Annotated in this window: 169 protein-coding genes and 1 pseudogene; 113 read left to right on the top strand and 57 right to left on the bottom strand. The window is 66.1% G+C overall.

The genetic code is table 11. From position 1 onward, the window contains the following. Positions 1-19 precede the first annotated feature (19 nt). Genes D6M19_RS17305 through ribD form a run of 5 tightly spaced genes read left to right on the top strand, consistent with a single transcriptional unit; the run spans position 20 to position 4,533 of the window. Complete coding sequence (locus D6M19_RS17305) at positions 20-556, top strand: LemA family protein (RefSeq protein ID WP_123026448.1); 537 nt, start codon at positions 20-22, stop codon at positions 554-556. A gap of 2 nt (positions 557-558) precedes the next feature. Further along, positions 559-1,491, top strand: a complete 933-nt coding sequence (gene fmt, locus D6M19_RS17300; protein WP_123026447.1) for a methionyl-tRNA formyltransferase — start codon at positions 559-561, stop codon at positions 1,489-1,491. After that, complete coding sequence (locus D6M19_RS17295; RefSeq protein WP_123026446.1) at positions 1,488-2,852, top strand: RsmB/NOP family class I SAM-dependent RNA methyltransferase; 1,365 nt, start codon at positions 1,488-1,490, stop codon at positions 2,850-2,852. Before fmt ends, D6M19_RS17295 begins: the two co-directional genes overlap by 4 nt. A 5-nt stretch (positions 2,853-2,857) precedes the next feature. Further along, entirely contained in the window at positions 2,858-3,535 is a 678-nt protein-coding gene (gene rpe, locus D6M19_RS17290) for a ribulose-phosphate 3-epimerase (RefSeq protein WP_123026477.1), read from the top strand. Next, complete coding sequence (gene ribD, locus D6M19_RS17285; protein ID WP_123026445.1) at positions 3,532-4,533, top strand: bifunctional diaminohydroxyphosphoribosylaminopyrimidine deaminase/5-amino-6-(5-phosphoribosylamino)uracil reductase RibD; 1,002 nt, start codon at positions 3,532-3,534, stop codon at positions 4,531-4,533. Before rpe ends, ribD begins: the two co-directional genes overlap by 4 nt. Here the strand turns inward: ribD and D6M19_RS17280 are convergent. From D6M19_RS17280 to D6M19_RS17270, 3 genes are all read right to left on the bottom strand, one after another. Next, on the bottom strand, positions 4,514-5,533 hold the full coding sequence (locus tag D6M19_RS17280) for an ABC transporter ATP-binding protein (RefSeq protein ID WP_123026444.1): 1,020 nt from the start codon (positions 5,531-5,533) through the stop codon (positions 4,514-4,516). The two genes, ribD and D6M19_RS17280, sit on opposite strands and share 20 nt — an antisense overlap. A gap of 3 nt (positions 5,534-5,536) precedes the next feature. Then, positions 5,537-6,586 carry an ABC transporter permease gene (locus tag D6M19_RS17275; RefSeq protein WP_123026443.1) on the bottom strand — a complete coding sequence of 350 codons (1,050 nt, stop codon included), beginning with the start codon at positions 6,584-6,586 and terminating at the stop codon, positions 5,537-5,539. Between the two features lie 65 nt (positions 6,587-6,651). Further along, positions 6,652-7,212 (bottom strand): type 1 glutamine amidotransferase domain-containing protein, encoded by a 561-nt coding sequence (locus tag D6M19_RS17270; protein ID WP_206428550.1) that lies wholly within the window; start codon positions 7,210-7,212, stop codon positions 6,652-6,654. A 286-nt stretch (positions 7,213-7,498) separates the two neighbouring features. Here D6M19_RS17270 and D6M19_RS17265 point away from each other — a divergent pair, with 286 nt between their 5' ends. After that, positions 7,499-7,654, top strand: coding sequence for a hypothetical protein (locus D6M19_RS17265; RefSeq protein WP_164478532.1), 156 nt, complete (start codon positions 7,499-7,501; stop codon positions 7,652-7,654). 24 nt (positions 7,655-7,678) lie between these two features. Here D6M19_RS17265 and D6M19_RS17260 read toward each other — a convergent pair whose 3' ends face one another. Then, positions 7,679-8,263 carry a TetR family transcriptional regulator gene (locus tag D6M19_RS17260; RefSeq protein WP_123026440.1) on the bottom strand — a complete coding sequence of 195 codons (585 nt, stop codon included), beginning with the start codon at positions 8,261-8,263 and terminating at the stop codon, positions 7,679-7,681. Positions 8,264-8,470: 207 nt separating this feature from the next. Here D6M19_RS17260 and D6M19_RS17255 point away from each other — a divergent pair, with 207 nt between their 5' ends. Continuing rightward, positions 8,471-9,025 carry a cupin domain-containing protein gene (locus tag D6M19_RS17255; protein WP_123026476.1) on the top strand — a complete coding sequence of 185 codons (555 nt, stop codon included), beginning with the start codon at positions 8,471-8,473 and terminating at the stop codon, positions 9,023-9,025. A 137-nt stretch (positions 9,026-9,162) separates the two neighbouring features. On the opposite strand, the gene D6M19_RS17250 is transcribed toward D6M19_RS17255, so the two are convergent. Both D6M19_RS17250 and D6M19_RS17245 read right to left on the bottom strand, forming a co-directional pair. After that, entirely contained in the window at positions 9,163-10,782 is a 1,620-nt protein-coding gene (locus tag D6M19_RS17250; protein ID WP_123026439.1) for an MFS transporter, read from the bottom strand. Next, positions 10,782-11,498, bottom strand: a complete 717-nt coding sequence (locus D6M19_RS17245) for an LppX_LprAFG lipoprotein (RefSeq protein WP_123026438.1) — start codon at positions 11,496-11,498, stop codon at positions 10,782-10,784. Before D6M19_RS17245 ends, D6M19_RS17250 begins: the two co-directional genes overlap by 1 nt. Positions 11,499-11,538: 40 nt before the next feature. On the opposite strand from D6M19_RS17245, the gene D6M19_RS17240 reads away from it, so the two are divergent. Next, entirely contained in the window at positions 11,539-12,144 is a 606-nt protein-coding gene (locus D6M19_RS17240; RefSeq protein ID WP_123026475.1) for a riboflavin synthase, read from the top strand. A gap of 79 nt (positions 12,145-12,223) precedes the next feature. Here the strand turns inward: D6M19_RS17240 and D6M19_RS17235 are convergent, their stop codons facing one another. Beyond that, entirely contained in the window at positions 12,224-12,661 is a 438-nt protein-coding gene (locus D6M19_RS17235) for a hypothetical protein (RefSeq protein WP_123026437.1), read from the bottom strand. A 218-nt stretch (positions 12,662-12,879) separates the two neighbouring features. Between D6M19_RS17235 and D6M19_RS17230 the strand changes: the two genes are divergently transcribed. From D6M19_RS17230 to D6M19_RS17215, 4 genes are all read left to right on the top strand, one after another. Next, entirely contained in the window at positions 12,880-13,140 is a 261-nt protein-coding gene (locus D6M19_RS17230; RefSeq protein WP_123026436.1) for a hypothetical protein, read from the top strand. An 89-nt stretch (positions 13,141-13,229) separates the two neighbouring features. Next, positions 13,230-14,501, top strand: a complete 1,272-nt coding sequence (locus D6M19_RS17225; protein WP_123026435.1) for a bifunctional 3,4-dihydroxy-2-butanone-4-phosphate synthase/GTP cyclohydrolase II — start codon at positions 13,230-13,232, stop codon at positions 14,499-14,501. Then, complete coding sequence (gene ribH / locus D6M19_RS17220) at positions 14,498-14,980, top strand: 6,7-dimethyl-8-ribityllumazine synthase (RefSeq protein ID WP_123026434.1); 483 nt, start codon at positions 14,498-14,500, stop codon at positions 14,978-14,980. Before D6M19_RS17225 ends, ribH begins: the two co-directional genes overlap by 4 nt. A gap of 74 nt (positions 14,981-15,054) precedes the next feature. Then, positions 15,055-15,507 carry a PH domain-containing protein gene (locus D6M19_RS17215; protein WP_234834903.1) on the top strand — a complete coding sequence of 151 codons (453 nt, stop codon included), beginning with the start codon at positions 15,055-15,057 and terminating at the stop codon, positions 15,505-15,507. Here D6M19_RS17215 and D6M19_RS17210 read toward each other — a convergent pair. After that, a complete protein-coding gene (locus D6M19_RS17210; RefSeq protein WP_123026432.1) occupies positions 15,494-15,961 on the bottom strand; it encodes a GNAT family N-acetyltransferase in 468 nt (155 codons plus the stop codon). The two genes, D6M19_RS17215 and D6M19_RS17210, sit on opposite strands and share 14 nt — an antisense overlap. Next, a complete protein-coding gene (locus D6M19_RS17205) occupies positions 15,958-17,877 on the bottom strand; it encodes a gamma-glutamyltransferase family protein (RefSeq protein ID WP_234834901.1) in 1,920 nt (639 codons plus the stop codon). The genes D6M19_RS17210 and D6M19_RS17205 overlap by 4 nt, the downstream gene beginning before the upstream one ends. A gap of 112 nt (positions 17,878-17,989) precedes the next feature. Here D6M19_RS17205 and uvrC point away from each other — a divergent pair, with 112 nt between their 5' ends. The 15 genes from uvrC (at position 17,990) to D6M19_RS17125 (ending at position 34,861) form a co-directional block, all read left to right on the top strand. After that, positions 17,990-19,972 carry an excinuclease ABC subunit UvrC gene (gene uvrC, locus D6M19_RS17200; protein ID WP_123026430.1) on the top strand — a complete coding sequence of 661 codons (1,983 nt, stop codon included), beginning with the start codon at positions 17,990-17,992 and terminating at the stop codon, positions 19,970-19,972. Then, entirely contained in the window at positions 19,969-20,898 is a 930-nt protein-coding gene (rapZ, locus tag D6M19_RS17195; RefSeq protein WP_164478531.1) for an RNase adapter RapZ, read from the top strand. The genes uvrC and rapZ overlap by 4 nt, the downstream gene beginning before the upstream one ends. After that, entirely contained in the window at positions 20,895-21,926 is a 1,032-nt protein-coding gene (locus D6M19_RS17190; protein ID WP_123026429.1) for a gluconeogenesis factor YvcK family protein, read from the top strand. Before rapZ ends, D6M19_RS17190 begins: the two co-directional genes overlap by 4 nt. Next, positions 21,923-22,900, top strand: coding sequence for a DNA-binding protein WhiA (whiA, locus tag D6M19_RS17185; RefSeq protein WP_123026473.1), 978 nt, complete (start codon positions 21,923-21,925; stop codon positions 22,898-22,900). The genes D6M19_RS17190 and whiA overlap by 4 nt, the downstream gene beginning before the upstream one ends. A 111-nt stretch (positions 22,901-23,011) precedes the next feature. After that, positions 23,012-23,725, top strand: coding sequence for an ABC transporter substrate-binding protein (locus D6M19_RS17180; protein ID WP_123026428.1), 714 nt, complete (start codon positions 23,012-23,014; stop codon positions 23,723-23,725). A 72-nt stretch (positions 23,726-23,797) separates the two neighbouring features. Further along, positions 23,798-24,820, top strand: a complete 1,023-nt coding sequence (gene gap / locus D6M19_RS17175) for a type I glyceraldehyde-3-phosphate dehydrogenase (protein WP_123026427.1) — start codon at positions 23,798-23,800, stop codon at positions 24,818-24,820. Between the two features lie 35 nt (positions 24,821-24,855). Then, a complete protein-coding gene (locus tag D6M19_RS17170; protein WP_123026426.1) occupies positions 24,856-26,085 on the top strand; it encodes a phosphoglycerate kinase in 1,230 nt (409 codons plus the stop codon). 19 nt (positions 26,086-26,104) lie between these two features. Continuing rightward, entirely contained in the window at positions 26,105-26,890 is a 786-nt protein-coding gene (gene tpiA / locus D6M19_RS17165; RefSeq protein ID WP_123026425.1) for a triose-phosphate isomerase, read from the top strand. 75 nt (positions 26,891-26,965) lie between these two features. Further along, a complete protein-coding gene (gene secG, locus D6M19_RS17160; RefSeq protein WP_123026424.1) occupies positions 26,966-27,202 on the top strand; it encodes a preprotein translocase subunit SecG in 237 nt (78 codons plus the stop codon). A 94-nt stretch (positions 27,203-27,296) separates the two neighbouring features. Beyond that, entirely contained in the window at positions 27,297-27,962 is a 666-nt protein-coding gene (locus D6M19_RS34830) for a hypothetical protein (protein WP_234834900.1), read from the top strand. A gap of 52 nt (positions 27,963-28,014) precedes the next feature. Beyond that, the gene (ppc, locus tag D6M19_RS17145) at positions 28,015-30,813 is read left to right on the top strand and encodes a phosphoenolpyruvate carboxylase (RefSeq protein ID WP_123026423.1); all 2,799 of its coding nucleotides are present in this window, start codon (positions 28,015-28,017) and stop codon (positions 30,811-30,813) included. A gap of 210 nt (positions 30,814-31,023) precedes the next feature. Further along, positions 31,024-32,250 (top strand): DUF1214 domain-containing protein, encoded by a 1,227-nt coding sequence (locus tag D6M19_RS17140; protein ID WP_123026422.1) that lies wholly within the window; start codon positions 31,024-31,026, stop codon positions 32,248-32,250. Further along, positions 32,247-33,392 carry a sulfotransferase family protein gene (locus D6M19_RS17135; protein WP_123026421.1) on the top strand — a complete coding sequence of 382 codons (1,146 nt, stop codon included), beginning with the start codon at positions 32,247-32,249 and terminating at the stop codon, positions 33,390-33,392. The genes D6M19_RS17140 and D6M19_RS17135 overlap by 4 nt, the downstream gene beginning before the upstream one ends. A gap of 7 nt (positions 33,393-33,399) precedes the next feature. Further along, the gene (locus D6M19_RS17130; RefSeq protein ID WP_123026420.1) at positions 33,400-34,050 is read left to right on the top strand and encodes a TetR/AcrR family transcriptional regulator; all 651 of its coding nucleotides are present in this window, start codon (positions 33,400-33,402) and stop codon (positions 34,048-34,050) included. 7 nt (positions 34,051-34,057) lie between these two features. After that, positions 34,058-34,861 carry an SDR family NAD(P)-dependent oxidoreductase gene (locus tag D6M19_RS17125; protein ID WP_123026419.1) on the top strand — a complete coding sequence of 268 codons (804 nt, stop codon included), beginning with the start codon at positions 34,058-34,060 and terminating at the stop codon, positions 34,859-34,861. A gap of 278 nt (positions 34,862-35,139) precedes the next feature. On the opposite strand, the gene D6M19_RS17115 is transcribed toward D6M19_RS17125, so the two are convergent. The 6 genes from D6M19_RS17115 to tkt form a co-directional block, all read right to left on the bottom strand. Then, complete coding sequence (locus D6M19_RS17115; protein ID WP_123026471.1) at positions 35,140-35,514, bottom strand: ATPase; 375 nt, start codon at positions 35,512-35,514, stop codon at positions 35,140-35,142. Positions 35,515-35,690: 176 nt separating this feature from the next. Beyond that, a complete protein-coding gene (gene pgl, locus D6M19_RS17110; protein WP_123026418.1) occupies positions 35,691-36,428 on the bottom strand; it encodes a 6-phosphogluconolactonase in 738 nt (245 codons plus the stop codon). Beyond that, positions 36,425-37,336, bottom strand: coding sequence for a glucose-6-phosphate dehydrogenase assembly protein OpcA (gene opcA / locus D6M19_RS17105; protein WP_123026470.1), 912 nt, complete (start codon positions 37,334-37,336; stop codon positions 36,425-36,427). The genes pgl and opcA overlap by 4 nt, the downstream gene beginning before the upstream one ends. Then, positions 37,333-38,898, bottom strand: coding sequence for a glucose-6-phosphate dehydrogenase (gene zwf, locus D6M19_RS17100; RefSeq protein WP_123026417.1), 1,566 nt, complete (start codon positions 38,896-38,898; stop codon positions 37,333-37,335). The genes opcA and zwf overlap by 4 nt, the downstream gene beginning before the upstream one ends. Further along, positions 38,895-40,010 (bottom strand): transaldolase, encoded by a 1,116-nt coding sequence (tal, locus tag D6M19_RS17095; protein ID WP_123026416.1) that lies wholly within the window; start codon positions 40,008-40,010, stop codon positions 38,895-38,897. Before tal ends, zwf begins: the two co-directional genes overlap by 4 nt. A 33-nt stretch (positions 40,011-40,043) precedes the next feature. Beyond that, on the bottom strand, positions 40,044-42,134 hold the full coding sequence (gene tkt, locus D6M19_RS17090) for a transketolase (RefSeq protein WP_123026415.1): 2,091 nt from the start codon (positions 42,132-42,134) through the stop codon (positions 40,044-40,046). A gap of 191 nt (positions 42,135-42,325) precedes the next feature. Here tkt and D6M19_RS17085 point away from each other — a divergent pair, with 191 nt between their 5' ends. Then, entirely contained in the window at positions 42,326-43,258 is a 933-nt protein-coding gene (locus D6M19_RS17085; protein ID WP_206428548.1) for a heme o synthase, read from the top strand. Between the two features lies 1 nt (position 43,259). On the opposite strand, the gene D6M19_RS17080 is transcribed toward D6M19_RS17085, so the two are convergent. Beyond that, positions 43,260-45,338: an Ig-like domain-containing protein gene (locus D6M19_RS17080; protein WP_123026414.1), complete on the bottom strand. Its 2,079-nt coding sequence runs from the start codon at positions 45,336-45,338 to the stop codon at positions 43,260-43,262. Positions 45,339-45,591: 253 nt separating this feature from the next. Between D6M19_RS17080 and D6M19_RS17075 the strand changes: the two are divergent. Continuing rightward, positions 45,592-46,550, top strand: a pseudogene (locus D6M19_RS17075) (DUF1254 domain-containing protein). On the opposite strand, the gene D6M19_RS17070 reads toward D6M19_RS17075, so the two are convergent. Next, on the bottom strand, positions 46,547-47,518 hold the full coding sequence (locus tag D6M19_RS17070; RefSeq protein WP_123026468.1) for a quinone oxidoreductase family protein: 972 nt from the start codon (positions 47,516-47,518) through the stop codon (positions 46,547-46,549). The pseudogene D6M19_RS17075 and the gene D6M19_RS17070 sit on opposite strands and share 4 nt — an antisense overlap. Before the next feature lie 21 nt (positions 47,519-47,539). On the opposite strand from D6M19_RS17070, the gene D6M19_RS17065 reads away from it, so the two are divergent. Next, entirely contained in the window at positions 47,540-48,478 is a 939-nt protein-coding gene (locus D6M19_RS17065) for an ATP-grasp domain-containing protein (RefSeq protein ID WP_123026413.1), read from the top strand. Here the strand turns inward: D6M19_RS17065 and D6M19_RS17060 are convergent. Both D6M19_RS17060 and D6M19_RS17055 read right to left on the bottom strand, forming a co-directional pair. Beyond that, complete coding sequence (locus tag D6M19_RS17060) at positions 48,428-49,363, bottom strand: COX15/CtaA family protein (protein ID WP_123026412.1); 936 nt, start codon at positions 49,361-49,363, stop codon at positions 48,428-48,430. The genes D6M19_RS17065 and D6M19_RS17060 overlap by 51 nt on opposite strands. A gap of 76 nt (positions 49,364-49,439) precedes the next feature. Continuing rightward, positions 49,440-50,012 (bottom strand): TetR/AcrR family transcriptional regulator, encoded by a 573-nt coding sequence (locus D6M19_RS17055; RefSeq protein ID WP_123026467.1) that lies wholly within the window; start codon positions 50,010-50,012, stop codon positions 49,440-49,442. A 90-nt stretch (positions 50,013-50,102) separates the two neighbouring features. On the opposite strand from D6M19_RS17055, the gene D6M19_RS17050 reads away from it, so the two are divergent. Together D6M19_RS17050 and D6M19_RS17045 are read left to right on the top strand one after the other, a co-directional pair. Then, complete coding sequence (locus D6M19_RS17050) at positions 50,103-50,726, top strand: hypothetical protein (RefSeq protein ID WP_123026411.1); 624 nt, start codon at positions 50,103-50,105, stop codon at positions 50,724-50,726. Positions 50,727-50,850: 124 nt separating this feature from the next. Then, positions 50,851-52,053, top strand: a complete 1,203-nt coding sequence (locus D6M19_RS17045; RefSeq protein ID WP_123026410.1) for an aminotransferase class I/II-fold pyridoxal phosphate-dependent enzyme — start codon at positions 50,851-50,853, stop codon at positions 52,051-52,053. Here D6M19_RS17045 and D6M19_RS17040 read toward each other — a convergent pair. From D6M19_RS17040 to D6M19_RS17025, 4 genes are read right to left on the bottom strand one after another with little or no spacing between them, the layout of a single operon-like run. Then, positions 52,021-52,794 (bottom strand): ABC transporter permease, encoded by a 774-nt coding sequence (locus D6M19_RS17040; protein ID WP_123026409.1) that lies wholly within the window; start codon positions 52,792-52,794, stop codon positions 52,021-52,023. The two genes, D6M19_RS17045 and D6M19_RS17040, sit on opposite strands and share 33 nt — an antisense overlap. Next, complete coding sequence (locus tag D6M19_RS17035) at positions 52,791-53,720, bottom strand: ABC transporter ATP-binding protein (protein ID WP_206428547.1); 930 nt, start codon at positions 53,718-53,720, stop codon at positions 52,791-52,793. The genes D6M19_RS17040 and D6M19_RS17035 overlap by 4 nt, the downstream gene beginning before the upstream one ends. Continuing rightward, positions 53,717-55,438, bottom strand: coding sequence for a polyprenol phosphomannose-dependent alpha 1,6 mannosyltransferase MptB (gene mptB, locus D6M19_RS17030; protein ID WP_164478530.1), 1,722 nt, complete (start codon positions 55,436-55,438; stop codon positions 53,717-53,719). The genes D6M19_RS17035 and mptB overlap by 4 nt, the downstream gene beginning before the upstream one ends. A 16-nt stretch (positions 55,439-55,454) precedes the next feature. Beyond that, positions 55,455-56,462, bottom strand: a complete 1,008-nt coding sequence (locus D6M19_RS17025; RefSeq protein ID WP_123026466.1) for an NADP-dependent oxidoreductase — start codon at positions 56,460-56,462, stop codon at positions 55,455-55,457. Positions 56,463-56,646: 184 nt separating this feature from the next. Here D6M19_RS17025 and D6M19_RS17020 point away from each other — a divergent pair, with 184 nt between their 5' ends. From D6M19_RS17020 to D6M19_RS16990, 7 genes are read left to right on the top strand one after another with little or no spacing between them, the layout of a single operon-like run. After that, positions 56,647-57,378, top strand: a complete 732-nt coding sequence (locus tag D6M19_RS17020; RefSeq protein ID WP_123026406.1) for a helix-turn-helix transcriptional regulator — start codon at positions 56,647-56,649, stop codon at positions 57,376-57,378. Then, complete coding sequence (gene sufB / locus D6M19_RS17015; protein ID WP_123026405.1) at positions 57,375-58,802, top strand: Fe-S cluster assembly protein SufB; 1,428 nt, start codon at positions 57,375-57,377, stop codon at positions 58,800-58,802. The genes D6M19_RS17020 and sufB overlap by 4 nt, the downstream gene beginning before the upstream one ends. After that, positions 58,802-59,980, top strand: coding sequence for a Fe-S cluster assembly protein SufD (gene sufD, locus D6M19_RS17010; RefSeq protein ID WP_123026404.1), 1,179 nt, complete (start codon positions 58,802-58,804; stop codon positions 59,978-59,980). Before sufB ends, sufD begins: the two co-directional genes overlap by 1 nt. After that, entirely contained in the window at positions 59,977-60,744 is a 768-nt protein-coding gene (gene sufC / locus D6M19_RS17005) for a Fe-S cluster assembly ATPase SufC (protein WP_123026403.1), read from the top strand. Before sufD ends, sufC begins: the two co-directional genes overlap by 4 nt. Before the next feature lies 1 nt (position 60,745). Beyond that, a complete protein-coding gene (locus D6M19_RS17000; protein ID WP_123026402.1) occupies positions 60,746-62,011 on the top strand; it encodes a cysteine desulfurase in 1,266 nt (421 codons plus the stop codon). A 10-nt stretch (positions 62,012-62,021) separates the two neighbouring features. Beyond that, entirely contained in the window at positions 62,022-62,507 is a 486-nt protein-coding gene (gene sufU, locus D6M19_RS16995; RefSeq protein WP_123026401.1) for a Fe-S cluster assembly sulfur transfer protein SufU, read from the top strand. Further along, a complete protein-coding gene (locus D6M19_RS16990) occupies positions 62,485-62,832 on the top strand; it encodes a metal-sulfur cluster assembly factor (RefSeq protein WP_123026400.1) in 348 nt (115 codons plus the stop codon). The genes sufU and D6M19_RS16990 overlap by 23 nt, the downstream gene beginning before the upstream one ends. On the opposite strand, the gene D6M19_RS34265 is transcribed toward D6M19_RS16990, so the two are convergent. Next, positions 62,822-62,959: a hypothetical protein gene (locus tag D6M19_RS34265; RefSeq protein WP_164478529.1), complete on the bottom strand. Its 138-nt coding sequence runs from the start codon at positions 62,957-62,959 to the stop codon at positions 62,822-62,824. The genes D6M19_RS16990 and D6M19_RS34265 overlap by 11 nt on opposite strands. A 57-nt stretch (positions 62,960-63,016) precedes the next feature. Here D6M19_RS34265 and D6M19_RS16985 point away from each other — a divergent pair, with 57 nt between their 5' ends. Continuing rightward, complete coding sequence (locus D6M19_RS16985; protein WP_123026399.1) at positions 63,017-63,565, top strand: hypothetical protein; 549 nt, start codon at positions 63,017-63,019, stop codon at positions 63,563-63,565. On the opposite strand, the gene D6M19_RS16980 is transcribed toward D6M19_RS16985, so the two are convergent. The 4 genes from D6M19_RS16980 to D6M19_RS16965 are packed head-to-tail and all read right to left on the bottom strand — an operon-like array spanning position 63,566 to position 66,441. After that, positions 63,566-64,252 carry a haloacid dehalogenase type II gene (locus tag D6M19_RS16980; RefSeq protein ID WP_234834899.1) on the bottom strand — a complete coding sequence of 229 codons (687 nt, stop codon included), beginning with the start codon at positions 64,250-64,252 and terminating at the stop codon, positions 63,566-63,568. It lies immediately after the preceding gene. After that, positions 64,233-64,667 (bottom strand): VOC family protein, encoded by a 435-nt coding sequence (locus tag D6M19_RS16975; protein WP_123026465.1) that lies wholly within the window; start codon positions 64,665-64,667, stop codon positions 64,233-64,235. Before D6M19_RS16975 ends, D6M19_RS16980 begins: the two co-directional genes overlap by 20 nt. Further along, complete coding sequence (locus D6M19_RS16970; protein WP_123026398.1) at positions 64,667-65,542, bottom strand: DUF427 domain-containing protein; 876 nt, start codon at positions 65,540-65,542, stop codon at positions 64,667-64,669. Before D6M19_RS16970 ends, D6M19_RS16975 begins: the two co-directional genes overlap by 1 nt. Before the next feature lie 26 nt (positions 65,543-65,568). Then, positions 65,569-66,441: an alpha/beta fold hydrolase gene (locus tag D6M19_RS16965; RefSeq protein WP_123026397.1), complete on the bottom strand. Its 873-nt coding sequence runs from the start codon at positions 66,439-66,441 to the stop codon at positions 65,569-65,571. 86 nt (positions 66,442-66,527) lie between these two features. On the opposite strand from D6M19_RS16965, the gene D6M19_RS16960 reads away from it, so the two are divergent. The 7 genes from D6M19_RS16960 to D6M19_RS34825 all read left to right on the top strand — a co-directional run bounded on the left by D6M19_RS16960 (position 66,528) and on the right by D6M19_RS34825 (position 73,320). Beyond that, positions 66,528-67,049 (top strand): CGNR zinc finger domain-containing protein, encoded by a 522-nt coding sequence (locus D6M19_RS16960; RefSeq protein ID WP_123026396.1) that lies wholly within the window; start codon positions 66,528-66,530, stop codon positions 67,047-67,049. Between the two features lie 310 nt (positions 67,050-67,359). Next, positions 67,360-69,033 (top strand): MOSC and FAD-binding oxidoreductase domain-containing protein, encoded by a 1,674-nt coding sequence (locus tag D6M19_RS16955; RefSeq protein WP_123026463.1) that lies wholly within the window; start codon positions 67,360-67,362, stop codon positions 69,031-69,033. A gap of 31 nt (positions 69,034-69,064) precedes the next feature. Further along, complete coding sequence (locus D6M19_RS16950; protein ID WP_164478528.1) at positions 69,065-69,943, top strand: bifunctional helix-turn-helix transcriptional regulator/GNAT family N-acetyltransferase; 879 nt, start codon at positions 69,065-69,067, stop codon at positions 69,941-69,943. A gap of 188 nt (positions 69,944-70,131) precedes the next feature. After that, positions 70,132-70,497 (top strand): thioredoxin, encoded by a 366-nt coding sequence (gene trxA / locus D6M19_RS16945; protein ID WP_123026395.1) that lies wholly within the window; start codon positions 70,132-70,134, stop codon positions 70,495-70,497. An 18-nt stretch (positions 70,498-70,515) separates the two neighbouring features. Beyond that, the gene (locus D6M19_RS16940) at positions 70,516-71,346 is read left to right on the top strand and encodes an enoyl-CoA hydratase (RefSeq protein ID WP_123026394.1); all 831 of its coding nucleotides are present in this window, start codon (positions 70,516-70,518) and stop codon (positions 71,344-71,346) included. Between the two features lie 58 nt (positions 71,347-71,404). Then, entirely contained in the window at positions 71,405-73,033 is a 1,629-nt protein-coding gene (locus D6M19_RS16935; protein ID WP_123026393.1) for an ABC-F family ATP-binding cassette domain-containing protein, read from the top strand. A 98-nt stretch (positions 73,034-73,131) separates the two neighbouring features. Beyond that, positions 73,132-73,320, top strand: a complete 189-nt coding sequence (locus D6M19_RS34825; RefSeq protein WP_123026392.1) for a helix-turn-helix domain-containing protein — start codon at positions 73,132-73,134, stop codon at positions 73,318-73,320. On the opposite strand, the gene D6M19_RS16925 is transcribed toward D6M19_RS34825, so the two are convergent. Further along, positions 73,321-73,884, bottom strand: a complete 564-nt coding sequence (locus tag D6M19_RS16925; protein ID WP_123026391.1) for a TetR/AcrR family transcriptional regulator — start codon at positions 73,882-73,884, stop codon at positions 73,321-73,323. It abuts the gene before it with no gap. A 9-nt stretch (positions 73,885-73,893) separates the two neighbouring features. Continuing rightward, the gene (acnA, locus tag D6M19_RS16920; RefSeq protein ID WP_123026390.1) at positions 73,894-76,701 is read right to left on the bottom strand and encodes an aconitate hydratase AcnA; all 2,808 of its coding nucleotides are present in this window, start codon (positions 76,699-76,701) and stop codon (positions 73,894-73,896) included. 159 nt (positions 76,702-76,860) lie between these two features. Between acnA and D6M19_RS16915 the strand changes: the two genes are divergently transcribed. From D6M19_RS16915 to D6M19_RS16870, 10 genes are all read left to right on the top strand, one after another. After that, entirely contained in the window at positions 76,861-77,397 is a 537-nt protein-coding gene (locus D6M19_RS16915) for an Rv1476 family membrane protein (protein WP_123026461.1), read from the top strand. Between the two features lie 175 nt (positions 77,398-77,572). Continuing rightward, positions 77,573-78,961, top strand: coding sequence for an NlpC/P60 family peptidoglycan endopeptidase RipA (gene ripA / locus D6M19_RS16910; protein WP_123026389.1), 1,389 nt, complete (start codon positions 77,573-77,575; stop codon positions 78,959-78,961). Between the two features lie 23 nt (positions 78,962-78,984). Beyond that, positions 78,985-79,701: an NlpC/P60 family peptidoglycan endopeptidase RipB gene (gene ripB / locus D6M19_RS16905; RefSeq protein WP_123026460.1), complete on the top strand. Its 717-nt coding sequence runs from the start codon at positions 78,985-78,987 to the stop codon at positions 79,699-79,701. A gap of 134 nt (positions 79,702-79,835) precedes the next feature. After that, positions 79,836-80,957: a chaperone MoxR1 gene (gene moxR1, locus D6M19_RS16900; protein ID WP_234834898.1), complete on the top strand. Its 1,122-nt coding sequence runs from the start codon at positions 79,836-79,838 to the stop codon at positions 80,955-80,957. Then, on the top strand, positions 80,954-81,901 hold the full coding sequence (locus D6M19_RS16895) for a DUF58 domain-containing protein (protein ID WP_123026387.1): 948 nt from the start codon (positions 80,954-80,956) through the stop codon (positions 81,899-81,901). The genes moxR1 and D6M19_RS16895 overlap by 4 nt, the downstream gene beginning before the upstream one ends. 23 nt (positions 81,902-81,924) lie before the next feature. Further along, positions 81,925-82,932 (top strand): VWA domain-containing protein, encoded by a 1,008-nt coding sequence (locus D6M19_RS16890; protein WP_123026386.1) that lies wholly within the window; start codon positions 81,925-81,927, stop codon positions 82,930-82,932. A gap of 22 nt (positions 82,933-82,954) precedes the next feature. After that, on the top strand, positions 82,955-83,962 hold the full coding sequence (locus D6M19_RS16885; protein ID WP_123026385.1) for a VWA domain-containing protein: 1,008 nt from the start codon (positions 82,955-82,957) through the stop codon (positions 83,960-83,962). A 77-nt stretch (positions 83,963-84,039) separates the two neighbouring features. Then, positions 84,040-84,804 (top strand): 3-oxoacyl-ACP reductase FabG1, encoded by a 765-nt coding sequence (gene fabG1 / locus D6M19_RS16880; protein WP_123026384.1) that lies wholly within the window; start codon positions 84,040-84,042, stop codon positions 84,802-84,804. Between the two features lie 30 nt (positions 84,805-84,834). Continuing rightward, the gene (inhA, locus tag D6M19_RS16875) at positions 84,835-85,644 is read left to right on the top strand and encodes an NADH-dependent enoyl-ACP reductase InhA (RefSeq protein ID WP_123026383.1); all 810 of its coding nucleotides are present in this window, start codon (positions 84,835-84,837) and stop codon (positions 85,642-85,644) included. A gap of 8 nt (positions 85,645-85,652) precedes the next feature. Beyond that, on the top strand, positions 85,653-86,732 hold the full coding sequence (locus D6M19_RS16870) for a ferrochelatase (RefSeq protein WP_123026459.1): 1,080 nt from the start codon (positions 85,653-85,655) through the stop codon (positions 86,730-86,732). Here the strand turns inward: D6M19_RS16870 and D6M19_RS16865 are convergent. Beyond that, on the bottom strand, positions 86,710-87,564 hold the full coding sequence (locus D6M19_RS16865; protein WP_123026382.1) for an Rv1486c family protein: 855 nt from the start codon (positions 87,562-87,564) through the stop codon (positions 86,710-86,712). The two genes, D6M19_RS16870 and D6M19_RS16865, sit on opposite strands and share 23 nt — an antisense overlap. A gap of 59 nt (positions 87,565-87,623) precedes the next feature. Here D6M19_RS16865 and D6M19_RS16860 point away from each other — a divergent pair, with 59 nt between their 5' ends. Both D6M19_RS16860 and D6M19_RS16855 read left to right on the top strand, forming a co-directional pair. Beyond that, positions 87,624-88,055 carry an NfeD family protein gene (locus tag D6M19_RS16860; RefSeq protein ID WP_123026381.1) on the top strand — a complete coding sequence of 144 codons (432 nt, stop codon included), beginning with the start codon at positions 87,624-87,626 and terminating at the stop codon, positions 88,053-88,055. Positions 88,056-88,088: 33 nt separating this feature from the next. After that, entirely contained in the window at positions 88,089-89,321 is a 1,233-nt protein-coding gene (locus tag D6M19_RS16855) for an SPFH domain-containing protein (protein WP_123026380.1), read from the top strand. On the opposite strand, the gene D6M19_RS16850 is transcribed toward D6M19_RS16855, so the two are convergent. Next, positions 89,248-90,033, bottom strand: coding sequence for a TVP38/TMEM64 family protein (locus D6M19_RS16850; protein ID WP_123026379.1), 786 nt, complete (start codon positions 90,031-90,033; stop codon positions 89,248-89,250). The genes D6M19_RS16855 and D6M19_RS16850 overlap by 74 nt on opposite strands. A 99-nt stretch (positions 90,034-90,132) precedes the next feature. Between D6M19_RS16850 and mutA the strand changes: the two genes are divergently transcribed. From mutA to lipL, 5 genes are all read left to right on the top strand, one after another. After that, positions 90,133-91,983 (top strand): methylmalonyl-CoA mutase small subunit, encoded by a 1,851-nt coding sequence (mutA, locus tag D6M19_RS16845; protein ID WP_123026378.1) that lies wholly within the window; start codon positions 90,133-90,135, stop codon positions 91,981-91,983. 2 nt (positions 91,984-91,985) lie between these two features. Beyond that, positions 91,986-94,211 carry a methylmalonyl-CoA mutase gene (scpA, locus tag D6M19_RS16840; protein ID WP_123026377.1) on the top strand — a complete coding sequence of 742 codons (2,226 nt, stop codon included), beginning with the start codon at positions 91,986-91,988 and terminating at the stop codon, positions 94,209-94,211. Between the two features lie 39 nt (positions 94,212-94,250). After that, entirely contained in the window at positions 94,251-95,255 is a 1,005-nt protein-coding gene (gene meaB, locus D6M19_RS16835; protein WP_123026458.1) for a methylmalonyl Co-A mutase-associated GTPase MeaB, read from the top strand. 338 nt (positions 95,256-95,593) lie between these two features. Beyond that, a complete protein-coding gene (locus tag D6M19_RS16830; RefSeq protein WP_123026376.1) occupies positions 95,594-96,127 on the top strand; it encodes an SH3 domain-containing protein in 534 nt (177 codons plus the stop codon). A 106-nt stretch (positions 96,128-96,233) separates the two neighbouring features. Next, positions 96,234-97,508 (top strand): esterase/beta-lactamase LipL, encoded by a 1,275-nt coding sequence (gene lipL, locus D6M19_RS16825; protein WP_234834897.1) that lies wholly within the window; start codon positions 96,234-96,236, stop codon positions 97,506-97,508. A 10-nt stretch (positions 97,509-97,518) separates the two neighbouring features. On the opposite strand, the gene D6M19_RS16820 is transcribed toward lipL, so the two are convergent. The 3 genes from D6M19_RS16820 to D6M19_RS16810 are packed head-to-tail and all read right to left on the bottom strand — an operon-like array spanning position 97,519 to position 100,132. Beyond that, positions 97,519-98,964: a type II NADH:quinone oxidoreductase NdhA gene (locus tag D6M19_RS16820; protein ID WP_123026374.1), complete on the bottom strand. Its 1,446-nt coding sequence runs from the start codon at positions 98,962-98,964 to the stop codon at positions 97,519-97,521. 51 nt (positions 98,965-99,015) lie between these two features. Next, complete coding sequence (locus D6M19_RS16815) at positions 99,016-99,744, bottom strand: hypothetical protein (RefSeq protein ID WP_123026373.1); 729 nt, start codon at positions 99,742-99,744, stop codon at positions 99,016-99,018. A 37-nt stretch (positions 99,745-99,781) separates the two neighbouring features. Then, positions 99,782-100,132, bottom strand: a complete 351-nt coding sequence (locus D6M19_RS16810) for an XRE family transcriptional regulator (RefSeq protein WP_123026372.1) — start codon at positions 100,130-100,132, stop codon at positions 99,782-99,784. Here D6M19_RS16810 and D6M19_RS16805 point away from each other — a divergent pair. Then, positions 100,126-100,863 carry a hypothetical protein gene (locus D6M19_RS16805; RefSeq protein WP_234834896.1) on the top strand — a complete coding sequence of 246 codons (738 nt, stop codon included), beginning with the start codon at positions 100,126-100,128 and terminating at the stop codon, positions 100,861-100,863. The genes D6M19_RS16810 and D6M19_RS16805 overlap by 7 nt on opposite strands. Before the next feature lie 232 nt (positions 100,864-101,095). Next, complete coding sequence (ileS, locus tag D6M19_RS16800; RefSeq protein WP_123026371.1) at positions 101,096-104,203, top strand: isoleucine--tRNA ligase; 3,108 nt, start codon at positions 101,096-101,098, stop codon at positions 104,201-104,203. Here the strand turns inward: ileS and D6M19_RS16795 are convergent. After that, complete coding sequence (locus tag D6M19_RS16795) at positions 104,200-104,961, bottom strand: ferritin-like domain-containing protein (protein WP_123026370.1); 762 nt, start codon at positions 104,959-104,961, stop codon at positions 104,200-104,202. The genes ileS and D6M19_RS16795 overlap by 4 nt on opposite strands. A 33-nt stretch (positions 104,962-104,994) precedes the next feature. On the opposite strand from D6M19_RS16795, the gene D6M19_RS16790 reads away from it, so the two are divergent. Next, the gene (locus tag D6M19_RS16790) at positions 104,995-106,407 is read left to right on the top strand and encodes a DNA polymerase IV (RefSeq protein WP_123026369.1); all 1,413 of its coding nucleotides are present in this window, start codon (positions 104,995-104,997) and stop codon (positions 106,405-106,407) included. Here the strand turns inward: D6M19_RS16790 and D6M19_RS16785 are convergent. Continuing rightward, the gene (locus D6M19_RS16785) at positions 106,345-107,277 is read right to left on the bottom strand and encodes an asparaginase (protein WP_123026368.1); all 933 of its coding nucleotides are present in this window, start codon (positions 107,275-107,277) and stop codon (positions 106,345-106,347) included. The genes D6M19_RS16790 and D6M19_RS16785 overlap by 63 nt on opposite strands. A 42-nt stretch (positions 107,278-107,319) precedes the next feature. On the opposite strand from D6M19_RS16785, the gene lspA reads away from it, so the two are divergent. The 6 genes from lspA to dnaE are packed head-to-tail and all read left to right on the top strand — an operon-like array spanning position 107,320 to position 115,133. After that, positions 107,320-107,910, top strand: a complete 591-nt coding sequence (gene lspA, locus D6M19_RS16780) for a signal peptidase II (RefSeq protein WP_123026367.1) — start codon at positions 107,320-107,322, stop codon at positions 107,908-107,910. Further along, positions 107,910-108,839, top strand: coding sequence for an RluA family pseudouridine synthase (locus D6M19_RS16775; RefSeq protein ID WP_123026366.1), 930 nt, complete (start codon positions 107,910-107,912; stop codon positions 108,837-108,839). The genes lspA and D6M19_RS16775 overlap by 1 nt, the downstream gene beginning before the upstream one ends. A gap of 23 nt (positions 108,840-108,862) precedes the next feature. Continuing rightward, entirely contained in the window at positions 108,863-109,774 is a 912-nt protein-coding gene (gene rarD, locus D6M19_RS16770; protein WP_123026456.1) for an EamA family transporter RarD, read from the top strand. A 26-nt stretch (positions 109,775-109,800) separates the two neighbouring features. Beyond that, positions 109,801-110,310: a YciI family protein gene (locus tag D6M19_RS16765; protein ID WP_327389805.1), complete on the top strand. Its 510-nt coding sequence runs from the start codon at positions 109,801-109,803 to the stop codon at positions 110,308-110,310. Beyond that, the gene (locus tag D6M19_RS16760; RefSeq protein WP_268812319.1) at positions 110,295-111,512 is read left to right on the top strand and encodes an RNA polymerase sigma factor; all 1,218 of its coding nucleotides are present in this window, start codon (positions 110,295-110,297) and stop codon (positions 111,510-111,512) included. Before D6M19_RS16765 ends, D6M19_RS16760 begins: the two co-directional genes overlap by 16 nt. Before the next feature lie 57 nt (positions 111,513-111,569). Then, a complete protein-coding gene (gene dnaE, locus D6M19_RS16755) occupies positions 111,570-115,133 on the top strand; it encodes a DNA polymerase III subunit alpha (RefSeq protein WP_123026364.1) in 3,564 nt (1,187 codons plus the stop codon). Here dnaE and D6M19_RS16750 read toward each other — a convergent pair. Continuing rightward, complete coding sequence (locus D6M19_RS16750; RefSeq protein ID WP_123026363.1) at positions 115,130-115,963, bottom strand: class I SAM-dependent methyltransferase; 834 nt, start codon at positions 115,961-115,963, stop codon at positions 115,130-115,132. The two genes, dnaE and D6M19_RS16750, sit on opposite strands and share 4 nt — an antisense overlap. Positions 115,964-115,998: 35 nt before the next feature. Next, positions 115,999-116,739: a hypothetical protein gene (locus D6M19_RS16745; protein ID WP_123026362.1), complete on the bottom strand. Its 741-nt coding sequence runs from the start codon at positions 116,737-116,739 to the stop codon at positions 115,999-116,001. 31 nt (positions 116,740-116,770) lie between these two features. Between D6M19_RS16745 and fadD11 the strand changes: the two genes are divergently transcribed. The 3 genes from fadD11 to D6M19_RS16730 all read left to right on the top strand — a co-directional run bounded on the left by fadD11 (position 116,771) and on the right by D6M19_RS16730 (position 119,503). Next, positions 116,771-118,591 (top strand): fatty acid--CoA ligase FadD11, encoded by a 1,821-nt coding sequence (fadD11, locus tag D6M19_RS16740; RefSeq protein WP_123026361.1) that lies wholly within the window; start codon positions 116,771-116,773, stop codon positions 118,589-118,591. Continuing rightward, positions 118,588-118,989 carry an SRPBCC family protein gene (locus tag D6M19_RS16735; protein WP_123026360.1) on the top strand — a complete coding sequence of 134 codons (402 nt, stop codon included), beginning with the start codon at positions 118,588-118,590 and terminating at the stop codon, positions 118,987-118,989. Before fadD11 ends, D6M19_RS16735 begins: the two co-directional genes overlap by 4 nt. A 196-nt stretch (positions 118,990-119,185) precedes the next feature. Next, positions 119,186-119,503 carry a hypothetical protein gene (locus tag D6M19_RS16730; RefSeq protein WP_123026359.1) on the top strand — a complete coding sequence of 106 codons (318 nt, stop codon included), beginning with the start codon at positions 119,186-119,188 and terminating at the stop codon, positions 119,501-119,503. Between the two features lie 60 nt (positions 119,504-119,563). On the opposite strand, the gene D6M19_RS16725 is transcribed toward D6M19_RS16730, so the two are convergent. Then, positions 119,564-119,758 carry a hypothetical protein gene (locus D6M19_RS16725; protein WP_123026358.1) on the bottom strand — a complete coding sequence of 65 codons (195 nt, stop codon included), beginning with the start codon at positions 119,756-119,758 and terminating at the stop codon, positions 119,564-119,566. 88 nt (positions 119,759-119,846) lie between these two features. On the opposite strand from D6M19_RS16725, the gene D6M19_RS16720 reads away from it, so the two are divergent. Both D6M19_RS16720 and ilvA read left to right on the top strand, forming a co-directional pair. Continuing rightward, complete coding sequence (locus D6M19_RS16720) at positions 119,847-120,284, top strand: nitroreductase family deazaflavin-dependent oxidoreductase (protein WP_123026357.1); 438 nt, start codon at positions 119,847-119,849, stop codon at positions 120,282-120,284. A 69-nt stretch (positions 120,285-120,353) separates the two neighbouring features. After that, positions 120,354-121,637, top strand: a complete 1,284-nt coding sequence (gene ilvA / locus D6M19_RS16715) for a threonine ammonia-lyase IlvA (RefSeq protein ID WP_123026356.1) — start codon at positions 120,354-120,356, stop codon at positions 121,635-121,637. Between the two features lie 3 nt (positions 121,638-121,640). Here the strand turns inward: ilvA and D6M19_RS16710 are convergent, their stop codons facing one another. The 5 genes from D6M19_RS16710 to D6M19_RS16690 form a co-directional block, all read right to left on the bottom strand. Further along, positions 121,641-122,126 (bottom strand): hypothetical protein, encoded by a 486-nt coding sequence (locus D6M19_RS16710; RefSeq protein WP_234834895.1) that lies wholly within the window; start codon positions 122,124-122,126, stop codon positions 121,641-121,643. A 65-nt stretch (positions 122,127-122,191) separates the two neighbouring features. After that, entirely contained in the window at positions 122,192-123,922 is a 1,731-nt protein-coding gene (gene treZ / locus D6M19_RS16705) for a malto-oligosyltrehalose trehalohydrolase (protein ID WP_123026355.1), read from the bottom strand. Beyond that, a complete protein-coding gene (gene treY, locus D6M19_RS16700; RefSeq protein ID WP_123026354.1) occupies positions 123,915-126,200 on the bottom strand; it encodes a malto-oligosyltrehalose synthase in 2,286 nt (761 codons plus the stop codon). The genes treZ and treY overlap by 8 nt, the downstream gene beginning before the upstream one ends. Positions 126,201-126,203: 3 nt before the next feature. After that, complete coding sequence (gene glgX / locus D6M19_RS16695) at positions 126,204-128,342, bottom strand: glycogen debranching protein GlgX (protein ID WP_123026454.1); 2,139 nt, start codon at positions 128,340-128,342, stop codon at positions 126,204-126,206. Between the two features lie 40 nt (positions 128,343-128,382). Then, the gene (locus tag D6M19_RS16690; RefSeq protein WP_123026353.1) at positions 128,383-130,554 is read right to left on the bottom strand and encodes an acetyltransferase SucT; all 2,172 of its coding nucleotides are present in this window, start codon (positions 130,552-130,554) and stop codon (positions 128,383-128,385) included. 71 nt (positions 130,555-130,625) lie between these two features. Here D6M19_RS16690 and D6M19_RS16685 point away from each other — a divergent pair, with 71 nt between their 5' ends. From D6M19_RS16685 to D6M19_RS16670, 4 genes are read left to right on the top strand one after another with little or no spacing between them, the layout of a single operon-like run. Next, on the top strand, positions 130,626-131,918 hold the full coding sequence (locus tag D6M19_RS16685; protein WP_123026352.1) for an adenosylmethionine--8-amino-7-oxononanoate transaminase: 1,293 nt from the start codon (positions 130,626-130,628) through the stop codon (positions 131,916-131,918). Positions 131,919-131,950: 32 nt separating this feature from the next. Further along, on the top strand, positions 131,951-133,093 hold the full coding sequence (locus D6M19_RS16680) for an 8-amino-7-oxononanoate synthase (RefSeq protein WP_123026351.1): 1,143 nt from the start codon (positions 131,951-131,953) through the stop codon (positions 133,091-133,093). Continuing rightward, positions 133,090-133,770, top strand: a complete 681-nt coding sequence (bioD, locus tag D6M19_RS16675) for a dethiobiotin synthase (protein WP_123026350.1) — start codon at positions 133,090-133,092, stop codon at positions 133,768-133,770. The genes D6M19_RS16680 and bioD overlap by 4 nt, the downstream gene beginning before the upstream one ends. A gap of 1 nt (position 133,771) precedes the next feature. Further along, positions 133,772-134,299, top strand: coding sequence for a 2'-5' RNA ligase family protein (locus D6M19_RS16670; RefSeq protein ID WP_123026349.1), 528 nt, complete (start codon positions 133,772-133,774; stop codon positions 134,297-134,299). Here D6M19_RS16670 and D6M19_RS16665 read toward each other — a convergent pair. Further along, the gene (locus D6M19_RS16665; protein ID WP_123026453.1) at positions 134,296-134,631 is read right to left on the bottom strand and encodes an MmcQ/YjbR family DNA-binding protein; all 336 of its coding nucleotides are present in this window, start codon (positions 134,629-134,631) and stop codon (positions 134,296-134,298) included. The two genes, D6M19_RS16670 and D6M19_RS16665, sit on opposite strands and share 4 nt — an antisense overlap. Before the next feature lie 10 nt (positions 134,632-134,641). Further along, positions 134,642-135,229, bottom strand: a complete 588-nt coding sequence (locus tag D6M19_RS16660) for a TetR/AcrR family transcriptional regulator C-terminal domain-containing protein (protein ID WP_123026348.1) — start codon at positions 135,227-135,229, stop codon at positions 134,642-134,644. Between the two features lie 99 nt (positions 135,230-135,328). Between D6M19_RS16660 and bioB the strand changes: the two genes are divergently transcribed. Genes bioB through D6M19_RS16645 form a run of 3 tightly spaced genes read left to right on the top strand, consistent with a single transcriptional unit; the run spans position 135,329 to position 137,168 of the window. Further along, the gene (bioB, locus tag D6M19_RS16655) at positions 135,329-136,324 is read left to right on the top strand and encodes a biotin synthase BioB (protein WP_123026347.1); all 996 of its coding nucleotides are present in this window, start codon (positions 135,329-135,331) and stop codon (positions 136,322-136,324) included. A gap of 14 nt (positions 136,325-136,338) precedes the next feature. Further along, entirely contained in the window at positions 136,339-136,539 is a 201-nt protein-coding gene (bsaP, locus tag D6M19_RS16650; RefSeq protein WP_123026346.1) for a biotin synthase auxiliary protein BsaP, read from the top strand. Continuing rightward, positions 136,536-137,168 (top strand): DUF2567 domain-containing protein, encoded by a 633-nt coding sequence (locus D6M19_RS16645; protein ID WP_123026345.1) that lies wholly within the window; start codon positions 136,536-136,538, stop codon positions 137,166-137,168. Before bsaP ends, D6M19_RS16645 begins: the two co-directional genes overlap by 4 nt. Here the strand turns inward: D6M19_RS16645 and D6M19_RS16640 are convergent. Both D6M19_RS16640 and D6M19_RS16635 read right to left on the bottom strand, forming a co-directional pair. Further along, a complete protein-coding gene (locus tag D6M19_RS16640) occupies positions 137,134-138,471 on the bottom strand; it encodes a lipase family protein (protein WP_123026344.1) in 1,338 nt (445 codons plus the stop codon). The two genes, D6M19_RS16645 and D6M19_RS16640, sit on opposite strands and share 35 nt — an antisense overlap. Before the next feature lie 78 nt (positions 138,472-138,549). Then, positions 138,550-139,242 carry an NUDIX hydrolase gene (locus tag D6M19_RS16635; protein ID WP_123026343.1) on the bottom strand — a complete coding sequence of 231 codons (693 nt, stop codon included), beginning with the start codon at positions 139,240-139,242 and terminating at the stop codon, positions 138,550-138,552. Positions 139,243-139,267: 25 nt separating this feature from the next. On the opposite strand from D6M19_RS16635, the gene nadA reads away from it, so the two are divergent. Genes nadA through nadC form a run of 3 tightly spaced genes read left to right on the top strand, consistent with a single transcriptional unit; the run spans position 139,268 to position 142,676 of the window. Beyond that, the gene (gene nadA, locus D6M19_RS16630; RefSeq protein WP_123026342.1) at positions 139,268-140,308 is read left to right on the top strand and encodes a quinolinate synthase NadA; all 1,041 of its coding nucleotides are present in this window, start codon (positions 139,268-139,270) and stop codon (positions 140,306-140,308) included. After that, entirely contained in the window at positions 140,308-141,819 is a 1,512-nt protein-coding gene (locus tag D6M19_RS16625; RefSeq protein ID WP_123026341.1) for an L-aspartate oxidase, read from the top strand. The genes nadA and D6M19_RS16625 overlap by 1 nt, the downstream gene beginning before the upstream one ends. Continuing rightward, positions 141,819-142,676: a carboxylating nicotinate-nucleotide diphosphorylase gene (gene nadC / locus D6M19_RS16620; protein ID WP_123026340.1), complete on the top strand. Its 858-nt coding sequence runs from the start codon at positions 141,819-141,821 to the stop codon at positions 142,674-142,676. The genes D6M19_RS16625 and nadC overlap by 1 nt, the downstream gene beginning before the upstream one ends. Here nadC and D6M19_RS16615 read toward each other — a convergent pair. Continuing rightward, a complete protein-coding gene (locus tag D6M19_RS16615; protein ID WP_123026339.1) occupies positions 142,673-143,239 on the bottom strand; it encodes a TetR/AcrR family transcriptional regulator in 567 nt (188 codons plus the stop codon). The two genes, nadC and D6M19_RS16615, sit on opposite strands and share 4 nt — an antisense overlap. A gap of 65 nt (positions 143,240-143,304) precedes the next feature. Here D6M19_RS16615 and D6M19_RS16610 point away from each other — a divergent pair, with 65 nt between their 5' ends. After that, entirely contained in the window at positions 143,305-144,330 is a 1,026-nt protein-coding gene (locus D6M19_RS16610) for a zinc-dependent alcohol dehydrogenase (protein ID WP_123026338.1), read from the top strand. Here D6M19_RS16610 and D6M19_RS16605 read toward each other — a convergent pair. Further along, on the bottom strand, positions 144,320-144,958 hold the full coding sequence (locus D6M19_RS16605; protein WP_123026337.1) for a LysE family transporter: 639 nt from the start codon (positions 144,956-144,958) through the stop codon (positions 144,320-144,322). The two genes, D6M19_RS16610 and D6M19_RS16605, sit on opposite strands and share 11 nt — an antisense overlap. Positions 144,959-144,970: 12 nt before the next feature. Beyond that, positions 144,971-145,381 carry a nitroreductase family deazaflavin-dependent oxidoreductase gene (locus D6M19_RS16600; protein ID WP_123026336.1) on the bottom strand — a complete coding sequence of 137 codons (411 nt, stop codon included), beginning with the start codon at positions 145,379-145,381 and terminating at the stop codon, positions 144,971-144,973. A 160-nt stretch (positions 145,382-145,541) separates the two neighbouring features. Between D6M19_RS16600 and D6M19_RS16595 the strand changes: the two genes are divergently transcribed. From D6M19_RS16595 to D6M19_RS16550, 10 genes are all read left to right on the top strand, one after another. Further along, a complete protein-coding gene (locus D6M19_RS16595; RefSeq protein WP_327389803.1) occupies positions 145,542-145,994 on the top strand; it encodes a hypothetical protein in 453 nt (150 codons plus the stop codon). Between the two features lie 87 nt (positions 145,995-146,081). Further along, a complete protein-coding gene (gene hisD / locus D6M19_RS16590) occupies positions 146,082-147,395 on the top strand; it encodes a histidinol dehydrogenase (RefSeq protein WP_407665357.1) in 1,314 nt (437 codons plus the stop codon). Further along, positions 147,395-148,531 carry a histidinol-phosphate transaminase gene (locus tag D6M19_RS16585; protein ID WP_123026334.1) on the top strand — a complete coding sequence of 379 codons (1,137 nt, stop codon included), beginning with the start codon at positions 147,395-147,397 and terminating at the stop codon, positions 148,529-148,531. Before hisD ends, D6M19_RS16585 begins: the two co-directional genes overlap by 1 nt. Continuing rightward, positions 148,528-149,142 carry an imidazoleglycerol-phosphate dehydratase HisB gene (gene hisB / locus D6M19_RS16580; protein ID WP_123026333.1) on the top strand — a complete coding sequence of 205 codons (615 nt, stop codon included), beginning with the start codon at positions 148,528-148,530 and terminating at the stop codon, positions 149,140-149,142. The genes D6M19_RS16585 and hisB overlap by 4 nt, the downstream gene beginning before the upstream one ends. Beyond that, a complete protein-coding gene (gene hisH, locus D6M19_RS16575) occupies positions 149,139-149,759 on the top strand; it encodes an imidazole glycerol phosphate synthase subunit HisH (protein WP_123026332.1) in 621 nt (206 codons plus the stop codon). Before hisB ends, hisH begins: the two co-directional genes overlap by 4 nt. 19 nt (positions 149,760-149,778) lie before the next feature. Beyond that, on the top strand, positions 149,779-150,525 hold the full coding sequence (priA, locus tag D6M19_RS16570; RefSeq protein WP_123026331.1) for a bifunctional 1-(5-phosphoribosyl)-5-((5-phosphoribosylamino)methylideneamino)imidazole-4-carboxamide isomerase/phosphoribosylanthranilate isomerase PriA: 747 nt from the start codon (positions 149,779-149,781) through the stop codon (positions 150,523-150,525). Between the two features lie 6 nt (positions 150,526-150,531). Beyond that, positions 150,532-151,347, top strand: coding sequence for an inositol monophosphatase family protein (locus D6M19_RS16565; protein ID WP_123026330.1), 816 nt, complete (start codon positions 150,532-150,534; stop codon positions 151,345-151,347). After that, on the top strand, positions 151,347-152,129 hold the full coding sequence (hisF, locus tag D6M19_RS16560) for an imidazole glycerol phosphate synthase subunit HisF (protein WP_123026329.1): 783 nt from the start codon (positions 151,347-151,349) through the stop codon (positions 152,127-152,129). Before D6M19_RS16565 ends, hisF begins: the two co-directional genes overlap by 1 nt. Beyond that, positions 152,126-152,476, top strand: a complete 351-nt coding sequence (gene hisI / locus D6M19_RS16555; RefSeq protein ID WP_123026328.1) for a phosphoribosyl-AMP cyclohydrolase — start codon at positions 152,126-152,128, stop codon at positions 152,474-152,476. The genes hisF and hisI overlap by 4 nt, the downstream gene beginning before the upstream one ends. Positions 152,477-152,593: 117 nt before the next feature. After that, positions 152,594-153,481 carry an alpha/beta hydrolase gene (locus D6M19_RS16550; RefSeq protein ID WP_234834894.1) on the top strand — a complete coding sequence of 296 codons (888 nt, stop codon included), beginning with the start codon at positions 152,594-152,596 and terminating at the stop codon, positions 153,479-153,481. 91 nt (positions 153,482-153,572) lie between these two features. On the opposite strand, the gene D6M19_RS16545 is transcribed toward D6M19_RS16550, so the two are convergent. Then, positions 153,573-154,373: an ABC transporter ATP-binding protein gene (locus D6M19_RS16545; RefSeq protein WP_123026326.1), complete on the bottom strand. Its 801-nt coding sequence runs from the start codon at positions 154,371-154,373 to the stop codon at positions 153,573-153,575. Continuing rightward, positions 154,370-154,843, bottom strand: coding sequence for a peroxiredoxin (locus tag D6M19_RS16540; protein WP_123026325.1), 474 nt, complete (start codon positions 154,841-154,843; stop codon positions 154,370-154,372). Before D6M19_RS16540 ends, D6M19_RS16545 begins: the two co-directional genes overlap by 4 nt. Before the next feature lie 62 nt (positions 154,844-154,905). Between D6M19_RS16540 and D6M19_RS16535 the strand changes: the two genes are divergently transcribed. The 6 genes from D6M19_RS16535 to lgt all read left to right on the top strand — a co-directional run bounded on the left by D6M19_RS16535 (position 154,906) and on the right by lgt (position 161,748). Then, on the top strand, positions 154,906-156,432 hold the full coding sequence (locus D6M19_RS16535) for an anthranilate synthase component I (RefSeq protein ID WP_123026324.1): 1,527 nt from the start codon (positions 154,906-154,908) through the stop codon (positions 156,430-156,432). Further along, positions 156,429-157,025: a TIGR02234 family membrane protein gene (locus D6M19_RS16530; protein WP_123026323.1), complete on the top strand. Its 597-nt coding sequence runs from the start codon at positions 156,429-156,431 to the stop codon at positions 157,023-157,025. Before D6M19_RS16535 ends, D6M19_RS16530 begins: the two co-directional genes overlap by 4 nt. A gap of 84 nt (positions 157,026-157,109) precedes the next feature. Then, positions 157,110-157,928 (top strand): indole-3-glycerol phosphate synthase TrpC, encoded by an 819-nt coding sequence (gene trpC / locus D6M19_RS16525; protein WP_123026322.1) that lies wholly within the window; start codon positions 157,110-157,112, stop codon positions 157,926-157,928. A gap of 3 nt (positions 157,929-157,931) precedes the next feature. Further along, entirely contained in the window at positions 157,932-159,203 is a 1,272-nt protein-coding gene (trpB, locus tag D6M19_RS16520; RefSeq protein ID WP_123026321.1) for a tryptophan synthase subunit beta, read from the top strand. Next, positions 159,200-159,991, top strand: coding sequence for a tryptophan synthase subunit alpha (gene trpA, locus D6M19_RS16515; protein ID WP_123026320.1), 792 nt, complete (start codon positions 159,200-159,202; stop codon positions 159,989-159,991). The genes trpB and trpA overlap by 4 nt, the downstream gene beginning before the upstream one ends. After that, positions 159,988-161,748, top strand: coding sequence for a prolipoprotein diacylglyceryl transferase (lgt, locus tag D6M19_RS16510; RefSeq protein WP_123026319.1), 1,761 nt, complete (start codon positions 159,988-159,990; stop codon positions 161,746-161,748). The genes trpA and lgt overlap by 4 nt, the downstream gene beginning before the upstream one ends. Positions 161,749-161,788: 40 nt before the next feature. Here the strand turns inward: lgt and D6M19_RS16505 are convergent, their stop codons facing one another. Together D6M19_RS16505 and D6M19_RS16500 are read right to left on the bottom strand one after the other, a co-directional pair. Beyond that, complete coding sequence (locus tag D6M19_RS16505) at positions 161,789-163,237, bottom strand: flavin-containing monooxygenase (RefSeq protein WP_123026318.1); 1,449 nt, start codon at positions 163,235-163,237, stop codon at positions 161,789-161,791. Further along, the gene (locus D6M19_RS16500) at positions 163,234-164,043 is read right to left on the bottom strand and encodes an SDR family oxidoreductase (RefSeq protein ID WP_123026317.1); all 810 of its coding nucleotides are present in this window, start codon (positions 164,041-164,043) and stop codon (positions 163,234-163,236) included. Before D6M19_RS16500 ends, D6M19_RS16505 begins: the two co-directional genes overlap by 4 nt. Positions 164,044-164,116: 73 nt before the next feature. Here D6M19_RS16500 and D6M19_RS16495 point away from each other — a divergent pair, with 73 nt between their 5' ends. The 8 genes from D6M19_RS16495 (at position 164,117) to D6M19_RS16460 (ending at position 175,399) form a co-directional block, all read left to right on the top strand. Further along, positions 164,117-164,689, top strand: a complete 573-nt coding sequence (locus tag D6M19_RS16495) for a TetR/AcrR family transcriptional regulator (RefSeq protein WP_164478525.1) — start codon at positions 164,117-164,119, stop codon at positions 164,687-164,689. Between the two features lie 30 nt (positions 164,690-164,719). Beyond that, positions 164,720-165,145, top strand: a complete 426-nt coding sequence (locus tag D6M19_RS16490; protein ID WP_123026316.1) for a TM2 domain-containing protein — start codon at positions 164,720-164,722, stop codon at positions 165,143-165,145. Next, on the top strand, positions 165,132-165,548 hold the full coding sequence (locus D6M19_RS16485; RefSeq protein WP_234834893.1) for a DUF2752 domain-containing protein: 417 nt from the start codon (positions 165,132-165,134) through the stop codon (positions 165,546-165,548). The genes D6M19_RS16490 and D6M19_RS16485 overlap by 14 nt, the downstream gene beginning before the upstream one ends. Positions 165,549-165,634: 86 nt before the next feature. Further along, on the top strand, positions 165,635-170,179 hold the full coding sequence (gene gltB / locus D6M19_RS16480) for a glutamate synthase large subunit (RefSeq protein ID WP_123026315.1): 4,545 nt from the start codon (positions 165,635-165,637) through the stop codon (positions 170,177-170,179). Further along, positions 170,172-171,674, top strand: a complete 1,503-nt coding sequence (locus tag D6M19_RS16475; protein WP_123026314.1) for a glutamate synthase subunit beta — start codon at positions 170,172-170,174, stop codon at positions 171,672-171,674. Before gltB ends, D6M19_RS16475 begins: the two co-directional genes overlap by 8 nt. A gap of 31 nt (positions 171,675-171,705) precedes the next feature. After that, positions 171,706-173,124, top strand: a complete 1,419-nt coding sequence (pyk, locus tag D6M19_RS16470) for a pyruvate kinase (protein WP_123026313.1) — start codon at positions 171,706-171,708, stop codon at positions 173,122-173,124. 29 nt (positions 173,125-173,153) lie between these two features. Then, on the top strand, positions 173,154-174,017 hold the full coding sequence (locus D6M19_RS16465) for an acyl-CoA thioesterase II (RefSeq protein ID WP_123026312.1): 864 nt from the start codon (positions 173,154-173,156) through the stop codon (positions 174,015-174,017). A gap of 2 nt (positions 174,018-174,019) precedes the next feature. Next, positions 174,020-175,399 (top strand): MprF family protein, encoded by a 1,380-nt coding sequence (locus D6M19_RS16460; protein WP_123026311.1) that lies wholly within the window; start codon positions 174,020-174,022, stop codon positions 175,397-175,399. Here D6M19_RS16460 and D6M19_RS16455 read toward each other — a convergent pair. Further along, the gene (locus D6M19_RS16455; RefSeq protein WP_234834892.1) at positions 175,365-175,805 is read right to left on the bottom strand and encodes a DUF4190 domain-containing protein; all 441 of its coding nucleotides are present in this window, start codon (positions 175,803-175,805) and stop codon (positions 175,365-175,367) included. The two genes, D6M19_RS16460 and D6M19_RS16455, sit on opposite strands and share 35 nt — an antisense overlap. Positions 175,806-175,888: the final 83 nt, after the last annotated feature.

Genomic DNA, 175,888 nt, shown 5'->3' with positions numbered 1-175,888 from the left:
GTGGAGGAGGAGGCGGTTCATGGTGAGACTGCTGCTGATCATCGCGTTGTTGCTGGCGGTGCTGGTGCTGGTGTTATTTGTGGTGGGCTACAACAAGATTCGCAGCGCCGATATCCGCGTTGCCGAGGCACTGTCCGGAATCGACGTGGAGCTGACGCGTCGCGCGGCGCTGATTCCGAGCCTGGTGCACACGGTGCAGACGTTCGCCACCCACGAAAGAGCCATCCTCGACCACGTCGCCGATGCCCGGACCGCGCTGACGACAGCCACCTCGGGAAAATCCGTCGCACAGCGCAGCGCGGCCGACAAGGAACTCGACTCCGCGCTGGCGCCGGTGCTGGCGCTGGCCGAGAGCTACCCGCAGCTGAACTCGTCGAACAACTTCGGCAGCCTGCAGGACAATCTCGCAGACACCGAGAACAAGCTGGCCTTCGCCCGGCAGTACTACAACGACGCCGTCGCCACGCTGAACCGGCTGATGAGCACCATGCCGTGGATGTTCGTCGCGCCGCTGAGCGGTGTTTCCGAGCGCGAGTACTACCAGACGCCGCGGTAGATATGCGCATCGTCTTCGCCGGTACTCCGGAGCCCGCCCTGCCGTCACTGCGCAGGCTCATCGACTCTGCGCGCCACGAGGTGGTCGCGGTGCTCACGCGTCCGGACGCCGCGGCGGGCCGCCGGGCCAAGCCGTCGCCATCGCCGGTCGCGCAGCTGGCGCTCGAGCGTGGCATTCCTGTGCTGCGTCCGCAGCGGCCCAACTCCGACGAATTCGTCGCGGAGTTGGCGGAATTGGCGCCCGACGCATGCGCGGTGGTGGCATACGGAGCGTTGCTCCGCGACGGTCTGCTTGCCGTGCCCGAGCACGGCTGGATCAACCTGCACTTCTCACTGCTGCCAGCCTGGCGGGGCGCGGCACCGGTGCAGGCGGCGATCGCGGCGGGCGACGCGGTGACCGGCGCCACCACGTTCCAGATCGAACCCGCACTGGACTCCGGGCCCGTCTACGGTGTCGTCACCGAGACGGTCCGGCCGACCGACACCGCGGCGAGCCTCCTTGACCGGCTGTCGATCTCGGGTGCCGCGCTGCTGGAGACGACGCTGGACGGCATCGCCGACGGATCGTTGTCGCCTGTACCGCAACCCTGCGACGGTGTCACCGTCGCACCGAAGGTCACGGTCGAGGATGCCCGGGTGCGTTGGGATCTGCCCGCCCATGTCGTCGAGCGGCGAATCCGCGCAGTCACGCCGAACCCCGGCGCGTGGACCCTCGTCGGCGACCTGAGGATCAAGCTCGGACCGGTAACGGTCGACGATGCGGCTGACGACCCGATGCCGCCCGGAGCGATTCGGGCGGACCGCAGCGGTGTGCGGGTCGGGACGGCGTCGCAACCCGTCCTGCTCGGCACGGTTCAGCCACCCGGTAAGAAGCCGATGGATGCGGCGGCATGGGCGCGCGGCGCGCGACTCGATGAAACCGCAACGGCGACATGACGAAACCCCGGCGGCCTCGCCGAAAGCCGCTCGACCCCGCACGCCAGGCGGCGTTCGACGTGCTGCGGGCGGTCTCGGAAAAGGACGCGTACGCCAACCTCGTGCTGCCATCGCTGCTGCGCGAACGCGGCATCACCGGCCGCGACGCGGCCTTTGCCACTGAACTGGCCTACGGCACGTGCCGGGCGCTCGGGTTGCTCGACGCCGTCATCGCCGACGCCGCGGGACGGCCGCCGGACCGCATCAGCCCTGTGCTGCTCGACCTGCTCCGGATGGGTGCCTATCAGCTGCTCCGCATGCGGGTCGACGCACACGCCGCGGTGTCCACCACCGTCGAGCAGGCGGCAATCGAATTCGATTCGGCCCGAGCAGGTTTCGTCAACGGCGTGCTGCGCAGGATCGCCGGACGCGAACCGCAATCGTGGATCGACGAGCTGGCGCCCCCCGCCGAGTCCGACCCCGTCGGCCACATGGCGTTCGTGCACGCCCACCCACGCTGGATCGGCCAGGCGTTCGCCGACGCGCTCGGCGCCAGAGCGGGCGAGCTGGACGCGCTGCTGACCGCGGACGACGACCGCCCCCTTGTTCATCTCGCCGCTCGCCCCGGAGTGCTGACGGCGGATGCGTTGGCGCGCGCCGTCGGCGGGACGGTCGGCCGTTACTCGCCGTATGCGGTCTATCTCTCCAGCGGCGACCCCGGTCAGCTCGACGCCGTCCGCGACGGCGAGGCGCTGGTTCAAGACGAGGGCAGCCAGCTGGTGGCAAGGGCGCTGACCCTCGCGCCGGTCGACGGCGACGGCGGCCGCTGGCTGGATCTCTGTGCGGGGCCAGGGGGCAAGACCGCGCTGCTTGCGGCGATCGGCGTGCAGGCAGGCGCCCGCGTCACCGCGATCGAGCCCAATGCGCGGCGCGCCGAGTTCGTCGAGGAGAACACCCGTGGGCTGCCCGTCGACGTGGTGCGGGTCGACGGCCGCGACTCCGGACTCGAGCCGGGATTCGACCGCGTGCTGGTGGACGCGCCGTGCACGGGGCTCGGTGCGTTGCGCCGACGGCCCGAGGCGCGCTGGCGCCGTCAGCCCTCAGACGTGCCCGCGCTGGCGCGGCTGCAGCGCGAGCTGCTGGCGTCGGCCATCAAGCTGACCCGGCCCGGCGGTGTGGTTCTGTACGCGACGTGTTCACCACATCTGTCCGAGACCATCGGGGTGGTGGCCGACGCCCTGCGTCGCCAGCCGGTGACGGCGCTGGACACCCGGCCGCTGTTCGAGGGAGTCGACGACCTCGGCGACGGCCCCTACGTGCAGCTCTGGCCGCACCGGCACGGCACCGACGCGATGTTCTCCGCGGCGCTGGAAGTAGGGTGAGCCCCATGGCACGACCCATGATTGCGCCGTCGATCCTGGCCGCCGACTTCTCCCGGCTGGCAGACGAGGTGGCGGCCGTGAAGGGCGCCGATTGGGTGCACGTCGACGTGATGGACAACCACTTCGTGCCGAATCTGACCCTCGGACTTCCCGTCGTGGAGGCCCTGCTGCCGACGACCGACATCCCGATGGACTGCCATCTGATGATCGACAATCCGGACAGGTGGGCGCCGCCGTACGCCGAGGCGGGTGCCTACAACGTCACCATTCACGCCGAGGCGACCGACAACCCCGTCGGCGTCGCCCGCGATATCCGCGCCGCCGGTGCCAAGGCCGGTATCTCGGTCAAGCCGGGTACCCCGCTGGAGCCCTACCTCGAGATCCTGCCGGAGTTCGACACGCTGCTGATCATGTCCGTGGAGCCGGGATTCGGCGGGCAGAAGTTCATCCCCGAGGTGCTGCCGAAGGTCGCCATCGCACGCAGGTTGGTGGACGCCGGTGAGTTGACGATCCTCGTCGAGATCGACGGCGGCATCAACGCCGAGACCATCGAGGACGCCGCCGAGGCCGGCGTGGATTGCTTCGTCGCGGGCTCGGCCGTGTACAGCGCCGACGACCCGGCGGCCGCGGTCGAGGCGCTGCGCAGACAGGCCGCCGCCGCGTCAAAACATCTGCGGCTATGAGCTTCGACGCCGCGATGCGGCTGGCCATCGAGCAGGCCGAGTTGGTCAAGGGCGGCACCTATCCCAATCCGCCTGTCGGCGCGGTCATCCTGGATCAGGGCGGTGAGATCGCCGGCGTCGGTGCCACCGAGCCGACCGGCGGTCCCCATGCGGAGGTGGTGGCGCTGAGGCGGGCGGGGGCTCGCGCCGCGGGCGGCACGGCCGTGGTCACTCTCGAGCCGTGCAACCATCACGGCCGAACACCGCCATGCGTGGATGCCCTTGTCGCCGCTGGCATTTCGACGGTCGTCTACGCCGTGAACGATCCCAATGCGGTCGCTGCGGGGGGAGCGACCCGGCTCGCCGAATCGGGGCTGAAGGTGGTCGCAGGCGTGCTGGCCGACGAGGTCGCCGGTGGCCCCCTGCGTGAATGGGTGCACAAGCAGCGCACCGGAGCGCCGCATGTCACATGGAAATTCGCCACGAGTGTCGATGGCCGCAGCGCGGCGGCCGACGGCAGCAGTCAATGGATCACCAGCGAGGCCGCCCGCGCCGACGTGCATCGCCGTCGCGGGGCCTGCGATGCGATTGTCGTGGGTACCGGAACCGTTTTCATCGACGACCCCAAGCTGACGGCGCGACTTCCCGACGGCAGCCTCGCCGAGCGTCAGCCGCTGCGTGTCGTGGTGGGGGAGCGCGAAATCTCCTCCGACGCCAACGTGCTGAACGACGACACCCGCACGATGGTGATCCGCACCAGGGACCCGCACGAGGTGATCAAGTCGCTTTCGGATCGCACCGACATCCTCATCGAGGGCGGGCCGACGCTGGCGGGTGCGTTCCTGCGGGCGGGCGTGATCGACCGGATTCTTGCCTACGTCGCGCCAATCCTGTTGGGCGGCCCGATAACTGCGATCGACGATGTCGGTGTGCTGTCCATCGCCCACGCGCAGCGCTGGCGCTTCGACGGCATCGAGCCCATCGGCCCGGACGTCCTGCTCAGTCTGGTTCCGAAGTAGCCGGCTCGTCCCCCATGTCCAGCGGCCGGTGCTCGATCAGGTCGCGAAGCCCGTCGACGCCGAGGCGTTCCCGAAACGCCGCCACGGTGTAGCCGATCACCGTCGCGTCGCTGCGCGCCCGCGCCGTCGCCGAACGCGGCATGTGGAACAGCGGACCGAGCTCACCGAAGTAGTCGCCGGGTTCGGCGACCCAGAGCAATTCCTCACCGCCCCCGGCTAATTCGCGCACGATATCGACCTTGCCCTCGGACACCACGTAGATGCAGTCGCCCATCGTGCCTTCTTCGAACAGCACCTCGCCCGCGGTCAGCTGCACCTTCGTGGGTGGCCGGTTCGATTCCGCGAAGTCCGGCACGAGCTCCACCACGCGATCGGCCAGCGGGAGAATCCGGCTGTCGTGGGTCGCGACGACGACCATCCGATCTCCGGTCGCGAGCTCGCGGATCAATCGCAGCACCTCCTCGACCTGGATGAAGTCGAGATGTGCGGTCGGTTCGTCGGCGACGATCAACGGCGGGTCCAATGCGATCGCCCGCGCCACCGCTACTCGCTGTTGCTGACCGCCGCTGAGATCGCTTGGCCGGTGGGACATCCGGTCTGCCAGTCCGACGCGGGCCAGCAGGTGTCCGGCCTTGTCGTGCGCCGCGTGCCGCGACATGCCCGCCGCGCGCAGCGGCACCATCACGTTCTCCAGCGCGCTGAGGCTGGGCACCAGGTTGAACGCCTGGAACACGATGCCGACCGTTTCGCGCCGGTACTTCGACAAGGCCTTGGCGTCGAGCGATGTGACGTCGACATCGCCGAATTTGATGGCGCCCGAGGTCGGTTTCAGGATTCCGCCGAGACACGACAACAACGTGGTCTTCCCGCAACCGCTGGGGCCCAACAGAATTACCAGTGATCCGGCGGCGACGTCGAGGTTGAATCCATCCAGCGGACGGACGGCGTACCCGCCGCTGGAGTATTCGACGACCAGATCCTGAATGCTGAGATCGCCCATGGCTCATGGACCTCCGAACGCCATGGCCGGATCGACGGACACCGCGCGATGCAGCCCGGTGGCACTGGCGATCAGTCCGAAGACGACCGCGATCACGGGCAGGATGACGTAGGCATAGCCGGGGACGATGACCTGCATCGGGAAGATCGGGCCGAGCAGCGCCGACAGTACGACGCCGACGACGACGGCCGACAGCGCCACCACAACGGCCTGCAGCGCCAATCCGGCGGCGATCGAGCCCGTCGGGACGCCGATGGCCTTGTACACCGCGAAGTCTCGCAGGCGTTCCAGCGCGGACAGATAGATCACCGACCCGACGATCAGGGCCGCGACGACCCAGAGCAGGATCGCCACGATCGTGATGGAGCTGACCGCGACTTTCAGCGGCCGGAGCAGATCGGCGACCGCACCGTCTCGGTCGACGGCCTTGTAACCCGGCGGCATCTGTTCGAGCGTGCCCCTGATCCCGATCGACGCGACCAACGGTTGCCCGCCGTACACCAACTGCTGGGCACCCTCGGTGGTGAGGAAGATGTTGGGCAGGTTGGCAAGTGCCGTGGAGTTCTCCACGATGCCGACGATGCGCAGCCTGCGCGACGCGATCGCGATGTCTTCGCCGACGTTTCGCTCCAGCGTGCTCGACACCGCCACCTCGGTGGGGTTCGTGGGGGGACGGCCGTCCGACAGAGCCGGCATGCCGGGGCCGCGTTCCGGCGCACCGAACAGGTCGGCGTTGCGTGTCGCGTCGCCGAGTGTGACCGTGCCGCCCGCGTACACCAGTGGGGCCGCCGCCTGCACACCCGGCGAAGCGGCGATCCGACGAAGGTCAGTCGGCGCGAACGGCGTCGCTCCGACGAACGGGCCGGACGCACCGTCCTTCACGAGAAAGACGTCGACGCCCAGCGAATCGACCGTCTTCTGCGCCTCGGCCCGAAACCCGTTCGCCAGGCCGGTCAGCACCAGCGTCATCGCGAAGATGATGGCGGTGGACAGCACCGCGATGACGAAACGTCGTTTTCGCCACTGCATGTCGCGCAGCGCGGCCAGCAGCATGAACTCGACGTTACCGACGGCAGGCCGGTTGCGGGTCTGGTTTGCCTACGTCGACCCCGGCGTACTCAGCGGCCGGCGGCGAAGGCGCCAACCAGGGTGTTGCAGAACGCGGGAAGATCGTCGGGCTTGCGGCTCGACACCAGGGTGTTGGGCCCACGGGAGCACACCACCACTTCCTCATCGACCCAGTTGGCGCCCGCGTTGACCAGATCGGTGCGCAGGGTCGGCCACGAGGTGATCATCCTGCCGCGCACCACGTCGGCGTCGATCATCGTCCACGCGGCGTGGCAGATGGCCGCCACCGGTCGGCCGGAGTCGAAGAAACTTCTGGTGAACTGGACCGCCGAGGCGTTGCCCCGCAGGAAATCGGGATTCGCGACGCCACCGGGCAGAACCAGTCCGTCGTAGTCGGCTGCGGTGACGCTGTCGGTCGCCTTGTCCGCCTCGAACGTGTCCGCCGGGGTGAGGTGGTTGAACGCCTGAATCTTGCCGACCTCCGTGGACACCAGCTCAGGTGTCCCGCCCGCTTCTTGCACCGCTTTCCACGGTTCGGTCAGTTCGACCTGTTCTGCGCCTTCCGGGGCGACCAGGAAAGCGATGCGCTTGCCCGCCAATGTCGTTGGCATGCCGTGCCTCCTTTCGCATGAAGCTCACCGGCCGCATACCCGGCGCGAAGGAGGGTCAACCACCGATCAGGTCGCCGCCCTCGTCGACGAGGGTGCGTGACGGTTCGTGTGGTTGTTTGCCGTACCGAAACAAATGTGACGAAAACGACTGTGAATTACCGACTGTCGTGGCCGCGGATGTGTCGGATAGCGCCGGTACACTCGAACGTGAGCCGGGCATCATGCCTGGCACATCGCGCTTTCACCGACGAGCTGCGCGCTGGTGAGCACGAACAAAGGAACGAGCGTGACTGCATTGCAGGACTGGCTCAACATTCGCCCATTCGATCCGAGAAGCCAGGTGAAGGCTGTGATCAGTGCGTTGCGCGGTGAGACCACCGAGGATGCCTCCGATGTCGACGTCGAGCACGTGTTGATCCGGCCGGGCATCGAGCGCTGCTGAGCCGCCTCGCCTTATCGGGTGAATCTAGATCGCCGCGGTCGAAGGATTGGTGGGCACGATTCTGGCGAGGGTAGACATCACCGTTTCGGTTATCGCTGCCAGATCGGCGTCGTCGTCGGCTGCCAGCCACTGCCGGTAAGCCGCACGGAACACATCGATCCCAACGCGGGCGGCTAGTTCTGCGACGTGTGGGTCGACTCCGCGTTGCTGCAGCGCGCCACTGAACGCGCCGGCCATCTGCTGCTGTTTGATCAGATCGCGTTCGAGCAGGTCTGGGTTCGCTGCGATCATGGCGTCTCGTCGGCGTTGAGATTCCCGCGATCCCAGACTTTTCCAGTCGAACCCCGCCAGGGCCCGCGTCACTGACTGGAGCGGATCCGCGACATCGGTGGCACGGAGAATTTCCTGGACGAGAACCGCGCCGAGCTGCTCGGCATCGACGAAAAGTATCGCTTGCTTGTCTGAGAAGTACCGGAAGAAGGTCCGGGTGGTGACGCGGGCCCGCTTCGCGATCTCGACGGCGCTGGTGTCTTGGAAGCCCCGCTCTTCGAATAGTTCCATCGCGGCCTGCTTCAACCGCTCTTGGCTGCCGTGTTCCCACCGAGGCACGGCGCCATGTTACGGCAACGATGACACGCCGTGACAACGGATTGGTCGCCGCTCAAGGCCTTTATGTCACGCCGCGACATCAGTGCTACGGTGATGTCATGCCGCGACAACAGCTACAAGTGAGGAACCGTCCAGTGAGGGCTAGACCTGCCGTGACGCTATTGACCGCCGAAGTCCGCTGTGCACGACGCCGAAAGGGGACCTCCCATGGCGACCAGTGACAAGGCCGCGGAAGTACTGCTCGGGCAGGCCGGGAAATCTCCCGCGTACTGGTATCGCGGTGTGCTGTGGAACATCCTGATGTCGGCAGACCAGACGCTCGGTGAGTTCACACTCCTCGAGCAAATCATTCCCGCGGGAGCCGGTCCGCCGGCGCATGTCCACGAGCGGCAAGCCGAAGGCTTCTACGTCCTCTCCGGCGAGCTGGAGTTGGTGGTCGGCCTCGACGATGAGATCGTGCGGGCCGAACCGGGCTCTGCGGTCTGGGTTCCGAAATCCACCAGGCACTCGTTCCGAGTCGTATCCGACGAGGACGTCCGCCTGCTGAATTTCTACACTCCGGGCGGGTTCGACGATCACCTTCCGTTTTACGGCGTCGAGGCCACGGCTCAGACCCTTCCGCCTGCTGAACTCGGGGTTTCGGTGTTGGACAGGGAACGCATGGCTACGTCGCACGAGACGCGGGAGGCCTATCTTCAACGGCTCGCCGACATCGCCGAGGGGACCTGGGACTTCTCGGTCGCCGACCCTACTGCGCACTAGGGAATGCCCTTCCCGCACACGCCTGCAAGCTGACAATCACGGCAAGCTGATCGGCGCGACGACCGCCGTTGCGCCTCTCGGGAAACGGCGGGGGAGCCGACGAACGGGACTGCCGGGCCTCGAGCGCTGCAAAGCCTCTAGCGCGGTGACCGGTGCCTGCCGCCCGACGGCGGATCCGTTGGCGTTTCGATCATCTGGGCGGGGGAGTCGTCATCACCTTCTACCTCGGTGAGGGTCTCGGCCGGTTCGTCGGCGTGTTCGTTGCGCCCACTGATGAGCAGCGCCAGGATCGCACCGATGACGCAGACGATCGCGGTGATGCCGAACATCTCGCCGTACTGCATGGCGAATGCGGTCTTGTATTTCGCGGCCTCCGCCGCGAGCTTCGCGACCAGATTGTCGGCCTTCTCGGCGGGCAGTGACTGCAGGATCTGGTTGAACCGGTAGAGGCCCCATGCGCTGAGCGCGGCGATACCCACCAGCATGCCGATCATCCGGGCCACCACCACCGCGGCCGACGCGATGCCGTGCTGGGCGGCCGGCACCACCCGCAGGGTCGCCGACGTCAGTGGGCCGATGACCAGGCCAAGACCGAGCCCGGCGATCGCCAGGTCGGTATCGAGCACGGGCAGCGTGATGAAGCCGAGGTCGTGGCGGGCGGCAAGCAGATCGACGGGCCACTGCGCGATCAGGTAGTAGCCGGCCGCGGCGATCAACAGACCGAGACAGGCCACCGCGCGGTCGCCGATCCTGGTGGCGATCCAGCCACCGAGCAGAGCGCCGATCGGCAGGGCGATCAGGAAGCGCAGCAGGAGGAACGCCGCCTCGTTCTGGTCCTGGCCGAGGACACCCTGACCGAACAGCTCGACGTTGACGAGCGTGACCATCAGCGCGGCGCCCGCGGTCAGCGATGCGCCGAGGGCGGCCAGGAACGGGCGGAAATGCACACCTGCGGGTTCGATCAGCCGGGTTTTGGCGAAGCGTTCCCAGACGAAGAACGCCACCGCGGCGACCAGTGCCCCGATCAGCAGCGGCGGGCCGTAGGACGGCAGCACCTGCTTGCCGTCCGGCGCCGGGTTGTACATGCCGACGACGATGAGCCCGAGCGTGATCGCCAGCAGCACGCCGCCTGCGATGTCAACCTTTTCCGGGTGATCGCTGCGCATCCGCTTCGGAAGGCTGAAGTGGACCATCACCATCGCGATCACCGCCAGCGGCACGTTGACCCAGAACACGGCCTGCCAGTGGTGGAACAAAAAGACCATCGCGATGCCATACATCGGACCCAGAACGCTGCCCAGCTCCTGTGCCGCGCCGATGCCGCCGAGCACACCGGCCCGGTTGCGCGCCGCCCAAAGGTCGGCCGCCAGCGCCAACGTCACCGGTAGCAGGGCACCGCTGGCGGCGCCCTGGATGACTCGTCCGACGACGAGGATCGTCAGGTCCGTCGACATCGCAGTGACGACCGAGCCGATCGCAAAGCCCGCGAGGCTGACCTGAAGCAGCATCTTGCGGCCGAACCGGTCCGACGCGCGGCCCAGCAGCGGCATCGCGGCGATGTAGCCGAGCAGGTAGCCGGTGACGATCGGTGTGACGCGCTGGATCTGATTGATCGCGATCCCCACGTCGGACATGATGTCGCGGATGATCGTGACCACGACGTACGTGTCGAGGGCGCCGAGCAGCACCGCGAGGGCACCCGCGCTGATCGCGATTCTGCGGCTCCGGCTCGTATGCACCGGCGCTGCGGCGGTCATCAAACGGCGGGCTTGGTGACGGTGACGGGCTTGTCCCAATCAGACAGCGTCATCTGAACACTGGTGCCGTCCTTGGGCTCCAGCTTGGCTTGCACCAGCTTGTGATTGCCGTCCTTCTCGATCCACGCGGTGCCGGGTATCGGTCCCGTCGCCGCGATCGGCGGCGCGATCGCGTTCACGGCCTCGGCGCTGACCTGACCGATCACCTTCACGGTCTCGACGCCGTTGATGGTCTCGGTGCTGTCGGACTTGGGATCGCTGAAGTTGGCGAGCACATTCGCCAGACCCTTGTCCGGATTCAAGATGGCCGAGATGTCGTACACGTCGGCGGCCGGACCAAGGTCGATGAAGCTGTCACCGGAAAGCGCGGCGTAGAGGTTCGAGTCGATCACGACGAACTTGGCGTCCACATCGCTGCCCTGAAACGTCAGCTTGGTGTTGCCCTGCGCGGCGACGGCGGGATCTTGGGTCAAGTCGCCGCTGAGGGTCTTGATGGGGAAGTCCTGGATCTCACCTTCCACCGTCAGCTCGAGGTGCACGCTCTTGAGCGCACGGGTTGCGGTGTTGGAGTCCTTGAGCAGCGTCGCGGCGTCGGGCAGCGAATCGGACGACTTATCCGACGAGGACGAACAACCTGAAATAAGTACTAAAGCCGCGAAAAGTGCGGTGATAATTGGCCAAAGAGATCGGACTGCGTTTTTTGGGCGCGTCTGCATGAGTGCATCGTAGAGGGTGGCGCTGCGTACCCTGTTGTGCGTGTTCACCGGAATCATCGAAGAGCTCGGCGAAGTCGTCGGCAAGGAAGACCTCGCCGACGCGGCACGGTTCGTCATCCGCGGACCCGTCGTCACCGCCGACGCCGGCCACGGTGACTCCATCTCGGTCAACGGCGTCTGCCTGACGGTGGTGGAGGTGCAGGCAGGCGGCCAGTTCACCGCCGATGTGATGAAGGAGACGCTGGATCGGTCGAGCCTTCGCGGTGTCGGTGTCGGCAGCCACGTCAACCTCGAACGCGCCGCTGCGCTGAACGGCCGACTGGGCGGACACATCGTGCAGGGCCACGTCGACGGCACCGGGCATGTGATTGCGCGCACACCTTCGGAGCATTGGGAGGTGGTGCGGATCGCGTTACCCACCGCACTGTCGCGCTACGTCGTCGAAAAGGGTTCGATCACGGTCGACGGTGTCTCGCTGACCGTCTCGGGTCTCGGTCACGACTGGTTCGAGGTGTCCCTGATCCCGACCACGCTGCAGATGACGACCCTCGGCCGGGCAGCGGTCGGTACCGACGTCAACCTCGAGGTGGACGTGATCGCCAAATACGTCGAGCGGCTGATGTCCCGCGACGACTCGTCCACCTAGGCCAGGACGTGGCTCGGCCCGCCACCTGAGGGGGGAGCAGGTGACGGGCCGAGTACTTGAGCGGAGTATTGCGACTCCGCTAGTTCACGGACGCACTCGATGGCGCGGTGTTCCCGGTGCCACTCGCGGACTTGGGGTTGGGTGTCGGGTCGGACTTGAGGTCCGGCGTGAGGGGGTCCACGCCGTTAGGAGTCACCGGCGGCGCGACGCGGTTGGTGCCGATGTCGCCATAGACGCCCCTGCAAGCGGCCCTCCAGCCGTCTTCGGCGCCGCGCAGCTTCGCGCCCGCCGCGTCCATGCCTGCCTGGTCGCCTGCGTTGTGTGCCGCTTTGTACTCCGCGACACCGCTGATGTAGTCCTGCTGCAGGGTGTAACAGGCGAAGTCGAGGCTCGTGCTGGCTGGTCCCGGCGGCGGGACGGGCAACGCCTGGGCTGCGGGCGCGAAAGCGGCAAATGAGCCTGCGAGCGCGAATGCAGCGAAGGTGGTCTTGGCGGCGAACTTGGCGGAAAGCTTCATGGTGATCTCCCTGGTGTCGTACTGCTTGGCTGTTGAGGGAAATGATCCTGTTCAACGGGGCGCCTCCGTAATCGCGCGGAAGCCAGATTCCGCTGTTCAGAGGGCAGGATTTACTAGCCGCCAGGTAAGCGACGAGGACAAAGAGTGAATTCACCACGCAGTGCAATGAGCGGGCGCGATAATAACGGCAGGCCGGGCCCGAGCAAAGGAAGTACGCAATGAAGAAGCTGGCAGTAGTGCTGTTGACGGCCGGTGCGGCCGCGGTCGCCCCGATTGCCGTCGCACCGGTGGCGCAGGCCGAGATCTGCGCGGGCGCGGGCGGACGCCACGTCGCGGTGGGCGGATGTACCAATGTCGCCGGTGATGTGGCCAGGGGGGTGGCCATCGCGTCGGCCGCAGATCCCTACGTTCCCGGCGAGGTGCCGTGCTACACCGTCGAAGGTGTGCCCTACTACACCCCTCCTGGCGACCCCTGCTGAACCCAGGCGAGCAATAATCGCCACTTCGTCGTGGTTCATACTGGATACGGCGACGATGGTTCCGGCCGGAACCGGCAAGGGTGGCAAGAATGACGAGGTTGGACTCCGTCGAACGGGCAGTTGCCGACATCGCGGCGGGGAAGGCCGTCGTCGTCGTCGACGACGAGGACCGTGAGAACGAGGGCGACCTCATCTTCGCCGCCGAGAAGGCCACCCCCGAGCTCGTCGCATTCATGGTCCGCTACACGTCGGGTTATCTGTGCGTACCGCTGGACGGGGCGGTCTGCGACAAGCTCGGGCTGCTTCCGATGTACGCGGTCAACCAGGACAAGCACGGCACCGCCTACACCGTGACGGTGGACGCAAAGGTGGGTGTCGGCACCGGAATCTCGGCCTCCGACCGCGCCACCACGATGCGGCTGCTGGCCGATCCGAGCAGCGTGGCCGACGACTTCACCCGGCCCGGCCATGTTGTTCCGCTGCGCGCCAAGGACGGTGGGGTGCTTCGGCGGCCCGGCCACACCGAGGCCGCCGTCGATCTCGCCAGGTTGGCGGGCCTGCAGCCGGCGGGCGCCATCTGCGAGATCGTCAGCCAGAAAGACGAAGGCGCGATGGCGCAGACCGATGAACTTCGGGTCTTCGCCGACGAGCACAACCTCGCGCTGATCTCGATCGCCGACCTCATCGAGTGGCGCCGCAAGCACGAGAAACACATCGAACGCGTCGCCGAGGCCCGCATCCCTACCCGACACGGCGAGTTCCGCGCCGTCGGTTACTCGAGCATCTACGAGGACGTCGAGCACGTTGCTCTGGTCAGGGGCGATATCTCCGGGCCGCACGCCGACGGCCATGACGTGCTGGTCCGTGTGCACTCCGAGTGTCTGACCGGCGACGTGTTCGGGTCCCGCCGCTGCGACTGCGGCCCGCAACTGGACGCCGCGCTGGCGATGGTGGCCAGTGAGAACCGGGGCGTGGTGCTGTACATGCGCGGCCACGAGGGGCGCGGCATCGGGCTCATGCACAAGTTGCAGGCCTACCAATTGCAGGACGCAGGCGACGACACCGTCGACGCCAATCTCAAGCTCGGCCTGCCCGCCGATGCCCGCGACTACGGCATCGGAGCACAGATACTGGTCGACCTCGGCGTGCGGTCGATGCGCCTGCTGACCAACAACCCGGCCAAACGCGTCGGTTTGGACGGCTACGGCCTGCACATCATCGAGCGCGTTCCTCTGCCGGTGCGTGCCAACGCAGAGAACATCCGCTATCTGATGACCAAGCGCGACCGCATGGGCCACGACCTGAGCGGGCTCGACGACTACGACGAGGTGGTTCCTGGCGAATTCGGCGGGGCGATTTGAGCGGGGGCGCGGGAGTTCCCGAGCTGCCACAGCTCGACGCAGCTGACCTGACGCTGGCGATCGTGGCGAGCACCTGGCACGAGACGGTCTGTAATGCCCTGCTCGACGGTGCCCGCAAGATCGCCGCCGACGCTGGCATCGACAACCCGACGGTGGTGCGGGTGTTGGGCGCGATCGAGATTCCCGTGGTGGCGCAGGCGCTGGCGGCCACCCATGACGCCGTCATCGCGCTCGGTGTGGTGATCCGTGGCGAGACACCGCATTTCGACTACGTCTGCGATGCGGTGACCCAGGGCCTGACCCGGGTGTCGCTGGATCTGTCGACCCCGGTAGCCAACGGCGTGCTGACCACGAACACCGAGCAGCAGGCGCTGGCCCGAGCCGGCCTGCCCGATTCGACTGAGGACAAGGGCGCACAGGCCGCCGCCGCAGCATTGTCCACCGCGCTGACGCTGCGCGACCTGCGCAAGCGGTCATGAGCGCCCGAAGACGACCGCGAGTGAGGATCGCAGCGAGGAACGAGCGAGGACCGGAGCGAGCGGGGAGTCAAGGCATCAGGCACTGGGACCTCGAGGTACGGCCACACCTGACACCGTATTTCGCCTATGGCGCGGCTGCGGTGATCCTGGCCGTTCACGTGACTGTCGGTGTGCTGCTGAAGATTTCGTCGACCGGGGTCATTTTCCAGACCGCCGACCAGGTGGCGATCGCGCTGCTCGGCGCTGTCATCGCGTGCGCGGTGCTGTTGTTCGCCCGGCCACGGTTGCGCATCGGTGCGCCAGGTGTGGAGGTGCGAAACCTGGTCGGCGACAAGCTGATTCCGTGGTCGGACGTCGTCGGGGTGACGTTTCCGCCTGGTGCGCGGTGGGCTCGCGTCGACCTGCCCGACGATGAGTACATCCCGCTGATGGCGATCCAGGCTGTCGACAAGGACCGTGCCGTCGAGGCGATGGACAACGTACGCGGTCTCATCGCCCGCTACCGGCCCGACCTCACCGCACGCTGAGCGACATCGGTACTTCGTCACGGGCGTTGGCGCCGTTGCCCGCCACCGGCGCGAAGCCAAGGCTTTCGTAGACGCCTCTGGCGACGGTGTTGTCCACCGCCACCCGCAGAGTCACGAGGCGGGCCTGCCGGTCGCGTGCCCAGTCCACGGCGGCGGCGACCAGAGGTCGGGCAAGCCCATATCCGCGGGCCGCCGGGTCGAGCCACAGTGAGTAGAGGTAAACGGTTTCGGCGTTTTCCTGCTGCGCACCGATCAGGCCGACCGGACGCTCGTTGAGCATCGCGGCGAACTGCGCATGGTCGCGTAGGCGCCTGCGCCACTGCGCGGCGGTGAAGGTGGACTCCTGACGGTACTGAGGGTCGTCGGCACCGAGGGAGTCAGTCAGCGCCCGTAGCCGGACCGCTGCGAACAGCCGCCAGTCCGATTCCGTCAGCCGGGTGACCCGCGCGGTCACCGAGGATCGCCCATCACCAGCCCCTCGCGGCGCGGGTCCGCCCCGCCGGTCCACCCCTGCGAGCCGCGGATGATCGCCGACAAACCACTGGACTGGTCGGCGAGGTCGACCTGGTGGCCGAGCTTGCGCAGGCCAGCCACCAGCGGATCGTGGTCACCGTTGTCGGTGGTGTCGATGTTGGGGTGTTCTCCACCGACATTGGTCTTCGGTGAGTTGGCCGCGCCGAAGTCCACCATGCCAACCGCCTGCTGCGGATCCATTCCCCAATCAATCATTCCCACAACGGTTTTCACGACGAACTGAATGATCACCGCGCCGCCGGGGGACCCCAGCGTTGCAAACAGCGGGCCGCGGCCGGTGCCGGACTTCTCGAAGATCAGGGTGGGTGCCATCGTGCTGCGAGGCCGCTTGCCGCCCTGCACCCGATTGGGCACGGGCACCCCGTCAGGACCGGCAGGCTCGGCGGAGAAGTCGGTCAGCTGGTTGTTCAGAATGAAGCCGTCCACCATGTGGAACGAGCCGAACTGCGACTCAACGGTCGTGGTCAGCGCGGCGGCGTTGCCCTGCGAGTCGACGACGCTGATCTGGCTGGTGCCGTGCTCGGGGACGGGCACCGGTGTCGACGGGGGCGCCCCGAACTCGCCGGGCTTTGCGGTGCCCATGCTGCGCTGCTCGGAGATGAGTGCGGCCCGCTGCGCGAGGTAGGCGCTGTTCAACAACGTGTTCGGGGTTCCACCGGGCAGCGGCACGAAATCCGTGTCGGCGACGTACTTGTCGCGGTCGGCGTATGCCAGGCGCTCGGCTTCCGAGATCAGGTGCACTCCCATCACGGACGGCTTTCCGCCGTTGAGGTCCATGTCGGTGGGTTTGTGTTCGTTCATCGGGAAATGATCGAGAACACCGAGCGTGGAGGCCACCGCGATGCCGCCGGACGAGGGTGGCGGCATGCCGCAGACCTCCTTGCCGCGGTATGGCATGCAGATGGGCTCGCGAAGCTTTGCGGCGTAGCCGGCCAGGTCCTCCGTCGTCATCAGGCTGGGCGTGCGGCCCCCGGAGGTATCGGCCGCTGCGGCGACGATCGCCTTGGCGATATCGCCGGTATAGAACGAATTGGGGTCCGCTGCGATGACACCCAGTGTCTTTGAGTACGCCGGGTTGGTGAGTTTGGTATCGGCTGTCTTCGGGCTGCCGTCGGGGTTGAGAAAGTAGGCCGCGGCTTGGGGATCGACCTTCAACTTTGACGCAGCGTCGGCGATTGCGGAGGCCAGCCGTGGGCTGATGTCGAAGCCGTCGTCGGCGAGTGTCACCGCAGGGGCGAACAGGTCGCGCCACGGGGTCTTGCCGTGCTGTTGGTGGACGTCCATCAGCAAGCGGAGGATGCCCGGCACACCGATGGAGCGGCCGGATCCGCGCGCGTCCGGCTTGGGTTCGGTGCGATCGGTGTTCGAGATCCAGCGCAGATAGTTCTCATCGGCCGCGGCGGGAGCGGTCTCCCGGCCGTCGTATGCCTGCACCGACTTGGCCGCGGCGTCGTAATAGAGCAGGAACCCGCCGCCGCCGATCCCCGACGACTGCGGCTCCACCAGGCCAAGCACGGCTTGCGCGGCGACCAGGGCGTCGGCCGCCGTCCCGCCGTGCTTGAGCACCTCGCAGGCCTCCTGGGTGGCCAGCGGATTGGCCGTCGCGACCGCGTAGCGCGCCGTGTGCACGGCAGTCATGTCCTTGCGGTAGCCGGTGGCGACCTCGGGTTGCGAACCGGTGGCCTCGGAGGTCTTCGGCGCAGGGGAGCCGTTCTCGACGATCGCGCACGGGCCGGCCGCCGACGGTGGCGGTTTCTCCTGCGCACCGCATCCGGCCAGCACCAGGACGACCCCTGTCAGCGAGGCCGTCAGCTTTCGCAATGACGGGGTCCGCATCACTTGACGGTAGATCATCGGGGCGCGTCCGACACACCCCCGAGTCGTCCCCTCGCTGCGCGGTGGGCCCATCGCTCCTGCCCGCCGAACCACCGGCAGTAACCTGGAATCCGTGCCCGATCCCGCGACGTACCGACCGGCGCCCGGATCGATCCCCGTCGAGCCCGGCGTCTACCGGTTTCGCGATCCGCACGGCCGGGTCATCTACGTTGGCAAGGCCAAGAGCCTGCGCAGCCGGCTGAACTCCTACTTCGCCGATATCTCCGGGCTGGCACCGCGAACCCGCCAGATGGTGATGGCCGCGGGCAGCGTCGAGTGGACGGTGGTGAGCACCGAGGTCGAGGCGCTGCAGCTGGAATACAACTGGATCAAGGAATTCGACCCGCGGTTCAACATTCGATACCGCGACGACAAGTCCTACCCGGTGCTGGCGGTGACTCTCAATGAGGAATATCCGCGGCTGATGGTGTACCGGGGCCCGCGCCGCAAGGGGGTCCGGTATTTCGGGCCATACTCGCATGCCTGGGCTATCCGCGAGACGCTCGATCTGCTCACCCGGGTGTTTCCGGCCCGGACGTGCTCGGCGGGAGTTTTCAAGCGGCACAAGCAGATCGACCGACCGTGTCTGTTGGGGTACATCGACAAGTGTTCGGCCCCATGTGTGGGCCGGGTCTCCGCAGAAGAACACCGGAAGATCGTGGTGGACTTCTGCGACTTCCTGTCCGGGAAGACCGACCGGTTGGCACGGGATATGGAACGCGAGATGACCGCGGCTGCCGAGCGACTCGACTTCGAGCGCGCGGCGCGGCTGCGGGACAACATCTCCGCGCTCAAACGCGCACTGGAGAAGCAGACGGTGGTGTTCGGCGATGGCACCGACGCAGACGTGGTTGCCTTCGCCGACGACGAACTCGAGGCCGCCGTGCAGGTGTTCCATGTGCGTGGCGGTCGGGTGCGCGGTCAGCGCGGCTGGATCGTCGAAAAGTCCGGTGATCCAGAGGATTCCGGACAGGCTCACCTGGTCGAACAGTTCCTCACTCAGTTCTACGGGGACCAGGCCGAGTTGGACGGTGCGGCCGACGAGTCGACCAACCCGGTGCCGCGGCAGATCCTGGTTCCGGTCCTGCCGCCCAACTCCGATGAACTGGAAACGTGGTTGTGCGGTCTGCGCGGGTCACGGGTGGCGCTGCGGGTACCGATGCGCGGCGACAAGCGGGCGCTGGCCGAAACGGTCAAACGTAACGCGCAGGATGCGCTGACACAGCACAAGCTAAAACGTGCCGGTGATTTCACCGCGAGATCTGCTGCACTGCAAAGCATTCAGGAGGCACTCGGGCTGGCGGATGCACCTTTGCGCATAGAATGCGTCGACATCAGCCACGTTCAGGGCACCGACGTGGTGGCGTCACTGGTGGTGTTCGAGGACGGTCTCCCGCGCAAGTCCGACTACCGGCACTACGCGATCCGGGAGGCGGCAGGCGGCGGTCGCTCCGATGACGTGGCGTCCATCGCCGAGGTGACGCGGCGTCGGTTCGCGCGGCACGTGTCCGATCTGCAGAACACCAGTGTGTTTACCGCGGAAGGAAAATCGCGCCGGTTCGCCTACCCGCCGAACCTCTATGTGGTCGACGGCGGCGCCCCACAGGTCAACGCGGCGGCGGCGGTCCTCGACGAGCTCGGGGTCACCGACGTGGCCGTCATCGGGCTGGCCAAGCGGCTGGAGGAGGTGTGGGTGCCGTCGGAGCCGGACCCGGTGATCATGCCCCGCAACAGCGAAGGGCTCTTCCTGCTGCAGCGGGTGCGCGACGAAGCACACCGGTTCGCGATCACCTACCACCGGAGCAAGCGGTCCAAGCGCATGACGGCATCGGCGCTGGACTCGGTGCCAGGGCTGGGGGAACACAGGCGAAAGGCGCTGGTCACGCACTTCGGGTCGGTGGCACGGCTCAAGCAGGCCAGCGTCGAGGAGATCACCTCGGTGCCCGGTATCGGTGCCACAACCGCAAACGCGGTGCTTGAGGCGCTCGGCGTAGCCGCTGATTCGTCAGCGCCCGCCCCGGTTATCGGCGATGATCAGAGCAGGGCATCGGGATGACGGATCAAGGCGCAGGCGACGATTTGCGGGGGCAGGACGCTTCCCGCGGCACGGGCACGGAATCGGGGATCGACGTCGTCCTGGTGACCGGGCTCTCCGGGGCGGGGCGCGGCACGGCGGCCAAGGTGCTCGAGGACCTCGGTTGGTACGTGGCCGACAACCTGCCGCCCGAGCTCATCGCCCGCATGGTCGACCTTGGGTTGGCCGCGGGCTCGCGGATCACCCAGCTCGCCGTGGTCATGGACGTGCGGTCGCGTGGTTTCACCGGGGATTTGGATTGGGTGCGTAAGGATCTGGCGACCCGAGACATCGCACCGAGGGTGTTGTTCCTTGAGGCGTCCGACGACATTCTGGTGCGCCGCTACGAACAGAACCGCCGCAGCCATCCGCTGCAGGGCAACCAGACCCTCGCCGAGGGCATCGCCGCCGAGCGCGCCATGCTGGCGCCCGTGCTGGCGACTGCGGACCTGATCATCGACACCTCAAAGCTGTCCGTCCCGGCGCTGCGCGAAGCCATCGAAGGCGCCTTCGGCGGTGAGACGGTCGCCTACACCAGCGTGACCGTGGAATCATTCGGCTACAAGTACGGGTTACCGATGGATGCCGACACGGTGATGGACGTCCGGTTCCTGCCGAACCCGCACTGGGTGGATGAGTTGAGACGGCACACCGGTCAGCATCCAGCAGTTCGCGAGTATGTGCTGGGGCAGCCGGGGGCGGCGGAGTTCCTCGACACCTACCATCGACTGCTGGACCTCGTCATCGAGGGATATCGGCGGGAGGGGAAGCGCTACATGACCGTTGCCATCGGCTGCACGGGCGGAAAGCATCGCAGCGTTGCGATGGCCGAGGCACTGGCGGGGCGACTGCAGGGCGGTGACCAACTCAGCGTGCGGGTGCTGCACCGGGATCTGGGCCGCGAATGAGCTCGCGCATCGTCGCGCTTGGCGGCGGCCACGGCCTGTACGCCACCCTGTCGGCCGCCCGCAGGCTCAGCCCGCATGTCACCGCCGTGGTCACGGTCGCCGACGACGGCGGCTCATCTGGCCGGCTGCGCAGCGAGCTCGACATCGTGCCACCGGGTGATCTGCGAATGGCGTTGGCCGCGTTGGCATCCGACAGCCCGCATGGCCGGCTGTGGGCGACGATCCTTCAGCACCGATTCGGTGGAAGTGGCGCCTTGGCGGGCCATCCCATCGGCAACCTGCTACTGGCCGGGCTGAATGAGGTGCTCGCGGATCCCGTTGCGGCACTTGATGAACTGGGCCGGGTCCTCGGCGTCAAAGGTCGGGTGCTGCCGATGTGCCCGATCGCACTGCAGATCGAGGCGGACGTCGCCGGCCTGGAGTCGGATCCGCGGATGAGTCGCGTGATCCGCGGGCAGGTGGCGATCGCGACGACGCCTGGCAAGGTGCGACGGGTGCGGCTGCTGCCGAGCGATCCGCCCGCCACCCGCCAGGCCGTTGACGCGATCATGAGCGCCGACCTGGTCGTGCTCGGGCCCGGGTCCTGGTTCACCAGCGTCATCCCGCATGTCCTCGTGCCGGAGCTGGCGTCCGCGCTGCAGGAAACCTCGGCCAGGCGTGCGCTGGTGCTCAACCTTGCCGCCGAGCCGGGGGAGACCGCCGGGTTCTCCGTCGAGCGGCATATCCATGTGTTGGCCCAGCATGCGCCGGGATTCACGGTGGACGAGATCATCGTCGACGCGGCTCGGGTGCCCAGCGAGCGAGAGCGGGAGCAACTGAGCCGGACCGCGACCATATTGGGTGCCGGAGTTCAGTTTGCTGAGGTGTCCAGACCTGGTACACCTTTACATGACCCGGCGAGGTTGGCCGCGGCGTTCGAGGGGGTCCGCTTGCGTGGAATGGAACCGGGCGGGACCCCTCGGCAGCCGTCAGTTCCCACACCCGCCCGGATAGTTGACGGACCGAGAGGTGACGACCCGTGGCGATGACAGCCGAGGTCAAGGACGAGTTGAGCCGGCTTGTCGTCAATTCGGTCAGTGCGCGCCGTGCTGAGGTGGCCTCGTTGCTGCGGTTCGCAGGCGGTCTGCACATCGTGTCGGGCCGTGTGGTGGTCGAAGCCGAAGTGGATCTCGGCATCATCGCGCGCCGCCTTCGCAAGGACATCTTCGATCTGTACGGCTACAACGCCGTCGTTCATGTGTTGTCCGCCAGTGGAATTCGCAAGAGCACCCGGTATGTGGTGCGGGTCGCCAAGGACGGTGAGGCGCTGGCCCGCCAGACCGGCCTGCTCGATCTTCGTGGTCGCCCGGTGCGCGGATTGCCCGCACAGGTCGTCGGCGGCAGCGTGGCCGATGCGGAGGCCGCCTGGCGCGGCGCCTTCCTGGCGCACGGCTCGCTGACGGAGCCCGGTCGGTCGTCCGCGCTCGAGGTCAGCTGTCCGGGCCCGGAGGCGGCGCTGGCACTGGTTGGCGCGGCGCGACGGCTCGGCGTCAGCGCGAAGGCACGCGAGGTGCGTGGCGCAGATCGCGTCGTCGTGCGCGACGGGGAAGCGATCGGCGCGTTGCTGACCCGGATGGGCGCCCAGGACACCAGGCTGACGTGGGAAGAACGCAGGATGCGGCGTGAGGTGCGGGCAACAGCCAACCGGCTGGCCAACTTCGACGATGCGAACCTGCGGCGCTCGGCGAGGGCTGCGGTGGCGGCGGCTGCGCGGGTCGAGCGGGCGCTGGAGATCCTCGGTGACAGCGTTCCCGATCACCTTGCGGCTGCGGGCAAACTCCGCGTCGAACACCGCCAGGCGTCGCTGGAGGAACTCGGCAGGTTGGCTGACCCGGTGATGACGAAAGATGCTGTCGCAGGCCGCATTCGGCGACTGCTGTCGATGGCTGATCGAAAGGCCAAGCACGACGGCATTCCCGACACCGAGTCGGCCGTCACCCCGGATCTGCTCGACGACGCCTGATTTCTTTCCGCTCGTTTTTGCGCTGACGGTCGCACTTTCCGCCCGGCACGACCATCGGCGCAATCTTCTGGGTCTTTGTTTGCCGAGCGTGCCCGCCACTACCGTGAGCGCATGCAGACGCTGAGGGTCGGGGCGGCCTATCCGGACCCGCCGTTCAACGGCATGGCCGACGACGGCGGACTGGACATCGACCTGATGACCGCGGTCGCCGACAAACTCGACATGCGCGTCGAGTTCGTTCCCTATGAAGGAGCGGACTTCAACGGCATCTTCGACGTGTTGACCGCCAAGGACTTCGACTGTGTCGCCGCGGGCACCACGGTCACGCCGGAGCGGGAGAAGAAGGCGGACTTCGTGCCGCCCTACCTGATTTCGGGCCAGTCGCTGGCCGTCGACACCCGCCGCCTGCCCAACGTGCGGTCCGTCGACGATCTCGGGGGTCTGACGATCGGCGTGCAGCAGGGCAACACCAGCGGGCCGATCGCCGAGAGGCTCGTCGCCGACGGCAGGGCCGCCCGGGTCAGGGTCTATGACTACGGCGCCATCCGCACCGCGCTCGATGACCTCAGCACCGGCGGCTGCGACGCGTTCATGAAGCTCGCGCCGGTGCTCACCGAGCTCGTCAAGCCGATCGCCGACGTCGAGGTCGTGCAGCGCGGGCTTTCCACCGAGAACATCGCCGTCGCGGTGAGCGCAGGCGACCAGAAGCTCCTCGCCAGGATCACCGTTGCGCAGGCCGAGCTCGAAGAGGACGGCACCCTGCAGCGAATCCGGCGGAAATGGCTGGGCAACCCGTACACCGACCAAAGCCTCGGAATGCTCTGACCAGCCTTCGCGTGATGACACTCACACCACTACGCTGGCCGGTGAGCATCGAGGCAAAAAAGGGAGACACAAGTGACCATCCGGGTTGGCGTTAACGGCTTCGGCCGCATCGGACGCAACTTCTACCGGGCCCTGGCGGCGCAGAAGGCCGAGGGCAAGAGCACCGACATCGAGATCATCGCGGTCAACGACCTGACCGACAACGCCAGCCTGGCGCACCTGCTCAAGTTCGACTCGATCCTGGGCCGCCTCCCGGAGGAAGTCAGCCTTGAGGGCGAGGACACGATCGTCGTCGGCAGCACCAAGATCAAGGCTCTCGAGGTCAAGGAAGGCCCGTCGGCGCTCCCGTGGGGCGACCTCGGCGTCGACGTCGTCGTCGAGTCGACCGGCATCTTCACCAACGCCGCCAAGGCAAAGGGCCACCTCGACGCGGGCGCCAAGAAGGTGATCATCTCCGCACCGGCCACCGATGAGGACATCACCATCGTGCTCGGCGTCAACGACGACAAGTACGACGGCAGCCAGAACATCATCTCCAACGCGTCGTGCACGACGAACTGCCTCGGCCCGCTGGCCAAGGTGCTCAACGACGAGTTCGGCATCGTCAAGGGCCTGATGACGACCATCCACGCCTACACGCAGGACCAGAACCTGCAGGACGGCCCGCACAAGGATCTGCGTCGCGCCCGCGCCGCCGCGCTGAACATCGTGCCGACCTCCACCGGCGCGGCCAAGGCGATCGGCCTCGTGCTGCCCGAGCTGAAGGGCAAGCTCGACGGCTACGCGCTGCGGGTGCCGATCCCAACGGGATCGTGCACGGACCTGACCGTCGAGCTCTCCAAGGCCGCGAGCGCCGACGTGATCAACGCCGCGATGAAGGCGGCCGCGGACGGCCCGTTGAAGGGCATCCTGAAGTACTACGACGCGCCGATCGTGTCGAGCGACATCGTCACCGACCCGCACAGCTCGATCTTCGACTCGGGCCTGACCAAGGTGATCGACAACCAGGCCAAGGTTGTTTCCTGGTACGACAATGAGTGGGGTTACTCCAACCGGATCGTGGACCTGGTCGCGCTGGTCGGCAAGTCGCTCTGAGGGGCGAGCGAAGCGACGGGAGGATAATTCAGCCGATGGCTGTCAAGACGCTCGACGACCTACTCGCAGAAGGGGTTTCGGGTCGGGGCGTGCTGGTTCGCTCCGACCTCAACGTCCCGCTCGACGACGACCGCAACATCACCGACCCCGGCCGGATCATCGCGTCGGTGCCCACGCTCAAGGCGCTGTCGGACGCGGGCGCGAAGGTCGTCGTCACTGCCCACCTCGGCAGGCCCAAGGACGGCCCTGACCCGAAGTTCTCGCTGGCCCCCGTCGCCAAGGCGCTGGGCGAGCAGCTGGGCCGTCACGTCCAACTCGCCACAGATGTGGTGGGTTCCGATGCGCTGGCCCGCGCCGAAGGGCTGACCGACGGTGACATCCTGCTGCTGGAGAACATCCGCTTCGACCCGCGCGAGACGAGCAAGGACGACAACGAGCGGCTGGCGCTGGCCGGGCAGCTGGCCGAACTCGTCGCCGCGCCTGACGGAACGCCGGGGGCGTTCGTCTCCGATGGCTTCGGTGTGGTGCACCGCAAGCAGGCGTCGGTCTACGACGTCGCGACCCTGTTGCCGCATTACGCGGGCACGCTGGTGGCCGCCGAGATCAAGGTGCTCGAGCAGCTGACCAGCTCGACCGAGCGACCCTATGCGGTGGTGCTTGGCGGCTCAAAGGTCTCCGACAAGCTTGCGGTCATCGAGTCGCTCGCGGAGAAGGCCGACAGCCTCGTCATCGGCGGCGGAATGTGCTTCACTTTCCTGGCCTCACAGGGTGTTTCGGTCGGCACCTCGCTGCTCGAAGAGAGCATGATCGACACCTGCAGGAAGCTTCTGGACACCTACGGCGACGTGATCCATCTGCCCGTCGACATCGTGGTGGCCGAGAAGTTCGCGGCGGATTCCCCGCCGGAGCGGGTGCCCGCCGACCAGATCCCAGAAGGCAAGATGGGCCTGGACATCGGGCCGGGCTCGGTGAAGCGGTTCACCAACCTGCTGTCGAACGCCAAGACCATCTTCTGGAACGGCCCGATGGGCGTGTTCGAGTTCCCCGCGTTCGCCGACGGCACCAAGGGCGTCGCCGAGGCGATCGTCGGCGCCACCGCGAAGGGCGCGTTCAGCGTCGTCGGCGGCGGCGACTCGGCGGCTGCGGTGCGTCAGCTCGGCCTTCCTGACGACGGCTTCTCCCACATTTCCACCGGCGGCGGGGCTTCACTGGAATACCTTGAGGGCAAGACGCTGCCCGGCATCGAAGTGCTGGGAAACTCGTGAGCCTCCTGAAGGGGACGTTGTGAGCCGCAAACCGCTGATCGCAGGCAACTGGAAGATGAACCTCAACCATTTCGAAGCGATCGCGCTGGTGCAGAAGATCGCCTTTTCGCTTCCGGACAAGTATTTCGACAAGGTCGACGTCGCGGTGATCCCTCCGTTCACCGACCTGCGCAGCGTGCAGACCCTGGTCGACGGCGACAAGCTGCGGCTCACCTACGGCGCGCAGGATCTCTCCCCGCACGATTCCGGCGCCTACACCGGCGACATCAGCGGTGCTTTCCTCGCCAAGCTGGGCTGCACATACGCCGTCGTCGGGCACTCCGAGCGGCGCACATATCACGCAGAGGACGACGCGGTCGTCGCCGCGAAGGCCGCCGCGGCGTTCAAGCACGACCTGACCCCGATCATCTGCATCGGCGAGCAGCTCGAGGTCCGTGAGGCGGGCAACCACGTCGAGCACAACGTCGAGATGCTGCGCGGTTCCCTGGCCGGGTTGTCGGCCGAACAGATCGGTGCGGCCGTCATCGCCTACGAACCGGTGTGGGCGATCGGTACCGGCCGGGTTGCCAGCGCGGCCGACGCGCAGGAGGTCTGCAAGGCGATCCGCGACGAACTCGGCAAGCTGGCCAGCCCGGAACTGGCGGCTGGCATCCGGGTGCTGTACGGCGGATCGGTGAACGCCAAGAACGTGGGCGAGATCGTGGCCCAGGAGGACGTCGACGGCGCGCTGGTCGGGGGCGCGTCGCTCGACGGCGAGCAGTTCGCGACGCTTTCCGCCATCGCCGCTGGCGGGCCGCTTCCTTAGGAAATTGGCGGCCGCCGCCGCGATGGTGGCGAGGCGATTCGCGCCTGATCAGGCTCGGCCTGTAGCCTGGCGGCCATGGAATTGGGCCTTCAGATCACGCTGGTGGTCACCAGTGTCCTGGTGATCATTCTCGTGCTGCTGCACCGCGCCAAGGGTGGCGGCCTGTCCACCCTGTTCGGCGGCGGCGTTCAGTCCAGCTTGTCTGGGTCGACGGTAGTGGAGAAGAACCTCGACCGGTTGACTCTGTTCGTCACGGGCATCTGGGTCGTCTGCATCATCGGCGTGGCGCTGCAGATCAAGTACGGCGCCTAGCAACTTTCCCCAATCGCCGCACATCAAGCGGCACGGCAGCTTGTGTGATTCAGTTGCGTATCGCCCATCTCGGGCACGTGACACGAGAGGCCGTATGAACACTCCGCAGGGGCCGCCGCATCGGCATAACCAGCCGCCGCCACATCGATATCCACCACCTCCGCCGTCGCAGCCGCCTGCGCACTACCGGCCGCCGCCGCCACCGCCGCAGCAGCCGTACCGCGGTCAGCCGCCGCCACCGCCGCCGCAGCAATATCGCGGCCAGCCGGCGCCTCCGCCGCCGCAGCACCATTACCAACCTCCGCAGTACGGCCGACCCCCCGCGCCCCAGCAGCCCGGGCAGCAGCCGATGCCCTACCGCCAGGGCGGCGACGGCATCGTGGTGAACACCCAGTTCTTTCCGCTGGCTTGGGTGCTGTTCTTCGTGAAGCCGAAGATCGCCGTCGACGGCCAGGAGACGCCGGTCTCGGGCTGGGGTCGTACACATCTGCCCGCCCGGCCCGGTCAGCACCACGTACACGTGCACGTGCCGTACTTTCTGCCGCCGAAGCTGGGGCCGGCTGACGTGACGGTCGATGTGCGCCCGGGTCAGGTGGCCGAACTCGAGTACAAGGCGCCGATGTGGGCGTTCAGCGCCGGCTCGCTCGGCGTCGGTCCACAGAAGTACAACGGCGTCGGCATCACCCTTGCGGTAGTGGCGATTCCGTTCGCGCTCCTGTTCCTGGTGATTCTCCTCACGATCGTGATGGCTGCGATCTGACCGAAGCCGGTCCCGTCCTGCGGGCTGCGTGTCGGTCGCCGATACTTGGGTGATGGCTGACGGACCCGATATCTCGCTGGCACCGATCGGCTCTGTGCGCCGTACCAAGGTCGGCAGGGAAGCCACCGAGCCCATGCGGGAGGACATCCGGCTGCTCGGCACCATCCTCGGCGACACGGTGCGAGAGCAGAACGGCGAAGAGGTCTTCGACCTTGTCGAGCGGGCCCGCGTCGAGTCGTTCCGGGTGCGCCGCTCGGAGATCGACCGGGCCGAACTCGCCGGGATGTTCGACGGCATCGACATCCACCGTGCGATCCCCGTCATCCGTGCCTTCACCCATTTCGCGTTGCTCGCCAACGTCGCAGAAGACATCCATCGGGAGCGACGCCGCGCCATTCACGTCGCTTCGGGCGAGCCGCCGCAGGACAGCAGCCTGTCCGCTACCTACCGCAAACTCGACACCGCCGACCTCGACTCCGAGACCGTTGCCGAGACCCTGACCGGCGCGCTGGTTTCCCCGGTGATCACCGCGCATCCCACCGAGACCCGTCGCCGCACGGTGTTCGACACACAGCACCGCATCACCGAGTTGATGCGGCTCCGCTCGCACGCCCAAACGCACACCGCGGACGGTCGTGACATCGAAACCGAACTGCGCCGCAACATTCTGACGCTCTGGCAGACCGCGCTGATTCGGTTGTCCCGGTTGAAGATCCAAGACGAGATCGAAACCGGTCTGCGGTACTATCCTGCCGCGTTCCTCGATGTCATTCCGAGGGTGAACGCCGAGGTACGCGCAGCGCTACAGGCCCGCTGGCCGGATGCGAACCTGCTCGGCGAGCCGATCCTGCGGCCGGGGTCGTGGATCGGCGGGGACCGGGACGGCAACCCGAATGTCACGGCCGACGTCGTCCGGCTGGCCACTTCTCGGGCGGCCTACACCGCCCTGGCGCATTACTTCGGCGAGATCACAGCGCTGCAGGAAGAGCTGTCGATGTCGGCGCGGCTGGTCAAGGTCAGCGACGAATTGGCGGAGCTGGCCGACGCGTGCCACGAACCGGCGCGTGCCGACGAGCCGTACCGGCGCGCGCTGCGGGTCATTCACGGCAGGCTCACCGCGACCGCGCAACAGATCCTCGACGACCAGCCGGAACACGAGCTGGATCTCGGGCTCGAGGCCTACCAGACACCTGCGCAGCTGATGGCAGACCTCGACGTCGTCGACGGGTCGCTGCGGGCCAACGGTAGCGCGGTGCTGGCCGACGACCGGTTGGCGCGATGCCGGGAAGCCGTACGCACGTTTGGTTTTCACCTTTCCGGTCTGGATCTGCGGCAGAACTCCGACGTGCACGAGGAGGTCGTCGCGGAGCTCCTGGCGTGGGCCGGTGTCCACCCCGACTACCGGTCACTGGCCGAACCCGACCGCGTCGAGCTACTGGTGAGCGAGCTCGGCACACGGCGGCCTCTGATCGGCGATGGCGCGGAGCTCTCCGAGCTGGCACGCAAGGAACTCGACATCTGCATCGCCGCCGCGCGCGCCGTGAAGGTGTTCGGCCCGCTTGCGGTGCCCAACTACGTCATCTCGATGTGTCAGTCGGTGTCCGACATGCTCGAGCCGGCGCTGCTGCTGAAGGAGTGCGGTCTGATCGACGCGTCCGGCGCTGGGCCTGCATACTGTCCAGTCAGCATCGTGCCACTCTTCGAGACCATCGATGACCTGCAGCGCGGCTCGTCGATTCTCGAAGCGGCCCTTGATCTTCCGCTGTACAGGGCACTGGTGGCTTCGCGTGGCGACAGCCAGGAGGTCATGCTCGGCTATTCCGATTCCAACAAGGACGGCGGCTACCTGGCGGCCAATTGGGCGCTCTACCGCGCCGAGCTGGACCTGGTCGAGTCCGCTCGTAAGACCGGAATCCGGTTGCGGCTTTTCCACGGTCGAGGCGGCACCGTCGGCCGCGGCGGTGGTCCCAGCTACGACGCCATCTTGGCGCAGCCGCCGGGTGCGGTGAAGGGGTCGCTCCGGATCACCGAGCAGGGGGAGGTCATCGCCGCGAAGTACGCCGAGCCGCGGATCGCCCATCGCAACCTCGAGACCCTGCTGGCCGCCACGCTCGAGGCGTCGCTGCTCGACGTCGAGGGGCTCGGCGACGAGGCCGGACCCGCCTATGAGGTGCTCGACGATTTGGCCGCGCGGGCACACCGTGCATACGCCGAGTTGGTCCACGAGACGCCCGGTTTCGTCGACTACTTCAAGGCGTCCACTCCCGTCGGTGAGATCGGCGCGCTGAACATCGGCAGCAGGCCGACATCGCGCAAGCCCACCACGTCGATATCCGATCTGCGGGCGATCCCGTGGGTGCTGGCCTGGAGCCAGTCGCGTGTCATGCTGCCCGGCTGGTACGGCACAGGGACGGCGTTCGAGGAATGGATCGCAGAGGGCGCCGGTCGGCTGGAAGTGCTGCAGGATCTGTACCGGCGATGGCCGTTCTTCCGCACCGTGCTGTCGAATATGGCTCAGGTGCTTGCGAAGTCGGATATGGGTCTCGCGGCGCATTACGCGGAGTTGGTCGATGACGAGGCGCTACGTATGCGGGTGTTCGACAAGATCGTCGACGAGCATGAACGCACCATCCGGATACACGGGTTGATCACCGGCCACGACGACCTGCTTGCCGACAACCCCGCCCTGGCCCGGTCGGTGTTCAACCGCTTCCCGTACCTGGAGCCGCTGAACCACCTCCAGGTCGAGCTGTTGCGCCGGTACCGCTCCGGCGATGACGACGAACTGGTTCAGCGCGGCATCCTGCTGACCATGAGCGGCCTCGCCACCGCGTTGCGCAACAGCGGATAGCGTCGGACCGGCCGGTATTCCTGGCTGAATAGACCAAGAAAGATGTGCTGGGCTCTTCCTTGGTGCTCCCGCGGAAGAAAGCGCCATTGAAATGGGAATTCAATAGCATCCGTTGACACCCTGCCCGGTCAGGTGTGATAGTGCGAGGCAACCAAATGAAAACGTGGTTTTCAGATACTGGCGCCCGATGCCGGCGGAACGGAGGCAAGCGTGGCCGACGGCCCCGACCCACAGGCGTGGCTGCCGTTCTCCATCGCCGAAGCGGCGCTGTCGGGCGGTGCCGGCGACGGCGCTGACCTGTCGGGAGGGTGGTCGCATCTGCTCGGACGGCTGAAAGAAGCCGAGCAGCTGGTGGTTTCGGCTCCGGTCAACCGCAATCGCGTCGACTATGCGTCGGGCATGCGGCACCTGATGGTGCTTCTCGCGGTCGGCATCGACGAGGCGCTGCGCGTCGACCCGGATCCGGTTCTCGCGGTCGGGCGCAGCAGCATGAACGACGTCCTGACCTGGGGCATGGAGTGCCCCGACTGCATCTACCTGCGCGCCACGATGCGCCGCGGCGAGTCGTACCGGCTGTTCGGGAACCGGGGCACCGCACGATATGTCGGCCTGCAGACGATGGACGGCATTATGTCGACAACCAATTGCCTTGTCGACGACCTCGATGTGGATGCCGACGGGAACTTCGAGGTGATCTTGTCGGCCGACGAACACGAGGGAAACTGGCTGCGAATCGCCGGCGACCATCCCACGCTGACGGTGCGGCACTTCTTCTACGACTGGGACACCGAGGTTCCGTCATCGCTGCAGATCGAACGGATCGGCGAGGATGTCGGAGCCCACGACCGCGCCGTTGATCTCGATGTCGCCGTGGCGCGGGAGTTGTACGCCCTTGGCGACTTCGTCCTCGGCAATTTGAAGTTCTTCCTCGACTTCAACTCCGGGCCTCCTGCCAACGGTTTCATGCCGCCGATCGACCGCACCGCGATCGGCGCGGCAGCCGAGAACCGGCCCGTCATCGGCCGATTCGAGTTGGCGCCCGACGAGGCGTTGATCCTGGAAGTCGTTCCCCCCGAAGGGGTTTACTGGAGTTATTCGATCGGCAACCAGTGGTGGGAGACGATCGACTACGGGCGTCGTCAATCCAGTCTGAACGCACATCAAGCGTCGATCGACCCCGACGGAATCCTGCGCGTCGTCATCTGTTCGCAGGACCCCGGCGTCGCGAACTGGCTCGACGCCGCGGGACACAGCAGCGGGTCGATGATCCTGCGCTGTGTGCGCACGGAGACCGCACCCGTCCCCACCGCGCGGGTGGTCAAGTTCGATGAGATCTCCTCGGCGCTGCCAACGGAAACCAAGACCGTTACCCCGCGGGAACGGGCGTCGGTCATCGGGGCGCGCCGCCGCGCTGTTTTCGAAAGGTTCTCCGCATGACATTCTCCGCTGACGAACTCTCCGATGGCGCATGCGCGGCAACCGGTCTCGACGATTTCGGTTCGCCTTATTACCGGGAGGGGCTGGACCGGACCGTCGATGCGCTCAACACCGAGGCCGACCTCAACGAGATGGGCAACGTCATCCAGCACGCGACCATCAGCAATGCGCTGATTCAGCGGTTGCGGATCGTGGACACCTACAAGCAACATCCGGAGATCGACGACGAGGTGGTCGGCGGCCCGGTGTTCGTCATCGGTTTGCCCCGCACCGGCACCACCGCCCTGAGCCAGCTGGTGGCAAGCGATCCGCAGTTTCGCTCGTTGCGACAGTGGGAGTCCCAGGCCTGCACGCCCCCGCCGGAAGCGGCCACCCAGCACACCGACCCGCGGATCGCGCGGGCTGCCGAGGGGATCGCGATGATGGACGAGATGTTCCCGCGCATGCGCACGATGATCAACTCGGAGCCGGAAGCGGCCACCGAATGCCAGGACTTGATGGGAATGAGCTTCCGCACCTTCCACTTCGACGGTGTGGTGCGCGTGCCCGGCTATCTCGGCTGGCTGATGCGGTGCGATATGCGCGAGACGTACACCTTCCACCGCCAGGTGCTCAAGCTCCTTCAATGGCATTGCCCGCCGACCCTGTGGCATCTGAGAACGCCCGTGCACATGTTCGCCCTTGATGCTCTCGTCGAGGCGTACCCGAACGCCAAATTCCTCTGGAGCCATCGTGATCCGGCCAAAGTCCTGGCATCGGTGTGCAGTCTGATCGCCTATGTCCGCAGCTGGAGCAGTGACCGCAGCGACGCCGAGGAACTCGGCGCCGAGCAACTGGAATGCTGGGCAGAAGCCGTCCGGCGCGCGATGGACTTCCGGAGACGGCTCGGTGATGACCGCTTCGTCGACGTGTCCTTCGCCGATCTTCAGGTCGATCCGGTCGGTGCGCTGCAGAAGAGCTACACACAACTTGGTCTCGACTTCACCGACGCCGCCCGTGCCGCGGTCCGGCAGTGGGCCGATGAGCACAAGCCGGGTTCCCGCGGCTCCCACGCCTACGAGCTCGCCGACTACGGTCTGACACCCGAGCAGGTGCGCGAGCCGTTCACCGAATATCTCGCCACCTACGACGCGACGGCGTGAACCGCCGATGGTGAAGACGCAACCGGCCGAGCGGGCGCAGCAGCGGCGAACCAAGAAGCTCGACCCGGACCCCGCAGTGCGCCTCGCCATCCTGGCGGCCGCGTCGAAAATTGTTCGCGAGCTTGGGGTTCAAAGCCTGAGCGTCGCCCAGGTACTGAGTCGCGCGCGCCTGAGCACCCGGGCGTTCTACCGGCACTTCGACTCGAAGGACCAATTGGTATCGGCCGTCTTTGTCGACATGGCCCGCGTCGAGGCGCTGCGACTGCGCCGAGCGATGTCGACCTGCGCGGGCCCCGTCGAAGCGGTGGTGGCCTGGATCGACGGTCGCCTCGACCTGGCCTTCGACGAGAAGATCCGCTCTGATCTGCGCACGATGTCTCTGGAGGCTCAGACGCAGATGTTCGCCGCGCCCGAGTTGGTCAGCGGTGCATACGCCGAGATCCTCAAACCCCTTGTGGAACAGCTCGTGCGCGGCGAACAGCTCGGAATCTTCCCCGGCATCGACCCAGCGACCGACGCGCAGTCCATTCAGGGCACGGTATGGGCGGTCGTCGAACGCCAGTGGGCAACGGGCGACGGCAACCGCGCCGACATTCGGCGACACGCCATCCGGTTCTGCCTCGGCGGGCTCGGGGTCGCACACCGGCACGGAGAGTAGGGAACAGATGGATCTCGGTTTGGCCGGCGCAGCTGCGGTTGTCACCGGCGGAAGCAAGGGCATGGGACTCGCGATAGCCGAAACCCTTGCCGCAGAAGGTGCGCGTGTCGCGGTGATGGCCAGAAGCAGGTCGGCACTCGATGCAGCGGTGGAAGTGTTATGTGCCGCGGGTGCACCCGACGCCGTCGGGCTCAGCGTCGACATGTCGGACGCCGAATCGATCGCGGCCGGTTTCGATTCCGTCGCGCAACGGTGGGGTGAGCTCAACAGCCTGATCCACACGATCGGCCCGGGTGACGGCTACTTCGAGGAGATGAGCGACGACCAGTGGGAGGAAACCTTCGCGCTGGGCACGATGTCCGCGGTGCGATCGATCCGCGCTGCCCTGCCCATGCTGCGTGCGGCGCGGTGGGCCAGGATCGTCACGCTGTCGGCCCATTCGATTCAGCGACAGAACCCACGGATCGTCGCCTACACCGCATCCAAGGCGGCGTTGAGCAGTGTCACGAAAAACCTCTCCAAAAGCCTTGCCAAAGACGGGATCCTGGTCAACTGCGTCTGCCCGGGAACCATCGTCACAGCGAGCTTCACGGAGAATCTGAAGGGCATCCTCGCCGCCGACGGCTTGAACGCCTCCGATCCCAAGGACGTCATGACGTGGATCGACAAGAACTTTCACCAGCCATGTGACCTCGGCCGCGCGGGCCTGCCCGAGGAGATAGCGTCGGTAACCACCTATCTGGCGTCGAAGCGCAACGGCTACGTCACCGGGGCGACGGTCAACGTCGACGGCGGTTCGGATTTCGTCTGAGGCTACGGGTGGCCGTCACCGCTCGACGTAGTCGACCGGACACCGGTCGGCCGACCGCGCCACCCCACCGAGCGACGACGGAATCCAACGCCAACCGTTCTGCCCGCTTGTCCGACGCGGCGACGGCGGCCATCGCGTCCGGGTGCACGAATGCGTCCGAACCGTCCAGCGTGTCGAATGCCGACACCAGCGTTTCGAAGGCGTCCCCCTCAGCCGATCCAGGACCAGCCCATGACGCTCGGCGACCGGAGGCAGAGGTGTCGGGAGGCTGGCCTGCACTAGATCCGGGTCGTCCGGCGCACCGCGTTGATGGCACCGCGCACAGCCGATTCGGTCGCCGCCAGCGGCGCCATGGCGGCTTCGCCGATGCCCACGATCCGCTCGACACGATCGACGATTCCCTCGAGGCGGTCGACCACCGCGTTCAGCCGCGGCGCCAACTCATTGATGCGGCTGATGGTGTCGTTGAAGCGTTCCAGCGTCGCGTCGAGGTTGCCGGTCGAGTTGTTGAGATCATCCAGGGTCTCGGCGAGCCCCGCCAGGACGGCATCGACCTGGTCGACCGTGACATCGGCGTTCAGCGCCGCCTGCGCGAGTTTCTGGATTCGCTCCCGCCCGGTGCGGGCACCGGTCCTGCCACCCTTGTCAGCCATGACGGTCATTTGACCACATGACCGGAACCGTGGTGGCCGAGTTGTCGTCTGACCTGCATGCAGTACAGACAATGCCATTGCGACCCGCGCCACGTCGTCCAGTCATCCACGGACGCAGCGCATGCGACAGCCGACTACGCGGCGGGCTACGCCGACCGTCTCGCCGACGTCGGCGGTTAAAGCTTGCTTGCGGCTTCCGCGTCGAGCAACCACACCGTGGCTTCGCGGCCCTTCGCTCCGGCGGCGGGCACGTCGTCAGGATCGGCGCCGCCGACCGCTTCTGCGACCGCGTCGGCCTTCTCGGCGCCTGCTACCACCAGCCAGACCTCGCGCGACCGCGCAACGGCGGGCAGCGTCAGGGTGATTCGCTTCGGCGGTGGTTTGGGGGAGTCGGTGACGCCGACAACCTGTCGAGCGGTTTCGCGAACCGCAGGGGTGTGCGGGAACAACGAGTTGATGTGGCCCTCGCCGCCCATGCCGAGCAGATGCACGTCGAAAGCGGGTGCGGGCTGGCCGTCATCGGCGATGGCTGCGAGCACGTGTTCGTATGCCAGTGCCGCGGCGTCGATGTCGTCGCCGAACTCGCCGTCACTGGCGGGCATCGCATGCACGTTTGCCGCGGGGATGTCGATGTGGTCCAGCAGTGCATCGCGGGCCTGCTTCTCGTTGCGGTCGTCGTCGTCGGCGGGGACATAGCGTTCGTCGCCCCAGAACAACCGGACCTTCGACCAGTCGATCGCACCGCCGTTCTCCCGCACGTGCTCGAGCAGGCCGATGCCCGTGCCGCCGCCGGTCAGCACGATCAGCGCCGAGCCCCTTGCCGCGATGGCGTCGGTGATCGCACCGATCAACCGGTCGCCGACGGCGGTGACGAGTGCCGCCTTGTCCGAAAACTTCTCGATGAGGGTCTTCACACGTACTGCACCTTGTCGATGCCCGCGAGGGCCTCGAAGTAGATTTCGTCGGCATCGAGCCTGCGCAGGTCTTCGGCCAGGCATTCCTTTTCGTCCCTGCGGGCCAGCGGAATCAGCGCTTCCGGCCTACCCGTGCGGGTCAGCGTCGCGGTCACGCCGGTCTGGGGTCGGCTCAGTGTCACTGTCTCGCTGGGTCTTTCAAGCACGACTTTCAGATCGCCAACCGCCCGCCGCACCGGGGCGTCGATTCGGCTTGCCAACCAGCCGGCGAGGATGTCGAGCGCGGGCTCGGTCTTGAGTCCCGACACCAGTGCGGAGTTGATCGGCTCGTACGGCGACTGGTCCAGAGCCGTCGCCAGCAGCGCGCGCCAATAGGTGATACGGCTCCATGCCAGATCGGTGTCGCCAGCGGTGTAACCCTTCAGCCTGCTCTTGATCGCCGCCAGCGGATCGCTGCTGTTGGTCGCATCGGTTATCCGGCGGATTGCCAACTGGCCGAGGGGGTCCTGTGCGGGATTGGCAGGCGAACCCGCGGGCCACCAGGCCACCACCGGCGTATCCGGCAACAGGAACGGCAGCACCACGCTGCTGGCGTGGTCGGCCAGTTCACCGGCCAGCCGCAGGACCACCACCTCGCCTGCGCCCGCGTCGGCACCGACGCGGATTTCGGCGTCGAGCCGCGGATCGGCGGCCTTCTGGTCGCCCGGCAGCACGGCGATCACCCGGCAGGGATGCTCGCGGCTGGCGAAGTTGGCCGCCTCGATGGAGTCCTCGAGAGTGGCCTCGGAGTCGGGTGCGATGACCAATGTCAGCACCCGGCCCATCGTGACCGCGCCGCCCTCTTCCCTGAGGCTGATGATCTTCTTGTTGATGTCGTTGGTGCTGGCGTCGGGCAGGTTGACGATCACGGCCGCCTCCACTCTCTACCCATTCGGCGGATCATCTCGAAGGCCGATTCCGGCCCCCAGGTACCCGACTCGTATGGATCGGGCTTGCCGTGTTCGGCCCAATGATCGAGAACGGGATCGAGTATCTCCCACGAGTATTCAACTTCCCTGTTGACCGGAAACAGCGAGGGTTCACCGAGCAGCATGTCGAGGATCAGCCGCTCATAGGCCTCGGGGGAGTCCTCGGCGAACGCCGCGCCGTAGGAGAAGTCCATGTTGACATCGCGGACCTCCATCTGGCTGCCGGGCACCTTGGAGCCGAATCGGGTCGTGATGCCCTCATCCGGCTGAACTCGGATCACCAACGCGTTCTTGCCGAGTTCCTCGGTCATCGTGGTGTCGAAGGGCAGGTGCGGAGCGCGCTTGAACACCAGTGCGATCTCGGTCACCCTGCGCCCCAGCCGTTTTCCAGTCCTCAAGAAGAACGGCACGCCTGCCCAGCGCCGGGTGTCGATCTCCAACGTGATGGCCGCGAACGTCTCGGTCTTGGAGTCCTTGGAGAAACCCTCCTCCTCGAGGAGACCGGGTACCTTCTCGTTGCCCTGCCAGCCTGCGGTGTACTGCCCGCGCGCGGTGGTCTGGTCAAGCGGTTGCATCGGCTGGGTCGCCGACAGCACCTTGATCTTCTCGGCCTGCAATTCATGCGGGCTAAAGTTGACCGGCTCTTCCATCGCGGTCAGCGCCATCAACTGAATCAGGTGGTTCTGAATGACATCGCGGGCCGCGCCGACCCCGTCGTAATAGCCGCCGCGGCCGCCGAGGCCGATGTCTTCGGCCATGGTGATCTGGACGCTGTCGACGAAATTGGCATTCCAGATCGGCTCGTAGAGCTCGTTGGCAAAGCGCAGAGCGAGAATGTTCTGGACGGTTTCCTTGCCCAGATAGTGGTCGATGCGGAACACCGACTCCTCGGGAAACACGCTGTTGACGACGTTGTTGAGCTCGCGTGCGCTCTGCAGGTCGTGCCCGAAGGGTTTTTCGATCACCACCCGGCTCCAGCGCCCCTGCTGAGGCCGCGCCAGCCCGGACTTCTGCAGTTGCTCGCACACCATCTGGAAGGCTTTGGGCGGGATCGACAGGTAGAAGGCGTGATTGCCGCCGGTGCCGCGCTCGACGTCGAGCTTCTCCAGGGTTTCGGTGAGCCGCGCAAACGCCTTCTCGTCGTCGAATGTGCCCTGCACGAACCGGATGCCTTCGGCAAGCCGATCCCAGACTTCCTGACGATAAGGCGTGCGGGCGTGCTTTCTGACGGAGTCGCAGACGAGCTTGCCGAAATCCTCGTCGGCCCAATCTCTTCGCGCGAATCCGACCAGGGCGAAGTTGGCGGGCAGCAGCCCGCGATTGGCCAGATCGTAGATGGCGGGCATCAGCTTCTTGGTCGCGAGATCCCCTGTGACGCCGAAGATCACGACGCCGCACGGACCCGGTATCCGGGGCATGCGCTTATCGCGTTTGTCCCGCAGCGGGTTACGCCAACCCGACGGGGTGACCGAAGTCTCGCCGGGCTTGTTCTCCGCGCTCATTTCTTATGGTCGAGCTGAGTCTGCGTCTCGTCGAGGAGTTCCTGCCATGACTTCTCGAACTTCTCGACGCCCTCGTTTTCGAGGGTGAGGAAGACGTCGCGTATATCGATGCCGACCGCGTCGAGCTCGTCGAAGACCTTCTGGGCATCATCGGCGGTGCCTGTGACCGTGTCGCCCTTTATGACGCCATGATCGGCGACCGCGTCAATCGTCTTCTCCGGCATGGTGTTCACGGTGTTGGGAGCAACCAGCTCGGTTACATACAGCGTGTCGGAGTAGTCCGGGTTCTTGACCCCGGTGGACGCCCACAGCGGACGCTGTACCCGCGCCCCGTCGGCCCTGAGCGCTTCGAAGCGATCACCGCCGACAAACACTTCCTCGTATGCCGCGTAGGCCAGCCGGGCGTTCGCCACACCGGCCTGTCCGCGCAGCGCCAGTGCCTCGTCGCTGCCGATCTCCTCCAACCGCTTGTCGATCTCGGTGTCCACCCGGGACACGAAGAACGAGGCGACCGAGTGGATCTTGGACAGATCATGTCCGGCCTTCTTGGCTGCTTCCAAGCCGGCGAGGTAGGCGTCCATCACCGCGCGGTGGCGCTCCACGGAGAAGATCAGCGTCACGTTGACCGAGATTCCCTCCGCCAAAACGGAAGTGATCGCAGGCAGGCCTTCTTCCATTGCAGGGATCTTGATGAAGAGATTCGGCCTGTCGACGATCTTCCACAGCTCGATGGCCTGCTGGATGGTCTTGTCGGCATCATGGGCGAGTCGCGGGTCGACCTCGATCGACACCCGGCCGTCGACGCCGTCGGAGCCTTCCCACTGCGGTCGCAGCACGTCGCAGGCGTTGCGCACATCGTCGGTGGTGACAGTGCGGATGGTGGCGTCGACGTCAGCGCCGCGGTCTGCAAGTTCCTTCACCTGTGCGTCGTAGGCTTCGCCCTTCGACAACGCGGCCTGGAAGATGCTGGGGTTGGTGGTCACGCCGACGACGCTCTTGGTGTCGATCAGCTCCTGCAGGTTGCCGCTCTGTAGCCGGTCGCGGGAGAGGTCGTCGAGCCATACGGACACGCCCGCCGCGGACAGCGCGGCGAGGTTGGGATTCTGAGCCATGCTTGGTCCTTCTCTCTAATCAGTTTTCCAGAACTAGTTGTCCAGTGATCGTTCCGCGGCGGCCACAACCGCCTCGGGGGTGAACCCGAACTCGCGGAACAACGTCTTGTCATCGGCGGATTCGCCGTAGTGCTCGATCGAGACGATCTCGCCGGTGTCGCCGACGAGCTTGTACCAGCTCTGCGCAACCGCGGCCTCAACGGCGACTCGTGCCGACACCGCAGGCGGCAGTACCTTGTCGCGGTATTCGGCGGGCTGGGACTCGAACCATTCGACGCACGGCATGGACACCACGGTGGCGGTGATGTCCTTCTCCGCCAACAGCTTCTGCGCCTCGACAGCGAGTTGCAGCTCGGACCCGGTACCGATCAGCACCACATCGGGCAGTTCGTCGGGGACGCCGCCGAGCACGTAGCCGCCCTTGGCGACACCGTCGCTGTCGGTGCCCTCGAGCACCGGAATGCCTTGGCGGGTGAGGATGAACCCGACCGGGCCGCTGCCGTTGCCGCGCGCCAGGATGCTGCGCCACGCGTAGGCGGTCTCGTTCGGGTCGCCTGGGCGAACCACCGACAGGTTGGGAATCGCCCTCAGTGCGGCAAGGTGCTCGATGGGCTGATGCGTCGGCCCGTCCTCGCCGAGCCCGATGGAATCGTGGGTCCAGATGTAGATGGTGTCGATGTCCATCAACGACGCCAACCGCACCGCGGGCCGCATGTAGTCGGAGAACTGCAGGAAGGTTCCGCCGAATGCGCGGGTCGGCCCGTGCAGCACGATGCCGGACAGGATCGAGCCCATGGCGTGCTCACGGATACCGAAGTGCAGCACGCGTCCGTACCAGTCCGCGGTGAAGTCTTCGGTGGATATGCTCGGCGGCCCGAACGACTTCACGCCTTTGATGGTGGTGTTGTTGCTGCCGGCCAAATCGGCTGAGCCGCCCCACAATTCGGGCAGCTTCGGCGCGACGTCATTGAGGACCTGGCCGAACGCGGCGCGGGTGGCCAGCGGCTTGGAGCCCGGCTCCCAGTGGGTGATGTCGGCGTCCCACCCGTCGGGCAGCTCTTCGGCCACCAGCCGGTCGAGCAGCTTCTTGCGCTCGGGTTCCCGCTCGGCCCACGCATCGAACTGCGGCTGCCACTTCTCGTGGGCTTCCTTGCCGCGGTCGACCAGCTTGCGGGTGTGCTCGATGACCTCGTCGCGCACCTCGAACGTCTTGTCCGGGTCGAAACCGAGGACACGCTTGGTGGCGGCCACCTCCTCGTCGCCGAGCGCCGAGCCGTGCACGCCGCCGGTGTTCATCTTCGTCGGGGCCGGATAGCCGATGATCGTCCGAACGGAGATGAACGACGGCTTGTCGGTGACCTTCTTCGCCTCGGCGATGGCCTCCTCGATGCCGACGACGTTCTCGCCGCCCTCGACCTCCTGCACGTGCCACCCGTAGGCGCGGTAGCGCGCGGGCACGTCCTCCGACAGCGCGATGTTGGTGTCGTGCTCGATCGAAATCTGGTTGTGGTCGTAGAACACGATGAGGTTGCCGAGCTGCTGGGTGCCCGCCAGCGACGACGCCTCGCTGGTGACGCCCTCCTCCATATCGCCGTCGGAGGCGATCACGTAGATGAAGTGGTCGAACGGGCTCTCGCCAGGCGCGGCGTCGGGGTCGAACAGGCCGCGCTCGTAACGCGAGGCCATCGCCATGCCGACCGCGGAGGCCAGACCCTGGCCCAGCGGGCCGGTGGTGATCTCCACGCCCTTGGTGTGCCGGAACTCCGGGTGCCCCGGTGTCTTGCTCTTCCACGTCCGCAGTGACTCGATGTCGGATAGCTCGAGACCGAAGCCGCCCAGGTAGAGCTGGATGTAGAGGGTCAGGCTGGAATGCCCGCAGGACAGCACAAACCGGTCCCGCCCGAGCCAGTGCACATCGCTGGGGTCGTGGCGCATCTGGCGCTGAAACAGCGAGTAGGCGAGGGGAGCGAGGCTCATCGCCGTTCCGGGGTGACCGTTCCCGACCTTCTGCACCGCGTCCGCCGCCAGCACCCGGACGGTGTCGACGGCCTCCGAGTCCACGTCGGTCCAGTCGTCCGGATGGTTCGGGCGAGTAAGAGCCGAGATTTCTTCGACTGTTGTCACCAGTTGACTCCTCAAATCGGCAACCCTGGTCCACCACATACCCTAGTGCGGCCATGGCAATCGCCGCAGGCCGCGTTGCGCATCATTGGCTGTTCATTTACCGAATCGACCCAGCTAGGTTCTGGGCATCCCTGCGGTCTACCATCGTCTGTAGTAGAAGCCCTTCTGCCCTTTTTGATGGAGTTATTTGCGTGAGCATTCGCGAAGGCCACCTCAGCGATGAGGCGCCGAGCCGAGTCCGCGCGACGCTCCTTGGATACCTCTCGCTGACCAAGCCGCGGGTGATCGAGCTCCTGCTGGTCACCACCATTCCTGCGATGCTGCTGGCCGGCCGCGGAACTGTGGATCCGCTGCTGATCCTCAACACCCTGGTGGGTGGACTCCTGGCGGCCGCGGGAGCCAACACGCTGAACTGCGTTGCCGACGCCGACATCGACAAAATGATGAAGCGCACGGAGCGGCGTCCGTTGGCACGGGACAGCGTTCCTCGCAGCCATGCGCTGATCTTCGGGTTGGTGCTGTCGGTGGCGTCGTTCTTCTGGCTGTGGTGGACGACGAACATGCTGTCCGCGCACCTGGCGGGTGCGACGATCGCGTTCTACGTGCTGGTCTACACGCTGCTGCTGAAGCGCCGGACGTCGCAGAACGTGGTGTGGGGCGGCGCTGCCGGCTGCATGCCGGTGATGATCGGCTGGTCGGCGGTGACGGGCACGATCGGCTGGCCTGCGCTGGTGATGTTCGCGATCATCTTCTTCTGGACGCCGCCGCACACGTGGGCGTTGGCGATGCGCTACAAGGAGGACTACGCGGCGGCAGGCGTGCCGATGCTGCCTGTGGTCGCAACCGAGCGACAGGTCACCAAGCAGATCCTGATCTACACGTGGCTGACCGTGCTGGCCACGCTGACGTTGGCGCTGGCGACCGGCTGGCTGTACGCATCGGTGGCGCTGGTCGCCGGCACCTGGTTCCTGGCAATGGCCCACCAGCTGAACGCCGGAGTCCGTCGCGGCGAGACGATCAAGCCGCTGCGGTTGTTCCTGCAGTCGAACAACTATCTGGCCGTCGTGTTCTGCGCGCTGGCCGTCGACTCGGCGCTGGACCTGCCGACGCTGTTGAGCCGCTAGCTCAGACTTCGATGGCGGGGTCCGTCGGCGTTTGGAGCGCGATGACCGACACCCTCGGCGTCGCGAACCCGATCACGTAGGCGCGCGTACCGTCCGGCGTCACCGCGACGTTCCACGGGTCGTCGACGGGGATGTCGTCGACGATCTCCAGTGTCGCGGTGTCGACCACAGTGATTCTGTCGAAATTGATCTGAGTCACGTAAAGGCGTGTGCCGTCGGGACTTATCGTCAGACCGCGCCCATCGCCGATGTCGGTATTCCTGGCGACGATCGTGTTCGTCGTGGTGTCGAGGACGATCAGACTTTCACCGGTCATATAGACGTATCTGCCGTCAGGACTGATGACGACATCTTCGATGAATTGGTCGGGCGCCGCGTCGATCTTCGTAACTGCGCCAGTGCCAAGGTTTATCACGTTGATGTCGCCGGTCTCGAAAGGCGCGGCGAAATCAGGTGCATATGCGAACTGACCGTTCGGCGTCACCGCGATGTCATAGCGATTGCTGTCGAGCGGATCGTCGCGCAGCGAAATGAACGTAACGCCGCCACCGGCTGTGTCGATGGTGTACATGCCGTAGAAACCGGTCACATAAACCTTGCTCCCGTCCGGGGCGGCGGCAACCTGTCCAAGACCCAACACCTCATTTGGTGGATCGAGTGGTTTTGATACGACGGCGTATGTGGTGGTGTCAACGATGGACACCGTGCCGTCTCCCCAGTTAGCTACGTATAAGTACTCCTTACCGCCTACCTCCACGACCGCAAGGCCCTCTGGACGATCCCCGACGGAGATGGAGTCAACGGCGGTGGTTGTTGGGTCGATGTCGATGATTTCGTTGGTCTCCGTGTCGATTACGTGCACCTTGTTGGCGTCGCTATCGGTGATGTAGACCCGAGAACCGTCGCGGCTGATCGCCAAGTCCTCTGGTCTCAGTATCGTGGCACCCGCGTCGTCGACCGTGTCGATAACGGTGTTGTTGGCTACGACTGGAATGTTCGACACCGTAACGGTCGTTTCGTGCCAGCCCGGGCTGAGGAGGTGCAGGTGGAAATTCGTGCGATCGCTCACCACGACCGTGAACTCGTCCGTTTCTCCCACGGCATGTGTCTCGTTGCGGTCCGGCGTGTAGGTGAAGGTGCCGTCGGGATTGAAGACAACCTCCCCCTCATCGGGCGCGTCGACCACCCGATATACCAGAGCATCGCCCTCGTAGTCAGTCGCCACCCTGCCGGTCACCACTCCGGTATTCGTGTTGGTGTCGACGATAAGAGGTGTTGCCGTTGGGGTTTCGTTGAAGAACGTGTGATCGAACCGACGTAGCCCGGCGTAGACGAACTCGAGTACCTGGCCGATCGGGGCCAGCGGCGAGCTCGGCGGGAAAGCGTCAGGACGCAGGCCTATGGTGGACAAGAGGCTGATGACCAGGTGGCCCGGTTTGGGCGCGACGGGTTCAACGGTCGGGATGGCCAGTGCAGAGGTGCCGGTGACCGTTGCGGCCTGCCGCTGCGAGTGAGTCGTCAGGGTCTCGACGACCGTCGCCGTCTTCGTCGGTCCGGGGAGCACCTTCGATGTGACGATCTTCTGCGGTGTCGATGCGGTGACCGCGCCGATCGATTGATGCAGGGCCCGGGCGCCGGGCAACGCTTGCTTGACGGGATCGCTTCCGGCCGGCGCAGCGAACTTTGCGGAACCCACAACCTCATTCGGGTCGGCAGCCTGCTTCTCTTCGCCGACGTCAGGTTGCTTGGCCGGACCGGGGTTTTCTTCGGTTCGGCGTGCACCGAGGAAGTTGGCGCCGCGCAATACATCGAGAATCATCACTCGCGGGCGGACTCTGCGCTGCGGCGTCTCGTCCTCCTCGTTGTCGTTGTGGTCGACACCGTTGATGACGACGGCCGGAGTCTCTGGCCCTTCCGGACCCGCAGGACTATCCGTGCCGGGGTCGTCGACGGTCGGGTTGTCCGGGTCTTGGTTGCCGGTGTTCGCCGTGTCCGTCTGGTCGGGGTCCGTGGTGGCGTTCGCGACACCCCCGTTTGCGACGGCGACTCCGATTCCCAGCGCAACTGCCAACGCTCCCACTCGGCCTACATATCGCCCGTACTCCATCGCCGTACCCCTTTGTCCACCGGCTTGGCATTTGTATGCCAGGTGGGATGCTAGGCCTGAGGACGTACTTGACGAATCGGGTGTTTCCCTACACTTTTCAGCAGCCGGAATTCGGGCTCAACCCGAGATCGCATAGACAGCAAAGTAATTCGCTTGGCTAAGCCAAGAATTACAGCTGAGCGATATGCGACGATGACCTGTCTACGAATATGAGTGGAGGGGTGCGATGACATCTGGTGGCTCGGTTGTGGTCAGCCCCGACAATTTCGCCCGCGCGGAGAGCGATCTGTACTTCGGCAACATCGCGAAGTCCGATGGCTTCGGCAAGTTCTTCTACCTTCGCGAACTGACCCCCATCGACCGTCAACTGGTGATCCGGGCCAACCGCGACACCCTCTATGCGGCCGCGGTGTTCGACCTCGACGCCGGACCGGTCACCGTGACGTTGCCCGACGCAGGCGACCGCTTCATGTCCATGCAAGTCATCGACGAGGACCATTACACACACACGGTCAACTACGACAACGGTGACCACACCATCACCCGCGACCAGATCGGCACCCGCTATGTCGCCGTACCCGTGCGCATCCTGGTCGACCCCAACGACCCGGCCGATTTGGCGGCCGTGCACAAACTGCAGGACGGCATCTCGGTCAGGCAGGACAAGCCGGGCAACTTCGATGTACCCAACTGGGATCCGATCAGCCAGAAGACTGTTCGCGATGCACTGGTGACGCTGGCGACCACGCTGCCCGACACCAAGCGCACCTTCGGCACCAAGGAGGACACCGATCCGGTGCGGCATCTGATCGGGTCGGCCAACGCCTGGGGAGGCAACCGGAGAAGGACGCGCTCTACCTGACGGTCGTCCCGGCGCAGAACGACGGAGGCACTGTGCACACGCTCTCGGTCGGCGACGTCCCCGTTGACGGGTTCTGGTCGGTCACCGTTTACAACCAGGACGGCTACCTCTCGCCCAACCCGCAGAACGGCTACTCGTTCAACAACGTCACCGCACAGAAAAGCCCGGACGGAAACACCACCATTCAATTCGGTGGCTGCGACGGCGAGGTGCCCAACTGCCTGCCGATTACGCCGGGGTGGAACTACACGGTCCGGTTGTACCGGCCGCAGCAGCAGATCCTCGCCGGCTCGTGGACCTTTCCTGACGCCGAGCCCGTCTAGGGAACGAGCACGATGGAGCCGACGGTCTTGCGGTCCTGCAGGTCGCGGTGGGCCCGCTCGGCGTCCTCGAGGCGATATCGTTCGCTGACCGTCACGTTGATCGTCCCAGAGGCGATCGCGTCGAGGAGTTCTCCCGCCCGCCAGGAGAATTCATCCGCGCTTCGGGTGTAGTGGCCCAAGCTCGGTCGAGTCAGAAACAGTGAGCCTGCGGTATTGAGCCGCTGGGGATCGAATGCCGGGACCGGTCCGCTGGACGCCCCGAACAGGGCGAGCGTGCCCCGCACGGCCAGGCTTGCCATGCTGGCCTCGAACGTCGCGGCGCCGACGCCGTCGTAAACCGCCGCGACCCCGCCGTCGGTCAGCTCCTTGATCTTGGCGCCGAACTGCTCGGGATCGTCGGGGTAATCGAGCACCTCCACCGCACCCGCCTGCCTGCTCAACTCGGCTTTCTCCGGCGTCGACACCGTGCTGATCACCCGGACCGCCTGGCTGGTGGCCCACTGCGTGAGGATGAGACCGACGCCGCCTGCACCGGCGTGCACGAGGATGCTGTCGCCCTGTTGTACCGGATAGACCGACTTGAGCAGATAGTGCGCCGTCATACCCTTCAGGAGCGACGCCGCCGCCACATCCGAAGCCACACTGTCGGGCACGTAGGCACAGAAATCGGCTGGCGCCGTGCAGTACTCGGCGTAAGAGCCGTCGGCCTGCGCGGTGACCACCCGGTCGCCGACGCCAAGCGCGGCCACATCGTCGCCGACGGCCTCGATCGTTCCGCATACCTCGAGACCGAGGATGAATGGCAGCTCTCGCGTATAGAGACCCGATCGGAAGTAGGTGTCGATGAAGTTGATGCCGATCGCATCGGCCTTGATCAGCACCTCACCAGGTGCGGGGGAAGGTGTGGACTTTTCGACGTACTTCAGGACTTCGGGTCCGCCGGTTTCGGTGATCTCAATCGCTTGCATGGTGTCTATCATCCCTACGACATGAAACTCGCTCGCCCCGACATCCGTCATCCGCGGATCGTCCTCGCAGGCTGCCCCGCGCTGCCGGAGGGCGACGGTGACGACGCCGAACTCGTCGCCGTCCTGCGACAGCGCGGACTGCACGCCAGGTGGCTGTCGTGGGACGACCCGCAGGCACTCGACGCCGACCTGGTCATCCTCCGGGCTACCTGGGACTACATCGAGCGACTTGACGACTTCCTGAGCTGGAGTACCCGGGTCGCCAACCTGTTGAACGCGCCAGACGTCGTCGCGTGGAACACCGACAAGCGCTACCTGGGCGACCTCATCGACGCGGGGGTGCCGACCCTGCCGAGCAACTTCTTCGCGCCGGGTGACAAGGTGCGCGTACCGAAGGGTGAGGTGGTAGTCAAGCCTGCCATTGGGGCGGGATCCGTTGGTGCACAGCGCTTTACCGATGCCCGCTCCGCTCGCGAGCACGCCGCCGCGCTGCACGATGCGGGCAACACCGTGCTCGTCCAGCCCTACGACCCCAGGGTGGAGTCCGGAGAGACGGCGTTGGTTTTCCTTGCCGGAGAGCAGTCGCACGCCTTCACCAAGGGGCCAATGCTGCCGCCCGCCGGTGAGCGGCCGGTGTTCGACCCGTCAGGCACCTACGCCGAGGAGTCGCTGAGCCCCGCCGACCCCGACTTCGAACTGTGGGACGTTGGCCACGCCGCTCTGGATGCGGCGGCGGCCCATTTGAAGATCAGCGCCACCGACCTGCTGTACGCCCGGGTCGACGTGATTGGTGGGCCGGACAATCCGCTGCTGCTCGAGTTGGAGTTGGTCGAGCCGTCATTGGGGTGGCGTCAGCTCAACCGGGCCACGCGAGACCTTCAACAACGCAAGTTTGCCGTCGGCGTCGAGTCAGCGCTGGACCGGCTCGGGCTCGGTCCGTTCTCGCATCGACGCCCATAGCGCCGAGGTGGCCGCCGTGCACGCGGCCGCCCCCGCAACGTGGATCGCGACCAGGGCGGCGGGTACGCCGATTGCGTACTGAACGCGACCGACGAGGGCCTGCGCCGCGACCAGAATCAGCAGTACGACGAGGCGCCTGATGATCTGCCGATCCGCGCCCACCCTGCGGAGTGCGAAGCCCAATCCCAGCAGCAGTGCCAGATAGGCAATCAGCAGCGCCGCATGCAGCGCCACCAGGGTGACGATCTCGATCTGCAGCCGAGGAACTGGGTCCTCGATGCTCTTGTCGCCGGCGTGTGGGCCGGCAGCCGTGACAAACGTACCGGAGACCAGCTGTGCAGCAAGAACCACCGCCGTCAGAATCGTCAACTGGCGCAACGGCTTTGGTACGCGCGCCGTAGGTACACCGTCGTCCGGCTCGCCGATTTTCACGTACAGCAGCACGGCGAGCCACACCATCGCCATCGATACCAGCAGGTGAATCGCGACGGTCCACCACAGCAGGCCGGTGAGCACGGTGATGCCGCCGATGACGGCCTGCATCACCGTCGACGCAGGCATCAGCCAGGCGTACACCAGGACCTCATGTCGACGACGGGCGCGAGTGACCGCCAGTACCGCCAGCGCCGCGGTCAGTACGACGAGGAAGGTGATCATCCGGTTGCCGAACTCCACTGCCTGATGAATACCGGGCACTTCGGCGTGCGGCACAGGGGTGAAGCTGCCGGGGAAACACTGCGGCCAGGTGGGGCAGCCAAGGCCCGACGCGGTGACCCGGACGATGGCACCCGTGACCGCGATGCCGCCCTGGGTCAGGACGACCGCGGCGGCGATGAGCCGCTGCGTGCGCAGGCTCGGCACCGGCAGGACGTCCACCAAGCGCATGAGAGATCGTCCGAAGGCCACGGCCCGATCGTAGAGGATCGCAACTACAGGACGTAGTAGCGCGACAGGGGAGCGCCTAAGCACGCGGCGCGACGAAAGGAACCAGCACCTCGTCGACGAGCGCAACGATCAACTCGTCGGTGATCGGGTCGCCCGTGATCAGTAGGCGGTGCCACAGCACGCTCTGGCCGAGCTCCCGGGCGATCTCGACGGGCACGTCGGCACGCACATCGCCACGCTCGATTCCCCGCGCGAGCATCGCGGCCATCTCCTGCTTGCGCCAGCCGATCACGTCGTTCTGGAACGCCGTCCGCAGCTCCGAATCGTGCGCGCCGGCGGCGATGGCGGCGCGTAGCAACTCGGCGTTGGGGCCGGTGAAGAGGGCCGCCCATCCGCGCAGGATCGCCAGCATGTCATCCCGGTAGCTGCCGGTGTCCTCATGTGGGATGGCGGCGGTCGCGACCCGCAGCAGGGTGTCCCTCAACAGGCTCGCCCGGTCTGGCCAGCGCCGGTAAAGCACCGGCTTGCTGGTGCCGGCCGCCGCGGCGACGGCTTCCATGGTCACCCCGGCCGGCCCGTGCTCGACGAGCAGGTCGAGCACCGCGGATCTGATCGCCGAGTCCAGTTCCTCGCCACGACGTCGCTTCACCCACACACCTCCGAAGACACTCTTGCGTATCTTATCGCCGCACGCTAGCGTGATCGATATAAGAAACGCAATCGTATCTTGGAGGTAGAGATGAGCCGCCCGGTTCTGTACCCGCTCCGCCCAATCGATTCCGCGATCGTGCGCTACACCGATGCGCCGCATCACCGGCGCAGGGTCACGATCGACCACCAACCGCTGAGTGGCTTGACACCGGCAATGCTCCTCGACTGGTTCACGCATCTTGGCGCCACGATCCGCTACGGCGACGCGATCATCGATCGCTATTTGGCGTGGCATCCCATCGACCACATCAAATGGGAACTGGCCCGGCCGGCGGTGACGGGCGGGGTCGCTGAAGGAGCGCGCTTTCGCATGGTCGAGGCCTTCGGCGGCAGGCCCGAGTACACGATCGACGAAACGGCGCGCGTCGAGAAACTCGACGAGACGGGCATTCGCCTCGTCAAGCGGGTCGCAGGCGTCCCGGTGTTCCAACTCGAGCACACCTGGTCGGCCGGTGCACATGGCGCCCACTACGTGACTGTGATGGACCTCGGAGTGCGGTCGGCTCTGCTCGCCCCGGTCAACCGAATCGTGCGCCGGCGGTTTCCTGACGACAAGGTCCGTGCGTGGGTGAAGCACAACATCGAGGAAGTCGGCCAGTTGGAATACCTGCTCCCATCGCTGGCTCTGTCGCCCCAACCCGCGACCACATAGGACCGCTAAGGAATACGAGTAGTGCCTGCGCCAGCTGGCGTAGGCCACCACGCTGTCCCCGTCGGGTCGCGCGACCTACTTTTGGCTCGCACGCCGATGTGCACTCCATGACACAGGGGACGACATGCCACACTTTCCTGCCTCACAGCGCTATTCGCTGCCTTACCGGGCGATCGAGATGCGGCGACAGCGTCAGATCAAACTCGCCGCCAACGCGACGTCGACCGGTCAGCAACACGTCGCCCGCACGCCGGAGTCGCTCGCCAACCCCGGGTTCGGTGCCCAAGGAGGCGATCCCCGCCGCGGTGTCGACATGGACCTCAGCACGTGCGTCAACCGCTATGGCCCTGCTCCGGCCGCAGTCGCCGCACTGCACTCGATCCCCGCAGCAGACATGCTGCTGCACCCGTACGGTGCGGCCGAGCGCGTCGTGGATCTATACCGGTGGGCCACCGGTGTGAAACGCGGCGCGATGATCGCCGGACGGGGAGCAAGCGAGTTCATCTGGGCGATGGGCCGAGAAGTCGAACATGCCGATGTATGTGTCCCGCTGCCGGCGTACACCGACTACCTCAAGGCGTTTCCCGGGCGAGGCTTCACCGTATCCGGTGAACAGATACCCACGGTCGAGCAGGTCGACGCGGCACTGGACGCCGCGGGCGTCGTCATCATCTCCAACCCGCACAACCCGACCGGCACATTGCTTGACCCGAAGGGCCTGATCGCTGCGGCTGACGCCCACCCGAACGCCACACTCGTCGTCGACGAGTCGTACATCAACTTCACACCGCATCCGATCGAGGCGTCGACGCTCGGCTGCGATGTGCCGAATCTGGTTGTGCTGCGGTCGACGTCGAAGTTCTACGGAATTGCGGCCACCAGAGCGGGCGTGGCCTGGTGCGCTGACGACGAACCCCTGAAGAGGCTGTTCGGTCAGCAGGAGAACTGGGGGTTGTCCGGTGTCGATGTTCACGCCGTACGCGCGGCGGTGCGCGACTTTCACTGGGCCTCGCACTCGCGTGCATGGATGCACGATGACAGCGCCTGGCTGGCGGAGGTGCTTTCGGGGATGCCGGGCATCACGCCTCAGTGCAACGCGAATGTTCACTTCCAGTACGCCTTCTGCGATCGTGCCGAAGACGTGGCCGAGGCCTTCCGGCGACACGGCATCGGTGTGCGCGTGCTGGGCATCGCTCACGGGGTTCATCCGAACGCGTTGCGCATCGTCGCTCCGCGCGCCGATGAACGCGAGCGTTTCCTCGAGGCCGTCGCCGACGTGAAAAGCGTGCTGGTCTCAGGTGAAACGGAACCAGCGCAGAGCGCATAGCGCTGACACGGCGCCCCACGCGGCGAGCACGGCGATGCCGAACCAGTCCACCGACAGCGACATCGCCTGCGTCAGTGCCTCGGTCAGAGCGCCAGACGGCGTGAGCCGGGCCGACCACCGCCCTGCTTCTGGAACAGCCTGAGCTTCGAGGGTGAGTGCGCCAAGCCCGGCGAAAACGAACCACAGCAGGTTGGCGACGGCCAGCACGATCTCGGCGCGCAGCGTGCCGCCGAGCAGCAGCCCCATTGCCGCGAAACCTGCGGTGCCCAGCGCGATGATGACCGCCCCCAACATCAGTCCCACGATGTGCGGTCGCCAGCCCAGCGCAAAGCCGATGCCGCCCAACACGATCGACTGCAGAAATACGACGGTGACCACGGCCAGCGACTTGCCTGCGATGATGCCCCACACCGGAAGGGCGGTGGCGCCGATTCGTTTGAGCGCACCGTAGCGGCGGTCGAACGCCACCGCGATGGCCTGCCCGGTGAACGCCGTCGAGATCACCGCAAGCGACATGATCGCAGGGACGAACGTCGCCGCGCGGTTCGGACCGAAAGAGCCGAACGGCAGCAGCGTCAACCCGACCAAGAGCGTGATCGGGATGAACAGCGTGAGCAACAGCTGTTCGCCGTTGCGCAGCAGCAGCTTCAATTCGAGCGCGAACTGCGCGGCCAGCATCTTCGGTACGGTTGCCGGACGCGGATCGGGCGTGAACGTCCCCGCCGCAAAGCGATTCGTCACGACCGCAACTCCCGCCCGGTCAGGTCGAGGAATACGTCCTCCAGGCTGCGCTGCTCCACCCGCATATCGTTGGCCAGCACATTCAGCCGTGCGCACCACGCGGTCACCGTCGCCAGTACCTGCGGGTCGATGTGCCCTTCCACCAGGTATTCACCCGGCGATGGCTCGGAGGCCTTGTAGCGTTCGGGCAGCGCCGAAATCAGCAGAGACAGGTCAAGCATCCGTGGAGCCCGAAACCTCAGCTGGTTCTCCGCGCCGCTGTTCATCAGCTCGGCCGGTGTGCCGCTCGCCACCGCGACGCCGCGGTCGATGATCACCAGTCGGTCGGCCAGCTCCTCGGCCTCGGTCAGCTGGTGGGTGGTCAACACGACCGTCACACCGTCACGGCGAAGCGCATCGATCAACTCCCACACCACGATTCGTGCATGGGCGTCCATGCCTGCGGTCGGCTCGTCGAGGAACACCAGCTCGGGGCGGCCGACCACCGCGCACGCCAGCGCCAGGCGCTGTTGCTGCCCGCCGGACAGCCGGCGATATGTCGTCTTCGCCGCCTCCGTCAGGCCGAGCGTCGCCATCAGCCACTGCGGGTCGAGCGGGTCGGCGCTGTAGGACGCGACAAGGTTGAGCATCTCACCGGCCTGCGCCGCCGGGTACGCGCCGCCGCCCTGCAGCATGACGCCGATGCGCTCACGGACCTTCGCGTTGTCGGTGACCGGATTCAGGCCGAGGATTTCGATGCTTCCCGCATCCGGTTTGATGAACCCCTCGCACATCTCGACCGTGGTCGTCTTGCCCGCACCGTTGGGCCCGAGCAGCGCCAGTACCTCGGCGGATTGCACTTCTAGGTCGAGATCGGAGACCGCGGTCGTCGCCCCGTACCGTTTGCACACCCCGCGTAGGCGCACGGGGGCGGAGCCGGAGGTCACGGGGATTCAGCGTAGGCGTCGGCCTTCGCCGCCTGCGGCCGCGGTAGCGAAGGTTCGACGGGGACGGGCCCCGTAACCGGCGCGAGGGCGCGTTCCGGGCCGGGGTCCGGCAGCTTCCGCCACGGCAGTCGGTAGTAGGTCATCATGATCAGCAGGGCCACGATCACGGTGCTGGCAGCGGTCGCGAGCAGGATCTGGAAGACGGTGAAGCGGTCGCCGTTGGCGGTCGGCCCGAAGATCCCGACCACGAGGGTGACGACGATGGCGGTGCTGCGGAATGAGCGCCGTGTCGCCCACGCCGCAAGCGGGATGACGGCCCACAGCACGTACCAGGGCTGCACCACGGGGAACAGCAGGACGGTCATGCCGAGCGCAACGCCGAGGCCGCCGACGGGATGCAGGCGGCCCCGAAGCACTGCCAACAGCAGCCACGTCACCAGGATCGAAATGATGAACACACCGATGCCGCGGGTCAGCCCGAGTACCGCGGTGGTGTGATCGCCCAGCCCGAGCAGGATGCCCACCTGTCCGGTGCCCAGTGCCAACAAGGTCGGCACCGACATCCAGCTGCGGACGACGTTGGCGGTGCCCAGTGTGAAGAGCCAACCGAATCCCAGTCCGCTGGCCCAGCCGATCACCGCCATCACCGCGACCGTCACCGCAGCAAGCGATCCGCCAGCGATGACGAAGGCTTTGAAGGTGCCGCCCCAGCGACACGCCAGGGCCATCGCGACGAAGCCGACCGCCAGCAGACCGGGCAGCTTTACCTGTGACGACAACGTGATCAGCACGACGCCGATGATCAGCATTGCCATTGGACGCCATCGAACCCATTGGTCGCGAGACTGCGGCCAGGCCAACGGTTTCGGCAGCAGCGGGGTGTCGGCGTACACACCGCGCAGCGCGAACTCGGTGCCGGCGAGCATCAGGCCCAGCATCAACGCCTCGTTGTGGATGCCCGCCACCAGATGCATGATCAGCAGCGGGTTGGCCGCCCCCAGCCACAGCGCGCTGACCTCGGCCACGCCACAGCGGCGTGCCAGCCGCGGCACCGCCCACACGATGAGCCCGACGCCGAACAGGACCACAAGCCGGTGGCACAGCACCGCGAAGACGATGTTCTCGCCCGTCAGAGCCGAAATGCCTTGGCCTAACCACAAGAACAACGGACCGTAGGGCGCCGGGGTCTCGCGCCACATCGTCGGCACCGACAGGGTGAAGACGTGGTCGAGACCCAGCCCGGTTGCGGGTCCGACCTTGTATGGGTCGAGACCGTTGATCGCGATCTCACTCTGCGCCAGATAGGAGTAGACGTCCCTGCTGTACATCGGCGGTGCGATGAGCAGCGGAACCACCCACAGCAGCAGCGTGCGGTCGAGCTGGCTGCGCGTCATCCGTCGCTCGCCGAGCGCGAAGCGGCCGAGCATCAACCACGCCAGCGTCATCATGACCGCGCCGGTGGTGGTCATGGTCAGCGAAACGGTCTGGATGCGCGACGGAAGGTTGAGGAGCCGGACCCCGAACGTCGGATCCTGCACGACGGGTCGGGCGCCGACGCCGAGGGCGCCGATGGCCATCAACACCGTGCCGGTCGCGCCGAACAACCGGGTCCGGCGCAGTGCGATCAGCTCGGCATCGTTGAGCGGCGAGCCGACGGTCCGTTCATCGCCGTGCCAGCCGGCAATCGAAGTGGAAAGGGACCATAGGCGCGCAGCCATCACTGCAGCGTAGCCGTCAGAGCGCGACGATCACCTTGCCGGTGTTGCCGCCGCTGAACAACAGGTTCAGCGCATCGGGCGCCCTCTCGAGGCCCTCGATGACGTGCTCTGACGACTTGATCTTGCCCTCGGCGATCCAGCCCGCGACCTCCAATTGCGCAGCGGGAAAGCGGTCGAGGTAGTCGATGATGATGAAGCCCTCCATGCGCCCACGGCGCACCAGCAGGCTCAGGTAGTTGCTCGGCCCCGGTGGCGGGCCGTCGCTGTTATAGGTCGAGATCGCGCCGCACAGCACGACGCGGCCGCGCATCGCCAGATTCGCGAGGCAGTCGTTGAGAATCGATCCGCCGACGTTGTCGAAGTACAGGTCGATGCCCTCAGGGCAGGCTTCCCGGAGTCGTTTGGCGACGTTGTCGTTCTTGTAGTCAATCGCCTCGTCGAAGCCGAGTTCGTCGACGATATAGGCACATTTGTCGGCACCACCCGCGATGCCGACCACCTTCTTGGCGCCCTTGATCTTCGCGATCTGGCCTGCGGCGGAACCGGTGGCGCCCGCCGCGCCCGAGATGACGACCACGTCGCCGTCGGAGACCTGCCCGACGTCGATCAGGCCGAAATAGGCCGTCATGCCCGTGACGCCGAGGATGCCGATGGCGATCCCGGGGGAGACGCCGTCGGGCAGCACCTGCATCGCCCGCTCAGCCGTATCGGCGATCACATAGTCCTGCCAGCCGGTCATCCCGAACAGCAGCTGGCCGGGCGCATAGGCGTCGGTGCGACTTTCGATGACCTCGCCGACGCCGCCGCTGCGGATCACTTCGCCGATCTGGATCGGCGGCAGATAGCTCGCGACGTCGTCCATCCAGGTACGAATCGTCGGGTCGATCGACAGGAACCGGACCTTGACCAGCGCCTCGCCGTTCTGCAGTTCGGGCAGCGGCTCGGTCTCCAGTCGTGTGGTGCCCTCATCAACCAGTCCGGAGGGTCGGTGGGCCAGGACCAGTCGCCGATTCTGCTCGCTCATATGGTGATCGTAGGTGTGCAACGGCGCGCCTCCGCCCGCCCACATCAACCGCGAAACGGAATTCCACCGGCGAAAGTGCGAGTAAGGGCCTGCGCGGACTCCGTCTCGCCAGGATTCGGGCGACGTTGCCCACATAAGGGTGCCCTTGCTTTACCGGGGTTTGGAATTCCGACACAATAGTGTTGTGGAATTCAATCCGGACGCTCACAGCGGTGACCGCCACACGCGTGGCGCGATCATCCAGCTGTTGCTGAAGTCCGGACCCATCACTGCAGGCGAGATCGGCGAAAGCCTCGGCATCTCCGCGGCGGGTGTTCGCAGGCACCTGGACGCGCTGCTGGAGGCGGGCGAAGCGCAGTCCAGTGCGGCCGCGGCCTGGCAGCACAACGGCCGCGGCAGGCCCGCCCGACGGTACCGGCTGACCGCCGCGGGACGCGCCAAGCTCGGCCACGCATACGACGACCTGGCGGCCGCTGCCATGCGCCAGCTCCGTGAAATCGGCGGTGACGATGCCGTCCGTGCATTCGCGCGGCGCCGTATCGACACCATCCTGTCGGGAGTAACCGAAGGATCCGATGACGTTGAATCCACTGTCGATCGTGTGGCAAGTGCACTGACCAAGGCCGGGTATGCCGCCAGCGCCACCCAGGTGAGCGGGCCCCTGCACGGGATAGAGCTCTGCCAGCATCACTGCCCGGTATCGCACGTCGCCAAGGAGTTCCCGGAGTTGTGCGAGACAGAGCGGGAAGCGTTCGCCGACGTGCTGGGCACTCACGTGCAGCGGTTGGCGACGATCGTCAACGGAGACTGCGCCTGCACCACGCACGTGCCGCTCAACTCAGAACAGCAACCAGCCCTACGGCGCACAGCCCACGGCGCCCAACCCACCAAAACCAAGCAAGGAGCGTCGACATGACGACCACGCCCGAGGCCTTGACCCAGGAACAGACCATCGAGTCGCTGGGTCGCTACGGCTATGGCTGGGCCGACTCCGATGTAGCGGGCGCCAGCGCGCAGCGCGGGTTGTCGGAGGCCGTTGTCCGCGACATCTCGAGCAAGAAGAGCGAGCCCCAGTGGATGCTCGACGTCCGGCTCAAGGCGCTGCGCGTGTTCGACAAGAAGCCGATGCCGAATTGGGGCAGCAACCTCGAGGGCATTCACTTCGACAACATCAAGTACTTCGTGCGCTCCAGCGAGAAGCAGGCCGCGACGTGGGACGACCTGCCCGCTGACATCAAGAACACCTACGACAAGCTCGGTATCCCCGAGGCGGAGAAGCAGCGGCTGGTGTCCGGTGTCGCCGCGCAGTACGAGTCCGAGGTCGTCTACCACTCGATCCGTGAGGACCTGGAGAAGCTCGGTGTCATCTTCCTCGACACCGACACCGCGCTGCGCGAGCACCCGGAGATGTTCAAGCAGTACTTCGGCACGGTGATCCCGGCCGGTGACAACAAGTTCTCGGCGCTGAATACCGCTGTGTGGTCGGGTGGTTCGTTCATCTACGTGCCGCCGGGCGTGCACGTCGACATTCCGCTGCAGGCCTACTTCCGGATCAACACCGAGAACATGGGCCAGTTCGAGCGGACGCTGATCATCGTCGACGAGGGTGCCTACGTGCACTATGTCGAGGGCTGCACCGCTCCGATCTACAAGAGCGACTCGCTGCACTCGGCAGTGGTCGAGATCATCGTTAAGCCGGGCGGCCGTTGTCGGTACACGACCATCCAGAACTGGTCGAACAACGTCTACAACCTCGTCACCAAGCGGGCCCGCGCCGAGGCCGGAGCCACCATGGAGTGGGTCGACGGCAACATCGGGTCGAAGGTGACGATGAAGTATCCGGCGGTGTGGATGACCGGTGAGCACGCCAAGGGCGAGGTGCTTTCGGTCGCCTTCGCAGGCGAGGGCCAGCATCAGGACACCGGTGCCAAGATGCTGCACCTGGCACCGAACACGTCGAGCAACATCGTCTCGAAGTCGGTGGCCCGCGGCGGCGGACGCGCGTCCTACCGCGGCCTCGTCCAGGTGAACAAGGGTGCGCACGGGTCGCGGTCCAGTGTGAAATGCGATGCGTTGCTTGTCGATACGATCAGCCGCAGCGATACCTACCCGTACGTCGACATCCGCGAGGACGACGTCACGATGGGCCACGAGGCAACTGTCTCCAAGGTCAGTGAGGACCAGCTGTTCTACCTGATGAGCCGCGGCCTCACCGAGGACGAGGCGATGGCGATGGTGGTGCGCGGGTTCGTCGAGCCGATCGCCAAGGAACTCCCGATGGAGTACGCGCTCGAACTGAACCGGCTGATCGAGCTGCAAATGGAAGGCGCGGTCGGCTAGTGGCTCAAGATCTGACAACAGCCGTCGAGGGTCAGAACAAGGGCGAGCTGTTCACCTCGTTCGACGTCGATGCCTTCGAGGTGCCCGGCGGCCGCGATGAGATCTGGCGCTTCACGCCGCTGAAGCGGCTGCGCGGCCTGCACGACGGGTCCGCCCCTGCGACAGGCAGTGCCGCTATCGAGGTCTCCGAGTGCGCAGGCGTCACCGTCGAAACGGTGCGCCGCGGAGACGAGCGCCTGGGCCAGGCTGGAGTTCCGGCTGATCGCGTTGCGGCGCAGGCATTCTCGTCGTTCAACAGCGCGACGATCGTCACCATCCCGAAGGGCGTCGCCTGCGAGCAGCCGATCGAGATCGGCGTGACCGGGCCGGGGGAGGGCGCGACGGCCTACGGCCACCTGCAGGTGCGGGTCGGCGAGCTCGGTGAGGCGGTCGTCGTGATCGATCACACCGGCAGCGGAACCTACGCAGACAACATCGAGTTCGTCGTTGGCGACGCCGCCAGGCTGACCGTGGTATCGATCGCCGACTGGGCCGACGACGCGGTGCACGTCAGCAGCCACCACGCCGTGCTCGGGAAGGACGCGGTGCTGCGGCATGTCGCGGTCACTCTCGGCGGTGACGTGGTACGACTCACCGCCCGTACCCGGTTCGACGCCCCTGGTGGGGACGCCGAGTTGCTCGGTCTCTATTTCGCCGACGACGGTCAGCACTTCGAATCGCGGCTGCTGGTCGACCATGCCCAGCCGAACTGCCGCTCGCACGTCACCTATAAGGGCGCGCTGCAGGGCGATCCGGACTCGGACAAGCCCGATGCACACACCGTATGGGTGGGCGACGTGTTGATCCGGGCGGAGGCGACCGGGACCGACACCTTCGAGACCAACCGCAACCTGGTCCTGACCGATGGCGCCCGTGCCGATTCGGTGCCGAACCTGGAGATCGAGACAGGCGAGATCGCAGGCGCCGGACACGCAAGCGCGACCGGACGTTTCGACGACGAGCAGTTGTTCTATCTGCAGGCCCGCGGGATCCCGGAAGACCAGGCCCGCCGCCTCGTGGTGCGCGGCTTCTTCGGTGAGCTGATCGCCAAGATCGCCGTGCCCGCCGTGCGTGAACGCCTGACAGATGCCATCGAACACGAACTAGCAATTACGGAATCAAGGACAGCCACCTCATGACCACACTGGAAATCAAGGATCTACACGTCAGCGTCGTCTCCAAAGAGGACGGCACCGACATCCCGATCCTGAAGGGCGTCGACCTCACCGTGAAATCGGGAGAGACCCACGCATTGATGGGACCCAACGGGTCGGGCAAGTCGACGCTGTCATACGCGATCGCAGGCCATCCGAAGTACACGGTGACGTCCGGTTCGATCACGCTTGACGGCGAAGACGTCCTCGCGATGAGCATCGATGAGCGTGCCCGCGCCGGCCTGTTCCTGGCGATGCAGTACCCGATCGAGGTGCCAGGGGTTTCAATGTCGAACTTCCTGCGCACCGCGGTAACCGCCGTGCGCGGCGAGGCGCCGAAGCTGCGGCACTGGGTCAAAGAGGTCAAGGGCGCCATGACGGGGCTCGACATCGATCCGTCCTTCTCCGAACGCAGTGTCAACGAAGGCTTCTCGGGCGGTGAGAAGAAGCGGCACGAGATCCTGCAGCTCGAACTGCTCAAGCCGAAGATCGCGATCCTCGATGAGACCGACTCGGGCCTGGATGTCGATGCGCTGCGAGTGGTCAGCGACGGCGTCAACCGCTACGCCGAAGACGCGCACGGTGGTCTGCTGCTGATCACGCACTACACCCGTATCCTGCGCTACATCCAGCCGCAATTCGTTCACGTGTTCATCGGCGGCCGAATCGTGGAGTCGGGTGGGCCCGAGCTCGCCGACGAACTCGACGCGAACGGTTACGAGCGCTTCACCCAGGCGGTCGGAGCCTGACATGACGGTGTCGGTCTCAAAGTCGGCCCAGACGTTGGACCTCACCAAGATCAGGTCGGACTTCCCGATCCTGAGCCGGGTCATGCGTGGCGGAAACCAGTTGGCCTACCTGGACTCCGGGGCCACATCGCAGAAGCCACTGCAGGTCCTCGACGCCGAACGCGACTTCCTCGTCACGTCGAACGGTGCCGTGCACCGTGGTGCCCACCAGCTGATGGAGGAGTCCACCGACGCCTACGAGCAGGGCCGCGCCGATATCGCCGCCTTCATCGGCGCCGATGCGAACGAGTTGGTGTTCACCAAGAACGCGACCGAGGCCATCAACCTGGTCGCCTACGCACTGGGTGACAGCCGGTTCGAGCACGCGGTCGGCCCAGGCGATGTCATCGTCACCACCGAACTGGAACACCACGCCAACCTGGTGCCGTGGCAGGAGTTGGCCCGCCGCACCGGCGCGACGTTGAAGTGGTACTCGGTCGGCCCGGAAGGCCGCATCGACATCGACTCGCTGGAGCTGGATCGCAACGTCAAAGTCATTGCCTTCAGCCACCATTCGAATGTCACCGGTGCGATTGCGCCCGTCGCGCAGCTGGTCGACCGCGCCAAGGCCATCGGTGCACTGACGGTTCTCGACGCCTGCCAGTCGGTGCCACACCAGCCGGTCGACGTGCACGCTCTCGACGTCGACTATGCCGCGTTCTCCGGCCACAAGATGTTGGGCCCCAACGGTATCGGCGTGCTCTACGGGCGCCACGAGCTGCTGGACGCCATGCCGCCGTTCATCACCGGCGGCTCGATGATCGAGACCGTGACGATGGAGGAGACCACCTTCGCGCCCGCGCCGCAGCGATTCGAGGCGGGCACCCCGATGACATCCCAGGTGGTCGGTCTGGCCGCGGCCACCCGCTATCTGAGTGCCATCGGAATGGACGCCGTCGAGGCACACGAGGCCGAACTGGTCGCCGCGGCGTTGGAAGGGCTTGCCACCGTGCCCGCTGTCCGCATCGTCGGGCCGACCTCCCTGGTCGGTCGAGGTTCGCCGGTCAGCTTCGTCGTCGACGGCATCCACGCCCACGACGTCGGCCAGATTCTCGACGATGAAGGCGTGGCCGTTCGGGTGGGACATCACTGTGCGTGGCCGCTGCACCGCAAGTTCGGTATCGCGGCGACCGCGCGGGCATCGTTCGCCGTGTACAACACGCTCGACGAGGTGGACCGGCTGGTGGCCGGCGTGCAGCGCGCCATCGAATTCTTCGGCAGGGACTGAGGATTCGCCCGTGAGGATGGAGCAGATGTACCAGGAAGTGATCCTGGACCACTACAAGCATCCGCATCACCGCGGGCTGCGGGAGCCGTTCGGCGCCGAGGTCCGGCACGTCAATCCGACCTGTGGCGACGAGGTCACGCTGAGGGTTGCGCTGTCCGACGACGGCGAGCAGGTCGTCGACGTCTCGTATGACGGGCAGGGCTGTTCGATCAGCCAGGCCGCAACGTCGGTACTGGCCGACCTGGTGATCGGCCAGAATGTCGGCGATGCGTTGAAGACCGTTGCGGCGTTCAACGAAATGATTTCGTCCCGCGGCAACGTGGCGGGCGACGAGGATGTGCTCGGCGACGGCATCGCCTTCGCCGGGGTGGCCAAGTATCCGGCGCGCATAAAGTGTGCGCTGCTGGGTTGGATGGCCTTCAAAGACGCAGTGGCGCAAGCCGACGCTGAATTCAACACGGAGGAGACGCCAGATGAGCGAGACCGCAGTGCCTAACGAGGAGTTCCTCGCCGATCTCGAGGAGGCGATGCGCGACGTCGTCGACCCCGAGCTCGGCATCAACGTGGTCGATCTCGGCCTCGTCTACGGCTTCAACGTCGAAGAGGGTGACGCAGGCAAGGTGGCGCTGATCGACATGACGCTGACGTCGGCGGCATGCCCGCTGACCGACGTGATCGAGGATCAGTCGCGCACTGCGCTTGTCGGCGCCGGGCTGGTCAACGAGATCAAGATCAACTGGGTGTGGAACCCACCGTGGGGCCCCGACAAGATCACCGAGGACGGCCGCGAACAGCTGCGCGCTCTTGGCTTCACCGTCTAGCGGATCTCGTCGCGCAGGACGGCAGGACGCCGTCGTCGGTACGGTCCACTCCGGACATGTCGAAGGGCAGGATCTGCCCGCTGCGGCCCTGCTTGCTGACGGTGGTGACATCCGCGCGCGATGACATGTGCGTGATTGTGGCGTGTTGGCCGTCTGAATCCGCGGAAGCCGACAAGATTGGTGCATGGTCACGGTGCCTGCATTGGTGTGGCGATACGGCCCGGTCCTTCGCGGCGTGATCCTCGGCGGCGCGGTCGGTGCCTTCCTCGGCGCTCTTGCGTGGCTGGACTCGGGATTTCTGGTGATCGGGCTGGTCGTCTTCGTGGTGCTCTGCGCACTCTATGGCTTGTTGATGTCGAGGCGGATGGCGCGGCACTGGCCAACGGCCACGCAGTTGACCGGCCCGCAACGCGAGCAGGTCGCCCGCGCCGCCCGACAGGGTGAGCGCCTCGAGGACCCTGCGCTTGCGCAGGCACTGAGCGACTACCGCAACGGAATGCACGTGGCCGCCGAAGAGACCAGGCTGTTTCGGTGGCTCGTCCTGGTCGTCCTCGTCGTGGCGGTCGCAACGGCGGTGTGGGACGCCGCTTTCGGATCATGGGGTAACGCCGTCGTCTCGGCCATCTATCTGGTGCTGCTGGTGCTCGAGGTGTTCTGGTGGCCCAAGCGACAGCGGCAACTTCTCACCAACGCCGACCGCGCCGTGGAGATGGCCGGCGAGGGATCGGCCTAATCAGAGGCGCTGGGCCAACTCCACCAGATCTCCTGCGATGACGTCCGGCTGCGGGACGCCCTGTGCAGGCAGTGGCGCGTTGCCCGGACGCGTGATCAGCGCACCGCTGAACCCGGCTGCCTGCGCGCCCATGGTGTCCCAGACATGGGCGGCGACCATCATGCACTCCGACGGCGGCACCCCGAGCTCCGCAGCCACACGGGTGTACAGCTTCGTCGACGGCTTGAACACCCGTGACTCGTCGACGCTGAACTGCCGCTCGAAATGTTCGGCAATGCCGGCGTTCTCGAGCGGCGTACCTCCGCCGGCGGCTGGTGGAGAGTTCGTCAGGGTGGCCAGTCGGTACCCCCGGTCCTTCAGGCCGCGAAGGCCGTCTGCAACATCGGGATGGGCGGGCATCGTTGCCATCCCCACACTCAACGCGGCGAGATCGTCGTCGGCTACCTGCACGCCGTGGACGTCGGCCGTCATCTTCAAAACAGCTTGGCCGAGGGAGAAGAAGTCGACGTAGGTATCCGACAACGTGACGGCCATCGAATACATCACCAGTTGTCCGAACCATTCGCGAAGCACACCGGCGTCGCCGAAGATCCGCTCGAAATGCGGCCCGAGCGACTCGATGTCGATGAGGGTCTCGTTGACATCGAACACCAGAACCGACGGGCTGCTATACACCCTGGTGGCCACGCTCCTGGATTATCCAGGCGTTGCCGTCGGGATCGGTGAAGTCGGCGAAGCTCGAGTAATCGGCTCGATCCGGATCGGCGCCGAGGCGGAACCGTCCCCGCCATTGCCCGCGATCGATGTCCTTGTGTCTGATGGAGCTGACGCCGACACCTCGATCGATAAGCTCGGCCCGAACCGCCGCGATATCGCTCACCACCAGGTACAGGCCCTGAACCGAGCCGGGCGGTGCATCGGTCAGCCCAAGACCGAATTGTATTGATGTGCTTGACCCTTCCGGTGTGAGCTGGACGACGCGGAAACCCTTCGCCGGCCAATAGTCGACGTCGAACGCGAACCCGAGCTTGTCCCGGTAGAAGTCCAGCGACTTGTCGGGATCTGAGACCGGCAGAACGACGACCTCGAGTGAGGCGAGCATCATGTGCTCCTGGCCGCGCTCTGGAGCAGTTCGTCGGGGTCGAGCCCGCGGTCGATGCCATGTGCGACCACGGTCTGTCCTGGTTCGAGGTGCAACCGTTCGTCGTCGAGCCAGACCTCGATCTTGTCCGGTTCGAACGACACCAAGTTGCTCACCCTGTCCGCTTCCGGCCACGCGTTGACGTACGACCACGCGGCCTTTTTGTGCTCCCCGATGGTGTAGTAGTCGGCCAGGCCCTTGTACGGGCAGAATGTCTGGCCGTCAACGGGTTCCAACGCGCTGGCGTCGATATCTTCTCGGGTCACATACCACCGCGGTGCGAATCCCGACTCGTAGAGCACCACGGGCCGACGCGTGTCGGCGATCACGTTGTCGCCATCACGGACCACGAGATGGCGCGATGTGGCCCGAATATCGACGCGGTGATACGGATCGGCCGCGTGCCCGACGATGCGTTCGTCTTCTTCGTAGAAGGCGTCCACCGCACGCCAGCCGAACGCCACCCGTCGCGCCAAGTCCGTCGCGAACGCGGGAAGCGCGGTGTGCTCCCATGCGCCATGGGGGACCTCCCGCCCGTCGGCGACCACCGTGTACCACTGCATATCGCCGAGCTCAGCGTGTCGGGTGATCCGGTTCTCGGCGACGAGGACACCGTCGAGGATGTCGTCGACGGGGAAGTACGCGACGGGGTAGCGGCCCGGTTCGTGGAGCAACAGCACGTCCTCGCTGTCGGCGATCCAGTCGGCGCCCTGCCGTGCCCGCATGCGCCTGCGTAGCGGTTCGACGAACAGAAGCCGATCGGGTAGCGGTTCGGCGGTCAGAAAGTGGCCTACGGACCCGGCTGCCAAGGGGCCCTGCTGCCATGCCAATCCCATTGTCGTTTCCCTTCTCTGTGTTGTTCTCAGGCCGCACTGGCTCGGGACAGGAAGTCGCGCATCAATTCCGCGACCTCGTCGACCGCGGTCTCCAGGAGGAAGTGGCCTCCGTCGAGGAGGTGGATCTCGGCGTTCTGCGCGTCCTTGCCGAATGCGCGGGCACCGTCGGGGCCGAAGATCGGATCGCCCTGGCCCCATACCGCCAGCACCGGCACCTTGCTGCTGCGCAGGTAGTCGTGCAATGCCGGATACATGGGCGCGTTGGTGGCGTAGTCGCGGAAGAGGGCGAGCTGGATTTCGTCGTTGCCCCGGCGCGCCAGCAGTGCGGCGTCACGTGTCCAGGTGTCCGGGCTGACGAGGGTCTCGTCGGCGACCCCGGTCAGGTATTGCCATTTGATGGACTCCTCGGCAAGCGCGGCGCGAACGGCGGCCTCGGTGTCCGGATTCTGGTCTCGGTGGTAGTTCCACACCGTCGTCCAGAAGCTCTCGACGAAACCTTCGTCGTAGCCGTTGCCGTTCTGGGTGACGATGGCTGTGATGGCCTGCGGGTTTCGCAGCGCCAGCCGCCATCCGATCGGGGCGCCGTAGTCATGGACGTAGATCGCGTACCGGTTCACGCCGAGTTGACCGAGCAGGCCCGCCGTGAGGTCGGTCAACGCGTCGAAGGTGTAGTCGTATTCAGTCACCGACGGGGCCGCCGAGAATCCGAACCCGAGATGATCGGGTGCGATCACGTGGTAGCGGTCGGCCAGTCGTGGGATCAGGTCGCGGAACATGAACGAACTGGTCGGAAATCCGTGCAGCAGAACGATCGCGGGAGCGCCCGTGTCTCCGGCCTCGCGGTAGAAGATGCGCTGCCCGTCGACGGTGGCGTAGCGGTGGTGAACTCGAGCCGTCATGGCTAACTTCCTTAAATATCTTTGATGGTTAGGCACAGTTAACGCTCGATAATGTAACCTGTCAATATCTATTTGGAGGTTAGGGTATGGATCTCGCGGCAGTCGGGCCCGATGATGAGCATTTTCTGCTCGAACTGCTCAACACCACACCGGTCGTGGACGGGGAGTCGCGCGACGACCTCGCGGAGCCGAATGTGGCCCGCGCCTGGATGCGCGCGCATGGCGTTGCATCGAGCAATGTCGAATTGGCCGCACTTCGTGACGCGCGGTCGGTGCTCCAGGCGGTGGTGCGCGGCGAACAGTCGCCGTCGGCCTTGCAGCGCTTCGTCGATTCCGTCGCCCTGCGGCCGACGGCGTCCCGTGATGGCGTGGATTGGCGGCTGACCATGAAACAGGGCATGGGCGGAGCCGTGCGTGCGGTGCTGGCCTGGGATGCCCTGCGGGTATCGAGTCCCGGGCGGCTTCGGCCATGTGCCAACACCGAATGCCGGTTGTTTCTGATAGACCGAAGCAAGCCCAACACTGCGCGCTGGTGCTCGATGGCGATCTGTGGCAACCGGATGAAGGCGCGTCGGCACTACCGTCGCGCCCGTGCCGGCGATGAGTGACGAAACTAGCTCCGCGGCAAGTGAATTCGCCATTTTAACCATTAACTCGCCCTTGACAGGTTATCTATCGATGCGTTTGACTGGCCCGCATCACTAACCGTAATCCAGTAGCTTGGGAGTTAGATATGGGTTCCCTGCAAGGTAAGTGTGTGCTGGTCGTCGGACGCCGTGATGTCGGGAAAACACGGCGCTCCGATGCTGAATGAGCGAGGATCGATCGTGCTGTTTCCCGGCGCGACCCTGAAGGTGGACGGTGGCGAACCCCTCATCTGACGAAGTCACCGCGAAGTTGGTCTCTGTCAACGTCGGAATGCCAACCGATGTGGCGTGGCGCGGGAAGACCGTGTACACCGGCATCTACAAGAGCCCGGTGCCCGGACCGGTGATGGTGCGCAGGCTGAACATCGACGGTGACGGCCAGGGCGATCTCGGCGGCCACGGTGGCGAGCAACGTGCCGTGATGGTCTATCAGACCGAGTCGTATGACTACTGGAGTCGCTTTCTCGGGCGCGACGACCTGCAGCCGGGCAATTTCGGCGAGAACTTCACGATCACCGGGCTGGGGGACCATGAGGTCTGCATCGGCGACCGCTACGCCATCGGCGATGCGGAGTTCGAGGTGACCCAGCCGCGGGTCACCTGCTTCCGGGTCGGCATGCGACTCGGGGAGCCCGATATGCCGAATCTTCTTGTCGCCCACCATCGCCCAGGCTTCTACTTCCGCGTCATCACAGAGGGGCGCGTCCAGGCCGGTGACGCCATCGTTCGGACGCGACGTGGCAGGCACGAACTCACCGTCGCCGACATCGATGCGCTGCTGTACCTGCCCGATCGCGATTCGGACCTGCTGCGCGAGGCCGTCGACGTGCCTGCGCTGAGCCCCGGTTGGCAGCAGTCGTTCAACGACCTGCTGGCCGCTGACCAAGACGCCAGCGGCGTAACGGAACCAGTCCTCGGTGTCCAACCGGGGTGGAGCGGGTTCCGGCCTCTACGCGTCACGGGTGTTCACCGTGAAAGCCCCTCCATCATGTCGATACGGTTCGAGGCAGACGACGGCGTTCCCTTGCCGGTTCCACTGCCGGGCCAGTATTTGACGCTGCGGCTGCCAGATGCCGGTGATCCGGCACCGTTGCGCAGCTACTCGTTGTCGGGCTATGACAGGGGCTACCGAATCAGTGTCAAGCGCGAGGACCGGGGGGTCGTCAGCCGCTGGCTGCACACCAACATCCGCGACGGGTCTGTCGTCGATGTCGCGGCACCGCGCGGTGACTTCTACCTGACGGACGGGGACCGCCCGGTTGTCCTGCTGTCAGCAGGCGTCGGCGTCACCCCCGTGCTGGCGATGTTGCAGGCGTTGGCCGAGGCGGGCAGCACTCGCGACGTCTGGTGGCTGCACACCACAAGGGATGCGCACACCCAGGCGTTCGAGCATGAGGTCAGCGACCTGATCGCCCGGTTGCCCAGTGCGCGACAGCACGTGTTCTACACGAGCTCCTCCGGCAGGCTGGACGGACCGGCCATCGCGGCGCTTGGCCTGCCCGGCGATGCGGCCGTATACATGTGCGGGCCCGTCCCGTTCATGGTCGACATGCGCACCGCCCTGACCGACGCAGGCATCGAAACGGCACACATCTACAGCGAGCTGTTCGGCGCCCTGCCGCCGATCAATCCCGGAATTGTCGACAAGTCGACTGCACGGCCGCATGCACCAGCAGGCCCCGCAGGTACGGGACCGGCCGTGTCGTTCTCGCGTAGCGGGCTCACGGTCAACTGGTCCTCGCAGTACGGGAGCATCCTGGAGTTCGCGGAGGCCTGCGATGTGCCGACGCGCTTCTCCTGCCGAAGCGGTGTCTGCCATACGTGCGTCACCCCACTGATCGCGGGCTCGACCGCCTACACCCAGCCGCCCCTGGAAGAGCCGGCCGACGGGACGGTGCTGATATGCGTCGCCGAGCCAGCCGACGACGTCGTTTTGGACCTTTGACCGCGGCGATTCTCTGACTAAGGTCAGAGGAATGACCCCGGAGATGGTGGCCCAGGTCCGGAGGTTCAACCGAGTCGTCACCCAGCGCATCGGCGTGCTCAACGAGAACTTCCTGGCCAGCGACCGCTCGCTCGGGCAGAACCGGCTGCTGTGGGAGGTCGGCGGGCAAGGCTGCGATGTCCGGTCGCTACGTGCGCGGCTGGATCTCGACTCCGGATACGTCAGCCGGCTGTTGCGGACGCTGGAGAACGGCGGCCTGATCGTCGTCGAGCCGAGCCCCGACGACGGCCGGGTCCGGATTGCCCGGCTCACGGATGCCGGCCGCCGAGAAGTCGCCACCCTCGATCAGCGCTCGGATGACGCCGCCGCGGCGATACTCCGGCCGCTCAACGCCGGTCAGCGTGACCGATTGGTGACGGCCATGACACAGGTCGACCGGCTCTTGACCGCCTCGACGGTCGAGGTTCGCCAATGCAGGCCCGACGAACCGCAGGCGCGGTTCTGCCTCGATACCTACTTCGCCGAACTAGCCGAGCGGTTCGACGGCGGTTTCGACCCGACGAGGAAGCCGTTCCGCGACGAGGAGATGACGCCACCCGCAGGTCTGCTGCTGGTGGCCACACTTCACGGAGATCCCGTCGGCTGCGGCGCGATGACGTTCCTTCCCGAAGCTGGGGCCTACATCAAGCGGATGTGGGTGGCCCGGACTGTCCGCGGGCTTGGACTGGGCCGGCGGCTGTTGGCCGAATTGGAGGAGCGGGCGCGTGCGGCCGGGGTCCGCCTGCTGAAACTGGAGACCAAGGACGTGTTACGCGAAGCTCTCGGCCTGTACACCTCTGCCGGCTACCGCGAAGTGCCGCCGTTCAACGACGAGCCGTACGCAGATCACTGGTTCGAGAAGTCGTTGTAACGCACCGGCCCGGCCAACACACTCCCGTCTGTCGAGGCCGCCGGATGTCGATACGATTTCACCAACCCCGAGTACCGCTGAGCGAATCCTGGTGAGCAACGTCACCCTCGTCGGGTGGGATGGAACGTCACGGGTACCCGTGACCACATAGTGGGAACAGACAGCTTTACGCCGGCGTTAGGAGAAGCGTGACCACCCGAGACATCACAGCTGCAGAGTTCAACGACACCATCAACGACAACGAGATCGTGCTGGTGGATTTCTGGGCGTCATGGTGCGGGCCGTGTAAGGCATTCGCACCGACTTTCTCGGCGTCGGCCGACAAGCACCCCGATGTGGTGTACGCGAAGGTCGACACCGAAGCCGAGCAGCAGCTCGCCGCCGCCGCCGACATTCGGTCGATCCCGACGCTGATGGCGTTCAAGAAGGGCAAGCTGGTGTTCAACCAGGCCGGAGCACTGCCGCCGGCCGCCCTCGAGGACCTTGTGCAGCAGGTCAAGGACCTCGACATCGACGCCGCGATCGCCGCACAGAGCAACGGCGAACAGGCTTGATCCGCTGCACGCGATAGCGTGCAGTCCGTGACCGAGCAGAGCAATTTCGTCCTCGTCGATCGTCCGCGTCCCCACGTGGCGCTGGTAACGCTCAATCGCCCGGAGCGGATGAACTCGATGGCGTTCGATGTCATGGTTCCGCTGAAGGCCGTGCTCGAAGAGCTGACCTTCGACAACTCCGTCAGGGCGGTCGTCTTGACCGGCGCGGGCCGTGGCTTCTCCTCGGGCGCCGACCACAAATCGGCCGGCTCGGTGCCCCACATCGACGGGCTGACCCGGCCGACGTTCGCACTGCGCTCCATGGAGGTGCTCGACGACGTCATTCTCGCGCTGCGCAAGATGCACCAGCCGGTCATCGCGGCGGTGAACGGCGCCGCGATCGGCGGGGGACTGTGCCTAGCGCTGGCCGCCGACATCAGGGTCGCAGGCAGCGCCGCATATTTCCGGGCGGCGGGCATCAACAACGGGCTGACCGCAAGCGAGCTCGGCCTGAGCTATCTGCTGCCGAGGGCGATCGGCACGTCGCGGGCGTTCGAGCTGATGCTGACCGGCCGCGACGTCGACGCGCAGGAGGCCGAACGGATCGGCCTGGTCTCCCGCGCCGTCGCTGATGATCAGCTGCTCGACACGTGCTACCAGATGGCCGAGCGGATCGCGGCGTTCTCCCGGCCCGGAGTCGAGTTGACCAAGCGCACACTGTGGACTGGACTGGACGCCGCTAGCCTGGAAGGACACATGCAGGCCGAAGGCCTTGGCCAACTCTTCGTTCGCTTACTCACCGCCAACTTCGAAGAAGCGGTGGCCGCGCGCGCAGAGAACCGGCCCGCGGTCTTCACCGACGACAAGTAACAGTGACGAGATCCCGGCGGGGTACGAGCGAAGCGACCGGGGGAAGGACGAAGCCAGCGTGATCACCGCAACGGACCTCGAGGTCCGCGCAGGCGCGCGCACGCTGCTGTCCACAGACGGCACGGCCCTTCGGGTGCAGCCAGGCGATCGCATCGGACTCGTCGGCCGAAACGGTGCGGGCAAGACCACCACCATGCGGATCTTGGCAGGCGAAGGTGAGCCGTACGCGGGCAAGATCATCCGAACCGGCGAAATCGGTTATCTGCCACAGGATCCCAGAGAAGGCAACCTCGACACCCTGGCCCGCGACCGGGTTCTCTCGGCGCGTGGTCTCGACACTCTGCTGTCGGACCTGGAGAAGCAGCAGGCTCTGATGGCCGAGGTCGCCGACGACGCCACCCGCGATCGAGCCGTGCGCCGCTACGGCCAGCTCGAGGAGCGGTTCGCCGCCCTTGGCGGCTACGGCGCCGAGAGTGAGGCCAGTCGCATCTGTGCGAGCCTCGGCCTGCCCGACCGGGTTCTGACCCAGTCGCTGCGCACGCTGTCCGGCGGGCAGCGCCGCCGCGTCGAGCTATCCCGGATCCTGTTCGCCGCATCCGACAGCGGGGCGGGTTCGTCGACGACGCTGCTGCTCGACGAGCCAACCAACCACCTCGACGCCGACTCGCTTGGTTGGCTCCGCGAGTTTCTCCGGGCACACACCGGCGGGTTGGTGGTGATCAGCCACAACGTCGAGCTGCTCGCCGACGTCGTCAACCGGGTCTGGTTCCTCGACGCAGTGCGCGGCGAGGTCGACGTCTACAACATGTCGTGGCAGAAATACCTCGATGCGCGTGCCACCGACGAACAGCGTCGCCGCCGCGAACGTGCCAACGCCGAGCGGAAGGCGTCCGCGCTGCGCACCCAGGCCGCCAAGATGGGCGCCAAGGCGACCAAAGCCGTTGCGGCGCAGAACATGCTGCGCCGGGCCGATCGGATGATGGCAGCGCTGGACGAAGAGCGGGTTGCCGACAAGGTGGCCCGCATCAAATTTCCCAGTCCGGCGTCGTGTGGCCGCACCCCGTTGGTGGCCAAGGACCTGACAAAGACCTACGGCTCGCTGGAGGTGTTCACCGGCGTCGATCTGGCCATCGACCGTGGTTCGCGTGTGGTCGTGCTCGGCCTCAACGGCGCGGGCAAGACCACGCTGCTGCGCCTGCTGGCCGGGGTCGAGACACCTGACACCGGCGGCCTCGAGCCGGGCCACGGCCTCAAGATCGGCTATTTCGCACAGGAGCACGACACCCTCGATGATCTCGCGACGGTGTGGGAGAACATCCGCCATGCCGCCCCCGATACGGGCGAGCAGGAGCTACGCGGCCTGTTGGGCGCTTTCATGTTCAGCGGGCCGCAGCTCGACCAGCCTGCTGGCACATTGTCGGGAGGCGAGAAAACCCGCCTCGCGCTTGCCGGTCTCGTCGCATCGACGGCAAATGTCCTGCTACTCGATGAACCGACGAACAATCTCGATCCGGCGTCGCGCGAGCAGGTGCTGGACGCGCTGCGCAGCTACCAAGGGGCGGTGGTGCTGGTGACCCACGATCCCGGTGCCGCCGAGGCGCTGGACCCGCAACGCGTCGTGCTGCTTCCCGACGGCACCGAGGATTTCTGGTCGGCCGACTACGCCGAGCTCATCGAGTTGGCCTGATGTCTGAAAATGTGACTCTTTGCTTTTTCTTGCCGCCGCTGGGTTGAGCCTTGTTTACGCTGGGTACTCGTCGGGGCACCAAAGGCGGGGAGGTGTCGATGAAGAAACTGAACAAGTCTCGCGAGCAGTTGCTCAACGAACTCCGGCATGCGTACGAGGGCGGGGCGAGCATTCGTTCGCTCGTCGCATCTACGGGCCGCTCGTACGGGTCGATACACAGTATGTTGCGCGAGTCGGGCACGACGATGCGCAGCCGCGGCGGGCCCAACCATCGTAGTAGGCGTTAGCTACCGCTGGCGGACCGACGATTCCACGAGGTCGAGTACGCCACTGAGCTTTTCGGGGTCGTCTCCCGAGGCGAGCCGCGCTACCAGGCCGTCGAGCACCAGGTCCAAATACATGTGCAGTACGTCGCTGGGCACGTCATCACGCAACCGTCCCGCCTGCTTCTGTCTGCGCAGCCGCTCGGTGGTCGCCACCGACAGTTCGGCAGACCGTTCCGACCAGCCCTTGTTGAACGCGGGGTCGTTGCGAAGCTTGCGCGCGATCTCAAGGCGGGTGGCCAACCAGTCGAACTGTTCGGGCGCGGCCAGCATGTCGCGCATGACCTGGATGAGGCCTTCGCGCGAAGCAACGTCGGCCATCCGTTCGGCATCCTCGTGGGCCAGTTCGAAGAACAGGGTGTCCTTGTCCCGGAAATGGTGAAAGATCGCGCCGCGCGACAGCCCGATGGTCTGTTCGAGCCGACGCACGGTGGCCCTGTCGTAGCCGTATTCGGCAAAGCACCGCCGGGCGCCGTCGAGGATCTGCCGGCGACGCGCCGCCAGGTGGTCGTCGGTTACCCGCGGCAACGTATCGCCCTACGACTTCAGCATGTTGCGAAGTACGTACTGCAGGATGCCGCCGTTGCGGTAGTAGTCAGCCTCACCGGGGGTGTCGATGCGGACCACGGCGTCGAACTCCACGGCCTCGCCGTCTGATCCATTGTTTTTGGTGGCCTTCACGTGCACGGTCTTCGGCACTTTGCCGTCGTTGAGCGCCTCGATGCCGGTGATGTCGAAGGTCTCCGTGCCGTCCAACTTCAGCGAAGCGGCCGACTCACCCGCGGGGAACTGCAGCGGGATGACGCCCATGCCGATCAAGTTGGAGCGGTGGATTCGTTCGAACGACTCGGTGATGACCGCACGGACTCCGAGAAGGCTGGTGCCCTTCGCCGCCCAGTCCCGCGACGATCCCGAACCGTACTCCTTGCCGCCGAGCACGACCAGCGGGATGTCGGCTGCCGCGTAGTTCTGCGCAGCATCGTAGATGAACGCCTGTTCGCCGTCGTTGGTGAAATCTCGGGTATAGCCACCGGAGACGTCGTCGAGCAACTGGTTGCGCAGCCGGATATTGGCGAACGTGCCCCGGATCATCACTTCGTGGTTTCCGCGTCGTGACCCGTAGGAGTTGTAATTGGCTTTGTCTACGCCGTGCTCGTCGAGGTACTGCGCGGCGGGCGTGCCCGGCTTGATGTTGCCCGCGGGGGAGATGTGGTCGGTGGTAACCGAATCGCCCAGCAGCGCAAGCACTCTGGCACCGGTGATATCGGCCACCGGCTCCGGCTCGGCGGGCATGCCGTCGAAGTACGGCGGCTTGCGCACGTAGGTCGAGTTCTCGTCCCACTCGAACGTGTTGCCGCTCGGCGTCGGCAGGTTGCGCCACCGCTCGTCACCCTTGAACACGTCGGCATAGTTCTTGACGAACATCTCGGTGTTGATCGCCGACGCGATGGTGTCGTTGATGTCCTTCTGCGACGGCCAGATGTCCTTCAGGAAGACGTCGTTGCCGTCGGTGTCCTTACCAAGGGCGTCGGCTTCAAAGTCGAAGTCCATCGTGCCCGCCAGCGCGTAGGCGATCACCAACGGCGGAGACGCCAGATAGTTCATCTTCACGTCGGGGTTGATCCGGCCCTCGAAGTTGCGGTTGCCCGACAACACTGCGGTGACCGAGAGATCGGCATCGTTGATCGCCTTGCTGATGTCCTCCGGCAGCGGTCCGGAGTTGCCGATGCATGTGGTGCAGCCGTATCCCACGAGGAAGAAGCCGAGCTTCTCCAGATATGGCCACAGGCCCGCCTTGTCGTAGTAGTCGGTGACGACCTGGGAACCCGGCGCCATCGTCGTCTTCACCCACGGCTTGGACGTCAGGCCCCTGTCGACGGCGTTCTTCGCCAGCAGTGCGGCGCCGATCATCACCTCGGGGTTCGACGTGTTGGTGCACGACGTGATCGCCGCGATCACCACCGCGCCGTGGTCGATGATGCAGTCACCGCGCTCGGAGGATTCCACCTTCACCGGCTTGCTTGGCCTGCCCTGGGCGCCGTTGGCCGCCGAGACCACTTCCACCGCGCTCTCGTCGGCGAAGGACAGCGACACCGGATCGCTGGCGGGGAACGTCTCGTCGACGGCCTCGTCGACGTTGGTGTGCTCGGCGGGGTGGTTCTCCTCGACGTAGTTGTGAATGTCCTTGCGGAACGCGTTCTTGGCATCGTTGAGCGCGATGCGGTCCTGCGGACGTTTCGGTCCGGCGATCGACGGCACCACGTCGGACAGGTCCAGCTCGATGTACTCGGAGAACTTCGGTTCCCGGGACGGGTCGTGCCAGAGGCCCTGTTCTTTGGCGTAGGCCTCGACCAGTGCCAGCTGTTCGTCGCTGCGGCCGGTCAGCCTCAGGTAGTCGATTGTCACTTCGTCGATTGGGAAAATCGCTGCAGTGGAACCGAACTCGGGGCTCATGTTGCCTAGCGTTGCGCGGTTGGCCAGCGGCACCTCGGCGACGCCGTCGCCGTAGAACTCGACGAACTTGCCGACAACGCCGTGCTTGCGCAACATCTCGGTGACGGTGAGCACCACGTCGGTTGCGGTCACGCCGGGCTGTCGCTCACCGGAGAGCTTGAAGCCGACGACGCGCGGGATGAGCATCGACACCGGCTGGCCGAGCATGGCGGCCTCGGCCTCGATGCCGCCGACACCCCAGCCGAGCACACCGAGCCCGTTCTCCATCGTGGTGTGCGAATCGGTGCCGACGCAGGTGTCGCAATAGGCGACGCCGTCGCGCTCCATCACCACGCTGGCCAGGTATTCGATGTTGACCTGATGAACGATGCCGGTGCCGGGAGGGACCACCTTGAAGTCGTTGAAGGCGCCCTGGCCCCAACGCAGGAACTGGTACCGCTCACCGTTGCGTTCGTATTCGATCTCGACGTTGCGCTCGAACGCGTTCGCGGTTCCGAAGAGGTCGGCGATCACGGAGTGGTCGATCACCAGGTCGGCGGGTGCAAGCGGGTTGACCTTGTCGGGGTCCCCGCCGAGGTCGCCAACGGCCTCGCGCATGGTGGCCAGGTCGACGATGCACGGGACACCGGTGAAGTCCTGCATGATCACGCGGGCAGGGGTGAACTGGATCTCCACACTCGGATCGGCACTCGGGTCCCAGTTGGCGATGGCCTCGATGTGGTCGCTGGTGATGTTGGCGCCGTCCTCGGTGCGAAGCAGGTTCTCGGCGAGCACCTTGAGGCTGTAGGGGAGCTTCTCGGTGCCCGACACCGCGTCCAGGCGGTAGATCTCGTAGCTCTTGTCCCCGACCGCCAGCGTGTCGCGGGCTCCAAACGAATCTTTGCTGCTCACATCAACTCCCGGCTAAGTAATCGCCGCGACGGGCTGTGTCGGCGGCTCGGTTATTCTAACAGTACGCTTGTCCTGTAAAGCAAGCCCGGCTGCTTCCAGTCTTGTCCTTATGGGTGCGTGCTGCCACTCGTTGCGGCCGGTATCGCGTACGGTGCTCGTGTGCCCGGCCCGGACGTGATCCCGTTCCTCCCGTCGTATATCCCACCCGACGTCGATATGAACCAGGTGCTCGCCGACGTGCGCGACGACGGTGTGAGCGTGCCGCCCGCCGATGCGAAGGTCGTGCCCGAATTGCGACAGGTCGTCACCGACGCCCGCGCGCAGGGCATCGACCTCAAGATCGTGGTGATCGCGACCAATCCGCCGATCGACACCCCGCTGCGGGATATCGCAACCGAGGTGGGGGAGGCATACCCAGGCTCGACAGTGTTGGCGATGAGCCCGACATGGGCGGGGACCTACAGCCCGACTTTCGATCGGGTGACGCTGGAGGCCGGTCAAGATATCGCAAAGAACGGCGACCCGGTTGCGTCGTCGAAGAATTTCGTCAGCGAGTTGACGACGACGCATTTCCCGTGGACGGCATTCTCCGTAGTGCTCATCGTGCTGGTATTGGGCGCCGCTGTCGCGACGCGATTCCTGCAGGTCCGAAGCAGGCGCGACGCACCTGAGGTCGAGCCGCAAAAGGCGCAATAACGCCTGGCAGAACAGCCTCGCGAATTCGAATATCACCATTCGGTCACACTCCCTCTAATTACAGATATGTAATTTGTGACTAGAGTTTCTTTAGTGTCTGTTGTGACGTACGGTGCAGAAGGACCCACTGGTGTAGTTGTTGTTGGTGTGACTTCTGCGAGGAGACTTGAGTCGAATGAGACGCACGCCTCGCGCTCTCGCGTCCCTCGGCATCCTGTTGGCAACGGCGTTCTACACGCCGGGCGGTATAGCGGCCGCCGAGCCCAATGGTTCGGAGTCAATCGGTTCGCTCGTCGCCGCGATCGCGAACATCAACCAGCAGCTGCAAGAACTCGGCGCCGCCGTGCAGGCCAGGCAGGAGAGCGTCAACAAGGCCATCGTCGACGTCCAGACCGCGCGTGACAACGCCGCAGCGGCACAGGGCGATGTCGACGCAAGCAGGCACGCGGTGGACGACGCGGACGCGGCGATCAAGTCCGCGCAGAAGCGATTCGACACCTTTGCGGCGTCGACCTATGTCAACGGACCCTCGAGTTCCTATCTGACCGCAGTCGACCCAGCCGACATGATCGACACGGCTTCCGCCGGGCAAACGCTTGCGGCCAGCTCCCAGCAGGTGATGGCGGACCTGCAGCGGGCCCGTACCGAACAGGTCAACAAGGATTCCGCGGCACGGCTGGCCAAGCAGAAGGCCGACCAGGCCGCGGTCGACGCGCAGTCCAGTCAGGATGCGGCGGTGTCCATGCTGACATCGGCTCAGCAGACGTTTGCCGACCAGCAGGCTCAGCTTGACCAGCTGACCGCGCAGCGCACCGCCGCCCGGGCGAAGCTGGCCGAGGCCCGAACGTGGTCGGCCTCGGCGACGGGGCAGCCGAAACCCGCCGCACCGCTGGCGAACCCGGCGGCGGATTGGGATCGTGCCGCCGTCAAGCCCGCGCCCGGCGCGGCGAATTGGGACACGAGCCTGTGGGATCCGACGCTGCCTGCGATCCCGAGTGCGTTCGTCAGCGGCGATCCGATCGCGATCATCAACTCGGTGCTCGGTATGTCGTCCACCTCGGCGCAGTACACCGCCGACATGGGCCGAAACTTCCTGCGCAAGATGGGAATCCTGCCGACACCGACCGGCTACACCAACGGCGCGATTCCGCGCGTGTACGGCAGGCGGGCCGCCGAGTACGTCATCCGGCGTGCAGGCACCCAGCTGGGCGTGCCGTACTCATGGGGCGGCGGCAACGCGGCAGGCCCGAGCCGCGGCATCGACTCTGGTGCGGGCACAGTCGGTTTCGACTGCTCCGGGTTGATCCTCTATGCGTTCGCAGGCGTAGGCATCAAGCTGCCGCACTACTCGGGTTCGCAATACGACATGGGCCGCAAGATCCCGTCATCGCAGATGCGGCGCGGTGACGTCATCTTCTACGGACCGGGCGGAAGCCAGCACGTGACTCTGTACCTCGGCAACGGCCAGATGCTCGAGGCGCCGTTCACCGGTTCCCAGGTGAAGGTTTCGCCGGTGCGGACTAGCGGCATGACCCCCTACGTCGTCCGGTACATCGAATACTGATGCGAGGGATTCTGTTGAAATTCATGCGCCACAACGCTTTACGTGTTGCCAAGGTCATCGTTCCCGCACTGGCGGCGCTGGCTCTTTTGATTGGGTTTGCGGTGCAGGCGACGGCGGCACCCGATGACGGCCAGTGGGACCCGACGCTGCCCAAATTGCTCAGCGCGGGCGCGCCCGGTGACCCTGTCGCGATCGCCAATGCCTCGTTCGAGGCCACCCAGATGGCGATGCAGACCACCCAGAGCCTTGGCCAGAAGTTTCTGCAGAGCATCGGTCTCGGCGGAAGCAGTGGCGGCGCCAGCGCCGGAAGCGTCGGCGGTGTCGGCCGGGTTCGCGGACCTGAGGCGATCGAGTACGTGATTCGCCGAGGGGCCTCGCAGATGGGCGTGCCGTATTCATGGGGAGGCGGCACGCCCAGCGGGCCCAGCAAGGGCGTGGACTCCGGCGCGAACATCGTCGGCTACGACTGCTCGGGTTTCACCCGGTTCGCGTTCGCCGGCGTCGGGGTACTGATTCCCAAGTACTCGGGGGATCAGTACGACACCGGCCGCAAAGTGCCGCAGTCGCAGGCCAAACGAGGTGACCTGTTGTTCTGGGGTCCCGGTGGCAGCCAGCACGTCGCGATCTATCTCGGCGGCGGCAAGATGCTTGAGGCATCCGGCAGCGCAGGCAAAGTGACCGTCAGCCCGCTGCGGACGGCAGGCCTTCAGCCGTATCTAGCCCGCATGATCGAATCCTGAGCTTGGCCTGAGCAGACCCTGAGCAGTCCCGGGCAACGTCGACGGATTCAGTAGTGCCTGGAATAGTTGACGGCGGGCACCCCGCCCGCGACGCACGACCTGCGTCTTTACCAGTACAACGTAAGAGGATGTCGATGACGTCAGCAGGTGGGCCGCAGGGCCCGGCGCAGGGTTATCCCCCGAACACCCAAGGCGGCCCTCCGCCGCCCGCGAACTCCGGGGGCCTGCAATCCGAGGTGCACACCCTGGAACGCGCCATCTTCGAGGTCAAGCGCATCATCGTGGGTCAGGACCTACTGGTCGAGCGCATGCTGGTCGGCCTGCTCGCGAAGGGCCACGTGCTGCTCGAGGGCGTGCCGGGCGTCGCCAAGACGCTCGCCGTCGAGACCTTCGCCAAGGTCGTCGGCGGCACCTTCGCCCGCATCCAGTTCACCCCGGACCTTGTGCCCACCGACATCGTCGGCACCCGGATCTACCGCCAGGGCAAGGAGGAGTTCGACATCGAACTCGGCCCCGTCGTGGTGAACTTCCTGCTCGCCGACGAGATCAACCGTGCCCCCGCAAAGGTGCAGTCCGCGCTGCTGGAGGTCATGGCCGAGCGCAAGATCTCCATCGGCGGCAAGACCTTCCCCCTGCCCGCCCCGTTCCTGGTAATGGCGACGCAGAACCCGATCGAACAGGAGGGCGTCTACGCGCTGCCCGAGGCGCAGCGTGACCGCTTCCTTTTCAAGCTGAACATCGACTACCCGACGCCAGAGGAAGAGCGCGAAATCGTCTACCGGATGGGTGTCAAGCCGCCGGAACCCAAGCAGGTTCTCGCTCCCGGTGACCTGCTGCGGTTGCAGGACGTCGCGGCCAATACGTTCGTTCACCACGCGCTGGTCGACTACGTCGTGCGCATCGTCACCGCGACCCGCGCGCCGGAGAAGTTCGGGATGCCCGACGCGCAGGCGTGGATCGCCTACGGCGCATCGCCGCGCGCCTCGCTCGGCATCATCGCCGCCTCCCGCGCACTGGCATTGGTCCGCGGACGCGACTACGTGATCCCGCAGGACGTCGTCGAGGTCATTCCTGATGTGCTGCGGCACCGCCTTGTGCTCACCTACGATGCGCTGGCCGACGAGATCTCCGCGGAAACCGTGATCAACCGGATCATGCAGACCGTGGCGCTGCCGCAGGTGAATGCCATTCCGCAACAGGGGCATTCGGTGCCACCCGTCGTGCCCGCCGCAGCTGCCGCGGCTAGCGGTCGGTGACCAGCTCACGACGCCAGGTCGACCTGCCGTCACTGAAGCGTGGGGAGATCCGTGACCCGGCGCTGACTGCGGCGCTGCGAAAGCTGGAGCTGACGGTGCGTCGCAAGCTCGACGGCGTCCTGCACGGAGACCACCTCGGGCTGCTACCAGGTCCGGGCTCCGAGCCGGGCGAGTCTCGGCTCTACCAGCCCGGCGACGACGTGCGCCGGATGGATTGGTCGGTTACCGCGCGAACCACACACCCACATGTGCGCCAGATGATCGCCGACCGCGAGCTGGAAACCTGGCTGGTGGTGGACATGTCGGCCAGCCTCGATTTCGGAACCACCGGATGCGAGAAGCGTGACCTCGCGGTGGCCGCCGCCGCGGCGATCACCTTTCTGAACAGCGGCGGCGGCAACCGGATCGGCGCGATCATCGCCAACGGCGACTCGGTTCGGCGGGTGCCCGCGCTGTCGGGCCGGATGCACGAGCAGGAGATGCTGCGCACCATCGCGACCATGCCGAAGGCGCCCACCGGTGTGCGAGGCGATCTCTCCGCCGCCATCGACGCGTTGCGCAGGCCGGAGCGGCGCCGGGGCATGGCGGTGATAATCAGCGACTTCCTCGGCCCGATCAACTGGATGCGGCCGCTGCGGGCAATCGCGGGTCGGCATGAGGTCCTCGGCATCGAGGTGATCGACCCTCGCGACGTCGAACTGCCACCCGTCGGCGACGTCATCCTGCAGGACACCGAATCCGGTGTGACGCGCGAATTCACGATCGACGAAGAACTGCGCTCCGACTTCGAGAGGGCTGCGGCCGCGCACCGCGAGGAGGTGGCGCGGACTCTGCGCCGCTGTGATGCGCCTCTGTTGACCCTTCGCACCGACCGGGACTGGATAGCCGACGTGGTCCGGTTCGTAGCCAACCGGCGCCGAGGAGCGCTGGCCGGCCGCGCATAACCCGACGAAATGACAACTGCCACATGACATTACCGTTGCTCGGACCGATGACGTTTTCCGGTTTCGAACACGCTTGGTTCTTCCTTTTTCTCTTGGCTGTTCTCGGGATCGTGGCGCTGTACATCATCGTTTCGTTGGCCCGTCAACGACGGATGCTGCGCTTCGCCAACATGGAGTTGCTGGAAAGCGTTGCGCCCAAACGGCCTACCCGGTGGCGACACCTGCCCGCGATCCTGTTGGTGCTCTCCCTGGTGTTGCTCACCGTCGCGATGGCCGGGCCGACGAACGACGTCCGGATCCCTCGCAACCGCGCCGTGGTCATGCTGGTGATCGATGTGTCACAGTCCATGCGCGCCACCGACGTGTCACCGAATCGCCTGGCGGCCGCGCAGGAGGCTTCCAAGCAGTTCGCCGATGAGCTGACGCCGGGCATCAACCTCGGTCTGATCGCGTTCGCGGGCACCGCCACCGTACTGACGTCGCCCACCACCAACCGCGAAGCGACCAAGAACGCGATCGACAAATTGCAGTTGGCCGACCGCACGGCAACCGGCGAGGGCATCTTCACGGCCCTGCAGGCCATCGCCACCGTCGGCGCAGTGCTCGGCGGTGGTGACGAACCGCCGCCCGCGCGGATCGTGTTGTTCTCCGACGGCAAGGAGACCGTGCCGTCGAATCCGGACAACCCGAAGGGCGCGTTCACCGCCGCCCGCACCGCCAAGGATCAGGGTGTGCCGATCTCGACCATCTCGTTCGGCACGCCGTACGGCTATGTGGAGATCAACGATCAGCGCCAGCCGGTGCCCGTCGACGACGACATGCTGCGCAAGATAGCCGAATTGTCCGGCGGCGAAGCGTACACAGCGTCCAGCCTGGACCAGCTGCGCGAGGTGTACTCGAACCTTCAGCAGCAGATCGGTTACGAGACGATCAAGGGTGACGCCAGTGCGGGCTGGCTACGGCTCGGCGCTTTGATCCTGGCCCTTTCGGCGCTGGCAGCCATGCTGCTCAACCGCCGACTACCCAACTAGGAACGGAAATGGCAAGCAGCGCATGACGTTACCAGTGCTCGGACCGATGACGCTGACGGGCTTCGAACACGCCTGGTTCTTCCTGTTCCTGCTTGTCGTGGCGGGGCTGGTGGGGCTCTACATCGCCATGCAGGCGGCCCGGCGTAAGAGGTTGTTGCGGTTCGCCAACACGGAATTGCTGGAAAGCGTCTCGCCAAGACGGCCGTCCCGGTGGCGGCATCTGGCGACGATCCTGTTGGTGTTGTCGCTGGTGATGCTCACGATCGCGATGGCAGGCCCCACCCGCGACGTCCGCATTCCCCGTAACCGCGCCGTGGTCATGCTGGTGATCGACGTATCGCAGTCGATGCGGGCCACCGACGTGGCGCCAAGCCGGCTGGCTGCCACCCAGGAAGCGGCCAAGCAGTTCATCGATCAGATGACGCCGGGGATCAACCTTGGGCTCATCTCCTACGCCGGGACCGCCACCGTGCTGGTGTCGCCGACCACCAACCGTGACGCATCCAAGAATGCGATCGACAAGCTGCAGGTGGCAGACCGAACCGCGACCGGGGAGGCCATTTTTACTGCGTTGCAGGCCATCTCCACCGTCGGTGCGGTGATCGGCGGGGGTGACACACCACCACCCGCCCACATCGTGCTGATGTCCGACGGCAAGGAGACCGTGCCGTCGAATCCAGACAATCCGAAGGGCGCCTACACGGCGGCCCGCACCGCCAAGGATCAGGGTGTGCCGATATCGACGGTGTCGTTCGGCACCCCCTACGGCACCGTTGACATGAACGGCCAGCAGACGCCGGTGCCCGTCGACGACGCGATGTTGAAGAAGATCGCCGAACTGTCCAAGGGGGAGAGCTACACCGCATCGAACCTCGAGGAACTCAAGGAGGTTTTCACCAACCTGCAGGAGCAGATCGGCTACGAGACACAGAAGGGCGACGCTGGCACCGGTTGGTTGCGGCTCGGCGCTTTGGTGCTGGCATTGGCTGCGGTTGCGGCATTGTTGATCAACCGGCGACTACCTAACTAGAACAATCCCCGTCGCATCGCTCTACCGTCCGTAAGGCGATTTCTTAGGACTGGTCGACACACGTTAAGTTGGCGGGCATGACCGATAGCGCTGCGGCCGAGACGGCAGGCCAAACGGTTGGCGGCCGTCCCCCTTTCGTCTCCCGGTCGGTGCTGGTCACCGGTGGAAACCGGGGCATAGGCCTTGCCATCGCCAAGCGGCTTGCCGCCGACGGTCACAAGGTGGCCGCCACCCATCGTGGGTCCGGGGTGCCCGACGGGCTGTTCGGTGTCGAGTGCGATATCACCGACACTGACGCCGTCGACCGCGCCTTCGCCGAGGTCGAGGAACACCAGGGCCCGGTCGAGGTGCTTGTGGCCAACGCAGGTGTCGCCGCGGACGCATTCCTCATGCGGATGACCGTGGAGAAGTTCGAGAAGGTCATCGATGCGAACCTCACCGGGGCGTTCCGGGTGGCCCAGCGCGCCTCGCGCAGCATGCAGCGAAAGCGGTTCGGCCGGATGATTTTCGTTGGCTCGGTCTCCGGCACATGGGGGGTAGGCAACCAAGCGAACTACGCTGCTTCCAAGGCCGGCCTGATCGGTATGGCACGCTCGATCGCCAGGGAGCTGACGAAGGCCGGTGTCACGGCGAACGTGGTAGCACCTGGCTATATCGACACCGACATGACCCGCGCGCTGGACGAGCGGATCCAAGAGGGGGCATTGGGGTTCGTCCCGGCCAAGCGGGTTGGCACCGCCGACGAGGTCGCCGGGGTGGTCAGCTTTCTGGCGTCCGAAGATGCCAGCTACATTTCCGGTGCAGTTATCCCTGTCGACGGCGGCATGGGCATGGGCCACTGACTCTTCGATAGAGAGAGAAGGACTTTTCACATGGCAGGACTGCTCGAAGGCAAACGAATTCTGGTGACGGGGATCATCACCGACTCGTCGATCGCGTTCCACATCGCGAAGGTTGCGCAGGAGTCCGGTGCCCAGCTGGTGCTCACCGGCTTCGACCGGATGAAGCTGGTCCAGCGCATCGCCGACCGGCTGCCGGAGAAGGCGCCGTTACTCGAGCTCGACGTCCAGAATCAGGAGCATCTCGACTCGTTGGCCGGCCGGGTCACCGAGGTGATCGGCGATGGCAACAAGCTCGACGGCGTCGTGCACTCCATCGGCTTCATGCCGCAGACCGGAATGGGCATCAACCCGTTCTTCGACGCGCCCTACGAGGATGTCGCCAAGGGCATTCATATCTCGGCGTTCTCGTACGCGTCGCTGGCCAAGGCCACGCTGCCGGTTCTGAACCGTGGCGGCTCGATCGTCGGTATGGACTTCGACCCGACCCGTGCCATGCCAGCCTACAACTGGATGACGGTCGCCAAGAGCGCACTGGAGTCGGTGAACCGGTTTGTGGCGCGCGAAGTCGGACCCATGGGAGTGCGGTCGAATCTCGTTGCGGCTGGCCCGATTCGGACGCTTGCCATGAGCGCCATCGTGGGCGGCGCACTCGGCGCCGATGCCGGCGACCAGATTCGCCTGCTCGAGGAGGGCTGGGACCAGCGCGCGCCCGTCGGCTGGGACATGAAGGATCCGACGCCGGTTGCCAAGACCGTGTGCGCCCTGCTGTCCGACTGGCTGCCCGCCACCACCGGGACCGTCGTCTACGCCGATGGTGGCGCCCACACCCAGCTTCTCTAGATGGTGTGATGAGCCCATCGGGCGAAGAGTCAACCGGCCCCGTCGACGGCATCCTGTTGCTGTCCTTCGGCGGCCCGGAGGCGCCCGAGGATGTGATGCCGTTCCTGGAGAACGTCACTCGCGGCAGGGGCATCCCGAGGGAGCGACTCGCCGTGGTTGCCCAGCACTACCTGCATTTCGGCGGGGTATCACCGATCAACGGCATCAACCGCGCGCTGATCGCCCAGCTGGAGGCCGAACTAGCCGATCGCGGCCATGATGTGCCGGTGTACTTCGGCAACCGTAACTGGGAGCCATATGTCGAGGACACGGTTGCGGCTATGCGCGACAACGGTATTCGTCGCGCGGCGGTGTTCACCACGTCGGCATGGGGCGGGTACTCCAGCTGCACACAGTACAACGAGGACATCGCCCGCGGCCGCGCGGCCGCCGGTGACCGCGCGCCCGAACTGGTCAAACTTCGCCAGTACTTCGACCATCCGCTGTTCGTGCAGATGTTCGTCGAGGCGATCGCCGACGCGGCACTGACACTGCCCGCTGAGCTTCGTCAGGACGCCCGGCTGGTGTTCACCGCGCACTCCATTCCGCTTGCGGTCCGGTCCCGCTGTGGCACAGATCTTTACGCCCGCCAGGTCGCCTACGCGTCGCGGCTGGTCGCGACGGCGGCCGGATACGCCGACTACGACCAGGTGTGGCAGTCGCGGTCCGGGCCTCCCGCGGTGCCGTGGCTGGAACCCGACGTGGCCGATCATCTGTCGGCCCTCGCCGACGCGGGCACCAAGGCCGTCATCGTCTGTCCGATCGGCTTCGTCGCCGACCACATCGAGGTGGTGTGGGATCTCGACTACGAACTGAGTGCACTGGCCAAGGAGCGCGGCGTCGCCTTCGCCAGGGTCGCCACCCCCAATGCCGACCGCCGGTTCGCGCGGCTGGCGGTCGATCTGATCGACGAGCTGCGCGACGACCGCGAACCATCCCGCTTCGAGGGCCCACGAGGCGTGGAAGCCCCTCCGCTCCGGGGAGTTTCGATCAACGGGGCGCTGTGCACGCCGGAGTGTGGGGACCCTAGCGCCAGGCCGACTCAATGATGGCGTTGATCGCCGCCAGCCGAGCCGAGCGCACGACCGCGGATAAGGGCCGCAGCGCCTCGTTGGCGATCTGAGCCTCCGATGAGCTCTGCAGGCCGATCGGCATCAAACCCGAACTGACCGTGACGATGGCGTCGATGTGCGCGGCGTTCTCGAGCACCCGAAGCGCGCGCGACGGGGCATGGTCGGGTGCCTGGTGCTGACCTGAGGACTCCATCACCTGTTCGACGAGCTTGCGTGGATCGGCGACGTCCAGGCCCCCCGCTTCGGCGCGAAGGGCGCCAAGCGCATCGGCCGCCGACCGAACCGCCGACCGCAGCGCGAACTCCGCATCGCCGAGGTCGACGTGCTCGGCGATCGGCGCCTCAGGCAGCGAATACACCGTCCAGCTCAGACCGGCCACCTCGGCCTCTTCGGATTCGTCGAAGCCGTCCGAGTCGTCATACTCGAAGTCGGGGACCAGGCCGACCGCCGGTGACGACGGACCGCCGTTGATCATGATGGCCTCGCCAACGGTGACCGCGTCGCGCTGAAACTGGGTCCCCGCGGGCAGTCCGCGGACATCGCCGGGTACCGGCAGCACGACGGAGATCGCCGGTGCGCCGACCGGAACACCTGCCGCGGTGCGCAGGGTCTGCAGCAGCGACATGGTCCCGAAGTGGTTGACATCCGGCCAGGGCAGGCCGGTCCTACCGGCCGCCACGGCATCGTAGGCGGTCACCGAATGTCTTGGCGCCCATTGCGATAACGCATCGAGGACGTCATCGGGCGCGGCGGCACCCGCGAGCCAGGCATTGGCCCACACCGACAGCGAGACACTAGGGCACCACATAATGCTCGCAGTGTAATAGTTCGCCGCTGGTTGAGCGGATCACGCGCTAGGCTTTCGGCATGCCTGTTTGGTTGATCTGGCTAATCGCCGCGTTGGGCTTGGCCGGAGCAGAGGCGCTGACCGGCGACCTCTTTCTGCTGATGCTCAGCGGTGGAGCGCTGGCAGCCGTCGGGTCGAACCTGATCTTCGACAACTACGTGATCGACGGCATCGTTTTCATGGTCGTCTCGGTGCTTTTGCTGGTGCTGGTGCGGCCGGCGCTGAAACGCCGCTTCACCGAGGGCACCGGACTGTTGGACCGCCCGAAAGAGCTGGAAGGCAAGAGTGCGATGGTGCTCGACCGCGTGGGACGCCACGAAGGTCAGGTGAAGCTCGACAACGAGGTCTGGACGGCGCGGCCGTTGAACGAGGACGATGTCTACGAACCGGGCGACCACGTCACCGTCGTGCGCATCGACGGCGCCACCGCGGTGGTTCAGAAAGTCGTCTAGAGAAGCCTGGACAACTAGGGAAGGAACCCCACAATGGACGGTGCCGTCGCAGGCCTGATCCTCGTCGGCGTGCTGGTCGTGTTCGCGGCCATCATCGTCGCCAAGTCGATAGCCCTGATCCCGCAGGCCGAGGCGGCGGTGATCGAAAGGCTTGGCCGCTACAGCAAGACGGTTTCGGGCCAGCTGACGCTTCTGCTGCCGTTCATCGACAGGATCCGCGCCAGGGTGGATCTCCGCGAGCGCGTGGTGTCGTTTCCGCCGCAGCCGGTGATCACCGAGGACAACCTGACGGTCAACATCGACACCGTCGTGTACTTCCAGGTCACCAACCCGCAGGCGGCGGTCTACCAGATCAGCAACTACATCGTCGGCGTCGAGCAGCTGACCACCACGACGCTGCGGAACGTGGTCGGCGGTATGACGCTGGAGCAGACGCTGACCTCCCGCGACCAGATCAACGGTCAGTTGCGCGGTGTGCTCGACGAAGCCACCGGCCGGTGGGGGCTGCGGGTGGCGCGCGTCGAGCTGCGCAGCATCGACCCGCCGCCGTCGATCCAGGATTCGATGGAAAAGCAGATGCGGGCCGACCGCGAGAAGCGGGCGATGATCCTGACGGCGGAGGGCAGCCGAGAGGCGGCGATCAAGCAGGCCGAGGGCCAGAAGCAGGCGCAGATCCTGTCCGCCGAGGGCGCCAAGCAGGCCGCGATTCTGGCCGCGGAGGCCGACCGGCAGTCGCGCATGCTGCGGGCGCAGGGTGAACGAGCGGCGTCATACCTGCAGGCGCAGGGGCAGGCGAAAGCGATCGAGAAGACCTTCGCTGCGATCAAGGCGGGCAGGCCGACTCCGGAGATGCTGGCCTACCAGTATCTGCAGACCCTGCCGCAGATGGCCAAGGGCGAGGCGAACAAGGTCTGGCTGGTGCCGAGCGACTTCGGGTCCGCGCTGGAGGGCTTCACGAGGATGCTTGGCGCGCCCGGCGAGGACGGCGTCTTCCGCTACACGCCGTCTCCGGTCGAGGAGAACCTGCCGAAGCCGGAGGACGACTCCGACGAGGTTGCCGAGTGGTTCACCACGCAGACGGATCCAGCAATAGCTGAAGCCGTCGCCAAGGCCGAGGCCGACGCGCGCAAGCCGGTGCCAGGTGTGCTCAGCGCGGGCCCGGAACGTGGCAGGCCGGACGATCCGCTGCCGCCTATGCAGTATCCGCCGCTGTCGCAGCAGCGGCAGGATGGTCCACCCCAGTCGCCGGGTCGGCACAGCGGTTAGCCGGGCCTTCGTCGAGACGGTGGTGGCGCGGGTAGGTGCGGATCTCGTAAACCAGGCCCGCGACACCAAGACTCGCGGTGAACAACGACACGAGGATCAAAAGCGGGCTGATGTGGTTGGTGAGCGCATCGCCGAGGATGACGACCGCGGCGGTGCCGGGCAACAGGCCCGCCAGTGTCGCCCACGTGTACGGCAGCACCCGCACGGCGGAGGCGGCCGCGGTGTAGTTGAGCACCGAGAACGGGACGGCCGGGATCAGCCGCATCGACATGACGGTCGGCCAGCCGCGCTGGCGCAGCCGGGCGTCGAGGGCCTTGACCCGCGGATGGGGGACAATCCGGTCGAGCCGCCAGCCGGCGGCGCGGACCAGAAACAATGCGGCCACGGCGCTGATCGTGCTGGCGACGACCGCGATCCCGATGCCGAGCCAGGGGCCGAAAAGAAGGCCAGAGGCCAGCGTGAACGCGGTGCGGGGGAACGGAAACACCGTCACGACGATGTGTGCGGCAAGATACACCAGCGGGAACCATGGACCCACCGACGTCGCCCAGTCCCGTAGCTGCACGGCGCCCGGCCGCGGCACCAGCAACAGAATTGCGACCAGAATCACAATTGTCGCCGCGATGGCGGCCAACTGGCGCCGGGGAACCTGCTTGGCCGTCCAAATCACCGCGACGCGCAGCGCTGCGAGGGTGCTGACGACGGACTTCACGCCTACCAAGACTACGGCCAACGCGGTGATAACTCGCCCCACGCGGGTTGCGCGTCGGCCGCCCGGCGCACGCTGCGCCGATAGTGATGATTTAGCCTGATGGACGTGCAGGAATCCGGCTTACAGGAATCGAGACTCCGCTGGCGCTCGGCCGTCGCGGGCGTGTTGGCCAAGTCGACTCGGCGTGATCCCGCCGACCTGCCGCCCGAGCCCGAGAGCCTGCTGGATTCACCGACCTATGAGGGCTTTCCGATCCGGGCGTTGTACACCAGCCTGGACGGCTCGGCCGAGCAGCCGCTGCCCGGCGACTGGCCGTTCATCCGCGGTGGCGACGCGCTGCGCGACGTCAAGTCGGGATGGAAGGTCGCCGAGGCGTTTCCCGCCCCCGGCCAGAAGGCCGTCAGCGACGGAAACGGCGCTGTGCTGGTGGCCTTGACGGAGGGTGTCAGCGCGCTGGTGCTGCGGGTGGGCGCACCCGACGGCGTCGCGGCCGCGGAGTTGGACCGCCTGCTCGAGGGCGTGTTCCTTGACCTGGTCCCGGTGATTCTCGACGCCCGTGCAGATTTTGCCGCCGCGGCCGATGCCGTGCTGCCGCAACTGACCGACATGGACGAGGAGCAGCGCGCCCGGCTTTCGATCGACCTCGGCGCCGATCCGCTCACCGCGCCGTTGAGCATGCGGCCCGCTGCGCACATCGCCGATGTCGTCGCGGTAGCCGCAAAGGTCACCGGGTACGCCGGTGGCGTTCGGGCGATCACGGTCGACGGACCCGCGATGCACAACCTCGGGGCAAGCGCGTCGTGGGAGCTGGCCGGAGCCGTCGCCGCAGGCGTCGGATATCTGCGGTTGCTCGGTGAGGCCGGGCTCAGCGCGTCGGATTCGTTGCGGCAGATCAGCTTCCGGCTGGCCGCAGACGACGACCAATTCATGACAATCGCGAAACTGCGCGTGCTGCGCCGACTGTGGGCCAAGGTGGCCGAAGTCGTCGGGGAGCCGGGGGATGGCGCCGCCCGCGTGCATGCGGTCACGTCGATGCCGATGATGACGCAGCGTGACCCGTGGGTGAACATGCTTCGTACCACTGTGGCCGCGTTCGGTGCAGGTGTCGGCGGTGCGGACACCGTGCTCGTTGAGCCGTTCGACGCGGCGATCCCCGGCGGATTGCCCGGTACCGCAGCCAGTTTCGCCCGCCGCATCGCCCGTAACACGCAACTGCTGCTGTTGGAGGAGTCGCACCTCGGTCGGGTGCTCGATCCTGCGGGCGGTTCGTGGTTCGTAGAGGACCTCACCGAGCGGCTCGCCGACACGGCGTGGGAGCACTTCCAGGAGATCGAGGCGCAGGGCGGCTTCGCGGAGGCCCGCGACTTCGTCGCCGCGCAGATCGAAGAGGTTCGCGACCGGCGCGTCGACGACGTCAATCACCGTCGCAAGGCGCTCACCGGCGTCAACGAGTACCCTAACCTCGGTGAACCGCCGCTGCCGCAAGGTGATTCGGTGAGCACCGTTGCGCGCTATGCCGCGGGCTTCGAGGCGCTGCGCGACCGCTCCGACGCGCATCTGGCGAAGACAGGTGTTCGGCCGAAGGTGCTTTTGCTGCCGCTTGGTCCACTCGCGGAACACAACATTCGCACGACGTTCGCCACCAACCTGCTCGCGTCGGGCGGCATCGAGGCCGTGAACCCGGGCGCCGTCGATGCCGGACGGGTGGCCGACGCCGTTTCGGCGGCCGACGGGCTCGGCGTCGCGGTGATCTGCGGGACCGACGCCCGATACGGGACCGAATCGGCGGATGTGGTCGAGGCCGCCCGCAAGGCCGGGGTATCGCGGGTTCTGCTTGCCGGGCCTGAAAAGGCGGTCGCTGAGGCCGATTCCAAGCCAGACGACTATCTGACCGCCAAGATCGACGCGGTCGACGCACTGTCGGACCTGCTCAATCGATTGGGGGCATGACGATGACCGCCACCACAGGAATCGGCAGCTTCGCCGACGTCCCCCTGCGCAGCGAGCGGGCCACCGCCCCCGCCACCGAGGCAACCGTCGCCGCGCACGTCGGTGCCGCCGCGGACGCACACGGGTACACACCCGAGCAGCTCCAGTGGCCGACGCCGGAGGGCATCGACGTCAAGCCGGTCTACATCGCTGCCGACCGCGAGGCCGCCGTTGCGGCGGGCTATCCACTGGACACGTTCCCAGGTGCGCCGCCGTATCTGCGTGGCCCGTACCCGACGATGTATGTCAATCAGCCGTGGACCATCCGGCAGTACGCCGGCTTCTCCACGGCCGCGGAGTCCAACGCGTTCTATCGACGCAACCTGGCTGCGGGCCAGAAGGGCTTGTCGGTGGCATTCGACCTCGCCACCCACCGCGGCTACGACTCTGACCATCCCCGTGTCGCAGGTGACGTCGGAATGGCAGGCGTGGCAATCGATTCCATCCTGGACATGCGCCAACTGTTTGACGGTATCGACCTGTCAACGGTCTCGGTTTCGATGACGATGAACGGCGCGGTGCTGCCGATCCTCGCATTGTATGTAGTGGCCGCGGAGGAACAGGGTGTGTCGCCCGAGAAGCTGGCCGGGACCATCCAGAACGACATCCTCAAAGAGTTCATGGTCCGCAACACCTACATCTACCCGCCGAAGCCGTCGATGCGGATCATCTCCGACATCTTCGGCTACACCAGCGTGCGGATGCCGAAGTTCAACTCGATCTCCATCTCCGGCTATCACATCCAAGAGGCCGGTGCGACAGCGGATTTGGAGCTGGCCTACACGCTTGCCGACGGTGTCGAGTACATCAAGGCGGGTCTCGACGCGGGCCTTTCCATCGACAAGTTCGCGCCGCGGCTGTCCTTCTTCTGGGGCATCGGGATGAACTTCTTCATGGAGGTCGCCAAGCTACGGGCCGGGCGGCTGCTGTGGAGCGAGCTGGTCGCGCGGTTCGATCCTAAGGATGCGAAATCGCTTTCCCTGCGCACGCATTCGCAGACCTCCGGATGGTCGCTGACCGCGCAGGACCCGTTCAACAACGTCGCCCGCACGTGCATCGAGGCGATGGCCGCCACCCAGGGGCACACCCAGTCGCTGCACACCAATGCACTCGACGAGGCGCTGGCGCTGCCCACCGACTTCTCGGCACGGATCGCGCGCAACACCCAGCTGCTGCTGCAGCAGGAGTCCGGCACCACAAGACCGATCGACCCGTGGGGCGGCTCCTATTACGTGGAGTGGCTCACCCACCAGCTTGCCGAGCGGGTCCGCGCCCACATCCGCGAGGTCGACGAGCACGGTGGCATGGCGCAGGCCATCGACGACGGGATCCCGAAGCTGCGCATCGAGGAGGCGGCGGCTCGCACCCAGGCCCGCATCGACTCCGGCCAGCAGCCTGTGATCGGCATCAACAAATACCAGGTCGACGAGGATCACGAGATCGAGGTGCTCAAGGTCGAAAACAGCCGGGTGCGCGCCGAGCAGATCGCCAAGCTGGAGAAGCTGCGCGCCGGGCGGGACAAGTCCGCCGTTGACGCTGCGCTGGCCGACCTGACCACGGCGGCCGAAGGAGGCGAGGGCAATCTGCTCGAGCTCGCCATCAACGCCGCGAGGGCGAACGCCACCGTCGGCGAGATCTCCGATGCGCTGGAGCGAGTCTGGGGACGCCATCAGGCCGAGATCCGTACCATCGCCGGGGTCTACCGCGACGAAGTCGGAAAGGTCAGCAACATCGCAAGCGCCACCGAGCTAGTCGAGAAGTTCGCCGAGGCCGACGGTCGCAGGCCGCGCATCCTGGTCGCCAAGATGGGCCAGGATGGTCACGACCGTGGGCAGAAGGTGATCGCGACCGCGTTCGCCGACATCGGATTCGACGTCGACGTCGGCTCGCTGTTCTCCACTCCCGAGGAGGTGGCGCGGCAGGCGGCCGACAACGACGTGCACGTCGTCGGGGTGTCCTCGCTGGCCGCCGGTCACCTGACGCTCGTTCCTGCGCTGCGCGACGCGCTCGCTGAGGTCGGGCGGCCGGACATCATGGTCGTGGTCGGCGGGGTGATCCCGCCCGGTGACTTCGACGAGTTATACGCGGCAGGCGCAACCGCGATCTTCCCGCCCGGCACGGTGATCGCCGACGCCGCGATCGGCTTGCTGCACAAGCTGGCCGAGCGCTCGGGTTACGACCTCGGCTAGATGGTCCCGGCGGGGCTGGAGCGAAGCGACCGGGGGGATATGACGCAGCAGCAGATCGACGACCTCGCCGCCGCGATCAAGAACCGTGATCGTGCGGCATTGCCGCGGGCGATCACGCTCGTCGAGTCGACAAGGGCTGATCACCGCGAGCAGGCACAGCGGCTGCTGATGGAGTTGATGCCGGAGGCGGGCTCGGCAATGCACGTGGGCATCACCGGTGTCCCCGGCGTCGGCAAGTCGACGACGATCGAGGCTCTCGGAATGCACCTCATCGAGCAGGGCCACCGGGTTGCGGTGCTGGCCGTCGACCCGTCGTCCACGCGTACCGGCGGATCGATCCTGGGTGACAAGACCCGGATGGCGAAGCTGGCCGTTCATCCCGAGGCCTACATCCGGCCGTCGCCGACCTCGGGCACGCTCGGCGGCGTCGCCAGGGCCACCCGGGAAACCATCGTGCTGCTCGAGGCGGCCGGCTTCGACGTGATCCTGGTGGAGACCGTCGGTGTCGGGCAGTCCGAGGTGACGGTCGCCAACATGGTCGACACGTTCGTCTTCCTGACCCTCGCCCGTACCGGCGACCAGCTGCAGGGCATCAAGAAGGGTGTGCTAGAGCTCGCCGACATCGTCGTGGTGAACAAAGCCGACGGTGCGCACGCCACCGAGGCCAAGGCGGCCGCCCGCGAACTGTCAGGCGCGATCCGGCTGATCTATCCCCGCGAAACACTCTGGCGCCCACCGGTTCTGACGATGAGCGCGTTGCAGGGCACGGGCCTGACCGAGCTGTGGGACACCGTGCTCAAACACCGTCAGGTGCTCACCGACGCGGGGGAGTTCGAAGCCAGGCGCAACTCCCAGCAGGTGGACTGGACCTGGTCGATGGTCCGCGACACCGTGCTCGACCGGGTGCTCAACAATCCCGCGGTGCGCAAGATCCGCGTCGAGGTGGAGCGCCAGGTACGCGACGGCGAGCTGACCCCCGCGCTGGCGGCACAGCAGATTCTCGACGCGGCCGGAGATCGGGAACGACCCCGCGACAAGCAGTGAACTGGCGCACCCGAAACAGGAGAACTTGCGCTCGCCTCGGATTCAAACGGCCGAATTGGTAGGGATATACCCGATTCGTCGCCGAGTCACGGCTAGCTAGCGTCCGAAATGTAGGTCGAACACTCGACGAAATGAGGCCGCTGGTGTTAAGAATTTCAGTTTCAAAGAGATCCGGGGTGTCCGTTGCTTCGGCGGCGATCTGCGCAGCAGGGTCGCTCATGGCTGCAACGCCGGCGCAGGCCGACCCGGCTTGCCAGAACTACGAATTCCCGGGTGCGGAACTTGTCATATTTCAGAGCGATAGCTGGGGAGTTAAGATCCCTACAACCGGACAACGGATGACGGGCAGGTTGTACGCCACTGATCGTGGTGCTGAATCAAACAATTTCGCGCATTACGGCTCCCCGTCCGGAGGCATCAACGGGACCATTATCGACTTCACGGTGGCCTGGGACGACGGTCACAGATCTCACTACTTCGGGTCGGTCATGGGTGACGGCCATGGCGCTGGCGAGCGCGATGACGTGCGAACCGTGGGGGCCGGCCCCGACAACACGACCTGGCATACAGAGCAGCCGTTGAAGTGCATACCGGCACCGGCCGCGGCTCCCGCTCAACCGGCGCCGATGCCGGCCGACCCGCCCCCGGCGGCGCCCCAGCCTGCAAAGGCAACGGCAACCGTCATCGAGGGTACGGATGTCTACGACGCCCCCGACGGGGACGGTAACGAGGTCGGGGTGTTCCTGGCAACAGGTCGCGGGCTAGAGATTGTCGACCCCGGTTGCCGCGACGACTGGTGCCATCTCGCCGTCGCGGAAGCACCCGGCGGCGTCGGCTGGGTCTACCAGCCCCATCTGCAGATGGCGGGCTAGATCAGATTGCTGTCCGGTGCAGCCCCGGCACCTCTGACATGCGATGTAACAACGGATCGGTAACGGCCGGATTATTTGCCGGGGTTGCAGGTAAATTAGATACATTGTGAAGCACTCTGACAGCGGGGAGCGCAGCGCGGCGCTCCCACACGGTGTTCAAGGCGCAGCCGACCCGCACTTCGCCTGTGCGGTGCGGGCATTCAGCAAAATGTTTCCCGGCCCCCGCTTCGGGGGAGGGGCACTTTCGGTCTTCCTTGACGGCGAGCCCGTCGTCGACGTGTGGACGGGGTGGTCCGACCGCCGCGGCACCACGCACTGGTCGGCCGACACCGGTGCGATGGTCTTCTCGGCCACGAAGGGGATGGCCTCAACGGTCATCCACCGGCTCGCCGACCGTGGCCTGATCGACTACGAAGCCCCGGTCGCCGAGTACTGGCCCGAGTTCGGCGCCAACGGCAAGGCGGCCATCACCGTCCGCGAGGTAATGCGGCACCGGGCCGGGCTGTCGCAGCTCAACGGCGCCAGCAGGGCCGACCTGATGGACCACGTCAAGATGGAGGAGCGGCTCGCGGCCGCCTCGGTGAACCGGGTGCTCTACGGCAAGGGCGCCTACCACGCGTTGACGTACGGCTGGCTGATGTCGGGGCTGGCCCGAGCGGTCACCGGCAAGGGGATGCGCCGGCTGATCCGCGAGGAGCTGGCCGAGCCGCTCAACACCGAGGGTCTGCACCTGGGTCGCCCTCCCGTCGATGCGCCGACGAAGCCCGCCCAGATCATCATCCCGCAGGGCGCACTGAAGAACGCGGTGCTCGGCCACGTCGTACCGAAGCTCGCCGCGCTGCAATGGTCCGGCGGCCTTGGTGCGCTCTACTTCCCCGAGATGTTCTCGGTTGTGCAGGGCGATATCCCGTTCCTCGACGGTGAGATTCCCGCCGCCAACGGGACGGCCACCGCGCGCGGCCTTGCGAAGATGTACGCACCGCTGGCATGTGGGGGCAGGGTGGACGGGCGGCAGTTCCTGTCCCCGGAACTGACGGCGGGTCTGATCGGCAGGCCCAACCGCCGGCCCGACCGAAACATCGTGTTTCCCATGGCATTCCATCTCGGCTACCACTCGATCCCGCTAGGCGGCCTGATGCCGGGCTTCGGCCATGCGGGCCTTGGCGGCTCGCTCGGCTGGGCCGACCCGAGCACTGGAATGTCCTTCGGCTTCGTGCACAACCGGCTGCTGACCCCGTTCGTGGTCACCGACCAGGCGGGCTTCGTCGCCACGGCCGCGTTGATCCGCAGGGGCGCCGCAGCGGCACGCAAGCGCGGATACCGGCCGGTGGCGGCATTCGGCGCACCGTTCGTCCCCGAGACTCAACCCGTCGCGCTGTAGGGACTACGCGTCACGACGCCCCTCGTTCGAGTTCCTCCGCCTCCTCGACCGCGGCGAGCGGAGATTGCCGAAGCGCGAGCTTCTGTTGGTTTTGCAGCATGTCCATCGCCAATCGGGCGTAGATCATCTGGCTGGTGATCGCCATCTGACCACGGCTGTGGCCGAGGAACGTGATGAACCAGGTGATGAGTGTGGTGAACCGGTTCTTGAAGCCGACCAGATACACGAGATGCAGTACCAACCAGGCGAGCCACGCGATGAAGCCGCCGAATTCGAGCTTGCCGACCTGGGCGACCGCGCTGAACCGCGAAATCGTCGCCATGCTGCCCTTGTCGAAGTACTTGAACGGCGCGCGGTTGGCCGGGTCGGCGTGGCCGGCGAGCTCACGCTTGATCAGCTTGGTCACGTACTTGGCGCCCTGGATCGCGCCCTGCGCCATGCCCGGTACGCCCTGGACCGACATCAGGTCGCCGACGACGAAGACGTTCGGATGGCCCTTCACCGACAGATCCGGCTCCATGATGACCCGGCCCGCGCGGTCGGTCTCGGTGCCGTCGGACTGCTCGGCGATCATCTTGCCCAGCGGGCTGGCCTGGACACCGGCCGACCACACCTTGCAGGCACATTCGATCCGGCGCTCGGCGCCGTCCTTGTCCTTTACCGTGACGCCCTGATAGTCCACGTTCGTCACCAGCGCGTTGAGCTGGACCTCGACGCCCATCTTCTCCAGCCGCCGCTGCGCCTTCAGCCCCAGTTTCTCGCCCATCGGCGGCAGCACCGCGCCCGCTCCCTCGAGCAGAATCACTCGGCATTCGTTTGGCTTGATGGTCCGAAACGCCCCGGCCAGCGTGCGATCGGCGAGTTCGGCGATCTGGCCTGCCAGCTCGACACCTGTCGGTCCCGCGCCGACCACCACGAAAGTCAGCCTGCGTTCACGCTCAGCGTGATCGGTGGTGACCTCCGCTGCCTCGAAGGCCCCGAGTATCCGGCCGCGCAGTTCCAGCGCGTCGTCGATCGTCTTCATGCCAGGGGCGAACGTCGCGAACTGGTCGTTGCCGAAGTAGGACTGCTGTGCGCCCGCCGCCACGATGAGGCTGTCGAAATGCGACACCGTCGTCATCGTCATCAACTTGGAGGTGACGGTCTTGGCTTTCAGATCGATCGCTTCGACCTCACCGAGGAGCACTTGCACGTTCTTCTGCTTGCGCAGCACCAGGCGCGTGGTCGGCGCGATCTCGCCTTCGGACAGAATCCCCGTCGCCACCTGGTAGAGCAGCGGCTGGAACAGGTGAGTGGTGGTCCTCGAGATCAAGGTGACGTCGACGTCGGCTCCTTTAAGGGCCCTGGCCGCAGTCAACCCTCCGAACCCGGACCCGATGATCACGACGCGGTGGCGCCCGGTGGTCTCCGATGGCGCTGTCTGTTCCGCTCCTCGCGAGCTCGGTGTCAGTGTCATCGCGTTCCTCCCCAATTCGGCGGCGAGGCAACGATAACCCGAGGAGCCAGGTCAGACCCTGGTGAACCACCTCGTCTTGATCCGCCACGAATGGGCGGACGCCAGCGCGAACCCGGCGCCGCACAGGCACGCAAACACCCACACCGGCGTGCTCCCTACCGCCGTCTGCAGGTCCGGCAAGTAAGCGGTGGTGATGCGAACGGCACACGCCAGGATGCCGAAGACCGAAGACGCCAGATAGAAGTTGGCGATGCGTCTTGACCGCGGGTCTCGGCGCAGCACGAGGGTGGCCCTGATGCCGTACCCCAGCAGATAGATCAGGGTGCCGCAAAGAAGAAGCCAGTACAGGTTCAGCCAGAAGTCGGTCGGAACCGTGAAGAAATCGGGTGCATAGATCCGCGCCCCGTTACCGACGGAGAATGTCACGAGCAGCAGTGGGATGCACAGTGTGGCGGGCCGCTCCACGTATTGCTTGAACGTCTTCTGCATGGCGTCGTCGTCGGCCAGCCTGCCGAGAGTGTTGTAGATGAGGGCCGACGCCGCAACGATGTAGCAGTCGTGGCCGAGGTAATCCTCGAGGTTCCACTTGCCGGTGAGGGCGTGCAGCCAGTGCCCGACGGTTTCAGAAGCCAGCGGGGACATCAAGAGCACGGCCACACCCTGCAGGGCGATGTTGAGGGTGGCGGCGACCTCCCACCGGCACGTCCATGTGACCCGTCGGATCCACAGGCTCCACCCGATGCACGCGATCGTGATCGCTAGGAGTGTTGCGAGGGCCATCCTACTTGCCTTTGCGCTGAGGTCGGTTCAGCAAATTCTACAGCGGTGGGGCGTCCTGCCGAGGCTTCATTTCAGACAGCTTCAGCGGGCGGACTCGTCGCGTCTCAACGGTTGCCAGTGCCACGTTGGCGTTCTCGAAGTAGCTCGCCACCTCCTGGTGGCTCATCAACCCGAATCGAACCTGGAGGTCAGGGTAGCTAAGAGCGAACCGATCGGCCACGAGGCGTAGTTCCTCGGCGTCTGGATAGCCATCTTCCTTGATCCGCCGGTAGTACGTGCTGCTAGAAACCCCGAGCGCGTCGTAGATGTTCTTGGCGTCGACTTCCCCGTCAAGAAGGTAGTCGAGCAGGGCCTTCAATTGCCGACCGTTCTCATCTGTACGTGGCACCGCATTACTTTAACCCGTTTCTCCCGCAAATGGGCAGTGGCAATCGAATGCCGGAAGCGGTTGCTGTTATTGACGGCGGTGTCACACTTTTGGGAGAGGTCTCCCATTTTTGGGACATCGCACGTACTGTTAGCTCCATGTTGATTGCAGAATTTGCCAGCAGCCCTTTCCGAATCGCCGACCACGTAACTGTTGATGCTCCGCAAGCCGCCGACCTCACGAAAATCTCCGCGACACTGGACAGCACGCTGACCGCTGAACTCGACGGCGCGCAGTGGTCTCTTGGCCTGGCCGGCGAGGAAATCCTCCTCGCGGCTCTCGGTCTAGCGATCGCCCGCACGATCGGCGAAGGTGTCGTTCCCGTTGACGTCGCGGGCCACAGCGGGTCCATTCCCCTTTCGTGCACGTCCGCCGGCCTGGCCACGGCCACGGAGGCGCTGGGCGCCGTGCACCGCAGCCTTTCTGCGGGTTCGACCGCACCCAAGCTCGCCGCACAGCCGGCGTCCGAAATCTTCTTCTCCTATCTCGGCACCGAGCCGGGGCTGCGCCATCCGTTGGAGCTCCGGGCGTATCGGGCCGACGGCCTGGTGCAGCTCGATTGGTGGTATGACACCCGCAGCTTCGACTCCTACACCGTCGAAGAACTCAGCGAGCAGCTGCCGCTCGCTCTGATCGAGCTGACGTCGGAGGCCATGCCGCAATCGCATACCCCGATGGCTGTCGGTCACTGAGCCGCTAGAATTACCTATCGGCGCTGATCCGGCCATCACCGGGGAGCCTTCGGAAGAACAGCTCAGGCCCAAGAGTCTGGCCAAGTAGACCCGAACGGGTTGGCCCGTCACAGCCACAAGTCGAGCGGCGCACTCACGTGCGCAAGCGGGGTGGTACCGCGGCGTTCGCGCACCGGCGCGGCGTCGTCCCCGTGCCATGAACGACGTTTTGGCATGGAGACGACGTAAGACCGTGACGACCTATCCGAAGCCGGCTGCCGGCGCGCCGAACTTCCCGGCGCTCGAATCCGACGTGCTGGACTACTGGGACAGCGACGACACCTTCCTGGCGAGCGTCTCGCGCCGCGACGGCGCACCGGAGTACGTGTTCTATGACGGACCTCCGTTCGCCAACGGCCTCCCGCACTACGGCCACCTGCTCACCGGCTACGTCAAGGACATCGTGCCGCGGTACCGCACCATGCGCGGGTACAAGGTCGAGCGCCGCTTCGGTTGGGACACCCACGGACTGCCCGCGGAGCTGGAAGTGCAGCGCCAGCTCGGCATCACCGACAAATCGCAGATCGACGAGATGGGCATCGAGAAGTTCAACGATGCCTGCCGCGCGTCGGTGCTGAAGTACACCCGGGAGTGGCGCGCCTACGTGACGCGCCAGGCGCGCTGGGTGGACTTCGACAACGACTACAAGACCCTGGATCTGACGTTCATGGAGTCGGTGATCTGGGCCTTCAAACAGTTGTGGGACAAGGGCCTTGCCTACGAAGGCTATCGAGTGTTGCCGTACTGCTGGAATGACGAGACGCCGTTGTCCAGCCACGAACTGCGGATGGACGACGACGTCTACCAAAGTCGCCAGGACCCGGCCATCACGGTCGGCTTCCGGATCACCGAAGGACCGCTGCGAGACGCGTACCTGTTGGTGTGGACGACGACACCGTGGACCCTGCCCTCCAACCAGGCAGTGGCGGTCAATCGCGACGTCGACTACGTGCTCGTGCAGGCGGCGGATCGCCGCTATGTGCTGGCCAAGGCGCGACTTGCCGCATACGCAAGGGAGCTCGGGGAGGAACCCGAGATCCTGGCCACCTACAAAGGCGACGAGCTTCTTGGCACGCACTATCTGCCGCCGTTCGCGTATTTCATGGACGCGCCAAACAGTTTTCAGGTGCTGTCCGGTGAACACGTCACCACCGAGGACGGCACCGGCATCGTGCACATGTCTCCGGCATACGGCGAAGCGGACATGGCGACGGTAGCGCCGGCCGGCATCGTCGCCGTCACGCCGGTGGACGCCAAGGGCCGGTTCGACGCGACCGTGCCCGACTACGTCGGCCAGCACGTATTCGACGCCAACCCGCAGATCATCCGCGATCTGAAGAATCAGAGCGGCCCGGCCGCGCAGAACGCGCCCGTGCTGTTGCGGCACGAGACCTACGAACACTCCTACCCGCACTGCTGGCGGTGCCGGAATCCGTTGATCTACCGCGCGGTTTCGTCGTGGTTCGTCAAGGTCACCGAGTTCCGGGACCGCATGGTCGAACTCAACCAGCAGATCACCTGGTACCCCGAGCATGTGAAGGACGGACAGTTCGGCAAGTGGCTGTCCAACGCCCGCGACTGGTCGATCTCCCGAAACCGTTACTGGGGCAGCCCGATCCCGGTGTGGACCTCCGACGACCCGGCTCATCCGCGCATCGACGTCTACGGCAGTCTCGACGAGCTGGAGCGCGACTTCGGCGTCCGACCGGACAACCTGCACAGGCCCTACATCGACGAGCTGACGCGGCCCAACCCCGACGATCCGACCGGCAAGTCCACGATGCGCAGAATTCCTGACGTGTTCGACGTCTGGTTCGACTCCGGATCGATGCCCTACGCACAGGTGCACTACCCGTTCGAGAACGCCGACTGGTTCGACTCGCACTTCCCGGCGGACTTCATCGTGGAGTACATCGGCCAGACCCGCGGCTGGTTCTACATGATGCACGTGCTAGCCACCGCGCTGTTCGATCGCCCGGCATTCAAAACCTGTGTGTCGCACGGCATCGTGCTAGGCAATGACGGTCAGAAGATGAGCAAGTCGTTGCGTAACTATCCCGATGTCACCGAGGTTTTCGACCGGGACGGCTCGGATGCGATGCGGTGGTTTCTGATGGCGTCGCCCATCCTTCGCGGCGGCAACCTGATCGTCACCGAACAGGGCATCCGCGAGGGTGTTCGGCAGGTGCAGCTGCCGATCTGGAACGCCTACACCTTCCTTTCGCTCTACGCGCCGAAGAAGGGCACCTGGCGGACGAACTCGACGCACGTCCTCGATCGCTACATCCTGGCCAAGCTCGCGCAGCTGCGCGACGATCTGACCGCGTCGATGGACGCGTGTGATATCTCCGGAGCCTGCGACGAGCTGAGGCAGTTCACCGAAGCGTTGACGAATTGGTATGTGCGGCGGTCTCGTTCGCGGTTCTGGGAAGAGGATCCCGACGCGATCGACACGCTGCACACCGTGTTGGAGGTGGCCGGCCGGCTGGCCGCTCCGCTGCTCCCGTTGACCACCGAAGTGATCTGGCGGGGTATCACCGGCGAGCGTTCCGTGCACCTCACCGACTGGCCGGAGTCGGGTGACCTACCGCACGACGCCGACCTGGTGGCAGCCATGGACCAGGTGCGTGAGGTGGCGTCGGCGGCATCGTCGCTGCGCAAGGCGAAGAAGCTGCGAGTGCGGCTGCCGCTTCTGAGACTGACTGTCGCCGTGGAGGCCCCGCAGCGCCTCGAGCCGTTCAAGGATCTGCTCGCCGACGAACTCAACGTCAAGGACGTGGAGCTCACCGACGACATCGCGAGCTACGGGCGTTTCGAGCTCACGGTCAACGCGCGCGAAGCGGGCCCGCGTATCGGCAAGGACGTGCAGGCGGCGATCAAGGCGGTGAAGGCAGGTGAAGGTGTCGTCAACCCGGACGGCACGCTGACCGCGGGCCCGGCCGTGTTGCTGCCAGAGGAATTCAGCTCGAGGCTGGTGGCCGCCGACCCCGAGTTCACCGCGGCTCTGCCAGAGGGATCGGGCCTGGTGGTGCTCGACGGCACCGTCACGCCGGAACTGGAAGCCGAGGGCTGGGCCAAGGACCGCATCCGGGAACTCCAGGAGCTGCGCAGGACGACGGGTCTGGATGTGTCCGACCGTATTTCGGTGGTGATGGCGGTGCCCGCGGAACGCGCGGATTGGGCGCGCACGCACGCAGACATGATCGCGCGGGAGATCCTGGCGACCACGTTCGAGTTCGGCGAGCCCGCCGACGGCAGCGACATCGGTGACGGGGTGCGGGTGGCGATCGCCAAGGTCTAGCGGCGCAGCACCGCGGCGACGACCTTCGCGAAGTCGGACAGCACGTCGCGGATGAAACGAGTGCGCCGGTAGCCGATCGCGTCGAGCAGCGGACCGTGGTCGAAGGCCACCACGACGGTGGCGCCGACCGCGGTCAGCCACCAGAACGCGAAGGCCAGCGCGCGTGCCCCGGCGCGCGATCCGGCGAAGCCTGCGCGCAACCGGTCAACCTGGAACCGCACGTGTGGGTGCTCGTCGGCCACGATGCGGGCGGCCACCGCCCGTACGACGCGGTCGGGCCCCGCGTTGGCCAGCCCACCGTAATAGGACAGCGCTACCACTTCGGCGACGGTCAACACCATCAACTCGGTCCGCAGCCCCATCAGCCTGCGCAACCGCACGAAGACCGCGTCCGACCAGTGTCTGCGCATGGGCTGCCCATCGAGGTAGCCCAGCAGTCGCAGCAGCAACGCGGCGTGCTGCTGCTCCTCTGCCACGAAGAGTTCCGCGGCGCGCAGATATTCGAGATCACCCGCTCGCGCGGCCTTTCGCAGCAGCTGTTCGCCGTCACCGCTCTCGCCGAGCTGGAACCGCCGCACCGATTCGATCAGCGGGTTCCGCACCGAATCGGGGATATCGCTGCGGTCCGCGAACGGGATGGCCGCATCGGCCTTCGCGTGCGCGTGCTCGTTCTGCTCAAAATGTTGCACCCAGGAACCGAAGATGCCGGCGTCGCCGCGCACGCGAGGAGCAGAAAGATCGTCGGCCTGTTGCGTCATGGTCGCCAGGCTAGCGCCCTAGCATCGGCAGACGTGGCCGCGCGCTGGGTGCTTCACCTCGACATGGACGCGTTCTTCGCGTCGGTCGAGCAGCTGACCCGCCCCACGCTGCGTGGACGCCCGGTGCTCGTCGGTGGGCTGGGCGGACGCGGCGTGGTCGCCGGCGCCAGCTACGAGTCCAGGGTGTACGGCGCCAGGTCGGCGATGCCGATGCATCAGGCCCGCCGCATGGTCGGCGCCACCGCCGTGGTGTTGCCGCCCCGTGGCATCGTCTACGGCGTGGCCAGCCGCCGCGTGCTGGACACGGTCCGTGCCGCGGTGCCGGTCCTCGAGCAGCTGTCCTTCGACGAGGCGTTCGGCGAGCCCGCCGAACTCGCGGGCGCGACCGCGGCGGACGTGGAGGCGTTCTGCGAGGCGCTTCGGGCCAGGATCCGCGAGGTGACCGGGCTGGTCGCGTCTGTGGGAGCCGGATCAGGCAAGCAGATCGCCAAGATCGCGTCGGGGCTGGCCAAACCCGACGGCATCCGGGTGGTCCGCCACGACGAGGAGCGCGTGCTGCTGGACGGTCTGCCCGTTCGACGGCTCTGGGGGATAGGGCCGGTCGCCGAGGAGAAGCTGCACAGGCTCGGCATCGACACCATCGGCGCATTGGCCGCGCTGTCGGACTCCGAAGCCGCCAACATCCTCGGCGGCACCGTGGGGCCCGCGCTGCACCGGCTCGCCATGGGAATCGACGATCGCCCCGTCGCCGAGAATGGGCCCGCCAAACAGATCAGCGCCGAATCCACGTTTCCCGAAGACCTGACCAGCCTCGACCAGCTGCGCGAGGCCGCGGGTTCGATCGGGGACCATGCGCACACCCGCCTGGTGAAGGACGGTCGCGGAGCGCGCACCGTGACGGTGAAGCTGAAGAAGTCCGACATGAGCATCCTGAGCCGTTCCGCAACGCTGCCGTACGCGACCACAGACGCCGCGACGCTGATCGCGATTGCCCGCAGGCTATTGCTGGACCCGCTCGAGATCGGCCCCATTCGCCTTGTCGGCGTTGGCTTTTCGGGTTTGTCGGAAGTGCGGCAGGAGTCGTTGTTTCCAGACCTCGAGTTGATGGCCGAGGAAATGTCGGACACCGGATTGCCGCAGACACTCAGCCAGGCCGCCGAGCGAGCCCCCGCGTGGCGGATCGGCGACGACGTCGTTCACACCAGCTACGGGCACGGCTGGTTGCAGGGCGCAGGCCACGGGGTGATGACGGTGCGTTTCGAAACTCGCAGCACCGGCCCAGGGCCGGTCCGCACGTTCGGCGACGACACCCCGGATATCCAACGGGCCAACCCGGTCGACAGCCTTGACTGGCCCGACTACGTCGACGCACTTGCCGCGGAGTCAGCCCCAGCGGGCGACGACGTCGTCGACGGCCGAGCCGCCCGCCAAGGCGGCGATCAGTAGCACCCTCGTCTGTGGGGGCCGCAGCCGCGGCACCATCACCGCACCCGCGTCGACCAGCGCACGCCCGGGCCCGTAGCCGGCGCCGACCTTACCGCCGGGCACTCTCGTCGACACCGCAACCGCCACCCCGTCGCGGCAGTGTCGTCGCACCGCATCGATCACCGGGGCGCCCGCGTTGCCCGAGCCGAGAGCCTCGAGGACGAGCCCTTTGGCGCCCGCGGCGGCGCACGCGTCCATCGCCATCCCGTCGGCGCCCGGGTACACCGCGAGGATGTCCACCCGGGGTGCGTCCGCGCTCGCCAGCTCGCCGAGGAACGGCCGCTCCTTGGCGGTCCCCGGCTCGAAACGGCCGTCGGCAACCGCGCCGACCGCAATGCCTGCGAAACCGGCGAGATCAGACGTCGCGACCTTGTGCAGGCCGAGCGGCTGCCAGACCGCCCCGGCGAAACTCACCAGCACGCCGAGCCCGTCGGCCTGCGGGCTGGCCGCCACCGTCAGCGCGTCACGCAGATTCCGCGGACCGTCCGCATCCGGCGCATCGGCGCTGCGCTGCGCGCCGGTGATCACCACGGGTGTGGTGCCGTCGTAGGTCAGCTCCAGCCACAACGCCGATTCCTCCATCGTGTCGGTGCCGTGGGTGATGACCACGCCATCGACATCGGATCGCTGCGCGACCGCGGCGACCGCCGTGCGCATCGAGTCCCAGTCGGCGGGCGTCAGCTGCGAGCTGTCCACCGACATCAGGTCCACGACGTCGACGTCGAGCCCGGAAACCAGCTCTGCGCCGCTGGTCGTCGGCCGCCTCACGCCGTCAGCATCGGCGCGGCTGGCGATCGTGCCGCCGGTGGTGATCACAACGAGGCGGCTCACACCCCCATCATTGCAAAAACACGCTTGGGGAATGATGGGGGAGTGACTGATGAATCGGACCGGGAGGCCGAGCCGAAGCCGCGACGCCGGATCCGCCTGCTGGTGAGCGTGGCGGCCGTCATCCTGCTGCTCGACATCGTCACGAAAGTCCTCGCCGTCAAGCTGCTCACGCCGGGTCAGCCGGTCTCGATCATCGGCGACACCGTGACCTGGACGCTGGTGCGCAACTCCGGCGCCGCGTTCTCGATGGCGACCGGTTACACCTGGGTGCTGACCCTGATCGCCAGCGGTGTGGTGGTTGGCATCATCTGGATGGGCAGGCGGCTGGTGTCACCGTGGTGGGCAATCGGCCTCGGCATGATCCTCGGCGGTGCGACGGGCAACCTGGTCGACAGGTTCTTCCGCTCGCCGGGACCACTGCGGGGTCATGTCGTCGACTTCCTGTCCATCGGCTGGTGGCCGGTGTTCAACGTGGCCGATCCGTCGGTGGTGGGCGGGGCGATCCTCCTTGTTGTGCTGTCGCTGTTCGGATTCGACTTCGACACCGTCGGCAGGCACAAGCCGGACGACGAAGGGCAGGGTACGTCGGAGGAAACGGAGTCCGTCGTCCGGCGTGAGGCCGAACCCTCCTGATGGACACCCGCTCGATGCCCGTGCCCGAAGGACTGGCGGGCATGCGCGTGGACGCCGGGCTGGCGAGGCTGCTCGGCCTGTCCCGCACCGCCGCCGCGACCCTGGCCGAGGAGGGCGGGGTCGACCTCGACGGGACCCCGGTCGGCAAGTCCGACCGGCTGACGCCGGGTGCCTGGCTGGAGGTGCGACTGCCCGAAGCGCCTGCGGCGCCGGAGAACACACCAGTCGACATCGAGGGCATGACGATTCTGTACTCCGATGACGACATCGTCGCGGTCGACAAACCAGCCGGTGTGGCCGCCCACGCCACCGTCGGCTGGCACGGGCCCAGTGTGCTCGGCGGGCTGGCGGCCGCGGGGTTTCGGATCACCACCTCGGGCATCCACGAGCGGCAGGGCATCGTGCATCGCCTCGACGTCGGCACCTCGGGTGTGATGGTCGTCGCGCTCTCTGAACGCGCATACACCCTGCTCAAGCGGGCGTTCAAGCAGCGCACCGTCGAGAAGCGCTATCACGCACTGGTGCAAGGACATCCGGATCCATCAAGCGGCACCATCGACGCACCCATCGGACGACACCGCGGCCACGACTGGAAGTTCGCCGTAACCCAGGGTGGCAGGCAAAGCGTCACCCACTACGACACGCTGGAAGCACACCAGGCGGCCAGCCTGCTCGACATCGAACTGGAAACGGGCCGCACACACCAGATTCGAGTGCACTTCGCCGCGCTGCACCATCCATGCGCAGGTGACATCACCTACGGCGCCGATCCCGTGCTCGCGAAAAAGCTTGGCCTGGAACGGCAATGGCTACATGCACGATCGCTGGCCTTTGCGCATCCCGCCGACGGCCGCCGTATCGAGATCAGCAGCCCGTACCCCGCCGACCTGCAGCACGCCCTTGACGTACTGCGCAACCACGAACTGTGAGCGACGAGCGGCGGCGTTCGGGGCTGCTGTTCGGTGCAGGCGCTTACATCTGGTGGGGGCTGTGCCCGGGGTTCTTCCTTCTGTTGCTGCCTGCCACCGCCCCTGAGATACTCGCCCACCGCTTCGTGTGGAGCGCGGTCTTTCTGGTTGTGCTGCTCACCGTGGTGCGTCGGCTGGGTGACCTGCGAAGGCTCAGTGCACGCGCGTGGTTCCAGCTGCTTGCCGCGTCGGCGCTCATCGCCGTCAACTGGGGCACCTACATCTGGGCCGTCACCCACGGTCATGTCGTCGACGCCGCGCTCGGCTACTTCATCAACCCGCTCGTCACGGTGGCCCTCGGCGTGGTCATCTTTCGCGAGCGACTCAACCGGTGGCAGCTGCTGGCCCTTGTCCTCGCGGTCGCGGCCGTCGCGATGTTGACTGCCGAAGTGGGCGAGGTGCCTTACGTGGCGCTGATCCTGGCCGTCTCGTTCGGTCTCTACGGGCTGATCAAGAAGGTGGTCGACGCCGACCCGAGGGTTGGTGTGGCGGTCGAGACGCTCTGGGCGCTTCCCGTCGCGGTCGGCTACCTGATCTGGCTTCAACTCTCCGAGCAGGCGCACTTCGTCAACTACGGGGCTGGCCACGCCGCGTTGCTGCTGCTGGCCGGCCCGGTCACCGCGATTCCGCTACTGCTTTTCGCGGCGGCCGCCCAACGGCTCCCGATGGTGACGTTGGGCCTGCTGTTCTATCTCAACCCCGGCCTGCAGATGGCATGGGGTGTGCTGGTCGGGCACGAGCCGATGCCCGTCGGCCGATGGCTCGGTTTCGCGTTGATCTGGCTCGCGTTGGCGGTGTTCACCGGTGACGCCTTGGTTCGGGCTCGGCGCAACGCACAACAGCCACCGCGAACTTTCGAAGAAAGTGTGCGAATGCCGGGCCCTCGCTCCTCCTAGTCGGTGAACACCCCCAAGCACGGGCGGTGACCACCGAAAAGGAGAAGAAGATGGGGGCTCGCGATGTTTTGCGCGGACCGGTCGGTCGGATGTCGATTCGGCAGCGCCCGAGTCGTCATAGCGGTGTCAAGGTCACAATCGACGACGAGGAGGACAACATGCGTTACTGCCTGTTGATGCACTACCAGGAGGGCCACGAGGTCGGGCTCACCGAAGAGGACATGGCGCCCGCGATGGCCGCGTTCGGTGCTTACGCCGACGACCTGACGGCAGCCGGCGTGCTGATCACCACCGAGGTGCTCGACTCCGTGGTAACCACCACCACAGTGACCGCGCGCAACGGCGAACCGGAGATCCAGGACGGGCCGTTCGCCGACACGAAGGAGAAACTCGGCGGCATCTTCGTCATCGAGGTCGACAACCTCGACGAGGCCATCAAATGGGCCCAACGCAATCCTGCCAACGGTTGGGGTTCGGTCGAAATCCGTCCGGTGGCGCGGACATACGCCGCCGACCGCGGTTGGTACAACCCGTAACCGTCCAGCGGCGGGTAGCCGACCTGTTCCGTGATTCCTACGGTCGGCTGCTCGCGCTGCTGGCGGCACCCACCCGCGATATCGCCGCGGCCGAGGACGCGCTCGCCGATGCCCTCGAGCGGGCGGTTGACCGGTGGCCAACCGACGGGATCCCCGCCAATCCCGAGGCGTGGGTGCTCACCGTCGCCCGCAACCGGATGCGCGACGTATGGAAGTCGCACGCCTACCGGATGACAGATTCACTTTCTGAAAACCACTACAGCCCAACTGAAGTCGACGAGATGCCCGCGATACCCGACCGACGGCTGGAGCTGATGCTGGTCTGCGCTCATCCCGCCATCGCGGCGAATGTCCGCACGCCGCTGATGCTCGCTACGGTGCTCGGAGTCCAGGTGGCCGCCATCGCACAGGCCTTCGCCATCGAACCCGCCGCGATGGCGCAGCGCCTGGTTCGAGCCAAGAAGCGCATTCGCGATGCCGGCGTTCCGTTCCTGCTGCCCGAGCGCGAGGACCTCGCCGCACGGCTTCCTGCGGTGCTCGAGGCGGTCTATGGCGCATATGCGATCGACTGGCAGTTGACACCGCAGGCCGCACCGATCGAAACCCTGTCGGCCGAGGCGCTGCACCTGGCCATGGTGTTGACCGAACTGCTGCCCGACGAGCCGGAAGTGCTCGGGTTGGCCGCGTTGGTCTGCCTGTCCGAGGCCCGCAAGCCCGCCCGTCGCGATCTGGCGGGCCGGTTCGTCGCACTCGACGAGCAGGATGCGACGCGCTGGGATAGCGCGCTGATCGCTCGCGGGGAGGGTCTGCTGCGACGTGCCCACGGTTTCGGTCGGCCGGGCCGGTTCCAGTACGAGGCGGCGATTCAGTCAGCGCACTGCTCCCGGCCGACGGACCGGGAGTCGCTGCGCAAGCTGTATCGAGCCCTGGTGCGGGTGGCGCCCTCTCTGGGGGCGGCCGTCGCGCTTGCCGCGGTCGAGGGACAGATCGACGGCCCCGATGCGGGCTTGCGCGCGCTGGATGCCATTGCCGATCCGGCGGCCGGCCGGTTCCAGCCGACCTGGTCGACGCGCGCCCACCTGCTCGCTGAGGCGGGCCGAACCGAGGCCGCAGCCGACGCGTACCGGGTCGCCATCGGGCTGACGGTGGATCAGGGCGTCGCCGACTACCTGCGTGAACAGCTAACTTCGCTGTCACGTTAAGACACGCACTGCGACACGCCCGTACTCGTCGGTGCACGGTCATACACTGGCGTCCCTATGAACTCGGGTCCATCTCCTCTCCGCGCGAGCACTCATCGGTCGTCCTTCGTGCACCTGCACAACCACACCGAGTATTCGATGCTGGACGGTGCTGCAAAGATCGCTCCGATGCTGGCCGAGGCCCAGCGGCTGGAGATGCCGGCAATCGGCATGACCGACCACGGAAACATGTTCGGCGCCAGCGAGTTCTACAACTTGGCCACCGAGGCCGGGATCAAGCCGATCATCGGCGTGGAGGCCTACATCGCGCCCGGATCCCGCTTCGACACCCGCCGCATTCTCTGGGGTGACCCTGGCCAGAAGGGCGACGACGTATCGGGCAGCGGCTCCTACACCCATATGACGATGGTCGCGGAGAACGCAACGGGTGTGCGCAACCTGTTCAAGCTGTCGTCGCTCGCGTCGTTCGAAGGCCAGCTCGGCAAGTGGTCGAGGATGGACGCCGAGATCATCGCCGAGAACGCCGCGGGCATCATCGCCACCACCGGTTGCCCGTCGGGTGAGGTGCAGACCCGGCTCCGACTCGGCCACGATCGCGAGGCGCTGGAATCCGCGGCGAAATGGCGGGAGATCTTCGGACCCGACAACTACTTCCTCGAGCTGATGGACCACGGCCTGTCGATCGAGCGACGGGTCCGCGAGGGGCTGCTGGAGATCGGTCGCAAGCTCGACATTCCGCCCCTTGCCACCAACGACTGCCACTACGTGACCCGCGACGCTGCGCACAATCACGAGGCGCTGCTGTGCGTGCAGACCGGCAAGACGCTGTCGGACCCCAACCGGTTCAAGTTCGACGGCGACGGCTACTACCTGAAATCGGCGGCCGAGATGCGGTCCCTGTGGGACGACGACATTCCCGGCGCATGCGACTCGACGCTGCTCATCGCCGAACGCGTGCAGTCCTACGCCGACGTGTGGGCGCCGCGCGACCGCATGCCGGTCTTCCCGGTGCCCGACGGGCACGACCAGGCCTCGTGGCTGCGGCACGAGGTGGACGCGGGGCTCCGGCGACGGTTCCCCGCCGGTGTGCCCCCCGAGTACGTCGAACGGGCCGCGTTCGAGATCGAGGTCATCTGCGGCAAGGGGTATCCGTCGTATTTCCTGATCGTCGCCGACCTCGTCGGCTACGCACGGTCGGTGGACATCCGGGTGGGTCCAGGCCGCGGATCGGCGGCGGGCTCGCTGGTCGCCTACGCGCTGCGCATCACCGACATCGACCCGATCGAGCACGGGCTGCTGTTCGAGCGCTTCCTCAACCCGGAACGCGCATCGATGCCCGATATCGACATCGACTTCGACGACCGCCGCCGGGGTGAGATGGTGCGCTACGCCGCAGACAAGTGGGGCCAAGACCGGGTCGCCCAGGTCATCACCTTCGGTACCATCAAAACGAAAGCGGCACTGAAGGATTCGGCCCGGATCCACTACGGCCAGCCGGGGTTCGCGATCGCGGACCGCATCACAAAGGCGTTGCCGCCGCCCATCATGGCCAAAGACATCCCGTTGTCGGGCATCACCGATCCGGCGCACGCCCGTTACAAGGAAGCCGCCGAGATCCGCGGCCTGATCGACACCGATCCCGACGTGCGCACCATCTACGAAACCGCCCGCGGCCTCGAGGGCTTGATCCGTAACGCCGGCGTGCACGCGTGTGCGGTGATCATGAGTTCCGAGCCGCTGACAGAGGCGATCCCACTGTGGAAGCGGGCTCAGGACGGCGCCATCATCACCGGCTGGGACTATCCGTCGTGCGAGGCCATCGGCCTGTTGAAGATGGACTTCCTCGGGCTGCGGAACCTGACGATCATCGGCGACGCGCTGGAGAACATCAAGGCCAACAGGGGGATAGAGCTCGACCTCGAGTCGCTGCCGCTCGACGACGGCGCCACCTACGAATTGCTCGGCCGCGGAGACACTCTCGGAGTGTTCCAGCTCGACGGCGGTCCGATGCGTGACCTGCTGCGCCGCATGCAGCCCACAGGCTTCGAGGATGTCGTCGCCGTGATCGCACTGTACCGTCCCGGCCCGATGGGCATGAATGCCCACAATGACTACGCCGACCGCAAGAACGGCCGCCAGGCCATCCGGCCCATCCACCCGGAGCTTGCCGAGCCGCTCTCCGAGATCCTGGCCGAGACCTACGGCCTGATCGTGTACCAAGAGCAGATCATGCGCATCGCGCAGAAAGTGGCGGGCTACTCGCTCGCCCGAGCAGACATTCTGCGCAAGGCGATGGGAAAGAAGAAGCGCGAAGTGCTCGACAAGGAGTACGAGGGCTTCTCGGAAGGTATGAAGGCCAACGGGTTCTCGGCAGCCGCCATCAAGGCGCTCTGGGACACCGTGCTTCCCTTCGCCGACTACGCGTTCAACAAATCGCACGCAGCCGGGTACGGGCTGGTGTCCTACTGGACGGCCTACCTCAAGGCGAACTACCCCGCCGAGTACATGGCGGGCCTGCTGACGTCGGTCGGCGACGACAAGGACAAGGCGGCGGTGTACCTCGCCGACTGCCGCAAGTTGGGCATCACCGTGTTGCCGCCGGACGTCAACGAGTCCGGTTTGAACTTCGCCTCCGTCGGCGAGGACATCCGATACGGGCTCGGCGCCGTGCGCAATGTCGGCGCGAACGTCGTTGCATCGCTGATCACTTCGCGCACCGACAAGGGGAAGTTCATCGACTTCTCCGACTACCTCAACAAGATCGACATCGGACCGTGCAACAAGAAGGTCACCGAGTCGTTGATCAAGGCGGGCGGGTTCGACTCGCTCGGCCATCCGCGCAAGGGGCTGTTCCTGGTGCACACCGACGCCGTCGACTCGGTTCTCGGCACCAAGAAGGCCGAGGCGATGGGTCAGTTCGACCTCTTCGGTGGCGCCGACACCGCCACCGACGCGGTGTTCACCATCAAGGTGCCCGACGAAGAGTGGGACGACAAGCACAAGCTTGCGCTGGAGCGGGAAATGCTCGGCCTGTATGTGTCGGGCCATCCGCTCGACGGCGTCGCCCACCTGTTGGCCACCCAGGTGGACACGCAGCTCCCGGCGATCCTCGCCCAGGAGGTGCCCAACGATGCCCAGGTGCGGGTCGGTGGCATCCTGACCGGGGTGAACCGTCGCGTCAACAAGAACGGCATGCCCTGGGCTTCAGCTCAATTGGAGGACTTGACCGGCGGCGTGGAGGTGATGTTCTTCCCGCACACATACTCCAGCTACGGCGCGGAAGTCGTCGACGACGCCGTGGTCGTCGTCAGCGCCAAGGTCAGAATCCAGGACGACCGAATCTGCCTGATCGCCAACGACCTTGTGGTACCCGACTTCTCGAATGCCGCGGTGGACCGACCTGTTGCGGTGAGCCTACCGACGCGGCAATGCACCATCGACAAGGTCAACGCCCTCAAGCAGGTGCTTGCGCGCCACCCGGGAACGTCGCAGGTACATCTGCGGCTGATCAGCGGAGACCGCATCACCACGCTGGAGCTGGACCAAGCGTTGCGGGTCACGCCGTCGTCGGCGCTGATGGGTGATCTGAAAGCGCTGCTCGGACCCGGCTGCCTGGGCTAGAACGCGTAGACCAGGATTCGCGCCTTGCGGCGGGCCGTCTTGCTCATGGCGGACAGCTTTGTCGCGACCCTGATCCAGCCTGGAAAGAGATCGACTTCCTGGGCATCGGTCAAGCTCGCCTCTTCGACGAGGCGCATGCGCGGATTCCAGGTCTCGGGATGATGCGCGTCCTTGAAACCCGGATAGCCGAACTGGCTGCCGACATCTTTGAACATCTTCTGCGGGTACAGCTTGATCGCGAGGCGGCTGGCCCAGCCGATCCGGCCGTAGTCGTTGAACGCGAGCCTGCCGGAGCCGAAATGATCGGTGATGCGCCGAAAGATTCCGATGATCACCGGTTCCGTCAGGAAGGCGAACAGCCCGTCGGCCACCAGCATGGTCGGGCGATCGGCGGGGATTGCGTCTGGCCAGTGCTCGTCGGCCAACGAGACCGGTACCGAATGCGATTGCGGCACGGCGGGCAGGACCTGGTCACGCAGCGCCGTGATGCCGGGGAGATCGACGCTGTACCAGTGCACGGTCGGCGGCGGCCCGACGCGGTAGTAGCCGCTGTCCAGGCCGGCACCGAGATCGACGACGACAGCGTCGGGATGTTCGCTGACGAATGCGCGCACCCGATCGTCGAGCATCTTCGCGCGAAGCGCTGTCTGGCACACCACGCTGGTCTGCACCCCCAGGCCGGCGAAGTCGTAGTCGATGTTGCCGACGACCTCGTGTGCCAGGGCGTCACCCAGTATCGGTCTCGGCCACTGGCTGTCCAGCGCCCTCGCGTACTCGGTGAGAAACGCGGTCTGCTCGATTGCTGACAGTCCGGTCGTTGCGATCCCCATGAGCTCGAACGTACTCCTGCCTGCTGGCTGAACGATCAGCCCAAAACGTTCACCGCCCTTGAGATTACGAGCGCGGCGGTGGACAGCGCGACCATGGCCTGAATCGTCATCAATGACTTGGCCCAGCGGGCCAGCGGCATGGTGTCGGTGGGGGAGAACGCCATCACGTTGGTGACGCTGACGTACAGATAGTCGACGAACGTCGGGCGCCAATCCGGCTTCGCCACATTCGGTGTGGTCATCTGCGGGAACAAGAAATCGGGGTACGGCCGCTCACCGCTGTGCCGTGCGAACGGGCCGCCCCGGTCCAGTTCCCAGTACCAGATGCCGAACACGATGATGTTCGTGACGAAGATCGCCGCGCCGCTGCCGAGCAGCACGGCCGCGTTGTTGCTCACCTCTCCGGAGATGATGCGCACGTCCAGGAGAATGGCGGACAGCGTGTTGTCGATGGTGATCGCGGCCAGCAGCACCCAGGTGGCGTTCCTGCCGAAACGCGTCCGACGCGTCATGACGCGGGGATTGATCGCCAACAGGGCTACGAAGAGGAGAATCTCGAGGACAAGCAGTGGCCACCGCGGCACCACCGTGTACGCCCTCGGGATGGCGACCTGCTGCGCCATTACGGCGAGCACGGCGATGCGTACTGGAATTGCGCTTTCGGGATCACCGTGACGAACCCAAGCGGGTACCCGCTTCTCGGCGTCGGCCGTGATTTCCTGGGCGAAGCGGATCAGGCGTTCGCGAGGCAGATCAGATTCCGGTGAACCGTCCATGTGCACAGTGTGAGTGCCTAAGTTGGGAATCATGAGTACATCCGACCGGCCTGCCACACTCTGTGAAGCTTTTCAGCGCACCGCCGCTATCGATCCGGACGCGGTTGCGCTGCGAACCCCGGGCGATACGCAAACGCTGACCTGGCGCCAGTACGCAGACCAGGTCCGCCAGGTTGCGGCCGGATTGGCCGGCCTCGGAGTCCGACGAGGCGACACCGTGTCGCTGATGATGGCCAATCGGGTCGAGTTCTATCCCCTGGAGGTGGGCGCACAGCACGTCGGCGCGATCTCGTTCTCCGTCTACAACACGCTGCCCGCAGAGCAATTGGTCTACCTCTTCGACAACGCCGACACCAAGGTCATCATGTGCGAGGCGCAGTACGTGGAGCGGATTCGGGCCAGCGGTGCCGACATCGAGCACATCGTGTGCCTCGACGGCGCGCCCGACGGGACACTGTCGGTCGACGACCTCATCGCCGCAGGCGCCGACGACTTCGACTTCGAGGCGTCATGGCGTGCCGTGCAGGCCGATGACGTCGCCACGCTGATCTACACGTCGGGAACGACGGGCAATCCGAAGGGCGTGGAGATGACCCATGCCAACCTCCTGTTCCAGGCGTACGCCATCAACGATGTGCTCGGTGTGCAGTTCGGCGATCGGACGACATCGTTCCTGCCGACGGCACACATCGCCGACCGGATGGGCGCCCTCTATGTCCAGGAGGTGTTCGGCACGCAGGTCACCACGGTGTCCGACGCAAGGGCCATTGCGGGAGCGCTCGCCGACGTCCGGCCCACCACGTGGGGAGCCGTGCCGCGAGTGTGGGAAAAGCTCAAAGCCGCAATCGAATTCGCTTCAGCCAACGAACCGGACGAGACCAAGCGGATGGGCTTGCAGTGGGGACTGGGCGTGGCCGCCAAGAAGGCCGAGGCCCTTGTGGGAGGGAGCCCGGTGCCCGACGATGTAGCCGCCGAGTGGGCGCAGGCCGACGAGCTGGTGCTGTCGAAGTTGCGGGCCAAGCTCGGGCTCGACGAGCTGAGGTGGGCGGTGTCAGGCGCCGCGCCGATCCCAAAGGAGACACTGGCTTTCTTTCTCGGCCTGGGAATTCCGATCGCCGAGGTCTGGGGGATGTCGGAGCTCAGCTGCATCGCGACCGTCGCGCATCCTTCCGAGACCAGACTGGGCACCGTGGGCAAGCTCGTGCCCGGCATGGAGGGGCGGATCGCCGAGGACGGCGAGTTCCTGGTGCGCGGGCCGCTGGTGATGAAGGGCTACCGAAAGGAGGCGAAGAAAACCGCGGAAGCCGTCGACGCAGACGGCTGGCTGCACACCGGCGATGTGATGGAGGCCGACGAGGACGGCTTCCTGAAGATCGTCGACCGCAAGAAGGAACTGATCATCAACGCGGCCGGCAAGAACATGTCGCCCGCCAACATCGAGAACACCATCAAGGCGGCGTGCCCGCTCATCGGTGTGATGCTCGTCGTTGGCGACGCCCGCCCGTACAACACCGCGCTGATCGTTCTCGACGCCGAGTCGGCCGGGCCTTACTCGGCGCAGCGTGGGTTGGCCGATGATTCGCCGGAGACGCTCGCATCCCACCCCGATGTGATCTCCGAGATCGCGGCGGGTGTCGCAGACGGCAACGCGAAACTGTCGAAGGTGGAGCAGATCAAGCGGTTCCGGTTATTGCCGACCTTCTGGGAGCCTGGCGGTGACGAGATCACCCTGACCATGAAACTCAAACGCAAGCCGATCCACGAGAAGTACGGTCCGGAGATCGAGGAGCTCTACGCCTCCGAAATCGTCGAAGCGGTCCACGAGCCGAAGGCGACGAGTACAGCGCAATGATCTCCCGCCACGTGAGCGTTTGGGTTGACGCCGCCCCCGACGTCGCATACGCGATTGCCGCCGACCCGGAGCAGCTGCCGCGGTGGGCGTCCGGGCTCGCGCAGAGCGCGTTGCGACAGACGGCGGACGGCTGGGTCGCTGATTCGCCGATGGGCGAGGTGATCGTCGAGTTCGCGCCCGCGAACGAATTCGGGGTGCTCGATCACGTGGTGCGGATGCCGTCGGGGGAGGCGGTGTACAACCCGCTGCGCGTGATTCCCGCCGGGCAGGGACAGCCCCGCTGCGAGGTGGTGTTCACCGTGCGACGGCGTCCCGGCATGACCGACGACGAGTTCGAACGCGACCTGGCGACGGTGGCCGCAGATCTGGACCGGCTGCGTCAGCTGGTGGAGGACTAGTGGTGCTGAGCCGTTGGCTCGGGCCGTACTCGGCGATGACGACCCCGACTCGCCACGGGCGTACAAGTAGAGCCGAACCGGCTGAAAACCCTGCCAGCACAACGCGTTAGAATCATTTGATGAGTGGGCTGATCACGATAGACCTCAGCGACGACCAGCGATTCCTGATGTCCCATGCCTCAACGAGTACTCGGGGTTGTCGAAGGACGGCAAGCCCTTACTCGCGCCGCTCTTCGACGCAGCGACCATCGACGAATTCAACGCAATGGTTTATCGGCTCCGAGCGGCCGTTGAAGACGCCGAACCCCTTTCAGATCTGGATTGGGCGCGCGCGCTTCTGCTGACGGAGATCTCCTGGGGTAGCGATTTGCTCGGTGCCGGGCCGGAATTCGAGACCAACATCGACGACGAGAAGGCGCTGCCGCTGTTGCGATCGCTCCAGTACAAGATCAGCAACTCCCATCGCCGCCAGCTGCTCATCGATCACGCCGGATACCCGACACCCAAGACTTAGGTGCGCGATACCCGCAGCTCAGTCAAAGGGTAGGCCTGCACCAAGCGGGACTAGTGCAGGCTAGCGGCGCGAGGCAGCGACCCGCAGGCCGAGCCATACGGCCGTGGCCGAGGCGGCGGCGGCGAGGACGGCGGGCGCAGCGCTGGCGGTGACGACGCCGACCCCGATCAGCACGACAGCACCGACGAGGAGCGCGGCGAGCTTGTAGACCGGCCACGGCACCCCGGCGATCAGCACTTCGTCGCGCACCGTCATACCTTCACGATAGCTCGTAAGGGAAGTTTCGGGCAACCGAAACGTGGGATCAGGCCGGACGGCCACTCGATCGACCTAAGCTGGTCACATGCCACTTTCCGGAGAATATGAACCAAGCACGTCCGACTGGGCCCGTGAGAACGCCGAGAAGTACATCGAGTCCGGCGGCACGGAAGGCACCGAGCTGAAGGGCAAGCCGGTCATCCTGCTGACCACGATCGGCGCCAAGAGCGGAAAGGTCCGAAAGACTCCGCTGATGAGGGTCGAGCACAACGGTGAGTACGCGGTGGTGGCGTCGCTGGGGGGAGCTCCCAAGCATCCGGTCTGGTACCACAACATCAAGAAGAACCCGCGCGTCGAACTGCAGGACGGGCCGACCACCCGGGACTACGACTCCCGCGAGGTGTTCGGCGACGAGAAGGCGGCCTGGTGGGAGCGCGCGGTCGAGGCCTGGCCCGACTACGCCGAATACCAGAAGAAGACCGACCGACAGATCCCGGTCTTCGTGCTGACGCCGGTGAGCTGAAAACGCACTCACCTCCGGTGGGCAAGAACTGATTTTGGCGGGGAAACCCGCAGATGTCACCATTGATCGGTGTCCGCTGACCTGAGCCAGAACGCCCGTACGTTGCCGCCGGTATCCGCGGCCGACATCGATGCGGCCGCTCAGCGAATTTCGGACGTGGTCACGCGGACCCCGCTGCAGTTCAGCGAACGTCTCTCGGAGGCCATCGGCGCGTCGGTGTACTTGAAGCGCGAAGACCTTCAGGCGGTTCGCTCCTACAAGCTGCGGGGAGCCAACAACCTGCTCAGGCAGCTGTCCGCCGACGAGATCGCCGCGGGCGTGGTGTGCTCGTCGGCGGGCAACCACGCGCAGGGCTTCGCGATGGCATGCCGGTCCATGGGTATCCGCGGCCGGGTCTACGTGCCCGCCAAGACGCCGAAGCAGAAGCGCGACCGCATCCGCTACCACGGTCGCGAGTTCATCGAGTTGATCGCCGTTGGGAAGACCTACGACGAAGCGGCGGCCGCCGCGCTGGACGATGTGGCGCGTACCGGTGCCACCTTGGTGCCGCCGTACGACGACCCCCGCACGATCGCCGGGCAGGGCACCATCGCCGTCGAACTTCTCGAGCAGCTCGACGGTGAGCCGGACCTGGTGATCGTGCCGGTCGGTGGGGGAGGCTGCATCTCGGGCATCACCACCTACCTCGCCGAACGCGCCACGCGCACGTCGATTCTGGGCGTCGAGCCCGCTGGTGCGGCAGCGATGATCGCCGCGCTCGCCGAGGGGCATCCCGTCACCCTCGAACACGTCGACCAGTTCGTCGACGGCGCCGCGGTCAATCGAGCGGGCGACCTGACCTATGCCACCCTTGCCGCGGCGGGAGACATGGTGTCGCTGACAGCTGTGGACGAGGGCGCGGTCTGCACTGCCATGCTCGACCTGTACCAGAACGAGGGCATCATCGCCGAGCCAGCTGGAGCGCTGTCGGTGGCCGCGTTGATGGAGGCCGACATCGCACCGGGATCGACTGTGGTGTGCCTGATCTCGGGCGGCAACAACGATGTGTCGCGGTACGGCGAGATCCTCGAGCGGTCGCTTGTGCATCTCGGGCTCAAGCACTATTTCCTGGTCGACTTCCCGCAGGAGCCGGGTGCGTTGCGGCGGTTCCTGGACACCGTGCTCGGCCCGAGCGACGACATCACCTTGTTCGAGTACGTCAAGCGCAACAACCGGGAGACGGGCGAGGCGCTTGTCGGCGTCGAACTCGGCTCCGCTGCAGACCTCGAGGGCCTGCTCGAGCGGATGAAGGCGTCCGACATTCACGTCGAGACGCTGGAACCCGGCTCGCCCGCGTACCGCTATTTGCTCTAATCGCTACGACGGCGATTCCCGCACTGATCCGCTCCAACTAGCACACGGTCCCACTTGGGCTGCAGCCTTGACGTGCACCAATGATTCGTCGTTAGCGCGAAAGATGGGCTCGAGTGGAACATTATGCGCGGCGGCAACCTCCGTCAGCAGCGTCGTCCAGTTCTGGTCCATCTTCGAGATCCCCCCTCTGCCGGGTCGGGTAAGCAAGAGCGCTGGGGTGGTTCCGGGTTCGAATTCGTAGAGGATCCAGTGCAGGCGCACAAAGACATCTCCGACGTAATCCCGTCTGGGTGATGGTGGCAGCGGAATTTGAGACATGGTCTTGAACATGCGCCGGTCACGTCCGATGAACCCCACCCAGAGGAATCGTTGGCCGAACCCCAGTGGACCCATCAGAGCACGCCAGCGTTGACGTAGGTCAGCTGGTGAGTACACAGGATCGGTTGCGGTTTCGATGGGCGGAATCGCCAGCGGTTCGTCGTGACTCATCCATGGATCATCGGCACGTGAGTCGGGAACGTCCACCCGTTATCCACAGGTGCTAAAACTGTGGATTAACGTTTGACATTTCGCAGAACCGCGAAGGAATGCCCGCCCAACCGCGTGCCTAGCGATTCGACGGTCGGTTCGCCCCACGCCAAGACGAGTTCGCCGGTCACCGGCACCGTCACCGCGTCTGCGTTCAGGTTGCAGGCGATCACCAGCGAGCCACGGCGCATGACGATCCACCGTTGGTCCTCGTCGAAGTCGACCAACATGTGGTCCAACCACGGATCGGCCATATCGGGTTGGTCCCGTCGCAACGCCAGGAGGTCGCGATAGACCCGCCGTAGCCGGCCGTGATCGCCATCGTCGATCTCGTCCCACTTCAGCTTCGATCGCAGAAACGTCTCGGGATCCTGCGGATCCGGGATTTCGTCTGCGTCCCAACCGTGTTCGGCGAACTCCCGCTTACGCCCCTCGGCGGTGGCCCTGGCCAACTCGGGCTCGGGATGGCTGCTGAAGAACTGGAACGGGCTCGTCGAGCCCCACTCCTCGCCCATGAAAAGCATTGCGGTATAGGGTGATCCGATAGCGAGAGCAGCCTTGACCGCCAGCTGACCCGACGTCAGGTTCTGTGACGGCCGGTCGCCGACCGCGCGGTTGCCGACCTGATCATGCGTGAGCGTGTAGGCGAGCAGCCGGGTGGCCGGGATCGTCGCGGTATCCAATGGGCGGCCGTGCCGTCGGTGCCTGAAGGACGAATACGTGCCCGCGTGAAAGTAGCCGTGCTTGAGTGTCTGCGCCAGCGTCTGCAGTGTTCCGAAGTCGCCGTAGTAGCCCTGCCGTTCACCCGAGACCGCGGCATGAATCGCGTGATGGATGTCGTCGTCCCACTGCGCGGTCATCCCGTATCCGCCGTGGTCGCGTGGGGTGATCAGGCGCGGGTCGTTTTTGTCGCTTTCGGCTATCAGAGACAGTGGCCTGCCCAATTCCTCTGCCAACGTCTCGGTTTCGCCCGCCAGCTCCTCGAGTATGTGGATCGCTGTGGTATCCACCAGTGCGTGCACGGCGTCGAGCCGCAGGCCGTCTGCGTGAAAATCGCGCATCCACCGCAGCGCGCAGTCGATGATGTAGCGCCGCACCTCGTCGGCGTCGGCGTCGGCGATATTGATGCCCTCGCCCCACGGGTTGCTGCCGGTGGACAGGTACGGCCCGAACTTCGGCAGATAGTTCCCCGACGGGCCGAGATGATTGAAGACCGCATCGATCAGCACCCCGACGCCGCGGTTGTGGCAGGCATCGATGAGCCGCACCAACCCGTCGGGGCCGCCGTACGGCTCGTGTACGGCGTACCAGAGCACGCCGTCGTAGCCCCAGCCATGCGTGCCGCTGAACGCGTTGACCGGCATGATCTCGACGAAGTCGATACCGAGATCGACCAGATAGTCCAGCTTCTCGATGGCCGAGTCGAAGGTGCCGTCGGGGGTGAATGTGCCGATGTGTAGTTCGTAGATTGCGCCGCCTTCGATCGAGCGGCCCTCCCAGCCGGCGTCGGTCCACGCATCAGGCGTCGGCTGCCACAGCTGCGAGCGCTCGTGCACGCCGTCCGGCTGCCGCGCCGACCTGGGGTCCGGCAGCACCTTCGGGTCGTCGTCGAGCAGGTACCCGTATCGGGCATCGGGGGCGGCGTCGACGTCTGCGCGCCACCATTCGTCGTCGCCGCGGGTCATCGGGTACACCGTGCCGTCGACGTCGAGTTGTACCCGCTCCGGCCGTGGCGCCCATACCGCGAACTCAGTCATCGACACGCTCCAGCAGCGCCACGGGCAGCTCCGCGAACAGATCGGCAGGGGAGACCCGCCCACTGAACGTGGCTCCGCCGAGGCGGTCCAGCCATGTTCCGGCGGGGAGGGGTAAAAGCGTTTCGCCCCAGCCTGTTTCGGCGAGCTGGACGGAGTGCCGGGTCGCCGCGGTTACCACGTCGGACCCCCGAACGAAGGCCGCAACGTGCCCGGCGGCCGTGCCCTCGGCGAGCAGGGGCCGGTAGCCACCATCGAGGAAGACAGCCGGCTTCTCGCGGCGTAGGCGCAACGCGGCAGTCACCACGCGGATCTTGGGATCGTTCGAGGCTTCCAGCGCTGCGCGCCGGACTTGATAGTCCACCGGCCTTCGGTTGTCGGGATCGACCAGGCTGTCTTCCCACACCTCGGTGCCCTGATAGACGTCCGGTACGCCGGGTGCGGTGAGCTGAATGAGCTTCTGACCGAGGCTGTCGCTGCGCGCGTGCTTGTCGAGCTGCGCAAGTACGGTCGTCAGCTCGGTGGCCAGTGGCCCGTCGAGCAGTTCGTCGATCCAGGCATGCACCTTGTGCTCGAATTCGTCGTCGGGGTCGTTCCACGTCGTGTGCACGGCGGCTTCCCGAATCGCCTTGTCCGCGTATGCGTGCAGGCGGTGGCGTAGGTCGTCGGTGACGATGCCGTCGACAGGCCAGACACCGAAGATGTTCTGCCACAGAAACAGCCCGGTCATCGGGTCCGGCGGCGCGACGCGTTGTTCCCATGCGCCGACGAACTCCGCCCACAGCGACGGGACCTGTGACAGCACGCCGATCCGGGCGCGGACGTCTTCGCCGCGCTTGGTGTCGTGTGTGGTCAACGCCGTCATGGCCTGAGGCCACATATCGGCGCGCACCGTCGCCCGCTGATGGAACTCGGCGAGGCTCACCCCGAAGTGGTCGGGCTCACCGCCGACTTCGTTCAGCGACACCAGACGTGGGTCGCGGTAGAACAGGCAATCCTCCATCGACTTCGCGGTCGCCGCCCCGCACAGCTGCTGAAGTCGGACTGCCGCCTCGCCCCCCTCACCGACCGCAGCGGCGACGATCGCAAGCGGCTCGGCCAGATCGGGACGCGTGGACACGGTCTCGGCCAGCGCGGTGGACAGCACCAACGACAGGTTCCGGTAGTCCGAGCGGTACACGTGGATCCGGCTGAGTAAGGCGGCGACCGCGTCGCCCAGACCCGGATGGCTCATATCGGTCTCGACCGCGACCGCACGGCAGAGCCGTCGCAGCTCGCTGGCAAGGGTGTCGGTGACGGCGCGGACCTTGAGTGACTGCGCCAGCTCCGGCATTTCGCTGTATGGGGAGCCGGTCGAATCGACGAGGTCGGTGAGCGGGCCACGGCCTGAGGGATCGATGAACAGTCCGCCGATCTCGCGCAGGGCGTCATAGCCGGTCGTGCCGGCCACGGGCAGGCTCGGATCCAGCGGCTCGTCGACGGCCAGGATCTTCTCGACGACGATCCACGCATGCGGCCCGGTGATCTCCCGCAGCCAGCCCAGATATCCCGCCGGATCGGACAATCCGTCCGGGTGGTCGATGCGAACACCGTCGACCAAACCTTCGTCGAACCACCGCTTCACCTCGACGTGGGTGGCGTCGAACACCGCGCGGTCCTCTTGTCTCAGACCGGCAAGCGAGGTGATCGAGAAGAACCGTCGGTAGCCGCATATCCCGCTGCGCCAGCCGACGAGACGGTAGTGCTGACGATCGTGCACCTCGCGGCCGGTGCCTGAGCCGGTGCCCGGCGCGATGGGATAGCCCAGGCCGCCAAGCCGCAGCACGTCCCCATCTACTACGAGGTCGTCGACGTCACCATCGGAACCCAAGACCGGCAACACGATTCGGCCGTCGTCCAGCGTCCAGTCGATGTCGAAAAATGACGAGAAGGGCGACTCGTTGCCGTGTTTGAGAACATCCCACCACCACTTGTTCTGCTCGGGCTTGTCGACGCCGACGTGGTTGGGGACGATATCGACGATCAGCCCCATGCCGAGCGACCGTGCCGCCGCCGACAGCCGGGCAAGCCCTTCGGCACCGCCCAGTTCGGCCGACACCGTGGTGGGATCGGTCACGTCGTACCCGTGGGTTGAGCCGGCTACCGCCGTCAGGATCGGGGACAGGTAAAGGTGCGAGACTCCGAGATCGTCGAGGTAGGGCAGCAGGCCCTCGGCGTCGGCGAAGGTGAAACCGTCGCCGCGCATCTGGAGTCGATATGTCGACAAGACGCGAGAAACCATATGTCAGGCGGTCTTACGCAGCACCAGGAGCGACCGCGGTTGCAGGGAGATCTTCTCGCCTGCTGCGACCACGAAGTCGGTGGCGCCCGTCTGGTCGGCGGTATCCAGGTCGGCGGTCCACTGCTTGGCGTAATCACCCTGCGGGGCAATGAAACCCTGCTCCTGGTCGTGTGCGTTGAAGCACAGCAGGAACGAGTCGTCGACCACGCGTTCACCGCGTTCGTTGGGAGCTGGAATGGCCTCGCCGTTGAGGAACACCGCCACGCACTTGTCGAGACCCGAACCCCAGTCCTCTGGTGTCATCTCGATGCCCGCCGGGGTCAACCAGGCGATGTCGCGAGCCTGGTCGCCGGTGCGAATCGGCTTACCCTCAAAGAATCGACGACGACGGAACACCGGGTGGCTCTTGCGCAGCTGGATGACCTTGCGGGTGAACGCCAATAGGTCGGCGTTGGTCTCGCACTTCGACCAGTCCATCCAGGACAGCTCAGAGTCCTGGCAGTAGACGTTGTTGTTGCCCTTCTGCGTCCGGCCGATTTCGTCGCCGTGCGACAGCATCGGGGTGCCCTGCGACAACATCAGCGTGCCGATGATGTTGCGCATCTGCTTGCCGCGAAGCGCAAGGATGTCCGGGTCGTCGGTCGGTCCCTCGACGCCGCAGTTCCATGACCGGTTGTGGCTCTCGCCGTCGCGATTGTCTTCGCCGTTGGCCTCGTTGTGCTTCTCGTTGTAGGACACCAGGTCGTTCATCGTGAAGCCGTCATGGCAGGTGACGAAGTTGATGCTCGCGCTCGGCCGCCGCCCGGTGGCCTCGTAGAGGTCCGATGAGCCGGTCAGCCGGGAGGCGAATTCGCCGAGGGTCGCGGGTTCTCCCCGCCAGTAGTCACGCACAGTGTCGCGATACTTCCCGTTCCACTCCGTCCACAAACCTGGGAAGTTGCCCACCTGGTAGCCGCCCTCACCGATGTCCCACGGCTCGGCGATCAGCTTCACCTGGCTGACGACCGGATCCTGCTGCACCAGGTCGAAGAACGCACTGAGGCGGTCGACGTCGTAGAACTCGCGGGCCAGCGTGGCGGCCAGGTCGAACCGGAAGCCGTCGACGTGCATGTCGAGCACCCAGTAGCGCAGCGAGTCCATGATCAACTGCAGGGTGTGCGGGTGGCGGGCGTTGAGGCTGTTTCCGGTGCCGGTGAAATCCTTGTAGAACTGCAGGTCGCCGTCGAGCAGGCGGTAGTAGGCGGCGTTGTCGATGCCGCGGAAGTTGATGGTCGGTCCAAGGTGGTTCCCCTCGGCGGTGTGGTTGTAGACCACGTCGAGGATCACCTCGATGCCCGCCTCGTGGAAGGTCCGCACCATCGTCTTGAACTCGGCGACGGCTCCGCCGGCATGCCGGGTCGAGGAATACTGATAGTGCGGCGCGAAGAACCCGAAGGTGTTGTAGCCCCAATAGTTTCGCAGCCCGAGATCGAGCAACCGGTGGTCGTGCAGGAACTGGTGCACCGGCATCAGTTCGATGGCGGTGATATTCAGCGACTTCAGGTGCTCGATGATGGCCGGGTGGGCCAGCCCCGCGTAGGTGCCGCGCTGCTCCTCGGGAATGGCCGGATGGGTTTGGGTGAGCCCCTTGACGTGCGCCTCGTAGATGACCGTCTGGTGGTACGGAGTGCGCGGCGCGCGGTCGGAGGCCCAGTCGAAATAGGGGTTGATGACGACGCTGGTCATGGTGTGACCCAGCGAATCGACGCCCGGCAGGTTCGCGGTGTCGGCCGGATCGACCTTGGCGGCCGCCAGGTCGTAGGAGAACAACGCCTGGGTGAACTCGAAAGCACCGTGGAAGGACTTCCCGTACGGGTCAAGCAGCAGCTTGCTCGGGTCGCATCGATGCCCGGCCGGGGGATCCCACGGTCCGTGGACCCGGAAGCCATACCGCTGCCCTGGTGTCACCGTCGGCAGGTAGGCGTGCCAGACGTAGCCGTCCACCTCGTCGAGGTTGATCCGTTCCTCGGAGCCGTCCTTGGCGATCAGGCACAGCTCGACCTTGTCGGCCACCTCGGAGAACAGCGAGAAATTGGTGCCGGCGCCGTCGTAGGTGGCGCCGAGCGGATACGGAGTACCTGGCCACACGGTCGTCGACGACATCATCCGACCTTATCGGCGCCCACGGTCCGATGCGCGCCAGTCACCACCAGTGGGTGGCGACGCCGATCTGCCGGCCGAGCTCATCGGCCATCGTGCGCATGTATGTCTTCGAAATGTGGTGAGAATCGTGGTAGATCAGCACGTTTCCCTCGACGGCACGGCACACGTCCTTGCGGCACACCGCGTCGCTCATATCCAGGGGTTTCAGCAATGGGAACCGATTCACCCAGATCAGCGCGGGATTGCTCGCCGCCAGCACATCCGAGCGTCTGATCCCGCAGGAGATGCCGTTGCCGCCGTCGGCGAGGCAGTCGGCGGGGAAGAACGGCTGGCTCTTGCGCACCAGCCATGGCGTGTCACGCATCGCCAAGATCGGAATGTTGTTGTCCGACAACGTTTGCCAGATTCCAACATAGGTCCCCGGCATGACGTCGCCCGGCTTGATGTTCCACGGCCGGGTGGCTGTGGTGAACACGTAGTCGGGGCGATCGGCGATGATCTTCTTCATCACCGCGTCGTTCCACGTGTGGCACTTCGGGTATGGCCGGTTGTCGCCCATTACCAGCGGAACGTCCTCGGTGGTCAGCGGACAGCCCATTTTCAGGTAGGTCGTCACCTTGAAGTGGTGCAGCTTGCCCAGCAAGTCCAGCGCGGTGATCCAATGCTCAGCGTGCGAGCCGCCGGCCAGTGCGATGGTGTGGGTCGCCGACTGGTCGCCGTAGCTGCATGTGATGACGTCGACATTGCTGAAATCGCTGATGCAGCCGTCGACAGTGGTCTCGGGGAGGTCCTCCTTGGCCTCGAGCACCGTTGGCCGCATCGGTGCGTCGGGCACCGGCGCGTTGTCGAGCAGCGCGTGCGCTCCCGGATACTCGAGGGACTCGAGTGTGCCCAGGTTCTCGGCGTTCGCGCGCTGGACGAGGATGTGCTCGCGCCAGGTGAACGACGTCACGGTCAGCGCAACCCCGAGGGCGGCCACGATCGAGCCGAGCACGATCGTCGGCCTGCGCAGCCGGGTACGCAGCGGAATCTTCACCAACTGACCGGTGTCGGTGCCCGTGGACCGGTAGCGCAGCGGGTTCTCAACGTATTTGGTGGTCAGATACGCGAGCAGCACCGATACCAGCAGCACGCCCGCGCCATCGACCACGCCGGCGTGCTGACGATCCGCGTAGACCAACCAGAAGATCAACAGCGGCCAGTGCCAGAGGTAGAGCGAGTATGCGATGGACCCGAGCCACACGAACGTTTTCGTGGCCAGCAGCCGGTTCGGGAAAGGCAGCTTGCCGCCGGTTCGCGGATCGGCAAGTCGGTTGGCGCCGGTGAGGATGAAAAGCATGGTGGCGCCGACGGGCACCAGCGCCCACGGTCCGGGAAACTCCTTGACGCCGTCGATCAGCGCACCGCAGGACAGAATCGCGGCCAGTGCGACGACGGCGACCGTCGAGCGAAGCCACATGGGCCAGCGGATGTACCCGACGAGCGCGCCAACCAGAGCGCCGAGCAGCAGTTCCCACCCGCGCGCGAAGCTGTTGTAGTACGCCGTCGACTGGTCGGCATTGTGAGCAAATACCGCGTACACGAACGACGCGATGGTCAACGCACTCAGCAGGATGACGAGTGACGCTCGCATGTACCTGCCTAGAACCTTGCGGAACAGCAGGGCGAACAGGAAGATCAGTGCGAGAAACGTTATGTAGAACTGACCTTGGACCGACATCGACCAGATGTGCTGCAGCGGACTGACCGATTCACCGGCACGGAGATAATCCGAAGCGGTATTCGCCAGTTCCCAGTTCTGGAAATAGCCGAGGCTTGCCAGACTCTGGTCAGCAAACGTTTCCCAACGGGTTTCCGGTTGGATCAGAATCGTGAGGACGGCCGATGCGGCGAGCACCACGACAAGGGCGGGCAGCAACCGGCGAACCAGCCGGGTGACTTCGGGAACGGGCCACAGTGATGCGCCGGGTGTCAGCGCGGTCCGCAGCAGTCGCCCACCGAAGAAGAACCCCGACAGGGCGAGAAACACGTCGACACCGCCCGATACCCGACCGAACCAGACGTGGAACACCGCAACCAGGGCGATTGCGATACCGCGGAGGCCGTCGAGATCGTGGCGGTAGAAACCGGACTTGCGGTCTGCCGCCGACGCGCCCCTGCCGGAGCCGCCCGCGGTAACCACCGCCGGCCGGGGAGGGGCGAGGGTCATCATGGTCGCGGGATAATCTACCGAAGATCGCTGTGCGTCTCATGTCGCGCGTGCCGCCGTTAGGCTGGTGCTCCATGCCCGCGTTGACCCCCGCTGAAATCAGCGCGATCGACGCCGCCCATGTCTGGCATCCCTACAGCACGATCGGTGCCGAGGCCACGCCGCCCGTCGTCGCAGTCGGGGCCAGCGGGGCGTCGCTCACCGTGATCGTCGACGGCAGACCGGTCGAAGTGCTCGACGCGATGAGTTCGTGGTGGACCGCCATCCACGGCCACGGCCACCCGGCGCTCGACTACGCGATCGCTTCCCAGCTGGCCAGGATGAACCACGTCATGTTCGGTGGGCTCACCCATGAACCCGCCGCGCGCCTCGCCCAATTGCTCGTGGACATCACCCCCGACGGCCTGGACACCGTTTTCTTCAGCGATTCAGGCTCTGTCGCGGTCGAGGTCGCCGTGAAGATGGCTCTCCAGTACTGGCGCAGCCAGGGCCGCCAGCAGAAGCACCGCCTGATGACATGGCGCGGCGGCTATCACGGTGACACCTTCACGCCGATGAGCGTGTGCGACCCCGACGGCGGCATGCACTCCCTGTGGACCGACATCCTGGCGCATCAGGTCTTTGCGCCGCGGGTGCCCACCGAGTACGACCCGGCATACAGCGCCGCCTTCGAGGCGCAACTGGCAAAGCACGCCGACGAACTGGCCGCAGTGATCGTGGAGCCAGTCGTGCAGGGTGCCGGCGGCATGCGGTTCCATGACCCGCGTTACCTGACTGACCTGCGGGAGTTCTGCGATCGGCACGGGGTGCTGCTGATCTTCGACGAGATCGCCACCGGCTTCGGCCGCACCGGGTCGCTGTTCGCCGCCGAGCAGGCTGGCGTGAGCCCCGACATCATGTGCGTCGGTAAGGCGCTGACCGGCGGCTACATCACCCTGGCGGCCACCATGTGCACGACGCACATCGCGCGCACGATCAGCGACAACGAGCCGGGCGCGCTTATGCACGGCCCGACGTTCATGGCCAACGCACTCGCGTGCTCGGTGGCGGTGGCGTCGGTCGAACTCCTGCTTGGCCAGGATTGGCGGGCGCGGGTCGCAGAGATCGAGGCGGGGCTGCGCGACGGTCTCGAGCCGGCCCGGTCCCTGCCTGGCGTTGCGGACGTCCGGGTGCTCGGAGCCATCGGCGTCATCGAGATGGCAGAACCGGTTGACATGCCGGTGGCCACGGTGGCGGCGCTCGAGCACGGCGTCTGGCTGCGGCCGTTCCGCAACCTCATCTATGCGATGCCGCCCTACATCTGCACACCCGCGGAGGTCGCGCGGATCACCTCCGCGATGGTCGGCGTGGCCCGTGCATTAACCTGAACGGTGTTCAATTGTCGGCTCGAGGGAGCACCGTGAAGCGGGTAGAGGTCTCCCCGCTGGCCTGGCTCGATGACATCGAGCGTCAGCGGCGTGCGGCTGGACTTCGGCGCGCGCTGCGGGCGCGGCCGCCGGTTGGCGCCGAACTCGACCTCGCGTCCAACGACTATCTCGGCCTGTCGCAGCATCCCGACGTGATCGACGGCGGTGTGGCCGCGCTTCGCACGTGGGGTGCGGGGTCGTCGGGTTCCCGGCTGGTCACCGGCAACACCGAACTGCACGAGGCGTTCGAGGCCGCGTTGGCCGACTTCGTCGGGGCCGAGTCGGCGCTGGTGTTCTCCTCCGGCTATACCGCCAATCTGGGTGCGGTAGTCGCGTTATCCGGGCCGGGCTCGCTTCTGGTGTCCGACGCACTGACCCACGCCTCGTTGGTCGATGCTTGCCGCCTGTCGAAGGCGCGGGTGGTGGTGACCCCGCATCGAGACGTGACCGCGGTGGAGCAGGCACTGTCGTCCCGAGCCGAGGACCGCGCCGTGGTGATCACCGATTCGGTCTTCAGCGCCGACGGCGACCTCGCCCCGCTGCGACAACTCCACGACGCGTGCCGCCGCCATGGCGCGCTGCTGATCGTCGACGAGGCGCACGGTCTTGGCGTGCGGGGGACCGGCGGACGGGGCCTGCTGGAAGAAGTCGGGCTGGCAGGTGCGCCCGACGTCGTGATGACCGTGACGATGTCCAAGGCGCTCGGCAGCCAGGGCGGCGCGGTTCTCGGACCCGTCGCCGTGCGTGATCACCTGATCGACGCGGCACGGCCCTTCATCTTCGACACCGGTCTGGCGCCTGCGGCGGTCGGCTCGGCATGGGCTGCGCTGGGGGTGCTGATCGCCGAGCCGTGGCGCGCGCGCGACGTGCTGCGGTACTCCGCCGAGCTTGCCAGGGTGTGTGACGTCCCCGACCGGCCCGAGTCTGCCGTGGTCTCGGTGATTCTGGGTGCGCCCGAGGTGGCATTGGCCGCCGCAACCGCATGCCTCGATCGGGGTGTGCGGGTGGGCTGCTTCCGGCCGCCGACTGTGCCTGCAGGCACGTCGCGGCTGCGCCTGACGGCGCGGGCCTCGTTGTCCGAGGACGAGATGGCGCTGGCGCGCAAGGCGCTCACGGAAGTGCTGTCGACGGCTTGAGCGTTCTCGTCGTCACGGGCACCGACACCGGCGTCGGCAAGACGGTGGCCACCGCGGCGCTGGCGTGTCACGCGCGGCTGGCAGGAATCGACGTGGCCGTGTGCAAGCCGGTTCAGACCGGGTCTGCCGACGGCGACGACGACCTCGCCGAGATCGGCAGGCTGTCCGGCGTCGCCGAATTGCGCGGCCTCGCACGCCTTCCCGAACCGTTGGCTCCCGCCGCGGCCGCGGAGCGCGCCGGGGTGCGGTTGCCGACCCGTGGCGAACTGGCCTCGATGGTCGTCGAGGTGAACCGGCCAGGACGGCTGACCCTGGTCGAGGGTGCGGGGGGTCTGCTCGTGGAGATCGGTGACGGCGGGGTGACACTTCGCGATCTCGCTGTCGACCTCGGCGCGCCGGTACTCGTCGTTGTCAGAGCGGGTCTGGGTACGTTGAACCACGCCGCATTGACGCTGGAAGCGATTGCCTCCCAGAACGTTCGGCGCGCCGGCTTGGTGATCGGCGCGTGGCCACCAGATCCCGGGGTCGTCGAGGCCGGCAATCGTGAGGTGCTTTCGGCGATGGCACCCTTGCGTGCCGTATTGCCGGCTGGCGCGGGCGCATTCCAACCGGCCCAGTTCGAGTCGATGAGCTCGGCGGCGTTCGACCCGCAGTGGGTGAAGAGCTTGGCGGGCTGACATGGTGCACTCCGTCGAACTGCTCTTCGACACCGAGACCGACGCCGAGGTTCGGCACCTCTGGGCCGAGCTGACCGGCGCGGGCGTGCGCAGCCTGGCCAGTTCGACGTCGCCGCGCAACCGGCCGCACGTCACCCTGTCGGTCGCCGAGCACATGGACGACGCCGTGAACGACGCGCTTCGTCCGCTGCTGCGCCGTCTGCCGCTGGCCGCCACGATCGGCGCGCCGATGCTCTTCGGCCGCGGGCCGTTCACGCTGGTGTGTCTGGTGATTCCATCCGCCGACCTTCTGGCGCTGCAGGCCGAAGTTCACCAGGTGTGCCTGCCGCACATGTCGTCGACGGGTCCGTTGCCGCATGCGGAACCAGACCACTGGACACCCCATGTGACTCTCGCGCGACGCGTCGCCAAAGACAAGCTCGCCGACGCGCTTTCGCTGCGCGCGATGTCGCGGGACCGGCAGGGCACGGTGGTGGGGCTCCGGCACTGGGATGGCAGCAACCGTGTCGAATACCCGATCGGACGCTAGTCGATGGTCGCTGCAACACTTTTGGGCACACACATGCGCCACGCGTCGATGACGATTTCGCGGAGCTCGATGAGGTCGATCGCGTCGAGCCGGACGTGGACCCAGTTGTATCTCATGTCGGATGGCCTCGGAAGCGAGAACTTTTCGGGTTCGGACGCCACCAGTGCGGCTCGCTCCTCTTTGGGGAAAGCGAAACCCATCACCGTCTCGTCGCGCGAGAACGCCAGATAGACGATCTGACCGATGCGGAACTTGATCTGGTCGCGAACCACCACCTCGTAGGACCGAGGCAGCGGCGCCACAATCTGCCGGACATCGTCGACGGTGAGCATGTCGGCGACGTTAGCCGGGCGGTCCGACAACGGGTCTGCGCGCGGCGATGCCGTCGATAAGGAGCGCGAGCCCGAAGCCGAACCGTTCGCCGGCATCGTCGGCGAGCACGGACTGCTCGTCGGGCAGATCGGCGCCCGCGGCGTCCCACTGCAGCCGGGACTGCTCGTCGGCGGTGAAACCCAGCACGTAGTAGACGACGGTGCGGGCGGCCAGCTCGGCATGCGCACCAGTGACGCCTGCGCCACAGGCGGCTTCGGAAAGGCGGGCCACGACCTGCGTCATCGCCTGCGACTGGCCTGCCGCGAAGCTGGCCGACACCAACTCCGCGCCGTCGGTGTGCGACAGCAGGGCATCCCTCAGGCGACCGCAGATCCCCGCGACGCGGCCGGGCCATTCGCCTGGCGCGTCACCGACGGGCTCCAGAATCCGGTCGGCGATGGCACCGAGGAGTTGCTGCTTGTTGGCGAAATGCCAGTACAGCGCGCCGGGGGAGACATTGAGCTCACGGCCCAGTCTGCGCATCGTCAGGTCGGCGATCCCGTAGTTGTCCAGGATTGCCGTCGCCGCCTCGACCACATCGCGTTTGTGCAGCTGCACCCGGCTACCATAACCTGAACGGTGTTCAATTCTCGGCACCGCCGAGGCGTTCAATTCTCGGCACCGCCGAGGTGCAAGCTTTGAGATGGGAGCAGTGGTTTGACGGACATCCTGACCGAGGCCCGCGAGCAGGTGCTCGAACGTGGTGAGGGCCTGACACAGGACCAGGTGCTGGCCGTGCTGCAACTGCCCGACGATCGCCTCGACGAACTGCTCGCACTGGCTCACGACGTGCGGATGCGCTGGTGTGGCCCGGAGGTCGAGGTCGAGGGCATCATCAGCCTCAAGACCGGAGGCTGTCCCGAGGACTGCCATTTCTGTTCGCAGTCAGGGCTTTTCGCCTCCCCGGTGCGCAGCGCCTGGCTCGATATTCCGAGCCTCGTTGAAGCCGCCAAGCAGACCGCCAAGTCCGGCGCGACGGAGTTCTGCATCGTGGCGGCCGTGCGCGGGCCCGACGAGCGACTGCTGGCCCAGGTCGCCGCGGGCATCGAGGCGATCCGCAACGAGGTGGACATCCAGATCGCCTGCTCGTTGGGCATGCTGACCCAGGAGCAGGTCGAGCGGCTGTCGGAGATGGGCGTGCACCGCTACAACCACAACCTGGAGACGGCGAAGTCGTTCTTCCCTGAGGTGGTCACCACGCACACCTGGGATGAGCGCTGGGACACGCTGTCGATGGTCCGCGATGCCGGCATGGAGGTCTGCTGCGGCGGCATCCTCGGCATGGGGGAGTCGCTCGAACAGCGTGCCGAGTTCGCGGCCAACCTCGCCGAGCTCAACCCGCACGAGGTTCCGCTGAACTTCCTCAACCCGCGCCCCGGCACACCGTTCGGCGATTTGGACGTGCTGCCCGCGGCGGAGGCGCTGAAGGCCGTCGCGGCCTTCCGGCTGGCGTTGCCGCGCACCATGCTGCGGTTCGCGGGCGGTCGCGAGATCACGCTGGGCGACCTCGGCGCCAAGCAGGGCATCCTCGGCGGCATCAACGCCGTGATCGTCGGCAACTACCTGACGACGCTCGGCCGCCCGGCCGAGGCCGACCTGGAACTGCTCGACGATCTTGCGATGCCGATCAAGGCGCTCAACGCCACGATCTAACCGTGGTTTGTCTGATGGGGACCGTCAAGTTCAACGTCTACACTGGCGAGCCCGCAGGGGGTGCAGTGCCTGCTGCGGCCCAACTCGGGCTGGAGCCGCCCCGCTTCTGCGCCGAGTGCGGCAGGCGGATGGTCGTCCAGGTGCGCCCGGATGGCTGGTCGGCGAAGTGCTCGCGGCACGGCACACAGGACTCAAAGGATCTTGACAAGCGATGAACGATGTTGCACCACCGCGTATTTCACGTCGCCGCGCTGCCGTGACGGTGGTCGTCGGGTTGGCTGTCGCGGGCGCGTTGACCGGTGTGCTGTGGGCCTGGATCGCGCCGCCGATCCACGGAGTCATCGCGCTGACCAAGAGCGGTGATCGAGTGCACGCCGCACTTGGCAACGAAGCGGACAACTTCTTCATCGCAGCTTTTCTCCTGGTGGGCCTGGTCGTGGTGCTGGCGGTGGTGACCGCCGTATGGACGTGGCAGTGGCGGCCGCACCGCGGTCCGGTGATGTGCGCAGCGTTGGCCATCGGGTCGGCGGCTGCGTTCGGCGCGGCAGCGGGCGTGGGTGCGTTGATGGTGCGGTCGCGCTATGGCGTCATCGACATCGCCGGTGCGCCGATCTCGCCGGAGCACCGGGTGGTCTACGTGACTGAGGCGCCGCCGGTGTTCTTCGCGCACTCGGGGTGGTTGATCGCGACATCGGTGTTGTTCCCGGTGGCGCTGGCGGCGTTGGTGTATGCGCTCATCGCGGTGTCGACGTCACGCGACGATCTCGGCGGCTGGCCTCCGGAGGAACCGGTGCTGCGGCCGCCGCCGGTCACAGTGGACGGCGCTCTACCGTCCGTCCCGTAGCGACTTTCGCCGCGATTCGCACAAGCCTGGCCATGCCCACGTAGGTCATCGGATTGAGCAGGGTCGGCCACTTGGTCCGGATGATGTTTTCGCTCAACGGCTTTTCGGCGAATCGGTCGATCAGCCAGCGCAACGCCATCGGTGCAGACATCGGGTGGAGCAGCATGTGCTCGCTGAACATGTCGCGGTGGTAGGTGACCGCTGCGCCGCCCGACTGGTAGCTGTCGGCCAACCTGTCGATGTCGTCGACGGCGACGATCCGGTCGTGTACAGCCTGCACGAGCAGCACCGGCGGCGTCGGCACCGCGGTGCCGAGCTTGATGCTGTCGAATACCTCCTGCACCTCGGGCATGTCGAGGATCTCATCGAGCGGCCGGTCGACGAGCTTGCCCATGTCCATGCCGATCAGCCGGAGCACCGCGTGTGCGGTGGTCATCTGCTCGGCGCGCAGCAGCATTGCTTTGCCGGTGTCGGTGGCGTGCTCCTTGATGACCCGGTCGAGGTCGGGATAGGCGTGCGACAGCGCGGCCACCACCATGGCAGGCAGCCCGGAGTAGAAGCTGCCGTTGAGACGGCGGAAGGCGTGACCCAGGTCTGCTACCGGGGAGCCGAGCACCGCTCCGACGATGTTCAACTCTGGTGCGTACGAGCCGGCCATCTCGGCACTCCAGGCGGTCGCAAGGCCGCCGCCGGAGTAGCCCCACAAGCCGATCGGGGCGGTCGGCGACAGCCCGAGTTTCGCCATACTCAGCGCGGCGCGTAAACCGTCGAGGATGCGGTAGCCGGGCTCATACGGTGTTCCCCATGCCCCTTTGGGGCCCTCATGGTCGGGTACCGACACCGCCCAGCCCTCGGCGAGTGCCGCGGCGATGAGAAGGAACTCGAACTGCGCGAGCGCTCCGGGTGCCACCGCACGTCGGCGCAGCGCGTACGAGGGAAAGCAGCGCGCCGTGACGGCGTCGATCGCGCACTGGTACGACAGCACGGGGCAGACCTGGCCGGGCGCGCGTTCGGCGGGGGCGATCACCGTGGTCACGGTCGCCTCTGGCGAGCCGTTCATGTCAGTCGTCCGGTACAGCAGCTGGGTGGCGGTGAACTTCTGCGGGATCAGCCCGAGGAACGCGACCTCGACCTCGCGGCTGCGCAGCACGGTGCCGGGTGCGGCGTGCTGAAAGCCCTGTGGCGGGTCGTAGAACGGGTCATCGCCGGGCAGCCGTGGCCGGACGCCGCGCTTGATCGCCTCATGCGGCACCGAACCGATCCACTCGGCACCGGCGATGGGTGCGACGTTGCCCAGGTCCATCCGGCCAGTATCGCTTAAGAAAGCTTTAAGAAGCCAATTGCGGACGCGAGGAGCAAAAAACAACCGCCTCGCCGCGCGTCACCCAGGCGGTCGCAGTGCGGCAAACTCGTCGGTGACTCGGTAAGCCGACTCGGTGAAGCGGTAAAGGGCCGCAGGCCGGCCGCCGCTTCGGCCTGAGCGCGCGGTCGTGCCGGTCGGCGTGATGACGCCGCGACGTCCGAGTACCCGCTGCAGATTCGTTGCGTCCACTTGATAACCGAGCGCGGCGCCGTAGATGTCACGCAAGGTAGACAGGGCGAATTCTCTTGGTGCCAAGGCAAATCCGATATTGGTGTACGACATCTTCGCGACGAGGCGGGTGCGTGCGTGCTCGACCATGGTCCCGTGGTCGAAGGCCATCGGCGGCAGCGCGTTCACCGGATGCCAGCGAGTGTCCGGCGGCAGCTCCGGGGTAGCGGGGGAGGGCACAAGGCCAAGAAACGTTGACGCGATGGTGCGCGCTCCGGGAACCCGGCGCGGGTCCGAGAACACGGCCAGTTGCTCGAGGTGAGCCAATTCACGCAGATCGACCTTTTCGGCGAGTTGTCGCCGAACTGAACTGATCATGTCCTCGTCGTGACGCAGAGTGCCGCCGGGCAGCGACCACGCACCACGCTGAGGTTCCTTCGCGCGTTGCCACAGCAGGACGCTGAGCTGCGGTTCTCTGGTGCTCAGCTGCCGAACTTGAAAGACGACGGCGAGCACCTCGTGTGCAGTGCTACCATTGGCCATGTTTTCGATTGTAAGTCGAAAACCTATGGATCGCGAGGAGGCGGCCATGACTGTGTTGGACGATCGGATCGTCAACGGTCCAAGCGGCTATTCGGGCGTCGACGGCGACGAGGAATGGGCCGCCGAGGTGCGGCGCCTCGCCGACCTGCGCGGCGCGACGCTGCTGGCCCACAACTATCAGCTGCCTGCCATTCAGGACGTTGCCGACCACGTCGGCGACTCGTTGGCGCTTTCCCGGATCGCCGCGGCGGCTCCCGAGGACACGATCGTCTTCTGCGGTGTTCACTTCATGGCGGAGACGGCCAAGATCCTGTCTCCGGAGAAGACGGTGCTGATTCCCGACCAGCGCGCAGGCTGCTCGCTGGCCGACTCGATCACGGCCGACGACCTGAGGGCCTGGAAGGCCGAATATCCCGGCGCGGTCGTGGTGTCCTACGTGAACACCACCGCCGCGGTAAAGGCGGAGACCGACATCTGCTGCACGTCATCGAACGCAGTCGAAGTGGTGGCCTCCATTCCCGAGGATCGTGACGTGTTGTTCTGCCCGGATCAGTTCCTTGGCGCGCACGTGCGGCGGATCACCGGCCGCAAGAACCTTCATATCTGGGCGGGTGAATGCCACGTGCACGCAGGCATCAACGGCGACGAGCTTGCCGACAAGGCTCTCGCGCATCCCGATGCCGAGCTGTATGTGCATCCCGAATGTGGTTGTGCGACTTCAGCTTTGTACCTCGCGGGTGAAGGCGCATTTCCCGAGGATCGGGTGAAGATTCTCTCAACCGGCGGCATGCTCGACGCCGCCCGTGAGACCCGCGCCCGTCAGGTGCTGGTCGCCACCGAGGTCGGCATGTTGCACCAATTGCGGCGGGCCGCACCCGAAGTCGACTTCCGCGCCGTCAACGACCGCGCATCGTGCAAGTACATGAAGATGATCACGCCCGCCGCACTGCTGCGCTGCCTGATCGAGGGTGCCGACGAGGTCGACGTCGATCCCGACACTGCCGCGCGTGCTCGTGCCAGCGTTCAGAAGATGATCGAGATCGGCACGCCCGGCGGCGGTGAATGATGTGGCATCAGCGAGCCGACGTGGTCGTCGTCGGAACCGGAGTGGCCGGCCTCGTCGCAGCGTTGGCTGCACACCGTCGCGGCCGTAAGGTCGTCGTTCTGAGCAAGGCCGCCGACACCGCGACGTTCTATGCCCAAGGCGGCATCGCTGTGGTGCTGCCGGACACCGACGACTCCATCGACGCCCACGTGGCCGACACGATTGCCGCCGGTGCGGGACTGTGCGACGCCGATGCCGTGCGGTCGATCGTGGCCGACGGCTATCGCGCCGTGCGCGAACTCGTCGACGACGGAGCGCGTTTCGACGAAGCCGAGCCCGGTCGGTGGTCGCTGACGCGTGAGGGCGGTCATTCGCGGCGCCGCATCATCCATTCGGGCGGTGACGCCACCGGAGCCGAGGTGCAGCGCGCGCTTGACCACGCCGGCGCGACACTGGACATCCGCCGCAACCACGTCGCGCTGCAGATTCTGCAGAGCGGCGGCGCGGTGACCGGCGTGCAGGTGCTCAATGAGGACGGGCCCGGCATCGTGCACGCGCCGTCGGTGGTGCTCGCGACGGGCGGTCTTGGCCATCTGTATTCGGCCACCACGAATCCCGAGGGTTCGACCGGTGACGGCATCGCGCTGGCGCTATGGGCGGGTGTGCCGATCAGTGATGTCGAGTTCATCCAGTTCCACCCGACCATGCTGTTCGACGGCCACGCCAGCGGACGCCGTCCGTTGATCACCGAGGCCGTCCGTGGTGAGGGTGGGATTCTGCTTGACCGGCAGGGAAATTCGATCACCAGGGGCATTCACCCGATGGGGGATCTGGCCCCGCGCGATGTCGTCGCGGCTGCGATCGACGCCCGCTTGCGGGAAACAGGCGATCCCTGCGCGTACCTCGACGCGCGAGCCATCACCGACTTCGATCGCCGTTTCCCGACGGTCACGGCGGCGTGCCGAGCGGCTGGCATCGACCCGACCAGCCAACCGATTCCGGTGGTGCCGGGCGCGCACTACAGCTGCGGCGGTGTGGTTACCGACGTGTACGGCCGCACCGATCTCGCCGGCCTGTTCGCCGCTGGCGAGGTGGCCCGCACGGGCATGCACGGGGCGAACAGGTTGGCCTCCAACAGTCTGTTGGAGGGACTGGTGGTCGGCGGTCGCGCCGGGCGGGCGGCGGCGCAGCACGCCAACGACGCGGCACCGGCACATGCCGAGCTCGGTGATGTCGAGACGCGGGTTGCCCTTCCGCGCAATAAGTTACAGCGGGCGATGTCCACGTACGCCTCGGTTGTCAGGGACGCCGATGGCCTGCAGCAGCTCGCCCGTGAACTCGAGGCTGCCGACCCGCGCGACCTCGACGGCCGGGCCAGTTTCGAGGATGTCGCGCTCACCACCACCGCCTGCGCGGTGACCGCCGCGGCGTTGGCCAGAAACGAGTCGCGCGGCTGCCATCACCGATCCGACTTCCCCGACACCGACCCCGCCTTGGCGCACAGCCAGGTGTTCGCGGCGGCCTGCTGCTGATGGAACTCAGCGCAGACGAGCTGACGGAGGCTCGCGGGGTGATCGCACGTGCGCTGGAGGAAGACCTGCGCTACGGCCCCGATGTGACCACGCTGGCGACCGTGCCGGCCGAGGCGAGAACGACGGCCGCGTTGGTGACCCGTGAGCCGGGCGTCATCGCCGGGGTCGACGTAGCGCTGCTGGTCCTCGATGAGGTGCTCGGCGCGCACAACTACGGGTTGAAGGAGCGCGTCGACGACGGTGCTCGGCTGGACGCGCGCGGGGTGGTCCTCGTCGTCGAGGCACCGACGCGGGGCCTGCTGACCGCCGAGCGGACGATGCTCAATCTGGTCTGCCATCTGTCGGGCATCGCGACCACCACCGCGGCATGGGTCGAGGCGGTCGAGGGCACGAACGCAAAGATCCGCGATACCCGTAAGACGTTGCCGGGCCTGCGTGCGCTGCAGAAGTATGCGGTGCGGGTTGGCGGAGGCGTCAACCACCGGATGGGACTGGGCGACGCCGCGCTGATCAAGGACAACCATGTCGCTGCGGCAGGTTCGGTGGTGGCGGCGTTGCATGCCGTCCGCGAGGTAGCGCCTGTTCTGCCCTGCGAGGTCGAGGTCGACTCGCTCGAACAGCTCGACGATGTGCTGGCCGAGAACGTGGAACTCGTTCTGTTGGACAACTTTCCGGTCTGGCAGACGCAGATCGCGGCGCAACGCCGCGATGCCCGCGCCCCACAGACAAAGCTTGAGTCGTCGGGCGGGCTGTCGCTGGACACCGCGGCCGAATACGCCGGTACGGGCGTCGATTACCTGGCCGTCGGCGCCCTTACCCACTCGGTGCGGGTGCTGGACATCGGTCTGGATCTTTAGCGCGCCAGTAGTGTCCTGGCCGCCGCCTGCGCGGCATTCAATGCGGTGTCGTCGCCTGCGATGCGGGACAGGATGAGCGCACCTTCGATCAGGGCGATGACCGCGAGCGCGGTCTGCCCGGCTTCGGGATCCGGCCAGCCGTCGCCGCGAAGACGCTCGGCGACTGCGGCACTCCAACCGGCGAAGGCCCTGGCGGATGCGTCGCGCACCGCAGGGCTGGCGTTGACCGACTCGGTGGCAATCGGTTCGATCGGGCATCCGTCGCGCTGGTCGGACGCCAGTTGGGCGATCAACAGGTCGATCCAGCCGGCAACGATGTCGGCCACCGCCGAGTCGCCGTCGAGGAAGCGCCGCAGCAGCCGTTCGATCTCGCCGCCCGCTGACTCGACGACGGCGGCCGCCAGCTCCTGCTTTCCGTTCGGAAAGTGGTGGTAGAGCGAGCCGGCCTTGACGTCCGCCGCCTCCAGGATCTGGCTCACACCGGTGGCCGCGTAGCCCTGCCTGCGGAACAGCAGGGCCGCGGTGTCCATCAGCGCGGTACGGCTTCGATCGGGGCGGGGCACCCCTTGACAATACTAGAACGGTCGCTCAAGAATATTTGAACGACCACTAAAGAAGGGCCGTCGGGATGCAACAGCTGGTTTTCGAGCAGGCCGGGCGGTACGCCTGGCGTGCGGCTCCCGACCCGCAGATATCCGATGCCAAGCAGGCGCTGGTGCGGCCCGTGATGGTGGCCTGTTGCGACCTCGACGTCGCCGTCGCGGAGGGTGTGTTGCCCATGCCGCCCGGACACGCCGTCGGACATGAGGGTCTCGCCGAGGTTGTCGCCGTCGGTGACGAAGTCACGAATGTGCGCGTGGGCGACCGCGTCGTCGTGCCGTTTCAGATCAACTGCGGGGAGTGCAACGCGTGCCGTCGTGGTGTGACCGGCTCGTGCGCGGCGCTGCCGTTGATGGCGATGTACGGCATGGCGCCGCTGGCCGGTCTGGACGGCGGCGGCTTCATGGCCGATCTCGTGACGGTGCCGTTCGCCGATGCGATGCTGCTGCCTGTCCCCGAGGGCGTCGACCCGGTGGCGATCGCCTCGCTGTCGGACAACATCCCCGACGGCTGGCGCGCGATCGGTCCCTACCGCGCCGAACTGGCCGCGCTCGACGAGGTCGACCGACGTGTGCTCGTGGTCGGCAGGCGGTCGATCGGGTTGTACGCCGCGGCGTTCGGGTTGGCATACGGCGCACAGGTCGACTACGTCGATACCGACCAGCGGCGGCTCGCGATGGCGGAGAAGCTCGGGGCCCGTGTGCACGAGCGGCCGAAGCCGGACAGGTCATGGGATCCGTATCCAGTCACGGTGCACACGTCGGCGGACCCGTCGGTGCTCACCTCCACGCTGCGGGCGACGTGGCCGGACGGTGTCTGCACCGACACCGGCATCTATTACCAGGGCGGGGTGGAGATGCCGCTGCTGCCGATGTACACCCGCGGCGTCCGCTTCGTGACCGGCAGGGTCAATGCGCGGGCGGTGATCCCAGAGATTCTCGAATTGCTTGCGACGGCCTGTGATTTGGCGCCCGCGGTTGATCGGGTCGTGCCCTGGGATGACGCGCCGTCGGTGTGGCCGACGATGACTCAGAAGACGGTGTTTACGCGGTAGCCGGACCGCGTCGGACCAGCGACAACACCACCGCGGCCGTGGCGAACAAGCCCGAGAACACGCGGTTGACGACCGTTTGCTTGCGCGGCGTGTGCATCCATTTGAGCAGTCGGACGGACAGGGCCGTGTAGAGGCCCATCACCACGAGGTCGACGGCGACCATCGTCACGCCGATCGCCAAGTACTGCGGCCACAGCGGTGCAGTCGGCACGACGAACTGCGGGAGCACCGCGAGGAAGAACACCAAACCCTTGGGGTTGGTCGCGTTGACGAGGAATCCGCGAACCACGAGCGACAGCCTGCCGCCATCCATCGCCTTGCCAATTTGCTCGCGCAGATCGACTGTGGCGGTTCGCCATTGCCGCACGGCGAGATAGACCAGGTAGGCCACACCGATCCACTTGATGATGTTGAAGGCGAGGACCGAGTTCGCGACGACGGCGCCGAGCCCGGCCGCCACCAGCGCGAGTTGCAGCATGAGGCCGACTTCAAGCCCGAGGATGCTCCAATATCCGCGCCGCACACCATGGGTCAGGCCGGTCGCCATCGACTGGACAGCGCCCGCGCCAGGGGAGACGGCGATCGCGATAGCAGCACCGAAGAACGCCAGCCAGACTTGCCATGTCATCGCGACAGTGTGTCACGCGATATCGGCGACGAGCACTCCCATTTTCCGGGCCTGGACTCGGGCCATGTACGGCAGACCGTAGGCGTCGCCACCGGCGGGCACGATCCGTGGGTTGACGATGTGGACTGTGCGTTTGCCGAAGAGCACGTCGGCCTCGTTGGCGGCCAGCACGTTCTTGACCCAATCCGTCTTGCCGTGCCCCAATGCGATGGCGAGGACATTGCCCTTGCGGAAAGGTGTGACGACCGTTTCATAGGTTTTGCCGGACTTGCGACCGCGGTGCCTGACCTTGGCAACCCCGGGCATCAGCCGCGCGAGCCTCTTGACCAGGGGGTTCATGTATTTGATCTGCAGACGCTCGAACGTGGGCGGATAGATCATCGGCACGCCCGGCGCATTGTTGGGGTGATCCTTTGCAGACATGCCGTGGACATTACGCAACTGAGGCACCGTCTTCGAAGGGGTGCGGCCCGAATTGTTGGCGACTCGTGCAGGCAAAGTTCGCTGGCAGAGGGTGATGCGCCGTACGATCAGCCGCATGTCTGAGCCAACGGGGTCTTCGAGAGGTTTTATCGTTTCTGTCGTGGCGCTGGTGGTCGCGCTCGTCGCCACCGGTCTTGCCGTCTGGGCACTGATGAAGCAGCCATCAGAACCATCCACGGAAGGGCAGGTCTTCACCGGCACGACGACCGACGATCCCAAGGGCAGCATCTGCGAGTCGTTCAACGTCATCCGCAACGGCGTTCAGATCAACACGAACCTGCAGCCTCCCGGCGGCTCGGAGGACATCGCCGGTGCCATGGCCGTGGCCGCCAATGCCCGCCTTGCCCTCTACGACGGCGGGCAGTATCTGCTCGCGCGGCTTCAGCCAGGGACGCCCCCTGAGCTGGCCGACGCCGTCCGCAAGTTCGCCAACAACCTGATGGACATCGGAGCCCGGTCGACTTCGGGCATCCCGAACTCCGACCCCGCGCAGGCCGCACGGCTGAAGGAAGCAGACGCGGCCAACGCCAAGATCACCGAACTCTGCAAGTGAGCGTCCGCCTCACCTGACCGGGGAAACGGCGCGGGCTGCCTGCGGCGATAACGATTTGGCCTGTTCTGGGACAATGGGCGCATGAACATGGCCCGCATCGATTTGCGCGGCGCCGATCTGTCGGCGGCCCGGTTGAGATCTGCGCTGCCGCGCGGTGGCGTGGATGTCGATGCGGTGGTGCCCAAGGTGCGGCCGATTGTCGATGCCGTGGCGGCGCGCGGTGCTGAGGCAGCCCTGGAGTTCGGCCAGTCGTTCGACGGCGTGCGCCCCGCACAGGTGCGGGTGTCCGCGGCTGAACTGCAGAGCGCGCTCGATCGGCTCCCGTCCGATGTCCGCAGGGCCCTCGAGGTGGCGATCGAGCGGACCCACGCTGTGCACGCAGACCAGCGGCGCACCGACACCACGACCACGCTGGCGCCCGGCGCAACGGTGACGGAGCGCTGGGTGCCGGTCGAGCGCGTGGGCCTGTATGTGCCCGGCGGCAACGCCGTCTACCCGTCCAGCGTCGTGATGAACGTCGTACCCGCCCAGCTCGCGGGCGTGGACTCGCTGGTGATTGCCAGCCCGCCGCAGGCGCAGTTCGACGGCCTGCCGCATCCCACCATTCTGGCGGCCGCACACCTGCTCGGCGTCGACGAGGTGTGGGCCGTCGGTGGCGCTCAAGCCGTCGCACTCATGGCCTACGGCGGAACCGACACCGACGGAGCGGAATTGGCTCCTGTCGACATGGTCACCGGGCCGGGCAACATCTACGTCACCGCCGCCAAGCGGATCTGCCGCTCACAGATCGGCATCGACGCCGAGGCCGGCCCAACGGAGATCGCGATTTTGGCCGACCACACCGCCGATCCGGTCCACGTCGCGGCCGACCTCATCAGCCAGGCCGAACACGACGAGATGGCCGCCAGCGTGCTGGTCACGCCGAGCACCTCGCTGGCCGACGCCACCGACCGTGAACTCGCCATCCAGCTGGACACCACCGTGCACCGAGAACGCGTCTCCGCCGCGCTGTCGGGGCGGCAGTCGGCGATCGTGCTCGTCGACGACATCGATGCAGGCATCAAGACCGTGAACGCCTACGCAGCCGAGCACCTCGAGATCCAGACCGCTGATGCACGCGATGTGTCCGGCCGAATCCGTTCGGCCGGAGCAATTTTCGTCGGAGCCTACTCACCGGTCAGTCTCGGCGACTACTGCGCGGGCTCCAACCATGTGTTGCCGACGGCGGGTTGTGCGCGGCACTCCAGCGGCCTGTCGGTGCAGACGTTCCTTCGCGGCATTCACGTCATCGACTACGACGAGGCGGCGCTGAAAGACGTGTCCGGCTACGTGATCACCCTCGCCGAGGCCGAGAACCTGCCGTCTCACGGCGAGGCGGTGCGGCGGAGGTTCGAGGAGTGATGAGCCGCTTGCGCGAAGAACAGACAGCAGGGCCGCCCGGTCAATCGGTATCACTGGCCGATCTGCCGCTGCGCGAGGACCTACGCGGCAAATCGCCATACGGCGCGCCGCAACTCGCGGTGCCCGTGCGGCTCAACACCAACGAGAACCCGCATCCGCCGACGCAGGCCCTGATCGACGACGTCACGAGCTCGGTCCGCGCAGCGGCAGGCGATCTGCACCGTTATCCCGACCGAGATGCGGTTGCGCTGCGCACCGACCTGGCGACCTACCTGTCGGTGCAGACCGGCGTTGACGTCGGCGTCGAGAACCTTTGGGCCGCCAACGGTTCCAATGAGATCCTGCAGCAGCTGCTGCAGGCGTTCGGTGGACCGGGACGCAGCGCGATCGGATTCGTGCCGTCGTATTCGATGCACCCGATCATCTCCGACGGCACACAGACCGAGTGGCTGGTGGCCAGCCGCGCCGACGACTTCAGCCTCGACGCCGAAGTGGCGGTGCACGCCATAAAGGAGCACAACCCCGACATCGTGTTCGTCGCGAGCCCGAACAACCCGTCGGGCCAGAGTGTTTCGCTGGAAGAACTGCGTCGGCTTCTTGAAGCGATGACCACCGGCATCCTGATCCTCGATGAGGCCTACGGCGAGTTCTCGTCACAGCCGAGCGCGGTCCATCTTGTCGCCGAATTCCCGACGAAGCTGGTGGTGACCCGCACCATGAGCAAGGCGTTCGCGTTCGCAGGCGGTCGGCTCGGATACCTGATCGCCGCTCCCGCGGTGATCGACGCCATGCTGCTGGTGCGGTTGCCGTACCACCTGTCGTCGGTCACCCAGGCCGCCGCACGTGCAGCACTGCGGCATGCCGACGACACCCTTGGTAGCGTCGCGACTCTCATCGCGGAGCGCAATCGCGTGACAGGTGCGTTGACGGACATGGGCTTTCGCGTCATTCCCAGCGATGCGAACTTCGTACTGTTCGGCGAGTTCGCCGACGCACCGGCCACCTGGCAGCGCTACCTCGACGCCGGCATCCTCATCCGCGACGTCGGAATCCCCGGATATCTGCGCGCCACCATCGGCCTGGCCGACGAGAACGACGCGCTGCTGGAAGCCAGCGCACGAATAGGAGCACAGTGACCACCAACCGTCGCGCCCGCGTCGAACGCAAGACGAAGGAATCCGACATCGTCGTCGAACTCGACCTCGACGGCACCGGAGCTGTGAACATCTCCACCGGCGTCCCCTTCTATGACCACATGCTCACCTCGCTGGGCAGCCACGCCAGCTTTGACCTCACCGTCGACGCCAAGGGCGACGTGGAGATCGAAGGACACCACACGATCGAGGACACCGCGATCGTGCTGGGCCAGGCGCTGCGCGAGGCGCTCGGCGACAAGAAGGGCATCCGGCGATTCGGCGACGCTTTCATCCCGATGGACGAGACGCTCGCGCACGCGGCGGTCGATGTGTCGGGTCGGCCGTACTGCGTGCACAGCGGCGAGCCCGAGCACATGCTGCACAGCACGATCGCCGGCTCCGAGGTGCCGTATCACACCGTGATCAACCGCCACGTGTTCGAGACCATTGCAAACAACGCGCGCATCGCGCTGCACGTGCGAACGCTCTACGGGCGCGATCCGCATCACATCACCGAGGCCCAGTACAAGGCTGTCGCCCGGGCGTTGCGCCAAGCGGTCGAGTTCGATCCGAGGGTGACGGGTGTGCCGTCCACCAAAGGCAGCCTGTGACAACAAAATCCGTCGTAGTGCTCGACTACGGCTCGGGCAACCTACGGTCGGCGCAGCGCGCGCTTGAGCGGGTCGGTGCCGAGGTCGAAGTGACCGCCGACGCCGATGCGGCCGCTCGCGCCGACGGGTTGGTGGTGCCCGGTGTCGGTGCATACGAGGCCTGTATGAACGGCCTGCGCGCAATCGGTGGAGACAAGATCATCGCCGAGCGGGTTGCGGCAGGCATGCCGGTGCTCGGGGTGTGTGTCGGCATGCAGATCCTGTTCGCGCGCGGCGTGGAGTTCGGCGTCGAATCGCAGGGCTGCGGGCAGTGGCCCGGCTCTGTAGTCCGGCTGGATGCGCCGGTGATCCCGCACATGGGTTGGAACGTCGTCGACGCCGCCGCAGGCAGCGCCTTGTTCAGGGGCCTCGACCCAGCCACGCGGTTCTATTTCGTGCATTCATACGCGGCACAGGCATGGGAAGGCGACCCCGCGGCGTTGCTGACCTGGGCAACCCACAACGTGCCGTTCTTGGCTGCCGTCGAGGACGGTGCACTGGCGGCCACCCAGTTCCACCCCGAGAAGAGCGGTGATGCGGGCGCGACGTTGCTCGCCAATTGGGTGTCAGACCTGTGAGGACGCTAGGTTGACCGCCGTGCAACTGATTCTCTTGCCCGCCGTCGACGTGGTCGACGGTAAAGCGGTGCGGCTCGTGCAGGGCCAGGCAGGCAGCGAAACCGAGTACGGATCTGCGTTGGACGCCGCCATGACTTGGCAGCGCGACGGCGCCGAGTGGATCCATCTCGTGGACCTCGACGCGGCGTTCGGTCGCGGGTCGAACCGCGAGCTGCTGGCCGAGGTCGTCGGCAAGCTTGACGTCGCCGTGGAGTTGTCCGGGGGCATCCGCGACGAGGAGTCGCTCGCCGCCGCACTCGCCACCGGCTGCGCCAGGGTCAACCTCGGCACCGCGGCGCTGGAGAACCCCGAGTGGTGCGCCCGCGCGATCGGCGAGCATGGCGACAAGGTCGCGGTCGGGCTCGACGTGAAGATCGACCCGTCCTTGCCCGGCGGCGGGTTCCGGCTGCGTGGCCGCGGCTGGGAGACCGATGGGGGAGATCTGTGGCCCGTGTTGGAACGCCTTGACAGGCAGGGCTGTTCGCGGTTCGTCGTGACAGATGTCACCAAGGACGGCACGTTGGGCGGACCCAACCTCGCGCTGCTGTCCAGCGTTGCCGAACGCACCGACGCGCCGGTGATCGCATCGGGTGGTGTGTCCAGCCTCGATGACCTGCGCGCCATCGCCACACTCACCGACAGTGGGATCGAGGGCGCGATCATCGGAAAAGCCTTGTACGCGGGACGATTCACCCTGCCGCAGGCGCTGGCAGCGGTAGGAGAGTAGCCCCTGATGGCGCTGGACGAGACCGATCTCGACGCACTGGTCTCCGTGGCCGCCGCGATCCTCGACGAGGCGGCCAGCCCATTCGTGTCCGGCCACGGCGCCGACTCGGCCGTACAGAAGAAGGGCAACGATTTCGCCACCGAGGTCGATCTTGCGATCGAACGTCAGGTGGTGGACGCGCTCGTTTCGCGCACCGGTATCGAGGTGCACGGCGAGGAGTTCGGCGGCGCCGATATCGACTCCCCTTTGGTGTGGGTGCTCGACCCGATCGACGGAACGATCAACTACGCGGCGGGTCTGCCCACGGCCGCCATTCTGCTGGCGCTCGTGCGTGACGGTGAGCCGGTGGCCGGTCTGACGTGGCTACCCTTCACCGGTCAGCGTTTCACCGCTGTCGTCGGAAAACCGCTGTTCGTCAATGGTGTTGCCCAGCCACAACTTCAGCAGACTGCGCTGGCGGGCAGTGTCGTGGGCACCAGCACCTTCGATATCGACTCCAGGGGGTATTTCTCCGGCCGCTATCGGATCGCGATTCTCGAACGGCTGAGCCGAGAGTGTTCACGGATGCGGATGCATGGTGCCATCGGCCTCGACATGGCTTACACCGCGGCCGGAATGCTCGGTGCCGCAATGAACTTCGGCGGCCACGTCTGGGACCACGCGGCCGGCGTCGCGTTGGTGCGGGCCGCGGGAGGGATTGTCACCGATCTGTCAGGTAAGGACTGGACCGTCGGATCCCGTGGTGCGCTAGCCGGGTCGCCCGGTGTGCACGCCGAGATGCTCGATATCGTGCTGTCGGTCGGTGCGCCGGAGGACTACTGATGGACCCTAGAGACCTCGCGGTCCGTATCATTCCGTGCCTCGATGTCGACGACGGCCGGGTGGTCAAGGGCGTCAACTTCGAAAACCTGCGCGACGCAGGTGATCCCGTCGAACTCGCCGCAGCCTACGACCGGGAAGGTGCCGATGAGCTGACCTTCCTCGACGTGACAGCGAGTTCGTCGGGTCGTGCCACCATGCTCGAGGTCGTCAAACGGACCGCCGAGCAGGTGTTCATCCCGCTGACCGTTGGTGGCGGTGTGCGATCGGTGGCCGACGTCGACGTGCTGTTGCGGGCCGGCGCTGACAAGGTCGCCGTCAACACCGCGGCCATTGCGCGCCCGGAACTACTGGCCGAACTGTCCCGCCAGTTCGGGTCGCAATGCATCGTGTTGTCGGTCGACGCCCGAACCGTCCCGGAGGGTTCGCAGCCCACAGCGTCGGGATGGGAGGTCACCACCCACGGCGGGCGGCGGGGCACCGGCATGGACGCCGTCGAATGGGCAACCCGCGGCGCCGAGTTGGGAGTCGGCGAGATCCTGCTCAACTCGATGGACTTCGACGGCACCAAGGCCGGCTTCGACCTCAGGATGCTGCGGGCGGTCCGCGGTGCGGTCTCCATCCCGGTGATCGCGAGCGGTGGTGCTGGGGCGAAGGAAGATTTCGCGCCCGCGGTTTTCGCAGGGGCGGACGCCGTGTTGGCCGCCAGTGTTTTCCACTTCGGGGAGCTGACGATCTCCGAGGTGAAGGCGGCGATGGCGGCAGAAGGGATCGTCGTGCGATGACGGCATTGGAAGCAAGCATTTCGTCGCGGCTAAAGCGCGACGCCAGCGGCCTGTTCACCGCGGTCGTACAGGAGCGGGGCACCGGACAGGTGCTGATGGTGGCGTGGATGGACGACGCCGCGCTCGCCCGCACGCTGGCAACCCGTGAGGCCACCTATTTCTCGCGGTCGCGCGGCGAGCAGTGGATCAAGGGGCAGACATCGGGCCATACGCAGCGCGTGCACTCGGTGCGGCTGGACTGCGACGGCGACACGGTGCTGCTCGAAGTCGACCAGGTCGGCGGCGCATGCCACACCGGGGACCACACCTGCTTCGACGCCGATCTGTTACTCGGCCCGGAGAGCTAGACGATGAGGAAGGCCGCCGCGGTCGCCGCCGTGGGGGTGGCGGCCTTGGCGGTCCGTCGTTACGCCGCATTGCGGAAACCTTTGTCGGCGGTGGCCCCGGAGTTACGGTCTCCGAGAATGCTCGTCTCATCCATTCCGATGAATGCGCGCACCCTGCCCATCATCCGGATGTTGATGGCGTTCAAGTCCAGGCCTCAGCCCGGCGTGACAGTAGCCGAGCGCCACGTCGGGGCAATAGCCGTCTTCGTGTTGACGCCGACTGGTCAACCCGTACCCCGACCCGGTGTGCTGTCGCTCCATGGCGGCGGAATGTGCGCGGGCTCAGCGCAATTGGAGATTCAACCGGCCGGACGTCTGGCACATGCGCTGGGCGCGGTTGTCGTGTCGCCAAACTACCGGCTGGCTCCCGAGAACCCCTTTCCCGCTGGTCTTGACGACTGCATGGCCACCCTTCAGTGGATGGTGAGCCACGCGGAGGAGCTCGGCATCGATCCGAGCCGCATCGCGGTGTGCGGGACGAGTGCGGGCGGAGGCCTCGCCGCCGCCGTCGCACAGCGCGCGGTCGACGAGGGGATCTCGGTGCGCGCGCAGGCGCTCGTTTCTCCGATGCTCGACGACCGCACCGCATTGCGTGATGACCTGGCGGGCCGGGGTGAGCTGACGTGGACACCGAAGTCCAACAGGTGGGCCTGGACCGCGTACCTCGGACGCGAGCCACGACGATCGAGCGCTCCCGAGTATGCGGCGCCGGCCCGACGTACCGATGTGGCTGGTTTGCCGCCCGCGTGGATCGGAGTCGGCGACTTGGAGGTCTTCTTCGAGGAGAACGTCGCCTATGCCGAGAGGCTCGAGGCCGCCGGTGTGCCAAGCCAACTCGTCGCCGTACCAGGGATGTATCACACGGCTGACGGCATCCTGCAGAAAGTTCCGTCGATGCGCGACTTTCACGCCAGCATGGTGCAGTTTCTGCGTGTCCACCTGGACGCGCCGGAGTGGAACGACTGATGCGCCGAATTCTGCATGGCGGCCGCGAATTCAAGCGGCCCAACGACCCGCCTGCAGAACTCGAAGCAGGCGATACGGCTCGACGCAGGGGTTACAGGTCGATGATCCGGGTGGCCTTCGCGCGCGCGGTCCAGCGCCCCTCGTCGTAGCCGACCACCACAGGATGCGCGAACGCGGCGCTGACGTTGTCGGTCGTCACAGTGGCCCTGGCCTCGCCGGTTGCCACCGTTCGTCCCTCGGCGATCAGCAGCGCGTGTGTCGTGGTGGTCGGTAGCTCCTCGAGATGATGCGTGACGAGAATCGAGGCGACCTCGGGATGCGTTTCGTCGAGCGAGTCGATGGTTTCGAGCAGCTGTTCGCGTGCAGCCACGTCGAGCCCGGTCGTCGGCTCGTCGAGCAGCAGCAGGCGCGGTTCGGAGATGAGCGCCCTTGCGATCAGAGTGCGACCCCGTTCACCCTGCGACAGCGTCGGCCAGACATCGTCGGCCCGCTGCGTCAGGCCGACCGCCGCGATCATCGCGTCGGCCCGAGCACGCTCCTGTGCGGTCGGCGTCCACCGCATCGGGGTGTCGATGGTGGCGGTGATGCCGGTCATCACCACTTCGCGGACCGTCAGCGAATACTGAAGCCGGTGCCGGGGATTCACGTGTCCGATGAATCGGCGCAGCCGGGCCAGCTCAACCCGGCCCATCTGCTCACCGAGAATGTGCACCGTTCCCGACGTCGGAAACAGCACAGCCGCACAGAAACCGAGCAGCGTGCTCTTTCCCGCTCCGTTGGGGCCGAGGAGGGCCCAGTGCTCGCCGGCGTTCACGGTGAGCGAGATGCCGTCGATGATCTGCTTGCCGTCGCGGCGAAACGTCACATCGCGTAGCGCGAGAACTTCTGTCACGCCGACTGCCGCTGTCTCAGCACCTCCAGCGCCTTGTCGGCGTGGACCTCCATGCTGAACTCGCTCGAGATCACGTCGAGCACGGTTCGGTCGGTGTCGATGACGAAAGTCGTGCGCTTGACCGGCATCAGCTTGCCCAACAGGCCGCGCTTGACGCCGAACGCGGCGGCGACCGTGCCGTCGGCGTCGGACAGCAGCGGATAGTCGAAGCGCTGAGTATCGGAGAACTTGGCCTGCTTGGCGACGGGATCGGTGCTGATACCGACCCGCGACGCACCGACGGCGGCGAAGTCGCCCGCCAGGTCGCGGAAGTGGCAGGCTTCCTTCGTGCAGCCCGGCGTCATCGCCGCGGGGTAGAAGAACAACACGACCGGACCGTCGGCGAGCAGCGATGTGAGGTTTCGCACAGCACCCGTTTGGTCTGGGAGTTCGAACTCGGCAACCCGGTCACTCCGTTGTAGAGGTGTCACGCGTGTTGAGGTTACGCCTGGCAGATTTCCGGTCTTGCCATACCGGCTGGGAGGATTACCACGTGCAAACCATCGTCGACCTGGCTGTCACGACCTCGCGTGAGGACTTCCGGACGCTGGCTGCCGGCCACCGAGTCGTTCCGGTGACCCGGAAGGTACTGGCCGACAGCGAGACGCCGTTGTCGGCGTACCGCAAGCTGGCCGCCAATCGCCCTGGCACGTTCTTGCTGGAATCCGCGGAGAACGGGCGGTCGTGGTCGCGGTGGTCGTTCGTCGGCGCTGGCGCCCCGTCGGCGTTCACGGTTCGAAACGGTGAGGCGGCGTGGTTGGGCGTCACACCGCAGGACGCACCAAGCGGTGGTGACCCGCTGCGCGCGTTGCGCGAGACGTTGGAGCTACTTCAGACCGAGGCTGTGCCTGGACTACCGCCGCTGTCCGGCGGACTGGTCGGATTCTTCGCATACGACCTGGTGCGCAGGCTCGAACGGCTGCCCGAACTGGCCGTCAACGACCTCGGGCTGCCCGACCTTCTGCTGTTGCTGGCCACCGATATCGCGGCTGTCGACCACCACGAGGGCACCATCACTTTGATCGCCAACGCGGTGAACTGGAACGGCACCGACGAACGCGTCGACTGGGCCTACGACGACGCCGTCTCGCGGCTTGATGTGATGACCGAGGCGCTCGGTGCGAACCTTTCGTCGACGGTGGCGACCTTCAGCAGGCCGGGACCGCGCAACCGCCAACAGCGCACGGTCGAGGAGTACGGCGCAATCGTGGAGCGGCTGGTCGGCGAAATCGAGGCGGGCGAGGCATTTCAGGTGGTGCCGTCGCAGCGCTTCGAGATGGACACCGACGCGAACCCGCTCGACGTGTACCGGATGCTGCGGGTGTCCAACCCCAGCCCGTACATGTATCTGCTGAACGTGCCCGATGCCGATGGCGGACTGGACTTCTCGGTCGTCGGCTCAAGTCCCGAAGCGCTGGTGACCGTCAAGGACGGGCGTGCGACGACGCATCCCATCGCGGGCACGCGGTGGCGCGGCGCCAACGAGGAAGAAGACCTGCTGCTCGAAAAGGAGCTACAGGAAGACGAAAAGGAACGCGCCGAGCACCTGATGCTGGTCGACCTCGGCCGCAACGATCTGGGCCGGGTGTGCGTGCCGGGAACGGTGCGCGTCGAGGACTACAGCCACATCGAGCGCTACAGCCACGTCATGCACCTGGTGTCGACGGTGACGGGGCAGTTGGCCGACGGCAAAACTGCGCTAGATGCGGTCACCGCATGCTTCCCGGCGGGCACGCTGACGGGTGCGCCCAAGGTGCGGGCGATGGAGCTCATCGAGGAGGTCGAGAAGACCCGTCGCGGTCTCTACGGCGGTGTGCTGGGCTACCTGGATTTCGCGGGGGACGCCGATTTCGCGATAGCCATCCGAACCGCGCTGATCCGCGGGGGGACGGCCTACGTGCAGGCGGGCGGGGGAGTCGTGGCCGATTCCAACGGCCCGTATGAGTACAACGAGGCCGCCAACAAGGCCAAGGCGGTGCTGAACGCGATTGCCGCGGCTGAGACGCTGACCGAGCCATGAAGCGCATCGGGCAGCTTCTGCTGCTAGTGGCGGCGGGTGTGCTGTGGCTGGCGTCGCGGATGACGTGGGTTCAGGTGCGCTCGTTCGACGGGCTGGGTCAGCCAGAAACCGCGACGCTGAACGGCGCGGCCTGGTCGACGGCGCTGGTGCCGCTGGCCCTGATCCTGCTGGCCGCCGTGCTCAAGTCGACAGTCGGGCCGCGCTGGCAACTGCGGCTGCTTGCGCTCGTGGTGGGCGCTCTGAGCGCCGTGATCGCGTATTTGGCGATCAGCCTCTGGGTCGTCCCCGATGTGGCGGTGCGTGCAGCGGGCCTCGCCGAGGTGCCGGTGGCGGATCTGGTCGGCACGCAGCGGTACTACTGGGGTGCCGTCGTGACGTTGATCGCTGCCGTGCTGACGCTCGCAGGCGCGGTGCTGCTCATGCGGTCACCGGTGAAAGACGAGTCGGATCACGACAAATACGAGGCTCCGGCGCGACGGCGCGAGGTGGCGCGACGACGCGCTGCAGCAGGCCAGGAGATGTCGGAGCGGACGATGTGGGACGCGCTCGACGAGGGGCGCGATCCCACCAAACCAGACACTGAGGGGCGGTGAGAGTTGATGGGTTCGGTGCGGCTACCCTTCGATAAAGGTTATGTGGCGGCAAGACGGCGCGAACGCGGAGGGAGTTCACGGCTTATGAGTTCGGCGACCGTGCTCGACTCCATCATTGAAGGAGTCCGCGCCGACGTCGCCGCACGCGAAGCGAGCGTCAGCCTCGACGAGGTCAAGGCGGCCGCCAAGGCCGCGCCATCGCCGCGCAACGTGATGGCAGCGCTCCGTGAACCCGGAATCGGTGTCATCGCCGAGGTGAAGCGTGCCAGCCCGTCGCGAGGAGCCCTTGCGCCGATCGCGGATCCGGCGAAGCTGGCCAGCGCGTATGAGGACGGCGGAGCCCGCATCATCAGCGTGCTCACCGAGCAGCGCCGCTTCAACGGCTCGCTCGACGACTTGGACGCTGTGCGCGCCGTGGTGTCAATCCCGGTGCTGCGCAAGGACTTCATCGTCGGGCCGTATCAGGTCCACGAAGCCCGTGCACACGGCGCGGACATGCTACTGCTCATCGTGGCGGCGCTCGAGCAGTCCGCGCTCGTTTCGATGCTGGATCGCACGGAGTCCCTCGGGATGACGGCGTTGGTCGAGGTGCACACCGAGGACGAAGCCGACCGTGCGCTGCAGGCAGGGGCGAAGGTCATCGGCGTCAACGCACGCGACCTCAAGACCCTCGACGTGGACCGGGATTGCTTCGCGCGCATCGCACCTGGGCTGCCGAGCGACGTCATCCGCGTCGCCGAATCGGGTGTGCGCGGTCCGGCCGATCTGTTGGCGTACGCAGGTGCAGGCGCAGACGCTGTTCTCGTCGGCGAGGGTCTGGTCACCAGCGGTGATCCCCGTAGTGCCGTCGCCGATCTGGTCACCGCAGGCACGCACCCGTCCTGCCCGAAACCCTCGCGCTGAGCAGTGGCGGATCTCGCCGGCCCAGAGTTGCCGCGTTCCAGTGCGGCGGTCGCAGAACCGACCGTCCATGATCCCGACGCCAAGGGTCATTTCGGTGCCTACGGAGGACGACTCGTCCCAGAGGCACTGATGGCCGTCATCGAGGAAGTCACGGCTGCCTACGAAAAGGCCCGCGGCGACCAGGAATTCCTCGACGAGCTGGACCGGCTGCAGCGGCACTACAGCGGTCGGCCTTCACCGCTGTACGAAGCCACGCGGCTCAGCGAGCATGCCGGTGGCGCGCGACTCTTCCTCAAGCGAGAGGACCTGAACCACACCGGTTCTCACAAGATCAACAACGTCTTGGGCCAGGCCCTGCTCGCCCGACAGATGGGCAAGACGCGTGTCATCGCCGAGACCGGTGCGGGCCAGCACGGTGTGGCCACCGCAACCGCGTGCGCGCTGCTGGGGCTCGACTGTGTGATCTACATGGGCGCCGTCGACACCGCACGTCAGGCGCTGAACGTTGCGCGTATGCGGTTGCTTGGAGCCGAAGTCGTGTCCGTGGAGTCCGGCTCCAAGACGCTCAAGGACGCGATCAACGAAGCGTTCCGCGACTGGGTGACCAACGCGGACGACACGTACTACTGCTTCGGCACCGCGGCGGGCCCGCACCCGTTTCCGGTGATGGTTCGTGACTTCCAACGGGTGATCGGGCTCGAGGCCCGTGTGCAGATCCAGGATCAGGCGGGCCGGCTGCCCGACGCGGTCACCGCGTGTGTGGGCGGCGGCTCGAACGCCATCGGTGTGTTCCACCCGTTCATCGACGATCCCGGCGTGAAGTTGGTGGGCTTCGAAGCGGCGGGCGATGGCGTCGAAACCGGTCGTCATGCGGCGACGTTCACCGGCGGGTCCCCCGGTGCGTTCCAGGGTTCGTTCTCATACCTGTTGCAGGACGACGACGGTCAGACCATCGAATCTCATTCGATCTCTGCGGGTCTCGACTATCCCGGTGTCGGGCCCGAGCACGCCTTCCTCAAAGACGCCGGGCGTGCCGAATACCGGCCGGTCACCGACACCGAGGCGATGGATGCCTTCGGCCTGCTGTGCAGGACCGAAGGCATCATCCCGGCCATCGAATCCGCTCACGCGGTGGCCGGTGCGCTGAAGTTGGGAAGGGAACTCGGAGCGGGGTCGGTCATCGTGGTGAACCTGTCGGGCCGGGGCGACAAGGACGTGGAGACGGCGGCGAAGTGGTTCGATCTGCTCGACAGCAAGGGGACCGCTGCGTCATGACACGTGGTCTATCCGGCACATTCGAAGTGTGTCGTAAGGACGGTCGGGCGGCCCTCATCGGTTACCTGCCGACGGGCTATCCCGACGTGCCAACATCGATTTCGGCGATGACGGCGCTGGTCGAATCCGGCTGCGACATCATCGAAGTCGGCATGCCGTATTCCGACCCGGGCATGGACGGGCCCACCATCGCGACGGCCACCGATGCGGCGTTGCGCGGCGGTGTGCGCGTGCGTGACTCGTTGACCGCCGTCGAGTCGATCAGTAAGGCAGGCGGCCGCGCGGTCGTGATGACCTACTGGAATCTGGTGTTGCACTACGGCGTCGACGCGTTTGCCCGCGATCTGGCATCCGCAGGGGGGCTCGGGATGATCACACCGGACCTGATTCCCGACGAAGCCGGCGAATGGCTTGCGGTATCGGATGCCCACGGCTTGGACCGGATCTTCCTGGTGGCGCCGTCGTCGACGCCCGAGCGCCTTGCCGCAACGGTCAACGCGTCGCGCGGGTTCGTGTATGCGGCTTCGACAATGGGCGTGACGGGTGCGCGGGACGCGGTTTCGAATGCCGCACCCGAGTTGGTGCAACGGGTGAAGGCGGTGTCGGATATTCCGGTTGGCGTCGGGCTGGGGGTGAGGTCGCGTGAGCAGGCTGCGCAGATCGGTGCGTACGCAGACGGTGTAATTGTTGGTTCGGCCCTGGTGTCAGCGCTTACGGAGGGTATCCCCGCTATGCGCGTGCTGACCGAAGAACTGGCCGACGGTGTCCGGCAGGGGATTTCGGCGTGACCACGACCTTACTTGCTTCGTTCCCCAGCCCGCCGCAAGGCGTATGGCATCTCGGATGGATTCCGCTCCGCGCCTACGCGCTGTTCATTCTTGTCGGAGTGATCGTCGCATTGTTCATCGGAAACAAGCGTTGGTCGCAGCGGGGTGGCGAGCCTGGAGTCATTTTCGACATTGCCTTGCCGGCCATCATCCTTGGCTTGATCGGGGGTCGGCTCTACCACGTCCTCACCGACTGGTCGACATATTTCGGGCCCGGCGGCGCCGGTCTGCTCGCGGCATTCAAGATCCAGGAGGGCGGTCTCGGGATCTGGGGTGCGGTCGCGTTGGGTGGCATCGGCGCCTGGATCGCTTGTCGTGGCAAGGGCATTCCCCTTCCGGCATTCGGCGATGCGGTGGCCCCCGGAATCGTGCTGGCACAGGCGATCGGCAGGATCGGCAACTACTTCAACCAGGAGCTCTACGGCAGGACGACGTCGCTGCCGTGGGGTCTGGAGATCTTCGAGCGCCGCGATGCCAACGGTGCACTCGATTCTCTCAACGGGGTGTCGACCGGCCAGCTGATCGAGATCGTCCATCCCACCTTTCTGTACGAACTGCTCTGGAACCTGCTGGTTTTCGCGTTGCTCATCTGGGTGGACCGCCGCTACCGCATCGGTCACGGCAGGCTGTTCGCCCTGTACGTCGCCGCGTACTGCTTCGGACGGTTCTGGGTCGAGCTGATGCGCAACGACACGGCGACGCACATCGCGGGCATTCGAATCAACTCGTTCGTGTCGGTGTTCGTGTTCATCGGCGCTGTCGTCTACATCATGGTCGCGCCCAAGGGCCGCGAGGATGCGTCCGAGCTGCGGGGACACGCCGAGGTCGAGTTGGCCCCCGACGAGGTCGAGGAGTCGCCGCTCGACGAGATCACCAAGGAGCTGGCCGCCGTTGCGGCCACGACCGGGGTAGTGGCGGCAGCCAAGGCCGCAGGCGACAAGGAAGACGAAGACGCAACGGCAGCGATCGACTTCGAGGCAGAGGAGTCCGAACTCGACATCGAGGCGGTCGCAGAGGGCGAGCAACTCGTCGAGGACGTCGCCGACGCACCCGCAGAAGACATCGCAGAGGCCGAGGCGTTCGCCGATGCGGGCGAGGACGCCGAAGCCGCCGAGGTAGTCGATGCGGGCGAGGAAGCAGGCGGTTTGGGCACGCCCGAGGGTGACGAGGTCGTCGAGGCCGAGGAGGCCGCACCAGAGGTGCACGAAGCTGCTGCCGAAGGCGCCGGGGAAGCCGCCGAAGTCGCCGACGAGTCCGAGGAGTCTGAAGCCGAGGCTGTCGGGGGTGTGGGAGCTGTCGAGGGCGACGATGCCGTCGAGGCGGAGGATGCGGCGGCGGAGGTGCATGAAGCTGCGGTTGAGAGCGCCGAAGAGGCTGCCGAAGTCGCCGATGAGGTAGCCGCCGAAGAGTCCGACGACGAAGCCACCGACGACGAAGCCGCCGCTGGCGACGTGAGCGGCGCCGAGGAAGAAGCCGAGGCGTCAGGAGACGATGCGGCCGACGAGTCCGAGGAGTCTGAAGCCGAGGCTGTCGGGGGTGTGGGAGCTGTCGAGGGCGACGATGCAGCCGAGGGCACCGAGGAAGCGGCCACGGTCGCCGCTGAGCAACTTGAAGCGGCTGAACCTGCGTCGAACGAAGCCACCTCACCAACCGGCAAGCCGGAGGAGAAGTCCCTCGGTGGCCTTCGCCGGTGGCTCCGCTCTCGCCGCGACGCCTGAGACCGCGGCCGGGAACGCAAGCTGGAAAAGTAGCGCTTGCCTAGGCGATGTGGAAGTCGCGGTCGTCGGGTCGCGCCAGCATGGCCGTCATCGTCTTGCGGTCATAGGGCCATAGGTCGATGTTGCCCTCGTCGGTGAGGTACCAGGAATTGCATCCGGTGTTCCACACAGTCGGCCCGAGCGCCGCGGCGACGTCGTCGTTGAATTTCGTGGTCGCCTGCTCGGTGACCTCGACGGTGCCGAACTCGCCGTCGCGAAATCGCTGCAGCCACTGCGCGATATAGCGCGCCGTCAGCTCAGAGGAGTACTGAAGCGACACCGAGCCGGTCGGCGAATTGGGGCCGAGCACGGTGAAGAAGTTCGGGAAACCCGGAATGGCCGTCATGCGGTATGCCCGAGGGCCTTTCGCCCAGGCATCGTCGATGTCCAGGCCGTCGCGGCCGTGCAGCTTCATCGGCCGCATGTAGTTGTGCGCCTGAAATCCAGTGGCGAGTATCAACAGGTCGACGTCGTGTTCGCGGCCGTCCGCGGTTCGGATGCCGCGAGGGGTGATCTCCTCGATTTCGGCGGTGACGACGTCGGCGTTGCCGGCCCGAATCGCTCGGTAGTACGAGGCCGATATGACTTGCCGCTTGCAGAAGGGTTGGTAGTCCGGGGTGAGGCGGTCGCGCAGTTCGCGATCTCGTATCTGAAGGCGCAGACACCACCGTGCGTAGTTCTGTGCCAGCCTGCGCTGCCACGTCGGCCGCACGGCGATGTCGGTCAAGATGCGCGAGCCCCGAAGCAGGACACCGTAGAACCGACGATGCAATGCGGGCAATCTGTGCAGCACTCTTGCCAACACCGTCGGCTGAGATAGGCCCATGGGCGCCCATATCACCCACTGCGGGGTCCGCACGAAGTGCGTGATGTGCGCGGCGTCGCGCTGCAGCGCCGACACGATCTGCACGCCGGTGGATCCGTTTCCGATGACGGCGATCCTGCGGCCGCCGGTCTCGATGTCGTCGTCCCATCGAGCGGTGTGCACGAGATCGCCCTTGAACGAATCGAGCCCGGCGATGTCCGGCGTGAAGGGGTGGTGCAGCACACCGGTTGCGGCGATCACGAAATCGGCTTCCAACTCCGCGCCGTCGGTGGTGACCACGTGCCATGTGGCGCCGGAGAAGACCGTCGAGGTGACTTCGGAGGTCAGGCGCAGCCGATCGCCGAGGCCGAACTGTTCGACGACGCCGCGGAGGTAGCTCTGGATCTCGTCGCCCTGGGCGAAAATGCCGGCCCAGTCCGGTTTGGGCGCGAACGAGAACTGGTAGAGCTGTGACGGGATGTCACACGTCAGGCCCGGGTAGTGGTTCCAATGCCAGACGCCGCCGACGTCATCACCCTTCTCCAGAATCGTGAAGTCGTGAAATCCCGCCCGCTGCAGTGTGACCGCGGTGGCGATGCCGGCGATGCCCGCGCCGATGATGACGATCCTCGGTTCCCGTGTCATCGCCGATCCTTGGCCTGGGCCTCGATCGTCTGCTCGTAGGCGCCGCGCACGTCGTGCTCGACCGATGTCAACGCTCGACGATCGCGAATCACCTTGCGAGCCAGGCTCATCAGGGCGTTAGGCGCGGCGGCACTCAACAGGTCCCACCCGGCCAGGTAGCGGGGCACGGTGATTTCGGCGCGCCTGCTGGCGACGCTGCCGACGATCGCGCGGGCGACGGCTTCCGGTTCCACAGTCGGCAGACCGCGCCCCAGTGGTACACCCGACGTGAGCCTGGTCCGCACGGCGCTTGGCAGCACGGTCGTCACGCTGACACCGGAGTCGCGGTACTCCTCGCGCACCGCGGCGGACAATCCCACAGCGGCGAACTTACTGGCGTTGTACACGGCCATGCCGGGAATGACCAGCTTTCCCGCCATGGAAGCGACGTTCACGATGTGGCCGCGTCCACGTCCGATCATGTGCGGCAACACAAGACGCATCCCGTTGATCAGCCCCCAGACATTGACGTCGAATGTGGTCCTGCTGATCGCGTCGTCTTCGGACAGGAAGTCGCCAAGCGGCATCAGGCCCGCGTTGTTGACCAGCATGTCGATGCGTCCGTGACGCTCGACGACGGCGGCGACGAACTCGGCGAACGAGTCCCGCGACGTCACGTCGACGGTGTAATCGCCACCGTCGAGGTCGCCGACGCAGACCGTCGCCCCTACGGCGGCGAAGAGCTCCGCCGTCGACCTGCCGATCCCGCGCGCGCCGCCGGTGACGACCACGACCGCACCCTCAACGCCGATCCGGGGATAGGCCATGCGCGACTCCCTTCATTCGAAAACCGACGGTATCTGGAAACCCATCGGTATGTCAAAGGACTACCATGCACCCATGACCCGCATGACCCGCGCCGAGAGCCAGGCGCATACCAGGTCGCAATTGCTCGTGACCGCAAGACGGATGTTCTTCGAAGACGGTTACCACCCGACATCACTGGAGAAGGTCGCTGACGCCGCCGGCTACTCGAAGGGCGCGGTGTACTCGAACTTCCGTAACAAGGACGAACTGTGCGCCGCTGTGCTCGACGAGATCCGAGCGGAACGCCTCACCGAAGTTCTCGGGCTGGTTTCGCAACCTGACCGGTTCGATGCCATTCGCGATTGGGCGCAACGTGTCATCGGTGATCCGGGATGGACGTCGCTGGAGGCCGAGTTCGCATTGCACGCGCGCTCGAATGACCAACTGCGCACCGAACTCGCCGGGCGACTGGACGCCATCATCCAAATGCTCGCAAACGGCATCGAATCCGCCGCCGACCTCGACGTGGGCATGCCCAGCCGCGAAGCGGCCACCGTGATGCTCGCGCTCGGCGTCGGCCTCGGCCTGATGCGGTCGGTCGACCCGTCGGTCCCGGTGAACGGGCTGGTCGACACTCTCCGACTGGTGGCCGGACAACCTATCTAGCAATCATCGAGTTCTGGCATGCTAGGTGCCATGACTGAGCCGCATTTCGGTGGCACCGAGGGACCTCCGCCCCCTCATCAACCTCACTATCAACCGCCACCGCCCGGATATGCGCAGCAACAGCCTGGATATCCGCCGCCTGGTCAGCAGTACGGGCAGTATCCGCAGGCCTATATGGACCCGACGGCGCCGTACGGTCGCCATCCGCTGACCGGCGAGCCGTTGTCTGACAAGTCCAAGATCGTTTCCGGGTTGCTGCAGTTGATCGGGCTGTTCGGCCTCGTCGGCATCGGGCGTATTTACCTCGGCTACACCGGGCTGGGCATCGCGCAACTTGTTGTGGGCCTTGTCACGTGCGGAATCGGCGCGGTGGTGTGGGGCATCGTCGACGCCGTGCTCATCTTCACCGACAAGGTGCGTGACCCCGAGGGGCGTCCCCTTCGTGAGGGCACCTAACACCGCGATCAGCGGTCGGGCGCGGCTGTACGGCGCACTCGGCGCAGGCGCGCTGCTCGCGGGTGGGCTGGCTTACGTCGGCCTCGCTGATCCCCACAATCCCGACTTCGTCTTCCCGGCCTGCCCATTCAAGCTGCTGACGGGCTGGAACTGCCCGGCGTGCGGCGGGCTCCGAATGACGCACGACCTACTACACGGCGACCTGGCCGCCGCTGTCGTCGACAACATCTTTCTTCTCGTCGGGTTGCCTGCGCTGCTGGCATGGGTCCTTGTGCGTTGGCGCGCCGGAAGGCCGACCTTCACCATGCCCGCGATCGCAATCATCGCCGTCCTCGCCGTCATCTGGACGGTGGTGCGGAATCTGCCCGGGTTCCCGCTGGTCCCCACGATTCTCGACGGGTAGCTGCCGAGCTGCGCTGATACAATTCGATTTCGGGCCGCTGCAGTCCCGGTCGAATGATTTCGCCAGACTGCGGAGGTAAATTCCCAGTGCTGTTCTCGGCATTGCCGCACGCCCAAGGGCTGTACGACCCGCAACATGAGTCCGACTCATGCGGTGTCGCCATGATCACCGACATCCAGGGCAGGCGTTCGCACTCCATCGTCGCCGACGGCCTCGTCGCTCTCGAACACCTCGAACACCGCGGCGCGGCAGGCGCGGAAACCAACAGCGGTGACGGTGCGGGCATTCTCATCCAGCTGCCCGTGGAACTCCTTGCTGATGTCGTCGACTTCGAGCTGCCTGCACCGACCACCGATGGCTGCAACACGTTCGCCGCCGGAATCTGCTTCCTGCCGCAGGACCTCGACGAGCGCGCGGCAGCGCGCGACCAGATCGAAGCCATTGCGGCCGAGGAACGGTTGGAGGTCCTCGGCTGGCGTGAGGTGCCGGTCGATCCCGACGGGGCTGACCTCGGCGCCACGGCGCTGGGCTGCATGCCCTACATGGCACAGATCTTCGTGGCGGCACCGGACCGAGTGGGCGGCATCGACCTGGACCGGCGGATCTACCCGATGCGTAAGAGGGCCGAAGCGGGAAACGTGTATTTCCCTTCCCTGTCCAGCCGCACCATCGCGTACAAGGGCATGCTGACGACAATGCAGCTGCCGCAATACTTTCCGGATCTGCGCGACGAACGATGCACCAGTGCGATCGCCATCGTGCACAGCAGGTTCTCCACCAATACATTTCCGTCCTGGCCGCTGGCGCATCCGTTCCGCTTCGTCGCGCACAACGGTGAAATCAACACCGTGCGCGGCAACCGCAACCGTATGCACGCCCGCGAAGCGATGCTGGCGAGTTCCAACATCCCCGGTGACATCGCCAGGCTCTCACCGATCTGCGCGCCCGACGCGTCGGATTCGGCGTCGTTCGACCAGGTTCTCGAGCTGCTGCACCTCGGCGGGCGCAGCCTGCCGCATGCCGTGCTGATGATGATCCCCGAGGCGTGGGAAAACAACGCATCTCTTGCCCAACCGCGCCGGGATTTCTGGCAGTTCCACGCCTCGCTGATGGAACCATGGGACGGCCCGGCGTGCGTCACCTTCACCGACGGAACAGTTGTCGGAGCAGTGTTGGACCGCAACGGATTACGGCCGGGCCGCTGGTGGCGCACCATCGATGACCGCGTCATCCTGGCCAGCGAAAGCGGTGTGCTTGACGTGCCGTCGGCAGAGATCGTCGCGAAGGGCAGGCTCGAACCCGGCAAGATGTTCCTGATCGATACCGCCGCCGGACGCATCGTTGCCGACGACGAGATCAAGGCCGAACTGGCAGCCGAGCATCCGTATGGAGAGTGGCTGCACGCGGGCCTGCTTGACCTGAAGACACTGCCCGACCGCATCCGCGCGCAGCCCAATCACGAATCGGTCGTCCGTCGGCAGGTCGCGTTCGGATACACCGAAGAAGATCTGCGAATCCTGTTGACGCCCATGGCGGCATCTGGTGGCGAGCCGCTCGGCTCGATGGGCACCGACACGCCAACCGCGGTGCTGTCACAGCGGGCCAGGCAGCTCTACGACTACTTCGTCGAACTCTTCGCCCAGGTGACCAATCCGCCGCTGGATGCGATCCGCGAAGCGGTCGTCACGTCGATGGCGCGCGTCATGGGCCCGGAGCAGAACCTGCTCGAGCCGTCGGCGGCGTCGTGTCGTCAGATCAAGCTTTCCTGGCCGGTGCTCGACAACGACGAGCTCAACAAGATCGTCCACATCAACGACGACGGGGAACAGTCCGGGCTCCGGACGGCGGTGCTGCGGGGCCTGTACGACGTCGAGCGTGGCGGTGAGGGCCTGGCCGACGCCATCGAGGACCTCCGTCTGCAGGCCTGCGATGCGATCGCCAAGGGTGCTCGCACACTGGTCATCTCCGACCGAGATTCCGATCACACCCGCGCACCCATTCCATCGCTGCTCGCGGTATCCGCGGTGCACCACCATCTGGTGCGGACCAAACAGCGCACCACCGTCGCGTTGGTTGTGGAGAGCGGCGACGCCCGCGAAGTGCACCACATCGCGATGCTGATCGGATTCGGAGCCGCCGCGGTCAACCCGTATCTGGCATTCGAATCCATCGAGGACCTGGTCCGCGAGGGTGAGCTCACCGGCATCGAGGCCGCCGTAGCGGTTCGCAATTATCTGAAGGCACTCGGCAAGGGCGTCATGAAGGTGATGAGCAAGATGGGCATCTCCACCGTCGCGTCCTACACCGGCGCCCAGGCCTTCGAGGCGATCGGGCTCGACCACGACGTGGTCGGCGAATATTTCACCGGCACGCCGAGCCAACTCGGGGGAGTCGGGCTCGACGTGATCGCCGAGGAGGTCAAGCAACGACACCGCCGTGCCTATCCGGAGAACCCGACGGAGCGGGTGCACCGTCGCCTCGACGTCGGCGGCGAGTACGCCTTCCGCCGGGAAGGCGAGCTTCATCTGTTCACGCCAGAAGTCGTGTTCCTGCTTCAGCATTCGACCCGCACCGGCCGCTACGACGTCTTCCAGCAGTACTCCGACGAGGTCGACCGGCTGTCCCGCGAGGGCGGCACTCTGCGCGGGCTGTTCCAGCTGAAGACGGGAGTGCGACCCGCCGTGCCCCTCGACGAGGTCGAGTCCGTCGATTCGATCGTCACCCGGTTCAACACCGGCGCGATGAGTTACGGCTCCATATCCGCCGAAGCGCACGAGACCATGGCGATCGCGATGAACAACCTCGGCGGGCGGTCCAATAGCGGCGAAGGCGGGGAGGACGTCGACCGGCTCTACGACCCGCGCAGGCGCAGCGCCGTCAAGCAGGTGGCGTCCGGCCGCTTCGGTGTCACAAGCGATTACCTGGTGAACGCGTCGGACATCCAGATCAAGATGGCGCAGGGCGCCAAGCCTGGTGAGGGTGGGCAGCTGCCGGGCTACAAGGTGTATCCGAACATCGCCAAGACCCGCCATTCGACGCCGGGCGTCGGCCTGATTTCGCCTCCGCCGCACCACGACATCTACTCGATCGAAGACCTGGCGCAGCTCATTCACGACCTGAAGAACGCCAACTCCGACGCACGCATCCACGTCAAGCTGGTCAGCTCGGTCGGTGTCGGCACCGTTGCGGCAGGGGTGTCGAAGGCCCACGCCGACGTCGTGCTGATCTCCGGCTATGACGGCGGCACCGGTGCCGCGCCGCTGACGTCGCTCAAGCACGCAGGAGCCCCGTGGGAGATCGGCCTCGCCGACACCCAGCAGACCCTGATACTCAACGGGTTGCGCGACCGGATCACCGTGCAGTGCGACGGCGGTATGCGCACCGCGCGCGACGTCGTCGTGGCGATGCTGCTCGGCGCCGAGGAATTCGGCTTCGCCACCGCACCACTCGTGGTGTCCGGCTGCATCATGATGAGGGTCTGCCATCTCGACACCTGCCCGGTCGGCGTCGCCACCCAGAACCCCGAACTACGGTCGCGGTTCAACGGCAAACCCGAGTTCGTGGAGAACTACTTCCGGTTCATCGCCGAGGACATCAGGCGCTACCTCGCCGAGCTCGGCTTCCGCACGATCGACGAGGCGGTCGGCCAAGTCGACATGCTCGACACCGCGCACGGCGTCGCCCATTGGAAGGCAAAGGGTCTCGACCTGACACCGATCTTCGCGATGGCGAGCAACGCCCACGATCCCGCCCAGACGGTGCGCAGGCGGGTCCGCGACCAATACCACGCGCTGGACCAGGCCCTGGATCAGACGCTCATCCAGCTCGCCGAGGGCGCGCTGGAGGATGCTCACCCCGTTCGGCTGGAACTGCCGGTGCGCAACGTCAACCGAACGGTGGGCACCATGCTCGGTGCCGAGGTCACCCGCCGATACGGCGCGCAGGGACTGCCGGATGGCACCATCCACATCGCGCTGCGCGGCTCGGCGGGCCAGTCGATCGGGGCGTTCCTGCCGCCGGGCATCACCCTCGAGCTGACCGGTGACGCCAACGACTATGTCGGAAAGGGGCTTTCGGGTGGCCGCGTCATCGTCAAGCCACCCGACGACGTGCTGTTCCTTCCGGAAGACCACGTGATCGCGGGCAACACGCTGCTTTACGGGGCAACATCGGGCGAGGTCTTTCTTCGTGGTCGGGTCGGCGAACGCTTCTGTGCCCGCAACTCCGGTGCGCTCGCGGTCTCCGAGGGTGTGGGCGACCACGCGTGCGAATACATGACGGGTGGACGAGTCGTGGTGCTCGGTGAAACCGGTCGAAACATGGCCGCAGGCATGTCGGGCGGTGTGGCATTCGTGCTCGGCCTCGACCCGGCGATGGTCAACACCGAGATGGTCGAGTTGCAGCGCCCCGACCCAGAGGACTTCACCTGGCTGCACGATGTGGTGAGCAGGCACGCCCGGCTCACCGGTAGCACGGTCGCCGCATCGGTGTTGTCCGACTGGCCAAGGCGTAGTGCGCAATTCACGAAGATCATGCCGACCGACTATCAGCGCGTCCTGACTGCGACAAGGATGGCCAAGGCCGAGGGCCGCGACGTCGACACCGCGATCATGGAGGCCAGCCGTGGCTGATCCGCATGGATTCCTCGAGGTACCTCGGGTCGAGGCGGCGAAGCGACCGGTAGACGAGCGCGTCGGCGATTGGCGCGAGGTCTACGAACGACAGGATCCGCAGCAGCGCGCAGGCGAGGTGTCCCAGCAGGCCCGCAGATGCATGGACTGTGGAATCCCGTTCTGCCACTCGGGAACCGCCGGCTGCCCGCTGGGCAACCTCATCCCCGAGTGGAACGACCTGGTGCGCCGAGGGCGGTGGGATGCCGCAAGTGACCGGCTGCATGCCACCAACAACTTTCCGGAGTTCACCGGGCGGCTGTGTCCCGCCCCGTGCGAGGCGGCCTGCGTCCTGTCCATCGGTGACGAGAAGACCGGCGGCAGCGTCACCATCAAACGCATCGAGCAGACCATCGCCGACCATGCGTGGATGGACGGCATCGTCGAGCCCCAGCCCGCCGCCATCTCGACGGGTAAGAGCGTCGCCGTCGTCGGCTCGGGTCCTGCGGGACTGGCCGCCGCGCAACAGCTGACCCGCGCCGGACATGAGGTCACGGTGTACGAGCGCGACGACCGGTTGGGCGGCCTGATGCGCTACGGAATCCCTGAATACAAGTTCGAGAAGGCGATGCTCAACCAACGATTGGCCCAAATGCGGGCCGAGGGCACGCGTTTCGTCACCGACTGCGAAGTGGGTGTCGACCTGGCTGTGGAGCAGCTGCGCGAGCGCCATGATGCGGTGGTATTGGCGGTCGGCGCGCTGCGCGGCCGGGACAACGATGTCGAGGGGCGCCACCTCGACGGTGTGCACCTCGCGATGGAATATCTGGTCCCTGCCAACAGGGAGTGCGAGGGTGACGGCCCGTCGTCGCTGTCGGCCAAAGGCAGGCACGTCGTCATCATCGGCGGCGGTGATACCGGCGCAGACTGCCTCGGCACCGCGCACCGCCAGGGCGCGGCGTCGGTCACGCAGCTCGACTACAACCCCGAGCCGCCGGAGTACCGCGACGAGTCCCGCTCGCCGTGGCCGATGTGGCCGCTGGTGCTGCGCACGTCGCCTGCGCATGCCGAAGGCGGTGCGCGGCGCTACGAGGTCGCCGTGCAGCGCTTTGTCGGCGACGACAACGGCCACGTCCGCGCACTGGAGATCGCCGAGGTGCGGGTCACCCGCGACGCGGAGGGGCGTCGGCAGATCACCCCGGTCGGCGAGTCCATGGAGATTGCCTGCGACCTCGCCCTGCTGGCGATCGGGTTCGACGGCGTCGAACACATGGCCCTGCTTGACGACCTCGGGCTGGCACTGAACCGGCGAGGGGCGTTGTCATGCGGATCGGATTGGCAGACGGACGCCCCCGGGGTGTTCGTCTGCGGTGACGCCCATCGCGGGGCGTCGCTGATCGTCTGGGCGATCGCAGAAGGGCGCAGCGCTGCGCACGCCGTTGACTCCTATCTGATGGGCGAGTCCGACCTTCCCGCGCCGGTGCTGCCCGGCGCATTGCCGCTCGCCGTCGCATGACGGCCACCGATCGGGACTATGCTGAGAAGTCGTGACTAGACGCGGAAAGATCGTCTGCACTCTCGGCCCGGCGACCAGTGAAGACCACGTTGTTCGGGCGCTGGTTGAGGCCGGAATGGATGTGGCCCGGCTCAACTTCAGCCATGGCGAGTACGCAGATCACGAGTCCCATTACAAGCGGGTACGGGCGGCATCGGATGTGACGGGCCGTGCGGTGGGCATCCTTGCCGACCTGCAGGGCCCCAAGATCCGGCTTGGCCGGTTCGCCGCCGGGCCCACCTACTGGGCCAACGGCGAAACCGTTCGCATCACCGTCGACGACTGCGAGGGCACCCATGACCGGGTGTCCACCACCTACAAGCAGCTCGCCGCCGACGCCGCACCCGGCGACCGGCTGCTGGTTGATGACGGCAATGTCGGTCTGGTCGTCGAGCATATCGACGGAAACGACGTGGTCTGCTCGGTCACCGAGGGCGGGCCGGTCAGCAACAACAAGGGGCTTTCGCTGCCCGGCATGAACGTCTCGGTGCCCGCGATGTCGGAGAAGGACATCGAAGACCTCGAGTTCGCTCTTCGCCTCGGCGTCGACCTTGTCGCGCTGTCGTTCGTGCGATCGCCAGCCGACGCCGAACTCGTGCACGACGTGATGGACCGCGTCGGCCGCCGGGTACCGGTGATCGCCAAGCTGGAGAAGCCGGAAGGCGTCGACAACCTCGAAGCGATTGTGCTGGCCTTCGACGCGATCATGGTCGCCCGCGGTGACCTCGGCGTCGAGCTGCCGCTGGAAGAGGTGCCGCTCGTGCAGAAGCGCGCCATCCAAATGGCAAGGGAGAACGCCAAACCCGTCATCGTCGCCACCCAGATGTTGGAGTCGATGATCGAGCATTCCCGGCCGACGCGCGCGGAGGCATCCGACGTCGCCAACGCGGTGCTGGACGGCGCGGACGCGGTGATGCTGTCCGGCGAGACGTCGGTCGGCAAGTACCCGTTGGAAGCGGTCAGGACCATGGCCCGCATCATCTCGGCGGTCGAGCAGAATTCGGTGGTGGTTCCGCCCCTGACGCACGTGCCAAGGACCAAGCGCGGTGTCATCTCCTATGCGGCCCGCGACATCGGCGAGCGGTTGGACGCCAAGGCGCTGGTCGCCTACACCCAGTCCGGCGACACCGTCCGCAGGCTGGCGCGGCTGCACACCCCGTTGCCGCTGCTGGCGTTCACATCGCTGCCTGAGGTGCGAAGCCAGCTGGCATTGAGCTGGGGCACCGAGACGTTCATCGTGCCGCACATCGAGACCACCGACGGAATGATCCGTCAGGTCGACAAATCCCTGCTTGAGCTCGGTCGCTACAAGCGCGGAGACCTGGTGGTCATCATCGCGGGCGCGCCACCGGGCACAGTAGGCTCGACCAACCTGATCCACGTGCACAGGATCGGCGAGGACGACGTCTAGTCCGACCATCGCGCTTAGTAGGGGGACCGGTGCCGGTAGGCGACCTCGAAGAGTTGCTTGCGGTCCTTGGCCTCATCCGCATCGACGACGACACCTTCGTCGGATCACACCCGAGTAAGAATCCGCCCCGCACGTTCGGCGGTCAGATGATGGCGCAAGCCTTCGTGGCGGCGGGCCGGACGTTGGTTCGGGATTGCCCGCCTGGCGCCATGTCGACGCACTTCATCGCGGGCGGCAACCCCGAAAAGGACCTCGAGTTCCGGGTCGTGCGGTTGCGTGACGAACGCCGGTTCGCCAACCGCAGGGTCGACGTCGTGCAGGACGGTGTGCTGCTGACGACCGCGATGGTCTCCTTCGTCGACGGCGGGCGCGGCCTCGAACACGGAACGGAAGCACCGGTCGTCCCAGATCCGTTGTCGCTGCCCAAGATCGACGATCTGCTCGCCGGCTACGAGAAGACGGTGCCGCAGTTTGTCGAGGCGTTGCGGCCCATCGAGTGGCGGTATACCAACGACCCGGCCTGGGTGATGAGGAGCAAGGGCGAAAAGCTGGGTCACAACCGGGTGTGGCTGAAGGCCGACGGGCCGATGCCAGAAGACCCGCTGCTGCACACCGCCGCTCTGGTGTACGCCTCGGACACCACGGTGCTCGACTCGATCATCACCACCCACGGACTTTCGTGGGGCTACGACCGCATCTTCGCTGCGACGGTCAACCACTCGCTGTGGTTCCACCGCCCGATCCGGTTCGACGAGTGGGTGCTGTATTCGACGACGTCGCCGGTGGCGTCCGACTCGCGGGGCCTGGGAACCGGGCATTTCTACGACCAAGCTGGGCAGATCGTGGCTACCGTGGTGCAAGAAGGAATCATCAAGTACTTCCCGGGTGCATAGCGATGAAGCAAGCAACGGGGCTTCGGGCCCGCGAGCGTGTCGTCGTCCACGTCGACTCGACGGCCGCTCGATGGATCAGCGCGCTCGCGGTGCTCAGCCTGTCGTGGTGGGTGCTCCTCCTGCACAAGGATCTGGCCTGGTCATTGACCGTCCTGGGCGCCGTCGTTCTGATTGCGCGCGGCATCTTTCTCGGCAGGCCGGTCACCGCGGGCCATGCCACCGCGGCGATGGTTGTGTGCATCCTGGGCATCGCAGCGGTGTTCCTGGCTTTCGATTTGCTCGGCAACCTGCTGTTGGTGACATCGGCCGTGCTGCTGATGTGGCCGACGTCGGCACGTCCGAACCCGGCCGATCTGCCTCGAATACTCGGGTTGGTGAACGCGACGTCAGGGGACCCGCTGGCGCCGTTCGCGATGCAGTCGTCGAAGTGCTATCACTTCAGCGCTGACGGCACCGCGGCGATCGCCTATCGCACCCGGCTGGGCTTCGCCGTCGTCAGCGGCGACCCGATCGGTGACGATGCCGGCTACACCGCGCTGGTCGCGGATTTCGCCACGATGTGCCACACCAGAGGGTGGCGCATCGCCGTCCTCGGCTGCAGCGAACGCCGCCTGAACCTGTGGTCGAACACGGCGGTGCTGGGCCGCAAGCTCAGCGCCGTGCCCATCGGGCGCGATGTGATCATCGATGTGGCGGCGTTTGACATGGTCGGGCGGCAGTACCGCAATCTCCGCCAGGCCGTGCAGCGGACCAGGAACTTCGGCATCACCACCGAGGTCGTTGACGAACAAGGCCTCGAGGCCGAACTGCTCGCCGAGCTCACCGAGGTAATCCTCGCGTCGCCGAGCGGTGCTCGCACCGAGCGCGGTTTTTCGATGTCGCTGGACGGCACGCTTGAGGGCAGGTATCCGGGTGTCGCGCTGATCATCGCGCGCGACAAGGCCGGTCGCGTACAGGGGTTCCACCGCTACGCCACGGCAGGCAACGGCACCGAGGTGACCCTTGATGTGCCGTGGCGCCGCCGCGGGGCGCCCAACGGAATCGACGAGCGGCTCTCGGTCGACATGATCGGCAAGGCCAGACAGCAAGGGGCGCAACGGTTGTCGCTCGCCTTCGCGGCATTTCCGGAGATCTTCACCGACAAGCAGCGCAACCTGCCCCGTAGCCTTGTCTTCACGATGGTCCACCTGGGCGACCCGCTCATCGCGCTGGAGTCCCTCTACCGCTACCTACGGAAGTTCCATGCGCTTGGCGACCAGCGGTATGCGATGGTGACGCTCACGCAGGTGGTGCCGCTCCTTGTCGTGCTGTTGTCGCTTGAGTTCGTCCCGAGGCGGCGGCGTCTTACTAGCGGGTCGGTGGTGCGGGCGTCGTTATCGTGACGCTGAACTGATCCTCGACACGTTCCTGGAACCGATCCACACATCCCTGCACGGCTTCCTGGTCCGAGCCCGCCCTGGACAGGCAATCCATGTAGTCGGTGCCGCCCACTTCGTTGAACACCCAGACCGACAGCACGATCACGACGATTGCCTCGATGATGCTCAGAATTCCGAGCACGATGCCCGCGATCGCGATTCCACCGTTGGTGGCTTCTCCGCGCCTGGCGCGCTGCCATCCGAGGAAACCGAGTATCACGGCGACGACGCCGAGCACCACGCCGCCGACGACCGAGATCAACGCGATGATCGCGACCACCAGAGCCGCGATGCCCAACCCGTTCTTCGGTGCTGCGGGCGGCGTGGTGCTCGGCGTCGTCGCCGTGATACTCGGCTGTCTCTGATACACATCGGACGCTGCCGACGAAGGCTTAGGGGTAGAGATGGGTGGTCGGCCGTGCGTTGAAGAAAACACGAGTGAGAACACACAGA

Source organism: Mycolicibacterium stellerae (assembly GCF_003719305.1).
Lineage (GTDB): Bacteria > Actinomycetota > Actinomycetes > Mycobacteriales > Mycobacteriaceae > Mycobacterium > Mycobacterium stellerae.
Note: the sequence above shows the minus strand (reverse complement) of the source record. Positions and strands in the feature narration are given on the sequence as shown.

Bases quoted from the DNA above. Each gene is read 5' to 3' on its own strand.
- D6M19_RS16820 (WP_123026374.1), bottom strand. From the start codon at position 98,964: ATGACACTGACACCGAGCTCGCGAGGAGCGGAACAGACAGCGCCATCG.
- D6M19_RS16745 (WP_123026362.1), bottom strand. From the start codon at position 116,739: ATGGACGGTTCACCGGAATCTGATCTGCCTCGCGAACGCCTGATCCGC.
- D6M19_RS17270 (WP_206428550.1), bottom strand. From the start codon at position 7,212: ATGCCAACGACATTGGCGGGCAAGCGCATCGCTTTCCTGGTCGCCCCG.
- D6M19_RS16890 (WP_123026386.1), top strand. From the start codon at position 81,925: ATGACATTACCGTTGCTCGGACCGATGACGTTTTCCGGTTTCGAACAC.
- fadD11 (WP_123026361.1), top strand. From the start codon at position 116,771: ATGAGTACATCCGACCGGCCTGCCACACTCTGTGAAGCTTTTCAGCGC.
- D6M19_RS17070 (WP_123026468.1), bottom strand. From the start codon at position 47,518: ATGCAAGCGATTGAGATCACCGAAACCGGCGGACCCGAAGTCCTGAAG.
- D6M19_RS34265 (WP_164478529.1), bottom strand. From the start codon at position 62,959: ATGTCATCGCGCGCGGATGTCACCACCGTCAGCAAGCAGGGCCGCAGC.
- tal (WP_123026416.1), bottom strand. From the start codon at position 40,010: ATGGCTCAGAATCCCAACCTCGCCGCGCTGTCCGCGGCGGGCGTGTCC.
- whiA (WP_123026473.1), top strand. From the start codon at position 21,923: ATGACAGCCGAGGTCAAGGACGAGTTGAGCCGGCTTGTCGTCAATTCG.
- nadA (WP_123026342.1), top strand. From the start codon at position 139,268: ATGGATCGCGAGGAGGCGGCCATGACTGTGTTGGACGATCGGATCGTC.
- D6M19_RS17130 (WP_123026420.1), top strand. From the start codon at position 33,400: ATGGTGAAGACGCAACCGGCCGAGCGGGCGCAGCAGCGGCGAACCAAG.
- D6M19_RS17275 (WP_123026443.1), bottom strand. From the start codon at position 6,586: ATGCTGCTGGCCGCGCTGCGCGACATGCAGTGGCGAAAACGACGTTTC.
- D6M19_RS17000 (WP_123026402.1), top strand. From the start codon at position 60,746: ATGACGGTGTCGGTCTCAAAGTCGGCCCAGACGTTGGACCTCACCAAG.
- meaB (WP_123026458.1), top strand. From the start codon at position 94,251: ATGACGCAGCAGCAGATCGACGACCTCGCCGCCGCGATCAAGAACCGT.
- D6M19_RS16865 (WP_123026382.1), bottom strand. From the start codon at position 87,564: ATGTGGTGCCCTAGTGTCTCGCTGTCGGTGTGGGCCAATGCCTGGCTC.
- D6M19_RS16460 (WP_123026311.1), top strand. From the start codon at position 174,020: ATGAAGCAAGCAACGGGGCTTCGGGCCCGCGAGCGTGTCGTCGTCCAC.
- D6M19_RS16665 (WP_123026453.1), bottom strand. From the start codon at position 134,631: ATGCTCACCGTCGACGATGTCCGGCAGATTGTGGCGCCGCTGCCTCGG.
- D6M19_RS17205 (WP_234834901.1), bottom strand. From the start codon at position 17,877: ATGCGGACCCCGTCATTGCGAAAGCTGACGGCCTCGCTGACAGGGGTC.
- hisD (WP_407665357.1), top strand. From the start codon at position 146,082: ATGGCCCGCATCGATTTGCGCGGCGCCGATCTGTCGGCGGCCCGGTTG.
- D6M19_RS16685 (WP_123026352.1), top strand. From the start codon at position 130,626: ATGCCCGCGTTGACCCCCGCTGAAATCAGCGCGATCGACGCCGCCCAT.
- D6M19_RS16950 (WP_164478528.1), top strand. From the start codon at position 69,065: ATGACCCCGGAGATGGTGGCCCAGGTCCGGAGGTTCAACCGAGTCGTC.
- treY (WP_123026354.1), bottom strand. From the start codon at position 126,200: ATGGTTTCTCGCGTCTTGTCGACATATCGACTCCAGATGCGCGGCGAC.
- D6M19_RS16815 (WP_123026373.1), bottom strand. From the start codon at position 99,744: ATGGCCCTCGCAACACTCCTAGCGATCACGATCGCGTGCATCGGGTGG.
- D6M19_RS17045 (WP_123026410.1), top strand. From the start codon at position 50,851: ATGCCACACTTTCCTGCCTCACAGCGCTATTCGCTGCCTTACCGGGCG.
- D6M19_RS16885 (WP_123026385.1), top strand. From the start codon at position 82,955: ATGACGTTACCAGTGCTCGGACCGATGACGCTGACGGGCTTCGAACAC.
- D6M19_RS16625 (WP_123026341.1), top strand. From the start codon at position 140,308: ATGTGGCATCAGCGAGCCGACGTGGTCGTCGTCGGAACCGGAGTGGCC.
- D6M19_RS16855 (WP_123026380.1), top strand. From the start codon at position 88,089: ATGGACGGTGCCGTCGCAGGCCTGATCCTCGTCGGCGTGCTGGTCGTG.
- D6M19_RS17180 (WP_123026428.1), top strand. From the start codon at position 23,012: ATGCAGACGCTGAGGGTCGGGGCGGCCTATCCGGACCCGCCGTTCAAC.
- ribD (WP_123026445.1), top strand. From the start codon at position 3,532: ATGAGCTTCGACGCCGCGATGCGGCTGGCCATCGAGCAGGCCGAGTTG.
- D6M19_RS16870 (WP_123026459.1), top strand. From the start codon at position 85,653: ATGAGCCCATCGGGCGAAGAGTCAACCGGCCCCGTCGACGGCATCCTG.
- D6M19_RS16635 (WP_123026343.1), bottom strand. From the start codon at position 139,242: ATGGCCAATGGTAGCACTGCACACGAGGTGCTCGCCGTCGTCTTTCAA.
- fabG1 (WP_123026384.1), top strand. From the start codon at position 84,040: ATGACCGATAGCGCTGCGGCCGAGACGGCAGGCCAAACGGTTGGCGGC.
- D6M19_RS17050 (WP_123026411.1), top strand. From the start codon at position 50,103: ATGAGCCGCCCGGTTCTGTACCCGCTCCGCCCAATCGATTCCGCGATC.
- D6M19_RS17280 (WP_123026444.1), bottom strand. From the start codon at position 5,533: ATGGGCGATCTCAGCATTCAGGATCTGGTCGTCGAATACTCCAGCGGC.
- D6M19_RS16495 (WP_164478525.1), top strand. From the start codon at position 164,117: ATGACCCGCATGACCCGCGCCGAGAGCCAGGCGCATACCAGGTCGCAA.
- dnaE (WP_123026364.1), top strand. From the start codon at position 111,570: ATGAACTCGGGTCCATCTCCTCTCCGCGCGAGCACTCATCGGTCGTCC.
- D6M19_RS16990 (WP_123026400.1), top strand. From the start codon at position 62,485: ATGAGCGAGACCGCAGTGCCTAACGAGGAGTTCCTCGCCGATCTCGAG.
- sufB (WP_123026405.1), top strand. From the start codon at position 57,375: ATGACGACCACGCCCGAGGCCTTGACCCAGGAACAGACCATCGAGTCG.
- mptB (WP_164478530.1), bottom strand. From the start codon at position 55,438: ATGGCTGCGCGCCTATGGTCCCTTTCCACTTCGATTGCCGGCTGGCAC.
- D6M19_RS16735 (WP_123026360.1), top strand. From the start codon at position 118,588: ATGATCTCCCGCCACGTGAGCGTTTGGGTTGACGCCGCCCCCGACGTC.
- nadC (WP_123026340.1), top strand. From the start codon at position 141,819: ATGGAACTCAGCGCAGACGAGCTGACGGAGGCTCGCGGGGTGATCGCA.
- D6M19_RS16975 (WP_123026465.1), bottom strand. From the start codon at position 64,667: ATGCTCGCCTCACTCGAGGTCGTCGTTCTGCCGGTCTCAGATCCCGAC.
- D6M19_RS17060 (WP_123026412.1), bottom strand. From the start codon at position 49,363: ATGCGCTTGGTGGACGTCCTGCCGGTGCCGAGCCTGCGCACGCAGCGG.
- D6M19_RS16605 (WP_123026337.1), bottom strand. From the start codon at position 144,958: ATGACATGGCAAGTCTGGCTGGCGTTCTTCGGTGCTGCTATCGCGATC.
- D6M19_RS16970 (WP_123026398.1), bottom strand. From the start codon at position 65,542: ATGGGATTGGCATGGCAGCAGGGCCCCTTGGCAGCCGGGTCCGTAGGC.
- fmt (WP_123026447.1), top strand. From the start codon at position 559: ATGCGCATCGTCTTCGCCGGTACTCCGGAGCCCGCCCTGCCGTCACTG.
- D6M19_RS17025 (WP_123026466.1), bottom strand. From the start codon at position 56,462: ATGAGCGAGCAGAATCGGCGACTGGTCCTGGCCCACCGACCCTCCGGA.
- treZ (WP_123026355.1), bottom strand. From the start codon at position 123,922: ATGACTGAGTTCGCGGTATGGGCGCCACGGCCGGAGCGGGTACAACTC.
- sufC (WP_123026403.1), top strand. From the start codon at position 59,977: ATGACCACACTGGAAATCAAGGATCTACACGTCAGCGTCGTCTCCAAA.
- D6M19_RS16505 (WP_123026318.1), bottom strand. From the start codon at position 163,237: ATGACACGGGAACCGAGGATCGTCATCATCGGCGCGGGCATCGCCGGC.
- ripA (WP_123026389.1), top strand. From the start codon at position 77,573: ATGAGACGCACGCCTCGCGCTCTCGCGTCCCTCGGCATCCTGTTGGCA.
- D6M19_RS16550 (WP_234834894.1), top strand. From the start codon at position 152,594: ATGCTCGTCTCATCCATTCCGATGAATGCGCGCACCCTGCCCATCATC.
- D6M19_RS17190 (WP_123026429.1), top strand. From the start codon at position 20,895: ATGAGCTCGCGCATCGTCGCGCTTGGCGGCGGCCACGGCCTGTACGCC.
- hisF (WP_123026329.1), top strand. From the start codon at position 151,347: ATGGACCCTAGAGACCTCGCGGTCCGTATCATTCCGTGCCTCGATGTC.
- zwf (WP_123026417.1), bottom strand. From the start codon at position 38,898: ATGAGCGCGGAGAACAAGCCCGGCGAGACTTCGGTCACCCCGTCGGGT.
- D6M19_RS16565 (WP_123026330.1), top strand. From the start codon at position 150,532: ATGGCGCTGGACGAGACCGATCTCGACGCACTGGTCTCCGTGGCCGCC.
- D6M19_RS16490 (WP_123026316.1), top strand. From the start codon at position 164,720: ATGACTGAGCCGCATTTCGGTGGCACCGAGGGACCTCCGCCCCCTCAT.
- ppc (WP_123026423.1), top strand. From the start codon at position 28,015: ATGGCTGACGGACCCGATATCTCGCTGGCACCGATCGGCTCTGTGCGC.
- D6M19_RS16670 (WP_123026349.1), top strand. From the start codon at position 133,772: ATGGTGCACTCCGTCGAACTGCTCTTCGACACCGAGACCGACGCCGAG.
- D6M19_RS17170 (WP_123026426.1), top strand. From the start codon at position 24,856: ATGGCTGTCAAGACGCTCGACGACCTACTCGCAGAAGGGGTTTCGGGT.
- inhA (WP_123026383.1), top strand. From the start codon at position 84,835: ATGGCAGGACTGCTCGAAGGCAAACGAATTCTGGTGACGGGGATCATC.
- D6M19_RS17230 (WP_123026436.1), top strand. From the start codon at position 12,880: ATGAAGAAGCTGGCAGTAGTGCTGTTGACGGCCGGTGCGGCCGCGGTC.
- D6M19_RS17245 (WP_123026438.1), bottom strand. From the start codon at position 11,498: ATGCAGACGCGCCCAAAAAACGCAGTCCGATCTCTTTGGCCAATTATC.
- trpC (WP_123026322.1), top strand. From the start codon at position 157,110: ATGAGTTCGGCGACCGTGCTCGACTCCATCATTGAAGGAGTCCGCGCC.
- mutA (WP_123026378.1), top strand. From the start codon at position 90,133: ATGGACGTGCAGGAATCCGGCTTACAGGAATCGAGACTCCGCTGGCGC.
- scpA (WP_123026377.1), top strand. From the start codon at position 91,986: ATGACCGCCACCACAGGAATCGGCAGCTTCGCCGACGTCCCCCTGCGC.
- D6M19_RS17295 (WP_123026446.1), top strand. From the start codon at position 1,488: ATGACGAAACCCCGGCGGCCTCGCCGAAAGCCGCTCGACCCCGCACGC.
- D6M19_RS16600 (WP_123026336.1), bottom strand. From the start codon at position 145,381: ATGTCTGCAAAGGATCACCCCAACAATGCGCCGGGCGTGCCGATGATC.
- moxR1 (WP_234834898.1), top strand. From the start codon at position 79,836: ATGACGTCAGCAGGTGGGCCGCAGGGCCCGGCGCAGGGTTATCCCCCG.
- D6M19_RS17225 (WP_123026435.1), top strand. From the start codon at position 13,230: ATGACGAGGTTGGACTCCGTCGAACGGGCAGTTGCCGACATCGCGGCG.
- D6M19_RS17115 (WP_123026471.1), bottom strand. From the start codon at position 35,514: ATGGCTGACAAGGGTGGCAGGACCGGTGCCCGCACCGGGCGGGAGCGA.
- D6M19_RS16860 (WP_123026381.1), top strand. From the start codon at position 87,624: ATGCCTGTTTGGTTGATCTGGCTAATCGCCGCGTTGGGCTTGGCCGGA.
- rpe (WP_123026477.1), top strand. From the start codon at position 2,858: ATGGCACGACCCATGATTGCGCCGTCGATCCTGGCCGCCGACTTCTCC.
- D6M19_RS16750 (WP_123026363.1), bottom strand. From the start codon at position 115,963: ATGGGGATCGCAACGACCGGACTGTCAGCAATCGAGCAGACCGCGTTT.
- D6M19_RS16830 (WP_123026376.1), top strand. From the start codon at position 95,594: ATGACGGGCAGGTTGTACGCCACTGATCGTGGTGCTGAATCAAACAAT.
- D6M19_RS17255 (WP_123026476.1), top strand. From the start codon at position 8,471: ATGGCGACCAGTGACAAGGCCGCGGAAGTACTGCTCGGGCAGGCCGGG.
- D6M19_RS16775 (WP_123026366.1), top strand. From the start codon at position 107,910: ATGGACACCCGCTCGATGCCCGTGCCCGAAGGACTGGCGGGCATGCGC.
- D6M19_RS16610 (WP_123026338.1), top strand. From the start codon at position 143,305: ATGCAACAGCTGGTTTTCGAGCAGGCCGGGCGGTACGCCTGGCGTGCG.
- D6M19_RS34825 (WP_123026392.1), top strand. From the start codon at position 73,132: ATGAAGAAACTGAACAAGTCTCGCGAGCAGTTGCTCAACGAACTCCGG.
- D6M19_RS16960 (WP_123026396.1), top strand. From the start codon at position 66,528: ATGGATCTCGCGGCAGTCGGGCCCGATGATGAGCATTTTCTGCTCGAA.
- D6M19_RS17250 (WP_123026439.1), bottom strand. From the start codon at position 10,782: ATGACCGCCGCAGCGCCGGTGCATACGAGCCGGAGCCGCAGAATCGCG.
- trpA (WP_123026320.1), top strand. From the start codon at position 159,200: ATGACACGTGGTCTATCCGGCACATTCGAAGTGTGTCGTAAGGACGGT.
- ripB (WP_123026460.1), top strand. From the start codon at position 78,985: ATGCGCCACAACGCTTTACGTGTTGCCAAGGTCATCGTTCCCGCACTG.
- bsaP (WP_123026346.1), top strand. From the start codon at position 136,339: ATGGGGACCGTCAAGTTCAACGTCTACACTGGCGAGCCCGCAGGGGGT.
- D6M19_RS16710 (WP_234834895.1), bottom strand. From the start codon at position 122,126: ATGAGTCACGACGAACCGCTGGCGATTCCGCCCATCGAAACCGCAACC.
- secG (WP_123026424.1), top strand. From the start codon at position 26,966: ATGGAATTGGGCCTTCAGATCACGCTGGTGGTCACCAGTGTCCTGGTG.
- glgX (WP_123026454.1), bottom strand. From the start codon at position 128,342: ATGTCGTCGACGACCGTGTGGCCAGGTACTCCGTATCCGCTCGGCGCC.
- D6M19_RS16530 (WP_123026323.1), top strand. From the start codon at position 156,429: ATGAAGCGCATCGGGCAGCTTCTGCTGCTAGTGGCGGCGGGTGTGCTG.
- D6M19_RS16720 (WP_123026357.1), top strand. From the start codon at position 119,847: ATGCCACTTTCCGGAGAATATGAACCAAGCACGTCCGACTGGGCCCGT.
- D6M19_RS16640 (WP_123026344.1), bottom strand. From the start codon at position 138,471: ATGGACCTGGGCAACGTCGCACCCATCGCCGGTGCCGAGTGGATCGGT.
- D6M19_RS16795 (WP_123026370.1), bottom strand. From the start codon at position 104,961: ATGACGCAACAGGCCGACGATCTTTCTGCTCCTCGCGTGCGCGGCGAC.
- D6M19_RS16965 (WP_123026397.1), bottom strand. From the start codon at position 66,441: ATGACGGCTCGAGTTCACCACCGCTACGCCACCGTCGACGGGCAGCGC.
- hisI (WP_123026328.1), top strand. From the start codon at position 152,126: ATGACGGCATTGGAAGCAAGCATTTCGTCGCGGCTAAAGCGCGACGCC.
- D6M19_RS16985 (WP_123026399.1), top strand. From the start codon at position 63,017: ATGGTCACGGTGCCTGCATTGGTGTGGCGATACGGCCCGGTCCTTCGC.
- D6M19_RS34830 (WP_234834900.1), top strand. From the start codon at position 27,297: ATGAACACTCCGCAGGGGCCGCCGCATCGGCATAACCAGCCGCCGCCA.
- D6M19_RS17305 (WP_123026448.1), top strand. From the start codon at position 20: ATGGTGAGACTGCTGCTGATCATCGCGTTGTTGCTGGCGGTGCTGGTG.
- D6M19_RS16725 (WP_123026358.1), bottom strand. From the start codon at position 119,758: ATGACGGTGCGCGACGAAGTGCTGATCGCCGGGGTGCCGTGGCCGGTC.
- D6M19_RS16690 (WP_123026353.1), bottom strand. From the start codon at position 130,554: ATGATGACCCTCGCCCCTCCCCGGCCGGCGGTGGTTACCGCGGGCGGC.
- D6M19_RS16585 (WP_123026334.1), top strand. From the start codon at position 147,395: ATGAGCCGCTTGCGCGAAGAACAGACAGCAGGGCCGCCCGGTCAATCG.
- D6M19_RS17065 (WP_123026413.1), top strand. From the start codon at position 47,540: ATGAAACTCGCTCGCCCCGACATCCGTCATCCGCGGATCGTCCTCGCA.
- D6M19_RS16645 (WP_123026345.1), top strand. From the start codon at position 136,536: ATGAACGATGTTGCACCACCGCGTATTTCACGTCGCCGCGCTGCCGTG.
- D6M19_RS17135 (WP_123026421.1), top strand. From the start codon at position 32,247: ATGACATTCTCCGCTGACGAACTCTCCGATGGCGCATGCGCGGCAACC.
- rapZ (WP_164478531.1), top strand. From the start codon at position 19,969: ATGACGGATCAAGGCGCAGGCGACGATTTGCGGGGGCAGGACGCTTCC.
- D6M19_RS16955 (WP_123026463.1), top strand. From the start codon at position 67,360: ATGCCAACCGATGTGGCGTGGCGCGGGAAGACCGTGTACACCGGCATC.
- D6M19_RS16500 (WP_123026317.1), bottom strand. From the start codon at position 164,043: ATGGCCTATCCCCGGATCGGCGTTGAGGGTGCGGTCGTGGTCGTCACC.
- D6M19_RS17235 (WP_123026437.1), bottom strand. From the start codon at position 12,661: ATGAAGCTTTCCGCCAAGTTCGCCGCCAAGACCACCTTCGCTGCATTC.
- D6M19_RS17125 (WP_123026419.1), top strand. From the start codon at position 34,058: ATGGATCTCGGTTTGGCCGGCGCAGCTGCGGTTGTCACCGGCGGAAGC.